The 226,421-nt window shown below is 64.6% G+C and carries 203 protein-coding genes, 7 tRNA genes, 3 rRNA genes and 1 riboswitch (2 of these 214 only partly in view); of the genes, 137 read left to right on the top strand and 76 right to left on the bottom strand.

All coding sequences use genetic code 11. The features are described from left to right. From PI990_RS02640 to fdhA, 6 genes are all read left to right on the top strand, one after another. Positions 1 to 775, top strand: partial view of a sarcosine oxidase subunit beta family protein gene (locus tag PI990_RS02640; RefSeq protein WP_271659742.1) — the 3' portion only. The gene continues 476 nt to the left of window position 1, outside the view; 775 of the gene's 1,251 nt are visible here — the last part of the coding sequence; its start codon lies off the left edge, out of view; it ends in the stop codon at positions 773 to 775. 11 nt (positions 776 to 786) lie between these two features. Beyond that, positions 787 to 1,113 (top strand): sarcosine oxidase subunit delta, encoded by a 327-nt coding sequence (locus tag PI990_RS02645; RefSeq protein ID WP_271659743.1) that lies wholly within the window; start codon positions 787 to 789, stop codon positions 1,111 to 1,113. After that, positions 1,110 to 4,130 (top strand): sarcosine oxidase subunit alpha, encoded by a 3,021-nt coding sequence (locus PI990_RS02650; protein WP_271659744.1) that lies wholly within the window; start codon positions 1,110 to 1,112, stop codon positions 4,128 to 4,130. Before PI990_RS02645 ends, PI990_RS02650 begins: the two co-directional genes overlap by 4 nt. Positions 4,131 to 4,187: 57 nt before the next feature. Further along, positions 4,188 to 4,829 (top strand): sarcosine oxidase subunit gamma, encoded by a 642-nt coding sequence (locus PI990_RS02655; RefSeq protein ID WP_271659745.1) that lies wholly within the window; start codon positions 4,188 to 4,190, stop codon positions 4,827 to 4,829. Positions 4,830 to 4,984: 155 nt separating this feature from the next. Next, positions 4,985 to 5,842 (top strand): formyltetrahydrofolate deformylase, encoded by an 858-nt coding sequence (gene purU, locus PI990_RS02660; protein ID WP_021217047.1) that lies wholly within the window; start codon positions 4,985 to 4,987, stop codon positions 5,840 to 5,842. Between the two features lie 189 nt (positions 5,843 to 6,031). After that, positions 6,032 to 7,231 carry a formaldehyde dehydrogenase, glutathione-independent gene (gene fdhA / locus PI990_RS02665; RefSeq protein ID WP_021217048.1) on the top strand — a complete coding sequence of 400 codons (1,200 nt, stop codon included), beginning with the start codon at positions 6,032 to 6,034 and terminating at the stop codon, positions 7,229 to 7,231. Positions 7,232 to 7,468: 237 nt separating this feature from the next. Here the strand turns inward: fdhA and betT are convergent, their stop codons facing one another. Both betT and PI990_RS02675 read right to left on the bottom strand, forming a co-directional pair. Continuing rightward, entirely contained in the window at positions 7,469 to 9,427 is a 1,959-nt protein-coding gene (betT, locus tag PI990_RS02670; RefSeq protein ID WP_184488572.1) for a choline transporter BetT, read from the bottom strand. A gap of 304 nt (positions 9,428 to 9,731) precedes the next feature. Next, positions 9,732 to 10,625 (bottom strand): acyltransferase, encoded by an 894-nt coding sequence (locus tag PI990_RS02675; protein ID WP_271659746.1) that lies wholly within the window; start codon positions 10,623 to 10,625, stop codon positions 9,732 to 9,734. Between the two features lie 164 nt (positions 10,626 to 10,789). On the opposite strand from PI990_RS02675, the gene PI990_RS02680 reads away from it, so the two are divergent. The 4 genes from PI990_RS02680 to creC all read left to right on the top strand — a co-directional run bounded on the left by PI990_RS02680 (position 10,790) and on the right by creC (position 14,849). After that, complete coding sequence (locus tag PI990_RS02680; RefSeq protein WP_271659747.1) at positions 10,790 to 12,046, top strand: HD-GYP domain-containing protein; 1,257 nt, start codon at positions 10,790 to 10,792, stop codon at positions 12,044 to 12,046. A 61-nt stretch (positions 12,047 to 12,107) separates the two neighbouring features. Then, a complete protein-coding gene (gene rloA2 / locus PI990_RS02685) occupies positions 12,108 to 12,626 on the top strand; it encodes a retropepsin-like aspartic peptidase RloA2 (protein ID WP_271659748.1) in 519 nt (172 codons plus the stop codon). A gap of 89 nt (positions 12,627 to 12,715) precedes the next feature. Then, a complete protein-coding gene (creB, locus tag PI990_RS02690; protein WP_021217053.1) occupies positions 12,716 to 13,411 on the top strand; it encodes a two-component system response regulator CreB in 696 nt (231 codons plus the stop codon). 13 nt (positions 13,412 to 13,424) lie between these two features. Then, on the top strand, positions 13,425 to 14,849 hold the full coding sequence (gene creC, locus PI990_RS02695) for a two-component system sensor histidine kinase CreC (RefSeq protein ID WP_021217054.1): 1,425 nt from the start codon (positions 13,425 to 13,427) through the stop codon (positions 14,847 to 14,849). A gap of 94 nt (positions 14,850 to 14,943) precedes the next feature. On the opposite strand, the gene PI990_RS02700 is transcribed toward creC, so the two are convergent. After that, a complete protein-coding gene (locus PI990_RS02700; RefSeq protein WP_184488481.1) occupies positions 14,944 to 15,666 on the bottom strand; it encodes a hypothetical protein in 723 nt (240 codons plus the stop codon). A gap of 143 nt (positions 15,667 to 15,809) precedes the next feature. Here PI990_RS02700 and PI990_RS02705 point away from each other — a divergent pair, with 143 nt between their 5' ends. From PI990_RS02705 to PI990_RS02725, 5 genes are all read left to right on the top strand, one after another. Continuing rightward, positions 15,810 to 16,247 carry a CBS domain-containing protein gene (locus PI990_RS02705; protein WP_021217056.1) on the top strand — a complete coding sequence of 146 codons (438 nt, stop codon included), beginning with the start codon at positions 15,810 to 15,812 and terminating at the stop codon, positions 16,245 to 16,247. 348 nt (positions 16,248 to 16,595) lie between these two features. Further along, a complete protein-coding gene (gene creD, locus PI990_RS02710) occupies positions 16,596 to 17,948 on the top strand; it encodes a cell envelope integrity protein CreD (RefSeq protein WP_271659749.1) in 1,353 nt (450 codons plus the stop codon). 56 nt (positions 17,949 to 18,004) lie between these two features. Then, positions 18,005 to 18,331, top strand: coding sequence for a hypothetical protein (locus PI990_RS02715; RefSeq protein WP_271659750.1), 327 nt, complete (start codon positions 18,005 to 18,007; stop codon positions 18,329 to 18,331). Next, the gene (locus tag PI990_RS02720; protein WP_021222773.1) at positions 18,321 to 18,488 is read left to right on the top strand and encodes a hypothetical protein; all 168 of its coding nucleotides are present in this window, start codon (positions 18,321 to 18,323) and stop codon (positions 18,486 to 18,488) included. The genes PI990_RS02715 and PI990_RS02720 overlap by 11 nt, the downstream gene beginning before the upstream one ends. Positions 18,489 to 18,656: 168 nt before the next feature. Then, positions 18,657 to 20,750 (top strand): TonB-dependent receptor, encoded by a 2,094-nt coding sequence (locus PI990_RS02725; RefSeq protein WP_271659751.1) that lies wholly within the window; start codon positions 18,657 to 18,659, stop codon positions 20,748 to 20,750. A gap of 257 nt (positions 20,751 to 21,007) precedes the next feature. Here the strand turns inward: PI990_RS02725 and PI990_RS02730 are convergent, their stop codons facing one another. The 8 genes from PI990_RS02730 to PI990_RS02765 all read right to left on the bottom strand — a co-directional run bounded on the left by PI990_RS02730 (position 21,008) and on the right by PI990_RS02765 (position 30,283). Then, positions 21,008 to 21,958, bottom strand: coding sequence for a Vgb family protein (locus tag PI990_RS02730; protein WP_271659752.1), 951 nt, complete (start codon positions 21,956 to 21,958; stop codon positions 21,008 to 21,010). A gap of 79 nt (positions 21,959 to 22,037) precedes the next feature. Beyond that, positions 22,038 to 22,202 carry a hypothetical protein gene (locus PI990_RS02735; protein WP_271659753.1) on the bottom strand — a complete coding sequence of 55 codons (165 nt, stop codon included), beginning with the start codon at positions 22,200 to 22,202 and terminating at the stop codon, positions 22,038 to 22,040. Continuing rightward, positions 22,199 to 23,323, bottom strand: coding sequence for a PepSY-associated TM helix domain-containing protein (locus PI990_RS02740; protein WP_271659754.1), 1,125 nt, complete (start codon positions 23,321 to 23,323; stop codon positions 22,199 to 22,201). The genes PI990_RS02735 and PI990_RS02740 overlap by 4 nt, the downstream gene beginning before the upstream one ends. A 141-nt stretch (positions 23,324 to 23,464) precedes the next feature. After that, the gene (locus tag PI990_RS02745; RefSeq protein ID WP_271659755.1) at positions 23,465 to 25,897 is read right to left on the bottom strand and encodes a TonB-dependent receptor; all 2,433 of its coding nucleotides are present in this window, start codon (positions 25,895 to 25,897) and stop codon (positions 23,465 to 23,467) included. Positions 25,898 to 26,051: 154 nt separating this feature from the next. Beyond that, entirely contained in the window at positions 26,052 to 27,002 is a 951-nt protein-coding gene (locus tag PI990_RS02750) for a FecR domain-containing protein (protein WP_271659756.1), read from the bottom strand. Beyond that, entirely contained in the window at positions 26,999 to 27,517 is a 519-nt protein-coding gene (locus tag PI990_RS02755; RefSeq protein WP_021222765.1) for an RNA polymerase sigma factor, read from the bottom strand. The genes PI990_RS02750 and PI990_RS02755 overlap by 4 nt, the downstream gene beginning before the upstream one ends. 124 nt (positions 27,518 to 27,641) lie before the next feature. Then, entirely contained in the window at positions 27,642 to 28,352 is a 711-nt protein-coding gene (locus PI990_RS02760; protein WP_271659757.1) for a 3'-5' exonuclease, read from the bottom strand. Further along, positions 28,349 to 30,283: a putative nucleotidyltransferase substrate binding domain-containing protein gene (locus PI990_RS02765; RefSeq protein ID WP_271659758.1), complete on the bottom strand. Its 1,935-nt coding sequence runs from the start codon at positions 30,281 to 30,283 to the stop codon at positions 28,349 to 28,351. Before PI990_RS02765 ends, PI990_RS02760 begins: the two co-directional genes overlap by 4 nt. 295 nt (positions 30,284 to 30,578) lie before the next feature. Here PI990_RS02765 and PI990_RS02770 point away from each other — a divergent pair, with 295 nt between their 5' ends. The 4 genes from PI990_RS02770 to PI990_RS02785 all read left to right on the top strand — a co-directional run bounded on the left by PI990_RS02770 (position 30,579) and on the right by PI990_RS02785 (position 32,731). Continuing rightward, the gene (locus PI990_RS02770; protein WP_271659759.1) at positions 30,579 to 31,085 is read left to right on the top strand and encodes a response regulator; all 507 of its coding nucleotides are present in this window, start codon (positions 30,579 to 30,581) and stop codon (positions 31,083 to 31,085) included. Between the two features lie 174 nt (positions 31,086 to 31,259). After that, positions 31,260 to 31,691 carry a PaaI family thioesterase gene (locus PI990_RS02775; protein WP_265170330.1) on the top strand — a complete coding sequence of 144 codons (432 nt, stop codon included), beginning with the start codon at positions 31,260 to 31,262 and terminating at the stop codon, positions 31,689 to 31,691. After that, positions 31,691 to 32,098, top strand: a complete 408-nt coding sequence (locus PI990_RS02780) for a PaaI family thioesterase (protein WP_374979651.1) — start codon at positions 31,691 to 31,693, stop codon at positions 32,096 to 32,098. Before PI990_RS02775 ends, PI990_RS02780 begins: the two co-directional genes overlap by 1 nt. A gap of 63 nt (positions 32,099 to 32,161) precedes the next feature. Next, positions 32,162 to 32,731: a TetR/AcrR family transcriptional regulator gene (locus PI990_RS02785; RefSeq protein ID WP_271659760.1), complete on the top strand. Its 570-nt coding sequence runs from the start codon at positions 32,162 to 32,164 to the stop codon at positions 32,729 to 32,731. A 59-nt stretch (positions 32,732 to 32,790) separates the two neighbouring features. On the opposite strand, the gene PI990_RS02790 is transcribed toward PI990_RS02785, so the two are convergent. Further along, complete coding sequence (locus tag PI990_RS02790; protein ID WP_271659761.1) at positions 32,791 to 34,968, bottom strand: malate synthase G; 2,178 nt, start codon at positions 34,966 to 34,968, stop codon at positions 32,791 to 32,793. A gap of 315 nt (positions 34,969 to 35,283) precedes the next feature. Between PI990_RS02790 and PI990_RS02795 the strand changes: the two genes are divergently transcribed. Both PI990_RS02795 and PI990_RS02800 read left to right on the top strand, forming a co-directional pair. Continuing rightward, complete coding sequence (locus tag PI990_RS02795; protein WP_271659762.1) at positions 35,284 to 35,730, top strand: GNAT family N-acetyltransferase; 447 nt, start codon at positions 35,284 to 35,286, stop codon at positions 35,728 to 35,730. Between the two features lie 29 nt (positions 35,731 to 35,759). Further along, positions 35,760 to 36,281, top strand: a complete 522-nt coding sequence (locus PI990_RS02800) for a glycine cleavage system protein R (RefSeq protein WP_263402793.1) — start codon at positions 35,760 to 35,762, stop codon at positions 36,279 to 36,281. Positions 36,282 to 36,495: 214 nt separating this feature from the next. Here PI990_RS02800 and rarD read toward each other — a convergent pair whose 3' ends face one another. The 5 genes from rarD to PI990_RS02825 form a co-directional block, all read right to left on the bottom strand. Beyond that, complete coding sequence (rarD, locus tag PI990_RS02805) at positions 36,496 to 37,386, bottom strand: EamA family transporter RarD (RefSeq protein WP_271659763.1); 891 nt, start codon at positions 37,384 to 37,386, stop codon at positions 36,496 to 36,498. Positions 37,387 to 37,538: 152 nt separating this feature from the next. Further along, positions 37,539 to 38,513 (bottom strand): serine/threonine protein kinase, encoded by a 975-nt coding sequence (locus tag PI990_RS02810; protein ID WP_021222754.1) that lies wholly within the window; start codon positions 38,511 to 38,513, stop codon positions 37,539 to 37,541. A gap of 77 nt (positions 38,514 to 38,590) precedes the next feature. After that, positions 38,591 to 39,355: a TOBE domain-containing protein gene (locus PI990_RS02815; RefSeq protein WP_271659764.1), complete on the bottom strand. Its 765-nt coding sequence runs from the start codon at positions 39,353 to 39,355 to the stop codon at positions 38,591 to 38,593. 64 nt (positions 39,356 to 39,419) lie between these two features. Next, positions 39,420 to 40,154, bottom strand: a complete 735-nt coding sequence (locus PI990_RS02820; RefSeq protein WP_271659765.1) for a ComF family protein — start codon at positions 40,152 to 40,154, stop codon at positions 39,420 to 39,422. Positions 40,155 to 40,175: 21 nt separating this feature from the next. Continuing rightward, complete coding sequence (locus tag PI990_RS02825; RefSeq protein ID WP_271659766.1) at positions 40,176 to 40,469, bottom strand: hypothetical protein; 294 nt, start codon at positions 40,467 to 40,469, stop codon at positions 40,176 to 40,178. Between the two features lie 218 nt (positions 40,470 to 40,687). Here PI990_RS02825 and bioB point away from each other — a divergent pair, with 218 nt between their 5' ends. From bioB to PI990_RS02880, 11 genes are all read left to right on the top strand, one after another. Further along, entirely contained in the window at positions 40,688 to 41,743 is a 1,056-nt protein-coding gene (gene bioB / locus PI990_RS02830) for a biotin synthase BioB (RefSeq protein ID WP_021222750.1), read from the top strand. A gap of 85 nt (positions 41,744 to 41,828) precedes the next feature. Further along, the gene (gene bioF / locus PI990_RS02835) at positions 41,829 to 43,010 is read left to right on the top strand and encodes an 8-amino-7-oxononanoate synthase (protein ID WP_184488500.1); all 1,182 of its coding nucleotides are present in this window, start codon (positions 41,829 to 41,831) and stop codon (positions 43,008 to 43,010) included. Further along, positions 43,003 to 43,728, top strand: a complete 726-nt coding sequence (locus PI990_RS02840; protein ID WP_184488501.1) for an alpha/beta fold hydrolase — start codon at positions 43,003 to 43,005, stop codon at positions 43,726 to 43,728. The genes bioF and PI990_RS02840 overlap by 8 nt, the downstream gene beginning before the upstream one ends. Next, the gene (gene bioC, locus PI990_RS02845) at positions 43,721 to 44,551 is read left to right on the top strand and encodes a malonyl-ACP O-methyltransferase BioC (RefSeq protein ID WP_271659767.1); all 831 of its coding nucleotides are present in this window, start codon (positions 43,721 to 43,723) and stop codon (positions 44,549 to 44,551) included. The genes PI990_RS02840 and bioC overlap by 8 nt, the downstream gene beginning before the upstream one ends. Then, positions 44,552 to 45,235 (top strand): dethiobiotin synthase, encoded by a 684-nt coding sequence (bioD, locus tag PI990_RS02850; protein ID WP_271659768.1) that lies wholly within the window; start codon positions 44,552 to 44,554, stop codon positions 45,233 to 45,235. Positions 45,236 to 45,325: 90 nt separating this feature from the next. Then, a complete protein-coding gene (locus PI990_RS02855) occupies positions 45,326 to 45,595 on the top strand; it encodes a hypothetical protein (protein WP_271659769.1) in 270 nt (89 codons plus the stop codon). 214 nt (positions 45,596 to 45,809) lie between these two features. Beyond that, positions 45,810 to 46,358: a putative metalloprotease CJM1_0395 family protein gene (locus PI990_RS02860; protein WP_021222744.1), complete on the top strand. Its 549-nt coding sequence runs from the start codon at positions 45,810 to 45,812 to the stop codon at positions 46,356 to 46,358. A 166-nt stretch (positions 46,359 to 46,524) separates the two neighbouring features. After that, positions 46,525 to 48,330: a phenylacyl-CoA dehydrogenase gene (locus PI990_RS02865; protein WP_271659770.1), complete on the top strand. Its 1,806-nt coding sequence runs from the start codon at positions 46,525 to 46,527 to the stop codon at positions 48,328 to 48,330. A 191-nt stretch (positions 48,331 to 48,521) separates the two neighbouring features. Next, positions 48,522 to 49,814: a GGDEF domain-containing protein gene (locus PI990_RS02870; RefSeq protein WP_271659771.1), complete on the top strand. Its 1,293-nt coding sequence runs from the start codon at positions 48,522 to 48,524 to the stop codon at positions 49,812 to 49,814. 116 nt (positions 49,815 to 49,930) lie between these two features. Beyond that, on the top strand, positions 49,931 to 51,727 hold the full coding sequence (locus PI990_RS02875) for an acyl-CoA dehydrogenase C-terminal domain-containing protein (RefSeq protein WP_271659772.1): 1,797 nt from the start codon (positions 49,931 to 49,933) through the stop codon (positions 51,725 to 51,727). Between the two features lie 194 nt (positions 51,728 to 51,921). After that, a complete protein-coding gene (locus tag PI990_RS02880) occupies positions 51,922 to 53,700 on the top strand; it encodes an acyl-CoA dehydrogenase C-terminal domain-containing protein (protein ID WP_021222740.1) in 1,779 nt (592 codons plus the stop codon). A gap of 359 nt (positions 53,701 to 54,059) precedes the next feature. On the opposite strand, the gene PI990_RS02885 is transcribed toward PI990_RS02880, so the two are convergent. Beyond that, entirely contained in the window at positions 54,060 to 54,713 is a 654-nt protein-coding gene (locus PI990_RS02885; protein ID WP_442969312.1) for an endonuclease I family protein, read from the bottom strand. A 406-nt stretch (positions 54,714 to 55,119) separates the two neighbouring features. Then, positions 55,120 to 56,010 carry a LysR family transcriptional regulator gene (locus tag PI990_RS02890; RefSeq protein WP_021222738.1) on the bottom strand — a complete coding sequence of 297 codons (891 nt, stop codon included), beginning with the start codon at positions 56,008 to 56,010 and terminating at the stop codon, positions 55,120 to 55,122. Positions 56,011 to 56,112: 102 nt separating this feature from the next. Here PI990_RS02890 and PI990_RS02895 point away from each other — a divergent pair, with 102 nt between their 5' ends. Genes PI990_RS02895 through PI990_RS02910 form a run of 4 tightly spaced genes read left to right on the top strand, consistent with a single transcriptional unit; the run spans position 56,113 to position 58,942 of the window. Beyond that, positions 56,113 to 56,811 (top strand): MOSC domain-containing protein, encoded by a 699-nt coding sequence (locus PI990_RS02895; protein ID WP_271661257.1) that lies wholly within the window; start codon positions 56,113 to 56,115, stop codon positions 56,809 to 56,811. Then, entirely contained in the window at positions 56,808 to 57,047 is a 240-nt protein-coding gene (locus PI990_RS02900; RefSeq protein WP_271659774.1) for a hypothetical protein, read from the top strand. Before PI990_RS02895 ends, PI990_RS02900 begins: the two co-directional genes overlap by 4 nt. Next, the gene (locus PI990_RS02905) at positions 57,040 to 58,236 is read left to right on the top strand and encodes an acetylornithine transaminase (protein ID WP_271659775.1); all 1,197 of its coding nucleotides are present in this window, start codon (positions 57,040 to 57,042) and stop codon (positions 58,234 to 58,236) included. The genes PI990_RS02900 and PI990_RS02905 overlap by 8 nt, the downstream gene beginning before the upstream one ends. Position 58,237: 1 nt before the next feature. Then, entirely contained in the window at positions 58,238 to 58,942 is a 705-nt protein-coding gene (locus PI990_RS02910; RefSeq protein ID WP_271659776.1) for a type 1 glutamine amidotransferase, read from the top strand. Positions 58,943 to 59,402: 460 nt separating this feature from the next. Here the strand turns inward: PI990_RS02910 and PI990_RS02915 are convergent, their stop codons facing one another. Continuing rightward, a complete protein-coding gene (locus PI990_RS02915) occupies positions 59,403 to 60,191 on the bottom strand; it encodes a carbon-nitrogen hydrolase family protein (protein WP_271659777.1) in 789 nt (262 codons plus the stop codon). A gap of 14 nt (positions 60,192 to 60,205) precedes the next feature. After that, positions 60,206 to 61,888 carry a flavin monoamine oxidase family protein gene (locus PI990_RS02920; RefSeq protein WP_271659778.1) on the bottom strand — a complete coding sequence of 561 codons (1,683 nt, stop codon included), beginning with the start codon at positions 61,886 to 61,888 and terminating at the stop codon, positions 60,206 to 60,208. Between the two features lie 401 nt (positions 61,889 to 62,289). Here PI990_RS02920 and PI990_RS02925 point away from each other — a divergent pair, with 401 nt between their 5' ends. Continuing rightward, the gene (locus PI990_RS02925) at positions 62,290 to 63,165 is read left to right on the top strand and encodes a fimbrial protein (protein WP_271659779.1); all 876 of its coding nucleotides are present in this window, start codon (positions 62,290 to 62,292) and stop codon (positions 63,163 to 63,165) included. 4 nt (positions 63,166 to 63,169) lie between these two features. Here the strand turns inward: PI990_RS02925 and PI990_RS02930 are convergent, their stop codons facing one another. After that, entirely contained in the window at positions 63,170 to 63,640 is a 471-nt protein-coding gene (locus PI990_RS02930; RefSeq protein WP_271659780.1) for an Lrp/AsnC family transcriptional regulator, read from the bottom strand. 211 nt (positions 63,641 to 63,851) lie between these two features. Here PI990_RS02930 and PI990_RS02935 point away from each other — a divergent pair, with 211 nt between their 5' ends. Further along, positions 63,852 to 64,817 (top strand): fimbrial protein, encoded by a 966-nt coding sequence (locus PI990_RS02935; protein WP_271659781.1) that lies wholly within the window; start codon positions 63,852 to 63,854, stop codon positions 64,815 to 64,817. A 6-nt stretch (positions 64,818 to 64,823) separates the two neighbouring features. Here the strand turns inward: PI990_RS02935 and PI990_RS02940 are convergent, their stop codons facing one another. Next, on the bottom strand, positions 64,824 to 65,858 hold the full coding sequence (locus PI990_RS02940) for an AraC family transcriptional regulator (protein ID WP_271659782.1): 1,035 nt from the start codon (positions 65,856 to 65,858) through the stop codon (positions 64,824 to 64,826). A gap of 8 nt (positions 65,859 to 65,866) precedes the next feature. Beyond that, positions 65,867 to 66,784 carry a GGDEF domain-containing protein gene (locus PI990_RS02945; RefSeq protein ID WP_271659783.1) on the bottom strand — a complete coding sequence of 306 codons (918 nt, stop codon included), beginning with the start codon at positions 66,782 to 66,784 and terminating at the stop codon, positions 65,867 to 65,869. Positions 66,785 to 67,197: 413 nt separating this feature from the next. Here PI990_RS02945 and PI990_RS02950 point away from each other — a divergent pair, with 413 nt between their 5' ends. From PI990_RS02950 to PI990_RS02975, 6 genes are all read left to right on the top strand, one after another. Next, the gene (locus tag PI990_RS02950; RefSeq protein ID WP_271659784.1) at positions 67,198 to 69,726 is read left to right on the top strand and encodes a TonB-dependent receptor; all 2,529 of its coding nucleotides are present in this window, start codon (positions 67,198 to 67,200) and stop codon (positions 69,724 to 69,726) included. A 55-nt stretch (positions 69,727 to 69,781) separates the two neighbouring features. After that, positions 69,782 to 71,710, top strand: coding sequence for a phytase (locus PI990_RS02955; RefSeq protein WP_271659785.1), 1,929 nt, complete (start codon positions 69,782 to 69,784; stop codon positions 71,708 to 71,710). 72 nt (positions 71,711 to 71,782) lie between these two features. Beyond that, the gene (tolQ, locus tag PI990_RS02960; protein WP_271659786.1) at positions 71,783 to 72,484 is read left to right on the top strand and encodes a protein TolQ; all 702 of its coding nucleotides are present in this window, start codon (positions 71,783 to 71,785) and stop codon (positions 72,482 to 72,484) included. An 8-nt stretch (positions 72,485 to 72,492) separates the two neighbouring features. Then, entirely contained in the window at positions 72,493 to 72,939 is a 447-nt protein-coding gene (gene tolR / locus PI990_RS02965; protein WP_021221553.1) for a protein TolR, read from the top strand. Continuing rightward, the gene (locus PI990_RS02970; RefSeq protein WP_271659787.1) at positions 72,936 to 73,751 is read left to right on the top strand and encodes an energy transducer TonB; all 816 of its coding nucleotides are present in this window, start codon (positions 72,936 to 72,938) and stop codon (positions 73,749 to 73,751) included. Before tolR ends, PI990_RS02970 begins: the two co-directional genes overlap by 4 nt. 37 nt (positions 73,752 to 73,788) lie before the next feature. After that, positions 73,789 to 75,747 carry a PhoX family protein gene (locus PI990_RS02975; protein ID WP_271659788.1) on the top strand — a complete coding sequence of 653 codons (1,959 nt, stop codon included), beginning with the start codon at positions 73,789 to 73,791 and terminating at the stop codon, positions 75,745 to 75,747. Between the two features lie 155 nt (positions 75,748 to 75,902). Here the strand turns inward: PI990_RS02975 and PI990_RS02980 are convergent, their stop codons facing one another. Beyond that, positions 75,903 to 76,481 carry a hypothetical protein gene (locus PI990_RS02980; protein WP_271659789.1) on the bottom strand — a complete coding sequence of 193 codons (579 nt, stop codon included), beginning with the start codon at positions 76,479 to 76,481 and terminating at the stop codon, positions 75,903 to 75,905. 375 nt (positions 76,482 to 76,856) lie between these two features. On the opposite strand from PI990_RS02980, the gene PI990_RS02985 reads away from it, so the two are divergent. Together PI990_RS02985 and PI990_RS02990 are read left to right on the top strand one after the other, a co-directional pair. Continuing rightward, complete coding sequence (locus tag PI990_RS02985) at positions 76,857 to 78,056, top strand: GGDEF domain-containing protein (RefSeq protein ID WP_184488524.1); 1,200 nt, start codon at positions 76,857 to 76,859, stop codon at positions 78,054 to 78,056. A gap of 153 nt (positions 78,057 to 78,209) precedes the next feature. Then, positions 78,210 to 78,980, top strand: a complete 771-nt coding sequence (locus tag PI990_RS02990) for a COG4705 family protein (protein ID WP_021221558.1) — start codon at positions 78,210 to 78,212, stop codon at positions 78,978 to 78,980. On the opposite strand, the gene PI990_RS02995 is transcribed toward PI990_RS02990, so the two are convergent. Both PI990_RS02995 and PI990_RS03000 read right to left on the bottom strand, forming a co-directional pair. Then, the gene (locus PI990_RS02995) at positions 78,971 to 79,297 is read right to left on the bottom strand and encodes a DUF2388 domain-containing protein (RefSeq protein WP_271659790.1); all 327 of its coding nucleotides are present in this window, start codon (positions 79,295 to 79,297) and stop codon (positions 78,971 to 78,973) included. The genes PI990_RS02990 and PI990_RS02995 overlap by 10 nt on opposite strands. Before the next feature lie 22 nt (positions 79,298 to 79,319). Beyond that, a complete protein-coding gene (locus tag PI990_RS03000; protein WP_021221560.1) occupies positions 79,320 to 79,841 on the bottom strand; it encodes a tetratricopeptide repeat protein in 522 nt (173 codons plus the stop codon). A gap of 200 nt (positions 79,842 to 80,041) precedes the next feature. Between PI990_RS03000 and PI990_RS03005 the strand changes: the two genes are divergently transcribed. From PI990_RS03005 to PI990_RS03015, 3 genes are all read left to right on the top strand, one after another. After that, positions 80,042 to 81,331 (top strand): NAD(P)/FAD-dependent oxidoreductase, encoded by a 1,290-nt coding sequence (locus PI990_RS03005; RefSeq protein ID WP_271659791.1) that lies wholly within the window; start codon positions 80,042 to 80,044, stop codon positions 81,329 to 81,331. A 24-nt stretch (positions 81,332 to 81,355) separates the two neighbouring features. Next, complete coding sequence (locus tag PI990_RS03010) at positions 81,356 to 81,913, top strand: helix-turn-helix domain-containing protein (RefSeq protein WP_043244086.1); 558 nt, start codon at positions 81,356 to 81,358, stop codon at positions 81,911 to 81,913. Between the two features lie 162 nt (positions 81,914 to 82,075). Further along, entirely contained in the window at positions 82,076 to 83,428 is a 1,353-nt protein-coding gene (locus PI990_RS03015; RefSeq protein ID WP_271659792.1) for a glutamine synthetase family protein, read from the top strand. A 171-nt stretch (positions 83,429 to 83,599) separates the two neighbouring features. Here the strand turns inward: PI990_RS03015 and PI990_RS03020 are convergent, their stop codons facing one another. Continuing rightward, positions 83,600 to 84,499: a LysR family transcriptional regulator gene (locus tag PI990_RS03020; RefSeq protein ID WP_271659793.1), complete on the bottom strand. Its 900-nt coding sequence runs from the start codon at positions 84,497 to 84,499 to the stop codon at positions 83,600 to 83,602. 110 nt (positions 84,500 to 84,609) lie between these two features. Between PI990_RS03020 and PI990_RS03025 the strand changes: the two genes are divergently transcribed. Both PI990_RS03025 and speB read left to right on the top strand, forming a co-directional pair. Beyond that, a complete protein-coding gene (locus PI990_RS03025; protein ID WP_271659794.1) occupies positions 84,610 to 85,692 on the top strand; it encodes a polyamine ABC transporter substrate-binding protein in 1,083 nt (360 codons plus the stop codon). A 42-nt stretch (positions 85,693 to 85,734) separates the two neighbouring features. Further along, positions 85,735 to 86,697 carry an agmatinase gene (gene speB / locus PI990_RS03030; protein WP_271659795.1) on the top strand — a complete coding sequence of 321 codons (963 nt, stop codon included), beginning with the start codon at positions 85,735 to 85,737 and terminating at the stop codon, positions 86,695 to 86,697. Positions 86,698 to 87,038: 341 nt separating this feature from the next. Here speB and PI990_RS03035 read toward each other — a convergent pair whose 3' ends face one another. The 3 genes from PI990_RS03035 to PI990_RS03045 form a co-directional block, all read right to left on the bottom strand. Next, positions 87,039 to 88,601 carry an acyl CoA:acetate/3-ketoacid CoA transferase gene (locus PI990_RS03035; RefSeq protein ID WP_271659796.1) on the bottom strand — a complete coding sequence of 521 codons (1,563 nt, stop codon included), beginning with the start codon at positions 88,599 to 88,601 and terminating at the stop codon, positions 87,039 to 87,041. 44 nt (positions 88,602 to 88,645) lie between these two features. After that, positions 88,646 to 90,031: a GntP family permease gene (locus PI990_RS03040; protein ID WP_271659797.1), complete on the bottom strand. Its 1,386-nt coding sequence runs from the start codon at positions 90,029 to 90,031 to the stop codon at positions 88,646 to 88,648. A 628-nt stretch (positions 90,032 to 90,659) separates the two neighbouring features. Continuing rightward, complete coding sequence (locus tag PI990_RS03045; RefSeq protein WP_271659798.1) at positions 90,660 to 92,129, bottom strand: sigma-54 interaction domain-containing protein; 1,470 nt, start codon at positions 92,127 to 92,129, stop codon at positions 90,660 to 90,662. A 129-nt stretch (positions 92,130 to 92,258) separates the two neighbouring features. On the opposite strand from PI990_RS03045, the gene PI990_RS03050 reads away from it, so the two are divergent. After that, positions 92,259 to 92,417 (top strand): YqaE/Pmp3 family membrane protein, encoded by a 159-nt coding sequence (locus PI990_RS03050; protein WP_009615518.1) that lies wholly within the window; start codon positions 92,259 to 92,261, stop codon positions 92,415 to 92,417. Positions 92,418 to 92,509: 92 nt separating this feature from the next. Here the strand turns inward: PI990_RS03050 and PI990_RS03055 are convergent, their stop codons facing one another. The 6 genes from PI990_RS03055 to PI990_RS03080 all read right to left on the bottom strand — a co-directional run bounded on the left by PI990_RS03055 (position 92,510) and on the right by PI990_RS03080 (position 103,680). Next, complete coding sequence (locus PI990_RS03055; RefSeq protein WP_271659799.1) at positions 92,510 to 92,980, bottom strand: BRO-N domain-containing protein; 471 nt, start codon at positions 92,978 to 92,980, stop codon at positions 92,510 to 92,512. A 682-nt stretch (positions 92,981 to 93,662) separates the two neighbouring features. Continuing rightward, positions 93,663 to 94,889, bottom strand: coding sequence for a hypothetical protein (locus PI990_RS03060; protein WP_271659800.1), 1,227 nt, complete (start codon positions 94,887 to 94,889; stop codon positions 93,663 to 93,665). Next, positions 94,889 to 96,100, bottom strand: coding sequence for a hypothetical protein (locus tag PI990_RS03065; RefSeq protein ID WP_271659801.1), 1,212 nt, complete (start codon positions 96,098 to 96,100; stop codon positions 94,889 to 94,891). The genes PI990_RS03060 and PI990_RS03065 overlap by 1 nt, the downstream gene beginning before the upstream one ends. Positions 96,101 to 96,238: 138 nt before the next feature. Next, complete coding sequence (locus PI990_RS03070; protein ID WP_271659802.1) at positions 96,239 to 97,009, bottom strand: nuclease-related domain-containing protein; 771 nt, start codon at positions 97,007 to 97,009, stop codon at positions 96,239 to 96,241. A gap of 180 nt (positions 97,010 to 97,189) precedes the next feature. After that, positions 97,190 to 101,998 carry a two-partner secretion domain-containing protein gene (locus PI990_RS03075; RefSeq protein WP_271659803.1) on the bottom strand — a complete coding sequence of 1,603 codons (4,809 nt, stop codon included), beginning with the start codon at positions 101,996 to 101,998 and terminating at the stop codon, positions 97,190 to 97,192. Positions 101,999 to 102,021: 23 nt separating this feature from the next. Beyond that, positions 102,022 to 103,680 carry a ShlB/FhaC/HecB family hemolysin secretion/activation protein gene (locus PI990_RS03080; protein WP_271659804.1) on the bottom strand — a complete coding sequence of 553 codons (1,659 nt, stop codon included), beginning with the start codon at positions 103,678 to 103,680 and terminating at the stop codon, positions 102,022 to 102,024. Positions 103,681 to 103,865: 185 nt separating this feature from the next. Here PI990_RS03080 and PI990_RS03085 point away from each other — a divergent pair, with 185 nt between their 5' ends. Then, positions 103,866 to 104,681 (top strand): response regulator transcription factor, encoded by an 816-nt coding sequence (locus PI990_RS03085; protein ID WP_271659805.1) that lies wholly within the window; start codon positions 103,866 to 103,868, stop codon positions 104,679 to 104,681. Next, positions 104,671 to 107,241, top strand: a complete 2,571-nt coding sequence (locus tag PI990_RS03090; protein ID WP_271659806.1) for a hybrid sensor histidine kinase/response regulator — start codon at positions 104,671 to 104,673, stop codon at positions 107,239 to 107,241. Before PI990_RS03085 ends, PI990_RS03090 begins: the two co-directional genes overlap by 11 nt. A gap of 116 nt (positions 107,242 to 107,357) precedes the next feature. On the opposite strand, the gene PI990_RS03095 is transcribed toward PI990_RS03090, so the two are convergent. The 5 genes from PI990_RS03095 to rpsU form a co-directional block, all read right to left on the bottom strand. Further along, positions 107,358 to 107,434, bottom strand: a tRNA-Ile gene (locus PI990_RS03095). Positions 107,435 to 107,450: 16 nt separating this feature from the next. After that, positions 107,451 to 111,185 (bottom strand): EAL domain-containing protein, encoded by a 3,735-nt coding sequence (locus tag PI990_RS03100; RefSeq protein ID WP_271659807.1) that lies wholly within the window; start codon positions 111,183 to 111,185, stop codon positions 107,451 to 107,453. Positions 111,186 to 111,286: 101 nt separating this feature from the next. Then, positions 111,287 to 113,137, bottom strand: a complete 1,851-nt coding sequence (gene rpoD, locus PI990_RS03105) for an RNA polymerase sigma factor RpoD (protein WP_031288519.1) — start codon at positions 113,135 to 113,137, stop codon at positions 111,287 to 111,289. Between the two features lie 67 nt (positions 113,138 to 113,204). Next, on the bottom strand, positions 113,205 to 115,196 hold the full coding sequence (dnaG, locus tag PI990_RS03110) for a DNA primase (protein WP_271659808.1): 1,992 nt from the start codon (positions 115,194 to 115,196) through the stop codon (positions 113,205 to 113,207). A gap of 194 nt (positions 115,197 to 115,390) precedes the next feature. Beyond that, positions 115,391 to 115,606 (bottom strand): 30S ribosomal protein S21, encoded by a 216-nt coding sequence (gene rpsU / locus PI990_RS03115; protein WP_003085057.1) that lies wholly within the window; start codon positions 115,604 to 115,606, stop codon positions 115,391 to 115,393. A gap of 204 nt (positions 115,607 to 115,810) precedes the next feature. On the opposite strand from rpsU, the gene tsaD reads away from it, so the two are divergent. Continuing rightward, positions 115,811 to 116,836 (top strand): tRNA (adenosine(37)-N6)-threonylcarbamoyltransferase complex transferase subunit TsaD, encoded by a 1,026-nt coding sequence (tsaD, locus tag PI990_RS03120; RefSeq protein ID WP_021221581.1) that lies wholly within the window; start codon positions 115,811 to 115,813, stop codon positions 116,834 to 116,836. Positions 116,837 to 116,889: 53 nt separating this feature from the next. On the opposite strand, the gene plsY is transcribed toward tsaD, so the two are convergent. Then, positions 116,890 to 117,459, bottom strand: a complete 570-nt coding sequence (gene plsY, locus PI990_RS03125) for a glycerol-3-phosphate 1-O-acyltransferase PlsY (protein WP_043244106.1) — start codon at positions 117,457 to 117,459, stop codon at positions 116,890 to 116,892. A gap of 52 nt (positions 117,460 to 117,511) precedes the next feature. Between plsY and folB the strand changes: the two genes are divergently transcribed. Next, a complete protein-coding gene (folB, locus tag PI990_RS03130; protein ID WP_021221583.1) occupies positions 117,512 to 117,865 on the top strand; it encodes a dihydroneopterin aldolase in 354 nt (117 codons plus the stop codon). Next, positions 117,856 to 118,398, top strand: coding sequence for a 2-amino-4-hydroxy-6-hydroxymethyldihydropteridine diphosphokinase (folK, locus tag PI990_RS03135; RefSeq protein WP_271659809.1), 543 nt, complete (start codon positions 117,856 to 117,858; stop codon positions 118,396 to 118,398). The genes folB and folK overlap by 10 nt, the downstream gene beginning before the upstream one ends. On the opposite strand, the gene PI990_RS03140 is transcribed toward folK, so the two are convergent. The 12 genes from PI990_RS03140 to PI990_RS03195 form a co-directional block, all read right to left on the bottom strand. After that, the gene (locus PI990_RS03140; protein ID WP_271659810.1) at positions 118,371 to 119,603 is read right to left on the bottom strand and encodes a multifunctional CCA addition/repair protein; all 1,233 of its coding nucleotides are present in this window, start codon (positions 119,601 to 119,603) and stop codon (positions 118,371 to 118,373) included. The two genes, folK and PI990_RS03140, sit on opposite strands and share 28 nt — an antisense overlap. Further along, positions 119,569 to 120,150, bottom strand: coding sequence for a hypothetical protein (locus PI990_RS03145; RefSeq protein ID WP_271659811.1), 582 nt, complete (start codon positions 120,148 to 120,150; stop codon positions 119,569 to 119,571). The genes PI990_RS03140 and PI990_RS03145 overlap by 35 nt, the downstream gene beginning before the upstream one ends. Positions 120,151 to 120,210: 60 nt before the next feature. After that, positions 120,211 to 121,776 (bottom strand): SpoVR family protein, encoded by a 1,566-nt coding sequence (locus tag PI990_RS03150; RefSeq protein ID WP_021221587.1) that lies wholly within the window; start codon positions 121,774 to 121,776, stop codon positions 120,211 to 120,213. Between the two features lie 10 nt (positions 121,777 to 121,786). Further along, positions 121,787 to 123,058, bottom strand: a complete 1,272-nt coding sequence (locus PI990_RS03155) for a YeaH/YhbH family protein (protein WP_043244110.1) — start codon at positions 123,056 to 123,058, stop codon at positions 121,787 to 121,789. A 112-nt stretch (positions 123,059 to 123,170) separates the two neighbouring features. Further along, positions 123,171 to 125,093 carry a PrkA family serine protein kinase gene (locus tag PI990_RS03160; protein WP_021221589.1) on the bottom strand — a complete coding sequence of 641 codons (1,923 nt, stop codon included), beginning with the start codon at positions 125,091 to 125,093 and terminating at the stop codon, positions 123,171 to 123,173. Between the two features lie 278 nt (positions 125,094 to 125,371). Next, complete coding sequence (gene glpE, locus PI990_RS03165; protein ID WP_271659812.1) at positions 125,372 to 125,701, bottom strand: thiosulfate sulfurtransferase GlpE; 330 nt, start codon at positions 125,699 to 125,701, stop codon at positions 125,372 to 125,374. Next, positions 125,698 to 126,522 (bottom strand): symmetrical bis(5'-nucleosyl)-tetraphosphatase, encoded by an 825-nt coding sequence (locus PI990_RS03170; RefSeq protein ID WP_271659813.1) that lies wholly within the window; start codon positions 126,520 to 126,522, stop codon positions 125,698 to 125,700. The genes glpE and PI990_RS03170 overlap by 4 nt, the downstream gene beginning before the upstream one ends. An 11-nt stretch (positions 126,523 to 126,533) precedes the next feature. Next, positions 126,534 to 126,914, bottom strand: coding sequence for a Co2+/Mg2+ efflux protein ApaG (gene apaG, locus PI990_RS03175; RefSeq protein WP_271659814.1), 381 nt, complete (start codon positions 126,912 to 126,914; stop codon positions 126,534 to 126,536). A 38-nt stretch (positions 126,915 to 126,952) separates the two neighbouring features. Beyond that, on the bottom strand, positions 126,953 to 127,756 hold the full coding sequence (rsmA, locus tag PI990_RS03180; protein WP_271659815.1) for a 16S rRNA (adenine(1518)-N(6)/adenine(1519)-N(6))-dimethyltransferase RsmA: 804 nt from the start codon (positions 127,754 to 127,756) through the stop codon (positions 126,953 to 126,955). A 121-nt stretch (positions 127,757 to 127,877) separates the two neighbouring features. Further along, entirely contained in the window at positions 127,878 to 128,867 is a 990-nt protein-coding gene (gene pdxA, locus PI990_RS03185) for a 4-hydroxythreonine-4-phosphate dehydrogenase PdxA (protein ID WP_271659816.1), read from the bottom strand. 77 nt (positions 128,868 to 128,944) lie between these two features. Continuing rightward, entirely contained in the window at positions 128,945 to 130,237 is a 1,293-nt protein-coding gene (locus PI990_RS03190; RefSeq protein ID WP_271659817.1) for a peptidylprolyl isomerase, read from the bottom strand. Then, a complete protein-coding gene (locus tag PI990_RS03195) occupies positions 130,218 to 133,001 on the bottom strand; it encodes an LPS-assembly protein LptD (RefSeq protein ID WP_271659818.1) in 2,784 nt (927 codons plus the stop codon). The genes PI990_RS03190 and PI990_RS03195 overlap by 20 nt, the downstream gene beginning before the upstream one ends. A gap of 127 nt (positions 133,002 to 133,128) precedes the next feature. On the opposite strand from PI990_RS03195, the gene PI990_RS03200 reads away from it, so the two are divergent. Genes PI990_RS03200 through PI990_RS03210 form a run of 3 tightly spaced genes read left to right on the top strand, consistent with a single transcriptional unit; the run spans position 133,129 to position 135,594 of the window. Continuing rightward, positions 133,129 to 134,154: an aminoglycoside phosphotransferase family protein gene (locus PI990_RS03200; RefSeq protein ID WP_271659819.1), complete on the top strand. Its 1,026-nt coding sequence runs from the start codon at positions 133,129 to 133,131 to the stop codon at positions 134,152 to 134,154. After that, a complete protein-coding gene (gene murU / locus PI990_RS03205; RefSeq protein ID WP_271659820.1) occupies positions 134,151 to 134,825 on the top strand; it encodes an N-acetylmuramate alpha-1-phosphate uridylyltransferase MurU in 675 nt (224 codons plus the stop codon). The genes PI990_RS03200 and murU overlap by 4 nt, the downstream gene beginning before the upstream one ends. 1 nt (position 134,826) lies before the next feature. Beyond that, positions 134,827 to 135,594, top strand: coding sequence for a TerB family tellurite resistance protein (locus PI990_RS03210; protein ID WP_184488548.1), 768 nt, complete (start codon positions 134,827 to 134,829; stop codon positions 135,592 to 135,594). On the opposite strand, the gene PI990_RS03215 is transcribed toward PI990_RS03210, so the two are convergent. Then, positions 135,591 to 136,646 (bottom strand): alpha/beta hydrolase family protein, encoded by a 1,056-nt coding sequence (locus tag PI990_RS03215; RefSeq protein WP_271659821.1) that lies wholly within the window; start codon positions 136,644 to 136,646, stop codon positions 135,591 to 135,593. The genes PI990_RS03210 and PI990_RS03215 overlap by 4 nt on opposite strands. Positions 136,647 to 136,788: 142 nt before the next feature. Between PI990_RS03215 and PI990_RS03220 the strand changes: the two genes are divergently transcribed. From PI990_RS03220 to trpC, 12 genes are all read left to right on the top strand, one after another. Continuing rightward, entirely contained in the window at positions 136,789 to 139,188 is a 2,400-nt protein-coding gene (locus PI990_RS03220; protein WP_271659822.1) for a PAS domain-containing sensor histidine kinase, read from the top strand. Beyond that, a complete protein-coding gene (locus PI990_RS03225; RefSeq protein WP_021221602.1) occupies positions 139,185 to 139,814 on the top strand; it encodes a response regulator in 630 nt (209 codons plus the stop codon). The genes PI990_RS03220 and PI990_RS03225 overlap by 4 nt, the downstream gene beginning before the upstream one ends. Positions 139,815 to 139,967: 153 nt before the next feature. Next, positions 139,968 to 141,077, top strand: coding sequence for an ABC transporter ATP-binding protein (locus tag PI990_RS03230; RefSeq protein ID WP_271659823.1), 1,110 nt, complete (start codon positions 139,968 to 139,970; stop codon positions 141,075 to 141,077). A 52-nt stretch (positions 141,078 to 141,129) separates the two neighbouring features. Then, positions 141,130 to 142,161, top strand: a complete 1,032-nt coding sequence (locus PI990_RS03235) for an ABC transporter substrate-binding protein (protein ID WP_271659824.1) — start codon at positions 141,130 to 141,132, stop codon at positions 142,159 to 142,161. A gap of 69 nt (positions 142,162 to 142,230) precedes the next feature. Further along, the gene (locus PI990_RS03240) at positions 142,231 to 143,463 is read left to right on the top strand and encodes an ABC transporter permease (RefSeq protein ID WP_021221605.1); all 1,233 of its coding nucleotides are present in this window, start codon (positions 142,231 to 142,233) and stop codon (positions 143,461 to 143,463) included. A gap of 11 nt (positions 143,464 to 143,474) precedes the next feature. Continuing rightward, entirely contained in the window at positions 143,475 to 144,302 is an 828-nt protein-coding gene (locus PI990_RS03245) for an ABC transporter permease (RefSeq protein WP_021221606.1), read from the top strand. A 136-nt stretch (positions 144,303 to 144,438) separates the two neighbouring features. Continuing rightward, positions 144,439 to 145,107 (top strand): ribulose-phosphate 3-epimerase, encoded by a 669-nt coding sequence (gene rpe, locus PI990_RS03250; protein WP_021221607.1) that lies wholly within the window; start codon positions 144,439 to 144,441, stop codon positions 145,105 to 145,107. Next, positions 145,107 to 145,946, top strand: coding sequence for a phosphoglycolate phosphatase (locus PI990_RS03255; RefSeq protein WP_021221608.1), 840 nt, complete (start codon positions 145,107 to 145,109; stop codon positions 145,944 to 145,946). Before rpe ends, PI990_RS03255 begins: the two co-directional genes overlap by 1 nt. A gap of 87 nt (positions 145,947 to 146,033) precedes the next feature. Beyond that, complete coding sequence (trpE, locus tag PI990_RS03260) at positions 146,034 to 147,521, top strand: anthranilate synthase component I (RefSeq protein WP_043246411.1); 1,488 nt, start codon at positions 146,034 to 146,036, stop codon at positions 147,519 to 147,521. 10 nt (positions 147,522 to 147,531) lie between these two features. Further along, complete coding sequence (locus PI990_RS03265; RefSeq protein WP_021221610.1) at positions 147,532 to 148,125, top strand: aminodeoxychorismate/anthranilate synthase component II; 594 nt, start codon at positions 147,532 to 147,534, stop codon at positions 148,123 to 148,125. A 1-nt stretch (position 148,126) separates the two neighbouring features. Next, complete coding sequence (gene trpD / locus PI990_RS03270; protein WP_021221611.1) at positions 148,127 to 149,176, top strand: anthranilate phosphoribosyltransferase; 1,050 nt, start codon at positions 148,127 to 148,129, stop codon at positions 149,174 to 149,176. Continuing rightward, positions 149,173 to 150,009, top strand: coding sequence for an indole-3-glycerol phosphate synthase TrpC (gene trpC, locus PI990_RS03275; RefSeq protein ID WP_021221612.1), 837 nt, complete (start codon positions 149,173 to 149,175; stop codon positions 150,007 to 150,009). The genes trpD and trpC overlap by 4 nt, the downstream gene beginning before the upstream one ends. A gap of 54 nt (positions 150,010 to 150,063) precedes the next feature. On the opposite strand, the gene crp is transcribed toward trpC, so the two are convergent. Continuing rightward, on the bottom strand, positions 150,064 to 150,708 hold the full coding sequence (gene crp / locus PI990_RS03280; protein ID WP_021221613.1) for a cAMP-activated global transcriptional regulator CRP: 645 nt from the start codon (positions 150,706 to 150,708) through the stop codon (positions 150,064 to 150,066). A 237-nt stretch (positions 150,709 to 150,945) separates the two neighbouring features. Here crp and PI990_RS03285 point away from each other — a divergent pair, with 237 nt between their 5' ends. Next, positions 150,946 to 151,368, top strand: a complete 423-nt coding sequence (locus PI990_RS03285; RefSeq protein ID WP_021221614.1) for an OsmC family protein — start codon at positions 150,946 to 150,948, stop codon at positions 151,366 to 151,368. 226 nt (positions 151,369 to 151,594) lie between these two features. Continuing rightward, positions 151,595 to 152,389, top strand: a complete 795-nt coding sequence (gene speD / locus PI990_RS03290; RefSeq protein ID WP_271659825.1) for an adenosylmethionine decarboxylase — start codon at positions 151,595 to 151,597, stop codon at positions 152,387 to 152,389. Positions 152,390 to 152,509: 120 nt separating this feature from the next. On the opposite strand, the gene coq7 is transcribed toward speD, so the two are convergent. From coq7 to PI990_RS03305, 3 genes are all read right to left on the bottom strand, one after another. Continuing rightward, positions 152,510 to 153,157, bottom strand: a complete 648-nt coding sequence (gene coq7, locus PI990_RS03295; RefSeq protein WP_263402869.1) for a 2-polyprenyl-3-methyl-6-methoxy-1,4-benzoquinone monooxygenase — start codon at positions 153,155 to 153,157, stop codon at positions 152,510 to 152,512. Between the two features lie 68 nt (positions 153,158 to 153,225). Beyond that, on the bottom strand, positions 153,226 to 154,035 hold the full coding sequence (locus tag PI990_RS03300; RefSeq protein WP_271659826.1) for a formylglycine-generating enzyme family protein: 810 nt from the start codon (positions 154,033 to 154,035) through the stop codon (positions 153,226 to 153,228). After that, a complete protein-coding gene (locus tag PI990_RS03305) occupies positions 154,035 to 154,373 on the bottom strand; it encodes a histidine triad nucleotide-binding protein (protein ID WP_271659827.1) in 339 nt (112 codons plus the stop codon). The genes PI990_RS03300 and PI990_RS03305 overlap by 1 nt, the downstream gene beginning before the upstream one ends. Before the next feature lie 89 nt (positions 154,374 to 154,462). On the opposite strand from PI990_RS03305, the gene PI990_RS03310 reads away from it, so the two are divergent. Continuing rightward, positions 154,463 to 155,944 carry an AAA family ATPase gene (locus tag PI990_RS03310; RefSeq protein ID WP_271659828.1) on the top strand — a complete coding sequence of 494 codons (1,482 nt, stop codon included), beginning with the start codon at positions 154,463 to 154,465 and terminating at the stop codon, positions 155,942 to 155,944. A 40-nt stretch (positions 155,945 to 155,984) separates the two neighbouring features. On the opposite strand, the gene PI990_RS03315 is transcribed toward PI990_RS03310, so the two are convergent. From PI990_RS03315 to hemJ, 5 genes are all read right to left on the bottom strand, one after another. Then, positions 155,985 to 156,773 carry an SDR family NAD(P)-dependent oxidoreductase gene (locus tag PI990_RS03315; RefSeq protein WP_021221620.1) on the bottom strand — a complete coding sequence of 263 codons (789 nt, stop codon included), beginning with the start codon at positions 156,771 to 156,773 and terminating at the stop codon, positions 155,985 to 155,987. A 53-nt stretch (positions 156,774 to 156,826) separates the two neighbouring features. Beyond that, positions 156,827 to 157,945 (bottom strand): DUF805 domain-containing protein, encoded by a 1,119-nt coding sequence (locus PI990_RS03320; RefSeq protein ID WP_271659829.1) that lies wholly within the window; start codon positions 157,943 to 157,945, stop codon positions 156,827 to 156,829. Between the two features lie 96 nt (positions 157,946 to 158,041). Further along, entirely contained in the window at positions 158,042 to 159,304 is a 1,263-nt protein-coding gene (locus PI990_RS03325) for an alanine racemase (RefSeq protein ID WP_271659830.1), read from the bottom strand. Next, positions 159,301 to 160,263: an NAD(P)H-dependent flavin oxidoreductase gene (locus PI990_RS03330; RefSeq protein ID WP_271659831.1), complete on the bottom strand. Its 963-nt coding sequence runs from the start codon at positions 160,261 to 160,263 to the stop codon at positions 159,301 to 159,303. The genes PI990_RS03325 and PI990_RS03330 overlap by 4 nt, the downstream gene beginning before the upstream one ends. Before the next feature lie 31 nt (positions 160,264 to 160,294). Beyond that, the gene (gene hemJ / locus PI990_RS03335; RefSeq protein WP_184488558.1) at positions 160,295 to 160,720 is read right to left on the bottom strand and encodes a protoporphyrinogen oxidase HemJ; all 426 of its coding nucleotides are present in this window, start codon (positions 160,718 to 160,720) and stop codon (positions 160,295 to 160,297) included. A gap of 192 nt (positions 160,721 to 160,912) precedes the next feature. Between hemJ and PI990_RS03340 the strand changes: the two genes are divergently transcribed. The 3 genes from PI990_RS03340 (at position 160,913) to erpA (ending at position 162,489) form a co-directional block, all read left to right on the top strand. Further along, positions 160,913 to 161,638, top strand: a complete 726-nt coding sequence (locus PI990_RS03340; RefSeq protein WP_021221625.1) for a DUF6776 family protein — start codon at positions 160,913 to 160,915, stop codon at positions 161,636 to 161,638. A 5-nt stretch (positions 161,639 to 161,643) separates the two neighbouring features. Continuing rightward, positions 161,644 to 162,057 carry a bactofilin family protein gene (locus PI990_RS03345; protein ID WP_271659832.1) on the top strand — a complete coding sequence of 138 codons (414 nt, stop codon included), beginning with the start codon at positions 161,644 to 161,646 and terminating at the stop codon, positions 162,055 to 162,057. An 81-nt stretch (positions 162,058 to 162,138) separates the two neighbouring features. Next, positions 162,139 to 162,489 carry an iron-sulfur cluster insertion protein ErpA gene (gene erpA / locus PI990_RS03350; RefSeq protein ID WP_031288532.1) on the top strand — a complete coding sequence of 117 codons (351 nt, stop codon included), beginning with the start codon at positions 162,139 to 162,141 and terminating at the stop codon, positions 162,487 to 162,489. A 62-nt stretch (positions 162,490 to 162,551) separates the two neighbouring features. Here the strand turns inward: erpA and PI990_RS03355 are convergent, their stop codons facing one another. Next, entirely contained in the window at positions 162,552 to 163,643 is a 1,092-nt protein-coding gene (locus PI990_RS03355) for an anhydro-N-acetylmuramic acid kinase (RefSeq protein WP_271659833.1), read from the bottom strand. 4 nt (positions 163,644 to 163,647) lie between these two features. Continuing rightward, complete coding sequence (locus PI990_RS03360; RefSeq protein ID WP_184488561.1) at positions 163,648 to 165,087, bottom strand: peptidoglycan DD-metalloendopeptidase family protein; 1,440 nt, start codon at positions 165,085 to 165,087, stop codon at positions 163,648 to 163,650. Between the two features lie 180 nt (positions 165,088 to 165,267). Between PI990_RS03360 and tyrS the strand changes: the two genes are divergently transcribed. The 55 genes from tyrS to PI990_RS03635 all read left to right on the top strand — a co-directional run bounded on the left by tyrS (position 165,268) and on the right by PI990_RS03635 (position 208,586). Further along, on the top strand, positions 165,268 to 166,467 hold the full coding sequence (gene tyrS, locus PI990_RS03365) for a tyrosine--tRNA ligase (protein WP_271659834.1): 1,200 nt from the start codon (positions 165,268 to 165,270) through the stop codon (positions 166,465 to 166,467). A 553-nt stretch (positions 166,468 to 167,020) separates the two neighbouring features. Then, positions 167,021 to 168,557, top strand: a 16S ribosomal RNA gene (locus PI990_RS03370). A 95-nt stretch (positions 168,558 to 168,652) separates the two neighbouring features. Beyond that, positions 168,653 to 168,729 (top strand) — tRNA-Ile (locus PI990_RS03375). A 27-nt stretch (positions 168,730 to 168,756) separates the two neighbouring features. Beyond that, positions 168,757 to 168,832, top strand: a tRNA-Ala gene (locus PI990_RS03380). A gap of 235 nt (positions 168,833 to 169,067) precedes the next feature. Next, a 23S ribosomal RNA gene (locus PI990_RS03385) occupies positions 169,068 to 171,959 on the top strand. 131 nt (positions 171,960 to 172,090) lie between these two features. Continuing rightward, positions 172,091 to 172,206, top strand: a 5S ribosomal RNA gene (gene rrf, locus PI990_RS03390). Together the 16S, 23S and 5S rRNA genes with 2 tRNA genes alongside form the textbook arrangement of a ribosomal RNA operon. 188 nt (positions 172,207 to 172,394) lie before the next feature. Continuing rightward, on the top strand, positions 172,395 to 173,351 hold the full coding sequence (birA, locus tag PI990_RS03395) for a bifunctional biotin--[acetyl-CoA-carboxylase] ligase/biotin operon repressor BirA (RefSeq protein ID WP_184492130.1): 957 nt from the start codon (positions 172,395 to 172,397) through the stop codon (positions 173,349 to 173,351). Continuing rightward, entirely contained in the window at positions 173,341 to 174,090 is a 750-nt protein-coding gene (locus PI990_RS03400) for a pantothenate kinase (protein ID WP_021217516.1), read from the top strand. The genes birA and PI990_RS03400 overlap by 11 nt, the downstream gene beginning before the upstream one ends. A gap of 8 nt (positions 174,091 to 174,098) precedes the next feature. Further along, positions 174,099 to 174,782 (top strand): SPOR domain-containing protein, encoded by a 684-nt coding sequence (locus PI990_RS03405; protein WP_021217515.1) that lies wholly within the window; start codon positions 174,099 to 174,101, stop codon positions 174,780 to 174,782. Positions 174,783 to 174,925: 143 nt separating this feature from the next. Beyond that, positions 174,926 to 175,010: transfer RNA gene (locus tag PI990_RS03410), tRNA-Tyr, on the top strand. A 25-nt stretch (positions 175,011 to 175,035) separates the two neighbouring features. Then, a tRNA-Gly gene (locus PI990_RS03415) sits at positions 175,036 to 175,109 on the top strand. A 26-nt stretch (positions 175,110 to 175,135) separates the two neighbouring features. Then, positions 175,136 to 175,211, top strand: a tRNA-Thr gene (locus PI990_RS03420). An 85-nt stretch (positions 175,212 to 175,296) separates the two neighbouring features. Beyond that, positions 175,297 to 176,490: an elongation factor Tu gene (gene tuf, locus PI990_RS03425; protein ID WP_271659835.1), complete on the top strand. Its 1,194-nt coding sequence runs from the start codon at positions 175,297 to 175,299 to the stop codon at positions 176,488 to 176,490. Between the two features lie 53 nt (positions 176,491 to 176,543). Beyond that, positions 176,544 to 176,619 (top strand) — tRNA-Trp (locus PI990_RS03430). Between the two features lie 46 nt (positions 176,620 to 176,665). Next, on the top strand, positions 176,666 to 177,034 hold the full coding sequence (gene secE / locus PI990_RS03435; RefSeq protein WP_271659836.1) for a preprotein translocase subunit SecE: 369 nt from the start codon (positions 176,666 to 176,668) through the stop codon (positions 177,032 to 177,034). Between the two features lie 9 nt (positions 177,035 to 177,043). Beyond that, positions 177,044 to 177,577, top strand: a complete 534-nt coding sequence (gene nusG / locus PI990_RS03440; protein WP_031286913.1) for a transcription termination/antitermination protein NusG — start codon at positions 177,044 to 177,046, stop codon at positions 177,575 to 177,577. A 117-nt stretch (positions 177,578 to 177,694) separates the two neighbouring features. After that, positions 177,695 to 178,126 carry a 50S ribosomal protein L11 gene (gene rplK, locus PI990_RS03445; RefSeq protein WP_021217008.1) on the top strand — a complete coding sequence of 144 codons (432 nt, stop codon included), beginning with the start codon at positions 177,695 to 177,697 and terminating at the stop codon, positions 178,124 to 178,126. Continuing rightward, positions 178,127 to 178,822, top strand: coding sequence for a 50S ribosomal protein L1 (rplA, locus tag PI990_RS03450; protein WP_021217009.1), 696 nt, complete (start codon positions 178,127 to 178,129; stop codon positions 178,820 to 178,822). Positions 178,823 to 179,032: 210 nt separating this feature from the next. Beyond that, positions 179,033 to 179,533 carry a 50S ribosomal protein L10 gene (rplJ, locus tag PI990_RS03455; RefSeq protein WP_021217010.1) on the top strand — a complete coding sequence of 167 codons (501 nt, stop codon included), beginning with the start codon at positions 179,033 to 179,035 and terminating at the stop codon, positions 179,531 to 179,533. 82 nt (positions 179,534 to 179,615) lie between these two features. After that, a complete protein-coding gene (gene rplL, locus PI990_RS03460) occupies positions 179,616 to 179,984 on the top strand; it encodes a 50S ribosomal protein L7/L12 (protein WP_111261964.1) in 369 nt (122 codons plus the stop codon). A 217-nt stretch (positions 179,985 to 180,201) separates the two neighbouring features. After that, positions 180,202 to 184,275: a DNA-directed RNA polymerase subunit beta gene (rpoB, locus tag PI990_RS03465; protein WP_271659837.1), complete on the top strand. Its 4,074-nt coding sequence runs from the start codon at positions 180,202 to 180,204 to the stop codon at positions 184,273 to 184,275. A 66-nt stretch (positions 184,276 to 184,341) separates the two neighbouring features. Beyond that, complete coding sequence (rpoC, locus tag PI990_RS03470) at positions 184,342 to 188,541, top strand: DNA-directed RNA polymerase subunit beta' (RefSeq protein ID WP_021217013.1); 4,200 nt, start codon at positions 184,342 to 184,344, stop codon at positions 188,539 to 188,541. Positions 188,542 to 188,696: 155 nt separating this feature from the next. Then, a complete protein-coding gene (gene rpsL, locus PI990_RS03475) occupies positions 188,697 to 189,068 on the top strand; it encodes a 30S ribosomal protein S12 (protein WP_021217014.1) in 372 nt (123 codons plus the stop codon). A gap of 110 nt (positions 189,069 to 189,178) precedes the next feature. Beyond that, complete coding sequence (rpsG, locus tag PI990_RS03480) at positions 189,179 to 189,649, top strand: 30S ribosomal protein S7 (RefSeq protein ID WP_021217015.1); 471 nt, start codon at positions 189,179 to 189,181, stop codon at positions 189,647 to 189,649. A 30-nt stretch (positions 189,650 to 189,679) separates the two neighbouring features. Further along, entirely contained in the window at positions 189,680 to 191,827 is a 2,148-nt protein-coding gene (fusA, locus tag PI990_RS03485; protein ID WP_271659838.1) for an elongation factor G, read from the top strand. 30 nt (positions 191,828 to 191,857) lie between these two features. Further along, on the top strand, positions 191,858 to 193,051 hold the full coding sequence (gene tuf, locus PI990_RS03490; protein WP_271659835.1) for an elongation factor Tu: 1,194 nt from the start codon (positions 191,858 to 191,860) through the stop codon (positions 193,049 to 193,051). A gap of 154 nt (positions 193,052 to 193,205) precedes the next feature. Continuing rightward, entirely contained in the window at positions 193,206 to 193,517 is a 312-nt protein-coding gene (gene rpsJ / locus PI990_RS03495; protein WP_003243886.1) for a 30S ribosomal protein S10, read from the top strand. Positions 193,518 to 193,602: 85 nt separating this feature from the next. Then, a complete protein-coding gene (rplC, locus tag PI990_RS03500) occupies positions 193,603 to 194,238 on the top strand; it encodes a 50S ribosomal protein L3 (protein WP_021219591.1) in 636 nt (211 codons plus the stop codon). A gap of 14 nt (positions 194,239 to 194,252) precedes the next feature. Beyond that, complete coding sequence (gene rplD / locus PI990_RS03505) at positions 194,253 to 194,855, top strand: 50S ribosomal protein L4 (protein WP_021219592.1); 603 nt, start codon at positions 194,253 to 194,255, stop codon at positions 194,853 to 194,855. Beyond that, positions 194,852 to 195,151, top strand: coding sequence for a 50S ribosomal protein L23 (gene rplW / locus PI990_RS03510; RefSeq protein WP_021219593.1), 300 nt, complete (start codon positions 194,852 to 194,854; stop codon positions 195,149 to 195,151). Before rplD ends, rplW begins: the two co-directional genes overlap by 4 nt. Before the next feature lie 11 nt (positions 195,152 to 195,162). Further along, complete coding sequence (gene rplB / locus PI990_RS03515; protein ID WP_031287737.1) at positions 195,163 to 195,984, top strand: 50S ribosomal protein L2; 822 nt, start codon at positions 195,163 to 195,165, stop codon at positions 195,982 to 195,984. A gap of 14 nt (positions 195,985 to 195,998) precedes the next feature. Next, positions 195,999 to 196,274, top strand: coding sequence for a 30S ribosomal protein S19 (gene rpsS, locus PI990_RS03520; RefSeq protein WP_016490535.1), 276 nt, complete (start codon positions 195,999 to 196,001; stop codon positions 196,272 to 196,274). A 13-nt stretch (positions 196,275 to 196,287) separates the two neighbouring features. Further along, positions 196,288 to 196,620, top strand: a complete 333-nt coding sequence (rplV, locus tag PI990_RS03525; protein ID WP_007161246.1) for a 50S ribosomal protein L22 — start codon at positions 196,288 to 196,290, stop codon at positions 196,618 to 196,620. A gap of 13 nt (positions 196,621 to 196,633) precedes the next feature. Then, complete coding sequence (gene rpsC / locus PI990_RS03530) at positions 196,634 to 197,320, top strand: 30S ribosomal protein S3 (RefSeq protein ID WP_016490536.1); 687 nt, start codon at positions 196,634 to 196,636, stop codon at positions 197,318 to 197,320. A gap of 12 nt (positions 197,321 to 197,332) precedes the next feature. After that, the gene (gene rplP / locus PI990_RS03535) at positions 197,333 to 197,746 is read left to right on the top strand and encodes a 50S ribosomal protein L16 (RefSeq protein ID WP_021219596.1); all 414 of its coding nucleotides are present in this window, start codon (positions 197,333 to 197,335) and stop codon (positions 197,744 to 197,746) included. Beyond that, positions 197,746 to 197,937 (top strand): 50S ribosomal protein L29, encoded by a 192-nt coding sequence (rpmC, locus tag PI990_RS03540; protein ID WP_016490538.1) that lies wholly within the window; start codon positions 197,746 to 197,748, stop codon positions 197,935 to 197,937. The genes rplP and rpmC overlap by 1 nt, the downstream gene beginning before the upstream one ends. 2 nt (positions 197,938 to 197,939) lie before the next feature. After that, on the top strand, positions 197,940 to 198,206 hold the full coding sequence (gene rpsQ / locus PI990_RS03545; protein ID WP_021219597.1) for a 30S ribosomal protein S17: 267 nt from the start codon (positions 197,940 to 197,942) through the stop codon (positions 198,204 to 198,206). Between the two features lie 22 nt (positions 198,207 to 198,228). Further along, positions 198,229 to 198,597 carry a 50S ribosomal protein L14 gene (gene rplN, locus PI990_RS03550; protein WP_003448734.1) on the top strand — a complete coding sequence of 123 codons (369 nt, stop codon included), beginning with the start codon at positions 198,229 to 198,231 and terminating at the stop codon, positions 198,595 to 198,597. Positions 198,598 to 198,609: 12 nt separating this feature from the next. Next, complete coding sequence (gene rplX, locus PI990_RS03555; protein WP_021219598.1) at positions 198,610 to 198,924, top strand: 50S ribosomal protein L24; 315 nt, start codon at positions 198,610 to 198,612, stop codon at positions 198,922 to 198,924. Between the two features lie 20 nt (positions 198,925 to 198,944). Beyond that, positions 198,945 to 199,484, top strand: a complete 540-nt coding sequence (rplE, locus tag PI990_RS03560) for a 50S ribosomal protein L5 (protein WP_271659839.1) — start codon at positions 198,945 to 198,947, stop codon at positions 199,482 to 199,484. Positions 199,485 to 199,497: 13 nt separating this feature from the next. Further along, a complete protein-coding gene (gene rpsN, locus PI990_RS03565) occupies positions 199,498 to 199,803 on the top strand; it encodes a 30S ribosomal protein S14 (RefSeq protein ID WP_021219600.1) in 306 nt (101 codons plus the stop codon). A gap of 192 nt (positions 199,804 to 199,995) precedes the next feature. Then, complete coding sequence (gene rpsH / locus PI990_RS03570; protein ID WP_021219601.1) at positions 199,996 to 200,388, top strand: 30S ribosomal protein S8; 393 nt, start codon at positions 199,996 to 199,998, stop codon at positions 200,386 to 200,388. A gap of 12 nt (positions 200,389 to 200,400) precedes the next feature. Beyond that, positions 200,401 to 200,934: a 50S ribosomal protein L6 gene (gene rplF, locus PI990_RS03575; RefSeq protein WP_021219602.1), complete on the top strand. Its 534-nt coding sequence runs from the start codon at positions 200,401 to 200,403 to the stop codon at positions 200,932 to 200,934. A 10-nt stretch (positions 200,935 to 200,944) separates the two neighbouring features. Next, positions 200,945 to 201,295 carry a 50S ribosomal protein L18 gene (gene rplR / locus PI990_RS03580; RefSeq protein WP_021219603.1) on the top strand — a complete coding sequence of 117 codons (351 nt, stop codon included), beginning with the start codon at positions 200,945 to 200,947 and terminating at the stop codon, positions 201,293 to 201,295. 3 nt (positions 201,296 to 201,298) lie between these two features. After that, positions 201,299 to 201,799 carry a 30S ribosomal protein S5 gene (gene rpsE / locus PI990_RS03585; protein ID WP_021219604.1) on the top strand — a complete coding sequence of 167 codons (501 nt, stop codon included), beginning with the start codon at positions 201,299 to 201,301 and terminating at the stop codon, positions 201,797 to 201,799. A gap of 2 nt (positions 201,800 to 201,801) precedes the next feature. Continuing rightward, the gene (rpmD, locus tag PI990_RS03590; RefSeq protein ID WP_021219605.1) at positions 201,802 to 201,978 is read left to right on the top strand and encodes a 50S ribosomal protein L30; all 177 of its coding nucleotides are present in this window, start codon (positions 201,802 to 201,804) and stop codon (positions 201,976 to 201,978) included. A gap of 3 nt (positions 201,979 to 201,981) precedes the next feature. Continuing rightward, positions 201,982 to 202,416 carry a 50S ribosomal protein L15 gene (gene rplO / locus PI990_RS03595; protein ID WP_021219606.1) on the top strand — a complete coding sequence of 145 codons (435 nt, stop codon included), beginning with the start codon at positions 201,982 to 201,984 and terminating at the stop codon, positions 202,414 to 202,416. Beyond that, complete coding sequence (gene secY / locus PI990_RS03600; RefSeq protein ID WP_021219607.1) at positions 202,417 to 203,745, top strand: preprotein translocase subunit SecY; 1,329 nt, start codon at positions 202,417 to 202,419, stop codon at positions 203,743 to 203,745. It begins immediately after the preceding gene. 30 nt (positions 203,746 to 203,775) lie between these two features. Then, a complete protein-coding gene (gene rpmJ / locus PI990_RS03605) occupies positions 203,776 to 203,892 on the top strand; it encodes a 50S ribosomal protein L36 (RefSeq protein ID WP_014854209.1) in 117 nt (38 codons plus the stop codon). A 133-nt stretch (positions 203,893 to 204,025) separates the two neighbouring features. Then, the gene (gene rpsM / locus PI990_RS03610) at positions 204,026 to 204,382 is read left to right on the top strand and encodes a 30S ribosomal protein S13 (RefSeq protein WP_021219608.1); all 357 of its coding nucleotides are present in this window, start codon (positions 204,026 to 204,028) and stop codon (positions 204,380 to 204,382) included. Between the two features lie 30 nt (positions 204,383 to 204,412). Continuing rightward, positions 204,413 to 204,802 (top strand): 30S ribosomal protein S11, encoded by a 390-nt coding sequence (gene rpsK, locus PI990_RS03615; protein WP_003093689.1) that lies wholly within the window; start codon positions 204,413 to 204,415, stop codon positions 204,800 to 204,802. 16 nt (positions 204,803 to 204,818) lie between these two features. Beyond that, positions 204,819 to 205,439: a 30S ribosomal protein S4 gene (gene rpsD / locus PI990_RS03620; protein ID WP_184492124.1), complete on the top strand. Its 621-nt coding sequence runs from the start codon at positions 204,819 to 204,821 to the stop codon at positions 205,437 to 205,439. A 22-nt stretch (positions 205,440 to 205,461) separates the two neighbouring features. Next, entirely contained in the window at positions 205,462 to 206,463 is a 1,002-nt protein-coding gene (locus tag PI990_RS03625; protein ID WP_021219610.1) for a DNA-directed RNA polymerase subunit alpha, read from the top strand. A 42-nt stretch (positions 206,464 to 206,505) separates the two neighbouring features. Further along, complete coding sequence (gene rplQ, locus PI990_RS03630; protein WP_021219611.1) at positions 206,506 to 206,895, top strand: 50S ribosomal protein L17; 390 nt, start codon at positions 206,506 to 206,508, stop codon at positions 206,893 to 206,895. 242 nt (positions 206,896 to 207,137) lie between these two features. Then, positions 207,138 to 208,586 carry a catalase gene (locus tag PI990_RS03635; RefSeq protein ID WP_271659840.1) on the top strand — a complete coding sequence of 483 codons (1,449 nt, stop codon included), beginning with the start codon at positions 207,138 to 207,140 and terminating at the stop codon, positions 208,584 to 208,586. A gap of 68 nt (positions 208,587 to 208,654) precedes the next feature. Here the strand turns inward: PI990_RS03635 and uvrA are convergent, their stop codons facing one another. Continuing rightward, a complete protein-coding gene (uvrA, locus tag PI990_RS03640; protein ID WP_271659841.1) occupies positions 208,655 to 211,489 on the bottom strand; it encodes an excinuclease ABC subunit UvrA in 2,835 nt (944 codons plus the stop codon). A 209-nt stretch (positions 211,490 to 211,698) separates the two neighbouring features. On the opposite strand from uvrA, the gene PI990_RS03645 reads away from it, so the two are divergent. From PI990_RS03645 to PI990_RS03655, 3 genes are all read left to right on the top strand, one after another. Then, a complete protein-coding gene (locus PI990_RS03645) occupies positions 211,699 to 213,093 on the top strand; it encodes an MFS transporter (RefSeq protein ID WP_021219614.1) in 1,395 nt (464 codons plus the stop codon). 9 nt (positions 213,094 to 213,102) lie between these two features. Next, on the top strand, positions 213,103 to 213,600 hold the full coding sequence (locus tag PI990_RS03650) for a single-stranded DNA-binding protein (RefSeq protein WP_021219615.1): 498 nt from the start codon (positions 213,103 to 213,105) through the stop codon (positions 213,598 to 213,600). A gap of 245 nt (positions 213,601 to 213,845) precedes the next feature. After that, complete coding sequence (locus PI990_RS03655; protein WP_271659842.1) at positions 213,846 to 215,174, top strand: hypothetical protein; 1,329 nt, start codon at positions 213,846 to 213,848, stop codon at positions 215,172 to 215,174. Here the strand turns inward: PI990_RS03655 and PI990_RS03660 are convergent. The 8 genes from PI990_RS03660 to cobG all read right to left on the bottom strand — a co-directional run bounded on the left by PI990_RS03660 (position 215,162) and on the right by cobG (position 224,953). Further along, positions 215,162 to 216,373 (bottom strand): PepSY-associated TM helix domain-containing protein, encoded by a 1,212-nt coding sequence (locus tag PI990_RS03660; RefSeq protein ID WP_271659843.1) that lies wholly within the window; start codon positions 216,371 to 216,373, stop codon positions 215,162 to 215,164. The genes PI990_RS03655 and PI990_RS03660 overlap by 13 nt on opposite strands. A gap of 80 nt (positions 216,374 to 216,453) precedes the next feature. Beyond that, positions 216,454 to 218,862 (bottom strand): TonB-dependent siderophore receptor, encoded by a 2,409-nt coding sequence (locus PI990_RS03665; RefSeq protein WP_271659844.1) that lies wholly within the window; start codon positions 218,860 to 218,862, stop codon positions 216,454 to 216,456. Positions 218,863 to 218,942: 80 nt separating this feature from the next. Further along, entirely contained in the window at positions 218,943 to 219,926 is a 984-nt protein-coding gene (locus tag PI990_RS03670) for a FecR domain-containing protein (RefSeq protein ID WP_271659845.1), read from the bottom strand. Next, positions 219,923 to 220,423 (bottom strand): sigma-70 family RNA polymerase sigma factor, encoded by a 501-nt coding sequence (locus PI990_RS03675; RefSeq protein ID WP_111261942.1) that lies wholly within the window; start codon positions 220,421 to 220,423, stop codon positions 219,923 to 219,925. The genes PI990_RS03670 and PI990_RS03675 overlap by 4 nt, the downstream gene beginning before the upstream one ends. Before the next feature lie 150 nt (positions 220,424 to 220,573). Continuing rightward, positions 220,574 to 222,229, bottom strand: a complete 1,656-nt coding sequence (gene cobJ / locus PI990_RS03680; RefSeq protein WP_271659846.1) for a precorrin-3B C(17)-methyltransferase — start codon at positions 222,227 to 222,229, stop codon at positions 220,574 to 220,576. After that, positions 222,229 to 222,990 (bottom strand): precorrin-2 C(20)-methyltransferase, encoded by a 762-nt coding sequence (locus PI990_RS03685; RefSeq protein WP_021219621.1) that lies wholly within the window; start codon positions 222,988 to 222,990, stop codon positions 222,229 to 222,231. The genes cobJ and PI990_RS03685 overlap by 1 nt, the downstream gene beginning before the upstream one ends. Next, positions 222,990 to 223,616 (bottom strand): precorrin-8X methylmutase, encoded by a 627-nt coding sequence (locus tag PI990_RS03690; protein ID WP_263401584.1) that lies wholly within the window; start codon positions 223,614 to 223,616, stop codon positions 222,990 to 222,992. The genes PI990_RS03685 and PI990_RS03690 overlap by 1 nt, the downstream gene beginning before the upstream one ends. After that, positions 223,613 to 224,953 (bottom strand): precorrin-3B synthase, encoded by a 1,341-nt coding sequence (gene cobG, locus PI990_RS03695; RefSeq protein ID WP_442969313.1) that lies wholly within the window; start codon positions 224,951 to 224,953, stop codon positions 223,613 to 223,615. Before cobG ends, PI990_RS03690 begins: the two co-directional genes overlap by 4 nt. 85 nt (positions 224,954 to 225,038) lie before the next feature. Continuing rightward, positions 225,039 to 225,228: riboswitch (cobalamin riboswitch) on the bottom strand. Between the two features lie 81 nt (positions 225,229 to 225,309). Here cobG and cbiE point away from each other — a divergent pair. Further along, positions 225,310 to 226,421, top strand: partial view of a precorrin-6y C5,15-methyltransferase (decarboxylating) subunit CbiE gene (gene cbiE, locus PI990_RS03700; protein ID WP_271659848.1) — the 5' portion only. Its footprint extends 94 nt past the window's final position; 1,112 of the gene's 1,206 nt are visible here — the first part of the coding sequence; the start codon lies at positions 225,310 to 225,312; its stop codon lies beyond the right edge, outside the window.

Below are 226,421 nucleotides of genomic sequence, written 5' to 3' on the forward strand. Positions count from 1 at the left end.
CCTCGACTGCAGCAAGAACACCCGCTACCCGGTCCTCGGCTCCACCGTGCAGCGCCGTGGCGGCGTGGCCCGCCATGACGCCGTGGCCTGGGGCTATGCCCGCGCCGCCGACGCCCTGGGCGTCGACCTGCTGCAGAACACCGAGGTGATCGGCTTCCGCAAGCAGGATGGCGTGGTGATCGGTGTCGAGACCAACCGCGGCTTCATCGGCGCCAAGCGTGTCGGCGTGGTCACCGCCGGCAACTCCGGGCACATGGCCAAGCTCGCCGGCTTCCGCCTGCCGCTGGAATCCCACCCGCTGCAGGCGCTGGTGTCCGAACCGATCAAGCCGGTCATCCACAGCGTGATCATGTCCAACGCCGTGCACGGCTACATCAGCCAGTCCGACAAGGGCGACCTGGTGATCGGTGCCGGCATCGACGGCTACAACGGCTACGGCCAGCGCGGCTCCTACCCGACCATCGAACACACCCTGCAGGCCATCGTCGAGATGTTCCCGGTGCTCTCCCGCGTGCGCATGAACCGCCAGTGGGGCGGCATCGTCGACACCACCCCCGACGCCTGCCCGATCATCGCCAAGACGCCGGTGCAGAACCTGTTCTTCAACTGCGGCTGGGGCACCGGCGGCTTCAAGGCCACCCCCGGTTCCGGCCACGTGTTCGCGGCGAGCCTGGCCAAGGGCGAGATGCACCCGCTGGCCAAGCCCTTCTCCATCGAACGTTTCCACAACGGCGCACTGATCGACGAGCACGGCGCCGCTGCCGTGGCTCACTAAGGAGACCCGCCATGCTGCACATCTTCTGCCCCCACTGTGGCGAGTTGCGCTCCGAAGAGGAATTCCACGCCAAGGGCCAGGCGCACATCCCGCGCCCGCTGGACCCCAACGCCTGCACCGACGAGGAGTGGGGCGACTACATCTTCTTCCGCGACAACCCGCGCGGCATCCAACACGAGCTGTGGGTGCACGCGGCCGGCTGCCGCAAGTACTTCAACGTCACCCGCCACACCGTGACCTACGAAATCCTCGAGACCTACAAGGTCGGTGAACGCCCCGCCGTCACCGAAGCCGGGCCCCAGGAGAAGAAAGCCGTGGACCAAGGAGTAACGGCATGAGCCAGCCCAACCGTCTTTCCAAGGGTGGCCGCATCGACCGCGCCCAGCCCCTGACCTTCACCTTCAACGGGCAGAGCTACCAGGGCTACGCCGGCGACAGCCTGGCCGCCGCGCTGCTGGCCAACGGCGTCGACATCGTCGGCCGCAGCTTCAAGTATTCCCGCCCCCGCGGCATCGTCGCCGCCGGTGCCGAAGAGCCCAACGCCATCCTGCAGATCGGCTCCAGCCCCGCCACCCAGGTGCCCAACGTGCGCGCCACCCAGCAGGCTCTCTACGCCGGGCTGGTGGCCGGAAGCACCAACGGCTGGCCGAGTGTCAACACCGACCTGATGGGCATCCTCGGCAAGGTCGGCGGGCAGATGATGCCGCCCGGGTTCTACTACAAGACCTTCATGTACCCGCAGAACCTCTGGCTGACCTACGAGAAGTACATCCGCAAGGCCGCCGGCCTCGGCCGCGCGCCGACCGAGAACGATCCGGACATCTACGACCACATGAACCAGCACTGCGACGTGCTGGTGGTGGGCGCCGGCCCCGCCGGCCTTGCCGCTGCACTGGCCGCCGGCCGCAGTGGCGCGCGGGTGATCCTCGCTGATGAACAGGAAGAGTTCGGCGGCAGCCTTCTGGACACCCGCGAAACCCTGGACGGCAAGCCCGCCGCCGAGTGGGTGGCCCAGGTCATCGCCGAGCTGGAAAAACTGCCGGAAGTGACCCTGCTGCCCCGCGCCACGGTCAACGGCTACCACGACCACAACTTCCTCACCATCCACCAGCGCCTCACCGACCACCTCGGCGAGACCGCGCCCATGGGCCAGGCCCGCCATCGCGTGCACCGCGTCCGTGCCAAGCGCGTGGTGCTGGCCGCCGGCGCCCACGAGCGCCCGCTGGTGTACGCCAACAATGACGTGCCGGGCAACATGCTCGCCGGCGCCGTCTCCACCTACGTGCGCCGCTACGGCGTGGCACCCGGCAAGGAGCTGGTGCTGTCCACCAACAACGATTACGCCTACCGCCTGGTGCTGGACTGGCTCGACGCCGGCCAGAAGGTGGTGGCCGTGGCCGACGCCCGCAGCAACCCGCGCGGCGCCTGGGTCGAAGAGGCCCGTGCCCGTGGCGTGCGCATCCTCACCGGCAGCGCCGTGGTCGAGGCCCGTGGCGGCAAGCGCGTCAGCGGTGCGCGCATCTGCGCCATCGACACCCGTGCGCACAAGGTCACCAGCCCCGGTGAAGTGGTGGACTGCGACCTGATCGCCACCTCCGGCGGCTACAGCCCGGTGGTGCACCTGGCTTCGCACCTGGGTGGCAAGCCCACCTGGCGTGAAGACATCCTGGCCTTCGTACCGGGCGAGGGCGGCTTCCAGAAACGTATCTGCGCCGGCGCCGTCAATGGCGTGTTCGCCCTCGGCGACACCCTGGCCGACGGCTTCGAGGCCGGTGCCAAGGCCGCTGCCGAAGCGGGCTTCAAGGAAGTCAGCCGCAGCCTGCCGAAGGCCGAGAAGCGCCATGAGGAAGCCACCCTGGCGCTGTTCCAGGTGCCCCACGACAAATCCACCGCCCGTGCGCCGAAGCAGTTCGTCGACCTGCAGAACGACGTCACCTCCGCCGGTATCGAGCTGGCCACCCGCGAGGGCTTCGAGTCGGTCGAGCACGTCAAGCGCTACACCGCGCTGGGCTTCGGCACCGACCAGGGCAAGCTGGGCAACATCAATGGCCTGGCCATCGCCGCCCGTTCGCTGGGCATCAGCATCCCGGAAATGGGCACCACCATGTTCCGCCCGAACTACACCCCCGTGGCTTTCGGCGCCGTCGCCGGCCGCCACTGCGGGCACCTGTTCGAGCCCAAGCGCTACACCGCCATGCAGCGCTGGCACCTGGCCAATGGCGCCGAGTTCGAGGACGTCGGCCAGTGGAAGCGCCCCTGGTACTTCCCGAAGAACGGCGAGGACCTGCACGCCGCCGTGGCCCGCGAGTGCAAGGCCGTGCGTGACAGCGTGGGTATCCTCGATGCCTCCACCCTGGGCAAGATCGACATCCAGGGCCCGGACGCCCGCGAGTTCCTCAACCGCGTCTACACCAACGCCTGGACCAAGCTGGACGTGGGCAAGGCCCGCTACGGCCTGATGTGCAAGGAAGACGGCATGGTGATGGACGACGGCGTGACCGCCTGCCTCGCCGACAACCACTTCCTGATGACCACCACCACCGGCGGCGCCGCGCGCATCTTCGAGTGGCTGGAGATCTACCACCAGACCGAATGGCCGGAGCTCAAGGTGTACTTCACCTCGGTCACCGACCACTGGGCCACCATGACCCTGTCCGGCCCCAACAGCCGCAAGCTGCTGGCCGAGGTCACCGACATCGACCTGGACAAGGACGCCTTCCCCTTCATGAGCTGGAAGGAAGGCCTGGTCGGCGGCGTGCCGGCGCGGGTGTTCCGCATCTCCTTCACCGGCGAGCTGTCCTACGAGATCAACGTCCAGGCCGACTACGCCGCTGGCGTCTGGGAAAAGCTCATCGCGGCCGGCAAGCAATACAACCTGACCCCCTACGGCACCGAGACCATGCACGTGCTGCGGGCCGAGAAGGGTTTCATCATCGTCGGCCAGGACACCGACGGCTCGGTCACCCCGGACGACCTCGACATGGGCTGGGCCGTCGGCCGCAACAAGCCCTTCTCCTGGATCGGCTGGCGCGGCATGAACCGCGAGGACTGCGTGCGCGAAGATCGCAAGCAGCTGGTAGGCCTCAAACCCCTGGACCCGAACAAGGTTCTGCCGGAAGGCTCGCAGCTGGTGTTCGACCCGAAACAGTCGATCCCCATGACCATGGTCGGCCACGTCACCTCCAGCTATATGAGCGCGGCCATGGGCTATTCCTTCGCCCTCGCCGTGGTGCGCGGCGGTCTCAAGCGCATGGGCGAGAAGGTCTTCGCCCCGCTGGCGGACGGCAGCGTGATCGAGGCGGAGATCGTCAGCTCGGTGTTCTACGACCCGAAAGGGGAGCGCCAGAATGTGTAAGCAGCAGGCCGAGACCATGGAATTCGACGGTGCCGGCGTGCACCAGGCAGGTGAGAAATGAGCGCAGTGAACGTGTACAAGCAGCGTCCGGATGAACTGGCCGGCGAATCGCCGCTGTTCCACGCCGGGCTCGATGAGCTGGCCGGCAAGGGCGCCCTGGGCAAGTCCGGCGCCGCCGGCGTGACCCTGCGCGAGAAGCAGCTGCTGGGCCACCTGGTGCTGCGTGGCGATGCCCGCGACCCGGCTTTCGCCGGTGGCGTGCACAAGGCCCTGGGCCTGGAACTGCCGGTGGCGCTGACCCTGGTGGCCAGCGGCGAGACCTCGCTGCAGTGGCTGTCGCCGGACGAGTGGCTGCTGATCCTGCCCCGTGGCGAGGAGTTCGCCGCCGAGCAGCGCCTGCGCGCTGCCCTGGAAGGGCTGCATCACGCGGTGATCAACGTCAGCGGCGGGCAGACCCTGCTGGAGCTGAGCGGGCCGAAGGTGCGCGAGGTGCTGATGAAGTCCACGCCCTACGACGTGCACCCGAGCAACTTCCCGGTGGGCAAGGCGGTGGGCACCACCTTCGCCAAGTCGCAACTGGTGATCCGCCACACCGGCGAGGACACCTGGGAACTGCTGATCCGCCGCAGCTTCTCCGACTACTTCTGGCTCTGGCTGCAGGACGCCAGCGCCGAGTACGGGCTGGCGATCAAGGCTTGAGATGTAGGGTGGACGACGCTCTTTTCGTCCACCGCAGGACAGCCAGGGTGGGTGAAGCGTCATCCACCTTGCGCCTGCATCCGTAGGTTGGTGCCGAGCGCAGCGAGGCCCAACGTGGCCCGTACCAACCTGCCGCCGTACCCGAGGAGATCGACATGAGCCGCACCCCCGATACCTGGATCCTCACCGCCCATTGCCCCAGCGTGCTGGGCACCGTGGACGCGGTGACGCGCTTCCTCTACGAACAGCGCTGCTACGTCACCGAGCACCACTCCTTCGACGACCGGCTCTCCGCGCGCTTCTTCATCCGCATCGAGTTCCGCCAGCCCGACGGCTTCGAGGAGCAGGCCTTCCGTGCCGCCCTGGCCGAGCACGTGGCGCCCTTCGACATGCAGATCGAGCTGACCCCGCCCAGCTACCGCGCCAAGGTGGTGCTGATGGTCAGCAAGGCCGACCACTGTCTCAACGACCTGCTCTACCGCCAGCGCATCGGCCAGCTGGCCATGGACGTGGTCGCGGTGGTGTCCAACCACCCGGACCTGGAACCCCTGGCCCGCTGGCACGGGATTCCCTACCACCACTTCCCCCTCGACCCCAACGACAAGCCCGCCCAGGAGCGGCGCGTGTTGCAGGTGATCGAGGACACCGGCGCCGAATTGGTGGTCCTCGCCCGCTACATGCAGGTGCTGTCCCCCGAGCTGTGCCGGCGCCTGGACGGCTGGGCGATCAACATCCACCACTCGCTGCTGCCCGGCTTCAAGGGCGCCAAGCCCTACCACCAGGCGTACCAGAAGGGCGTCAAGCTGGTGGGGGCCACCGCCCACTACATCAACAACGACCTCGACGAGGGGCCGATCATCGCCCAAGGCGTGGAGCCGGTGGACCACGCCCACTACCCCGAGGACCTGATCGCCAAGGGCCGCGATATCGAATGCCTGACCCTGGCCAAGGCCGTGGGCCTGCACATCGAGCGCCGGGTGTTCCTCAACGCCAACCGCACCGTGGTGCTCTGACCTGAACAGACGTAGCCCGGGCTTCAGCCCGGGAGCGCGCCAGACCCCGGACTGAGGTCCGGCTACAGCTTTTGGCAGCCGCCCTGCCAGGTCCACCCGGCGGCTCCGGCAACAGACACACGCTCCAGTACAAGGCCGCGTGGCCCCAGGCCGCGCCTTTGTATCCACAACAACAAAGGAGATTCATGCATGTCTGGTAATCGTGGTGTTGTTTATCTCGGCGCGGGCAAGGTCGAGGTGCAGAAGATCGACTATCCCAAGATGCAGGACCCGCGCGGTCGCAAGATCGAGCACGGGGTCATCCTGCGCGTGGTATCCACCAACATCTGTGGCTCGGACCAGCACATGGTGCGCGGCCGTACCACCGCCCAGGTCGGCCTGGTGCTCGGCCACGAGATCACCGGCGAGGTGATCGAGAAGGGCAGCGACGTCGAGAACCTGAAGATCGGTGACCTGGTTTCCGTGCCCTTCAACGTCGCCTGCGGTCGCTGCCGCTCCTGCAAGGAACAGCACACCGGCGTCTGCCTCACCGTCAACCCGGCCCGTGCCGGCGGCGCTTACGGCTATGTCGACATGGGTGACTGGACCGGTGGCCAGGCCGAGTACGTGCTGGTGCCCTACGCCGACTTCAACCTGCTGAAACTGCCGGACCGCGACAAGGCCATGGAGAAGATCCGCGACCTGACCTGCCTCTCCGACATCCTGCCCACCGGCTACCACGGCGCGGTCACCGCTGGCGTCGGCCCGGGCTCCACCGTGTACATCGCCGGTGCCGGCCCCGTCGGCCTCGCCGCTGCCGCCTCCGCGCGCTTGCTGGGCGCCGCGGTGGTGATAGTCGGCGACGTCAACCCGGTGCGCCTGGCCCACGCCAAGGCCCAGGGCTTCGAGATCGCGGACCTGTCCAAGGACACCCCGCTGCACGAGCAGATCGCCGCCCTGCTGGGCGAGCCGGAAGTGGACTGCGCCGTCGACGCCGTGGGCTTCGAAGCGCGCGGCCACGGCCATGCCGGTGCCCAGCACGAAGCGCCGGCCACGGTGCTCAACTCGCTGATGGGGGTGGTGCGGGTCGCCGGCAAGATCGGCATCCCCGGCCTCTACGTCACCGAAGACCCGGGCGCGGTGGACGCGGCCGCCAAGATCGGCAGCCTGAGCATCCGCTTCGGCCTCGGCTGGGCCAAGTCCCACAGCTTCCACACCGGCCAGACCCCGGTGATGAAGTACAACCGCCAGCTCATGCAGGCCATCATGTGGGACCGCATCAACATCGCCGAAGTGGTCGGTGTACAGGTCATCGGCCTGGATGAGGCGCCCCGTGGCTACGGCGAGTTCGACGCCGGCGTGCCGAAGAAATTCGTCATCGACCCGCACAAGCTGTTCAGCGCCGCCTGACCCACCCGCAAACCCCCGGTACCGCGTCTGCTACGTTGCGGTACCTGTTTCGAGGAGCCCTTGGGCTCCTCTTTTTTATGGGTGAAGGCATGTCGGGTTTCACCCGTCCTACTACGGCCCGGAGCTTGCTGTAGGACGTAGGATGGGTAGAGCGAAGCGAAACCCATCACCTCGGAGCGATGGGTTTCGCGGGGCTCTACCCATCCTACGGACTGCTCCGTAGCCCGGGCACCCTAGCTAACGCACCAGGTGCAGGAACTGCAGGTGCCGTTCGTACTGGTCGAGCATGTCGTTGATGATCTGCTCGCGGCTGTAGCCCACCAGGTCGTAGTCCTGGCTGCCTTCGGCCAGGTGCACCTCGGCGCGGTAGTAGCGGCGGTTGCGCAGGTTGCGCGCGTCCAGCCCGGCGACGGCGAAGGAGGGCGTGAAGTAGCCGCGCATTACCACCCGGTAGAGGAAGGGCGTTTCCTCGCCGTGGCCGACCTCCAGGCTGAGGCTGGCGTTGGCCGGGTCCAGCTCGGTCTCCACCCGCAGCGATTTTTCGCGGAACTGCTCCGCCACCGCTTCCATGGCCGGGCGCACCTCCTGCTCCATGAAGCGGTACACCTCGTCCCGCGAGGGGAAGTGCACGGCCTGGCTGAGGCGCTGGCGCCAGCCGCCCTTGCGTGGCCGCTGGTCCAGCGGCGCCAGGGAATGCAGGCGCGCGCGCTGGCGCTGGGATTCCAGGTAGAAGGCCTTGTGCAGGCCCCACATCATCAGCAGCAGGATCAGCGAGAAGGGCAGGGAGGTGAGCACCACCGCCGACTTCAGCGCGTCGATGCTGCCGGCGAACAGCAGCCCGCTGGTGATCAGCGCGGTCATCGCGCCCCAGAACACCCGCAGCCACTTGGGCCCGTCCTCGCCTTCCTCGCCACCGCGTGCGGAGAGGGTCGAGAGCACCACGGTGCCGGAGTCGGCAGAGGTGACGAAGAACACGAAGCTGACGAACACCGTCACGGCGATCACCGTGCGGCTCCAGGGGTAGGTTTCCAGCAGGCGGTAGATGACCATCGACGGGTCTTCGATGGCGCCGACCGCCAGTTCGGTCATGCCGTGGTTGAGCACCAGCTCCAGGGCGCTGTTGCCGAAGATCGACATCCACGCCAGGGTGAAGCCGAGGGGGATGAACAGCACGCCGAAAACGAATTCGCGGATGGTGCGCCCGCGCGAGATGCGCGCGATGAACAGGCCGACGAAGGGCGCCCAGGCGATCCACCAGGCCCAGTAGAACACCGTCCAGTCGCCCAGCCAGCCGGAGGGGCTGTTCCACGCGTAGAGGTCGAAACTCTTGGCCGGCACGGCGCTGAGGTAGTCGCCGACGTTCTGCACCAGCATGTTCAGCAGGTGCTGGGTGGGCCCGGCGAAGAGCACGAACAGCAACAGCGAACAGGCCAGCAGCATGTTGACGTCGGACATCACCCGCACGCCCTTTTCCACGCCGCTCACCGCCACCAGCACCGCGGCGCCCATCATCAGGGCGATCAGCAGCACCTGCACCCACTGGTTGTGGGGGATGCCGAACAGGTAGTCGAGGCCGGCGTTCAGGTGCAGCACGCCGAAGCCCATGTCCGCGCCCAGGCCGAACACCGTGGCGATGATGCCGAAGGCGTCCACCGTGTAGCCGATGGGGCCGTTGATGCGCTTGCCGATCAGCGGGTAGAGCGCCGAGCGCAGGGCCAGCGGCAGGTTGTGGCGGTAGGCGAAGTAGGCCAGGGCCATGGCCACCAGGGCGAACACGCCCCAGCCGTGCAGGCCCCAGTGCAGGAACAGCAGCTGCATCGCCTGGCGCGCCGCCTCGGGCCCGCCGGCTTCGCCCTGGGGCGGCTGCAGCAGGTGGGTCAGCGGCTCGGAGACGCAGAAGAAGAACAGGGTGATGCTGATGCCGGCGGCGAACAGCATGCCGGCCCAGGACAGGTAGCTGAATTCCGGCTCGTCGTGGTCGGCGCCGAGCTTGATCTTGCCGTAGCCGGACAGCGCGGTGACCACCACGAACACCAGGTACAGGGTCATGGCCAGCAGGTAGTACCAGCCCACGCTGTTGGCGGCCCAGGCCTGGGCCTGCAGCAACCAGGCGCCGGCCTGCTCGGTGAAGATCGCGACCACCAGGCCGAAGATCAGGACGAAGCCCGCCGATCCCAGCAGGACGGGCGTGTTCATGCGCAGCGGCAGGCTACCGGGGGGATTGGGCACGCTCATGATCGGGCGGCCTCTTGGCGGAAGGGGGAGGGGGTCGACAAGAAATACTCCTTTGACGCAGGTTCAGGCACGCGCCTGATGAGAAACGGAAGAGGGCGTCGAGGTTCCTTTTAAATTGATCGAGCGTTCAATATAAACACGGCAAGCGTCTTTTCGGCCAATTCCCACACCCTGCCGCGCAGGGCTTCGCCGCCCCCTGAGCCAGAGCTCAAGGGGGCTGCGCCGTTTCGTCGGAAAATGCTGAGGGAGGGCGCGGGTGGCGGGCTCAGCCCTGCAGTTCATCGCGCAGCTGTTCGATGCGCGCGTCCTTCTCGGCCCAGAGGCGGGTCACCCAGTCCTGGATGTGCTGGCGGAATTGCGGGTCGTTCTCATAGTCGCCCTGCCACAGCGAGGGGTCGATGTCGCGGGTCTGGATGTCGACGATCACCTTGGGCACCTGGCCGGACACCAGCGCCCAGAAGCCGGGCACCTGCTTGCCGGGGTAGATCAGGGTGACGTCGAGCATGGCGTCGAGCTGTTCGCCCAGGGCGGCGAGCACGAAGGCCACGCCGCCGGCCTTGGGCTTGAGCAGGTGGCGGTAGGGCGAGCCCTGCTGCGCCTGCTTGGCCGGGGTGAAGCGCGTGCCTTCGAGGTAGTTCACCACCGTCACCGGCAAGCGCTTGAACTTCTCGCAGGCGGCCTTGGTGATCTCCAGGTCCTTGCCCTTCATCTCCGGGTGCTTGTCGAGGAAGGCCTTGGAGTAGCGCTTCATGAAGGGGTAATCCAGCGCCCAGAAGGCCAGGCCGATGAAGGGCACCCAGATCAGCTCCTTCTTGAGGAAGAACTTGAAGTAGGGCGTCTTGCGGTTGAAGGCCTGCACCAGGGCGGGGATGTCCACCCAGGACTGGTGGTTGGACACCACCAGGTAGGAGGTATCGCTGCGCAGGCCGTCGCCGCCGCGGATGTCCCAGACGGTGGGGGTGAGCAGGGCGAAGATGCGCTTGTCGTTCTCGGCCCAGGCTTCGGCGATCCACATCACCGCGCGGGAGCAGGCGTCCTTGAGGGCCTGCCCGGGCAGGATCAGTTTCAGCAGCGCGATCAGCAGCATGGGGCCGATCAGCACCAGGGTGTTGATCAGGATGAGCAGGATGGTGGTGATACCGGTCAGCAGCGCCCGCATAGGTCCTTGGCTCCTTGGCCTGTGGGTGGCGTTGCCATGATACGCAGTGGGCTTCGCTTGCCAAGACGTGACGGGGTGCGAAAGTCCATCGCGGGTAGCTGTCCTGGCAGCTGGCCGTCAGGCATGATGGAGCTGCATTCGCGTATGTCCATCGAGTAGTTATCGTGCTCAAGAAGATCGCCGTGTCCGACCTGCGCCTGGGCATGTACGTCCAGGAATTATGCGGTTCATGGATGGACCACCCCTTCTGGAAGAGCAGCTTCCTGCTGAAATCCGAAAAGGACCTCGCCCGCATCCTCGACAGTGCCGTCACCGAGGTGTGGATAGACGCGTCCAAAGGCCTGGACATCGATTCGGGCTCCGCCAATGGCGGCAGCACCGCCGAGCAGGTGCAGCAGGAAGCCGAAGCGCGCCTGCTGGAGGCCGCCAAGGCGCCGCCGGTGGTGGTCAGCCCGGCGAGCATGGAGGAAGAACTGTCCCGCGCGGTGCAGCTCTGTGCCCGCTCCCGCGAGGCGGTGATGGAGATGTTCAGCGACGCCCGCCTCGGCCACGCCATCGAGCTGGGCCACGCCGCCGAGCTGGTGGAATCCATCACCAACTCGGTACTGCGCCACCCCAATGCGTTGATCAGCCTGGCGCGGCTCAAGCGTTCCGACGAATACACCTACATGCACTCGGTGGCCGTCTGCGCGCTGATGATCGCCCTGGCGCGCCAACTGCAGCTCAGCGAAGCCCTGGTGCGCGAGGCGGGCCTGGCCGGCCTGCTCCACGACATCGGCAAGATGGCCGTGCCGCTGGAGTTGCTGAACAAGCCCGGCGCCCTCACCGACGCCGAGTTCGCCACGGTGCGCCACCATCCGGAGGCCGGCGCGCGCATGCTTATCGACAGCCGTCAGGTCAGCGCATTGGTGCTGGACGTCTGCCTGCACCACCACGAGAAATTTGACGGCAGCGGCTACCCGCACCGCCTCGGCGGCGAGCAGATCAGCCTGCTGGCGCGCATGGGCGCGGTGTGCGACGTGTACGACGCCATCACCTCCGACCGCCCCTACAAGAAGGGCTGGGCGCCGGCCGAGGCCCTGCACAAGATGGCCGAATGGACCAAGGGGCACTTCGATCCCCAGGTGTTCCAGGCCTTCGTCAAGACCGTGGGCATCTACCCCACCGGTTCCCTGGTGCGTCTGGAAAGCGGTCGCCTCGGCGTGGTGATCGACCAGAATGCCCGCTCCCTGCTGCTGCCGCGGGTCAAGGTGTTCTTCTCGGCGCGCTCCAAGGTGCCGATCCCCCAGGAGATCATCGATCTGGCGACCCTCGATGGGCGCGACCGCATCATCGGTCGCGAAGCCCCGGAGGACTGGGGCTTCCGCAACCTCGACGCTCTCTGGGGCGGCGAACGCCTGCCACCCGCCAAGGCGAAGTGACGCGAACGAATGGGCGGCCATCCAGTCCTACTCCCTGCACCCTGATCCCGAGGACAACCCGTTGAAACGCTTCCTAGCCCTGCTGACCCTGGTCACCCTGCCGGCTTTCGCCGCCGAGGACCCCGAGCTCTATGGTCGCTACGAATACATCCGCCTGCCGGAGATCGGCCAGACCCTCAAGGCCAAGATGGACACCGGCGCCCTGACCGCCTCGCTGTCGGCCAAGGACATCGAGCGCTTCAAGCGTGACGGCGAGGACTGGGTACGCTTCCGTCTGGCCACCAAGGACGCCGACGACACCCTCTACGAGCACCGCCTGGCGCGCATCAGCAAGATCAAGACGCGCTCCGAGGAAGCCGGCGACGACGAGGACGACGAGCGTGAAAAGGCCGATCCGACCCATCGCCCGGTGATCGAGATGGAAATGTGCCTGGGCGACACCAAGCGCACCGTCGAGGTGAATCTCACCGACCGCAGCAGCTTCAACTACCCGCTGCTGATCGGCGCCAAGGCCCTGCGCGAGTTCCGCGCCGCCATCTACCCCGGGCGCAAGTTCACCGCCGGCAAGCCCCAGTGCTGAGCCACGGCTGAGCCGAGGGCCTCGGCGGGATTGACGCCGCTCGAGGCCTGCGGCACCGTGCCGGCTATTTCCCCGCCTGCACGGACGCCATGCCCACTATCCTGATTGTCGAAGACGAAGCGGCCATCGCCGACACCCTGGTCTATGCCCTGCAGGCTGACGGTTTCGAGGTCACCTGGCTGAGCCTGGCCAGCGAGGCGCTGGAACTGCTGGCCCGTGACCCGTTCGACCTGGTCATCCTCGATGTCGGCCTGCCCGATATCAGCGGCTTCGAAGCCTGCAAGCGGTTGCGGCGCTTCTCCGAGGTGCCGGTGATCTTCCTTACCGCCCGGGATGCCGAGATCGACCGCGTGGTGGGCCTGGAAATCGGTGCCGACGACTACGTGGTCAAGCCCTTCAGCCCCCGCGAGGTGGCCGCTCGGGTGCGCGCCATCCTCAAGCGCACCGCGCCCCGGGAGGCCGCGCGGGCCAGCGTGCCCGCCCCGGCGGCCGAAGGCGCCTTCGTGGTGGATGCGGAGCGTGTGCGCATTCATTACCTGGGCCAGTTGCTCAGCCTCACCCGCCACGAATTCCGCCTGCTGCAGACGCTGCTGGCCCAGCCCGAGCGGGTGTTCAGCCGCGAGCAGTTGCTGGATTCGGTGGGCGTCGCCAGCGATGCCGGCTACGAGCGCAGCATCGACAGCCACATCAAGAGCCTGCGCGCCAAGTTGCGCCAGGTGAACGCCGAGGCCGAGCCGATCCAGACTCACCGCGGGCTCGGCTACAGCTACGACCCCAACGCCTGACCGGAGCCCCGCCATGCCGCTCGGCGTCCGCATCTTCCTGGTGTACTTCCTCTTCGTCGGCCTGGCCGGCTACTTCGTGCTGAGCACGGTGATGGACGAGATCCGCCCCGGCGTGCGCCAGTCCACCGAAGAGACCCTGGTGGACACCGCCAACCTGCTGGCCGAGATCCTCCGCGATCCGGTGCGCGACGGCACCCTGGGCCAGAGCAATCTGCCCGAGCTGCTCAAGGCCTATGGCAAGCGCCAGCCCGGCGCCGAGATCTGGGGTGTGCGCAAGACCGAGGTGAACCACCGCATCTACGTCACCGACGGCACCGGCAAGGTGCTGCTGGACTCCAGCGGCCTGGCCGTGGGCCAGGACTACTCCGGCTGGAACGACGTGCTGCTGACCCTGCGCGGCCAGTACGGCGCCCGCTCCACCCGTGAAGACCCCAGCGACCCGGACTCCTCGGTGATGTACGTGGCGGCGCCGATCCGCGACAACGGTCGGATCATCGGTGTGGTCTCGGTGGCCAAGCCCAACCGCTCGCTGCAGCCCTACATCTACCGCTCGCAGATGCGCCTGGCCTGGCTCGGTGCCGGGCTCATCGGGCTCGGCCTGCTGATCGGCGGGCTGCTGTCCTGGTGGCTCAGCGGCTCCCTGCGGCGCCTCACCCGCTATGCCCAGGCCGTGAGCGAAGGCCAGCGCGCCGAGTTGCCCACCCTGCGCGGTGGCGAGCTGGCGCAACTGGCCCGAGCCGTGGAGCGCATGCGCACCGAGCTGGAAGGCAAGGCCTACGTCGAGCGCTATGTGCACACCCTGACCCATGAGCTGAAGAGCCCGCTGGCGGCGATCCGGGGTGCGGCCGAGCTGCTGGAGGGCGAGATGCCCCCGGCGCAGCGCCAGCGCTTCGTGGCCAATATCAGCGGCGAGAGCGCGCGCCTGCAGCACCTGATCGAGCGGCTGCTGTACCTGGCTCAGGTCGAGCAGCGCCAGGGCTTGGAGGAGCGCGTGCCGGTGCCGCTGGCGCCCCTGGTGGAAGACCTGTTGCAGGCCCAGGCGGCACGCATCGAGGCCGCCGGACTCCGCATCGAGAATGCGGTGAACATCGGTCTTGAGGCATCGGGCGAACGCTTCCTGCTGCGCCAGGCGCTGGCCAACCTGCTGGACAACGCCCTGGACTTCACCCCGGCGGGTGGCCTGATCCGCATCGCCGCGAGCCGCGACGGCCATGAGCTGGACCTGCGGCTGTACAACCAGGGCGAGGCCATTCCCGACTACGCCCTGCCGCGCCTCACCGAGCGCTTCTATTCCCTGCCGCGCCCCGGCAGCGGCCGCAAGAGCACCGGCCTGGGGCTCAACTTCGTCCAGGAAGTGGCGCAGCTGCACGGCGGCAGCCTGCAGGTCTGCAACTTCGACGGCGGTGTGGAAGTGCGCCTGCGCCTGCCGGTGGCCTGATTTCGCGCAGGCACCATCCTGGTGCATCCGCCTGCCTGGCTCTCCAGGTGCTCGGGTGGCCGGACTCCGCGTGATCCACCTCAGTGCGGAGCAATCACTCCGCCGTGGCCGGTGCGCTCTTGGCGTACTTCGCGGTCACACCCTTCCAGAACGCCGGGAAGCTTTCGCTGAAGCGGGCGAACGCGGCCTTCTCGGCGCGGCTCTTCGACTCGGTCACCGCGTCCTCGGTGGACCAGGTGCTGGAGCGCTGTTCTTCCTGGGCGGTGGCCTCGGTGGAGCCGTAGATGTAGCCGCTGCGCACATCCACCAGGATGCCGGCGACGGTGGCGGTGACATGCGCCTGGTGGTTGGGCAGGAAGCCCAGCGAAACGGCGGTCAGCGGACCCAGCGGGGTGCTGTCGACATAGAAGGTGGTGTCCACGGTGTAGACCAGCAGCAGGTCCGAACGCATGCGCGCGGCGGGCAGGCGCAGGTCCTTCAGGCTCTTCATGTCGCTGGGAACCAGCAGGCGGCTCAGGGGCGCTGTCTGGCTGATCAGCGGCTGTTCGGCGATGCGCGCCAGATCGGCGTCGGACTCGATGTCGCGGGTTTGCACCACCTCGAACCCGTCCCGATAGGTACTCGTGACACGGACGATGCTCAACTGCGCCGGGAAGGGGCTGGCAGGTTTCTTGCTGAACAGCTCTTCGATATCGGCGTCGTCGATGCCGGCCAGGGGAACGCCATGGCTGGGCGTGACATAGCTCTTGCTGGAGCAACCGCCGAGCATGAGCAGCGAGAGGGCGGTGAGGGCAAAAAGGGTCTTGCGGGGGAGCATGGGAACGTCCTTTTCCAAAGGGCCGGAAGGCCCGACTGGCGGCGATTCTGCCGCTTCTTGCGAGTGCCCACAATTGACTATTCTCAAACCGTCGCCGTGCATGGAACGCGGTGCACATAACAACGAGAAACCGGGAGCAGCCAATGAAGAGCGTCGCCGAAATACTGCGGGGCAAGCCCCACACGACCATCTACCGGGTCGACCCCACCACCACCGTGCTGGAGGCGGCCGAACTGATGGCCGAGAAGGGCATCGGCGCGGTGCTGGTAATGGAGCGTGACGAGTTGGTGGGCATCGTCACCGAGCGCGACTACGTGCGTCGCGTGGCCGCCAAGGACCGCTCCTCCTATGGCACCGAGGTGCAGGAGATCATGACCTCCAACCTCTTCGTGGTCGGCCCGAAGGACAGCAACCAGTTCTGCATGCAACTGATGACCGAGAAGAACCTGCGCCACCTGCCCGTGCTGGATGACGGCAAGGTGATCGGGCTGCTGTCCATCCGCGACCTGGTACGCGACATCACCGCCGAGCAGGAAAGCCTGATCCACCACCTGGAGGACTACATCCGCGGGTCGTGCTGATCGCTTGATGTAGACGCCGGACCCTTGTGTGCGAATTCATTCGCGAATGTGGCCTGTAGGGTGGATGACGCTTCACCCATCCACCGGGCGGTGTTCCGTCTCGCGCATTACGCATTATCGGGCACCTCGTAGGGTGGGCCGGGCGGCGTTCTGCGAGTGAAGCGAAACCCATGGGGCAACGCCCGACTCCGCTGATGGGTTTCGCTTCGCTCTACCCATCCTACGATCCCCGCATGAGCGATCCCCACTCTCCACCCAATTCCCACACAAACTCCACACTTCCCCCATCGCCCCACCTTGGGAGGGCTCCAGACTTTCCCCATCGAGAACACATGAGGAGAGTCCGAGATGACCCGTACCCTGGGTTTCAAGCTGGGCGCCATCGCCCTGCTGATCCTGTTGCTGCTGATTCCGCTGCTGATGATCGACGGCCTGATCGACGAGCGGCAGCAGGCCCGTGACGGCGTGCTGGCGAACATCGCCCAGAGCTCCAGCTACAGCCAGCAGGTGACGGGGCCGATCCTGGTGGTGCCCTATCGCCGCGTGATCCGCGAGTGGAAGACCAACGAGAAGACCGGCCAGCGCTACCTCGATGAGAGCGAGGAGCACAGCCGCCTGTTCTTCCTGCCGGAGCGCCTGCGCCTGGTCGGCGACGTGGATACCGAGCTGCGTGCCCGGGGCATCTACCAGGCACGGTTGTACAAGAGCGATAGCCGCGTCAGCGGGCAGTTCGTGCTGCCGGCCAACTACGGCATCGATGACGGCCTGGCCGACTACCGCTTCGAGGCGCCTTTCCTGGCGGTAGGCATCAGCGACATCCGTGGCATCAGCAACGCGCTGAAGCTGGAACTCAACGGCCGCAGCTTCGACTTCCAGCCTGGCAGCGGCGACCCGGTACTGGCCGGTGGCGTGCATGTGCCGCTCCCCAGCTTGCAGGCGGGCGAGGTGCAGAACCTCGACTTCGCCTTCGACCTCAAGCTGCAGGGCACCGAGTCGCTGAGCATCACCCCGGTGGGGCGCGACAGCCAGGTTGAGCTGAAGTCCGGCTGGCCGCACCCGAGCTTCGTCGGCGAGTTCCTGCCCGCCGAGCGCGAGGTGCGTGACGACGGCTTCAGTGCACGCTGGCAGACCAGCTTCTTCGCCACCGACATGGAAGCGGCCCTGGCCAACTGTGCCTACGCCGAACGTTGCGAGGCCTTCAACAGCAAGGTGTTCGGTGTCAGCTTCGTCGACCCGGTGGACCAGTACCTGAAGACCGATCGCGCCATCAAGTACGCCCTGCTGTTCATCTGCCTGACCTTCGCCGGCTTCTTCCTCATGGAAGTGCTCAAGCGCTTGGCGGTGCACCCGGTGCAGTACGCCCTGGTGGGCCTGGCCCTGGCGTTCTTCTACCTGCTGCTGCTGTCGCTCTCCGAGCACCTGGAGTTCGCCCTGGCCTACGGCCTCTCCGCGGCGGCCTGCGTGCTGCTGGTGGGCTTCTACGTCAGCCACGTGTTGCACAGCTGGGCCCGTGGCGCGGGCTTCACCGCCGGGCTGGCGGCGCTCTACGGGATGCTCTACGGCCTGCTCAGCGCCGAGGACTACGCGCTGCTGATGGGCTCGCTGCTGGTGTTCGGCCTGCTGGCCTGCGTGATGGTGCTGACCCGCAAGCTCGACTGGTACGGCGTCGGTGCCGTCAAACCCGCCCAGGTCCAGGGCTGATAACCCCGGGCGCGGCCATCGCCGCGCCCCTTCAGGAGAAAGAAAAGATGCGCGCAATGGTGCAATTCACAGCCTGCTTCGCCCTTGGCCTGGTTATTTCGGTACTGATCCTCGGCGGCCTGATGTTCGCCGGCAATTTCGGTTTCATCGACCTCTGGCTGATCACCGGCAAGCCGGTGGCCAACCTGGCGCTGATGGTGCTGCCCGAGTCCTTCTGGCACGCGCTGACCGGCGTCATCGACCCCCGCAACAACCCATCGGTGAACTCCTTCCTGCAGCTGTGCGTGGCGCTCTCCCAGGGCGCCTTGCTGCTGGCAGCCGGGTTCTTCCGCCTGTGGTACTGGCACCGTGATGAAGAGGAGGAAACCCGCGATGCGCGGTGAACTGCATGAAGAACGCGTGATCAGCCGCCGCCTGGCCTCACGCATCGCCGAGTTGTTCCCCGGTTACCGGGCGGAAAGGCAGGGTGTGGTGATCGGTTTCGAGCCCTGGCCGGGGCGGGCAGAGGCTCCCCGGCAACCGCAGCGACTGGCTCGCTGATGACCGCAGGCCACGGATGGCGAGGTCTGTAGGCGTTCTAGGAGGTAGAAACGGAGCAATGTAAGCATTTTGTAAATAAAAAGATGTAAATGACTACAAAGATCAAATGGAAATGAATATCATCCGCACCCGATTCTTTTGCCCCCTATTCGGATGCGGACCTGCCCCATGTCGACCCCTGCCAAACTACCTGCCCTTACGCCCTTGGCCCTGAGCCTGGCTTCCCTGCTGTTGTCGCCGCTGGCCATGGCCGCCACCGAGCTGCCCGCCATCGAAGTGGATGGCAAGCGCACCCAGGATTCGCGGGTCAGGGACGTCTCCACCGCCACGCGCACTGCCACCCCCGTGCGCTACGTGCCCCAGGCGATCGACACGGTGCGCACCGAAGATGCCTTGAACTACGGCACCCGCACCCTCGCCCAGGCCCTGGCCGGCCTGCCCAACGTCAGCGACGCCAGCGACACCCGCTTCGACGGCTTGCGCATCCGCGGCTTCGACGCCAGCAACGACTTCTACCTGGACGGCATCCGCGACGACAGCCAGTACACCCGCGACCTGCACAACATCGAGCGCATCGAGGTGCTCAAGGGGCCGGCGGCGGTGCTCTACGGCCGTGGCAGCCAGGGTGGCCTGGTCAACCGCATCAGCAAGCAGCCTCAGGCCGGGCTGGCCTCGACCCTGGAGGCGCAACTGGGCAGCCAGGACTTCCGCAGCCTCTACGCCGACCTCAGCGCCGACGCCAACGAGAACATCGCCCTGCGCCTGAACATGGGCGAGCAGGATGCCAACAGCTTCCGCAAGGGCATCGACTCCAGCCGCCAGCTGTTCGCGCCGTCCATGAGCTGGCAGCTCAGCCCCGACCTCAACTGGCTGGTGCAATACGAGTACAGCCGCCACCGCCGCACCCCGGATCGCGGCATCCCCGGCCTCAACGGCCACCCGGCGGACGTCAGCCGCGACACCGTCTACAGCGACCTGCAGCGCGACTACATCGACGACAAGGCGCAGTCCCTGCGCTCGCGCCTGACCTACGACATCAACGCCGACTGGCAACTGCGCCAGACCCTCGGCGTGTTCAAGCTCGACAGCGATTTCGACAACACCTACGTCACCAGCGTCAACGCCGCCGCCCGCACCGTGGGCCGCGCCCGCTGGCAGCAGGACCTGACCACCCGCAACATCTTCAACAACGTGGAGTTGGAAGGCGTGTTCCACACAGCCGGCCTGGAGCACCGCCTGCTCACCGGCCTGGAGCTGGGCAACCAGCACCGCGACCCGAAGCTCTATACCAACGCCACCGGCGCCGCCAACGCCGCGCCCGCGCTGGACATCTTCAACCCCGACACCACCCGCCAGCAGACCGGGCGCATGGTCGCCAGCAGCGATGCCCAGCACCGCATCGACAGCCGCGCCCTGTACATCCAGGACCAGGTGACCCTGAACGAGCAGTGGCAGGTGCTGTTCGGCCTGCGCTACGACCACTTCGACGTGGACAGCCAGAACCGCCTCACCCGTCGCAGCGAACAGCAGGTGGACGACAGCTTCAGCCCCCGCGTGGGCGTGGTCTGGACGCCGCTGCGCGACCATTCCTTCTACGCCTCCTACAGCAAGACCTACTCGCCGGTGGGCGGCGGCCTGATCGGCGTCACCGCCGGCGCGACCACCAACACCAACGACACCGGCCCGGAACACACCCGCCAGTACGAGGTGGGTGTTAAGAGCGACTGGCTGGAGGACAACCTCAGCACCACCCTGGCCGTCTACGAGATCGAGCTGTACAACCGCCGCACCTCCGACCCGCTGAACCCGGGCAACTTCCTGCTCTCCGGCCTGCAGCGCTCCCGCGGCGTCGAGCTGACCGCCAGCGGCCGCCTCTACAGCCACTGGTACCTGCGCGGCGGCATCGGCCTGCAGGACGCGGAGATCGTCAAGGACAACAACGGCCTTGAAGGCAAGCGCATCGGCGACGTGGCCGAGCGCAACGGCAGCCTGTTCCTCAGCTGGAAGCCGGAACAGGGCCTGTACGGTGAAACCGGCCTGACCCTGGTGGGCGACCGCTACGCCGACAACGCCAACACCGTGGCGCTGCCCGGCTACGGCCGCTGGGACGCCCTGCTTGGCTACCGCCTGGAGCAGTGGGACCTGAAGGCCGCACTGACCAACATCGCCGACAAGACCTACTACGCCACCGCCACCAGCGCCGTGCAGATCATGCCCGGCGACCCCCGCACCCTGATGACCAGCGCGAGCTACAGGTTCTGATCGCCGTAGGATGGCGTAGAGCGAAGCGAAACCCATCGATTCCCGGCACGGAGATACTTTGGGTGCCGGGCCTTCAGCATGGGTTTCGCGGTGCTCTACCCATCCTACGATTCAGCGGCCGAGGCGGGGCTGGGTCTTGCACCGTTGGGCCTCGCTGCACTCGGCGCCAACCTACGGCGGGTGACCCCGGGGAGGCTGGGGCCGAGTACGAACCTGGCCCGTAGGATGACCCTGCCTGGGTTGAGCCTTGTACCTGCTCAATCCCTGATCATCACCAGCCGGTCGAGGCCCGATTCCGCGCCCCAGACTTCGCCGATGCGGCCGGAGAGCTGCAGCACGCGGGCGTTGGCCTGGTCGCTGGGGAAGGCGGTGAAGCGCTGGCTGAAGGGGTTGAAGCGGAGGATGGCGTTGCTGCTGAAATCGCTGATCCAGATGCGGTCCTGCTCGTCGACGAACATGGCATGGGCGTCGGCCTTGCCGCCGGGCAGGTCCCAGCTGTTCCAGGCATTGGCCAGCGGGTCGTAACGGCTGAGCTTGCCGCTGCCGCTCTCGCTGACCCAGAGGGTGCCCTTGGAATCGCTCCAGATGCGTTGCGGGCCCTGCTGCGCCTCGGGTGAGGCGATCACCTCGGCATGGCCGGAGCCGGCGTCGATGCGGGCGATGTGCTTGCCGTCGAGGCTGGCGTACCAGATCTCGCCATTGGGCGTGGTGGTGATGCCGTAGGGCCCGGCGCCGCCGGGGGCGGGCCAGACCTTGATCTCGCCGTTCTTCGGGTCGAGCCGGCCGTAATAGCCGTTCTGCCCGGTGAACCAGAGCAGCCCGGCCCTATCGAAGGTGGCGCTGTTGAGGCCGGCGTCGGCGGCGCTGCCCGGCAAGGGGTAGTGCTTGGCGCTGAGGCGGTCCGGGTCCACTTTCACCAGGGCATTGAGGCCGGCATCGGTGACCCAGGCTGCGCCATCCTGGCCGACCACCACGCCACGGGGGCTGGAGCCGGCGCCGAGGGCGATCTGCTGGCTCTGTCCGGTCATGGGGTCGAGCAGCCCGAGCAGGCCGAGCTTCTGCGCGGTGTACCAGACGCGGCCGTCGGTGGCGGGGGCCACGTCGCGCGGGCCGCTGCCCGGTGGCAGGGGGAAGTACTTCACCTCGGCGGCGAGCACGGTCGTGCTGAGCAGGGCGGCGAACAGGACCGCAGCGGCGGTGCGGAGCATGGCGACCTCCAGGTCTGGGATACAGACGTATGGACGCCGTCACGCTCCAAGGGTTCGCCGGAATTTGCCGGCGGCCCGATCAGCGCCGCTGCAGGAAGGGGCGGATGCCGAGAAAGGCGGGGATGCCCAGGCCGACCCAGGCCAGGGCGTCCCAGAGGCCGTCGCCGAGCAGGGCGCCGACCAGGCCGATGGCGGTGAGCGCCGCCAGCAGCGCGGGCACGGCGAAGATGCGCTTCAGGTTCATGCCGTCGCTTCCCCACGCTGCCGCGCCGGCGCCCGTCGGCGCACCCACCAGAGGTAGAGCCCGCTGCCGAGGACGATGATGGTCAGCACGTCCAGGGTCGCCCACAGCAGCTGCATGGGCAGGCCGCCGTAGTCGCCGAAGTGCAGCGGCTGGGACATGGCCAGGGCGTCCATGTACCAGGGGCGCTCGCCGATGGCGGTGACGGCCAGGGTGCGCGCGTCGATCAGCACCGGCGTCCACAGGTGCGAGGTGAGGTGGCTGCTGCCCTTCATGAACACCGAGTAGTGGTGCTCGCTGGAGAAGCGCGTGCCGGGGAAGGCGATGAAGTCCGGCGCCATGCCAGGCGTCGCCTGGGCGGCGATCTCCAGCAGGCGCGTGGCCGGGGCGCGCTCGGTGAGCGGCGGGGCGTCGCGGTAGGGCTCGACCATGGCGGCCAGGCTCTCGTTGCGCCAGGCGGCGATCACCAGGTCGGCGCAGGCGCTGATCACCCCGGTAACGCCGACCACCAGGGCCCAGGTCAGGGTGACGATGCCGATCAGGTTGTGCAGGTCCAGCCAGCGGGTGCGGGTGGAGCGGTCGCGGCGCACGGTGCCGAATTCCAGGCGGCGCATGAAGGGCGCATAGAGCACCGCGCCGGAGACGATCGCCACCACGAACAGCAGGCCCATGAAGGCCAGCAGCAGCTTGCCCGGCAGCCCGGCGAACAGGTCCACGTGCAGGCGCAGCATGGTCATCATGAAGCCGCCGTTGGCCGAGGGCATGGCCACTGGCTCGCCGCTGCGGGCATCGAGCATGAAGGTGTGCGAGGAATTGGGTTCGGTGCCGGCGGTGGCGGCGGTGATGGCCACCACGCCGTTGGGCTCGTCGTCTTCCCAGCCCAGGTACTGCACCACCTCGCCCTGGCGATGGGCCTCGGCGGCCTGCACCAGTTGCTGCAGGTCGAGGCGCGGCGAGTCCGCCGGCATCTCGCGCAGCACCGGGGCATCGCCCAGCAGGTGGTCGATCTCGTGGTGGAAGATCAGCGGCAGGCCGGTCAGTGCCAGGAGCAGCAGGAAGGCCGTGCAGATCAGGCTGGTCCAGGTGTGGACGAAGGACCAGCGGCGGATGGTGGTTGATTTCATCGGCTTCTCCAGCGGCTCTTTCCCCTTCTCGCGGGGGTTACGCGGGCCGCCCAGGTGGACCCTGCACAAGGCTTTGATCTTCTGTGCCGGGCCTATCAATGACGAAGGCCAGCAGCGCCGGCCTTCGTGGTCACGGGTGGATCAGAACTCCAGCTGAGCGGAGAAGGTCAGGGTGCGCGGGTCACCCAGGTAGGAGCTGTTCAGCCAGTATTCCTTGTTGGCCAGGTTGCTGACGTTGGCACGCAGGGTCAGGGTGTTGTCGGCCACCGGCATGCGGTAACGGGCACCGGCGTCGAAGGTGGTGAAGGACGGCAGGCTGTAGTGGTTGGCTTCGTCTGCATACTGTTTGCCGGTGTAGTAGGCGCCGCCGGTCAGGGCAAAGCCCGGCAGGTCGTTCACGTCGTACTCGGCGTAGAGCTTGGCCAGTTGCGAAGCGACGTTGGTGGGCTTCTGCCCTTCGTTGGCCGCCACGCTGCTTTTCTTCACTTCCGGGTCAAGCAGCGTAATGCCGCCTACCAGGGTCAGTTCGGGCAGCACCTTGCCAGTGACGCCGAACTCCAGACCGTTGTTTTCCTGACGACCGTCCTGAACGTAGAAGTTGGCAGCGTTGGTGTAGGCGTTGGGTTTGTCGATGTTGAACAGCGCGAGGGTGAACAGAGCCTCGCCCCATTGGGCCTTGGCGCCGATCTCATACTGCTCGCTGACTTCCGGGCTCATGGCCGCGCCGGAGTTGATGGTGCCATTGGGGGCGATACCGCCGGCCTGCAGACCTTCGATGTAAGTGGCATAGGTGGTGAGCCAGGTGGTTGGCTTGTAGATCAGCGAGACGTTGGGCGAGGTCTTGGACTCGTCATAGGTGGTCTGCTGGCGTGGGAAGAACGCCGGCATGGCAGTTGCCCAGACGAAGTTGTCATTGAAGGTCTCGATCTGGGTGTGGGTGACGCCAAGGATCGCTGACCACTGCTCGTTGAAGGTGATTACATCGCCAATCAGGTAGTTGTTGGACTCGGTACGGGAAGCCAGCAGTTGGTCACCGTGGCCGATGGAGTAGCTGGGTTTGCTGACCTGGGGAGTCGAGCTGAACGGCGACGCGCCGCATGCCACGTCCTGGTACTGAGGCCCCATGCCGGCTACACCGCAGAAGGTTCCCGAGGTGTAGGGGATGTGGTCGGTGTAGTTGCGCACGCGGACGATGTTGCCCTGGTAACCGAGGGTGGCCTTGTGGCCGATGGAACCGGTGTTGAAGGCTGCATCCAGGAACAGGTTGCCGGAGGTCTCTTCGGTTTCCTCCGGAGCGAATGCATAGAGCGGCTGGGTGTAGGCACCAGCGCTGTATACGGTCGGGCCGGTGTAGACGTATTCCTGGGTGTACTGGCTGTAGCCCAGCGCGCCACGCAGGGTGAAGACATCATCCAGGCGCCAGTTGAAGCGGGAGCCCACGCGATCGTGCTCGCTGTCGGAGAACGCCCAGCGCTGGCTGTACAGCTTGTCGTTGTCGAGGTCCTTGGCGTCAGGGCGGAACGATTGGTTGCCGAAATACCAATAGCTGCTCAGGCCACGCACTTCGTTCTTCTTGTGGGAGGCGTCGAACTGGATCAGCAGGTCGTCGCTGACGTTCCAGTCCAGTGCCAGGCTGATCATCTGGCGGCGGCGTTTCTGCAGGTCGATGGCGGTCTCGCCGTCTTGGGTCAGGACGTTGACGCGGTAGGCGAATACGCCCTGGTCATCGATGGGGCCGCCGAAGTCGCCGTGCAGGTAGTAGTTTTCGCCACCGGCATTACCCAGGGTCACGCTGTTGTAGCGCTCGTAGGTGGGACGCTTGATCACGTAGTTGACCAGGCCACCGGGGTTCGCCGGGCCATAGAGGAAGCCGCTGAGGCCGGTGAGGATCTCGATCTGCTCCATTTCCTCGACGAAGTTGCCGGAGTCAAAGCCGGTGGAATAGCGCAGGCCATCGTTGGCGATGCTCAGGTTGCCGGCGGAGCTGAAGCCACGAATGGCCACGGCGCTGGCGTAGCCGGCGTTCTTCGGCGAGTAGAGCTGGGTGAAGGGGTTGCGCTTGAAGACGTCGTCGGTGGAGGTCGTCTGGGTGTTCTGCAGCATCTCCTTGGAGACGACGCTGATGGAGTAAGGGGTGTCCTGCAGGCGCATGCCGCCCAGGGCGCCGACGTTCTTCACGTTCTCGGTGCGGTAGCCGGCTGCGGCGCTACCGTCCTGTGCCGCGGCGCGGGCGTTGACGTTGACGTCGGGCAGGGCCATGCCGGTTTCCGCCAGGGGCTCCAGGCTGAAGGTGCCCGCCGGGCTTTTCACCAGTTGCAGGCCGCTGCCGCTGAGGGCGGCGCGCAGGGCGCCTTCGGCATTGTATTCGCCCTGTACCGGCTGCGAGGTCTTGCCGCTGGTCAGGCTCGGGTCGATGCTCAGGACGATGCCGGCTTCGCTGGCGATGCGGCTCAGGGTGCTGGCCATGGGGGCGGCGGGCAGCCTGTACTGCTGGGTTTCGGCGACGGCATGGGCGGACAGGCTGCCCAGGACGATGGCGGCAGCGAGCAGGCTGGGGCGGAAGGCAAGCGTCATTGCGAACGACTCCTGATAGGAAATAAGTCTCAATGACCTGTTGCCGGATCAGGATAGAAAAGTGATAGGGGCACTGCGAAATTTTTTTAACCTCTGCCGGATGTCGGCTCTCCCGGGCTCAAGCCCGGGCTACCAGGGGGCGCTGGATGAGGCGCTATTTCTCGGCGGGCACCACGCGGGTCCACCAGCCGGTGTGGCGCTCGATGCGCACGGGCAGGCTGGGGGGCAGGGCGTCCAGGGCGAGGTCGCCGTTGCGCAGGGGGAAGCTGCCGCTGATGCGCAGGTCGGCGATTTCCGGGGCGACGCCCAGGTAGCCGCTGCGGTATTCGCCCAACTGCTCCAGCAGGTCGGCGAGGCGGGCGTTTTCCACCACCAGCATGCCGTGCACCCAGGCATCGGCGCCCACGGCGGCGGGCTGGCTGGCCTCCAGTTGGGTGCGGCGCATGAGCACCTGCTGGCCTTCCTTGATGATGCGTTCGCCGTCGGCCTGTGCCGGGTGGGCGGCGACCGCCGATTGCAGGACCACCAGGCGCGTGCCGTCTTTCCCGGCGCGTACCAGGAAGCGGGTGCCGAGGGCGCGCAGGTCACCGTTCTCGGTGCCGACCACGAAGGGGCGCGGGTCGCCGTGGGCGGTTTCGACGAGGATCTCGCCGCTGCGCAGGCGGATGCGGCGCTGGGCCGGGTCGAACTCGATGTCCAGGGCGCTGCGGCTGTTGAGGCGCACGTGGGTGCTGTCGGGCAGCCGCAGGTCGCGCTGCTCGCCGCTGGCGGTGATTTCGTCGGCCAGCCAGTCGCTCAGTGGGCGCTGCTGGTTGGCCAGGCCCAGGGCCAGGGCGCCGACCAGCACCAGGCCGAGCAGGCCGCCGTTGCGGCGCATGCTGCGCGGCGAGCGCAGCAGGGCACGGCGGGCCGGGGCGCTGCCGGCGGCGATGAATTGCTGGTCGAGCCCGGCCAGTTGCGCCCAGGCGCGGGCGTGCTCGGCATTGGCGGCGTGCCAGTGGAGAAACTCCGCCTGCTCGCCGGCACTGGCGTCGCCCGAGCCCAGGCACAGCTGCCAGTGGATGGCTTCGTCGAGCACCTGTGAGGAAACCGGGGCGCGGTTCACGTCGGCTCACCGTAGAGCGCGATGTAGCACTGGCGCAGGCCCTGGGCGAGGTACTGGCGCACGCGTGGCACGGAGACGCCCAGGCGCTCGGCGATTTCGGCGTGGCCCAGGCCGTCGACACGGTTATAGAGGAAGGCGGCGCGGGCCTTGCTGGAGAGCGTGCCCAGCAGGCGGTCGATCTCGCGCAGGGCTTCGAGGATCAGCGCCTGTTCTTCCAGGTCCGGGTGCACGGCTTCGGGCACCAGGGCCAACTCGTCGAGGTAGGCGCGCTCCAGGGCGCTGCGGCGGAAGTGGTCCACCAGCAGGCCACGGGCAATGGTGGTGAGCAGGGCGCGGGGTTCGCGCACCTGGTGCAGGTCGGGCTTGCCGAGGATGCGCACGAAGGCGTCCTGGCTGAGGTCTTCTGCCCGGTGGGGGCAGCTGAGGCTGCGCCGCAGCCAGCCGAGCAGCCAGTCACGATGGTCGCGATAGAGCGCGCCCGCCAGAGCATGGTTCGTGGTTTCCCCAAGCGACACTGCAACCTCCGCCGCTCGAAGCTGGCTGGTAGGAAATGGAGCGAGAATGATTCGCAATTATGCCTATGCCGGCATCCGGCCGCAATCGCAGGCCGTCGGTCGGCGACGACCGTTCGCGGTGGGCTCAGAGGCCGTGTTGCTGCTGCCGGCGTTGCCAGCGGGTGAGGGCGGCGGCGAGGGCGGCGGGGCTGCCGAGGCCTTGCTGGCGGGCGCGGCTGAAGAGGATCAGGGCCATTTCGGCGGTGGCCAAGGCGTCGGCGCTGGCGTGGTGGCGCTGCTGCACCTGCAGGCCGAAATACTCGGCCCACTGGTCCAGCCCGCCGTTGCGGATGCCGGCGTCGGGGCACAGCAGGGGGGCCAGTTCGGCGACGTCGAGGAAAGGGTGCTGTAGGCGGTGGCCGAGGTCACGCCGGAGGGCGCGGGCGAGCATGCGCTGGTCGAAGGGGGCGTGGAAGGCCAGCAGCGGGCTGTCGCCGAGGTATTCCATGAAGGCCAGCAGGGCTTCGGCGGGCTCCACGCCCTCGGCCGACTCGCTGGGGGCGATGCCGTGGATCAGCACGCTGGGGGTGACGCGGTCGGTTTCGCGGTACAGGGTGGCTTCGAACTGGTGGCCGAGGTCGATGGCGCCGTTCTCGATGCTCACCGCACCAATGGACAGCACCAGGTCGCGGCTCATGTTCAGGCCGCTGGTTTCCAGGTCGAGCACCACGAAGCGCTGTTCGTGCAGGGGGCCGTCGCCCAGCCCGAGCGGGGCGGGCAGCTGTTCCCGCCGGCGCTGCTGGGCATCGCTCAACGGCGGGCGGTGGCGCCGGGTGAGCCAGGCGAGGGCGTTCATAGCTGGTAGCGCAGCGCGAGGCTGGCCTGCAGGCGCTGGGCCTGGCGGAAGGATTCGCGGAGGATGCGCCGGTCCAGGTGGTTGAGGCTGTCCGGGTCGAGCCGGTTGGAGAAGGGCAGCCCCTGGCGGGCCTGTTGCTGGTGCTGCTGCATGCGGGTCTGCTGGATGAAGTGGTAGGCCTCCTCGAAGGCGGCGCCGTCCTGGGCGTCGATCACCTCGTGGGCGACCAGTTGGCGCAGGCGTTCGAGGGTGTTGCAGCTGTCGATGCCGTGGGCCAGGGCGAGCAGGCGCGCGCCGTCGACGAAGGGGGTGAGGCCCTGGACCTTGAGGTCGAGGGTGTCTTTCTCGGCGCCTTTGCGGGCCACCACGAAATCGCGGAAGCGGCCCACGGGCGGGCGCTGGCGCAGGGCGTTGTCGGCCATCAGGCGCTGGAACAGACGGTTGTCGGCGACCTGGGCGAGCACCTCGCGGCGCAGTTGCTCGCAGCTCTCGCGGTCGCCCCAGACGGTGCGCAGGTCGAAGTAGATGCTCGAGCCCAGCAGGCTTTCCGGCGTGGCTTCGCGGATGAAACCGGCGAAGCGGCGGCTCCATTCCTGGCGCGACAGGCACAGCTCGGGGTTGCCGGCCATGATGCGCCCCCGGCACAGCTCGAAGCCGCACTTGGCCAGGTCCTGGTTGATGCGCTCGGCCAGGGGCAGCAGGCGCCCACGGATGGCGGCGGCTTCGGCGGCGTCGCGGGCCTCGAAGAGGATGCCGTTGTCCTGGTCGGTGTGCAGGGTCTGCTCGCGACGGCCTTCGCTGCCGAAGCACAGCCAGGTGAAGGGCAGGCCGGGGTCGCCGAGGGCTTCGATGGCCAGCTCGATGACCCGGCACACGGTGTGGTCGTTGAGCAGGGTGATGATGTGGGTGATCTGGGTGGAGCTGGCGCCGTGGGCGAGCATGCTGTCCACCAGGCGCTGGATGTCGCTGCGCAGGGCGGCGAGGGTTTCCACCCGGCCGGCGTGGCGGATGGTGCGCGCCAGGTGCACCAGGTCGACGCGCTGCAGGGAGAACAGGTCGCGCTCGGAGACCACGCCGCGCAGGCGACCGTCCTCCACCACGCAGACGTGGGCGATGTGGCGCTCGGTCATGGCGATGGCGGCGTCGAACGCACTGGCGTCCGGCGGCAGGTGGAAGGGCTGCTGGGTCATCAGCTCGGCGATGCTCTGGCCCAGGTCGGCGCAGGCGTCGGCTATCACCCGGCGCAGGTCGCGCAGGGTGAAGATGCCCTGGGGCCGCTGCTGCTCGTCGACGACGACGATGCTGCCCACCTGGTTCTCGTGCATCAGCCGCACGGCGTCGCGCAGGGGCATCTGCGGCGGGCAGGCGATGGGCTGGCGCACGGCGAGGTCGATCAGGCGGGTGTCGAGGGAGTACTGGGCGCCGAGGGTTTCCACCGCGCGCAGCTGCACCTGCTGGTTGACCTGGTCGAGCAGGCTGCTGACGCCGCGCAGGGCGAAGTCGCGGAAGGGGCCGGAGAGGGCGAACAGGCGCACGAAGGCGGGCTTGGCCAGGAGCAGGCAGAAGGTGTCTTCACCGGCCAAGTGCTCGGTGCGGGTGGCGCGCTCGCCGAGCAGGGCGGCGAGGGGGAAGCACTCGCCGCCGGCGATCTCGAAGGTGGTTTCGGTGCCGCGCTTGGCCGAATGCGGGCGCTCGCCGACGACCCGGCCCTGCTTGACGATATAGAAGTGCTCTACCGGCCCGTCGCTGGGCTTGATGATGGATTCCCCACGCCCGTAGAAACGCAGCAGGCAGTTCTCCACCAGGTAGGCCAGGTGGGCGCTTTCCATCTGGTTGAAGGGGGGGAATTTCTGCAGGAATTCCATGGTGCCATGGACGTTCTGCATCACCGCCAGCTTGCCCGCCTGGGCGAAGGCGTCCGTCGTGCTCATGCTGTGGGTTCCACGGCTCTCTTGTTGTGGGGTGCATGGTCGGTGGCTGCAGCGGTGCTGCACATTGGACGTAAGTATAGAGAGGCCGCCGGCGCCTCCCGGCCGCTCGGTCGCCAGGGGCGGGGCTGTCTGGACCGGGGTTTTGCGTGCGTGCCGTCGCGTTGGTCGTTTTTCGTACCGTTCGGCGGGGGTGCAGGAACTCTTATGTTCATCCGCTATCACACAGGCGTAATCCCGCGCATTCCGGTTTTGTGTGGAGCAGCGCGCCTGCAACGGCCGCTACGAGGTGAAGTCCATGAACTACGGTGACTTGCTGAGCCAGGAGGAGATGAAGGCCCTCGATGAGCTCGTGCGCGTGCCCAACGCCCAGCCCAGCGTCCTGCTGGTGGACGGCGACGAGGCGGCGCGTGACGCCCTGGCCGAGAGGCTGCTGGCCCAGGGCATCGTCTGCACCACCGCCGGCAGCGCCGAGCAGGCACTGGCGCTGCTGCTGGCGCGACCCTCCATCGACCTGCTGGTGACCGAGCTGCACCTGCCCTGCGGCGGCGGCCTGGAGCTGGTCCGCGAGGTTCGTCAATCGGCACGTGCCGACCTGCCGGTGATCATCACCAGCGGTGACGCCGATGTGCAGGACGCCATCGAGGCCATGCGCCTGAAGGTGCTCGATTTCCTGCTCAAGCCCGTGGATATCAGCCGCCTGGTTACGCTGGTGCGCAACGAGCTGGGTGCTCCGCCGGCGAAGAGCCCGCCGGTGAGGGCGAGGCAAGGCAAGGCCGAAATCCTCGCGCTGAAAAGCGCCTGAAGCCGCCGCGAGGCGGCTTTTCATTTCCTCCCTCCGTTCATCAAGGTGCTGGTTGGCCTGGCATTCGCCGGCCTGATGCAGGCCTGCGCCTGCTTGTGGGTGATCGCTTTCTGAGAAAAATAGTTAGACCGGTCTATATAAAAAGGCCGGCCATTTTCTTCAGGAGGACGTGTCATGAGTGAGAATCCGCGTTTGCTGGAAAGACTCGAGGCGGTGATCCGCGCCACCCCCTTCGCTGCGCTGATGGGCGCGCGCGTCAATGCGCTGGGCGATGGCGTCGTCGAGTTGGAAGTCGACGTGAAGCCGGAGGTGATGCACCAGCACCATGGCTTCGTGCATGGCGCAGTGGTCGGCTTCATGGCCGACAGCGCCTGCGCCTGGGCGGCGGCCTCGGTGGCGGGGGACGTGGTGACCTCGGAGTACAAACTCAACCTGCTGGCGCCGGCGGTGGGTGAGCGGTTGCTGGCCCGGGGACGGGTGCTGAAGGCGTCGAGCCGGTCCCTGGCCACCTTCGCCGAGGTCTTCGCGATCAGGAATGGCGAAGAGAAGCTGGTGGCGGTGGCCCTGGCCAGCGTGGCCAAGGTCGGTGGCGAGGGCGGACGCTGATGGACGACGCGATCCCTCCCGGTTTCGAGCCGCTGTTCCGCAGCAGCCCCTTCCTCGATCTGCTGGGCCCGCTGTATTCCCGGCGCGACGAGGAGGGCGGCCTGGTCATCGCTGCGCGCATCCAGCAGAAGCACTGCAACCTGCGGGGCACCGCCCATGGTGGTTTGCTCTGCACCCTGGCGGATGTCGCGCTGGGCTACTCCACGGCCTTCTCACAGGAGCCGCCCCTGGCGATGGCCACGGTGAACCTGAGCCTGGACTTCTGCGGGGCGGCACGCCTGGGTGACTTGGTGGAGGTGCGCACGGCGATCCACAAGATCGGCCAGCGCCTGGCCTTCGCCAGTGCCGACCTGAGCAGCAGCGGGCACCCCGTGGCCCGCGCCAGCGCTGTGTTTCATATTCCCTGAAGCTCGGGCATGCTTTGCGCGCGCCGGGGGACCGGCGCGCGTCACTGTCCTGGAGAGGTTCCCTTGCCGAAGAAATCCAACGCTGCCGATCGCGTCGTGCGCGCCACCGCTTCACTGCTGGCGAGCAAGGGCTATTTCGGCACCCCCCTGGGCGACATCATCGCGCGCTCGGAAACGCCCAAGGGGTCGCTCTATCACTACTTCCCCGATGGCAAGCCGGAGATCGTCGGCGCGGCTATCGACTTCGTCGCCAGCGAGGTGCGAGCGCATCTCGAACAGGCCGCGAGCCGGGCACCCCATGCGCGCAACGCCTTGCTAGGCTTTACCGCCACACTGCGCGGTTGGCTGGAGGCGTCGGGCTACGCCGAGTCCTGCCCCATCTTCGCCACCACCTTGAGTATCGACGATGAGCTGAACGGCGTTCACCAGCGTTGCGGCGCTGCGCTGGCTGGCTGGCACGGCGTGTTCGAGCAGGCGCTGGGCGCGGACGGTGTGCCGGCGGCCGTTGCCGAGAGCCGCGCCTGGTTGCTGATCGCCGCCCTGGAAGGCGCGCTGGGCGTGGCCCGGGTGCAGCGCTCGCTGCGGCCGCTGCAATTGATCGAGGCGGAACTGCTGCCCTTGTTGCCTGGCTGAAGGGCTTTTCACAGGCATGAAAAAACCGCCCCGAGGGGCGGTTTTTTGTGGAGCCCGGCTTACAGGCCGTTCTTCGCCTTGAACTCGCGGCGACGACGGTGCAGGACCGGCTCGGTGTAGCCGTTGGGCTGCTTGGTGCCTTCGACCACCAGTTCGACTGCGGCCTGGAAGGCTACGTTGTCGTCGAAGTTGGGGGCCAGCGGGCGGTACAGCGGGTCGTTGGCGTTCTGACGGTCAACCACCGGAGCCATGCGCTTGAGGCTAGCGAGGATCTGCTCCTCGGTGACCACGTTGTGGCGCAGCCAGTTGGCCAGCAGTTGGCTGGAGATACGCAGGGTGGCGCGGTCTTCCATCAGGCCGACATCGTTGATGTCCGGCACCTTGGAGCAGCCGACGCCCTGGTCGATCCAGCGCACTACATAGCCGAGGATGCCCTGGGCGTTGTTGTCCAGTTCGTTCTGGATCTCGTCGGCGCTCCAGTTGGTGTTGGGCGCCAGCGGGATGGTCAGGATGTCGTCCACCGAGGCGGGCGTGCGCTTGGCCAGCTCGGCCTGACGGGCGAACACGTCGACCTTGTGGTAGTGCAGGGCGTGCAGGGTGGCGGCGGTCGGCGACGGCACCCAGGCGGTGTTGGCACCGGCCAGCGGGTGGCCGATCTTCTGCTCGAGCATGCCGGCCATCAGGTCGGGCATGGCCCACATGCCCTTGCCGATCTGGGCGCGGCCTTGCAGGCCGGTGGCCAGGCCGATGTCGACGTTGTTGTTTTCGTAGGCGCCGATCCACTTCTCGCTCTTCATGGCGGCCTTGCGCACGACGGCGCCAGCTTCCATGGAGGTGTGGATTTCGTCACCGGTACGGTCGAGGAAGCCGGTGTTGATGAAGACCACGCGCTCGCTGGCGGCCTTGATGCACGCCTTGAGGTTGATGGTGGTGCGGCGCTCTTCGTCCATGATGCCCACCTTCAGGGTGTTGCGCGGCATGCCGAGCACATCTTCGACGCGGCTGAAGATTTCAGCGGCGAAGGCGACTTCTTCCGGACCGTGCATCTTCGGCTTGACGATGTAGACCGAGCCGGTGCGGGTGTTCTTGCGGCTGGTGTTGCCGTTGAGGTTGTGCAGGGCGATCAGGCTGGTGAACAGCGCGTCCTGGATGCCTTCCGGGATCTCGTTGCCAGCGGCGTCGAGAATGGCCGGGTTGGTCATCAGGTGGCCGACGTTGCGCACGAACAGCAGGCTGCGGCCGTGCAGGGTCAGCTCGGCACCGTCGGCCTTGGTGTAGACGCGGTCGGGGTTCATGGTGCGGGTGAAGGTCTCGCCGCCCTTGGACACGCTCTCGGCCAGGTCGCCTTTCATCAGGCCCAGCCAGTTGCGGTAGACCACGGTCTTGTCGTCGGCGTCGACGGCGGCAACGGAGTCTTCGCAATCCATGATGGTGGTCAGGGCGGCTTCCATCAGCACGTCCTTGACGCCAGCGGCATCGGTCTTGCCGATGGGGCTGTTGGCGTCGATCTGGATTTCGAAGTGCAGGCCGTTGTGCTTCAGCAGCAGGGCTTGCGGGGCTGCGGCATCACCCTGGAAGGCGATGAACTGGGCAGCGTCCTTGAGGCCGGTGGCGGTGCCGTCCTTCAGGGTCACGGCGAAGGCGCCGTCCTTGATGGCGTAGGCGGTGGCGTCGACGTGGGAGCCGTCGTGCAGCGGGGCGGCTTCGTCGAGGAAGGCGCGGGCGAAGGCGATGACCTTGTCACCACGGACCTTGTTGTAGCCCTTGCCCTTCTCGGCGCCGTTTTCTTCGCTGATCACGTCGGTGCCGTAGAGCGCGTCGTACAGCGAACCCCAGCGGGCGTTGGCGGCGTTCAGCGCGAAGCGGGCATTCATCACCGGTACGACCAGCTGCGGGCCGGCCATGCGGGCGATTTCTTCGTCAACGTTGGTGGTGGTGGCATGGAAGTCGGCCGGCTCGGGGAGCAGGTAGCCGATTTCCTGAAGGAAAGTCTTGTAGGCCACGGCATCGTGGGCCTGGCCGGCGCGGGCCTGGTGCCAGGCATCGATCTGCGCCTGGAGTTCGTCGCGCTTGGCGAGCAGGGCTTTGTTCTTGGGCGCCAGGTCATTGATGACCGCTTCGGCTCCGGCCCAGAACTTCTCGGCGCTGAGGCCGGTTCCGGGGATGGCTTCGTGATTCACGAAGTCGAACAGGACTCTGGCGACCTGCAGGCCACCGACTTGAACGCGCTCAGTCATTGCTTGCCTCACTCTGCTCAATATCCGCTTCGGACCATGCTCCAGTGCTTGTAGTCCGAGCCGCGGCATACTACATGAACCCGCCGTAAAAATCATGGGCGTGCGTCGCTATGCGACCGGAAAACGCCTTACAGTCACAGCGGGGGCAGAATGTTCTCAAAAAACTGGGTGATTGTTCCAGATAAATCTTAAAAACGTACACGATTTCTGAAAAACCGTGCCTGCGACCCAGCGCCGCAGGCTGTGAAGGTAGATTTCGGGACTACATCCAGCTCTTTTCTATACTCCTCCCACTACAAAAAACGGAGTTCCACCATGGCTGTGCATGCCGTAACCGCTGCCGATATCGATGAGCTCGCCGAACTCTTCTCCGGCTACCTGGATTTCTACGAAGTGCCGCGCCCCCTGGGCGAGGTGCGCGACTTTCTTGGTGACCGCCTGGCGCGCGGCGATTCGGTGCTGTTCATCGCGCGTAGCCTGGAGGGCAGGGCGCAAGGGTTCGTGCAGCTCTACCCCTTCATGTCGTCCCTGGCCCTGGCGCCGGCCTGGTTGCTCAGCGACCTGTACGTCGCTCCCGATGCCCGCCGGCAAGGGGTGGGCGAAGAGCTGATGAACGCGGCGCGTGCCCATGGCGAGGCCACCGGTGCCTGCGGCCTGCAGCTGGAGACGGCGAAGACCAACCTGGCCGGCCAGGCGCTGTACGAGCGCCTGGGCTACGTGCGCGACCAGGTGTACCTGACCTATTGGCTGAGCCTCGCCTGAGGCGGCCCCACTGAGATAAGGAGTAGAGCGTGGACCATCTGGTACTGACGGTAATCGCCCCGGATCAGCCCGGGTTGGTGGAACGGGTCGCCCAGTGCATCGCCGCCCATGGCGGCAACTGGCTGGAAAGCCGCATGTCGCGCATGGCCGGGCAGTTCGCCGGCATCCTGCGGGTGGCGGTGCCAGCCGAGGGTTATGACGAACTGGTGGAAGGGCTGCAGGGCCTGGCCGCCCACGGCATCCGGGTGATGCTGGCGGAAAGCGGCATCGAGCCCTCCTGCACCTGGAAGCCGATCCTGCTGGACCTGGTGGGGAACGATCGTCCCGGCATCGTCCGCGACATCACCCGGTTGCTGTCCGAGGAGGGGGTGAACCTGGAGCGCCTGGTGACCGAGGTGAAGCCGGCGCCCATGAGCAGCGAGCCGCTGTTCCATGCCGAAGCGCTACTGGCGGTGCCGCTGACGCTTTCGCTGGATGTGCTGCAGAGGCGCCTGGAGACCCTGGCCGACGACCTGATGGTGGAACTCAACCTGCAGCCCCAGGCGTCCTGAGCCGCTATCCCCGGAAAACCTGGGCAAGCCTGTGGATAACCTGGGGAGCGTAACGGCTGCCCAAAGCGGGGCGGGCTTTTCCGCTACCTGGGTGAAAAACGAGCTAAATCAGCGGCTTGTGCACAAAGGGCGGGGATGGAGCTGTGGATAACCTTGGGAGAAACGGCTACAGGCCTCGCGTTGCATGGCCTGTAGCCGATCGTTCGTTTTCTGCTCAGCCGACGTTGCGACGCAGGGTGAACCAGGCGTCGACGCTGTAGACGAGCAGGCCGGCCCAGATGAAGCAGAAGGCGATGAGCTTGCTCGGGTCGAAGTGCTCGCCATAGAGGAAGATGGCCTGCAGCATCACCAAGGTCGGCGCCAGGTACTGGAGGAAGCCCAGGGTGGTGTAGGGCAGGTGGCGAGCGGCGGCGTTGAAGCACACCAGCGGCACCAGGGTGATGGGGCCGGCGGCCATCAGCCAGAAGGCTTCGGGCGTGCTCCAGAACGCCACCTGGCTGGTCTGTGCCGCCGGGTGCAGGGCCAGCCAGCCCAGTGCGATGGGCAGCAGCAGCCAGGTCTCCACCACCAGCCCGGGCAGCGCCGCTACCGGCGCCTGCTTGCGGATCAGCCCGTAGAAGCCGAAGGTCAGCGCCAGGGTCAGCGACACCCAGGGCAGGCTGCCCACTTGCCAGATTTGCTGCGCCACGCCCGCGGTCGCCAGGCCCACGGCGAGCCATTGCAGGCGACGCAGGCGCTCGCCGAGCAGCAGCATTCCCAGCAGCACGTTCACCAGCGGGTTGATGTAGTAGCCCAGGCTGGCTTCGAGCATGCGCCCGTTGTTCACCGCCCAGACGTAGACCAGCCAGTTGGAGGCGATCAGCACGCCGCTGGCGGCGAGGATGCCGAAGCGTTTCGGGTTGGCCCGCAGTTCACGCAGCCAGCCGGGGTGCTTCCACACCAGCAGCAGGAGGGCGCCGAACACGGCGGACCAGACCGCGCGATGGACGATGATCTCAAGGGCGGGGACGGCCTGGATGGCTTTGAAGTAGATGGGGAACAGGCCCCAGATGATGTAGGCGGTCAGGCCGAGGATGTACCCGCGACGCGGGTTGGCGGTGGCCATGCAAGGTCCTTGCTTAGGTCGCTAACGAAAGGTCCGACATTCTAGAGGCCGCCTGGCCGACTTGTCTGTGTGTTCAGGATCTTCCGGCAGGCCACCGTCGAAACGGGCGTAAGAAATACGTTACGCCGCGTTCCGCTCTCGTTCGCAGGGGACTAGAACAGCCGCAACGGCTCTTCGTCCATCGCCGCCAGCTGCTCGCGCAGGATCAGCACCTGGTCGCCCCAATAACGCTCGCTGCCGAACCAGGGGAAGCTCATGGGGAAGGCCGGGTCGTCCCAGCGCCGTGCCAGCCAGGCGCTGTAGTGCATCAGGCGCAGGGCCCGGAGGGCTTCGATGAGGGGCAGCTCGCGGGGGTCGAAATCGTGGAATTCCTGGTAGCCGTCCACCAGCTCGGAGAGCTGCGTCAGGCGCTCGTGGCGCTCGCCGGCGAGCATCATCCACAGGTCTTGCACTGCCGGGCCCATGCGGCAGTCGTCGAGGTCGACCATGTGGAAGGTTTCATCACGGCACAGCAGGTTGCCGGGGTGGCAGTCGCCATGCAGGCGGATGGCGTTGTAGCGCACCTCGCCGAAGCGCTGGTCGAGGCGCTTGAGCAGGTCGCGGGCGACGGACTCATAGGCCGGGAGCAGGCTCTTGGGCACGAAGCCGCCCTCCAGCAGGGTGTGCAGCGAGTCATGGCCGAAGGCCTGGACGGTCTGGGTCTCGCGGTGCTCGAAGGGGCGCACGGCACCCACCGCATGCAGGCGGCCGAGCAACTGGCCGAGGCGGTAGAGCTGGTCCATGTTGCCGGGCTCGGGGGCGCGGCCGCCGCGACGGGGGAACAGGGCGAAGCGGAAGCCGGCGTGTTCGAACAGGGTCTCGCCATCCCGGGAGAGCGGGGCCACCACCGGGACTTCATGTTCGGCGAGCTCGGCGCTGAAGGCGTGCTCTTCGCGGATCGCGGCGTCGGTCCAGCGTTGCGGGCGATAGAACTTGGCGATCAGCGGCTGCTCGTCCTCGATGCCGACCTGGTAGACGCGGTTCTCGTAGCTGTTCAGGGCCAGCACGCGGGCGTCACTGAGGTAGCCCAGGCTCTCCACTGCATCGAGCACCAGGTCGGGGGTCAGTTCGGCGAAGGGATGGGACATGGGTGGCTCCGATGGATTGGGCAGCAAGTCTAGCGCCAATGGCACCAGCGGGGCGGCCTATCTATAAGGAGCGCATCTCAGAGCGGGGTGCCGAGCAGAACCTGGCTGGGGGAGAACTGGGCGCGGGCCATGCTGCCGGGCTGCAGGCCATCGGCCTTGAGTTGCTGGGCTTCGGCCAGGGCGCACAGGGTCTGGCCGCTGGCCAGGGTGATGCGCACTTCGCTGGGGCCTTCGTCATCGGGCAGGATCGCTTCGATGCGGCCTTCCAGGGCGTTCATCTGCGGGTCGGGCGTAGCGCCCAGGGACTGTACGCTGAGCCAGCCGGCCTTCATCAGGGCGATCACGCCGCCGCCTGGGGCGAGCTCCAGTTTTTCGCTGCTGTCATGGGTGATCTGCGCGCGCATGCTCGCACCACCGGGGAGTTCGATCTCCACCACGTCGTTGCGACCCTGGGCGTGCAGCGCAACGACCTTGCCGCTGAGCTGGTTGCGGGCGCTGGTGCGCAGCATCAGGCGGCCGAGGCGCTCGAGGTCCTGCTCGCTTTCGGCGCTTTCCAGCAGACGCGCCTGCAGGCTTTCCATGCGCTTGAACAGGGCCAGCAGGCGCACGCCCTCGGCTGACAGGCGTGCACCACCGCCGCCCTTGCCGCCGACGCTGCGCTCGACCAGGGGCTTCTCGGAAAGGTTGTTGAGTTCGTCGATGGCGTCCCACGCGGCCTTGTAGCTCAGCCCTGCGGCCTTGGCGGCGCGGGTGATCGAGCCCTGCACGCCGATCTGCTCCAGCAGGGCCATGCGCTGCGGGCGGCGGGTCAGTTGCTGGGTCAGGGGCGTGAGCTGGCTCATGGCGGATAACTGCTGGTGACTATGGCGCAGCAGGCTGAGTGAGTCCGACGCTTCAGTCAAGCACTCAGGGTCTGCTGCCGGGTTTGGGCGTGCGGGCCAGGCAATAGATGTCGACCCGCGCGGCGCCGGCGCGTTTCAGCAGCTGGGCGAGGTATTGCGCGGTGGTGCCGGTGGTCAGGACGTCGTCCACCAGGGCCAGGTGCAGCCCGCTCGGCGTGGCGTGCCTGGCGAGCTGGAAGGCGCCGCGCAGGTTGCGCTTGCGGGTGGCGGCGTCCAGGCCTTGCTGGGCGGGGGTGTCGAGGGCGCGGAGTAGCCAGTCGTCGTGCACGGGCAGGCGCAGTTGACGGCCAAGCCAGTGGGCGAGCATCTGCGCCTGGTTGAAGCCGCGCTGGCGTTGGCGCCGGGCGGCCAGCGGCACGGCGAGCAGGGCATCGGGGCGGGGTTCACCTGCGGCCTGGGTCCGTTGCAGGTGGTTGGCCAGAAGCTCCGCCAACAGGCGCCCCAGCGGCCATTGGGCCTGGTGCTTGAAGCGGGTGATGAGGCTATCTACCGGGAAGTCATAGCGCCAGGCGATATGGGCGGCATCGAAGGCGGGTGGGCGCTTCAGGCATTCGCCACACACCAGGCCGTGGGCGGGGAGGGGCAGGGCGCAGACGCTGCAGCAGCCGTCCAGCCAGGGGAGGTCGCCTTCGCAGCCGGGGCAGATGGGCAAGGTGCCGCCGCTCGCCCACGCGCCGCATAGCGCGCAGGTCGGGGACGGGGTGGCGAGGTGGCGCAGCAGGTGGACGATCCTGTCCATGGCGCCACTCCGTGGGCGAGATCAGTGGATCAGCCAGCTCATGACGACCAGGCCGAGGAAGATGAGGATCAGGCCGCTGATGATGCCCTTTCGCAGCAGTGCGCGTACGCCGCTGAACAGCAGGAGCAGGCCGAGAATGAGTACGACGAAGCTGAAGATCGACACATCCATGCCGATGGCCCGCGCGAGGCCGTGGAGAAAGTCGTCCATGGCCGCCCAGACGCCGCCGAGGACGCTGGAAAGGAGGTCGACGATGAAGCGGATCACCTTGCCGATCGCCTCGCCCAGCCAACTGAAGAAACCGTCGTTACCCATGCTCATTCCTTATGCGTTCAGGACCGTCAGGGTCTTTGATCCAAACGGCAGCCAAGGGTTCTTTGTGGCTAATAAATAACCAGATGTAAACCTGTGTCGAGTTTTTGGTTGACAGCGTCATACCCCAAAATCAAGATGCCCATCAGCCTGAATTCCCGCGCCCGCCGTCGGGATTTCCCCTTACAAGAGGCGCGATCCACGCGTCGAAGGAAGCTCCCATGAGTGCAACCGCAGCCATCTCTACACGCCACGACTGGTCCCTCGCCGAAGTGCGGGCGCTGTTCGAGCAACCCTTCAATGACCTGCTGTTCCAGGCGCAGACCGTGCATCGCAGCCACTTCGACCCGAATCGCGTGCAGGTTTCCACCCTGCTGTCGATCAAGACCGGCGCCTGCCCCGAAGACTGCAAGTATTGCCCCCAGTCCGGCCACTACAACACCGGCCTGGACAAGGAAAAGCTGATGGAGGTGCAGAAGGTCCTGCAGGCCGCCGCCGAGGCCAAGGCCATCGGCTCCACGCGCTTCTGCATGGGCGCCGCCTGGAAGCACCCCTCCGCCAAGGACATGCCCTACGTGCTGGAGATGGTGAAGGGCGTGAAGAAGCTCGGCCTCGAGACCTGCATGACCCTTGGCCGCCTCGACCAGGAGCAGACCCAGGCGCTGGCCGATGCCGGGCTGGACTACTACAACCACAACCTCGATACCTCGCCGGAGTTCTACGGCAACATCATCACCACCCGCACCTACAGCGAGCGCCTGCAGACCCTGGCCTATGTGCGTGAAGCGGGGATGAAGATCTGTTCCGGCGGCATCCTCGGCATGGGCGAGTCGGTGGACGACCGCGCCGGCCTGCTGATCCAGCTGGCCAACCTGCCGGAGCACCCGGAGTCGGTGCCGATCAACATGCTGGTCAAGGTCAAGGGCACGCCGCTTGCCGAAGAGAAGGACGTCGACCCGTTCGACTTCATCCGCACCCTGGCCGTGGCGCGCATCATGATGCCGAAGTCCCATGTACGCCTCTCCGCAGGCCGCGAGCAGATGAACGAGCAGATGCAGGCCCTGGCCTTCATGGCCGGCGCCAACTCCATCTTCTACGGCGAAAAACTGCTGACCACCGCCAACCCCCAGGCGGACAAGGACATGCAGCTCTTCGCCCGTCTCGGCATCAAGCCGGAAGAGCGCGAAGAACACGCCGACGAAGTGCACCAGGCCGCCATCGAACAGGCGCTGGTGGAGCAGAGAGACTCCAAGCTCTTCTATAACGCTGCTGTTTAAAGACGGCGAGCTGGAAGCCGGAAGCCGGAAGCTTGAAGCGGGTGGCTCGGGCTTTCAGCTTCTAGCTTCCCGCTTCGAGCTTTCTATGCCCTTCAATCTCGCTTCCCGACTCGCCGAGCGCCGCGCCGCTGACCTTTACCGCCAGCGCCCCCTGCTGGAAAGCCCCCAGGGGCCCGAGGTGGTGGTGGATGGCCGGGCGATGCTCGCCTTCTGTTCCAACGACTACCTGGGCCTGGCCAACCACCCCGAGGTGATTGCCGCGTTGCGTGCCGGTGCCGAGCGCTGGGGCGCCGGTGGGGGGGCCTCGCACCTGGTGATCGGCCACAGCGGACCGCACCACGAACTGGAGCTGGCCCTGGCCGAGTTCACCGGTCGGCCGCGCGCGCTGCTGTTCTCCACCGGCTACATGGCCAACCTGGGCGCCGTCACCGCGCTGGTGGGCAAGGGCGACAGCGTGCTGGAGGATCGCCTCAACCACGCCTCGCTGCTGGACGCGGGCCTGCTCTCCGGGGCACGTTTTTCCCGCTACCTGCACAACGATGTGGGCAGCCTGGCTTCGCGCCTGGAGAAGGCGGAAGGCAACACCCTGGTGGTCACCGACGGTGTGTTCAGCATGGACGGCGACCTCGCCGACCTGCCTGCGCTCTGCGCCAAGGCCAGGGAGAAGGGCGCCTGGGTGATGGTCGACGACGCCCACGGCTTCGGCCCCCTGGGCGCCACGGGCGGCGGCATCGTCGAGCACTTCGGCCTCGGTCTGGACGACGTGCCCGTGCTGGTGGGCACCCTGGGCAAGGCCTTCGGCACCGCTGGTGCCTTCGTTGCCGGCAGCGAGGAGCTGATCGAGACGCTGGTGCAGTTCGCCCGCCCCTACATCTACACCACCAGCCAGCCGCCCGCCGTGGCCTGCGCGACCCTCAAGAGCCTTGAGCTGCTGCAGAAGGAGAGCTGGCGTCGCGAGCACCTGAACCGGCTGATCCAGCGCTTCCGCGAGGGCGCCGCCGAGATCGGCCTGACGCTGATGGACAGCCCGACGCCGATCCAGCCGATCCTCGTCGGTGACAGCGCCCGCGCCATGAGACTCGCGGCCCTGCTGCGCGAGCGCGGCATCCTCGTCGGCGCCATCCGCCCGCCCACGGTGCCGGCCGGCAGCGCGCGCCTGCGGGTGACCTTCAGCGCCTCCCACAGCGAGGCCCAGCTGGAACTGTTGCTCCTGGCGTTGTCCGAAAGCTGGAACATTCTGGCTAAGGAAGGAAGAACCGATGCGTGATCGACTGATCCTGCTGCCCGGCTGGGCGCTGGGCCCGGCGGCCCTGGAGCCGCTGCGCGATGCCCTGTCCGAGCGTGCGCCGCACCTGAATATCGAGATCGAAGCGCTGCCCGATCTGGCGGAGCCGGAAGCCTGGCTAGACGAACTCGATGCGCGCCTGCCGAGCGACTGCTGGCTGGCCGGCTGGTCCCTGGGCGGTATGCTGGCGGCGCAATTGGCGGCACGGCGCGATGGGGCATGCCGCGGGCTTATCGGTCTTGCGAGCAACCTGTGTTTCCGTGCTCGTGACGATTGGCAGAGCGCCATGCCCGGCGAGGTCTTCGCTGCCTTCCACGAAGCCTTCGGCCTTGACCCTGCACTGACCCTCAAGCGCTTCCGCATGCTGGTGAGCCAGGGCGCCAAGGACCCGCGCACCCTGGCGCGGCAACTGCAGGTCACCCAGCCGTCGACGCCGTTCGAGGTGCTGGAGGCCGGCCTGCAACTGCTGGCTGGGCTGGATACCCGTGGCGCCCTGCGTGCCTACAGCGGCCCTCAGTTGCACCTGTTCGCCGGCCGCGATGCGCTGGTGCCCGCAGCCGCCTGCCAGGCGTTGCTGGATTGGTTACCGGATGTGGAAGCGTCGATCATCCGCGAGGCCAGCCACGGCCTGCCGGTGGAGTGCCCGGATGCGGTCGCCGAGGCGATGCTGGCGTTCATGTTCGAAGGTGAAGATGTCTGAATCCGTTGCCCTGCCTCTGCCCTGTGCTCCCCAGGACGGCTCGCCCCTGCCGGACAAGCGCCAGGTAGCGGCCTCTTTCTCCCGCGCAGCGGCCAGCTATGACAGCGTTGCCGAGCTGCAACGCGCCGTCGGCGGTGCCCTGCTCGACAGCCTGCCCGAGCACTTTGCTCCTGAGCGCTGGCTCGACCTGGGCTGCGGCACCGGGTACTTCTCGCGCCTACTGGCGCAGCGCTTCCCGGCTTCGTCTGGCCTGGCGATGGATATCGCCGAAGGCATGCTGCAGCACGCGCAACCCCTAGGGGGCGCGCGGTATTTCGCGGCGGGCGACGCCGAGCGCCTGCCGCTGGCAGATGGTTGCCTGGACCTGGTGTTCAGCAGCCTGGCGGTGCAGTGGTGCGGCGATTTCGCCGCCGTGCTGGCCGAGGCGCGACGGGTGTTGCGCCCGGGTGGACTGCTGGTGTTCAGCAGTCTCTGTGTCGGCACCCTGCAGGAGCTGCGCGACAGTTGGCAGGAGGTGGACGGCTTTGTCCACGTCAACCGCTTCCGCGAGTTCCAGCGCTACCAGGCGCTTTGCGGCGCAAGCGGGATGAATCCGCTGCAGCTCGAACGTCGCCCGCGGACCCTGCATTTCCCCGACCTGCGCAGCCTGACCCATGAGCTCAAGGCGCTGGGTGCGCACAATCTCAACCCTGGTCGTCCCGGTGGCCTGACCGGCCGGGCGCGTATGCTCGCCCTGATCGACGCCTACGAGCGTCGCCGCGATGACGCCGGCCTGCCCATTACCTATCAGGTCGTCCACGGCCTGCTGCGCAAGGATTCCTGAATGGCCGCTGCCTTCTTCATCGCCGGTACCGACACCGAGATCGGCAAGACCACGGTGGCGGCCGGCCTGCTGCATGCCGCGCGCCGGGCCGGGCTGTCCACGGCGGCGAGCAAGCCGGTGGCGTCCGGTTGCCTGGCTACCGCCGAGGGCCTGCGCAACGAAGACGCCCTGGCACTGCTGGGCGAGTGCTCGCTGCCGCTGGCCTACGAGGAGATCAACCCGCTGGCCTTCGAGCCCGCCATCGCCCCGCACCTGGCTGCCCGCGAAGCGGGTGTCGAGCTGAACCTGGCCGCGCTCTCGGTCCCGGTGCGGCGGATTCTCGACAAAGGCGCCGACTTCACCCTGGTGGAAGGGGCGGGTGGCTGGCGAGTGCCCCTGGCGGACCGGGCCAACCTGTCCGACCTGCCGATTGCCCTGGGCCTGCCGGTGATCCTCGTGGTCGGCGTACGCCTGGGCTGCATCAACCACGCACTGCTCAGCGCCGAGGCGATCCTGCGGGATGGACTGCCGCTCGCCGGCTGGGTGGCCAACCTGGTGGACCCGAACACCTCACGCCTGGAAGAGAACCTGGCCACCCTGACAGAGCGCCTTCCGGCCGCTTGCCTGGGCCGCATCCCGCGTCTGGAGTCGCCGACACCCGCCGCCGTTGCGGCCTGGCTGGACCTCGCCCCGCTTGGGCTATAAGCGATCCGAAGTTGATAGCCTTTTGTTTGTACGTTTTTTAGGCGTTTTCTGCTTCAATTAGGTCGTTAATCTCTTGTTTCGGGGTTGGTGATGGAAATCTCCGGTAGTGCCTTCAGCGCAGGATTGAGTGCTCTGCAGTCTGGCCAGCGTCGTATCGACCAGGCTGGTGCGGATATCGCAGGCTCGTCCGTGCAGCGCAACCAGCAGGCCCCCAGCGCCCGCGTGCAGGAATTCAACGGTGCCGACCAGGCGAGCAACCTGGTGGACCTCAACGTCGGCAAGTTCCAGGCGGAAGCCGGGGCGCAGGTGATCAAGACCGCTGACGATGTACTCGGAACCCTGATCGACACCCGCGCCTGACCAAGGGCATCCCGACTGCGTTAGCGGCCGGTGGTCTGGCGCGGGCAGGGAGGGCCCCATGCGGATCGGCAGTGCTGCATATCTCCCCTCGCCCACACTGGCGTCGCCGTCTTTGCGCGGTTCGCTTAGCGGCGCTGCCACTGAATCCTCCTCTTCTCTTCGCTCTTCATCGGCCACCGATGATCGGTCTCTTTCCACGGGCACCCGCGCCGATGTGCGTGACGGCGAGGGTGCGGCCTCTGCACGCGCAACACGGCAGCAGGAACAGCAGGACCTGCAGGAAATCGCCGAACTGGCTGCGCGGGACCGCGAGGTGCGCGCCCATGAGCAGGCCCATGCCGCGGTAGGCGCTGCCTATGCCGGCTCCCCCAGCTACAGCTTCAAGCGCGGCCCCGACGGCCAGTCCTACGCCACGGGCGGCGAAGTCGGCATTGACGTGAGCGCAGTGGCGGGTGACCCCGCCGCTACCCTGCGCAAGATGGCGGTGGTGCAGCGCGCGGCGCTGGCCCCGGCCGATCCATCGGCCCAGGATCGCCGCGTCGCCGCCGAAGCCGCTGCCCAGGCCGGGCAGGCGCTGGTCGAACTCGCCCAGCAGCGCCGCGAGGAAGCCTCCGAGGAGGCCGCGAGCAAAGCCGCCGCCCGTGCCAAATCGGAGGACGAGTCGTCTTCTTCGGCCTCTCCTGCGGCCAATCAGGATCTGGGTATCTACCTTCAGGTCGCCAGCCCCAGCGCCCTCGGCCCCCTGCTCGATACCCGCGCTTGAGCGCCGATGGGCGGATGCTTGACAAGGGATTGGCGTAAACGTATGTTTCAAACACCTGTTTGATTGTCGGGCGGCTTCCGTGCAGCCCACAGCGACTACCGTGATGTTGTAAGCGACCGATGTGCCGGTCACCTTAACTAGGAACCCACCGTAGAGGTTTACTGCTATGCCTGATTACAAGGCCCCCTTGCGTGATATCCGTTTCGTACGTGACGAGCTGCTCGGCTACGAAGCGCACTATCAGAGCCTGCCTGGCTGCCAGGACGCCACCCCGGACATGGTTGACGCCATTCTCGAGGAAGGTGCGAAGTTCTGTGAGCAGGTGATCGCTCCGCTGAACCGCGTGGGTGACATCGAGGGTTGCACCTGGAGCGAGTCCGGCGTGAAGACCCCGACCGGCTTCAAGGAAGCCTACAAGCAGTTCGTCGAAGGCGGCTGGCCGAGCCTGGCCCATGACGTCGACCACGGCGGCCAAGGCCTGCCCGAGTCGCTCGGCCTGGCCATCAGCGAAATGGTCGGCGAAGCCAACTGGTCCTGGGGCATGTACCCCGGCCTGTCCCACGGCGCGATGAACACCCTGTCCGCCCACGGCACCGACGACCAGAAACACACCTACCTGACCAAGCTGGTATCCGGCGAGTGGACCGGCACCATGTGCCTGACCGAACCGCACTGCGGTACCGACCTGGGCATGCTGCGCACCAAGGCCGAGCCCCAGGCCGATGGTTCCTACAAAGTCACCGGCACCAAGATCTTCATCTCCGCCGGTGAGCACGACATGGCCGACAACATCGTCCATATCGTTCTGGCCCGCCTGCCCGATGCACCGGCCGGCACCAAAGGCATCTCCCTGTTCATCGTGCCGAAGTTCATGCCGACTGCCGAAGGCGGCGTGGGCGAGCGCAACGCCGTTGCGTGCGGTTCCCTCGAACACAAGATGGGCATCCACGGCAACGCCACCTGCGTGATGAACTTCGACGGCGCTACCGGTTTCCTGATCGGCCCGGCGAACAAAGGCCTGAACTGCATGTTCACCTTCATGAACACCGCTCGCCTGGGTACCGCGCTGCAAGGCCTGGCCCACGCCGAAATCGGTTTCCAGGGTGGCCTGAAATACGCTCGCGAGCGTCTGCAGATGCGTGCTCTGACCGGCCCGAAAGCGCCCGAGAAGCCCGCTGACCCGATCATCGTCCACCCGGACGTGCGTCGCATGCTGCTGACCATGAAAGCCTTCGCCGAAGGCAACCGCGCGATGGTGTACTTCACCGCCAAGCAGGTCGACATCGTCAAATACAGCCAGAACGAGGAAGAGAAGAAAGCCGCCGACGCGCTGCTGGCCTTCCTGACCCCGATCGCCAAGGCGTTCATGACCGAAGTCGGCTTCGAGTCGGCCAACCACGGCGTACAGATCTATGGCGGCCACGGCTTCATCGCCGAGTGGGGCATGGAGCAGAACGTTCGCGACAGCCGCATCTCCATGCTGTACGAAGGCACCACCGGCATCCAGGCTCTGGACCTGCTGGGCCGCAAGATCCTCATGACCCAGGGCGAAGCGCTGAAGGGCTTTACCAAGATCGTGCACAAGTTCTGCCAGGCCAACGAAGGCAACGAAGCCGTCAAGGAATTCGTCGAGCCGCTGGCCAAGCTGAACAAGGAGTGGGGCGACATCACCATGAAGGTCGGCATGGCTGCGATGAAAGATCGCGAAGAAGTCGGCGCCGCCTCCGTGGACTACCTGATGTACTCCGGTTACGCCTGCCTGGCTTACTTCTGGGCCGACATGGCTCGCCTGGCTGCCGAGAAGATCGCTGCCGGTGAAGGCGACGCCGCCTTCTACAAGGCCAAGCTGCAGACCGCGCGTTTCTACTTCAAGCGCATCCTGCCGCGTACCCGTACCCATGTTGAAACCATGCTGTCCGGCGCCAACAACCTGATGGACCTGGCCGAAGAAGACTTCGCCCTCGGTTACTAAGGCTTAGCGCTGTATGAAGAAGCCCGCCGCAAGGCGGGCTTTTTCATGGGCGTGTGAATGTGCCCGCAACCTCGGCCAAGAGGGCGCGAATAGGGGCGTTTCGTCGCGCAGACGGATGCGTGGCCCCTGCAGAAATGCAATCATATGGCCAGCTCGCCCACCCCCTTCGATACCTGTCTGGATCAGCATCAGTGCGGTCTCTCTCGTCCTTTCGCGTCAGTCATTTCGTCCCGCCCCTGGCCCTGATCCTGGCCGGCGGCGTGATGGGCTCGCTGACGGTCATGACCGAGTTCTTCGTCTCGCTGTTCAACGTGCTGCCCACGCTCCTGCTGCTGCTCGGCGGTTCGTTCTGCGCCGCCTACGGCCGCTTGCGCCAGCTGTTCCTGCTGCTGATCCTCTACCTTGCCTATTACCTGCTCGACACCCAGGTCGACTACTACCAGACCGAGCGTGTCGTGCGTGAAGACGCGGCCCTGGTGTTCCACCTCTGCAGCCTGCTGCTGCCCCTGCTGTTCGGCCTGTTCGGTTGCTGGCAGGAGCGCACCCACCTGCTGCAGGACTTCGTCGCCCGCGCTGCGGTGATGCTCGCCGTGGTCGGCGTCGCCGTCGCGCTTGGTCGCAGCTACCCCGAGTCCGTGCTGCCGGCGCTCACCGCCGTGCATTGGCCGTTGCTGCATGGCACCTGGATGAGCCTGATCCAGCTTTCCTACTTCGCCTTCGTCGGCGCGTTGATCGCCCTGGCGGTCATCTATGTGCGCCAGCCCAGGCCGCAACATGCCGCCCAGCTCCTGGCGCTGCTGGGCATCTGGTGGATGCTGCCCAAGGTCTTCGTCCTGCCCCATGCGCTGCACGCCATGAGCAGCCTGGCGATGCTCGCGCTCACCGCCTCGGTGGCCCACGAGGCCTACCAGATGGCCTTCCGTGACGAGCTCACCGGGCTGCCCGGCCGCCGCGCCCTCAACGAGCGCCTGCAGCGCCTGGGGCGCAACTATGTGCTGGCGATGACCGACGTCGACCACTTCAAGAAATTCAACGACACCTACGGCCACGATGTCGGCGACCAGGTGCTGCGCATGGTCGCCAGCCGCCTGAAGAAGGTCACCGGCGGCGGCAAGGCGTATCGCTATGGCGGCGAGGAATTCACCATCGTCTTCACCGGCAAGACCATGGAGGAATGCCAGCCGCACCTGGAGGCGATACGCGAAGCCATCGAGAACTACAGCATGCAGCTGCGCGACAAGGACAGCCGCCCCAAGAGCGACGAGCAGGGCCGCAGCAAGCGCAGCGGCGCCGCCGGGCAGAGCGTCTCGGTCACCATCAGCATCGGCGTCGCCGAACGCGATGCCGAGCAGCGCACCCCCGAGGAAGTCATCAAGGTGGCCGACCAGGCGCTCTACAGCGCCAAGAGCGCCGGGCGCAACCGCGTGTTCCTCCATGGGCAGAACCGCCGTGGCGCGGTGCGGGTGCGCAAGGCCGACGCCTAGCGCAGCGGGTTATGGCGCTGCATTCAGCGCCGGCAGCTTCGTTGTCCGGGGCCCGGGCGCGCAGTAGGGTCGGATGATTGGCGCCGACCCTGGCGCTCGCCCAAGGAGAACCTGCCATGCCCGAGTACAAGGCCCCCCTGCGCGACATGCGCTTTTTGATCGACGAAGTCTTCGATTTCCCGGCGACCTACGCCGCCATCGGTGCCAGCGACGCCACCCCGGACATGGTCTCGGCGATCCTCGAGGAGGGCGCCAAGTTCTGCGAGCAGGTGCTCTCGCCCATCAACCGCTCCGGCGACGAGGAAGAGTGCCAGTGGAAGGATGGCGTGGTGACCACGCCCAAGGGCTTCAAGGAAGCCTTCGCCCAGTACGTCGAGGGGGGCTGGAACGGCCTGGCCGCCGACCCGGCCTACGGCGGCCAGGGTCTGCCCCATTCCCTCGGCCTGATCATCAGCGAAATGGTCGCCTCCAGTAACCAGTCCTGGGCCATGTACCCCGGCCTCACCCACGGCGCCATGTCGGCCATCCACGCCCACGGCACCGAAGAGCAGAAGCAGACCTACCTCACCCGCATGACCGAAGGCCGCTGGACCGGCACCATGTGCCTCACCGAGCCCCACTGCGGCACCGACCTGGGCATCATCAAGACCCGCGCCGTGCCCCAGGCCGACGGCAGCTACGCGGTCAGCGGCACCAAGATCTTCATCTCCGCCGGCGAGCACGACATGAGCGAGAACATCGTCCACCTCGTCCTCGCCAAGCTGCCCGATGCGCCCGCCGGCACCAAGGGCATCTCCCTGTTCATCGTGCCCAAGTTCATGCCGGCCGCCGATGGCGCCGTCGGTGCGCGCAACGCCGTCTCCTGCGGGTCCATCGAACACAAGATGGGCATCAAGGCCTCCGCCACCTGCGTGATGAACTTCGACTCCGCCACCGGCTACCTGATCGGCGAGGCCAACAAGGGCCTCAACTGCATGTTCACCATGATGAACCACGCCCGCCTGGGCACCGGCATGCAGGGCCTCTGCCTCGGCGAGGCCAGCTACCAGGGCGCCGTGCGCTACGCCAACGACCGCCTGCAGATGCGCGCACTGACCGGGCCGAAAGCCCCGGAAAAGGCCGCCGACCCGATCATCGTGCACCCCGACGTGCGCCGCATGCTGCTGACCATGAAGGCGTTCAACGAAGGCAACCGCGCGCTCTCCTACTTCACCGCGCAACTGCTGGATATTGCCCACGGCAGCCAGGACGCCGAGCAGCGTCAGGAAGCCGATGACCTGCTGGCCTTCCTCACCCCCATCTGCAAGGCCTTCATGACCGAGACCGGCCTCGAAGCCACCAACCTCGGCATGCAGGTGTTCGGCGGCCACGGCTACATCCGCGAGTGGGGCATGGAGCAACTGGTGCGCGACTGCCGCATCGCCCCTATCTATGAGGGCACCAACGGTATTCAGGCCCTCGACCTCCTCGGCCGCAAGGTGCTCGGCAGCCAGGGCAAGCTGCTGCGCGGCTTTACCAAGCGCGTGCACAAGTTCTGCCTGGCCCAGGCCGAGCACCCGCAGTTCAAGGCACAGGCCGCCGAACTGGCTCGGCTCAACCAGCAGTGGGGCGAGCTGACCCAGAAGGTCGGCATGGCTGCGATGAAGAACCCGGACGAAGTGGGCGCTGCCTCCGTCGACTACCTGATGTACTCCGGCTACATCGTGCTCGCCTGGTTCTGGCTGCAGATGGCCGTGGTCGCCCAGGCCAAGCTCGACGCCGGTACCAGCGAGGCGGCTTACTACCAGACCAAGCTCGCCACCTTCGACTTCTACTTCAAGCGCCTGCTGCCTCGCACCACCGCCCATCAGGCCGGGGTCGAGGCGGGCAGCGACTGCCTGATGGCCCTGCCGGCCGACCAGTTCGCGCTCTAAGCGTCTAATCTCGGTGTATTCAGGGGCCCGCCATGTGCGGGCCCTTTTCATCCGGGTTGCGAATTGTGACTTATCGATAACATATGGTCACGCAACGACCCTATGTGTCTCAAAAGTTGTTCGGGTACACTGCCGCCCTGTTCCGTGAAACCGGCCCTTCCGGCCGCCTGTAGAGTTCCTGCGAGGTTTTGCACATGGCTGACTACAAAGCGCCCCTGCGCGATATGCGCTTCGTCCTCAACGAGGTTTTCGAGGTTGCCAAGCTCTGGGCTGAGCTGCCCGCCCTGGCCGAGACCGTCGATGCCGAAACCGCATCCGCGATCCTCGAAGAGGCCGGCAAGGTCACCGGCGGCACCATCGCCCCGCTGAACCGTTCCGGCGACGAAGAAGGCTGCCAGTGGAGCGACGGCGCGGTCACCACGCCTGCCGGTTTCCCCGAGGCCTACAAGACCTACGCCGAAGGCGGCTGGGTCGGTGTCGGTGGTGATCCGGTCTACGGCGGCATGGGCATGCCCAAGGCGATCTCCGCCCAGGTCGAGGAAATGGTCAACTCGGCCAACCTCTCCTTCGGCCTCTACCCGATGCTCACCGCCGGTGCCTGCCTGTCGATCAACGCGCACGCCAGCGAAGAGCTCAAGGAAAAGTACCTGCCGAACATGTACGCGGGCGTCTGGGCGGGCTCCATGTGCCTGACCGAACCCCACGCCGGCACCGACCTGGGCATCATCCGCACCAAGGCCGAACCCCAGGCCGACGGCAGCTACAAGGTCACCGGTACCAAGATCTTCATCACCGGCGGCGAGCACGACCTCACCGAGAACATCATCCACCTGGTCTTGGCCAAGCTGCCCGACGCGCCCGCCGGCCCGAAAGGCATCTCGCTGTTCCTGGTGCCCAAGTTCATGGTCAATGCCGACGGCTCCCTGGGTGAGAAGAACACCCTGTCCTGCGGCTCCATCGAGCACAAGATGGGCATCAAGGCCTCCGCTACCTGCGTGATGAACTTCGACGGCGCCACCGGCTGGATCGTCGACGCCCCGAACAAGGGCCTGGCCGCCATGTTCACCATGATGAACTACGAGCGTCTGGGTGTTGGCATCCAGGGCCTGGCTTCCGGTGAGCGTTCCTACCAGAGCGCCGTCGAATACGCCCGCGACCGCATCCAGAGCCGTGCGCCGACCGGCCCGGTCGCCAAGGACAAGGCCGCCGACCCGATCATCGTGCACCCCGACGTGCGTCGCATGCTGCTGACCATGAAGGCGGCCAACGAAGGCGGTCGTGCCTTCTCCACCTACGTCGCCATGCAGCTGGACACCGCCAAGTTCAGCGAAGACCCCGTCGTGCGCAAACGCGCCGAAGAAATGGTCGCCCTGCTCACCCCCGTGGCCAAGGCCTTCCTCACCGACCTCGGCCTGGAAACCACCGTCCACGGCCAGCAGGTGTTCGGCGGCCACGGCTTCATCCGCGAATGGGGCCAGGAGCAGCTGGTGCGTGACGTGCGCATCACCCAGATCTACGAAGGCACCAACGGCATCCAGGCGCTGGACCTCGTCGGCCGCAAGATCGTCGGCAGCGGCGGCGCGTTCTACAAGCACTTCTCCGACGAGATCAAGGCCTTCACCGGCAGCGCCTCCGCTGACCTGGCCGAGTTCGTCGAGCCTCTGAACGCCGCGGTCGCCAACCTCGACGACCTCACCGCCTGGCTGCTGGAAAGCGCCAAGTCCAACCCCAACGAGATCGGCGCCGCGTCGGTCGAGTACCTGCACGCCTTCGGCTACACCGCCTATGCCTACATGTGGGCACTGATGGCCAAGGCCTCGCTGGGCAAGGAAGGCCAGGACGAGTTCTACGCCAGCAAGCTGGGCACCGCGCGTTTCTACTTCGCCCGCCTGCTGCCGCGCATCCACTCCCTGACCGCCTCGGTGAAAGCCGGCAGCGAGTCGCTGTACCTGCTGGACGCCGCCCAGTTCTAAGCGGCCCCCGCAAACGAAAAAGCCCCGCCGATGCGGGGCTTTTTCATTTGAACGTGGGAAACCGCGTCTTCAGGACGTGGTCATGAGTCATCGGCTCTGTGCCTGTGACGGTTCGAGCTGAGGACTGACAGGATGAGCTCGTGCCGCAGGGTGTGCCGTGTGCGCACCGCCGCTTGGTGCTTCCGGCCAGTCCCAGGTGCGCGCAGCACACCCTACGTCCGGAGTCAGCGGCGGCTGCATGTTCCGAGGTCTGGTTAAGGGAGCCAAAAGCAAAACCACGTTCTAGGAGCGCGGCTGTTTACTCCAGGGTTTGGCGCGGTCGCGCCGGCAAGCGGAACTCATCCGCCAGGCAGCCCACTTCAATCCGCAATCAGCTTGTCCACCAGGCCCGGGTCGTCGATGAAGCGATTGCGCGTGCCCTGGAGGCGGGCGATCTGCTCGTTGCGTGCGCGCTCCTCGGCGTCCACCGGGTCCAGGCGGTGCCATTCCTTGAACATCTGCACCTGGCCGACGATGGGCAGGCCGTACTCGATGTGCATGTAGAAGATCGCCCGGGCCACGTTGCCCTTGGCGGCATCGCGGGGCTCCACCAGCTGGAAGCTGGCCTTGAGGTCGCAGTCGGCGCCGAACTTGCTCGGCACATCGCCCACCATGCCGAACAGCGCGTTGCGCCGCGCCAGCTCGACCCGCGCCAGCTCCGGGTAGAGGTTGTGCAGGTCGGCGAGCATGAAGGGGTACTGCGGGTTGGCGGTCTTGCACTGGCCATCGGTGACGCAGCGCAACGCGCTCTTGATCTGCTTGATGGGGTAGACGGGGCTCGCCGCCAGGAGCCCGCTCTCGCCGTTGAAGGCCTTGCCGCAATAGAGCGTGGTGCCCGCGCCAGGGTAGAGCTGCTGCCAGAAGGCCTGGGTCACGGCCGCCTTCGGGTCGGGGAGCCGTGTCTGGCCGCCGGCCAGGGCGGAAAGGGGGATGCAGGGAGCGAGGCAGAAAAGCGCAATCGTTACTACGCGCATGGTCATGACCCTGTAAGACCGCCGGAAAAGGCTGGCTACTTCGTTCTTGTAGGACAATGCGGAGTCTATCAAGCGACTATTCTGAAGACAAAACCTACCGATCGCTTGCTCGGCAGCGGTAGCACCTCTGCAATGGGGGTTTTATCGAACTGATGGCATTTTGTGATCAGATCGCCAATCCACTGATTTGTAAGTTAATGCTTACATTGCCTGAAGGTTTTAGCTGCTTCCGCCTACATGGTTACAAGACTAATCTTTGCTCCATAGGGACGTAGCGCAGGAAGCGCACTGAATAACAGGGACTACGCCGGATTTCCGCCAGGATGGTGGGTAGATCAGGGATGTCAGGGATACAAGTCTGCAAAAACCTCGCTTCGGCGGGGTTTTTCTTTTTCTGGCCCAGGTTTCACGCAGTCGGCGTCACCAGCTTCTCCAGCAGCGCCTGCAGCAGCTCCAGCGTCGCCTGCTGGCGCTGGGCATCGCGGAACACCAGTCCCACCTTCAACGGCACCCGCGGTTCGCTCAAGGGTTTCCACAACAGCGCCTGGTTGGCGTGCAGCTGCCGCGCCCGGCCGGGCAGCACCGTGGCCAGGCGGGTGTGCGGCAGGCTGTCGAGGATGCCGGCCATATGGTTCAGCTCCGCCTGCACCTGGGGGCGCCGGCCGATCAGCGCCAACTGCTCCTGCCAGATCTGCCGCACGCGGAACTCCTCGCCCAGCAACAGCATCGGCAGCTCGGCCGCCTGGGCCAGGGACACCTTGCGGAACTCCTTCAGCGGGTGCTCCTCGGGGATCACCAACTGCAGCTCGTCCTCGTACAGCAGCTGGCTGTGCAGCCCGGGCTGGCGCGGCGGCAGGAAGCCGATGCCGATATCCAGGTTGCCGGTCAGCAGCCGCCGCTCGATATCCAGCCCCGACAATTCGTAGATCTGCACCACCAGGTGCGGCTGGGCCTCACGCAGGCGTTCCAGCAGCAGCGGCACCAGGCTCGCGTTGACCGTCTGCAGTACGCCGATGGCCAGGCTGCGGGGTGATTGGCCACGGAAATTTCGCAATGCCTCCCGCGCCCGTTCCATGCCGTCCAGCAGGGGCAGCGCATGGTTGTACAGCGTGTGCGCGGCCAGGGTCGGCAGCAGGCGCTTGCCGGTGCGCTGGAACAGGCTGACATCCAGCCCCTGTTCCAACTGGCGGACCTGCTGCGACAGCGCGGGCTGGGAGATGCTCAGGCGCTCGGCGGCGCGGCCCACATGGCCTTCCTCATAGAGCGCGACGAAGTAGCGAAGCTGACGAAAATCCATAAGCCTTTCTTATCAATAAAGCTGAAAAAACGAAATGTCATGCGCAGCGGCAACGCCCTAGTCTAGCCAGCATAAATGCTGGTTCAAGCGCTGGAGCGGGTGATGCAGGGCGTAGAAGTAAAAGCGATTTTCATAGGTAAAGCCGAAGATATCGGCGGTGGCCTCAGCAGCGCAATCGACAAGCGCGAAGTGGACCACCGCCTCTGGCTCTGGCCCCAGGGGCTGGGCAGCGACGAGCAGGGCGACCCGCGCTTCCACGGCGGCCCCGAACGCGCGCTGCACCACTACCCGGCCGAGCATTACCGCTTCTGGCGCAAGCACTACCGTCACCTCGCCTGGAAGGCACCGTCCTTCGGCGAAAACATCTCCACCTACGGCCTGACCGAAGAGCAGGTGTGCATCGGCGACGTGTTCCGCTGGGGCCAGGCGCTGGTGCAGGTCAGCCAGCCGCGCTCGCCCTGCTACCGCCTGAGCCGCCGCTGGGGCATCGAGGAGCTGCCGCGCTTCGTCCAGGACACGGGCCGCTGCGGCTGGTTCTACCGGGTGCTGCGCCCCGGCTTCGTCAGCCGGGAAGACCGCCTCGAACTGCAGGAGCGCCGTTATCCCGAGCTCAGCGTCGCCCAGGCGGTACGCGCCTATTTCCACTCACCGCTGGAGCACGAAGGGCTGCGGCAGTTGCAGCAGTGCGAAGCCCTCAGTGGCCGCTGGCGCGACGGGGCCGCCCGCCGCCTGGACAGTGGCCAGGTCGAGGACTGGAGCGCACGCCTGCACGGCTTGCCGCTGGAGGGGATGCGCGCATGAGCGACTACCAGATCACCCTGGAGCGGAACGGCGTGCTGTTCGCCAACCTGGAGGTCAGCCAGGCGCGCTACGTCGAAATGACCGCCCTGCTGCGCGAGCGCTTCCCCTCCGCCGAAGGCTTCGCTTTGCGCATCCGCCGGCGCCGCGAACTGCGCCGCATCCTCGAACAAGGCCCGGAGGGCTTGCGCCTGCTGGGCATCGAATACCGCCACGAAGAGGTGCCCGAACATGCGTGACCCCCTGGCCGGCCTGCGCCTGATGCGCACCGTCGAGCGCCCCTCCCAGGTCTTCGTGCGGGGCCAGGGCTCCTGGCTGTGGGATGCCGACGGCCGCGCCTACCTCGACTTCACCCAGGGCTGGGCGGTCAACAGCCTCGGCCACAGCCCAGGCGTGGTGGTCGAGGCGCTCAAGCGCCAGGCGGAAGCGCTGATCAACCCCGGCCCGGCCTTCTACAACCGCGGCATGCTCAAGCTCGCCTCGCGCCTGTGCCAGGCCAGTGGCAGCGACCAGGTCTACTTCCTCAACAGCGGTGCCGAAGCCAACGAAGGGGCGATCAAGCTGGCGCGCAAATGGGGCCAGCTGCACCGGGGCGGCGCCTACGGCATCGTCACCGCCTGCAACAGCTTCCACGGCCGCACCCTCGCCACCATGTCCGCCTCCGGCAAGCCGGCCTTCCAGGCCCTGTTCGAGCCCAAGGTGCCCGGCTTCACCAAGGTGCCGTTCAACGATCTCGACGCCCTGCGCGCGGCCGTCGACGACAGCACGGTGGCGGTGATGCTGGAGCCGGTGCAGGGCGAGGCCGGGGTCATCCCCGCCACCCTCGAATACCTGCAGGGCGCCGAGCGCCTGTGCCGCGAGCGCGGCGTGCTGCTGATCCTCGACGAAGTGCAGACCGGCGTCGGCCGTTGTGGCGCCTTGCTGGCCGAAGACCTCTACGGCGTGCGCGCCGACATCATCACCCTCGGCAAGGGCCTGGGTGGCGGCGTGCCCCTGGCGGCGCTGCTGGCCCGTGGCAACGCCTGTTGCTTCGAACCGGGCGAGCAGGGCGGCACCTACCATGGCAACGCGCTGATGACCGCCGCCGGCCTCGCCGTGCTCAACACCGTGCTGGAGCCGGGCTTCCTCGAACAGGTGCGCGAGGTCGCCCAGCACCTGCGCGAAGGCCTGGCCCGTGTCGCCCGTCGTCATGGGCACGGCCCCTTGCGCGGCCATGGCCTGCTCATCGGCATGCCGCTGATCGAGCAGCGCGCCGATGCCGTGGTCCGCGCCGCGCTGGGGGAAGGCCTGCTGATCAACGGCCTGGCCAGCGACTGCCTGCGCTTCTCCCCGGCGCTCACGGTCAGCCACGCCAACGTCGATGAAATGCTCAAGCGCCTCAACCGCGCCTTCGCCCTGGCCAAGGGCAAACACAAGGAGCCCGCCTGATATGCGCGTCGCCATCCTCCAGCACGTGCCCTTCGAGGGCATCGGCCGTATCGCCCAATGGCTCGACCTGCGCTCGGCCCAGGTGCGGGTGCACGACCTCTATGCCGGCTGCGCGCTGCCGCAGCTGGATGACTTCGAACTGCTGATCGTCATGGGCGGCCCGATGAGTGTCCACGATGAAGCCGTGCTGCCCTGGCTGGCCGGCGAGAAGGCGCTGATCCGCGCGGCGCTCGAGGGTGGCAAGCGGGTGCTGGGCATCTGCCTGGGCGCCCAGTTGCTGGCCGAAGCCCTGGGGGCGCAGGTGCGCCCGGGCGAGGCCGAGATCGGCTGGTGGCCCATGGAGAAGCACGCCCTGGCCGAACACTCGCCCCTGGGCCGCATGCTGCCGCAGCGCCTGATGGCCATGCATTGGCACGGCGAGACCTTCGACCTGCCGGCCGGCTCCATCCCGCTCTATGGCTCGGCCGCCTGCGCCAACCAGGGTTTCGTCTGGCAGGAGCGCGCCATCGGCCTGCAATGCCACCTGGAAAGCACCCCCGAGAGCATCCACGCGCTGCTCGAAGCCTGCCCCGAGGACCTGGCGCTCGCCGGCTCGGTGGAAAGCGCCGCAGCCATCCGTGACGGCTACCCCCACTGCAGCGCCCTCGCGCCGACGCTGTTTCGCCTGCTCGACTACCTCACCGGTCCCCACGCCGTGCTGACCTGACCCTTTCCCCTCGAGTCTGTTTTCTCAACCGCCCGGTGGCCCTGCCCTTTGCCCCGGGCGGTCTTTCATTCAGGGCAATGAAAGGCTTCGCGAACAGAGCTCGCTCCCACGGAGTGCTGTCCCCGGAAATCGTGGATGGGGCTGTGGATAAGCTGTGTGTACACGGCTGCGCGCCTTGCACTGCAAAGCGCTTCGTCGGGTGATCGATTTCCGAGCAAACGGGGTCGCCATGGTTCCGCTGGGCCTCGCTGCGCTCGGCGCCAACCTACGGGCGGTGCGGCCTTGTAGGTCGGGTGCAACCCGACGGCCCGAGCAACGAAGCCCTGCGGGTTTCACCCGCCCTACCTGTCCCCGGAAACCGTGGATGGGGCTGTGGATAAGGTGTGTGTACATGGCTGCGCGCCTTGCACTGCGCAACGTTTCGTTGGGTGGCTGTTTTCCGAGCAGGTGCGTGTTGCGATCAGGGCCGGTACAGCTCCGGCCGGCGGTCGTGCAGGTAGGTGATGGCGGCGCGGGAGGTTTCCAGGGCTTCGTGGGCGATATCGGCCAGCAGCAGGGTTTCGTCGCGGCCGGCGCGGGCGGTCTGTTCGCCGTCGGGGCCGTTGAGGCTGGAGAGGCCGCAGTAGCGGATGGCACCCTCGGCGCCGCAGTAGTTGGCGTAGGCCAGGTAGCACTGGCTTTCGTAGGCGCGGGTGCGCACCAGCACGTCGCAGACGAAGTCGTACGGCACCATGTTGGCGGTGGGCACCAGCACCAGGTCGGCACCGGCCTGGGCCAGGCGCCGCACGTTCTCGGGGAATTCCACGTCGTAGCAGATCAGCACGCCGAGCTTCCAGCCTTCCAGCTCGATGATCGGGCAGGGCGCCTCGCCAGGGCTGAACATGCCCCGGTCCAGCTCGCCGAACAGGTGGGTCTTGCGGTAGTTGCCCAGGCGCTCGCCCCGCGCGTCGATCAGTTGCGCCGAGTTGAACAGGGCGCCGTCCGCGCCCCGTTCCGGGTAGCCGTAAAGAATGGCGATACCCTGCTCGCGGGCGATGGCGGCGATGCGCTGTGCCCAGGGGCCATCGCTGGGCTGGGCCAGTTCCTGCGCCGCCTCGCGGCCAATGTTGTAGCCGCTCAGGTACATCTCCGGGCCCACCAGCAGGCGGGCGCCGCGCCGCGCCGCCTCGGCCGCCTGGCGGTGCAGGCGCGCGAGGTTGGCCTCCGGGTCCAGCGGCAGGGGCGGGCACTGGTAGAGGGCGATGCGCATGGCGTCTCTCCTGGTCATTCCGGCAGGGCGATCGGGCCGAGTTCGGCGAACACATCGCCCGGGCCGGGGTTGGCGGCGTGGGTGGCGCCGCCGTAGTGCTTCATGATCCCCCACACGGCGTTGAGCGAGGTCTGCACCGCGCCCTCCACCCAGGCCGGGGTCCAGGACACGTCGTCACCGGCGATGAACATGCCCTTGTGCTCGGCGGGCATGTCGTCCTGCATGAAGTGCGCGTACATGCGCTGGTTGTAGCGGTAGTGGCCCGGCAGCGCGCCCTTGAAGGCGCCGAGGAAGTGCGGGTCGGCCTCCCAAGAAACGGTGATCGGGTCGCCGATGATGTGGCTGGCGATGTCCACATCCGGGTAGATCTTCTTCAGCGCGTCCAGCGCCAGCTTCACCCGCTTCTCGATGGGTTGCGGCAGCATCTTCAGCGCGTCGCTCATCCAGGAGTAGGAGAGGCAGATCACCCCCGGCTTGTCGTCGCCGTTGTCGAACAGGTAGGTGCCGCGGGTGAGGCGGTCGGTGAGCGTCATGCTCAGGGTGTCGCGGCCGGTGACCGGATCCTTGTCCTTCCAGAAGGGGCGGTCGACCATCACGAAGGTCTTCGACGACTGCATGTAGCGGGTGCGGTCCAGGGCCATCCACATCTTCTGCGAGAACAGCGATTCCTCGCATTCGATCTGGGTGGTCAGCAGCCAGCTCTGGCAGGTGGTCAGCACCGCCGCGTAGTGGCGGGTGTCGCCCCAGGCGTCGGTCACCGCCAACTGGCCGTCGGCGGCGCGGGCGATGCGCTTCACCCCCGGGCGCGGCGCGCCATTGTGCAGCGACGCCAGGCTGGTGCCCGCCGGCCAGTGGGCCATGCGCTCCGGCACGTGGCGCCAGATGCCCAGCGGCACCTGCTGCACACCGCCCACCACCAGGTGCTGGTGGTCGTCGCAGTTGGTCATCACCACGCGGAAGATCTCCAGCATGGAGTTGGGGAAGTCCGAGTCCCAGCCGCCGGTGCCGAAGCCCACCTGGCCGAACACCTCGCGGTGGTGGAACGACAGCTTGGCGAAGGCCTTGGAGGTGGCGACGAAGTCGTAGAAGGTGCGGTCGTCCCAGAGCGGCACCAAGCTGTTCCACAGCGCTTTCAGGCGTTTGGTGTCGCGGTCGCGGATGGCCTGCTGGATCTCGCTGAACTGCGCGCCGTCCTCCAGGGCGTCGGCCCAGGCGTCGGCCACCTCGCGGAACAGCGCCGGCAGGTCGGCCATCTTCTCGGCGTAGTAGGTCTTGCCTTCGAGGTCGATCACCGTGCTGCCGGAAGCCGGCGTCAGCGGGTTGGGGAAGGGGCGGGTCTCAAGGCCGAGCTTGTCGACGTAGTGGTAGAAGGCCGTGGACGACACCGGGAAGCGCATGCCGCCCAGCTCCGCGATGATCCCCTCGGTGCCTTCGAAGCTCTGCGAGCGCAGGCGGCCACCCATTTTCGAGGCCTCGTAGACCACGGGCTTGAGGCCCAGCTTCATCAGCTCGTAGGCCGCCACCAGCCCGGCGATGCCGGCGCCGACGATGGCCACTTCCTCGCCCTGGCGCTCGGTGGGGATGCTGCCCAGGCCGGCGGGGTGCTCGATCCAGTCATCGAAGGCGAAGGGGAAGTCGGGGCCGAAGATGGTGATCGGCTTCTTGCCGTCGGCGGGGTGTCGATTGGTGGTGTGCATGGCGACCTGAAGAATGAGGAGGCTGTCTGGGCAGCGTTGACGTCATTCTAGGGAGGCTGTTTTTCGTCCATAAGACGTTTTATGTCGTCACTAAGTGAGTTTTTATAGCTAAACGACGATCATTTATTGCGATATGACGAAGAGCTGTCCTGCCCACTCCGTCAGTCAGAAATATTCCACTTCACGTAGAGACAAGTCTTCCAACAGGGCGGGACGCGCGCGGGCCGGTCCTGGGTATCGATCGGCGATCATCCGAGCATTCGCATGGAAACACTCGGAGATGCCTCATGCACGCTTGGCTCGTTCGTACATTCATCTTCTGCTGCTCGGTAATGGGGGGCATGCAGATGGCGTGGGCCTTCCCCGCGACTTGCGTCAGATCGGCCGAAGCGCCGCCGACCATGGCGCCCCTGCCAGCGGAACTGGTGGTGCCACGCGACGCGCTGGTGGGCAGCGTGCTGTTCGATACCCAGCGCTGGATCCAGGGCGGCAAGGCGGACGTCACCTGCGGCGGGTTCCTGCAGCACGGCGACCTCTGGCTGCGCCGGGGCTTTACCAGTGGGGCGAGCGTTGCGGGGCATGCGAACGTCTACCCCAGCGGGGTGCCGGGTATCGGTATCCGCGTGGCCTGGTCGCGAAACTCGACGACGCTGCCGGCGCAGATGAGCGGCGGCGAGTTCATGAACTCGCCGCGCAAGACGGATGCGCTGGCCTGGGGGCGCTACACCCCCGCGAGCAACTGGTGGATCCAATTGGTGAAGACCGGGCCGATTTCCAGTGGCACCTACAGCATCCCGGCAGTGGAAGTGCACTACCATGACGAGCGCACCAACTCCCTGCGCTTCCCCGCCATCTCCATCGCCTTCCAGGCGCGCAGTTGCCGGCTGGTCGATGGCCGGGACCGCACCCGCATGCTGCACAAGACCTGGCTGAAGGACTTCTCCGGCATTGGCAGCACCGCCTGGCCGCTCGACATCACCATCAACCTGGATTGCGATCCCGGCCTCAACATCGCCTACCGCATCGACGGGGACACACACGACGAATCGACCCTCAAGAACAGCACGGATGCGGAGATGGCAAAAGGCGTGGGGGTGCAGCTGACGGATACCCAGCACGTCCCGCTGCGCACCGGCCATGAATACCCCCTCGGGCAAAGCGGAGCGGCTGGGAAGGTGATGCGAATTCCGTTGATGGCCCGCTACCGCCAGGTCGCGGAGAAGGTCACTCCCGGCCCTGTGGTCGCCATGGCCACGCTTACCCTGTTCTACCGCTGATCGTTCAGGCCGGGCCGGGCAAGGGCTGGCCCCGGTCGATCTTGCAACTGAGGATGATCGAGGTGGTGGTGCGTTCCACGCCCTCGACATTGCCGATCTCGTCCAGCAGCAGGTCGAGCCGCTCCGGTGACTCGGCCCGCAGCCAGGCCACGTAGTCGAATTCCCCGCTCACGGTGCACAGCAACTGCACCTCGGCCATGCCGGTCAGCCGGCGCAGCACGTCCTTGCCGCTGCGTGGCCGCACGGTGATGCCCACGTAGGCCTGCAGGCCGCCTTCGGATACCCGCGGGCCCAGGCGCACGCCGTAGCCGCTGATGACGCCGGATCGCTCCAGGCGCGCCAGGCGCGAGTTCACCGTGGTGCGCGCGATGCCCAGGCGGCGGGCGAGGGTGGCGACGCTTTCCCGGGCGTTGATCTGCAGGGCGGCGATCAACTGACGGTCGGTTTCGTCGAGAAAGGCGGGTGCATCTGGCATGGCGAGGCTTCGGGTGGGTCAGGGAGTGACAAGGCTACCCGAATGCCGGTGGAAGTCACGGTGTGCCGGTGAAGCGGCGGGCGGAGTCATGCCATCCGGCGATCAGGGGTGATGGCCTACAGCTAGGTGCGGATTGACCGAGGCTTTTCCCTACGTGCCGCCACAGTTGCTGTCGTTAGGATTTTCGCCCGTATTCTCTGTGGGCGTTTCCATGAACCCTCTCATCTGCAGCAGGCTGGCCGGCGCTCTGGCGCTCTTCATTTCCGGGTTGGCCTGGGGGGCCAGTTGCAGCGGCTCGGGCCAGAAGACCGTCTATCCGCTCCCCACGACCCTCTCCCAGCAGCGCGACGCCCCGATCGGAACCGTGCTCTTCGACACCAATGGCTGGATCGGCACGGGCATCGCCACTGCCAACTGCGTCGGGCCCGGCATCGCCGTGCAGGACCATGGTTTCGTCGAAGGGGCCACCCCGAGCAGCATCGCCTACGTCTACGAAACCGGGGTGCCTGGCGTCGGCATCAAGGTGGCCTGGAGCAACAATGCCAACCGTCCCCCCGCCACCATGAACGGCGGGGCCTTCATGGGCTTCCCGCGTACCGTGACGCAGATCTCCAACACCAACTACGTGCCCGCCCAGCGCTGGTGGATCCAACTGATCAAGACCGGGCCCATCGAGACGGGCACGCTCAAGCTCAACCCGATCCGGGTCTACTACCACAACCTGCTGACCAACGAGCTGACCTTCCCGCCCACGCAGATCGTGTTCAACAAAAGGGGCTGTCGCCTGGCCAGCGCCGACACCACGGTGAAGTTGCCGATCGCCAACCTGCATCATTTCAATGGGGTCGGCAGCGCGGCCCGGGAGAAGGCCTTCAGCCTGAATCTCGATTGCGACCCTGATATCCGCATCTCCTACCGTGTGGACGGGCTGCATGAAGCCGGCTCGGTGCTCAAGAACGTGATAGGCCCGAACATGGCCCAGGGCATCGGCGTGCAACTGCTCAAGGGCAATGGCGGGGCGCCCCTGGCGCTGGGCGCCAGGAACGAGCACCTGAATACCGGCGCAACTGGCGGCCCCAGCATGATTTCGCTGGTCGCGCGCTATTACCAGCTCGAGCCCACGGTCAGGCCGGGGCAGGTGCTGACCACCGCCACCCTCACCCTGTTCTACGAGTAGCGCGGTTCAGGCCCCGAAGAGCTGGCGCAGCGCGCTGGGGGAGAGCCCCGTCCAGCGCCTGAGCGAGCGGCGGAAGTTGGTGCTGTCGTGGAAGTGCAGGTACGCCGCCACCTCGTCGTTGCCGTAGCCCTTGATGCGGTAGAGGTAGAGCGCCACGTGCTTGCGCACCAGGTCGCGCTGCTCCTGGTAATGCGTGCCGTGCTTGGCCAGCTTGCGCTTGAAGGTGGCCGGGCTCATGGCGAAGGCCAGGGCCGCGTCCTCCAGCACCGGCGCCTCGCGCACCCGCTCCAGCAGCCAGCCGTAGAGCCGGTCCAGCAGGCTGGCGCGATGACCCAGCGCCGCCAGGTGGCGCGCGCATTCCTGGCGTGCGACCTGGCCGGCGGTCTGCGACGCCTCCGGCAGCGCCCGGGTCAGCCAGGCGCGCGGCACCTGCATGGCATCCACGTGCTGGTCGAAGCGCACCTCTTCCCCCAGGTGCACCCAGTACTGCTCGATGCAGCGCGGCTGGCCATGGGCGAAGTGGTAGCGCCACGGCAGCCGCTCCCCGCCCAGGCGCCGGCACAGCGCTGCCACTGCTGCCATGCTCGCCTCCAGCAGGAAGCGGCGGTGTTCCCCCGCCCCGCAGGCGTCCACCCAGTAAAGCCAGGCGTCCTGCTCGTCCAGCACCAGCCGGGGCGCCAGCAACGGCGTCAACAGCGCCCGCTGGCGGATCAGCTGCCCCAGCGCATCCTGCAGGTGCTCGGCATGCAGCAGGGTGTGGCTGGCGGCGCCGTAGTGGCCGGGCAAAAGCCGCTGGCCGAAGAGAAAGGCCGTGTCGTCGGCGGCCAGCAGGCGCCGGGCATTGCCGATCAGCCCGAGGAACTGCTGCGGGCTGACGAGCTGCCCGCCGGCGAGGATGTCCTCGTAGAACAAACCCGTCCCCCGCAGCAGGCGGTGGCTGTCGATCCCCCGCGAGAGCGCCAGGTCGATCAGCACCGCCGGCTGGCCATGGGCCGGGATGAAGCGGCTGTCGCACTCGTACCAGTCACCCCTGATGGTCATCGCGCACCTCAGGCACTGTGGGCCAGGCGCGGCGAGCGGGCCTTCGCCAGGGCCAGGTTGAGCCGTTGCAGCAGCGCCTCGGGGCTCTCGTCCAGGGCCATCGCCACCGCTGTGCTGGCGCGCAGTTGCAGGCGCTCGCCGTGCTGGCGGGTGCGGTGGGCGAAGTGCGCCACCGCCTCGCCCAGCTCCGTGGCCAACTGGTGCGCCTGGCGCTCGCCGGTGTTCGGCAGCAGCACCACGAAGCGGTCGCCGGCCAGGCGGCAGAGCAGGTCCTGGCGGCGCAGGTTGAGCAGCAGCAACTGCGTCAGGGCCAGCAGCAGGTGGTCGCCCTCGGCGTGGCCGAAGCGGTCGTTGACCTTGCTGAAGTCATCGATGTCGAGGATCACCAGCGACAGCGGCTGGCCGTTCGCGGCGGCTTCGCCCATACCCAGCTCCAATTGGCGGCGCAGGTAGTCGGCGTCGCCCAGCGGGGTGAGCGTGTCGAACTGGCGGTGCTCGCGGAACAGCCGCTCGCGCTTCTCCATCTGCGCGCTGATGGCCAACTGCTCGCGGTGCCAGTGGTAGATGCCCAGGGTCAGCAGCACCAGGCCGATGGGCATCGGCACCGACTCCAGCCAGTGGTCCCAGTGCACCGTGTCGGGCATGCGGATGAACTCGTCGAGGCTGTCGATCCACCAGGAAAAGAACACCCCGGCCAGCCCCAGCACCAGCAGGTTGGTGACCCGCCCGGCGGGCCGGCTTTTCAGCACCAGGCCGATCCACACCAGCGCCAGCAGCGCCGAGCCGCCTTCGCCGAGGATGTCCAGCCACACCCACTCCGACGTCGCCTTCAGGTCGCCCACCGCCAGGTGCAGCAGCAACCCGGCATTGGCAGCCAGGAACAGCGCGGTGAGCTTGAGGCGGTGCAGCTTCAGCAGGGAGGTCATGGGCAGGTCCGCAGGGTTAGACCGGGCCAGCAGAGCAGATGATTGTGACGGCGAAGTTGCAGCGCCGACGGGCACCGGGAGGGTCGGATCGGCTCAGGGGACGTGGGCAGATTTTCAGGTGCCCGGGGTGCATTTCGTAGGGGCGAATTCATTCGCCAGGCAGCCCGCAGGGCTGCCCCGTGTGGCCTGGACGCTGTGTCGCCCCTGCGGGGCGATGGGCGAATGAATTCGCCCCTACCGTGGCGCTGGCGGGTCCTATCAGCTCAAAACCCCGGGGTTACCCCCGCAAAACCCCGTCATTCCTGCCTTGCGCCCGTTCGTTGTCACAGAAGCTTCATCCGTGCTGCCTAGCGTCCGCTCCCAAGTTGCCGGGCCATTTGCTCGGCCTGGATTCCATCCTGGGGAGAGCATTCATGTACAAGCGCAGCACCGCCGCCCGGCTTGCGGGCTTCACCTTCAGCGCACTGACCCTGGCCGTGGCCAGCGTTGCCTGGGCCGCCGACGAGGGCGCTGCCGGCGCCACCGAGCACGTCGAAGTGGTCGGCCAGGCTGCCAGCATCGACAAGGCCCTGAAGGAACAGCGCGCCTCCGACAGCGTGGAAAGCGTGGTGCATGCCGACGGCGTCGCCCAGTTGCCGGACCAGAACGCCGCCGAAGCGGTGCAGCGCCTGCCTGGCGTTTCGGTGGAGCGCGACCAGGGCGAAGGCCGCTTCGTCAGCGTGCGCGGCCTGGGCCCGGACCTGAACAGCGTCACCATCAACGGCACCCTGGTGCCGGCCCCGGAAAGCGACCGCCGCGCGGTGGCCCTGGACGTGCTGCCCGCCGAGCTGGTGCAGTCGCTCACCGTGATCAAGACCCTCACCCCGGACATGGACGCCAACTCCCTCGGCGGCACCGTCGACGTGGAAAGCCTTTCCGCCTTCGACCACGAGGGGCTGTTCTACACCGGCAGCACCGAAGCCAGCTACGACGAGAACACCGACAAGACCAGCCCCAAGTTCTCCGGCGCCATCAGCGACCGCTTCAGCCTCGGCGACGGCATCGACAACTTCGGCGTGGCCGCCGCCCTGAGCTGGCAGGAGCGCAAGTTCGGCTCCGACAACGTCGAGACCGGCGGCGCCTGGGACTTCGAAGACGGCGCCCGCCTGGAGGAACTGGAGCAGCGCGACTACGCCATCACCCGCGAGCGTGCCGGCGGCGGCCTCAACTTCGACTACAAGCCCGACGACAGCTCCAGCTACTACCTGCGCACCCTCTACAGCCGCTACAAGGACAGCGAGACGCGCAACGCCGCCGGCATCGAGTTCGATGACGCGCGCCTGCCGGGCGAAACCGGGGATGGCGAGGGCTACCGCGAGCTGAAGGACCGCGAGGAAACCCAGGAGATCCAGTCCTACGTCTTCGGCGGCGAACGCATGATGGGCCTCTGGACCCTGAGCGGGCAGGCTGGCTACAGCCAATCCAGCGAAGACAGCCCCGGCCACATCGCCGGTGCCACCTTCGAAGGCACCCGCGACTTCACCGGCACCGGCTTCGACGACAGCAAGAAGCCGCGCCTGAACGTCGAGAACGGATTCTACGACCCGGCCAACTTCGCTCTCGACCAGGTCGACTGGGAGAAGCAGAACACCGAAGACACCGAGAAGAACATCCGCCTCGACCTGGCCCGCGACTACGACCTCTCCGGCTACGCCGCCCAGGCCAAGTTCGGCGGCAAGCTCAGCCGCCGCGACAAGACCAACGACCTGGAAGCCTGGACCTACGAGGACCTGGATAACTTCTTCACCGACGAACAGCTCAACCTCGGCCAGTTCCAGAAGGGCAACGTGCACTACGCCCTCGACCGCTTCGGCCCCGGCATCAGCGCCAGCGCCATCAAGGGCCTGCTCGGCCAGCTCAACGCCGCCGACTTCTACAACGAGGAAGAGTCGCGGGTGAACGACTTCGACATGAGCGAAGACATCAACGCCGCCTACCTCATGAACACCCTGGACGTGGACGACTGGCGTTTCATCGCCGGCATGCGCTACGAGGGCACCGAGTTCGAAGCCAAGGGCACCGGCATCCGCGATGGCGACTACGAGAGCATCGAGCGCAAGCGCGACTACCACCACTGGCTGCCCGGCCTGCACGCGCGCTACCAGATCGACAAGGACACCCAGCTGCGCGCCGCCTGGACCAAGTCCGTGGTGCGCCCGACCTTCGGCCAACTGGCCCCAGGCTTCGTCATCGACGGCGACGAAGCCAGCTTCGGCAACCCCGACCTGTCGCCCCTGGAGTCGACCAACTACGACTTCGGCATCGAGCACTACCTGGGCCGCGCCGGGGTGGTTTCGGCCTTCGTCTTCTACAAGGACATCCAGAACTTCGTCTACAACACCGACCTGGCCGGCACCGGCGACTGGGCGACCTTCGACGAAGCCAACACCTTCGCCAACGGCGACAGCGCCAAGCTCTACGGCCTGGAACTGGCCTACTCGCAGAAATTCGACTGGCTGCCCGCCCCCTGGAACGGCCTGCTGCTGGGCGCCAACGCCACCTTCAGCCGCTCCGACGCCAGCATCGAGGGTTTCGACCAGGCCAGCGGCCGCACCCTCAAGCGCGACATCGACCTGCCCAACCAGTCCGACACCGTCGGCAACCTGATGCTGGGCTGGGAGAACGACAAGCTCAGCCTGCGCCTCTCGGCCAACTACAAGTCCGACTACCTCTACGAAGTGGCCCCGGTGGGCGACCGCCAGCACGACCTGCACGTGGATGCGCAGACCTTCGTCGACTTCAGCGCCCGCTACTTCCTGACGAAGGAGCTGCAGCTGTCCTTCGAGGCGCAGAACCTCACCGACGAGAGCTACTACGTCTACACCGGCAGCCGCAGCTACAACGCCCAGTACGAGGAATACGGCCCGACCTACACCCTCGGCCTGACCTTCACCCACTTCTGATCGCCGCGCCCTCCCACCGGGGAGGGCGCTCCCCCGCATCGCCTGGAACCGCCCGATGACCCACACCCACACCCGCAATCCCCTGCTGCTCGCGGCCCTGCTCGGCCTGGCCGCCTGCCAGCCGCAGCCGGCCGCCGAAGCCCAGGCCCCGCAACTGGCCCTCAGCCCCTGGGGCGCCTCGGCCAAGGTCAAGGCCGAAGACCTGCGCCAGCTGCCCGGCTCCGCCATGCGCCTGGCCGCCAGCGAGCGTAATGGCCTGCTCCTGCTGGACGGCGAAGGCCAGGAGCTGGCGCGCCTGCCCGGCTCCTTCTCCAGCCTCGACCTGCGCAGCGCCGGCCCCAAGGGCCTGATCGCCGCCAGCCTCGACAACGCCACCCAGCAGGCCACCCTGGTGGGCCTGGATACCGACACCCATCGCTGGGGCCGCACGCTGCAACTGCCGGCCCGTGACTACGCCGTCGCCGGGCTCTGCCTGTACCGCGACGACGCCCGCAACCTCTACCTGTTCCTGGTGGGCGAAGACGGCCGTGGCGAGCAGTGGCTGGTGGGCGCCGGCGAGCGCCTCAACGCCGAAGCCCGTCACGTGCGCGGCCTGGCCCTGCCGCCGGCCGCCGAGTACTGCCAGGTGGACGACGCCGCCAACCGTCTGTTCGTCAACGAAGAGAACGTCGGCCTCTGGGCCTACCCGGCCCACCCGGAAGCCGACAGCGCCCGCGTGCCGGTGGACCTGGTCGCCCCCTTCGGCGGCCTGGCGAAAAGCGCCGGCGCCATGGCGGTGGTCCCCGGCGGCCTGCTGGCGCTGGACCCTGCCGCCGCCCGCTTGCACCTCTACCAGCAGCAGGGCGAGGCCTGGAACGCGGTGGCCAGCCTGCCGCTGGCCGGCCTGGAAGAGCCCGAGCGCATCGCCGTCGCCACCAGCGCCCAGGGCACCAACCTGCTGGTGCAGGACGACGCCAGCGGTCGCCTGTACCAGGGCCGCCTGGACTGGCAGGCGCAGCCCGTGGCCTTGCCGCCCGTGCTGCCCAGCGTCGCCGCCCTGCGCCAGAGCGAGCCGGTGGGCCGCCAGGGCGACGCGGCGGACGACCCGGCCATCTGGGTCAACCCCAACGACCCGGCCGCCAGCCGCGTGCTCGGCACCAACAAGAAGCAGGGCCTGCTGGTCTACGGCCTCGACGGCCAACTGCTGCAGGAGCTGCCGGTGGGCCGCCTGAACAACGTCGACGTGCGCCCCGGCTTTGCCCTCGGCGGCCAGCGGGTCGACCTGGCGGTGGCCAGCAACCGCGACACCAACAGCCTCAGCCTGTTCGCCATCGACCGCGCCACGGGCGAGGTGAAGCCGGCTGGCGAGGTGCGCACCCCGCTCAAGGAGATCTACGGCATCTGCCTGTTCCAGCCGGCCTCCGGCGAGCTCTATGCCTTCGCCAACGGCAAGGACGGGCGCTTCCTGCAGTACCGCCTGGACGGCGCCAGCGGTGAAGCGAGCGGGCAACTGGTGCGCGAATTCCGCGTCGAGAGCCAGCCCGAGGGTTGCGTCGCCGACGACCAGCGCCAGCGCCTGTTCATTGGCGAGGAAGACGTCGGCGTCTGGGCCCTGGACGCCCGCGCCGAAGCCCCCGCCGAGCTCAAGTCGGTGATGCAGGTGGGCGAGACGCTGCACGCCGACGTCGAGGGCTTGGGCCTCTACCAGAGCGACGCCCACGACTACTTGGTGATCTCCAGCCAGGGCAACGACAGCTACGTGGTGCTCGACGCCGAGCCGCCCTTCGCCCTGCGCGGTGCCTTCCGCGTCGGCCTCAACGCCGCGGCCGGCATCGATGGCGCCTCGGAGACCGATGGCCTGGAAGTCACCTCCGCCAACCTCGGCGGCCCCTGGAACCAGGGAATGCTGGTGGTGCAGGACGGCCGCAAGCGCATGCCCGAGCAGACCCAGAACTTCAAGTTCGTGCCCTGGGCCGAAGTGGCCCGGACCCTGGGCCTGCACTGAGCTGTCATCAACCCGTCATCGCCGCGTAATCGAATAGGGCCCTGCGGGGCCCGGCAACACGAGGAACCAACCATGCACGCAACACTGGAACAGATGACCGTCTGGGGCCTGATCAGCGACGCCAGCCTGCTGGTGAAAGGGGTGATGGCGATCCTGCTGTTCGCCTCCCTGTTCAGCTGGTACCTGATCGTCCAGCGCGGCGCCCTGCTGGCGCGCATCGAGCGCCAGGCCAAGGCCTTCCAGGCGCGCTTCCGTGGCACCGCCGACCTCACCCAGCTGCAGCGCCGCGACGAGGCGGACGAGGACGCCGCCCTGGAGCGCATCTTCCACGCCGGCTACCAGGAATTCGCCCAGCTGCGCCGCGAGCCGGGCATCGCCCCGGAGATGGTGGTGGACGGCGTCGAGCGCGCCCTCTATGTCGCCATCGCCGAGCAGGAAGAGCGCCTGGAGAAGGGCCTCACCTTCCTCGCCACCGTCGGTTCGGTCAGCCCCTACATCGGCCTGTTCGGCACCGTGTGGGGGATCATGAATTCCTTCATCGGCCTGTCCCAGGTGCAGCAGGCGACCCTCTCCACCGTCGCCCCGGGCATCGCCGAAGCGCTGATCGCCACCGCCATCGGCCTGTTCGCCGCCATCCCCGCAGTGATCGCCTATAACCGCTTCTCGGCCCGCGCCCAGGGCCTGGTGGCGCGCTACTACGCCTTCGGCAACGAACTGCAGGGCCGCCTGCAACGTCGCCTGGCCGGCGCCAACCCCGTCGCCGCCGCGGCCTGAGGTGCAGCATGCTCGTCCGTCCCCAGCGCAAGCACGGCCCCAAGGCCGAAATGAACGTGGTGCCCTACATCGACGTGATGCTGGTGCTGCTGGTGATCTTCATGGTCACCGCGCCGATGCTCACCCAGGGCGTGAAGATCGAATTGCCCAAGGTGGCCAGCGAGGCGCTGCCCCGTGACAGCCAGCAGCGCATCCTCACCCTCTCCGTGAAGGCCGACGGCGGCTACTACTGGAACCTGGGCACGGAGCTGGACACCGAAAGCCAGACCGACAGCGCCGTGGCCCTGGAGGAGATGACCGCCAAGGTGGGCGCGTTGATCGCCGAGCGCGGCGACACCCAGGTGTACATCCGCGCCGACCAGGACGCCGGCTACGGCAAGGTGGTGGCAGCCATGGCCGCGCTGCAGCAGGGCGGGGTGGCCAACCTGGGGCTTATCACCGAGGCGCCGCAATGAGCGTGATGGTCATGAGCGATGCGCCTCTTTCCCGCCTGTCGCTGCCCAGTGCCCGCGCCTGGCGCAACGCCTTCGCCGCCGGCTGCGCCCTGGCTCTGCACCTGGGCGTGCTGGCGCTGCTGATGGCCGGCTGGGCCCCCGAGCGTCCCGCCGAGCCGGCCCAGCGGGTGCTCACCACCCAACTGATCAGCCTGCCTGCGCCAGCCCCCGAACCGGCTCCCGCGCCGGTGCAGCCGGTTGTTGCCGTAGCCGCCCCGGTGGAGCCGCTGCCGGCGCCCGTCGAGCCGGTGCCGCCGCAGGTGGACCCGCGAATCGAGCAGCGCAAGCTGGAGCAGGCCGCCCTGGCCCGCAAGCGCGTGGAAGAACAGAAGCGCCAGGAGCAGGTGCAGCAGGAAACCCGGCGCCGCGAGCAGCAGCGCCTGGAAGCCGAGCGCGTCGCCGCGGCTGCCGAACAACAGCGCCAGTTCGATCTTGCCCGCCAGGCGGAACAGCAGCGCCAGGCCGCCGAGCGTGCCCGCCAGGCCGAAGCCGCCGCCAACAGCCGCCAGTACCTGCCCATCGCCAAGGAGGCGCCGGACTATCCCCAGCGCGCCCTCGACAAGGGCATCCAGGGTGACTGCACGGTGGAGTACCGGGTCAACCCGCAAGGCCGCGTCGAGGACCCGCAGGTGGTGGGCGACTGTCACCCCCTGTTCATCCGCCCGTCATTGGTCGCGGCGCAGACTTTCCGCTACCAGCCGCGCCTCGAAAACGGCCAGCCCGTGGCCGTGCCAGGCGTGCGCAACACCTTCCACTACCGCATCGAACGCTGAGCGCGGAGCGCCGGCGCATAACCAGAAGAGAACCGTGATGACCCAGGATTTCGACGCCTTCCACGCCGCACTCGCCGCCCATGACGACGTGGCCATCAACCCCAGCGGCAACCGCAGCCTGGACCAGATGGTGGACGCCGGCCGCCGCAACGTCCTCAAGGGCGGCCTGGCCATGGCCGCCCTGGGCTTCTTCGGCGGCGGCATCAGCGCCTGCCGCGCGGTGGCCGACGACGGCCTGCTGGGCTTCAAGGGCGTGCCCCAGCAGTTCGATGCCAAGTTCGACAAGGTGATAGTCGCCGACGGCTACAGCGCCACGCCGTTCTTCTCCTGGGGCGATGCGGTGCTGGCCGATGCGCCGGCCTTCAAGGGCGACGCCAGCGAAACCTGGGAAGACCAGCTCAAGCAGGCCGGCGACAACCACGACGGCATGCACTTCTTCCCCTTCCCGGATGCACCCAACGACCACGGCCTGCTGGTGATCAACCACGAGTACATCAACCCCACGCTGCACAGCGCCGGCATCGTCTTCGTCGAGGGCAAGCGCAAGGCGGAGGACGTGAAGAAGGAGCAGGCGGCCCATGGCGTCAGCGTCATCGAGGTGAAGAAGGACGGCGACGGCCACTGGCAGCGGGTCGCCGGCTCGCGCTACAACCGCCGCATCTCCACCCTCACGCCCATGCAGCTCAGCGGCCCGCTGGCCGGCCACGCCGCCATGAAGACCGCCTCCGACCCCAGCGGCCTGGAGGTGATCGGCACCCTCAATAACTGCTCCATGGGCGTGACCCCCTGGGGCACCTACCTCGCCTGCGAGGAGAACTGGCACAACTACTTCATCAACCGCGACCCGGCCGACTATGCCCAGCGCGTGTCCCACAAGCGCTACGGCATCGCCAAGGAAGGGGTGAGCAAGAACTACGGCTGGGAGACCGCCGACGCCCGCTTCGACGCCACGCCCTACCGCGACCAGCCCCACGACGGCCATGTGCAGGAACCCAACCGCTTCGGCTGGGTGGTGGAGATCGACCCCTTCGACCCCACCAGCAAGCCGAAGAAGCGCACCGCCGTCGGCCGCTTCTGCCGCGAGTGCTCCACCCTGTCTCTCGGCAAGGACGGGCGCATGGCCTACTACTACGGCGACGACACCAAGGGCGAGTACATCTACAAGTTCGTGCCCAGCGGCCGCTTCGACGCTGCCAACCCCAAGGCCGCCCGCGACCTTCTGGATGAGGGCACCCTCTACGTCGCCCGCTTCGACGATGGCGGCAAGGGCCAGTGGCTGGCCCTGGTGCACGGCCAGAACGGCCTCACCGCCGAGAACGGCTTCGCCAGCCAGGCCGAGGTACTGCTCAACGCCCGCGCCGCCGGCGACATACTCGGCGCAACGCCCATGGACCGCCCCGAGTGGGTGGCCGCCCACCCGGAGACCCGCGAGGTCTACGTCACCCTCACCAACAACGACGACCGCGGCAGCAAGAAGCCGGTGAACGCCGCCAACCCGCGCCCGCACAACCTGCACGGGCAGATCCTGCGCTGGAACGAGGCGGGCGGCGATCCCACCGCGACTTCGTTCCAGTGGGAGATCTTCCTCCTCGCCGGCGAACCCCTGGGTGCCAAGGACGACAAGGGCCAGGCGGTGCCGGCCAACCTCATCGGCACCATCAACGGCGACGCCTTCTCCTCCCCGGACGGCCTGGCCTTCGACCCCGCCGGCCGCCTGTGGATCGAGACCGATTTCGACGACATCGAGCCGGCCATGGCCCGCATCGGCTGCAACCAGCTGCTCTGCGCCGATCCCAAGACCCGCGAGGTGCGTCGCTTCCTGGTCGGCCCGCGTGGCTGCGAACTCACCGGCATCACCTTCACCCCGGACGGACGCAGCATGTGGGTGAACATCCAGCACCCCGGCATCAGCTACCCCGCCAGCGACGGCAAGAGCCGCCCACGCTCCACCACCGTGCTCATCACCAAGAACGACGGCGGCGTGATCGGCAGTTGATGCACGCGATGATGGACCGCTCTTCGTAGGTTGGCGCCGAGCGCAGCGAGGCCCAACGATGCGGACTCGACTCCGCGCGTTGGGCTTCGTGCCTCAGCCCAACCTACGGGGTGCATGACGCCGCTCTCGTAGGTCGGGTGAAACCCGACGCTCCGCTATGGCTTCGGCGGCCGCCTGTGCACGCCGGCCAGCACCTTGTCGGCGAAGGCGGCGGGGCCGCGTACTTCGAGGTAATGCACCTGCTCGCCATCGGGGATGAAGAACACCTGGTAGGGCTTGCCGTCCTGGCTGGTGCGCCAGGCGAAGAGCTCGATGCCGTCGATGCGGTAGGGCGTGAGGCTGGCCTTGTCGCCGCACAGGTTCATGGCCTGGCGCATGGCGAACACCCATTCGCGGGCCTCGGGCGTGGCGGCGCTGTCATCGCCGAACAGCAGGCGCACCTGTTGCGCCGGGGTGCCCAGGCCGGCATTGCCCAGCTCCTGCTGCGTCATCGGATGGTGGGCGAGGCTGTGGCCGTCGGGGTAGCGGGCGATCAGCAGATCACCGCTGTGCAGCAGCAGCTCGGGCTGCTCCACCAGGCCCAGTTGCAGCTTCTCCTTGCCCGCCAGCACCAGCGGCAGGCCCGGCGCCTTGGTGACGGCCAGCTCCTGACGGGCGGCAGGACGGTAGTCGCAGCCCTGGGCCAGGGCGTTCGAGCCAATCACCAGCAGGGCCAGCGGCAGCAGGCGTTTCATCGTCGTCATCCATGCGTCTGTGAGGCGGCGAGCTTAGCAGCGCAGCGGAACCCCGGGTGCGCCACCGTTCTCGTGCTCAAGCCGAGTGGTACAGGGCGGCCAGTTCATCGGCGAAGGCTTCGAAGGCGGCCCGCACCGGCTGGCTCGGCTACCCATCGGATGCGACATTCAGTCGCGCCTTCAGCGTTTCAACGGCATGGCGCCAGGGGGGCGAGGCGGCGCCTGGCGACCAGCGGTATGGCCTGAAACCCGCACAAGGATTGATACAGGGAGGGTTGGCGCTGGTGGCGCCGTGCCATACTTTCGCCAAGTCGGCTTTGTATGGGCGATCCCCTGGAAGCTGTTTACCTGAGGGTGCGGGAGGTGAGGTCAGGGATGGATAAGGTCCAGCTGTTGCTCAGCCACTACGCCGAGAGCCGTTACACGCGGCAGCTCAACAAAGGCTTTGGATGGCTGCGTTTCGAGCCCGAACTGGAGGCGGAGTACCGCATCTCCAATTACCGGGCCTTTCGCAACACGCGCATCGGGGCCATTTCGATCCTGCTGCTGGCGCTGCTGTTTTTTCTCGGTGTCGATGTCTTCTACGCCCTGCGCCATTACGACGCGACGCTGACCCCGGCGATCTTCGCCATGCGCCTGGTGGCCCTGGCCGGGATCATGCTCTCGGCCACCATGGTGCTGCAGGGCAACGACCGCAGTGCCGGGGCCTTCTGGGTGCCCTGCGCGATATTCGTCATCAGCGCCACGACCCTGGCCAGCACCATCCTCTACATGCAGGTGCTGGACGACGTGGGCATGCCCTTCAACATCGACGGCATGATCCTGGTGCTGATCGCCATCTTTTTTCCCGTGGGCTACAGCTACTGGGGGTCGGTGGTGTGCGCGGTGATCACCTTCATCGCCATGCTGGTGCTGATCCCGCTCTACCTGCCGGAAGGCTACCTCGACGACTTCGTCGCGCTGTCCATCTACCCGCTGGTCGCCATGTGCTTCACCGGCATGTCGCGCTACTTCCAGGAGTCGGCCACGCGGCGCCAGTTCCTCACCCGCGCGGCGCTCAAGGAGCTGGCCGACAGCGACAGCCTGACCGGCCTGTGCAACCGGCGCATGTTCGAGATCCTGCTGGATCGTTCCCTGCGTGAAAGCCAGCGCGAGCGCCATTGCCTGGGGCTGATGCTGGTGGATGTGGATTTCTTCAAACGCTACAACGACCTCTACGGCCACCCGGCCGGGGATGCGGTGCTCAAGGCGGTGGCCGAGGCCCTGCAGAGCACGCCCCGGCGCTCCCTGGACTTCGCCGCGCGGCTTGGTGGCGAGGAGTTCGCCCTGGTGTTCTGCGACCTGGTGCCGGTGTTCGCCGAGCGGGTGGCGGAAGAGGTGCGCCGGCGCATCGAGGGGTTGGCCATTCCCCATGAGGGCTCCAGTATCGGCCCGGTGCTGACCGTCAGCGTCGGCATGGCCCTGAGCCAGCCCGGCGACACGCGCGACAGCCTCTACAAACGGGCGGACGAGGCGCTCTACACCTCGAAAGGGGAGGGCCGCAACCGCGCGACCCTGGCCGCCGAAGTGGGCTGAGCCCCCTCGGGTGATGTTTTTTTCATCCTTCCTTCACCGCGTTTTCACTCCTTCCCGGTCACTCTCGCCTCGCGCTGGGCAGACCGGGTCCGTGTCCGCGCAGAGGGTTGCATCCATCAGGCAGCCACATCCGTGCGGGCCCCGGGAGTCGTGATGAATAAATTGCCCCAGATCACCCTGGCCTTCTGGATCATGAAGATCTGCGCCACCACCCTGGGCGAGACCGCCGGGGACCTGCTGTCGATGACCCTGGACGTTGGCTACGCCATCAGCTCGCTGATCCTCATCAGCGCCTTCTTCGCCACCCTGCTCACGCAGCTGGCGAGCAAGCGCTACAACCCGCTGGTGTACTGGGCGGTGATCCTCTCCACCAGCACCGCCGGCACCACCATGTCGGACTTCATGGACCGCACCCTGGGCCTGGGCTATGCCACCGGCTCGGCGATCCTGGTGGGCATCCTGCTGTGCATCTTCGCGCTGTGGCGGGTCACCGAGGGGTCGCTGTCGGTGGACCGCATCCGTTCGCGGCGCGGCGAGCTGTTCTACTGGGGCGCGATCCTCTTCTCCAACACCCTGGGCACGGCGCTGGGCGACTTCCTCGCCGATGACTCCGGGCTCGGCTTCGCCGGTGGCGCCTTGCTGATCGGCGGTGCCCTGGCGCTGGTGGTGGCGGCCCATTACTTCACGCGCATCTCCACCGTGCTGCTGTTCTGGCTGGCCTTCGTGCTCACCCGGCCCTTCGGTGCGACCCTGGGCGACGTGCTGACCAAGACCCACGAGAAGGGCGGGCTGGACTTCGGCACCGTCGGCTCCTCCCTGGTGCTCGGTGGCGTGCTGCTGGTGCTGGTGGTGTACGCGACCTGGGTGCAGCGCCAGCGCGCCGCCTACGCGGGGCTGACGCTGGTGCGCACGCCTCAGCGATAGGCCGAGGCGGCGAGGGCGCGGGCGAGGCTCATGTCGTCGGCGCGCGCCGTCGCCGGTTGTCGGTGCAGTTCCTGCAGGGCGCGCTCCAGCTGCGCGCCACGGATGCGCCCATCGCTGGCGACGAAGGCCATCGCATCATCCCGCGCCTGGGCCTGGATGCCCGGCTGGCGCTCTTCCTGGCTGAGGTTGCTGGTCGTGGCCGGCGCGAAGGTGATGGCCGCGCTGCTGCTGAGCAGCCAGGAGCCGGAGCCTTCGTCGGCCAGCGCGGCGGCTGGCAGGGCCAGCAGCGCGAGGCAGAGCGGGAGTGTCGGGCGCATGGTTCGTCCTTGAGGCTCGGGGTCAGGGCAGGGTCTTCAGGGCCGCGCAGCTGGCTTCGTAGCGCTGGCCACAGGCGGCCTGGTAGAGGCGCCGGGCCTGGTCCGGGTCACGTGGCACGCCCTGTTCGCCCTTGAGGTAGAGGCTGCCGAGCACATGCTGGGCCATCGGGTTGCCGGTGGCGGCGGACTGGTTGAGGTACTGCAGCATCGCTTGCTGGTTGGCGTAGGCCGGGTCGTTACGCCCGGTGTAGAGGTAGGCGAGGCTCACCGCCGCCATGGCGTGGCCCTTGTCGGCGGCACGCTTCCACCAGAACTCCGCCTGCTTGAGGTCGGCGGGCTTGGCCACGAAGAAGTGGCTGCCCAGCTGGAACTGCGCTTCCAGGTCGCCGCGCTCGGCGTTGGTGCGCAGCAGTTCCAGGGGCGTGGGCTGGTCCTGCACCTGGTTGGGCAGGCGCTGCGGCGGCGCCTCGGGCTTGGGCTGGTCATGGCTACAGCCGGCCAGCAGGGCCAGGGCGCAGAGCGCTGCCAGGTGTATCGCTTTCATCCATTCACTCCTGCCGCCGCCAGGTTTTGCGGCGTGCTTCATACGGTAGTCAGACGGCGTATCCGACAACAGCTTTTGCCAGGGGTGCAACGCCATCCTGTGAGCCGGTCGCGATCGTCGGCATTTCGTCGCTTGGCTTTGTGAAAATCAGATGCTAGATTTTCATGAAATTTATCAATTCAAATTTCATGAGGCCTCGCATGTTCAAGCAATCCGCCCAGCATGTCGGCACCTTCTACGCCGCCACCTACCCCGGTTCCATTCCGCTGCGTCCGCGCCTGCAGGGCAGCCTGGACAGCGAGGTGCTGATCATCGGCGCCGGCTTCAGCGGCCTGCACACCGCGTTGCGCCTGGCCCTGGCCGGCAAGCGCGTGGTGCTGCTGGAAGCCAGCCGGGTGGCCTGGGCCGCGTCCGGGCGCAATGGCGGGCAGGCGTTGCTGGGCTGGTCCTGCGATATGCCGCCGCTGGAGAAGGCCCTGGGGCAGGAGCGCACCCGCCGCCTCTGGGACAGCATGCGCTGGGCCGCAGGCGAGATGCGCGAGCTGCCGCAGCGCCACGGCTTCGATGTCGACTACCGCGTCGGCAGCCTGTGGACGGCGGTGCTGGAGCGCCGCGTCGAACTGCTGCGCGAGGCCCAGCGCGACGCCGAGCAGAAGTGGGGCTACGACGCCATGCGCCTGATCGAGCGTGACGAGCTGCCGGAGTGGATCGCCAGCCCGCGCTACAAGGCCGCGCTCTATGACCCGGAAGCGGCCCACCTCAACCCGCTGAAGCTGGCCCAGGGCCTGGCTGCCGCCATCGAAGCCGCCGGCGGGCACATCTTCGAACAGAGCCAGGTGCTGGAATACCGCGAGACGCCGGCCGGCTACGTGGCGCGCACCCCCGAAGGCGAGGTGCGTGGCGATGTGCTGGTGCTGGCCTGCAACGCCTATGTCGATGGCCTCGACCGCCAGCTGTCCTCGCGCCTGCTGCCGGTGGGCTCCTACCAGGTGGCCACCGCGCCCCTGGACCCGGAGCTGGCGCGCTCGCTGCTGCCGAGAAACAGCTGCGTGATCGACAACCAGTTCGTGCCCGACTACTTCCGCCTCACCCCCGACCACCGCCTGCTGTTCGGCGGCGGCTGCACCTACCTGGGCGGCCTGCCCAAGGATGTGCCTGCCGCCACCCGGCCCTACCTGGAGCGCGTGTTCCCGCAGCTCAAGGGCGTGCAGATCGACTACGGCTGGGGCGGGCACATCGACGTCACCATGAAGCGCACCCCCGACATCGGCCGCCAGGGCCAGCGTTACTGGCTGCAGGGCTTCTCCGGCCACGGCATCCTGCCGACCCTCGCCGGCGCCCGCGCGGTGGCCGACGCCATCCTCGGCGACGAGCAGCTGCTCGCGCTCTACCAGGGCCTCGACAACCCGCGCTTCCCCGGCGGCTCGCTGCTGGCCGCGCCGCTGGAAGCCGCCGGCAAAGCCTGGTATCGCTTGCGCGACCTGGCCTGACGCCGGCACCGAAGGAGATTCGACATGGACATGCAAGACGAGATCGAAGGCCTCGCGATCCTCATCCGCGACCTGCGCAAGCACAAGAACCTGACCCTGGGCGAGCTGGCCGCGCGCATCGACCGCTCGGTGGGCTTCCTCTCCCAGGTGGAGCGCGGCCTGTCGCGCCCGACCGTGGCCGACCTCACCGCCATCAGCGAGGCGCTGGGCGTGCCCACCACCTACTTCTACAGCCTCAGCAAGCCCCGCGAGGTGCGCTGGGTGACCCGTCCCGGCGAGCGCCGCACGCTCTACTACGCCGGCGGCATCACTGATGTGCTGGCTTCGCCGAACATGTCGGCCGGCTTCTCCATGCTCGAAAGCCACCTGGAGCCCGGTGCTACCAGCGGCGAAGGCCACCTGGACGACAGCTCCGAGCAGGGCGGCTTCGTGCTCGAAGGCGAACTGAGCATCTGGCTCGACGACGCCGAGGAACCGGTGGTGCTGCACCCCAACGACAGCTTCCAGCTGCCGGCCCACGCGCAGTTCCGCTACGCCAACCTTTCCGATAGGCCCACCCGAGTCTTATGGGTATTCACCTAGAGCCGGCTTATGGCCGGCTGCGCGTCGGCGATGCGGCGTTGAAAGCGATCTCAGAATGCTCATTTACCGCTCGTAGACTCCGCTTCTTCGATCGCTTTCGCCTTGCCTCGCTCTAGCTCGCTCAGCCCTAAACCGACTCTTATCTCTTGCAGGACCACAGCGATGACAACAACAAACCCGCATCCCGACCTGCTCGCCGAAGTGCGGGCCTTCCGTGCCCGGTACCCGGAAATCCGCTACGTGGACCTGATCTGCCTGGACATCCCCGGGCACTTCTATGGCAAGCGCTACCCGGTGGAGATGCTGGAGAAGGTCGCCGGCGGCAGCCCGTTGAAGCTGCCGCAGAACTGCGTGCTGCTGGGCACCCAGGGCGGGCTGTACCCCATCGGTGACTACTGCTTCGCCGACGGTGACCCGGATGCGCCGCGACGCCTGGTGCCCGGCACGTTGAAGCCGGTGTGCTGGGAGCGCCAGCCCCTGGGGCAGATGCTGATCACCTCCGACGGCACCTCGGCGCCCATCGAGTTCGAGCCGCGCGAGGTGCTGGCCCGTGTGCTGCAGCGCCTGGCCCGTCGCGGCATCCGCCCGGTGGTGGCTTTCGAGCTGGAGTTCTACCTGTTCGACCGGAAGCTCAAGGACGGCCTGCCGCAGTTCCCTCGTGACGCCCTGTGCGACGACGAGGACGACCAGCCCAACATGCACATCGAGCGGCTGTCGCGCTTCTCCACCGTGCTCCACGAGATGGTCGAGGCGGCCAACCAGCAGGGCGTGGCGGCCAACGTCATCACCGCCGAGCTGGGCCCGGGGCAGTTCGAGATCAACTTCGGCCACTGCGACGACGGCCTGCAGGCCGCCGACTGGGCCGCCCTGTTCTGCCGCAGCACCCGGGGCGTGGCGCTGAAGCACGGCCACCGCGCCAGCTTCATGAGCAAGCCCTACCTGGACGCGCCGGGCAGCGGCATGCACGTGCACGTCAGCCTCTATGACGACGCGGGCAACAACCTGCTCGACGCCGACGGCCAGCGCCCCCTGCGCCATGCCGTGGCCGGCTGCCTGGAGCTGCTGCCGCACTGCATGCCGATCTTCGCCGCCAACCACAACGCCTTCCGCCGCTACGGCGCCATGGTCAACGCCGCCAGCCGCGCCAGCTGGGGCTTCGAAGACCGCGATGCGTGCATCCGCATCCCCGAATCCGACGGCCGCAACCTGCGTATCGAACACCGCCTGGCCGGCGCCGACGCCAACCCCTACCTGGTGCTGGCGGCCATCCTCACCGGCATGGAACACGGCCTCGACGCCGCCCGTGAACCCATCGCGCCACTCAACGAGGACCGCTCCAGCGGCATCGACTTCCCCACCGACATGCCCGCCGCCGTCACTGCCATGCGCCAGAGCGCCGCCGTCAATGCAGGCCTGGGCAGCGAGTTCGTGATGGTCTATTGCGAGAACAAGCGCCAGGAGTACCTCGACTTCATCAACGAAGTCAGCGCGCGGGAATATCGGTGGTACATGTAGCGGCGGGGCCGCAGCGGCAAGCAGCAAGCTTCAAGCGGCAAGTCAGTGGCATCGAGGCCCGGGAGCTGATCGGGGCGTAGGGTGGATGGCGCTTTTTCCATCCACCAGCGGTGTTCCCGGCGGCACCGAGCCGGGGCAGCGCTGCGCACTGCTTGGCGAATGAATTCGCCCCTACAAGGCGCCGAAGGCGGCCAACAGGTCTTCGACGAACGCCTGCTGCGCTTCGCTCGGCTCCCGGCCGCGGTGGTGGGTGAGGCGGAATTCCACGTCGAAGCCCAGGCGCTCGGGGAGCAGGGCGCGCAGTTGCCCGCGTGCCTCCCAGGGCGCGGCGATGTGGCGGGGCAGGTAGCCGATGTGGGCGCCGGAGAGGATCAGCGCCAGGGTGCCTTCCACCTGCTCGGTCACCGCGCTGCTGGCGGCGGACTGGAAGGGCTCGGCCTCGCCGATGAAGCGGTAGGGGTGCAGCACCCGGTCGCAGTGGCGCAGGTCGTCTTCGGTGATGCGCTTGCGCTCGAACAGCGGGTGCCCGGCGCCGCAGAACAGCAGTTGCTCCTCGACGAACAGCGGCTGGTGCGCCAGCGCCTGCTGGTTGCCGGAGAAGTAGCCGATGGCCAGGTGCAGCTGGTCCTGCAGCAAGCGCCGCTCCAGTTCGGCGGGCATGGCGCTGAGCAGCTCGATGCGCACCGCCTGGTTACGCGCGCGGAAGCGGCGGATGGCGTCGGCCAGGCGCAGCATCACCGTGTCGTCGAGGGATTCGGAGAGGCCGATGCGCAGCTCGCCCAGGAGCATGTCGGCCATGCCCCGCGCCTCGCCCTTGAAGGTCTCGATGGCGCCGAACAGCCGCCGCGTGGCCGTCAGCACCTGCTCGCCCTTGGGCGTGAGGCGGAAGCCGGCCTTGCCGCGCTCGCACAGGCGGAAACCCAGGCGTGTTTCCAGCTTGGCCATCTGCGTGCTGATGGTGGATTGGCCCACCCCCAGCGCGCCCTGGGCGGCGCTGAAGCCGCCGCTTTCCACCACGGTGACGAACAGCCTGAGCAGTTGCAGGTCCAGGTCCTGGAGTTGGGCGAGCATGGGAATCTCCAAACATCGATGGCGAGCGATGCCAAAGTAGAACACTTCATATTTATCCGAAGCAAAGCCCGGCGCAGGATTGCCCCATCACCGCTCCGGGAGCTTTCGCCATGCGCCTTTCCCTGTTGTTCGCCCTGCTCGCCGCCTGTGTCCTGCCCGCCCATGGGCAGGACCGGGAGCTGAACCTCTACAGCTGGTCCGCCTACATCCCGCCCCAGGCGCTGGAGCGCTTCAAGGCCGAGACCGGCATCCAAGTGAAGTACGACATCTTCGACAGCGCCGAGGCCCTCGACGCCAAGCTGATGACCGGCGGCAGCGGCTATGACGTGGTGTTCCCCGCCAGCAGCGGCCTGGCGCGGGCGATCAAGGCCAATGCGGTGCAGCCGGTGCAGCACGAGCAGCTGCACCACTACGCCAACCTCGACCCCCAGCTGCTGGCCAAGCTCGCCAGCGTCGACCCCGGCAACCGCTTCGGCGTGCCCTACACCTGGGGCACCATCGGCCTGGGGCTGAACCGCGATGCGGTGCAGAAACGCATCCCCGACGCGCCGCTCAACAGCCTCGACCTGCTGTTCAAGCCCGAGTACGCCAGCCGCCTGAAGGACTGCGGCATCGCCGTGATCGACTCGCCCCAGGAGGTCATAAGCGTCGCCCTGCACTACCTCGGCAAGGACCCGTACAGCACCGCCAAGGCCGACCTCGCGGCGGTCCATGAACTGCTCACCGCGTTGCAGCCGAACCTGCGCTACGTCGGCGCCGGCAAGCACATCAACGACCTGGCCAAGGGCGAAATCTGCCTGGCGCTGACCTACAACGGCGACGCCGCCATCGCCGCCGAGCAGGCCCGCGAGGCGAAGATGCCCTTCGAGGTGGTCTACCGCATCCCCCGCGAGGGCACGCTGATCTGGTTCGACACCCTGGCCATCCCCGCCGACGCGCCGCACCCCCAGGCGGCCCACGCCTTCATCGACTGGATGCTGCGCCCCGAGGCCATCGCCGAGCTGACCAACAGCCAGTTCTTCGCCAACGCCAACCAGGCCGCGACGCCCTTGCTGGACCCGGCGGTGGCCAACGACCCGGACATCTACCCGCCCCAGGCCGTGCGCGACCGCCTGTTCGGCGAGCGGGAACTGACCCTCAAGCAGCAGCGCGAGCGCACCCGCCTCTGGACGCGCTTCCGCACCCAGTACTGAAACCGCGCAGACGCACACCCCACCACCGATGGAGCCGATGACATGGAACACGCCTTCGACAACGACCAGGCCATCACCCGGCCGAGCCTGCTGGGCACGGCCGCCGAAGCCACCTACGCCGGCATCACCAGCTTCATGCGCCGGCGCTACAGCCGCGACCTCACCGGCGTCGACCTGGTGGTGAGCGGGGTGCCCTTCGACACCGCCACCACCAACCGCCCCGGCAGCCGCTTCGGGCCCCGCGCCATCCGCGCCGCCTCGGTGCAGATGGCCTGGGCGCGGCATTTTCCCTGGGAGTTCGACCCCTTCGACCACCTGGCGGTGATCGACTACGGCGACTGCGCCTTCGACCACGGCACGCCGCAGCACACGCCGGAGGCGATCCAGGCCCACGCCGCGCACATCCTCGACGCCGGCGCGGCGATGCTCACCCTGGGCGGCGACCACTTCATCAGCTACCCGCTGCTCAAGGCCCATGCGGCCAAGCACGGGCCGCTGTCGCTGATCCACTTCGACGCCCACAGCGACACCTGGCCGGACGAAGAGGGCCAGCGCATCGACCACGGCACCATGTTCTTCCACGCCGCCCGCGAGGGCCTGGTGGACCCGGCGCGCTCGGTGCAGATCGGCCTGCGCACCACCAACGACGACGTGATGGGCTTCCAGGTGCTGGACGCCCGCGAAGTGCACCGCCACACGCCCGAGCAGATCGCCGAGCGCATTCGCGCGCGGGTGGGGGACAACCCGGTGTACCTGACCTTCGACATCGACTGCCTCGACCCGGCCTTCGCCCCCGGCACAGGCACCCCCGTGTGCGGCGGGCTTTCCAGCCACCAGGCGCTGGAAATCCTCCGTGGCCTGCGCGGCATCAACCTGGTGGGCATGGACGTGGTGGAAGTGGCGCCGCCCTACGACAACGCCGAAGTCACCGCCCTGGCCGGCGCCACCCTGGCGATGGAAATGATCTGCCTGTACGCCGCGCGGCATAAGTTGGGAGAGCGGTAGGCGCGGCGCTGTGGGGAGCGAATTCATTCGCGAGCCGGTGCACGGACATCGCTGCTGAAGCCGCCCCCACAGGGTGGTCACCTGTAGCCCGGACTTCAGTCCGGGGAGGGGCGGTGGTACCTGGGGTAGGCGTTCGCGAGCAGAGCTCGCTCCTATGGAGGCGGTGCCAGCCGGGGGGATTCCCGGGCTGAAGCCCGGGCTACGGAGCGCTCTTGCTCGGTGGGAGCGAATTCATTCGCGAACGAGGTGAAGCACGAGCATCGCGGCTGAAGCCGCTCCCACAGGGTGGGCTACGGGATGCACCTGAAAAAAGCCACGGGCCCAAGGGTGGGCCCGTGGTTTCACGCACAACCGTCGATCATTGCTCGCAGGCCCAGGCGCGCCTCGCCGAACAGGCGCACGTCCATCAGCTTCGGGGCGCGGACGATGGGGCGGAAGTCCATGCGCTCGATGATGTCGCGCTCGATGTCGATGCCCGGCGCGACCTCGATCAGCTCCAGGCCCTCGGTGGTCAGGCGGAACACGCAGCGCTCGGTGACGTAGAGCACCGGCTTGGCGGATTCGGCGGCGAGGCGGCCGGCGAAGGTGCGGTGCTCCACCTCGCGCACGAACTTGCGCAGCTCGCCGTCCTTCACGATGCGCAGGGCGCCGTTCTCGATGCGGATGTCCTGCGGGCCGGCGCTGAAGGTGCCGACGAAGACGACCGCCTTGGCGTTCTGGCTGATGTTGATGAAGCCCCCGGCACCGGCCAGGCGCGTGCCGAACTTCGACACGTTGAGGTTGCCCGCCGCATCCGCCTGGGCCAGGCCGAGGAAGGCGAGGTCCAGGCCGCCGCCGTCGTAGAAGTCGAACTGGTAGGGCTGGTCGATCAGCGCGCTGTGGTTGCAGGCCGCGCCGAAGTCCAACCCCGAGGCGGGCACGCCGCCGATCACGCCGGGCTCGGCGGTGAGGGTGAGCAGGTCGATCACCCCTTCTTCCGCCGCCACCGCGGCCACGCCTTCGGGCATGCCGATGCCGAGGTTGACCACCGCCCCGGGTTTCAGCTCCAGCGCGGCACGGCGGGCGATGAGCTTGCGCAGGTCCAGCGGCATGGGCGGCAGGCTGCCCTCGGGCACCCGCACCTCGGCGGCGAAGGCCGGGTTGTAGGCGGTGGCGAAGGTCTGCTGGTGGTTCTCCGGGGCGGCGACCACCACGCAGTCGACGAGGATGCCGGGGATCTTCACCTGGCGCGGGTTGAGCGAGCCACGGGCGACCACCCGTTCCACCTGGGCGATCACCAGCCCGCCGGAATTGCGCGCGGCCATGGCGATGGCCAGGCTCTCGATGGTCAGCGCCTCGCGCTCCATCGTCAGGTTGCCGTCCTCGTCGGCGCTGGTGGCGCGGACCACCCCGACGTGGATGGGGAAGGCCTTGTAGAAGAGGTAGTCCTCGCCGTCGAGGGGCATGCGCCGCACCAGCTCCTCGGTGGTGCGGGCATTCAGCTTGCCGCCGCCGTGCTCGGGGTCGACGAAGGTGCCGAGGCCCACCCGCGACAGCTGCCCCGGCTTGCCGGCGGCGATGTCGCGGAACAACTGGGAGATCACCCCCTGGGGCAGGTTGTAGGCCTCGATGCGGTTCTCCACCGCCAGCTTCTGCAACCCCGGCACCAGCCCCCAGTGGCCGCCGATGACGCGGCGCACCAGCCCTTCATGGGCCAGGTGGTTGAGGCCCCGGCCCTTGCCGTCGCCCTGGCCGGCGGCATAGACCAGCGTCAGGTCGCGCGGCGCCTGCTCGGCCTGGAAGCGTTGCTCCAGGGCAATGGCGATGGCCTCGGCGAAACCGATGCCGACGAAGCCGCCGGTGGCCAGGTGGGCGTTGTCGGGGATACGCGCCACCGCCTCGGCGGCGCTCATCACTTTGCTCATGTCGTACCTCGAGCGTGGAAAGGGGGGCTGCCTGCTTCTACTCATCAGAAGCTGCCGAACAGGCTGCCGAGGGTGATCACCACCACCAGGGCGGCGAGGGGGAAGATCACCGTGTTCATGAAGATGAATTTGTAGGAATCGCGGTGGGTCAGCTTGCAGATGGCCAGCAGCGAGATCACCGCGCCGTTGTGGGGCAGGGTGTCCATGCAGCCGGAGGCCATGGCGGCGACCCGGTGCAGCAGCTCGGGACTGATGCCGGCGGCGTTGGCCATCTCCAGGTACTGCGCGCCGAGGGTCTTGAGGGCGATGGACATGCCGCCGGAAGCGGAGCCGGTGATGCCGGCGAGGATGTTCACCGCCACCGCCTCGGACACCAGCGGGTTGCCCGGCACGCTCAGCACCAGGTCGCGGATCACCACGAAGCCGGCGAGGGAGGCGATCACCGTGCCGTAGCCCACCTCGGAGGCGGTGTTGAGGATCGGCAGCATGGAGCCGAAGGTGCCGTCGTTGAGGCTCTGCTTCAGGTCCACCCAGCGCCGCCAGTGCAGGCCGATGAGCAGCAGCACGGCGGCGCCTAGGGCGACGATGATCGACCAGATGCCGATCACCGACTTGGCGTCCTGCAGGCCGCCGAATTCGGGCTTGGCCAGGTAGCTGGTGTCGAGGTTGGGTAGCACCTGCTTGGCCATCAGGAAGTTCAGCGCGATCACCAGCAGGATCGGCAGCAACGCCAGCCAGAAGCCGGTCACCGGCAGGCCGCTCTGCTCGGTGGGGTCGTCCTTGTGGCTGCCGTAGCCTTCGCCGGCGGCCATCAGCGTGCGGGCCTGGGCGGCGAGCCACCAGCTGCCGAGGCCGAGCATGATCAGCCCGCCGATCAGCCCGAGGATGGGCGCGGCGAAGGCGTCGGTGCCGAAGAAGGGACTGGGGATGGCGTTCTGGATCGCCGGGGTGCCGGGCAGGGCGGTCATGGTGAAGGTGAAGGCGCCCAGGGCGATGGCGCCGGGCAGCAGGCGCTTGGGAATGCCCGCCTCGCGGAACAGCGCGGTGCCGATGGGGTACACGGCGAAGGCCACCACGAACAGCGACACGCCGCCGTAGGTCAGCAGCCCGCAGGCCAGCACGATGGCGAGGATGGCCCGCTCGCGCCCCAGCCGGGTGACGATGCCCTGGGCAATGGCGCGGGCGGAGCCGGAGTCATCCATCAACTTGCCGAAGATGGCGCCGAGCAAAAACAGCGGGAAGAACTGGATCAGGTAGCCGCCCAGGGACTTCATGAACACCTGGGTGTAGGTGGGCAGCATCAACGCCGCATCACCGGCGAACAGCACCGCCAGCAGCGCCATCAGCGGCGCGAGGATCAGCACGTTGTAGCCGCGATAGGCCAGGAACATCAGCAGTGCGAGGGACAGCAGGATTCCGAGGGTACCCATGGGATTTCCTTCTTGTTGTTGTTTTGAACCGCCGCAGCGGCCGGGCCTGGGTCGGCCCTTTGCCGGTATAGAGCGAAAGCTGTGCCAAGTGGGCTGAAAAGCCCTGGGGAAGGCGCTGGTAGTGGGATTGGGGAAATTAGCGGGGAGACGAGGACGCGCTTGAAGTGTCCACTCCCTTGGACGGTGTCTTTTTTATTGGACGCCAATTTCGAGTCTTGTCCAAAAATATGGACACTCCATGACCCGCCGCGAGGTCCCCGGGCTGTAGGGTGGATGGCGCTTTTCCATCCACCAACGCGCCCGCCCCCAATCACCGTGGCCGCAGGGAATGCACGCCCTGCCCGGCGACCAACCCCGCACCGCGTGGATCGATGAAGCGCGATCCACCCTACGCCGGCCTGGGGATTTTGTAGGGTGGATGGCGCTTTTCCATCCACCACCGCGCCCACCCCCAACACCGTGGCCGCAGGGAATGCACGCCCTGCCCGGCAATCGACCCCGCCCCGCGTGGATCGATGAAGCGCGATCCACCCTACGCCGCCTGGGCGTTCCGTGGGGTGGATGCCGCTTCTCCATCCACCGACGTACCGACCCGTAGCCCGGGCTTCAGCCCGGGTAAGCCGCCCGGCTACAACCCGTGCGCCTGGAGCTTGTTGTAGAGGCTGGCGCGGGCGATGCCGAGGCGTTCGGCGGCCTGGGTGCGGTTGCCGTCGCAGGCGGCGAGGGCGGTGAGGATGGCCGCGCGTTCCGCCTCGGCGAGGCTGTCCGCCAGCGGGCGCACGGCGGGAGATGCGGGCTCGTCAGCCGCTGCGGGCGCGGGGGTGGGGGTGGGGACGGCCGGTTGTGGGTCCACCAGCAGGCTGCGTAGGTCACGCGCCTCCAGCGGGCGGTTGCCATCGCCCAGCAGCTGCGCCCGTTCCAGCAGGTTGCGCAGCTCGCGCACGTTGCCCGGCCAGGGCTGGGCGCAGAGCAGGTCGAGGGCGCCCTGCTGCAGTTCCAGCGGCGGCTGGCCGGAGCGGGTGGCGATGTCGTCGAGCAGGTAGTCCACCAGCGCCGGCAGGTCTTCCCGGCGCTCGCGCAGGGGCGGCACGCGCAGGGCGAGGACGTTGAGGCGGTAGTAGAGGTCTTCGCGGAATTCGCCAGCGGCCACCTTGGCCTCCAGGTCCACATGGGTGGCGGCGATCACCCGCACGTTCAGGGTCTTCACCTGGTTGGAGCCCAGCGGCTCCACCTCCTGCTCCTGCAGCACACGCAGCAGCTTGGCCTGCAGCGGCAGGGGCAAATCGCCGATCTCGTCGAGGAACAGCGTGCCGCCGTCGGCCAGCTCGAACTTGCCGGCCCGCGCGCGGCGGTCGGCCCCGGTGAAGGCGCCCGGCGCGGTGCCGAACAGCTCCGCCTCCACCAGGGATTCCGGGATGGCCGCCACGTTCACCGCCACGAAGGGCCCGCTGGCCCGCAGCGACAGGTTGTGGATGCCCTGGGCGAGCAGCTCCTTGCCGGTGCCGGTCTCGCCGCGCAGCAGCACGGTGGCGTCCAGCTGGGCGGCGCGGCGGGCCTGGCGCTTCACCTCGCTGGCGGCGGCGCTGGTGCCGATGAAGCCGGCGATGGTGTAGCGCGCACGGCGGGCGCGGGCCAGCTCGTGCTGGGCGGCGGCCAGCTGGGTCTGCAACTGGTTGTACTTGGCCATGACCGGCTGCAGGTGGCGGGCGCGGTCGAACAGCACGAAGCCGAGGGCGCCGACCAGAGTGCCGTCCTCGTCGCGCAGGGGGATGCGGGTGACCACGAAGTGCTCGTCGCCGAAGGCCATCAGGTCGAGCATGCTCGGCAGCCCGTTGCCCACCACCTCGCGCAGGCGGCTGGCCGGCAGCACCTCCTCCACCTCCTTGCCGAGCACGCTGCGCGGGTCGGCGATGCCGATCTTCTGCGCGTACTTGTCGTTGATCCAGACAATCCGCGCCTGGCGGTTCACCGCGATGGTGCCCTCGCACTGGGCGTTGAGGTGGTCGAACAGCAGGGGCATCGCCACGGCGCGGAAACGCTCGGGCGAGACGCCGATGATCAGGCCGTGTTCGTCGAGGTCGTCGCGGGAGATGGCCATGGGCGGTGAGGTCCGGAGGGGCGGGAGCGACGGATTATGGGCGGGGCGCCGAAACATCGGCAAGGAACCCTTTGCGCTCGCCGGCAGTCGATCAGGAGGTAGACGAATTTCCCTACAAGGAGCTTTTGCATGGACCTGATCCGCATCCTCATCGCCATCATCCTGCCGCCGCTGGGCGTGTTCCTGCAGGTGGGGTTCGGCGGCGCCTTCTGGCTGAACATCCTCCTCACCCTGCTGGGCTACATCCCCGGCATCGTGCATGCGGTGTATATCATCGCCAAGCGCTAGTGGGCTGGTGAAAAACTAGCTGCGTTGCCGCTGCTGCGCTTCTCGGCGGACGGCTCAATGGAACGGGGACGCCATGCGTCCCCGACTCCGTTCTATTGCAGCGTGGCCCGTTCGCCGCCGTCGAACAGCTCCGCCACATCCTTCACCCGCACCCATTGGCGGCCCTGCCACTCCATGACGCTGAACTCCCTGCCCTGCCAGGTCACCCGGCGCTGGCGGGGCAGGTGCGGCGTGGCCTGGGAGCGCAGCGCGGGAATCACCTCGCCGGTGATCCACTGGCGCAGGCCACGGTGTTCGGGGTGATAGAAGTTGACCTTGAGCAGCTCGCACACGGCGCTCTCGCTGATCAGCAACAGGGTTTCCACCGCGCCCTGGTGGTTCTCCACGCGCTCGTTGCGCCACTGGTCCGGGTCCAGCTTGCGGGTCAGCTTGTCGTCGATATGGCGATTGGTGAGCGGGCCGAGGTCGCCGGCGACGACCCAGGCCTGGTCATCGATCAGCAGCGCGCGAAACGCGCGGTGATGGCGGTGGAAGACGCTGGGAACGAAATAGTCGTGGGACATGATGAGACTCCTTCCTTGCAGGGGAGCCGCCACCTGATCCAGGGCGCATAAGGGTGGCGGACCGTACGAGGTGTGGAATACCGGTCATGAACCAATACCGGCAGGCGTTAGCCCCCTCGCACGGTCCGCCATAGATGGCCAGACTCTCCGAAAACTGCTTTCTCTCGATGAGCCTGCTTATGGCGGTGTAGCGAAGTTCATGAATTCGGGATTCCACTCCCGGCCATGCCGAGGCATGACGGTGGGAGACGCTACAGAGCGCCTTTGTAGGACGGCAATGGCGAGGGTGGGTAGGAATCTTCGGAGAGACACGATGCAGTGATAAGGCCTGCCTCGCAAGAATGAAAAAGCCGCTCAATGCGCGGCTTGGTCACGGGGGGCGGTGATGGCCCATATGGACTCGGATCGTGGAGCAAAGATTATGAGTTGCCCAGAAAGGCTGCAAGCGCGTAGAAATCGGGCACAGCTTGGCGCAGGCACCGTTAGATGGTGCAAGGCACGTAAAAGCAGCGAGTGTGCCAGTAAACCTTGATTGGACGGTACTGTGTATTTTTATGAGTCAGGGCTATTTGCGCCGTTTCGATCATCGTTGGAGCGAGAGCCGCAGTTGCACGGAATCAAATTTACACTTGACTGAATATCAGTGATTTTTGACTTAGGGAAGTGCAATTGTAAATACGCATCAGAATTCCGCCGAGTATTTTTTGTAAAGTATTGCGCATAGCTGGGCTAGGATATTAATGAGAGCTGGCTCGGCTTCGCGGGGTATTTCTTGATGATCTAAAGAATCTAGTTGATGGACGTACTGATTTCGTATGGAGTAGATTCTTTTAGATAGAGCTGTTGCTGCGACCTCCGCCCATTTCTCCGGGGTTTCTGGGGCTCCGTCAGCGATTTCGTGACCAGCTAACGGGAAAGGAGGCAGGGCGGAAAGTAAGCATTTGTTGATCACTGATATATCTAGATTTTCAGGGCCGGCATCAATTATAAGTAACTTAAGTGAGTCTTGCTCAGCTCGCCTCCAAGCAAGTTTATCTCGGAAGAGTCGAGCCAGCTCAACGCCTTTCATAGTTAGGCCTAAGTCGGCTTTTAGACGTAGGCATCGCGGTAGTGAATATAGCCACTCTAAACATCGGTAAAGGTCTATAAAGGCGTGTTTGAAATGAGCCGCTGTCATGGCAACGCGTGCATTGTCTATTGGGAAGTGCCACAAGTTTTCGTTATATATTTCTTCAATGTGCTGAATGGCCTTTGCTGGTATGTGCGAAGGGGTATTGCTTTTCCAACACGATGAAATCAAGTAAGAAAACCAGAAGACTGATCTTCCCGCTAGTGGTGAATTAGTATTCACGCGGTGGACGGAAAATGATTCGTAGAACGGGTAAAAATCAGAAACGGGAGTGCCTTTGTATTCCGGTTCGCGCTCTTGCCACTTAATGGAGTTTTCTGCTTCGAGTTTTCTACGAAAATCAAGCAGAATGATGTTGTGAGCTCTCAAAAGCATAAAAAATGTTTCTTGGTTTTCATTGTCTTGAGTACAGCTCATAGACTCAAGTGCTCTGCAAAATTCTTCGTCCTGTATCTCAAGCTCATGTGAAGATACTGAAAGCCATAATGTTTTAGAGTGTATAGCCACGTCTTCAGGAAGCGCGCCCTCGTAGCTTCCTGAATAGATCATAGATTCTTTGTCCAGTCTAATGCAGCTGACTACGTTACCCGCGCGCTCCCAGAGTGTTGACTCGAAAAGGCTCACCGTTACGTTGGCGAAGTTGTCGATCTCTATTAATTTAAGAGAATTGAAGAAATCGAAGTTAGACGGTGGGCAGAGGCTAAATCTTCCATGGGCATCAGAGCCAAAAATGTCTCTCTGAAGAGCTTCAGCTGCGGTTTTTCCAAGAAGTTTTGACATCAGTAGCCGGCCCGCCAGCAGGGAACCATATTGGGTAGGCTGTCACCATGTTTTATTGCTGAAAGGAATGCCCGATGGAAAACCTCCCGCTCAAAATCACCTACGCCGCCTGTTTTTCCCAAAAGCCTAATGCTAAGGATGTCTAGCTGCAAAAAAGCTCCAACTTCAGTGGGGGGTAAGTTATTTAGTTTGTCGGTTAATGATGAGATTGATTTAATGAGTAGTGTTGTATTTTCTTCATGTTTTTGGAAATCAAACTCGAATCCGGGTTCGCCATAAATCCACACCGCTGCTGCGCTAATAAATCCAATGATTGCAGCTCGAACTTTGAATATGTCTCTGCCTTCTGCAAATCGATTGTCATTGCCGTCAGCTTGATCTGTATTTGTATAGCGTGCAAAAGTTTTGTCTAGGTTAACTAGTAAGCGTAGAACTTCTATAAATCGTTTCAGGTTTGCTTCTTCAGCTGCTGATTCCGTGGCATCTATTCGGGCAAAGTCTTCGGCAACTCTTTCCTTGATATCGACGTTAGGTTTTCTAGAGGTAAATGCAAAATAGCCTTCAATAATTATGCTGCTTTGGTATTGCCCCCCGGTGCTTCTTCTGTTCCTGTCATCTATTTTGAATACTGATATGTCGGTTACGCGGGATTCAATTTCTTTTAGTAAGAAGGTGTAGACGGTTTCTAGCTGTCGCTTGATGTCCCATGGTACTTGTCCGGTGTTAAGTACAAGCATGCGATATATCAAGCTGTTAGCATTTTGGCCAATCCATAACTCGAGTCGAACAGGCTGTGAAATTATTTTTTCTTGGTCTTTTTCTAATGCTTCAAGTAGTGCAGTGGTGCGTTGCATTCCATCGATAATTGCTATTTGTGCAGGCTCAACTGCTTCAATTTGAGATGTAAGATTAATTATGTCTCCAGCTTCGGCAAGTCCTTTAAGTTTTGCCATTTCTGCCGCGTCATTTGGTACTACACCAATTACAATCGGTGGTAGTACGGCTCCGTGCAGAAGATCATCGATCATTCTGCCTCTGATTTTTATCGCGGTCTTTGTTTTTAAAGGAAGTCGCTGGCCGTCTAAGCCGCCGCGGTTATCGTAGGTCTTTTTGATGAACTCAAGATAGTCGCCTACTGTTGTTATTAGCGTCACTGAAAGGCAGTTGGAGCGATCGTCGCTCAACAATGCTTGGTTAGGTAGAACGTGCATGTTTCAGAGTTCTCCGCATGAGTTTTTCATATTTTTGGATTCATCCTAATATTCTTGAGCGTGTCTCCATTTCAGGATGAAAAGTCGACGCTCATGATAATAGTAGGCAGTCTAGGATTTCCATTATTCCCCTGTGCCTTAAAAATTTTGCACCATCCGGCACTTCGGAAACCCCGAACATCCCCAAAACTTCTGCCCCGCCTTCTGCCCCGACTTCACCGTTCTGATCACCAGCGCATTGCCGCACTTGGGGCATTGCCGCTCGGCCGTCGGGTCATTGCGGCGCTGTAGGTTCTGCACATGCTCGCGGTGGGTGGCGAGGGTGGGCGCGCGGCGGCCGGTTTGCAGGGCGCGGACCAGGGTGGCGACCTGGGCGTCGCTGAAGACCGGCTGCTGGAATGACTTGATGTAGCGGATGAAGCCGATGCCCTGGGTGACGTTGGCGGGCATGGCTGTCTTGAAGGTGCTGCCGCCGACGAAGGTGATGACCGAGTGCAGGTGCTCGGGGGCGATGCCTAGGGTGGCTTCCAGAGCCTTGAGGTGTTTGTAGTTCTGCCGCAGCGGGTTCTGGAACTTGTAGCTGTGCTTGTAGAGCTTCTGCGTCCACTGGGCCTGTTGTTCGCCGCCGAAGATCCAGCCGCTCATGTTCTTGGTCTCCAGCACGAAGATGCCGTAGCGGGAGAGGAAGACGTGGTCGATCTGGGTGGTGCCGTCGGGGGTGGCGAGGATGACGTTGTGCAGGCGCTGGTAGGTCTGCCTGTCCAGTTGCCAGTGGGCGAAGAGCCGGACGAGGAGTTCGCCGACATAGCCTTTGCCGAGGGGGGATTTGAGCAGGCCGATGAGGATCATCAGCGGGATGAACCAGGCGAGGGTGGTCCAGACCTGGGCGATGAGCGGTGTGAAGTCCATTTCCGTCACTCATGAGTCGTGAGTGGTCGGATAGTAGCGAAAAAAACCGTGCTGGCACTATGGAATTGCGTGCCGGCCGGGGGCTCCTTTGGTGGAAGTTGGCCGGTGGCCCTCAACACAAAGCCGCGCATTGCGCGGCTTTGTGTTGAGGGCGCTGTGTACCGGCCGTGAGGGGCCTGCCTAGTTGGTCTCCATGCCAACGGGAAGCCGGATGCCGCCGGCATCGACCTGCAGCAGGTCGGCGGCCGGTTCCTCGGCGACCACCCTGTGTTTCTCGGCGGGGACCATCAGCGACCAGGCCACGTCGTAGCGGGGGCCCGGGTTGGCGGAGGTGTCGGGGCCAGGTGTGGGGGCCACCGGCTCGATGGTGCCGACGGCGCCGCTCGCCTGGGCGATCTGGTAGCCGTAGACGGGTTTGCCGCCGTTCTCGGCGCTGGTGATGCCCAGGCCGCTGGAGGTCACCGTCTTGCCGGTGCCGACGCCGGGGGTGTCGTAGTGGCCGGTGGTCGGTGTGTGGAGCGCCACGGTGTCGCCGTCGATGGCGCCGGATACCGCGTAGTTGCCGGCAGCCAGGGTGGCGGCGGTGGTGCCGTCGTAGGGTTTGGTGACGTTGCCGACGAGCTCGGCGGTGAGGGTGGGTGCCAGGCTGTAGAGGAAGCCGTTGCCGGCGCCCGCGACGGTGCTGCTGCCGTAGCTGGCGTTGTATTGCTTGAAGTCGTAGGCCAGGCCGCCACGGGTGTCGCCGGTGGGGTTCGCCGACCAGACCAGCCAGCGCCCGTTGGGCGTGGTCAGTGCATTGGCGCCTGCGTTGTTGGTGAAGGCCTGGCCGGCCAGTTCGATGGCGGTGCCGGTGGCCTGGGAGGTGATGCCGGCGTTGAGGGTCAGGCGGTTGCCGGCCACCAGCTTGAGGGCGCCGTCCACGGCGATGGCGCTGTTGACGGTGATGTCGTTGCTGGCCTGGAGGGTCAGGGTGCTGCCGGCGACGGCGGCCTTGGCGATGGCGCCCGGGCTCACCATCTGGTCGCCGGCGCTGTTGTTCAGGGTGTCGGCGAGGTCGGCGCCGCGCTGCACCAGCCACAGGCTGCCGGCGCCGCTCTGGCCATCGATGGTGGCCTGTGGCGAGCGCACCAGGAAGTCGTTGCCGGCCAGCAGGTGGATGCCGCTGGAGCTGATCTGGTCGCCGGCCTGCAGGCCGACCAGGCCACTGCTGGTGGAGGTGTAGCCCACCAGGCCGGTGCTGCCGCTGCCGATCACGACGGCGCCCAGGTTGGGCGTGGAGCCGGAGTTCCAGTTGTAGTAGGGCACCACGTAGTCGTGGTTGGGCAGTACGTAGAGCCCCTCGTGGGTCAGGCGAGTGAGGCCGGAGCCATAGAAGGTGTTGCTGGCGTTGGTGAGGCCGACCAGGGGCGCGTCGCTGTCGATCAGGGTGATGGAGCCGGCGAGGGCGCCGCCGTCCGGGTTCTTGGCGGAGAAGCCGTAGATCAGGAAGTGGCCGTTGCCCAGGTCGAGCACGCGGCCCCCGGCGCCCAGCGAGGCCAGGCGGTAGCCGCCGACCAGGGCGTTGGCCGATGAGATGGTGCCGAAGAAGCTGCCGTCGTTGCTGCCCACTATGACGTAGCCCTGGCGGTTGCCCCAGAACGCGTTGTTGAGGACGAACTTGCCGTTGCTCAACAGGGTGATGCCCGGGTCGTAGGTGTCGACCATCGCGTTGCTGCTGTCGAACGTGCCGGTGCTGGCGGCGCTGCCGTCGCGCCACGCCACGCTCCCCGACCCGTCGTGCCAATGGGCGTTGCGGATCAGGTAGTTGCCGCCTGCCAGGGGGACGATGCCGCCACTGCCGACCAGGTCGTTGTCGAGGTCGCCCACCATGGAGTTGGCGGCCGACACGGCGCCGACCGTGCTGCCGTTGCCGTTGGCCCAGGTGACCGCGCCGACCAGGCTGAGGCCGTTGAGGGCGTCGTTCCAGTGCTGGCTGGTGACCACGTAGTGGCCGTTGGTGAGGGCGGTGGCGGAGAGGCCGACATGGTCGTAGGCCGTGGTGCCCACCAGGGAGTTGCCGGCATTGATGAGGCCGACGGTGCCAGTGGTGCCGTTGCCCCAGGTGGAGGCGCCCACTTCGGGGTTGTTGCCGTCGCTCCAGTTGGGGCTGTTGACCACGTAGTGGCCGCTGGTGAGGGCGGTGGAGGATTGGCCCACGTGGTCGTAGGCCCTGCTGCCCACCAGGGAGTTGGCGGCGCTGATGGCGCCCACCGTGCCGCCATTGCCGTTGCCCCAGGTGGCAGCGCCCACCTCGGCGTTGAGGCCGTCGCTCCAGTAGGGGTTGTTCACTACGTAGTTGCCGTTGGCGAGGACGGTGACGCCGAGGGTGCCGACCCGGTCGTTGGCAGTGCTGCCGATCAGGGAGTTGCCGGCGCCGATAACGCCGGCGGTGGGGCCGGTGCCGCTCATCCAGGTGGCGGCGCCGGCGCTGCCGTTCCAGTAGCCGCTGGTGACCACCACGTTGCCGTTGCCCAGCTCGGCGTAGCTGGGCTTGTCGCCGTAAGGGTGGTTGGAGACGTAGCCGACCCGGTCCGCCGCGTAGCTGCCGATCAGGGAGTTGCTCGCGTCCACCACGCCGGTGGTGGCGGTGGAGCCGCTCATCCAGGTGACGGCGCCGGTGTCGATCTGCGGGGTGAGGTGCCAGTGCTTGCTGAAGACCAGGACGTTGCCGTTGCCGAGGCTGACGATGCCGCTGTTGAGGTTGGCGTCGGTGCCGAGGAAGTCGTTGGTGTTGCTGCCGACCATGGAGTTGGCGGCGCCGATGACGCCGGCCGTGGGGCCGGTGCCGCTCATCCAGCTGACGGCACCGGCATCGACGGCGGCGCCGTTGTCCCAGAGGCTGCTCCAGGTGATCGCGTTGCCCTGGCTCAGGGCCCGGACGTTGGTGCCGATGTAGTCGTCGGCGCTGCTGCCGACCAGCGAGTTGGCGGCGCTGACCACGCCCGTCAGCGCCTGGTTGGCGTAGCCGTAGGTGACGGCGCCGGCGTTGGTCGCGCTGCCGTTGTTCCAGAACCTGGAGCCGATGATGTAGTTGCCGTTGGTGAGCGTGGTGAGCGAATGGCCCACGCGGTCATTGGTGGTGCTGCCGGTGAGGGAGTTGGCGCTGGTGACGAACCCGGAAAGCCCGGTGGTGCCGTTGAACCAGGTCACCGCGCCGACATTGGCCAGGGCGCCGTTGTCCCAGTCGGGGCTGCCCACCGCGACGTTGCTGCCGGCCAGCGCGGCGATGCCGCCGGAGCCGATGCCGTCGCCGGCGCTGTTGCCGTAGAGGGCGGAGATCAGCCCCCCGGTCTTGCCGTTGTAGAGGAAGGCCGCGCCGGTGCTGAGGTTGCCGAAGTAGGCGCCGGGTGTGCTGACGACGATGTTGCCGTTGGCCAGCTGGTTGATGTTGCCGCCGCCGTGCTGGACCCCGGCCTGGGGGTTGGGGTCGGCGAGGTCGATGTAGAACTGGTCGCCGACCGTGTCGGTGATGACCAGGTTGGTGGGGTCGAACAGCACCTCGCCGCCCTGCCCGGCGTTGACCTGCCCGCCATAGTTGAGGGTGCCCTTGCTCGACACCTCGATGAAGCCCCGCTCGCCGGTGGCGGCCTGGCCACGGAAGTCGGTGCGCGCGTCGGACCAGACGACGATGTCGCCGTCGGCGCCCTTGGCGCTCAGTTGGGTGTAGGGGTTGATGCGGGTGGTGTGGGCGTTGGCCACGTCCGGGTTGGCGCCGTGGGCGTCGCCGCCGATGCGGATGGAGCCGCCCTTGGCGGTGCCGTCGGCCTTCACGCTGGCGGCGGCCAGGTTCACCGTCTGCCCGGTGACGGTGATGTCGCCGCCGCGCTGGCCATTGGCGCTCAAGCTGCCGGAGATGAACGACGAGTCGCCGCCGTTGACGCGGATGGAGCCGCCCTGGGTCGAGCCGTTGGCGGTGATCTGGCCCTGGGTGGTCTGCAGGGCGCCGTGGGCGGCGTCCACCGTCACCGCGCCGCCATTGCCGTCGGCATGGATGGCGCCGGCCTGGATGATGCCCTGGCCGGCCAGGCTGATGCGGCCACCGGTTGCGCCGCTGGCGTCCAGGGTGCCGGTATTGACCAGCCTGTCGCCTTCCAGGCGGATGACGCCATCGTGCTGGCTCACCGAGCCGGCCTCGACGATCCCTTCGTTGTTCACGACGCCATTCAGCAGGCCCTCGGCCGCCTTGGCGGTGAGGATCACCTGGCCGCCGTCGGCCTGGATCAGCTGCTTGTTCTGGGCCAGGGCCTGGAGGGTGCCCTTGTCCACTTCCAGGCTGACCAGCTGGTCGCCGGCGAAGTCCAGGGTGACCTTGTCCCCGGCTGCCAGGGCGACGCTGCCGAGCCTGGCCTGGACCGTGCCCTCGTTGCTGACCTGGGCACCGAGCAGGGCCACGTAGCCGCCGTTGGCAGTGAGGCTGCCCTGGTTGGTGACGCGGCCGCCCTTGCCTTCGAAGGCGAAGTTGCCGGCGGCAAGGTTCTGGTCCGACAGGTCCAGGGTCGAGGCCACCAGACCGCCGACGTTCACCTGCGCGCCCGGGGCGAAGAGGATGCCGTTGGGGTTGATCAGGAACACCTGGCCGTTGGCCTGCAGGGTGCCGTAGAGGCTGGAGGGGTCGCTGCCCACCACGCGGTTGAGGGCGATGGCGCTGCTGTTGGGCTGGACGAAGCTGACCTTCTCGCCCTGGGCGATGTTGAAGCTGTTCCAGTTGATCGCGAGGTTCTGCGACGACTGGGTGACCGTCATGCTGCCCTCGGCGCTGGCGATGCTGCCTTGCCCCAGGCTGACCTGGCCGTCGGTGGGCAGGGCGAGGGCGTGGCCGCTGGCGCCGGCGAGGAGGACGGCGAGCAGGGTCCGGGCGCGGGCGCGCTTGCCCTGGCCGGTGGCGTTCTCGGGGGCCGGCACGTAGGTGCCGTGGGCAGCGTTCCAGAGCAGTCGGTAGACGTGGTTCATGCTGTCGGCCTTGAAAGTCGTGTTCAGAAGTACTTGGTGGTCTGCAGCCAGAGACGCGGGCTGCGGTCGTCATCGGAGGTCGGTTGGCTGCCCGTGCGCCAGGCGGCGAAGGCTTGCAGGTTGATGGCGGCGGGCAGTGCCAGGCTGACGCCCACGCCGGCCCCGGAGAGCGTGCGGCGGTTGTCGGCGGTGCCGGCCACGGGGCGATGGCTGATGCGCCCGCCGCCGGCGTCGTAGAAGCCGAAGAGCTGCCAGGCGGGGGCGGGGGCGTAGTGCAGTTCCAGGTTCGCCAGCCAGGCATCGTCGGCGGCGGCCTCGCCCTGGGGGTAGGCGCGCACGGCGTAGGCGCCGCCCAGGCTGAGCTTTTCCGAGGAGTCGAGGTTCTTGGCGGCGCGCTGGCCGGAGGCGCGCAGCTGGAGGCTGAAGCGGTCGGTGAGCCGTTGCAGGCGGGTGAGCTGGAAGGCGAGCTTGGCGTAGTGGCCGCGGGTGTCCAGCCCGGCGTCGTCGAGGGCGTCGCTGGCCGCGTCCAGTTCGAGGTTGCCGGCCACGAGGCTTGCGCTGTACTGCATGGCGCCGCCGCCGAGCAGGCTGTCCTGGTGGCTGCCGCTCAGGCCCAGGCTCCACACGTCCAGGGTCTTGTCGAGGGTGGTGTCGGTGGCGTCGACCTGGTCTTCGAGCCGCTTGTGCTCGTAGCTCAGTTGGCCGTCGAGCCGGGCCTGGCGGCTGCGCAGCAGGGGCTGCAGGGCATAGACCGAGCCGATGCTGGCCTTGCCGTGGGCGTCCAGCGATTCGAAGTCCTCGCCCAGTTCGTAGCGCATCTCCGACCAGGCCACGCCGACCTGGGTGGCCTGCGGGCCGACGGGCAACTGGTAGGCGAGGCGGCCGTAGTTCATCCCGGCGCCGGAGGTCAGGCCGCGCAGGCTGAGGGTGTCGCCGAGGCCGGTGGGGCTGTTGATGGCGAGGTTGCCGCCGAGCCGTTCGCTGCCGGTGTAGCGGTTGTCGAAGTTGTCCGCCTCCAGGCTGCCGGCCACCCTGGGGCCGGCCCCGAGCGAGACGTCCAGGTCGGTGAGGCCGACGGAGGCGCCCGGCTTGAGGGTGGAGTGCACCTCGGCGCCGGGCAGTTCGTTGAGCAGCAGCAGGGACCGTTCCAGGGAGGCGGCCTGCACCGTGTCGCCCGGGTGCAGGTCGTCGAGCTGGCGCTGTGCGGTGGCGTCGTTGAGCAGGGAGCGGTTGTCGAGCTGGACCTTGCCCAGGCGGCCTTCGAGAACGGCGATGGTGAGCAGCCCGTCCTTAATGTCCTGGGCGGGCAGGTAGGCGCGGGCCAGCAGGTAGCCCTGCTCGCGATAGTGGGCGGTGAGGCGCTCGGCCAGGCCCTGCAGTTGGGCCAGGCTCAGTTCGCGGTCGGTGCTGTCGGCGAGCAGCGCCAGCAGGTGCGCCTCGCTGAATTCGCGGGCGCCGGTGATCCGGAATGCCTTGACGCGGACCTTGACGTCGCTGGGCAGCGACAGGGCCGGGCGGGCCGGTGCCGGTTCGGGCAGGACGCCATCGGTGGGCGGCGGCAAGGTGAGCGGGGCCTTGATGTTTTCCAGGATCTGCCCGGCATCGGGAGCCTGGGCGGCCAGGGCCGTCTGCGCAAGGAACAGGGCGAATGCGACTGCTCCGCTGCATGCCGTGTGTTTCATGGATCTTTTGCCTCGCCTGTGATGTCGCTTTGCCAGAAAGGCATGTTCCCATGGCCGCCGAGGGGGCACTTTGCCGGCAGCGGGGGAGACTTTGCCGGCAGACAATTTTTCCGCTCGCGGCGTGGGAAGACGGGCCCGTTCTGGGCTCTAATACCCGCTCCAGCAGCCCTACAGACCCCACCGGCATGCGCATTTCCAGCAACCCGAAGATCCTGCTCATCGACGACTCGGTGGCCGACCTGCGCGTGCTGACGGAGTTTCTGTCGGCCCGGGGCCTGGACATCGTGGTGGCGTTCGACGGCAAGGACGGCTATCGCAAGGCCCAGTTGCTGCGCCCCGACCTGATCCTGCTGGATGTGCACATGCCCGGCAGTGACGGCTTCGCCACCTGCCGGTTGCTCAAGGCCAACCCGGATACCAGCGCCATCCCGGTGATTTTCCTGACGGCGGCCAACCAGCCGCAGGAGCGCCTGACGGGCCTGACGCTGGGGGCCGTGGACTACATCGCCAAGCCGCTGATCGATGAGGCGGAGGTGGTGGCGCGGGTGCAGATTCACCTGGAGCTCGCCCGTCGCCTGCGCGCGGCGGCGCCGGCCGCCCCAGCGGCGAATCCGGATACCCGGCCGGAGGCGGTGCTGGTGAAGGTGGCCACCGAGCACCTGCGCCGGGACCTGCGCCAGCCGCCCTCGCCGGAGGTGCTGGCGCGCCTGTGCGGCACCAACGAGACCCGCCTCAACGAGGCCTTCCACAAGATCGTCGGCATGCCCATCTATGCCTGGCTGCGCGAGGAGCGCCTGACCCAGGCCCAGGGCTTGCTGGGCCGCACCGAGACGCCCATCGCCGATATCGGCGACCACCTGGGCTACACCAATGCCGCCAGTTTCTCCAAGGCCGTGCGGGAGCGCTTCGGTTGCTCGCCGCGCGAGTTGCGCAGCCGCCTGCGGGATGAGGCCGGCCAGCGTGCACCGCTGCAGCAAGGCGCCGCTGACGATGCCTGCTGAAGCCCGCCTGAGGCGCGCCTGGCAGGCGCTCTGCCTGTGCGGCCTGCTGCTGATGGCCGGTGGCGCGCGGGCCGAGGTGCTGGACGTGCACGAAGAGGCGGCCTCCCAGTTGCTGGAGCGCTTCGAGCTGCGCATCGACGAAGACGGCAGCCTGGATATCGCCACGGTCGCCGCCGCGCCCGAGCGCTTCGTCGAGGTCGCCGCGCAGGCGCTGCCCCAGGGCTTCGATCCCCGGCCACGCTGGTTGCGCTTCAGCCTGCGAAACCCGGGCCCGGCACCCATCGAGCGCTGGCTGGAGGTCGGCCATGCCCGGCTGGAGTCGGTGCAGCTCTTCACCCAGGACGGCGACAGCCAGTGGCAGGTGCAGGCCAGCGGCCTGGCGGTGCCCATGGCGTTGCGCCCGCTGCCGGGGCCGACGGCGCTGTTCCCCATTGCCTTGCAGCCGGGGGAGACCCGCGTCCTCTATCTGCGCGTGGAGTCGCGCTCCGCCCAGTACCTGGGGATGCGCGTGTGGGAGCCGATGGCCTATCGCGACCGGCAGTCGCGCTTCGAGAACCTGCGTTCGATGGGCCAGGGCGGCATCGTCCTGGCGGGGTTGCTGTCCCTGCTGATCTTCATCCAGCTGCGGGACATGCCCTATCTCTACTTCGGGCTGGAGATGCTGTTGATCAGCGCGTTCGAGGCGATCATCGGGGGGCTGGCGCAGCAATACGCCTGGCCGGGCTCCTGGCCGTTCCCGATCGTGCTGGTCCCGCTGCTGGGGGCGGCGATCATGATCATGCACTGCCAGTTCGTGCGCACCTTCCTCGATCTCCGGCGGCTGGGGCGCGGCTGGGACCGCTTGCTGCTGGGCGTCATCGGGGTGGTGGTCGTGGCGGCGCTGGGGGCCAGCCTGCACCACTACATCTTCTGGCTGCAGGTGCTGTCCCTCGCATCGCTGGTGGCGCTGGCCGCCGGGATCATCACCTCCTACCTGGCCTGGCGGGGTGGCAACGCGTCGGCGGGGCTGACGCTGATTTCGTTCGGGGCCTTCGGTGCCTCGGTGGTGATCCGCGAGGCGGGCCTGTACCTGGGGCTGGACCCAACCGGCCCGCTGCTGGCGAGCGCCTGGCCGCTGGCGGTGCTGGTGATGGCGCCGCTGATTCTCATCGCCATCACCAAGCGTACCCAGCAGCTGTCCGCCGCCCTGGCGGTGGAGCGCGAAGCCAACCGCGCCAAGACCACCTTCCTCGCCCACATGAGCCATGAGCTGCGCACGCCGCTCAATACCATCATCGGTTTCGCCCAGTTGCTGCAGCGGGGCTCGCGTCGCCTGGGGCCGGAGGAGGGCGCGCGGGCCATCGAAAGCAGCGGGCGCCATCTGCTGCACCTGATCGACGAGCTGCTGGATGCGGCGCGCGCGGAGATCGGCCAACTGGAGGTGACGGCGACGCCGCTGGCGTTCCGGCCCTGGCTGGCGGAGATGGTGGAGGTCGCCAGGTTGCAGGCCGAGGCGGCGGGCAACGGTTTCTCCCTGGAGGAACATGGGGTGGTGCCCGAATACGTTTCCATCGACAGCCGGCGCCTGCGCCAGGTGCTCGACAACCTGTTCAGCAACGCGAACCGGCACACCCGGGACGGGCGCATCGCCCTGCGATACCGGGGGGAGAGGCTGGATGGGCAGGTTCGGCTGTTCTTCGAGGTGGAGGACAGCGGCGGCGGTATCGCTGCGGGCGACCTGGCGAGGATCTTCGAGCCCTTCGTCCGGGGGGCGAACCAGCATGCGGAGGGTTCCCGCGCGGGGGTTGGCCTGGGGCTGGCCATCGCCCGGCAACTGGTGCACTGCATGGGCGGCGAGTTGAGCGTGGCCAGCACGCCCGGCCAGGGCAGTGCGTTCCGCTTCCATGTGGTGGGCGAGTTGCTGACGGAGTTGCCGGCGGAGCCGGCTACCGTGGAGGTCGACGCCCCCCGGCCCCTGGGCGACCAGGTGGTGATGCTGGTGGAGGACGATCCGGACCTGCGCCTGCTGCTGGCCGAGCAGTTGGGCCGGCATCAGTTACGGGTGGTCATCGCCGTGGATGGCCGCGATGCAGCCCTCCAGTGGCGCGACGACATCGCCCTGGTGATCACCGATCAGTTCATGGACGGCGGTGATGGCTGGTCGGTCCTGCGGATGGTGGCCGAGCGTTCCCCGGCGACGCCGGTGGTGCTGCTTTCCGCAGCCGCGCCGCTGGCGCCGGAGGGTTTCGCCGCGCACCTGAGCTTCGCGGCCTGCCTGAGAAAGCCGATCAGCGAAACCGAGCTGGCGGCGCTGTTGGTCAGGTTCCTGGGGTTACAGGACCTGGCCTCGCCGGGCAGCGAGCCGCCGGCATCCGATGTGGCGGCACGCCCGGACGCGGCGCGTTTGGCGAACCTGGCGAACCTGGTGGAAACCGGGCAGGTGACGCTTATCGAGAAGTGGGCCCATGACCTGGCGGCAGAGCAGCCGCTGTGCATCGGTTTTGCCGATGCCGTGCTCCAGGCCGCATTGACCCTGGATTTCCCTCGGCTGGCCGAGCTGGTGGGGGCGGGCGAGGGCTGAGCGAGCGATCACCTCGCGCCGGGAGCGGGCCGCTGCACCGAGTGGCTCGCCTCGGAACAGGCTCCGCTGAAATGCAAAAAAGCCGCGCAATGCGCGGCTTTTTCATGGGGTATTGGTGGTGGGCCCACACGGACTTGAACCGTGGACCAAAGGATTATGAGTCCTCTGCTCTAACCAACTGAGCTATAGGCCCCCAGAAGGCCGGCGGATTATACCGGCGCCTTTTCCTGAGCGCCAACAGGTTGACAGGGATCGAGGAATTGCCGGGCGAAAACGTCGGCGGGGAGGGGGCGGCTGACGACGTAGCCCTGGATCTGTTCGCAGCCTTCGGCGGTGAGGAAGGCTTCTTGAGCGTGGGTTTCGACGCCTTCGGCGATGACGGTGAGTTGCATGCTGCGGCCGAGGGCGATGATGGCGCGGGCGATGGCGGCGTCTTCGAGGTCGTCTGGCAGGCCGCGGACGAAGGATTTGTCGATCTTGATGATGTCCAGCGGCAGGCGCTTGAGGTAGCTGAGGGAGGAGTAGCCGGTGCCGAAGTCGTCGATGGCCAGTTGCACGCCGAGCGCCTTGAGGGCGTGGAGCACGGCGAGGGCTTCTTCGGCCTGGCTCATGATGAAGCCTTCGGTGATTTCCAGCTGCAGGTGGCAGGGGATGACGCCTGTGTCCTGCAGCAGGCGGTCGATGCGCTCGACCAGTTGCGGCTGGCGCAGCTGGGCGCCGGCGAGGTTGACGGAGAGCGGGCCGAAGGGGGCGTGGCGGTCCTGCCATTCGCGCATCTGCCGGCAGGCTTCGGCGAGGACCCAGTCGCCCAGGGGGAGGATGAGGCCGTTCTCTTCGGCGAGGGGGATGAAGCGCTCGGGGGAGATTTCGCCGAACAGGGGATGGTGCCAGCGGATCAGGGCTTCGGCGCCGATCAGGCGGCGGTTCTGCAGGCACAGCTTGGGTTGGTAGTAGAGGCTGAGTTCGCCGCGTTCGAGGGCGCGACGCAGTTCGTTCTCCAGGGCCATGCGTTCGTTGGCCTGGAAGGTGAGATCGCGGGTGTAGAACTCGATGCGGTTGCGGCCCTTGGATTTGGCGCGGTACATGGCGGCGTCGGCGTTCTTGACGACGGTCGCGACGTCGCTGCCGTGTTCGGGGTAGAGGCTGATGCCGATGCTGGCGCTGGTGAAGAACTCGTGTTCGTCGGCCTCGAAAGGGGCGCTGAAGCAGGCGAGCACTTTGCTGGCGATGTGCTCGGCGTCAGCGGCGGTGTGCAGGCCGGGCAGCAGGATGATGAATTCGTCGCCGCCGAGGCGGGCGACGGTGTCGATGTCGCGCAGCTGGTCCTTGAGGCGGGCGGCGATGCTTTTGAGCAGGAGGTCGCCGACCGGGTGGCCGAGGCTGTCGTTGATGTGCTTGAAGCGGTCGAGGTCGATGAAGAGTACGGCGCCTCGCTGGGCGTCGGTGGTGGCGTCGAGCAGGGCGGCCTGCAGGCGGCTTTCGAAGAGGATGCGGTTGGGCAGCCCGGTGAGGGGGTCGTGGTGGGCCTGGTAGTCGAGGCGGGCCTGGGCGTGCTTGAGGGTGGAGATGTCGGCGAAGACGCCGACGAAGTGGGTGATCTGCTCGCCGCGGTTGCGCACGGCGCTGATGGTCAGCCATTCGGGATAGGGTTCGCCGTTCTTGCGGCGGTTCCAGATTTCGCCCTGCCAGTGGCCGTCGGCGGCGAGCTGGTGCCACATGGCGGCGTAGAAGGCGCTGTCGTGCTGGCCGGAGGCGAGCAGGCGCGGTGATTGGCCGAGGGCTTCGGCTTCGCTGTAGCCGGTGATTTCGGTGAAGGCGCGGTTGACGGCGGTGATGCGCTGTTCGGTGTCGGTGATCATCACGCCTTCGGCGGTACTTTCGAAGACGGTGGCGGCCTGCAGGAGCTTTTCCTGCATCTGCTGGCGCTCGGTGATGTCGCGGGCGATGGTGAGGACGCAGGCTTCGCCGTTGATGGGGATGGGTTGGGCGGTGAGTTCGCAGAGGCGGATGCTGCCGCCCTTGGTGCGTATCGGGGCGGTGAAGCTGCGCAGGCTGCCCTGGTCGCGGATGGCGTGGACCATATGCTGGCGGTCTTCGGGGTTGGCCCAGATGCCGAGTTCGAGGGTGGAGCGGTCGGCGGCTTCGCGGGCGGTGTAGCCGGTGATGCGGGTGAAGCCTTCGTTGGCTTCGATGAGCCTGCCGTCGGCCAGGCGGGTGATGAGCAGGCCGTCGGGGGAGGCGTGGAAGGCGCGGGCGAATTTCTCTTCGGAGATCTTCAGTTGCTGCTGGGTTTCCTTGACGAGGGTGATGTCGCGCACGACGACGATGAGGGCGGGGATGCCGTCGAGGTCGGTGGGTTGCGCGGAGATGAGGCCGGTGAAGCTTTCGCCGTTCTGCCGGCGGAAGGTCATTTCCAGGTTGTGCAGGCTTTCGCTCTGCAGGCGCTGGAGGAGGCCGGGGCCCATGTCGGGGGTGCCCCAGATGCCCAGTTCGGTGGCGGTGCGGCCGATGGCCTGGGCGGCGCTGACGCCGGTCTGTTGTTCGAAGGTGCGGTTGACGTCAAGCAGGCGGCCGTCCTGGCGGCGGGCGAGGGCGATGACGTCGGGGCAGTTGTGGAACACGGAGGCGAATTTCTGCTGGGAGAGGCGCAGGGCGTGTTCGGTGTCCTTGGCTTCGGTGATGTCGATCATCAGGCCGCGGATGATCTGGCTGTCGCCCTGGGGGTCGAGGGTGACGATGTCGCGGATCCACAGGACGCGGCCGTCGGCGGCGAGCATGCGGTAGTCGAAGCTGTGGTCGCGCCCGGCGGCGACTTCTTCGTTGCAGAAGTATTCGGCGCGCTGGGCGTCTTCGGGGTGGAGGGTGCGCTGCCAGAAGCCGGGCTCGAGCCAGTCCGCCAGGGGGTAGCCGAGCAGGCGTTCGGCGTGGGGCGAGACGTAGGTGAAGCGGTGTTCGTCGAGGCGCATTTCCCAGGCGATGGCGTTGAGGCTTTCGACCAGGCCGCGGTAGTGCTGCTCGCTGGTGCGCAGTTCGTCTTCGAGCAGGGCGCGGCGTGACATTTCGCCGCTGAGGCGGCGGTTGATGCGCAGGACGAAGACCAGGGCCAGGCCGATCAGTAGCAGGGCGGGGAGGCCGTAGGCGATGAGGGTGGTCCAGACCGGGCGACGGTCGATGACGCCACCGACCCAGCGGTCCTGGATGGCTTCGACCTGGGCGGTGCTGATGTCGGCGAAGACCTTGTCGAGGATGCCGACCAGGGGGGTGTCGCCACGCGGCGTGGCCATGGCGAGCTGGTAGCGGTAGGGCGTCTCGCCGCTGATGTAGAGGCCTTCGAGCCTGAGCTGGCGCAGGCTCCAGACGCTGGAGGCGAGGTCGCCGACGAAGGCGTCGGCCTGGCCGGTGGCCAGCGCCTGGAGGCTGGCGGCGACGCTGGGCAGGGGCAGGAGGTTGAGGTCGGGATTGCCGCTGCGCAGCAGTTCGTGAGGGGCGTAGTCCTCGACCACGGCGATCTTGAGGCCGTAGAGCTCGCCGAGCGATTTGGGCTGTGGGCCGCCGTCGCGGGCGAGGATGACGATGGGGAAGTCGAGGTAGGGGCGGGTGAAACTGAGGTATTGCTGGCGTTCGGGGGTGGACATGACGCCGGGCAGCAGGTCGAGCTGGCCATTGCGGGCCTGCTCCAGCACTTCACCCCAGTTGCGAGGTTCCACCGGCTCGAGGCGGACGCCCAGGCGTTCCTGGATCAGCTTGACGTAGTCGGCGGCGAGGCCCTGGTGGCGGCCCTGGCTGTCGCGGAATTCGAAGGGGGGCCAGGAGGCGTCGATGCCCATGCGCAGGACGGGGTGGTCCTGCAGCCATGCCTGTTCTTCCTGGGTGAAGGTGAGCGCTCCGGACGGGGCTGCCCAGAACGCCAGACACAGCAGGAGAATGGCAGGCAGACGCGCCATGACGGTCCCGTTCCACGAAGTGATAGGCGGAAGTGTAGACGCGGCAGCTGGCGCTTTGGTAGCAGAAAGAAAAACCCCCGGACTGGCCGGGGGTTGTTCGATCACTCGTCGAGGAAGGAGCGCAGATGCTCGCTTCGCGACGGGTGGCGCAGCTTGCGCAGCGCCTTGGCTTCGATCTGGCGGATCCGCTCGCGGGTCACATCGAACTGCTTGCCGACTTCCTCGAGGGTGTGGTCGGTGTTCATGTCGATGCCGAAGCGCATGCGCAGGACCTTGGCTTCACGGGCGGTGAGGCCGGCCAGTACTTCGCGGGTGGCTTCCTTGAGGCTTTCGACCGTGGCCACGTCGATCGGGGACTGCATGGTGCTGTCCTCGATGAAGTCGCCCAGGTGGGAATCCTCGTCGTCGCCGATCGGGGTTTCCATGGAGATCGGTTCTTTGGCGATCTTCAGTACCTTGCGGATCTTGTCCTCGGGCATTTCCATGCGCTCGCCAAGCTCTTCCGGGGTGGGCTCGCGGCCCATTTCCTGGAGCATCTGGCGGGAGATGCGGTTGAGCTTGTTGATGGTCTCGATCATGTGCACCGGAATACGGATGGTGCGGGCCTGGTCGGCGATCGAGCGAGTGATCGCCTGACGGATCCACCAGGTGGCATAGGTCGAGAACTTGTAGCCGCGCCGGTATTCGAACTTGTCCACCGCCTTCATCAGGCCGATGTTGCCTTCCTGGATCAGGTCGAGGAACTGCAGGCCGCGGTTGGTGTACTTTTTGGCGATGGAGATCACGAGGCGCAGGTTGGCCTCGACCATTTCCTTCTTCGCCCGGCGAGCTTTCGCTTCACCGATGGACATGCGGCGGTTGACGTCCTTGATCTCGGAAATCTTGAGGTCGACTTCCTTCTCGAGGTCGATCAGCTTCTGCTGATTGCGCTTGACGTCGTCGACCAGCTTGCTCAGAGCTTCGGCGTACTTGGCCTTGCCTTTGGTCAGGCCTTCGACCCAGGTCAGGTCGACTTCGTTGCCGGGGAACAGGCGCAGGAAGTCGGCACGCGGCATGCGGGCATCACGCACGCAGAGCTGCATGATGGCGCGCTCCTGGGCGCGGACACGGTCAAGGGCGTCACGAACGCGGTCTACCAGGGCATCGAACTGTTTGGGTACCAGTTTGATGGGCATGAACAGCTCGGCGAGGCCTTGCAGTTCATCGATGGCCTGTTTGCTGGAACGACCATGCTTCTTCAGCGCCTTACGGGCCTTTTCCAGCTGGTCGGAGACTGCTGTGAAGCGGCGCAGGGCCTCTTCCGGGTCGGGACCGCCGTCGCCTTCTTCCTCGGCGTCGTCGCTCTCACCTTCCTCTTCTTCGTCTTCGTCCTTTTCCTTCGCGGCGCTTTCTTCCTTCGGGACGACAGGCTCGACTTCCTCGGCCGGCACGCTGCCGTCGTCGGGATCGATGTAGCCAGCGAGGACGTCGGAGAGACGGCCACCTTCGGTAGTGACGCGATGGTACTCGGAGAGAATGCTGTCGACGGTACCGGGGAAGTGGGCGATCGCGCTCATTACTTCGCGAATGCCTTCCTCGATGCGCTTGGCGATCTCGATCTCGCCTTCGCGAGTCAGCAGTTCCACCGTGCCCATTTCACGCATGTACATGCGCACCGGGTCGGTGGTTCGGCCAATGTCGGTCTCGACGGCTGCGAGTGCGGCGGCGGCTTCTTCGGCTGCAGCCTCGTCGGTGTCGGCTTCGGCCAACAACAGGGCGTCCGCATCCGGAGCACTCTCGAATACGTTGATCCCCATGTCATTGATCATGCGGATGATGTCTTCCACCTGTTCCGGATCGGAAATATCCTCCGGCAGATGGTCATTGACCTCCGCGTAAGTCAGGTAACCCTGCTCACGACCACGGGCGATCAACTCTTTGAGGCGAGACTGCTGTTGCGCTTTTCCGGACATAACACCCTATCCACTTAAGGTCTTGGCGGGCTAAAAACAAGCCGAGGATTATACCTGACCAGAGGCCTCAAGCGCCAGTTGGGCTGGTGGAGGCTGGAGATGGACTGCGGCTGAGGAGGTCGCGCAGCTGGTCTTTCTCCTCTGCGCTGAGTTCGCTCTGCCTTGCTTTGCGTAGCAGTTGTTCGAGGCTGCGCTCGCGTTGGCGGGCCGACAACCTAGTTATAGTGTCGAAAAACTGTTGTTCAAGGTTGTCGCTCGAAATCAACCATTCCTTCTCCGCCAGTGCCTGCAGCAGTCGGCCCTGTTCGGTGCCGTGCCAGCGGGCGATGAGTTGCAGCGAGCGCAGCTTGGGGTTCTTCTGCAGGGCTTCGAGGAGCGACACCATCAAGCGAGCGTAAGTGTCGTCTTCTGCAGCGAAATGGCTGGCATTCTCGACGTTCTGCGCAAGGTTTGGATGGTGAAGCAGTGTCCTGAGTGCCGTCAGGGTTGGCGACTCGACCTTGATTTCAGTGCGCGGGGGGCGCCTGAATTCGCCTTGGCCGCCTTTCTTGTCCCAGGGCTTTCCGCCCTTTTTCCAGTCGCCTTTCCACTCGCCTTTCTTGCGCTCGGGCTTCTGCCATTCGCCCTGTTGCTGCCGGGCGGGTGGCTCGAAGTAGTGCTCCTGGCCGGCATCGCCATAGTTCTCGTAGCTGGCAGGGGCGCCGTAGTGGTAGTCGTCGGGGTAGTGCGACGCTTCGCCGCTGTGCGACGGTGCATCGTGGCTTAGCTGGCCGATGGCCTCACCGTTCAGGCCGGTGATTTCCGACAGGCGCTGACGCATCAGCGTACGCAGGTTGGCGCCGGGCACTTTGTCGATCAGTGGCGCGGCCAAGGTAACCAGGTGCGCCTTGCCTTCCAGGGAGCTGGGATCGGCTTCGTCCCTCAGTTGCTGGAAGAAGTAATCGGCCAGGGGCTGCGCGTGCTGGGTTATGCGGGCGCGGAAGGCATCGGTACCCTCGGCGCGTACCAGGCTGTCCGGGTCTTCGCCTTCGGGGAGGAACAGGAAGCGTGCGCGCCGGCCGTCCTCCAGGGACGGTAGCGTGGCTTCCAGTGCTCGCCAGGCGGCCTTGCGTCCGGCCTGGTCGCCGTCGAAGCAGAACAGGATGCTGGGCACCAGGCGGAACAGGCGCTTGATGTGCTCCTCGCTGGTGGCGGTGCCGAGGGTGGCGACGGCGTTGCGCAGGCCTTGCTGGGCCAGGGCGATAACGTCCATGTAGCCTTCGACGACCATCACCTCGTCGAGGTTGCGGTTGTTCTTGCGGGCTTCGTAGAGACCGTAGAGTTCCTGGCCCTTGTGGAAGACCGGTGTTTCCGGCGAGTTCAGGTACTTGGGTTTGTCATCGCCCAGTACGCGACCGCCGAAGGCGATGACCCGGCCCCGGCTGTCGCGGATGGGGAACATCACGCGGTCACGGAAGCGGTCGTAGCGCTTGCCGCTATCGGCGTTCTCAATCAGCAGGCCGGCATCGATCATGGCCTTCTGCTGCAAGGCGTCGCTGGCCAGGTGCTTGAACAGGTTGTCCCACCCCGGTGGGGCGAAGCCGAGGCCGAAGTCGCGGGCTATTTCACCGGACAGGCCGCGTCCTTTCAGGTAGTCGACGGCGGCCTTGCGTGTCGGGTGGCTCTTCAGGGCTTGGCGGTAGTAATCCGAGGCAGCTGTGAGCAGGGCGTAGAGCGGCGAGTCGGTGGCTTGGCGTGGTCGATTGTTGCGCCCGCTTTCTTCGCGCGGTACGTCCATGCCGGCACGTTTGGCCAGCTCCTCGACAGCCTCGGGGAAGTCGAGGTTGTCGTGGTCCATGATGAAGCCGAGGGCGTTGCCGCCGGCGCCACAGCCGAAGCAGTAGTAGAACTGCTTGTCGGGGCTGACGCTGAAAGAGGGCGTCTTTTCGTTATGGAATGGGCAACGGGCGCTGTAGTTTTTGCCGGCCTTCTTCAGCTGGATGCGCGAACTCACCACCTCGACTATGTCGGTGCGGTTCAGCAGATCGTCGATGAAGCCTTGGGGGATCAGGCCGGCCATAGGGTGCTCAGGACGCTGGGAGGGTCAAAGCATAGGCCCCCATCGCCGGTTGGCGATAGCGGCATTACCGGTGCTGCAAATGCAAAAAACTCCGGCGTTCGCCAGGGCGAAGCGGAGTGTCGCATGCGGTGCCTGAATGCACTCGCCCGGCCGGAGCCGGGCGATGCTGAAAGCGTGCGGCGAAGCCTGTTAACTCAGTACAGGCGCTCGCGGCGGCGCTGCTCGCGCTGCACTTTCTTGGCGTGACGCTTCACTGCAGCAGCAGCTTTACGCTTGCGCTCTGCGGTGGGCTTCTCGTAGAACTCGCGGCTGCGGACTTCAGCCAGTACACCGGCTTTTTCGCAGGAGCGCTTGAAGCGACGCAGGGCTACGTCGAAGGGTTCGTTCTCTTTAACTTTGACGGCTGGCATCCAGGTCGTACCTTCACTAATTACCGTGGGTGAACGCGCTCCTGGCTAAGACTGCGGGAGAACGTCGGTTTTCAAGGGTTGCGGATGTTAACGCCTTGCGCCCTGGAATGCAAAGCCTTCAGTCGAAAACCGCTGGCCGGGGCGGAGGGCGGCGATTATGATGCGCGCCTTCTTTATTAGCTAGGCCTGGAAGGCAGGTTCCCAATGCTAGTGCTGGGTCTGGAAACCTCTTGCGACGAGACCGGTGTCGCTCTCTACGACAGCGAGCGCGGCCTGTTGGCCGATGCGCTGTTCAGTCAGATCGACCTCCATCGCGTGTACGGCGGCGTGGTGCCCGAGCTGGCGTCCCGCGATCACGTCAAGCGCATGCTGCCGCTGTTGCGCGAAGTGCTCGATGGCGCCGGTTGCAAGCCGGCCGATATCGATGGCATCGCCTACACCTCCGGCCCCGGCCTGGTCGGCGCGCTGCTGGTGGGTGCCTCCTGCGCCCAGGCCCTGGCGTTCGCCTGGGGCGTGCCTGCGCTGGGTGTGCACCATATGGAAGGCCATCTGCTGGCGCCGATGCTGGAAGAGCAGCCGCCGGAGTTTCCGTTCGTCGCCTTACTGGTTTCCGGCGGCCATACCCAGCTGGTTCGCGTCGATGGCATCGGCCGTTACGCTTTGCTCGGTGAGTCGGTGGACGACGCTGCGGGCGAAGCCTTCGACAAGACCGCCAAGCTCATCGGCCTGGGCTATCCGGGTGGCCCCGAGATCGCCCGCCTGGCCGAAAGCGGTGTGCCCGGACGCTTCACCTTCCCGCGCCCGATGACTGATCGCCCTGGCCTGGATTTCAGCTTCAGCGGCCTCAAGACCTTCGCCCTCAACACCTGGCAGCAGTGCCGCAATGCTGGGGACGACGGTGAGCAAACCCGTTGCGACATCGCTCTGGCGTTCCAGCAGGCGGTGGTCGAGACTCTCGTCATCAAGTGCCGCCGGGCCCTGAAGCAGACCGGCTTGAAGCGACTGGTGATCGCCGGTGGGGTGAGTGCCAACCAGGCGCTGCGCCAATCGCTGGAGGCGATGCTGGGCGAATTCCACGGCAACGTCTTTTATGCGCGCCCGCGGTTTTGCACCGACAACGGCGCGATGATCGCCTATGCCGGTTGCCAGCGCCTGAAGGCCGGGCAGCAGGAAGGTCCGGCCATTGCCGTGCAGGCGCGCTGGCCGATGGAAAGCCTGCCGTCGATCTAGCGTCGCATGGCGTCTTGTAGCCTCAGGCTTGTAGCTTGAGGCTGTCTTCAGTTTCAGAAATGTCGTTCGCGTCCTGCGAAAAGGTCGCGTAGATTGCCGCGGTGTCGCCAGACGATCAGGCAGCAGAGCACGGCCATTGGCAGCAGGGCTCCGGGTTTCTGCCAGGCCAGTAATGGCAGGGTCAGCGGCGTTGCGATCAGCGCGGCGAGCGAGCTGGTGCGGGTGAGGAAGAAGGTCAGCGCCCAGGCCCCGACAGCCAGCAAGGCGGCCGGCGGGTAGAGCCCGAGCAGCATGCCGGCGGCGGTGGCGACGCCCTTGCCGCCGCGAAAGCGGAAGTACAGCGGGTAGAGATGCCCGAGCACGGCGGCGAGGCCGATCCAGGCCTGTTTCTGGATGCCGAGCCCGATCAGGTAGGCGACCAGTACGGGCAGAAGGCCTTTGAGCAAGTCGCCGAGCAGGGTGAGGATCGCGAGCTTCTTGCCCGCCACGCGCAGCATGTTGGTGGCGCCCGGATTGCCTGAGCCCTGGTCGCGTGGGTCGGCGAAGCCGAACAACCGGCTTAGCAGGATGGCGAAGGACAGCGAGCCGAGCAGGTAGGCGAGAATCGCCAGCAGCCAGAACATTGGTATCCATTCCAGGGCGAGGGAGCCCTGATTCTAACGGGGCAGAAGTTACGTGGACACGGTTTTCATCGAGGGTCTTGAAGTCGATACCGTCATTGGTGCGTACGACTGGGAGCGGAGCATTCGCCAGTGCCTGCGCCTGGACCTGCAAATGGCCTGGGACAACCGCCCGGCCGCCGCCGATGATGAGCTGGCCCATGCCCTGGACTACGCTTCTGTCTCCCAGCGCATCCAGGCGTTCGCTGGCGAATCGCAGTTCCTTCTCGTGGAAACCTTCGCCGAGCGATTGGTCGCTGTGCTCATGGCGGAATTCAACATTCCCTGGGTGCGGCTCAAGCTGCACAAGCCCGGTGCGGTGCCCGCTGCCAGCAGCGTTGGCGTGGAGATTGAACGCGGATGCCGCTGACACCGGTTCTGCTGGGCCTGGGCAGCAATATCGGGCGTGAAGAACACCTGCGGGCCGGCCTCGATGCACTGGCCGGTTTCCTTCATGAGATCCATTGCTCGCCGGTGTTCGAAAGCCAGCCGGTGGGCATCAAGAGCGGACCCTTCTACAACCTGGTGGTGGCGGCGACGACCGACCTGCCCCTGATGGAGCTGGACCGCCGCCTCAAATTCATCGAAGCCGACAACGGCCGCTATGCGCCAGATCGCAAGGGTTTGCCGCTGGACATCGATGTGCTGCTTTACGGCGACCTGGTCGGCAGTTTCGATGGCCTGGCCTTGCCGCGTGCAGAGGTGTTGAAGAACGCGTTCGTGCTCTGGCCCTTGGCACTGGTAGCGCCTGAGCGCCTGCACCCGGGTGAGGGGCGCAGCTTCGCGGAGCTTTGGGCAACGTCGCAGATTCAGCAGCAGCTGTGGCCGGTGCCTTTCGAATGGCAGGGGCGCCAGTTGACGCCCGCCGATCTGCTTCAGGCCTTCCCCGCGCCTTCCTTGTAAGCCTTCAGTGCCTTCAGGCGCTCGAGCCTGAGCGCTTCGCCCAGTTCGGCCCCCTTGTAGCCCTTTTCCAGCAATGGCTGGACCGCGACTGCACGCGCGGCTTCGGCGGCGCCTCGCAGGTAGTCGGCCTGGGGGTATTCGCGCTGCTCCAGGCCGTGCCGGCCGCGGGCGTCCATCTCGCAGGCCGCGATGAATTCCTCGAAGCGCTGCGGGCGGCGGTAGACATCGAAACGGGCGAGTAGCTCTGCCAGGGTCGAGGCGCGCAGTTCGGTGGCGCGGTGGGCGTGGGTGTGGAATTCGCCCACCAGCATCGCCAGCTCCTGGCAGTCCCGGGGCGCCTTGCAGCGCTCGTTGACCTGTTGGATCAGCTTGAGGCCGCGCTGTTCGTGGGCGATGTGCCGGGGCCACTCCTCTTCTGGCGTCTCGCCCTTGCCCAGGTCGTGCAGCAGGCAGGCCCAGCGCACGGTGAGGGGTTGGTCGTGTTCCGCGCACTGCTGCAGCACCGCCAGCACGTGCAGCCCTGAGTCCACCTCCGGGTGATGATGCTCGGGCTGGGGCACGCCGAACAGGGCGTCCAGTTCCGGCATCCACGCCTGCAGTGCACCGCAGTCGCGCAGCACCTGGATGAACACGTCCGGGCGCGGCTCCATCAGGGCGCGGGAGATTTCCTTCCAGCTGCGCTCCGCAGTCAGGGCGTCCAGCTCGCCGGATTCGGCGATTTCCCGCATCAGTGCGATGGTTTCCGTCGCGACGCTGAAGCCAAGTGGCGCATAGCGGGCGGCGAAGCGGGCCACACGCAGCACGCGCAACGGGTCTTCGGCGAAGGCGGGGGAGACGTGGCGGAGGATGCGTTGCTCAAGGTCGCGCTGGCCGCCATAGGGGTCGACCAGCGTGCCGTGTTCGTCTTCGGCGATGGCGTTGACGGTGAGGTCGCGGCGGATCAGGTCCTCTTCGAGGCTGACGTCCGGGTTGGCGAAGAAGGTGAAGCCGCCGTAGCCGCGCCCGCTTTTGCGTTCGGTACGTGCCAACGCGTATTCCTCGCCGCTCTGCGGGTGGAGGAACACGGGAAAGTCCGCGCCGACCGGCTTGAAGCCCTGTTCGAGCATTTCTTCGGCGGTTGCGCCGACCACGACCCAGTCCACTTCCGTAACCGGGCGACCCAACAAGCGGTCACGAACCGCGCCGCCCACCTTGTATATCTGCATGCTCACCTCCGAGGGTGCGGAGGATAGCAGCCCGCTCGCTGGCTGCGATGGGGATTTGCCGGGTCAGGGCTTCCACTGCGCTTTGCAGCAGCTCGGCGCTGTCCCAGGCGGGGCTCAGGCCGGTGCTGGCGATGCCTTCCCAGAGCACCTGGCCATCGAGGTCGGTGATGCGCAGGCGCAGGGTGCCGGTTTCATCACGCAGGCGGTGGATGGCCTGGTAGGGGCCGAGTGGGCTGGGCGGCGCCTGGTCGACCTTGAACTCCAGCGGTGCGTCCTGCAGTGCCAGCCAGTAGTAGATGCGCAGCTCGGGCGTCTGGCTTTCGTGATAGCCCCGGGTCGCCAGGCCTTGGCGGAGCAATGGGTCGAGCCGAGCGTAGTGCTCACGGTAGGGGGCTTGGCCGAGCAGCGCCTGTTCCGGAGGAACCAATTGGAAGCTGTGGCGAGCGGTCAGACCGCCGCCGTCCGGGTGCACCACCTGGATGCTGGGGATATGGGTGGAGCAGGTGGCCAGGACCAGGCACAACAGCAGGACAAGGAACAGGCGCATCGACGCTCTCCATGGGCGATGACCGCATGCTCGGGGGGAGCCCGGCATGCGGTCAACCGATCAAATGGGCGGGATGACCAGGTCCAGGCGCGGGTATTCGCCGTCTTCGCTGCGCTCACCCTTGGGCGGTACGTGGTGGGTGCCGGTGATCTGCTCGCCGTTCATGGTTTCCAGGTGGATGTCGAAGCCCCAGAGGCGGTGCAGGTGTCGCAGCACCTCCTCGGTGGATTCGCCCAGGGGTTTGCGGTCGTGTTGCTGGTGGCGCAGGGTCAGGGAGCGGTCGCCTCGACGGTCGACGTTCCAGATCTGCACGTTGGGTTCGCGGTTGCCGAGGTTGTACTGGGCGGCGAGGGTTTCGCGGATCTGCCGGTAGCCTGGCTCGTCATGGATAGCAGGGACCAGCAGCTCGTCCTTCTGGTCGTCATCAAGGATGCTGAACAGCTTGAAGTCGCGGATCACCTTGGGCGAGAGGTATTGGAGGATGAAGCTCTCGTCCTTGAAGCTCTTCATGGCGAATTTGATGGTGGAGAGCCAGTCGCCGCCGGCGATGTCGGGGAACCAGCGTTTGTCTTCCTCGGTGGGCTCCTCGCACATGCGGCGGATGTCGCGGTACATGGCGAAGCCCAGGGCGTAGGGGTTGATGCCACTGTAGTAAGGGCTGTCGAAGCCGGGCTGGAATACGACGCTGGTGTGGGACTGGAGGAACTCGAGCATGAAGCCTTCGGTGACCAGGCCTTCGTCGTAGAGGTCGTTCATCAGGGTGTAGTGCCAGAAGGTCGCCCAGCCTTCGTTCATCACCTGGGTCTGGCGCTGGGGATAGAAGTACTGGGCGATCTTGCGCACGATGCGCACGATCTCGCGCTGCCAGGGCTCCAGCAGCGGTGCGTGCTTTTCGATGAAGTAGAGAATGTTTTCCTGGGGTTCCGACGGGAAGCGCCGGTTGTCCTTGTCACCGCCCTTGCCCGCGCCCTTGGGAATGGTGCGCCAGAGGTCGTTGATCTGCTTCTGCAGGTGTTCCTCGCGCTCCTTTTGCCGGCGCCGTTCTTCTTCGGCGGAGATCGGATAGGGTCGCTTGTAGCGGTCGACGCCGTAGTTCATCAGGGCGTGGCAGGAGTCCAGCAGGTCTTCCACCGCGTCGATGCCGTGGCGCTCCTCGCATTGCATGATGTACTGCTTGGCGAACACTAGGTAGTCGATGATCGAGCTGGCGTCGGTCCAGGTGCGGAACAGGTAGTTGCCCTTGAAGAAGCTGTTGTGGCCGTAGCAGGCATGGGCGATCACCAGCGCCTGCATGGTGATGGTGTTTTCTTCCATCAGGTAGGCGATGCAGGGGTCGGAGTTGATGACGATTTCGTAAGCCAGACCCATCTGCCCGCGGGAGTAGCCTTTCTCGGTGGCCAGGAAGTGCTTGCCGTAGGACCAATGGTGGTAGCCCAGCGGCATGCCCACCGAGGCGTAGGCGTCCATCATCTGCTCGGCCGTGATGACTTCGATCTGGTTGGGATAGGTGTCCAGGGCATAGCGCTCGGCCAGTCGGCTGATCTCGCGGTCGTAGGTGCGGATCAGGTCGAAGGTCCACTCCGACCCGGTGGAGATGGGTTGCCTTTTCTTCTCTGTGGCAGTCATGTCACGGCCCTCAGGTAACCAGTCGGCGCTGGAAGAGTTCGCGGAACACGGGGTAGATATCGCCAGGGGAGACGATTTGCTGCTGGGCGAAGGTGTCGGCGAAGGTGTCGCAGACCTGCTCGTATTCGAACCACAGCGCCTGGTGCTCGCGCGGGGTGATCTCGACGTAGGTGTAGTACTGCACGAAGGGCATGATCTGCTTGATCAGGATGTCCCGGCAGATGGGCGAGTCGTCGTTCCAGTTGTCGCCGTCCGAGGCCTGTGCTGCATAGATGTTCCATTCGTTGACGGGGTAGCGCTCGGCCATGATCTCCTGCATCAGCTTGAGGGCGCTGGAGACGATGGTGCCGCCCGTTTCGCGGGAGTAGAAGAACTCCTCTTCGTCGACCTCGCGGGCGCTGGTGTGGTGACGGATGAACACCACTTCGATCTTGTCGTAGTTCCGCTTGAGGAACAGGTACAGGAGGATGAAGAAGCGCTTGGCGATGTCCTTGGTCGCCTGGGTCATGGAGCCGGAGACGTCCATCAGGCAGAACATCACGGCCTTGGAGCTGGGATTGGGCTGCTTGACCAGCAGGTTGTACTTGAGGTCGAAGGTGTCGAGGAACGGCACCCGTTCGATTCGTGCGCGCAGCTTGAGGATCTCCGCTTCCAGTTCCTGGATGTCGCCGAAGTTGTCCGGCTCCTCACGCTTGAGCCTGGCAAGTTCTTCCCGCGCGACCCGCAGCTTGGCGCGGCTAGAGCCGGAAAGGGCAATGCGACGGGCATGGGCCGAGCGCAGGGTGCGGATGATATTGATGCGTGAGGGGTTGCCCTCGTTGCTGATGCCGGCGCGTACGGTCTTGAAGGTGTCGGAGCCGGTGAGATGGCGTTTGACCAGGTTGGGCAGCTCCAGGTCTTCGAACATGAAGTCGAGGAATTCTTCCTGGGTGATCTGGAAGACGAACTCGTCCATGCCTTCGCCGGAGTTGCTGGCCTTGCCACTGCCGCGTCCGCCGCCACCGCCTTGCGGTCGAGGGATGCGTTCGCCTGTTGTGAATTCCTTGTTACCCGGGTGAACGATGGTCTGCCGGCCGCCACGGCCGTGATGCAGCACGGGCTCGTCGATGTCGCGGCCGGGAATGCTGATCTGCTCACCATGCTCCATGTCGGTGATGGAACGGCGGCTGACGGCTTCCTCCACCGCCTTCTTGATGTGGTCGCGGTACCGCCTGAGGAAGCGCTGGCGGTTCACCGTGCTCTTGTTCTTGCCATTCAGGCGTCGGTCGATCACGTAGCTCATGGGTGCCCCTCCGGGGCAGCTTCAAGCCGCAGGCCGCAAGCCGCAGGTAGAAGCGCAGAGCATCGGCCCCCGCTCCTTCTTGCCGCTTGAAGCCTGCAGCTTGTGGCTGCAGTTACTGCGACTTGCGTACCCGCAGGTACCACTCGGACAGCAGGCGAACCTGTTTCTCGGTGTAGCCGCGCTCGACCATGCGTTTGACGAAATCGTTGTGCTTCTGCTGCTCGTCCTTGCTGCCCTTGGCGTTGAAGCTGATGACCGGCAGCAGGTCCTCGGTGTTGGAGAACATTTTCTTCTCGATCACCACCCGCAGCTTCTCGTAGCTGAGCCAGGTGGGGTTCTTGCCGTTGTTGTTGGCCCGGGCGCGCAGCACGAAGTTGACGATCTCGTTGCGGAAGTCTTTCGGGTTGCTGATGCCGGCGGGTTTCTCGATCTTCTCCAGTTCTTCGTTGAGGGCGACGCGGTTGAGGATCTCGCCGGTTTCCGGGTCCCGGTATTCCTGATCCTGGATCCAGAAGTCGGCGTAGAGCACATAGCGATCGAAGATGTTCTGGCCATACTCGCTGTAGGACTCGAGGTAGGCGGTCTGGATTTCCTTGCCGATGAACTCGATGTAGCGCGGTGCCAGGTATTCCTTGATAAAGCGCAGGTAGCGCTCACGCACCTCGGCGGGGAATTGTTCCTGCTCGATCTGCTGTTCCAGCACGTAGAGCAGGTGAACCGGGTTGGCGGCGACCTCGTGCGGATCGAAGTTGAACACCTTGGAGAGGATCTTGAAGGCGAAGCGGGTGGAGAGGCCGTTCATGCCCTCGTCGACGCCGGCGGCGTCGCGGTATTCCTGGATCGACTTGGCCTTGGGATCGGTGTCCTTGAGGTTCTCGCCGTCGTAGACGCGCATCTTCGAGTAGATATTGGAGTTCTCCGGCTCTTTGAGACGCGAGAGGGCGGAGAACTGCGCGAGCATCTTCAGGGTGTCGGGTGCGCAGTGGGCGTTGGCCAGGGAGCTGTTGGCCAGCAGCTTGTCGTAGATCTTGATTTCATCGTTGACGCGCAGGCAGTAGGGCACCTTGACGATGTAGATCCGGTCGATGAATGCCTCGTTGTTCTTGTTGTTGCGGAAGCTGTGCCATTCCGATTCGTTGGAGTGAGCCAGGAGGATGCCCTGGAAGGGGATCGCCCCGAGGCCCTCGGTGCTGTTGTAGTTGCCTTCCTGGGTGGCGGTCAGCAGCGGGTGCAGCACCTTGATCGGCGCCTTGAACATCTCGACGAACTCCATCAGGCCCTGGTTGGCCCGGCACAGAGCGCCCGAGTAGCTGTAGGCGTCGGCGTCGTTCTGCGGGAATTCCTCCAGCTTGCGGATATCCACCTTGCCCACCAGGGCAGAGATGTCCTGGTTGTTCTCGTCACCGGGCTCGGTCTTGGCTACGGCGATCTGGTTGAGGATGGAGGGGTAGAGCTTGACCACGCGGAACTGGCTGATATCGCCGCCGAACTCGGCGAGGCGCTTGGTGGCCCAGGGCGACATGATGGTTGAGAGGTAGCGCCGGGGAATGCCGTAGTCCTCTTCGAGGATGGCGCCGTCTTCGGTGGCATTGAACAGCCCGAGGGGCGACTCGAACACAGGAGAGCCCTTGATGGCATAGAAGGGCACTTTCTCGATCAGCTGCTTGAGCTTCTCGGCCAGGGAGGATTTGCCGCCGCCCACCGGACCCAGGAGGTAGAGGATCTGCTTCTTCTCTTCCAGGCCCTGGGCGCCGTGGCGGAAGAAGGCGACGATCTGGTCGATGCAGTCTTCCATGCCGTGGAAGTCGGCGAAGGCCGGGTAACGGCGAATCACCTTGTTGGAGAAGATCCGTGACAGCCTCGAGTCGGTGGAGGTGTCCAACAGCTCCGGCTCACCGATGGCCATCAGCATCCGTTCGGCTGCGGTGGCATAGGCGCTGCGGTCCTGCTTGCACAGGTCGAGATATTCCTGAAGGGAATATTCCTCCTGGCGGGTCGCCTCGAAGCGTTGTTGGAAGTGGCTGAAAATGCTCATTGCGTCACCTCGCTGGATACTGGGAGCCGGCGGGATCGGATATGCGGGTGCGGGCAGTCAGCCGACGAGTCAGCCGATGAGAAACCCCCAGAACACCTAATGGTCGCTGCCGATGGCCCGGAACCGGTGTGCCGGCTCTCCCCTTTTGGATGGCCTGACCTAAGAGTAGTTCGGAATCCGGGAGGTCAAGGATGACGGAAGGATAACAAGAGATTGCCGTTCGTCAGGTCGCGGCGCGAGGCCAGTGATGGCGCGGGATTGCGCCATCGAGAAAAATTTTACTCGGCGCTGCCCTGGGCGACCTCGCCGGGGTAGGTGGCGCGCCAGAGCTCGAAGCCACCGTCCAGGCTGTAGACGTCGGAGAAGCCCTGGCCCACGAGGTAGGCGGCGGCCCCCAGGCTGGAGTTGCCGTGGTAGCAGGTGACGATCAGGGGCTTGTCGAGGTCGGCCTTGGCGATGAAGTCGGCGAGGGAGTAGTTGTCCAGATGCTGCGAGCCGGTGATGTGGCCATTTGCGTAGCTCTGCGGGTCACGGATGTCGACCACCTGGGCACCGTGTTCGCGCAGTGCCTGGGCCCGCTCCGGCGGGATGCGTTGGAATTCGCTCATGCTGTGTTCTCCTCGCAGCTGCAACGGATGCGTTCGCCGCTGTCGACGTTCAGAAGGGTCATGGCCCCGCCCCAGACACAGCCGGTATCGAGGGCGAAGAGGCCGGGTTCGTCGCACTTGCCTTCCAGAGCCGCCCAATGGCCGAAGATGATCTTCTGACCACGGGTCTTGCGTTCGGCGTGGCTGAACCAGGGTGCGTAGCCAGGGGGGGCGGTGTCGATGCCCTCTTTGCTCTTGAGGTCCAGGGTGCCGTCGGCCTTGCAGAAGCGCATGCGGGTGAAGCAGTTGGTGATGACGCGCAGGCGGGCAATGCCTTGCAGGTCTCCATCCCATTTCGCCGGTTCGTTGCCGTACATGCCGTCAAGGAAGAGTGGCAGACGGACATCGTCCCGCAGAACTTCCTCCACCTCGGCCGCGCGTTTCAGCGCCTTGGCCAGCGTCCAGTTGGGCGGGATGCCGGCGTGGACCATGGCGATGTCGCGCTGCTCGTCATAGTGCATCAGCTTTTGCTGGCGCAGCCATTCAAGCAGGTCGGCGGCATCGGGTGCTTCGATGATCTCGCGCAGGGTGTCCGATTTCTTCAGGCGTTCGGCATTGTGGGCCGCTGCCAGCAGGTGCAGATCATGGTTGCCCAACACGCAGACCAGGCTATCGCGCATGGCGTAGAGGAAACGCAGGGTTTCCAGCGATTTCGGGCCACGGTTGACCAGGTCGCCCACCAGCCACAGGCGATCGCGAGCGGTGTCGAACGCCACGCGTTCCAGCAGGCATTTCAGTGGGTCGAGGCAGCCCTGGAGGTCGCCGACTGCGTACACCGTCATGGGGGCTCCTGTCAGTGCAGCGCGCCGGGAACGGCCAGGCGGAAGGGGGCGATCTCGGCGTCGAAGCGTTTTCCGTCCTCGGCCACCATCTGGTAGCTGCCCTGCATGGTGCCGACGCGGGTCGCCATCACCGTGCCGCTGCTGTAGACGTGGCTCGCGCCCGGCTCGATCAGTGGTTGCTGGCCGACGACGCCGGCGCCGCGCACTTCCTGCACGTGACCATCACCGTCGGTGATCACCCAGTGACGGGACATCAGCTTCGCCGGCAGCTCGCCATCGTTGCGGATGGTCACGGTGTAGGAGAAGGCGAAGCGGTTCTGCTCGGGCTGCGACTGTTCCGGGAGGAAGCGAGTGGTGACGCTGACAGCGACCTGGTAACGGGAATCGGACACGGGACTGTTCTCTGGAGCCGGAATGGAAGTCTAGGGCGTCAGGCGCCGGTTGTCTGTTCGGCCAGTTTGTCGGCCAGGCGCACGAAGGCCGCCAGGTCGAGCTGTTCGGGTCGCAAGCCGCCGTCGACGCCGGCGGCTTCGATGGCATGGCTATCGAGCAGGCCCTTGAGTGTATTGCGCAGGGTCTTGCGCCGCTGGTTGAAGGCTTCGCGCACGATGCGCTCCAGCAGGCGATGATCCTTGGCCGGGTGCGGCAGGACTTCATGGGGTACCAGGCGCACGATCGCCGAATCCACCTTGGGTGGCGGGTTGAAGGCGCCGGGGCCGACGTTGAACAGGTGCTCCACGCGGCAGTGGTACTGGACCATGATCGACAGCCGCCCCCAGTCGCCGCCACCCGGCTCGGCGGCCAGGCGCTCCACCACTTCCTTCTGCAGCATGAAGTGCATGTCGCGGATCAGGTGCGCGTTGCTCAGCAGGTGGAAGATCAGCGGGGTGGAGATGTTGTAGGGCAGGTTGCCCACCACCCGCAGGCTGTGGGGCTCTGCGTTGAGCTGGTTGAAGTCGAACTTCAGGGCGTCGCCCTGGTTCAGCTTGAAGCGTGGCTCGTGCCCGAACTTGCTTTGCAGGATCGGGATCAGGTCCAGGTCCAGCTCGATGACGTCCAGTTGCGCACCGCTGCCCAGCAACCCTTCGGTCAAGGCGCCCTGGCCCGGGCCGATTTCCAGCAGGCGCTCGCCTTCCTTGGCATGGATGCCACGGAGGATGCGATGGATGACGCCTGCATCGTGCAGGAAGTTCTGGCCGAAGCGCTTGCGCGCGCGGTGTTGGTATTCGGACATTGCGGGCTCCAGGTGGAGCAGCTTGAAGCCGGTAGCTTGAAGCTGGAAACGGGGAAAGGCGCGGAGTTTACAGCATTGCGCCGATCAGGCCGAAATGTGCTGCTGATCGGCGCGCTGTGGCTCAGCCTCGGCTGGCGGCCATCTCGTAGGCCGTCTCCAGGGCCACCTGCAGGCTGCCCCCATCGATGCGCCCGGTTCCGGCCAGGTCCAGGGCGGTGCCGTGGTCCACCGACGTGCGGATGATGGGCAGGCCGAGGGTGACGTTGACCGCAGCACCGAACCCCTTGTACTTGAGCACCGGCAGGCCCTGGTCGTGATACATCGCCAGCACCGCGTCGCAGTGCTCCAGGTGCTTGGGGGTGAACAGGGTATCGGCGGGGAGCGGGCCGATCAGGTTCAGGCCTTCATTGCACAGGCGCTCCAGGCAGGGCTCGATGACCTCGATCTCCTCGCGCCCCAGGTGGCCACTTTCGCCCGCGTGGGGGTTGAGACCGCACACCAGGATGCGCGGGTTGGGCAGGCCGAATTTTTCGACCAGGTCGGCATGGAGGATGCGGACCACCCGTTCCAAGCGTTCGGCGGTGATGGCGGCGGCAACATCCTTCAGCGGCAGGTGCGTGGTCACCAGGGCGACGCGCAGCCCTCGGGTAGCGAGCATCATCACCACCTGCGCGGTATGGGTGAGTTCGGCAAGGAACTCCGTGTGCCCGGAGAAGGCGATGCCGGCCTCGTTGATCACGCCCTTGTGCACGGGCGCGGTGATCATCCCGGCGAAATGGCCATCCAGGCAGCCCTTGCCCGCGCGAGTCAGGGTTTCCAGCACGTAGCCGGCATTGGCCCGTTCGAGCACGCCGGGCTGGACGGGGGCTTGCAGGGGGGTGTCCCAGACGTAGAGTGCGCCTGCTGGTGTCGGCTCTTCAGGCCAGGCCGCGGGCGAGACGGGCGTGACACGGATGTCGAGGCCAAGCTGGCTGGAGCGTTCTTCCAGCAGCGCTTGGCTGGCAATGGCGATCAGGGGGTAAGGCTGGCGCTCACGGGACAGGAGCAGGCAGAGGTCCGGGCCGATGCCGGCGGGTTCACCAGGGGTGAGGGCGAAGCGGGGAAGGGGCATTGCGGGCTCTCCGGCTGTGGCGCGTGGCGGCGATTGTACCGCCAGCGCGCCACCCTGCGTGGCAGGGCGCCGAAGAATCAGAGCTTGGTTTCGACGTACGCCTCGTCGCGGATCTGGCGCAGCCAGGCTTGCAGCTCTTCGTCGTACTTGCGGTTACGCAGGACGTTGATGGCTTGCTGCTCGCGCATCTGGTCGGCGCTGTCGGTGGCGCGACGGCCCAGGACTTCCAGCACGTGCCAGCCATAGGGGCTCTTGAACGGGCGGGACAGCTGGCCGGCCGGGGTCTTGGCCATGACTTCGCGGAACTCGGGAACCAGCGCGTTGGGGTCGATCCAGTTCAGGTCGCCGCCATTGAGGGCAGAGCCCGGATCCTCGGAGAAACTCTTCGCCAGGTCGGCGAAGTCTTCACCGGACTTGATGCGCTCATAGAGACGCTCGGCCAGGCGCTCGGTGTCGGCTTCGCTGCGAATCTCGCTCGGCTTGAGCAGGATGTGGCGAACATGCACCTCGTCGCGAACCTGGGTGCTGCCGCCACGCTTGTCCAGCAGCTTGAGGATGATGAAGCCACCCGGTGTACGCACAGGCTCGGTGACTTCACCGGGTGCCAGGGCGCTGATCATGCCGTCGAAGGGCGGCGGCAGCTGGGCTGCCTTGCGCCAGCCGATTTCGCCGCCTTCCAGAGCGGTTTCGCCTGCGGAGCGCGAAATCGCCAGTTGGGCGAAGTCGGCGCCTTGCTGCAGTTGCTGGTAGAGCTCCTTGGCCTGGCGGTCGGCAGCCTGGATGGTTTCGGGCGAGGAGCCGTCCGCAACCGGGATCAGGATGTTGGCCAGGTGGAACTCTTCGGAGAGCTGCATCTTGCCCAGGTCGGAGGCGAGGAAGTTCTGCACTTCCTGGTCGGTGACCTGGATGCGCTCCGCCACGCGACGCTGGCGAACACGGCTGATGACCATCTCGCGACGGACCTGGTCGCGGGCGTCCTCATAGGAGAGTCCGTCCTGGGCCAGGGCGGCACGGAACTGCTCGACGCTCATGCCATTGCGCTGAGCGATGGCTTCGATGGCCTGGTTCAGTTCCTCATCGGTGATGCGGATGCCGGAACGGTCGCCGATCTGCAACTGGATGTTCTCGATGATCAGGCGTTCCAGCACCTGCTGGCCCAGCACGTGCTCGGGGGGCAGCGCCGAGCCGCGTTTGGCGATGGTCTGCTGCACCTCATGGACGCGTTGGTCGAGCTGGCTCTGCATGATCACGTCGTTGTCGACGATGGCCACGACACGGTCGATCGACTGGACCTCGGCATGCACGGCACCACCGAGGAACAGGGCGCCCAACAGCAGCGGGCGGAGACAATCAGAAAGCTTGGTCTTCACGTTCACGGTAACCTTGGATGCCATTGTCGAGGAAACTTTCAACCTTGTTGCCGATCACGCCGCCGAGGCCCTTGAACACGATCTGCAGGAATATGCCGCGATCGCCTTGTTCGTTGAGTTCGGGCGAAAGGGTGCTCTCGTCGTAGTCGACCCAATAACGGTTGATCAGGCGGAGTTTCCAGCAGCAGCTGTCGTACTCGAAGCCACCGAAGGCCTCCAGGGTGCGGCTGCGGTTGTAGTCGTACTGCCAGCGCGCGATGGCGTTCCACTGCGGGACGATCGGCCAGATGACGGACGCATCGTGCTGCTCGATCTTGTAGTAGTCCTTGATCACGCGGCCGGTCACGTTGTCGATGTAGTCGCCGCCTTCCTGCCACTGGCCGGTGGTCTGGTTGTAGACCACGGCGTCGTTGCGGTAGCGGTAACCGAAGTTGACCACCTTGTTGACGTCGTCTTCCGGCTGGTAGTGGAACATCATGCTGCCGGAGCGGGTACGGCCGGCGTCTGGATCCCAGTTGAAATCGGAGGACAGGCGCCAGTCGCGGTTGAAGCGGTACAGGTATTCCAGTGCATAGGGCGAAACACTGGCCTGGGCCGACTTGCGATCGCGGTAGTCGATGCCGGGCAGTTGCACCTTGCGGTCTTCGAAGTAGAAGGCCTGACCGATGCTGAAGCGCTGACGCTCGAAACCGTTGGGCTGGATCCAGCGGTTGGTCAGGCCCAGGGATATCTGATTGGCATCGCCCACACGGTCGCGACCGGAGAAGCGGTTCTCACGGAACAGCGAGGAGTAGCTGAAGGCACTCTCGCCGCTGTCAAAGACCGGGATGTTGTCCTGCTTTTCCTCGGGAACGTAGAGATAGAACAGGCGCGGTTCCAAGGTTTGCTTGTACTGTTTGCCGAACAGCTCGGTGTTGCGGTCGAAGTACAGGCCGCTGTCGACGCTGAAGATCGGCACGCTACGATCAGGAGAGGCCTCGAAGTACGTGCCAGCCGCTGCCATGTCTCGGCGCCCTTTCGAGTCCAGGTCGAGGTCATATTGGGTGTAGAGGTACTTGACCGAAGGCTTGAGGAAGCCGTAAGTCCAGTCCAGCGGCAGACTGACGCCGGGCTCCACATGGGTGCGGTTGCCATTGGCGCGTGCGAGACCAGGAATCAGTTCGTCGTACCAGGCGGTATTGGAGTTGCCGTCTTCGTCCGTAAAGTTGCCTTTGCGCAGATCACGCTCGAAGCGCACGAACTCGGTGGAGTAGGAGAACTTCAGGCCACCGGCATCGACCGGCAGCACGCCATCCAGGGTGATCTGGGGCAGGCGGTCGTAAGGAGTGATCTCGGTGACCGTGGCCATTTCATAAGCATGGGCATTGAGCCTGGCGGTGTAGCTGTCGCCACGCCAGGTGACGGCGCCCTGCTGGTTGACGTAGGTCGATTGCTCGATGCCCAGCTCGGTCTGCAGGTCCTGGAAGTAGTAGGGGTCGCTGATGTCGGTGTAGTCCACCTCGGTCATCAGGCGTTCGTCCAGGCCACCCTTGTGTTGCCAGTTGTACAGCCAGCGCTTGTCCTTGTACTCGGACTGCAGCTTGCGATCGTCGTCCTCGTCGTTCAGGTACGCACCACCGAACTGGCCTTCGCTGCCCTTGGTCAGGTAGCGGAACTCGCCTTCCATCAGCAGGCCGCGTTTGGCCATGTAGCGCGGATAGAGGGTGGCGTCGTAGTTGGGCGCGAGGTTGAAGTAGTAGGGCGTCAGCAGGGAGAAACCGGTATCGCTGCTGGTACCGATGCTCGGCGGCAGGAAGCCGGACTGGCGACGGTCGTCGATGGGGAAATAGATGTAGGGGGTATAGAACACCGGAATGTCCTTGACCCGCAGCGTCACGTTGGTCGCGGTGCCGAAGCCCGTGGCCTGGTTCAGCTTGATGTTGTTGCCTTTCAGGTGCCAGGCGTTGTCGCCCGGCTCGCAACGGGTGTAGGTGCCGTCCTTCAAGCGGATGATCGCGTCTTCCTGGCGCTTGGCGTACAGGGCGCTACCGCGGGTGTGCGATTTGTGCAGCACGTACTCGGCGTTGTCGATCTGCGCTTCGCCGTTGTCCAGTTGCAGTTCGGCCCTGTCGCCGACCACCAGGGCGCCGTTGTCGCGCAGCTTGACGTTGCCCACCAGCTCGCCACGATTTTCGGCTTGCAGCAGGTTCGCCTCGTCGGCTTCCACCTGCATGCTGCCCTGGCGCAGGACCACGTCACCGGCGAGGGTCGCGACCTGCTTTTCCTGCTCGTAGCGCGAGGCCTTGGCGGAAACGTAGGTGGGCGCGTCTTCCGGCGGGGTCTTGTCGTTCATGCCGGGGCGGCGTGGCTCGACATAGGCACCTGCGCAGTACGGGCCGGCTTCGGCCAGTTGCGCTGCGGTCAGCTTGTCGCGCGGAACCCAATCCAGATGGCTGAAGTCAGCACTACGGGAGGCGAGTGCCTTGCCACCGGCTTCGGTGACCAGCGTCGTCCTGGCTTCGGCCGATTCGGACGTGCCGCTCGTGGCTGCCGCGCCAGCGACGCCAACCCTGGAGCTCACGGCGCTTTCGCTGTGAACTGGGCGCGGAGGCAGGCTCTCTGCCGTCGCCTTGGGCGCACAGGCCCAACTGCCGGAGGCGGCTGCCTGGCAGTCGAACTGCTCGGCGGCGACTACGAACTGAGTGGCCACAGGCTGCATTGCCAGCAGGCTGCCGGTGACCAGCAGGGGGAATTTTTTACGAAACGCGGGGGATTTTACTGCCATCTTGTTAGTCCGGGCTTCCTGCGCGCCATCGGCCCGCGGGGGCCGCACGCCTCTCGATGGGCTGAAAAAGATGCTGGATAATAAAGCATGACCCGCGCAACGGCTAGCGCCGTCGGAGACCCTTGTAATGCCCCATGAAGATGTACGCCTTCAACAACTTAGCGCCTGGCTGGACCAGCGACTGCCCGCCTTGTTCCATGCCGAAGGCTGGGGCGAGGTGCCACCCGCCAATCTGCTGCCGGCCAGCAGTGACGCGAGTTTCCGCCGTTATTTCCGTTGGCAGGCGGAAGGCCGCAGCCTGATCCTGATGGATGCTCCGCCGCCCCAGGAAGACTGTCGCCCCTTCGTCAAAGTGGCCGAAATGCTCGCCGAAGCCGGTGTGCATGTGCCGCGGATTCTTGCGGCGGACCTGGAGCAGGGCTTCCTCTTGCTCGATGATCTGGGCCGCCAGACCTACCTCGAGGTGATCGACGCCGATAACGCCGATGCCTTGTTCGAGGATGCATTCCGGGCATTGCTGGCCCTGCAGGGGCGCAGCTTCGACGTGCCGATGCCGGTCTATGACGACGCCCTGCTGCGCCGCGAATTGCAGCTGTTCCCCGACTGGTACCTGCAGCGCCACCTGGGCATCGAGCTGTCCGGCGAGCGCCTGGCTGCCTGGCAACGTGTCTGTGACCTGCTGATCACCAGCGCCCTCGAGCAGCCCCGTGTGCTGGTGCACCGCGACTACATGCCGCGCAACCTGATGCTCAGTACGCCCAACCCGGGTGTGCTGGATTTCCAGGATGCGGTCTACGGCCCGGTCACCTACGACGTCACCAGCCTGTTCAAGGACGCCTTCCTCAGTTGGCCCGAAGCACGCGTGCGTGCCTGGCTGGAGCGCTACTGGAACCTCGCCCGTGAGGCCGGTATCCCGGTACAGCCGCAACTGGACGACTTCCTCCGTGCCAGCGACCTGATGGGCGTGCAGCGTCACCTCAAGGTCATCGGCATCTTCGCGCGCATCTGCCATCGTGATGGCAAGCCCAAGTACCTGGGTGATGTCCCGCGCTTCTTCTCCTATATAGAGGCGGTGATCGAGCGGCGCCCCGAGCTGGCCGATCTCAAGGCACTGTTCGACTCCCTGCCGCAGGCCGAGGCGGTGACCCCATGAGGGCGATGATCCTCGCGGCGGGCAAGGGCGAGCGCATGCGCCCGTTGACGCTGCACACCCCCAAGCCGCTGGTGCGTGCCGCCGGCACCCCGTTGATCGAGTTCCACATCCGCGCTTTGGCGGCGGCCGGCTTCCGCGAACTGGTGATCAACCACGCCTGGCTCGGCCAGCAGATCGAGGATCACCTGGGTAGTGGCGAGCGTTTCGGCGTGTCCATCCGCTACTCGCCGGAAGGCGAACCCCTGGAAACCGGTGGCGGCATTCACCGCGCGCTACCGCTGCTGGGGGACGAGCCTTTCCTTGTGGTCAACGGTGATATCTGGACCGACTACGATTTCGCCGCCCTGAAGGATTTTCCGTTGCAAGGGCTCGCTCATCTGGTGCTGGTGGATAACCCCGCTCACCACCCGGGTGGCGATTTTATCCTCGACCAGGGCGTGGTCCGTGACGGTGTGCCCGGTCAGCCAGGCCTGACCTACAGCGGCATCGCCGTGTTGCACCCCGCGCTTTTCGAAGGGAGCAGTGCCGGAGCCTTCAAGCTGGCGCCGTTGCTGCGCCAGGCCATGGGCGAGGGACGCGTCAGTGGCGAGCATTTCACCGGTCGTTGGGTGGATGTCGGCACCCACGAGCGCCTGGCGGAAGTCGAGCGCCTGATCGCGGCGGAGCGCTGAGATGTTCTGGCCCGTCACGTTGCTCGGCGCCATCGTCGGCATGTTCATCGCCAGCATTCCCGGCGCATTGCTGGGTGGCCTGCTTGGCCAGGTGGTGGATCGCCGGCTGAAGCTGGATTCCTGGGCCAGCCTGCGGGCGCGCTTGCGCCGTGGCATGGCTGTGGAGCAGGAGGACCTGCTTTTCGTATTGCTCGGCCGCCTGGCCAAGAGCGAGGGGCGGGTCGTGGACCTGCATATCCAGCAGGCCCGTGCCGAGATGCGCCGCCTTGGGCTGGACGAGGCCGGGCAGCGCCGGGCGATCGTCGCCTTTACCAGGGGCAAGTCCGAGCCGGTCGACCTGTACCTGCCCCTGCGCGGGTTGCGTTATCAGCGTGCCGAGGGCGAGGCGTTGCTGCGCAGTTGCTGGCAGATGGCGGCAGCGGATGGTCGGGTCGGCAAGCACGAGCGGGAGCTGATCCTGCTCTGGGGCAAATGGCTGGATTGGCCGGCAGAGCAGGTGGAAGCCCTGTGCGCCGGCTTCGATATTCCTGGCGGTGCGCCTGTGCGTCGTGGCAGTGCCTACCAGGATGCCCTGGCGCTACTGGGGGTGAACGCCAACAGTGAACCGGCGGCGATCAAGCGCGCCTACCGGCGTTTGATCAGCCGCAACCACCCGGACAAGCTGGCCGGCGCCGGGGCCAGCCCGCAGCGTGTGCGCGAGGCCACCGAGAAAACCCGTGAATTGCACAACGCCTACAGCCTGATCCGCGAGCGCCACGGCTTCCGCTAGATACCCGGCGACTGCGGGATGATGGGCGCCGGTGCGGCCGCGGGTGCCTTTTTCCCTGGTGCCTGCAGGTGCGACTCGAGCCAGCCGCGCACCCGCCGGAACAGTTGCTCCTGGTCGGCGTTCCGGTCCGGCAACGTCTTCAGACCCACTTGCACATAGGCCGGGTGCTTGTCGCGCTTGCTCGCCTGCAGGCGCTTGAGGGCGGCGGCGCTGTCCAGTGGCCGGTCCTTGTAGAAGAAATCACCGATGGATTGCGTGAGCTTGGGTGCCGAGTCCTCCAGGGCCGGGCCGTAGCCGGGCGGTACCTCGGCATCCACCAGTATCAAGTTGTCGATGCTGGCGGACGGCGCGTCGCTCAAGGCCTGCACGGCCCAGTAGGCGCCACTGCCGTGGCCGAGCAGGACGATGGTCTTCGGGCCCCGCTGGTTGGCGAAGGCGATGGCCGCCTGGATGCGCGCGGCGATCCGCGTGGCCTGGGCCTTACGCTCTTCCTCGGCGCTGAGTACCGGCTGCGCTGGGTCGGTGGAGGGCTCGGCGCTGCCCGCCTGCTCGGGCGTCGGGGGCGGGGTAGCCGGGTCGGCCTTCTCGGTTTTCGCATCGCCGTCGGCGGGTGGTTCGGCCTGCTCCACCGGGCGCGGTGGCGGCTCGTTGCCCTTGGGGTCGGGCAGGGTGAGGCTGAGGCTGTGCCAGCCGACATCCGGCAGTTTGTTGCGCAGCGGCGCGATCGCCCGGGGCCAGTCGGCGCTCTCGCCATCACCGGGCAGCAGGATCACCACGCCATTGGGCTCGGCCACATTGGCTGGCTTCCACAGGGCCAGGAAGGCATCGTCGCCGGCCTTAAGCTGTTGCTGTTCCTTCTGGGGCAACTGGCGCTCCAGGGCACTGGCGTCTTCCTGGCTGCGTTCTTCCAGGGGCGCGCGTTCCACCGGCGTTTCCGTGGCGGCGTTCTCGTCCTTCTTTTTTTCGGCCGGCGGGTCTTCGCCGTGGGCGATCGTCGGCAGCAGCAGCGCGAGGCAAAGGGCGGCGAGTGTCGGGCGAGGGGCTCGGAGCATCAGAGGATTCCACGGAGTGGCCATAGGCACGCAGCCTAATGGCTAGGCCGGTATTTGTCAGGCGCACCTTCGCCTCGGCAGGGATGCTGGAGTAAGGTACGTCGGCTTCGTTCTCGGGCAGCCTGGCTGTGCGGAGTTTCCTGTGATTCGTTCGTTGTGTCTCTTGCTTCTCACCTGCTGCCTGGCGGCTTCCCTGGGCGCTGCTCCCGCATCCACGCCGGTCGCACTGGAGCCGCCGCTGCGCGAGTGGCTGGATCAGCACGAGCAACTGCGTGCCGGCGTGGTGCTGCAGGCGCCTTATGCACAGCTGGACCGCCGTCTGCAGCAGCTCTCCGGCGTCAACGTGGAGCTGCTCGATTGGGTCGCTGCCGCACTCGGCGTGCGCCTGGTCTGGCGCACCTTCGCCGATAACGCCGAGTTGGAGAATGCCCTGCGCACCGGGCAGATCGACCTCGCGCCCGGCCTCAGCCAAACCCCTGCCGGCCTGCGCCTGTGGCTGTTCTCCGACCCCTATATGCGCGTGCCGCAGCTGGTGGTGGGGGAGCGCGGTAACGGCGGCGCCGTGGATATCGAGAAGCTCGGCGGTGATGAGCCCGTGGCGGTGCGTGCACCCAGCGCGGTGGCGGACTACCTGCGCGCCACCTACTCCAATGTCGCCGTGCAGGGCGTGGGCAGTGAGCGCCAGGCCCTGCGTGCGGTGCTGGAGCAGCAGGTGAAGTTCGCGGTGATAGACGAGGCGCAGCTCAGCCGGCTGTCTCGCGAGCAGGAGTTCTCCGGCCTTGCGGTGGTGGGCGACATCGGTTTTCCCCAGTTGCTGCGAGTGGCGACCCGGCGCGACTGGCCGCAGCTCTCCACGGCGGTGGACGCCGCCCTGCGTACCATTCCGCCCAAGGACCTGGACCAGTTGCACGAGCGCTGGCTGCAGCCCAAGTACCCGCGCATGGGCGAGTCGCCCGGTTTCTGGCAGAACCTCAGCCTGCTGCTCGGCCTGCTGTTCCTCAGCGCGGCGGCGATCATCTACTGGCTGCGCCGCCAGCAGCGCATCCTGGAGAAGCGTTTGCTGGAAGCGCGGCATGCCATCCGGCTGCGCGAGACGGCGGAGGAGGCGCTGCGCCTGACTCAGTTCTCCATCGACAACAGCACCGTCGGCATCCTTTGGGTCAACTGGGACAGCCATGTGCGCTATGCCAACCGCGCCGTGGAACAGATGCTCGGCTACGAGGCCGGCGGCCTCACCGATCGCCCCCTGGCGCATATCCAGCCGCAGCTGGACATGGACCGCTGGCTCAACCTCTGGCGCCGCGCGCGCAATCACGATGAAAGTGCGCAGACCTTCGAGACCGCCTGCCTGCGCGCCGATGGCAGCGAGATGCCGGCGGACGTTTCCCTGAGCTTCCTGCGCTTCGGCACCTCCGAGTACCTGGTGGTGTTCCTCACCGACGTCACCGAGCGTCGCCGTGCCCATGCCGCCCTTGAGGAGAGCGAGGCGCGCCTCAAGGGCATCGCCTCCAACGTGCCGGGCCTGGTGTTCCGCCTGGAGCGCCTGCGTGCCGGCGAGGACGCCGAATTCGCCTTCATCGGCGCCGGCAGCGAGGCCCTGGTGGGCTATAGCGCCGGTGAGTTGCTGGACACCGGGCGTGGCATCCGTGGCCTGGTGCACCCGGACGATGTCGACGGCTACTGGACCAGCCAGATGGCGGCGCTGGCGGCTGACCGCGACTGGCACTGGCAGGGCCGCGTCCTCACCCGCGAAGGCCAGCAGCGCTGGGCCGACATCAAGGCCAGTGCGCGTCTTTTCGAGGACGGTCGCGCCACCTGGGACGGCGTGGTCTGGGACATCACCGCCAACAAGCAGATCGAACTCGAACTGGCCGCATCCCGTGCCCAACTGCGGGACCTGTCGGCGCACCTGGAAAGCGTGCGCGAGGAGGAGAAGGCGCGCATCGCCCGCGAAGTGCACGACGAACTGGGCCAGGTGCTCACCGTGCTCAAGCTGGAAACCTCCATGTGCGAGCTGGCCTATGGCGAGCTGGACCCCGGCCTGGGCGAGCGCCTGAACAGCATGAAGCGCCTCATCGCCCAGCTCTTCCAGCTGGTGCGCGATGTGGCCACGGCCTTGCGCCCGCCCATCCTCGACGCCGGCATCGGTTCGGCCATCGAGTGGCAGGCACGGCGCTTCGAGGCGCGCACCGGCATCCCTTGCCTGGTACGGGTGCCGGAGGTGCTGCCGCAGCTGTCGGACGCCAAGGCCATCGGCCTGTTCCGTATCCTCCAGGAGGCACTGACCAACGTCATGCGCCACGCCCAGGCCCATAGCGTGGACGTGGCGCTGGAGCTGGAAGACGGTGGCCTGCAACTGATCGTCAGCGACGATGGCGCGGGCTTCGACCCCGCTGCCTGCCGACCGGGCGTATCCTTCGGCCTCGTCGGCATGCGCGAGCGGGTGTTGATGCTGGGCGGCGACCTGTCGATCGACAGCCAGCCGGGAGAAGGCGCCACGCTGGTGGTGCGCATCGCTTTGGACAAGGAGAAGAGCAGGTGATCCGAGTACTGGTGGCCGAAGACCACACCATCGTCCGCGAGGGCATCAAGCAGTTGATCGGCCTGGCCAAGGACCTGTGCGTGGTGGGTGAGGCGGGCAATGGCGAGCAGTTGCTCGACACCCTGCGGCAGACGCCTTGCGAGGTGGTGCTGCTGGATATCTCCATGCCCGGCGTCAACGGCCTGGAGGCCATTCCGCGTATCCGTGCCCTGACCAACCCGCCGGCGGTGCTGGTGCTGTCGATGCACGACGAGGTGCAGATGGCGGCGCGCGCGCTGAAGATCGGTGCTGCCGGCTACGCCACCAAGGACAGCGACCCGGCGCTGCTGCTCACCGCCATCCGCAAGGTTGCGTCCGGTGGCCGCTACATCGACCCCGAGCTGGCCGACCGCATGGTCTTCGAAGTGGGCCTGACCGATTCGCGCCCGCCCCACGCGCTGTTGTCCGAGCGCGAGTTCTCGGTGTTCGAGCGCCTGGTGAAGGGGGAGGGCGTCAACGAGATCGCCCAGCACCTGGCAGTCAGCGGCAAGACCGTGAGCACCCACAAGGCGCGCCTGATGCAGAAGCTCGGCGCCCATTCGGTGGCCGATCTGGTCAAGTACGCGGTGGAGCACAAGCTGGTCTGAATACCTGATCGACCCGCTGGGAATTGTAGGGCTCGCCCTACACGCGATCCTCCGCCGCCCTTATAGCAATCTCTCATAGCGCCCGATTTGCGTGGCTTGCCGGCTTCTCTAGTCTCTGGGGACGGCATAAACAAAAATCACAAAGGTGCGGTGATGGCCTCCATTCCGGCGAACGATGTACTGGTCAGCTTCCGTGGCGTGCAAAAGAGCTACGACGGCGAGTCGCTCATCGTCAAAGACCTCAATCTGGATATTCGCAAAGGCGAGTTCCTGACCCTGCTGGGCCCCTCCGGCTCCGGCAAGACCACCAGCCTGATGATGCTCGCCGGGTTCGAGACCCCGACCAATGGCGAGATCCTCCTGGCCGGGCGTTCGATCAACAACGTGCCGCCGCACAAGCGCGACATCGGCATGGTGTTCCAGAACTACGCGCTGTTCCCGCACATGACGGTGGCCGAGAACCTGGCCTTCCCGCTCACCGTGCGCGGCATGAACAAGACCGACATCAGCGAGCGCGTGAAGCGCGCGCTGTCCATGGTCCAGCTCGATGCCTTCCGCAACCGCTATCCGGCCCAGCTCTCCGGCGGCCAGCAGCAGCGCGTGGCCCTGGCCCGCGCCCTGGTGTTCGAGCCGCAACTGGTGCTGATGGACGAGCCGCTGGGCGCGCTCGACAAACAGCTACGCGAGCACATGCAGATGGAGATCAAGCACATCCACCAGCGCCTGGGCGTGACGGTGGTGTACGTGACCCACGACCAGGGCGAGGCGCTGACCATGTCCGACCGCGTGGCGGTGTTCCACCAGGGCGAGATCCAGCAGATCGCCCCGCCCCGTGAGCTCTACGAAGCCCCCAGCAACACCTTCGTGGCCAACTTCATCGGTGAGAACAACCGCCTCAACGGCCAGCTGGTCAGCCGTGATGGCGAGCGCTGCGTGGTCAGCCTGGCCCGCGGCGAGAAGGTCGAGGCGCTGGCGGTCAACGTCGGCCAGCCGGGCGAGCCGGTGACCCTGTCGATCCGCCCCGAACGGATACGCCTGAACGGTGGCAGCGAACACTGCGCGAACCGTTTCTCCGGCCGTGTCGAGGAGTTCGTCTACCTGGGCGACCACGTGCGTATCCGCATGGAGGTGTGTGGCAAGCCCGACTTCTTCGTCAAGCAACCCATTGCCGAGCTCGACCCCGCATTGGCGGTAGGCGACGTGGTGTCCCTCGGTTGGCAAGTGGAGCACGTGCGCGCACTGGACCCGCTGATAGCGGACTGACGACGCGGCGGCACCCCGGCATTACCCACCCAGCACTATGGAGAAAACAACAATGTCCAAATCCTTGAAGCTCACTGCCCTTGCGTTGGGGCTGGCATGCGCCGCACAGGCCATGGCAGCCGACCTGACCGTCGTTTCATTCGGCGGCGCGAACAAGAATGCCCAGGTGAAGGCGTTCTACGAACCCTTCCAGGCGTCCACCAGCAACAAGATCATCGCCGGCGAGTACAACGGCGAGATGGCCAAGGTGAAAGCCATGGTCGATACCGGCAGCGTTTCCTGGAACCTGGTAGAAGTCGAATCCCCCGAGCTGGCTCGTGGCTGTGACGAGGGCCTGTTCGAGGAGCTGGACCCGGCGCAGTTCGGCAAGGCCGAGGACTTCGTTCCCGGCGCCGTCCAACCCTGCGGCGTGGGCTTCTTCGTCTGGTCCACCGTGCTCGCCTACAACGCCGACAAGCTGAAGAGCGCCCCCACCAGCTGGGCCGACTTCTGGGACACCGGCAAATTCCCGGGCAAGCGCGGTCTGCGCAAGGGCGCCAAGTACACCCTGGAGTTCGCCCTGATGGCCGACGGCGTCGCGCCCAAGGACGTCTACACCGTGCTCGCCACCCAGTCAGGCCAGGACCGCGCCTTCAAGAAGCTCGACCAGATCAAGCCGAGCATCCAGTGGTGGGAAGCCGGCGCCCAGCCGCCGCAGTTCCTCGCCTCCGGTGACGTGGTCATGAGCTCCGCCTACAACGGCCGCATCGCTGCGGTGCAGAAGGAGAGCAACCTCAAGGTGGTATGGACCGGCGGCATCTACGACTTCGACGCCTGGGCCATCCCGAAGGGCGCCAAGGATCAGGAAGCCGCGCTGAAGTTCATCGCCTTCTCGGTCAAGCCCGAGCAGCAGAAGATCTACTCCGAGAACATCGCCTACGGTCCGGCCAACAAGCAGGCGGTACCGCTGCTGGACAAGGGCCTGCTCAAGGACATGCCGACCACGCCTGAGAACATCAAGGACCAGGTCGCCATGAACGTGACCTTCTGGGCCGACTACGGCGAGCAGTTGGAACAGCGCTTCAACTCCTGGGCTGCCAAGTAACCGGCCACCCAGCACATCCCCTCCTCCTCGCGGGGGAGGGGAGTACCCAGAGATCCACCGGAGTTCGCCATGGCCACCCTCGTTGCCGGCCCGACCCTCAAGCAACGCCTCGCGCGTGCCGAGCGGGTCAACCGCCTGAAGTCCCAGGCCCTGATCCTGCCGCTGCTGCTGTTCCTCCTGCTGACCTTCCTGGTCCCCATCGGCACCCTGCTCTACAAGAGCGTGAGCAACCCCGAGGTGGTCGGCGCGCTGCCGCGTACCGTCGAGGCAATCTCCGCCTGGGACGGCAAGGCGCTGCCCGATGAGCCGGCCTACAAGGCCCTGGCCGAAGACCTGGCCGCTGCGCGCAAGAACCAGACCGTCGGCGATCTTTCCAAGCGCCTGAACATGGAGCTGGCCGGCTATCGCAGCCTGATGGCCAAGACCGCTCGCGCACTGCCGTTCAAGGAGACCCCCGCTTCCTACAAGGACGCGATGGAGGGCCTCGACGAGCGCTGGGGCGACCCGGCCTACTGGCAGGCGATCCGCCGCAACGCCTCCAGCCTGACCCCCTATTACCTGCTGGCGGCCGTCGACCATCGCATCGACGACCTCGGCGAAGTCGCCCCGGCGACGCCGGACCAGGCCATCTACCTGGACATCTTCACCCGCACCTTCTGGATGGGCGCGGTGATCACCCTCATCTGCCTGGTGCTGGCCTATCCGTTGGCTTACCTGCTGGCCAACCTGCCGACGCGCAAGAGCAACCTGCTGATGATCCTGGTGCTGCTGCCGTTCTGGACCTCGATCCTGGTGCGCGTGGCGGCCTGGATCGTGCTGCTGCAGTCCGGCGGCCTGATCAACGGGGCGCTGCTCAAGCTCGGGCTGATCGACCAGCCGCTGCAACTGGTGTTCAACCGCACCGGCGTCTACGTGGCGATGGTGCACATCATGCTGCCGTTCATGATCCTGCCGATCTACAGCGTGATGAAGGGCATCTCGCCCACCTACATGCGTGCGGCGATCTCCCTCGGCTGCCACCCCTTCGCCAGCTTCTGGCGGGTGTATTTCCCGCAGACCGTGGCGGGTGTCGGCGCGGGCTGCCTGCTGGTGTTCATCCTGTCCATCGGCTACTACATCACCCCGGCGCTGCTGGGCAGCCCGAACGACCAGATGGTCAGCTACTTCGTCGCCTTCTTCACCAACACCACCATCAACTGGGGCATGGCCACCGCCCTGGGCGGCATGCTGCTGCTCGCCACCATGGTGCTCTACGTCGTCTACAGCTGGCTGGTGGGCGCCGGCCGCCTGCGCCTGGGTTGAGGAGAGAAGAAATGCTGAGTCCCTACATGTCTCCGGTCGAGCGCCTGTGGTTCTACACCCTGCGCATTCTCTGCGGCCTGGTGCTGCTGTTCCTGATCCTGCCGGTGCTGGTGATCATCCCGCTGTCGTTCAACTCGGGCACCTTCCTGGTCTATCCGCTGCAGGGCTTCTCCCTGCGCTGGTACGCGGACTTCTTCGGCTCGGCCGAGTGGATGCGCGCGCTGACCAACAGCATCATCGTCGCCCCGGCCGCGACCTTGCTGGCGATGGTCTTCGGCACCCTGGCCTCCATCGGCCTGACCCGGGGCGAGTTCCGCGGCAAGGCGCTGGTGATGAGCCTGCTGATCTCGCCGATGGTGGTGCCGGTGGTGATCATCGGTGTCGCCAGCTACCTGTTCTTCGCCCCTCTGGGCCTCGGCAACAGCTACCTGTCGCTGATCTTGGTGCACGCGGTGCTCGGCGTGCCCTTCGTCATCATCACCGTGTCGGCCACCCTGCAGGGCTTCAACCACAACCTGGTGCGCGCCGCCGCCAGCCTGGGTGCGCCGCCGCTGACCGCGTTCTTCCGCGTGACCCTGCCGCTGATCGCCCCGGGGGTGATCTCGGGGGCGCTGTTCGCCTTCGCCACCTCCTTCGACGAAGTGGTGGTGACCCTGTTCCTCGCCGGCCCCGAGCAGGCGACCCTGCCGAGGCAGATGTTCAGCGGCATCCGCGAGAACCTCAGCCCCACCATCGCGGCGGCGGCGACCCTGCTGATCGGCTTCTCCGTGGTGCTGTTGCTGGTGCTGGAGTGGCTGCGCGGTCGCAGCGAAAAACTGCGTACGTCGATGCCCGAGTAACGGCGCGACAGGTCGGAAACGGGGAGCCAAGGCTCCCCGTTTGCATTGTGGCGGGGCATCGCTGATGTATGACAAAGCCTTGGAGGCGGACTCAGGCTACAATCCGCGCCACCGTGATTCTGCTCCGAGGTCTGTCATGCAACCCTTCGCCATCGCCCCGTCGATCCTTTCCGCCGATTTCGCCCGCCTGGGCGAGGAAGTCGACAACGTGCTCGCCGCTGGCGCCGATATCGTCCACTTCGACGTGATGGACAACCACTACGTGCCCAACCTGACCATCGGCCCGATGGTCTGCTCGGCGCTGCGCAAGTACGGCGTCACCGCGCCCATCGACGTGCACCTGATGGTCTCGCCGGTGGATCGCATCATCGGCGACTTCATCGAGGCCGGTGCCACCTACATCACCTTCCACCCGGAAGCCTCCCTGCACGTCGACCGTTCCCTGCAACTGATCCGCGACGGCGGCTGCAAGGCCGGCCTGGTGTTCAACCCGGCAGCGGGCCTGGACGCGCTGAAGTACGTGATGGACAAGGTCGACATGATCCTGCTAATGAGCGTGAACCCCGGCTTCGGCGGGCAGAAGTTCATCCCCGGGACCCTCGACAAGCTGCGTGAGGCGCGCGCGCTGATCGACGCCTCTGGCCGCGATATCCGCCTGGAGATCGACGGTGGCGTAAACGTGAAGAACATCCGCGAGATCGCCGCTGCGGGTGCTGACACCTTCGTCGCCGGCTCGGCCATCTTCAACACGCCGGACTACGCCGAAGTCATTGCCGCCATGCGCGCCGAGCTGGCCCAGGCCTGATGAGCGCCCTGCAGCGGCTGTTCGACGGGCGCCTGCCGCGCCTGGTGATGTTCGACCTGGATGGCACCCTGGTGGATTCGGTGCCCGACCTCGCTGCCGCCATCGACCGCATGCTCGTCACCCTCGGCCGCCCGGCCGCGGGTATCGAGCAGGTGCGCGAATGGGTCGGTAACGGTGCCCGGGTGCTGGTACGCCGCGCCCTGGCCGGTGGCCTCGATCATGCCGCCGTGCATGACGAGGACGCCGAGAAGGCGCTGGAGATCTTCATGGAGGCCTACGCCGACAGCCATTCGCTGACGGTGGTCTACCCGGGCGTCGCCGAGACCCTCAAGTGGCTGAAGAAGAAGGGCGTCGAGCTGGCGCTGATCACCAACAAGCCGGAGCGCTTCGTCGCCCCCTTGCTGGACGAGATGAAGCTCGGGCGCTACTTCCCGCTGATCATCGCCGGCGACACCCTGCCCCAGCAGAAGCCCGACCCGGCGGCACTGCTCCATGTGATGCACATGACCGGCACCAGCCGCACCGAGTCGCTGTTCATCGGTGACTCGCGCAATGACGTGCTGGCAGCCAAGGCGGCCGGCGTGCAGTGCGTGGCGTTGAGCTACGGCTACAACCACGGACGGCCCATCAGCGAAGAGGAGCCGGCCCTGGTGGTGGACGACCTGCGTGAGCTGCTGCCTGGCGGTTGCGCGGCAAACGGCGCTGCGCTAATGTCGCCCGACTCCCCAGATCATCTGCCTCACAGAGATAGAAACGTGCTGGTTCCCTGCAAGCGTTGGCTCGAACGAGCCGGAATGAAGATCATCAAGGCCGCGGCCCGTTGGCGCTGGCGCGCCTGATTTGATTCTGGCCGGATACTCCGGCGCGTTTGCACACCGACGTTTTTTCTCCAGGAGCCTCCGGGCTCCTCGCCCACGAGGCTGATCATGACCCGCGATGAATTCCTGCGTTTGGCCGCTGAAGGCTACAACCGCATCCCGCTCGCGTTCGAAACCCTGGCGGATTTCGACACCCCCCTTTCCCTCTACCTGAAGCTGGCCGACACGCCCTTCTCCTACCTGCTCGAATCGGTACAGGGCGGCGAGAAGTGGGGCCGCTACTCGATCATCGGGCTGGAAAGCCGCACCGTCCTGCGTGCCCATGGCCACCAGGTCAGCGTGAGCGTCGACGGCCAGGTCGTGGAAAGCCAGGAGAGCGAAGACCCGCTGGGCTTCGTCGAAAGCTTCAAGGATCGCTACAAGGTGGCGCCCATCGCCGGGCTGCCGCGCTTCAATGGCGGGCTGGTGGGTTACTTCGGCTACGACTGCGTGCGCTACGTCGAGAAGCGCCTGGCCAACTGCCCGAACCCCGATCCGCTGGGCACCCCGGACATCCTGCTGATGGTTTCGGACGCCGTGGTGGTGTTCGACAACCTGGCCGGCAAGCTGCACGCCATCGTGCTGGTCGACCCGAGCGCCCCCGACGCCTTCGAGCAGGGCCAGGCGGCCCTCGCCGAGCTGCGCCAGAAGCTGCGCCTGCCGATCACCCCGCGCCTGGGCGTGGACCCGGCGCTGCAGTTCTCCGAAGACCTGCCCTACCGCTCCAGCTCCACCCGTGAGGAGTACGAGCAGGCGGTACGCGAGATCAAGGAGTTCATCCTCGCCGGCGACTGCATGCAGGTGGTGATCTCCCAGCGCATGACCATCGATTTCAAGGCTGCGCCCATCGACCTGTACCGGGCGCTGCGCTGCTTCAACCCGACGCCTTACATGTACTTCTTCAACTTCGGCGACTTCCATGTGGTGGGCAGCTCGCCGGAGGTGCTGGTGCGGGTCGAGGATGGCCTGGTCACCGTGCGCCCCATCGCCGGCACCCGCCCGCGTGGCGCCACCGAGGAAGCCGACCTGGCGCTGGAGGAGGACCTGCTCTCCGACGCCAAGGAACTCGCCGAGCACCTGATGCTCATCGACCTGGGCCGCAACGATGTCGGCCGCGTCTCGTCCACCGGCTCGGTGAAGGTCACCGAGAAGATGGTGATCGAGCGCTACTCCAACGTGATGCACATCGTCTCCAACGTCACCGGGCAGCTGAAGGACGGCGTCTCGGCGATGGACGCGCTGCGCGCCATCCTGCCGGCCGGCACCCTCTCCGGGGCGCCGAAGATCCGCGCGATGGAGATCATCGACCAGCTCGAACCGGTCAAGCGTGGCGTCTACGGCGGCGCCGTGGGCTACCTGGCCTGGAACGGCAATATGGACACCGCCATCGCGATTCGCACGGCGGTCATCAAGGACGGCCAACTGCACGTGCAGGCAGGCGCGGGAATCGTCGCCGACTCGGTCCCGGCACTGGAATGGGAGGAGACGCTGAACAAGCGCCGCGCCATGTTCCGTGCCGTGGCTCTCGCCGAACAGACCGCCAAGACCGACGCCTGAGGATTGCTCCATGTTGCTGATGATCGATAATTACGACTCTTTTACCTACAACGTGGTGCAGTACCTGGGCGAACTGGGTGCTGATGTCCATGTGATCCGCAACGACGAACTCTCCGTCGCCGAGATCGAAGCCCTGAACCCCGAGCGCATCGTGGTTTCCCCCGGCCCCTGCACGCCCACCGAGGCGGGCGTATCGCTGGAGGTGATCACCCACTTCGCCGGCAAGCTGCCGATCCTCGGCGTGTGCCTGGGCCACCAGAGCATCGGCCAGGCCTTCGGTGGCGACGTGGTGCGTGCGCGCCAGGCCATGCATGGCAAGACCAGCCCGGTGTTCCACGAGGACCTGGGCGTGTTCGAAGGGCTGAACAACCCGCTGACCGTGACCCGCTACCACTCCCTGGTGGTGAAGCGCGAGACGCTGCCAGAGTGCTTGGAGATCACCGCCTGGACCCAGCATGCCGACGGCGCCGTGGACGAGATCATGGGCCTGCGCCACAAGACGCTGAACATCGAGGGTGTGCAATTCCATCCGGAATCCATACTCACCGAGCAGGGCCACGAGCTGCTGGCCAATTTCCTCAAGCAACAAGGCGGGGTGCGCTGAGATGGATATCAAGGAAGCCCTCAACCGCGTGGTCAACCAGCTGGACCTGACCACCGAGGAAATGCAGGACGTGATGCGTCTGATCATGACCGGGCAGTGCACCGACGCGCAGATCGGCGCTTTCCTCATGGGCATGCGCATGAAGAGCGAGACCATCGACGAGATCGTCGGTGCGGTCTCGGTGATGCGCGAGCTGGCCAGCCGTGTCGAACTGGGCTCCCTGGCCCGGGTGGTCGACGTGGTCGGCACCGGTGGCGACGGCGCCAACATCTTCAACGTCTCCTCGGCGGCGAGCTTCGTGGTCGCCGCCGCAGGGGGCAAGGTCGCCAAGCACGGCAACCGCGCGGTGTCCGGCAAGACCGGCAGCGCCGACGTGCTGGAGGCGGCCGGCATCTACCTGGACCTGAAGCCCGAACAGGTGGCGCGCTGCATCGAGCACGTCGGCGTCGGCTTCATGTTCGCCCAGGTCCATCACAAGGCGATGAAGTACGCCGCCGGCCCGCGTCGCGAGCTGGGGCTGCGCACCCTGTTCAACATGCTCGGCCCGCTTACGAATCCGGCCGGTGTGAAGCACCAGGTGGTCGGCGTATTCAGCCAGGCGCTGTGCCGCCCGTTGGCCGAGGTGCTCAAGCGCCTGGGCAGCGAACACATCCTGGTGGTGCATTCGAAGGATGGCCTGGACGAGATCAGCCTCGCGGCTCCGACCCATGTCGCCGAACTCAAGGACGGGGTGGTCACCGAGTACCAGGTGCAGCCCGAGGACTTTGGGATCAAGAGCCAGAGCCTGATCGGCCTCGCCGTGGACAGCCCGCAGCAGTCGCTGGAACTGATCCGCGACGCCCTGGGCCGTCGCAAGACCGAGAACGGCCAGAAGGCTGCCGAGATGATCGTGCTCAACGCCGGTGCCGCGCTTTATGCGGCGGACCACGCGAGCACCTTCAAAGAGGGCGTGCAGCTCGCCCATGACGCACTGCACACCGGCCTCGCCCGCGAGAAGCTGGAAGAACTGGCCTCCTTTACCGCGGTGTTCCGAGTGGAGAATGAAGCGTGAGCATCCCTACCGTTCTTGAAAAGATCCTGGCCCGCAAGGCCGAGGAAGTCGCCGAGCGTCGCCTGCGCGTGCCGCTGGCGGAAGTCGAGGCGCTGGCCCGTGCCGCCGATGCACCCCGTGGTTTTGCCCGTGCGTTGCTGGAGCAGGCTGCACGCAAGCAGCCGGCGGTGATCGCCGAGATCAAGAAGGCCTCCCCGAGCAAGGGCGTCATCCGCGAGAATTTCGTGCCGGCGCAGATCGCCCGCAGCTACCAGGACGGCGGCGCTACCTGCCTCTCGGTGCTGACCGATGTCGATTTCTTCCAGGGCGCCGACGCCTACCTGCAGGAGGCCCGCGCGGCCTGCTCGTTGCCGGTGATCCGCAAGGATTTCCTCATCGACCCCTACCAGGTGGTCGAGGCGCGTGCGCTGGGTGCCGACTGCGTGCTGCTGATCGTCTCCGCGCTGTCCGATGCGCAGATGGCCGAGCTGGCGAAGACCGCCAAGGATGTGGGGCTCGATGTACTGGTGGAGGTGCACGATGGCGATGAGCTGGAGCGTGCGCTGAACACCCTGGATACGCCGCTGGTGGGTATCAACAACCGCAACCTGCACACCTTCGAGGTGAGCCTGGATATCACCCTGGACCTGTTGCCGATGATCCCGCGTGATCGTCTGGTGATCACCGAGAGCGGCATCCTCAACCGTGCGGACGTGGAACTGATGGAAGTCAGCGAGGTGTTCGGCTTCCTGGTGGGCGAGGCGTTCATGCGTGCCGAGGAACCGGGCACGGAACTACGCCGGCTGTTCTTCCCCGAGCGTGGCGGGGTGAGCCGGGCGATCGATCCTGATTGACTGGAAGTGCACATGGAAAAGCCGGCGTCCTGCCGGCTTTTTCATGTGCGCGTCTTAGCGGGTACCGAATACCACCATGGTCTTGCCTTTCACGTGTACCAGGCCCTGTTCCTCCAGGCTCTTGAGTACGCGACCGACCATTTCACGTGAGCAACCGACGATGCGACCGATCTCCTGACGGGTGATCTTGATCTGCATGCCATCCGGGTGCGTCATGGCGTCGGGTTGCTTGCACAGGTCCAGCAGGGTGCGAGCGACACGACCGGTGACGTCGAGGAATGCCAGGTCGCCAACCTTGCGCGTGGTGTTGCGCAGGCGGTCCGCCATCTGGCTGCCCAGGGCGTAGAGAATCTCCGGATCCTGTTGGGTCAGCTCGCGGAACTTGGCGTAGCTGAGCTCAGCCACTTCGCATTCCGTCTTGGCCCGTACCCAGGCACTGCGTTCCTTCTCGGTACCTTCCTTTTCGAACAACCCCATCTCACCGAAGAAGTCCCCGGAGTTGAGATAGGCGATGATCATTTCGCGGCCGTCGTCATCCTCGATGAGGATGGTGACCGAGCCTTTGATGATGAAGAAGAGCGTCTCGCAGCGGTCGCCCGCATAGATGATGGTGCTCTTTGCCGTATAACGGCGGCGATGACAGTGCGCTAGCAGCTTGTCGAGGTTCTTGATCTTTGGTGTGAGGGTAATAGCTACCATGCCCGAGTCCCGAAATTTTAAAGGTAAGCCTTTGTCCAACAGGCACTTTCTTATTAGTTATCTGGCTAAGTGTGCCAGTTATCCGGCGTCAGCTTAACAGACGGTTCGTGACCGGTGATCCGAAATTGAGACGCAGGTAACAACTGGCGGGGAACTAAACGACCAACGTATGTGACACGCGGCCATTCTAGGCGCTGTGATAAGCTGGCGACCCTTTTTTCAGCCTGGAGTCTGGCGATGAAAGCGCGTATCCAGTGGGCGGGAGAAGCCCTGTTCGTCGGCGAGTCCGGCAGTGGTCATGCCGTAGTGATGGACGGCCCGCCGGAGAGTGGTGGCCGCAATCTCGGCGTGCGCCCGATGGAGATGCTGCTCATCGGCCTGGGTGGCTGCACTAACTTCGACGTGGTGAGCATCCTCAAGAAATCCCGCCAGCCGGTGGAGAGCTGCGAGGCCTTCCTCGAAGCCGAGCGCGCCGACGAGGACCCCAAGGTCTTCACCAAGATCCACGTGCACTTCGTGGTCAAGGGCCGCGGCCTGAAGGAGGCGCAGGTCAAGCGCGCCGTCGAGCTCTCGGCCGAGAAGTACTGCTCCGCGTCGATCATGCTCGGCCGCGCCGGTGTCGAGATCACCCACGATTACGAAATCGTCGAACTCGGCTGACCCATCGACACCCAATCATCACATTCGGGGCGCAGACTCTGGCAGGTGACGCCCGTCATCTGCATAATGCGCCCCCTCGTTTTTCCGGGGTAATCCGCCCCAGAACCGATAACCACAATCGCCATCGCGAAGAGGTGTAAACCGTCCTACGCAGAAGTCACTGTGCGCTTCTGACGGGCATGCTCAACCACGCGGCAGGGCCGCAATGAACAGAGAGTTCCCAACGGTGAAAAGCAAACTCAAGCTCCACGGGTTCAATAACCTGACGAAGACCTTGAGCTTCAACATCTATGACATCTGCTATGCAGAGACCCCCGAGGACCAGCAGGCCTACGTCGAGTACATCAATGAAGAGTACGACGCCGAACGCCTGACCCAGATCCTCACCGACGTGGTCGACATCATAGGTGCGAACATCCTCAACATTGCCCGCCAGGATTACGATCCCCAGGGCGCCAGCGTGACCATCCTCATTTCCGAGCAGCCGGTGACCCCCACCGACAGCCAGATCGAGGAATCCCCCGGTCCGTTGCCCGAGACCATCCTGGCCCACCTGGACAAGAGCCACATCACCGTTCACACCTACCCGGAGATCCATCCGGTGTCGGGGATCGCGACCTTCCGCGTGGACATCGACGTTTCCACCTGCGGTGTGATTTCGCCCCTGAAGGCGCTCAATTACCTGATCCACCAGTTCGACTCGGACATCGTCACCGTCGACTATCGCGTGCGTGGTTTCACCCGCGATGTGGAAGGCAAGAAGCACTTCATCGACCACGAGATCAACTCGATCCAGAACTACCTCTCCGACGATACCCGGGACGCGTACCAGATGACGGACGTGAACGTGTACCAGGAGAACCTGTTCCACACCAAGATGCTGTTGAAGAACTTCGACCTGGACAACTACCTGTTCGGCGACGCGACCTCCAACCTGACCGCTGAGCAGCGCAAGCAGGTCGAAGAGCGTGTTCGGCACGAGATGCTGGAAATCTTCTACGCGCGCAATATGCCGCGCTGACGCGCGGGGGCTGCCAGCTCGAAGCTGCAAGCCGCACGTGAAAAGCACAAAGGGCGCCTCGGCGCCCTTTGTCGTTCTTGCGGTTTGCTTGCCGCTTGAAACTTGCAGCTTGCCGCTGCGTTAGACCCTATAGGTGCTCTTGGTCATGACCTTGGAGAGCAGGGTCATGCCGAACTTCACCGGTGCCGGGAAGCGCAGGCCGCCGGCGTCCAGCGCGGTGGTGGCGTGCTGCTCCTCGTCGGTGCGCATCTGCTCGAGGATGGCGCGGGACTTGGCGTCATCGGCAGGAATCTGCTGCAGGTGGTCGTCCAGGTGCTTGCAGACCTGGTCTTCGGTGGCGGCGACGAAGCCGAGGCTGACCTTGTCGCTGATCAGGCCGGCGACGGCACCAACGCCGAACGACAGGCCATAGAACAGCGGGTTGAGCACGCTGGGGCGGCCGCCCAGCTCACGGATGCGCTGCTCGCACCAGGCCAGGTGGTCGATTTCCTCTTCGGCGGCATGCTCCATGGCCTTGCGCACTTCCGGCAGCTTGGCGGTCAGCGCCTGCCCCTGGTACAGCGCCTGGGCGCAGACCTCGCCGGTGTGGTTGATGCGCATCAGGCCAGTGACATGGCGGCTGTCCGCCTCGCTCATGGGCGCCTCGTCCTGCAGGTTCGCCGGGTTGGGGCGATAGGGCTGGCCCTTGAACGGCAGCAGGGTCTTGAGCGCGGCATCGGCCTGGAGCAGGAAGCGGTCAACGGGGGAGTACTGGCGTTCGGTGGCCATGGGGCACCTCCGGTAGGCAAGAATGCCGGGCAGTTTAACCCATCGGGCCTGCCCGGGTTTGACTGGGATCAGTCCAGTTCGCGCAGTACCCGGAAGCCCAGTGCGTAGTCATCGTGCCCTGGCTGCTTGAGATCGCGCAGGCTGGTGCGCAGGTACGCCGGCCCGCTGTTCCAGGCACCGCCACGGACCACGCGGGGGCTGCGATCCAGCAAGGCCGCGGCTTGCGCCTCGCTGCCGTCGAAGGGGGCGGCGAAGCGCGAGGCGGTCCATTCCCAGACGTTGCCGGCGGTGTCGTGCAGGCCGAAGGCGTTGGCCGGGTACTGGCCGACCTGCGCCGTTTTGCCGCGGATCGAATTGGGGGTGCCGCAGCCCCGGCAATGGGCCCGTGGCGCGCTCTCGCTGCTGTCCAACTCATCGCCCCACCCGTAGTAGCCTGTACCACCGGCCCGTGCGGCGTATTCCCATTCCGCCTCGGTGGGCAGCCGGTAGCGCTGCCCGGTGACGCTGCTCAGCCAGTCGCAATAGGCGCGGGCATCGAACCAGCTCACATGGATCACCGGGCGCTGCCCGGAGAGGCCCCAGCCTTCGTTGTCGGGCATCGGCTTGCCGGTGGCGCTGGCGTAGCGCTGCCAGTCATCGAAGGTCAGCTCGAAGCGGCCGATGGCGAAGGGCTTGTCGATGGTCACGCGGTGGGTGGGGCGCTCGTTGTCGTTACCGCGCCCGGTGGCATCGCCCATGAGGAACTCGCCGGCAGGGACGATCACCAGTTCCGGGCCCTGGGCGCCGTCCGGCAGGCTGTCGCGCAGGCGCTCGCCGGCCTGTTGGGCCAGGGCGGCGAGTGGTAGCAGCGAGAGGGCGAGGAGTAGCGTGCGGCGCATCAGCCCGGCGGCCAGTGCAGCTGGCGCTGCCCGAGCACGTGCATATGGATGTGATAGACGGTCTGGCCGCCCAGTTCGTTGCAGTTCATCACCACGCGGAAGCCTTCGTCACAGCCCTGCTCCTTGGCCAGGCGCTGGGCGGTGTGGACGATATGCCCGGTCAGCGCCTTGTCGTCCTCGGTGAGGTCGTTGAGGGTGCTGATGTGCTTTTTCGGGATCACCAGGAAGTGCACCGGGGCTTGTGGCGCGATGTCGTGGAAGGCGATCACGTGATCGTCTTCATAGAGCTTGCGTGCAGGAATATCCCCGGCGACGATTTTGCAGAACAGACAGTCCACGGACATTCTCCGGCCTGTTATAAGAAGCCCCCGAGTTTAGCGGCGCGTGATTATCCCGGCCAGCCCGCCTGGCCGCACAAGGAGCCTGTGTGAAGAACGACATCCACGATCTGGGGCTGGTGCTGGACTCCAAGGTCAAGCTCATCGTCATCGAGTCCTGGGACGAGCAGCGCGTGCTGGAAACCCTGACCACCCTGGCGGTGAAGCGCGGGCTGGGCCTGTTCACCTGGGCGGTGACCGAGGGCCTGCAGCGCCTTGGTTTTGGTGGCGACCCCGTGGGTGAAGGCGCCAGTAGCGATGCCGAAGCGGCGCTGCGGCTGATCAAGGCTGACCCGCAGCCCAATCTCTACGTGATGTGCGACCTGCATCCCTTCTTCGACGACAACCCCAAGTTGGTGCGCCTGCTCAAGGAAGTCGCCATGGCTGAGGCGATCCACAAGCCGACCCTGGTGCTGGTTTCCCACGCAATGAAGCTGCCGGCCGAGGTACAGCGCTACAGCGCCCGCTTCAGCCTGGCGCTGCCGAACGAGGATGAGCTGTTGGCCATCGTTCGCGAGGAGGCCACGCGCTGGAGCGAGCGCAACCGTGGCGCCCGGGTGCGCACCGACAACCGCACCCTGCAGCAGGTGGTGAAGAACCTGCGTGGCCTCAGTCACGGTGAGGCGCGCTCGCTGGCGCGCAATGTGATCTGCGACGACGGCGCCATCACTCAGGAAGATCTGCCGGAGCTGAACAAGACCAAGTTCCAGCTGCTGGACCTTGAAGGCGTGCTCAGCTTCGAATACGACACCGCGCGCTTCGCCGATGTCGGCGGCCTGGCCAACCTCAAGCGCTGGCTGGGTGAGCGCCAGAGCGCGTTCATGGAGGCCAAGCCGGCGTCCATGCCCAAGGGCATGTTGCTGGTGGGCGTGCAGGGCGGCGGCAAGAGCCTGGCGGCCAAGGCGGTGGCAGGGCTCTGGGGGCTGCCGTTGCTGCGCCTGGACTTCGCCTGCCTGTACAACAAGTTCTTCGGCGAGACCGAGCGCAACCTGCGTGATGCGCTCAAGCTGGCCGAACAGATGGCGCCCTGCGTGCTGTGGATGGATGAGCTGGAGAAGGGGCTGGCCAGCGGCGACCAGGACGGCGGCGTGAGCCAGCGCGTGCTGGGTACGTTGCTGACCTGGATGTCGGAGCGCAAGGCGCCGGTGTTCATGGTGGCCACCGCCAACGCCATCCACCGTTTGCCGCCGGAGCTGGTGCGCAAGGGGCGTTTCGACGAGCTGTTCTTCGTTGATCTGCCGGGTAGCGAGGTGCGGGCAGAAATCTTCCGCATCCACCTGTCCCGTCGCGATATCGACCCGGCGCAGTTCGATCTACCGATCCTGGCGGCGTCCAGCGATGGTTTCTCCGGTGCCGAGATCGAGCAGGCCGTGGTGGGAATGCTTTATGCCGCGCAAGCCGCCCAGGCCGGCGTGAGCCAGGCGCTGCTGTTGCAGCAGTTGCTGGGTACGGCACCGCTGTCGGTGGTGATGGCCGAGGAGCAGGCCAAGCTGCGCGCCTGGGCCGACGGGCGCTGCGTGAAGGCTGACTGAAACGGCGGGACAGAAGAAAGGCGCCTCGCGGCGCCTTTTTCTATTTCGGCAGATAGGCCTTGTTGATCCGCCCGGCCAGGCGCCGGACCAGCCAGCGCGGCGACAGGCGTGGGCTCATCGCCAGCAGGCGGTTGCGCCAGCCGGGGATGATGATGGCGCGGTTCTTCTCCAGCGCTTTCACTGTGATCAGCGCCACTTCTTCGGCGCTCATCATCAGCTTGCTGCCTTCCAGTTTCTCGCCGGCCATCCGTGCGCCGCGGAAGAAGGCGGTGCGGGTAGGGCCGGGGCAAAGCACCGAGACGCCGACGCCATGGACCTTCAGCTCTTCGCGCAGCCCTTCGGAGAAGTGCAGTACGTAGGCCTTGCTGGCGTAGTAGTTGCTCATCCAGGGGCCGGGCTGGAAGCCGGCTACCGACGCGACGTTGAGAATCTGCCCGGTACCACGGCTGGCCATGGCGCCGCCGATCTCGTGGCAGAGGCGGGCGAGGGCGAGGACGTTGAGTTCGATCAGTTCCTGTTCGCGGCTCCAGTCCTGTTCGACATAGAGGCCGGAGGTGCCGATGCCGGCGTTGTTCACCAACAGGTCGATTTCCCGCTCACCCTGGTTGAGCTCGTGGAGCAGGCCTGAAAGCTGCAGCGGTTCGGCGAGGTCACAGGTGCGGTAGAGCACTTCGACGCCGAAGCGCTGGGTCAGCTCGTAGGCGATGCTTTCCAGCGCGTCACGTTGCCGGGCCACCAGGATCAGGTGGCGACCCCGCCGGGCCAGGGCTTCCGCCAGGGCCAGGCCGAGGCCGCTGGAGGCGCCGGTAATCAGGGCAAAACGAGGCATCGGGAATCTCCGTGTCGGGGCCGGGTTGGACAACGTCAGCCCCGGGAGGTTGCTCAGTTGGACTCGTTCTCTTCCTGTTCGGCGGCCGCGTCGCCCTCGTCCATCGACTCGTCCGGCTCTGCATAGGGTGCGGCTTCGTCGGTCGGTTCGGCATAGTCGGCGCTATCGCCATCGGCCGGCATCTCGTAGCTGCTCATCTCGGAGCGCTCCACGTAGTCCTGGTAGGCCGGGATGCTGATGGCGGCGAGGATGCCGAAGACCACCGGGATGATCAGCCACATCCAGGCCAGAACCTTGACGGCAGTGGTGTTCGGCGGCGGCGGTGCACCGAAGCGGTTGGCGCCGGTGGTGCCGGGGATGAACAGCAGCAGCAGGGGGAAGACGCTGCCGACAATGGGCACGAAGTTCAGCAGGTAGAGCCAGCCCGACCAGCCGATGTCGTGCAGGCGCTGGACGTTGATCTGCACGCTGACGACGATGGCCGCGATACCCAGCACGGTGGCGATGAGGCCGCCGACGACCGGGTGGATGGCGAAGCCGATGCCGGCGCCGATGCCAAGCACGACCAGCAGCGCGATCATGAACACGAAGGACCAGGCCAGGTAGCGCACGCGGCCGATACGGCCGGTGATGCCGAAGGGGCGCAGCTCGCAGTACTGGGGCAGCGCCTCGCCGACCTGGGCCTGCGGGGTGGCGTAAGGCGAGGCGCCCGGTGTCACGGCCGACGATGCGACGGCGGGAGCGGCTTCAGCCAGTTGCGCCTGACGGGCGAGGAATTTCTCGATGATGATGCCGCACGCCTGGCACTCGCCGGACTTGGCCTGCTCGTGGCCGCACTTGGGGCAGGTCATGGTGCCGGTGTCCTGCTCGCTTTCTACTGCGGCGAGGGTTTCCGAGTTCGGGTGGTCTTCGGTTTCCACCAGGCTGAAGCCGGCGGCGAGGTCCTGTTCCTTGCGTACCTGGGCACCGGCCCGCTGCAAGGCGGCCAGGTATTTGTCTGCTTCGACTTCTTCGAGGTCACGCTTCAGCGCCACGGGGCGCCCGCCGAACAGGCTGTCGATCTTGCTGGCATCGCTCTTGAACAGCTTGGCCAGGTTCTCCTTGACAGTTTCCAATGCCGCACCGGGCATCAGTTCTCCTTCGAAGACGATCTTGTAGCGGGCATCGGACATGCGGGCATCCTTGTCAGCGGCTGGTTAGGGATGGCACAGCGTAATGGTGGCGCACCCTGCGGCACAAGCGGGCTGCCGCACAAAAAACAGAGCTGGTCAGGCGGCTGGCTGCGGCTTCCAGGTGCCGACGAGGCGGCCGTGACGGAGCAGGCGCAGTTGGCCGAAGCCGCTGAACAGTCCTTCGGACAGAAGAGGCCGCAGGAACACCCAGTCGTCCACGCCGAGCCCGGTCGTTGCCGAGCCGATCAGGCGCTCTTGGTTGGGGCTGCGCCCGTAGATGCCGTCATAGGCCAGGCCTGCGGGGGATGCGGGTTCGGCGGGCCAGCCTCCGCCATAGAGGTAGTAGGCGTTCTGCCGGTTGGGGTTCCAGGCTTCGAGCATGCCCTGGGCCTGTTGCAGGTAGGGGATGGGGCCGCGTTGAACCTTGAGTACCGGCGTGGCGATCCACATCGCGCTCTGGTGGCTGGCCAGGAGGGGCGTGTCGAACTCGGCGGGTTTGAGCAGGGCCGAGCCGACGGCGACTTCGTTCAGCGGTGTCGGTCCCTTGGCGTGCAGGGGATAGGTGAGACTGCCGGCGCCATTGAGCAGGGGTTGCCTGGGCCAGATGGCGGGGAAAGCGCGTGCGGCATCGATGAAGGCCGCGTATCGCTCGTTGGCGGCAGTAAAGGCTTGCTGGCTGTCGGTCCAGAGCGGTGCGTGGGCGACCTGGGCGTCGTAGCCCATCAGCCCGCGCAGTTGCAGCAGCGTGCTGTTGTCGGCGAGCAGTCGCAGCGTCTGTGCCAGGTTGGCAGCGTCGGGGTGGCCGCCGCGTTGCAGGCCGATATCGATCTCCAGGGCGATGCTCATGGGCTTCTTCAGGGCCTTGGCGAGCTCGAGGTACTGCACGAGGCGCTGCGGGCTGTCGATCAGCCAGGTGAGCTGGCGTGCAGGGTCGAAGTCCAGGCCATTGGGCAACTGCTGGTAGAAGGCGAGGGCGGCCGCTACCGGCAGCGGCTTGCCCAGCAGCAGGTCGGCGTCGGGGAAGGCCTGTGCCAACTGGTTGGCCTGGGGCTGGTGGAAGACCATGAAGCGGCGCGTAGTCAGGCGTTTGGCGAGGTAGTCCAGCAGGCCATTGGAAGCCAGGGACTTGGCCACCAGGCGCAGGGGCAGTTTGCCCAGGCGCTGGGCGAGCAGGTCGGCATTGGCGTCGAGGCGGTCGAGGTCGATGACCAACTGCGGCACGCCGCCGCCTTCCTGCTTCAGCAGGCGCTGTAGGTCGGCGAAGTAGGGGGTGTGGGGGCGCCCCTGGTCACCAGGGCGAACAGCCCAGAGCCCGAGCGCCCCGAGTGCGCCCAGGCCGAGCAGGTGGCGGCGTTTCAACGGGGCCAGCGCTGGCCGAGGTGGCTGGCCCTCTGGAGGGCGGCGCGGTACTCGTTATCCAGGCGCTTCACCAGTTCTTCCACCGTCGGCAGGTCGCTGATGTCGCCCACGCCCTGGCCGGCGGACCAGACGGTCTTCCAGGCCTTGGCCTCGTCACTGATGGGCTTGAGCTTTTCGCCGTAGTTGACGTCGGCCCTGTCGGTAAGGCGCTTGAGGTCATAGCCGGCGGCTTCGAGACTTTGGCGCATGAAGCTGGCCGGTACGCCGGAGACGGCGGGCGTGTGGACGATATCGGCGGCCTTGGCGTCGAGGATCATCTGCTTGTAGGGCGTGTCGGCGTTGCTTTGGCGGGTGGCGATGAAGCGGGTGCCGAGGTAGGCGAGGTCGGCACCGAGCATCTGTGCGGCGAGTATCTCGTGGCCGTGGTTGAGGCAGCCGGCCAGCAGCAGGGTCTTGTCGAAGAACTGGCGGATCTCGGACACCAGGGCGAATGGGCTCCAGGTGCCGGCATGGCCACCGGCGCCGGCTGCCACCGCGATCAGCCCATCGACACCGGCTTCGGCAGCCTTTTCGGCATGGCGGCGGGTGGTGACGTCATGGAATACCAGGCCACCGTAGCTGTGCACCGCGTCGACCACTTCCTTCACCGCCCCCAGGCTGGTGATGACGATGGGTACCTGCTTTTCGACGCAGATGGCCAGGTCCGCCTGCAGCCTGGGGTTGCTGTGATGGACGATGAGGTTGACCGCATAGGGCGCGGCGTCTGCCGCCAGGCCCGCCTCGACCTCGTCGAGCCAGGCGCGGAAGCCGGCACTGTCACGCTGGTTGAGGGCGGGGAAGCTGCCGACGATGCCCGCATTGCTGCAGGCCAGGACCAGTTCCGGGGTCGAAACCAGGAACATGGGCGCCGCGACGACGGGCAGGCGCAGGCGTTGTTCAAGCAGGGCGGGCAGTGACATCGGGCACTCCTCTTTATCGGTCATTCGTGAGTCAGAAAGGTTTGATCACCACCAGGATGACGATGGCGAGCAGGAACAGGACCGGGACTTCGTTGAACCAGCGGTAGAACACATGGCTGCGGCCGTTCTCGCCGCGGGCGAAGCGCTTGAGCATGGCGCCGCAGACGTGGTGGTAGCCGATCAGTAGGAACACCAGGGTGAGCTTGGCGTGTAGCCAGCCCTGTTTGAACCAGGCCGGGTTGAGGTAGAGCATGCCGGCGCCGAGCAGCAGGGTGAGGACCATGGAGGGCTGCATGATGCCGCGATAGAGCTTGCGCTCCATGATGCTGAAGCGTTCGCGGCTGAGCGCGTCTTCGGCCGAGGCGTGATAGACGAACAGGCGTGGCAGGTAGAAGAGACCGGCGAACCAGCATACGACGGCGATGATGTGGAAGGCCTTGAGCCAGAGATAGAGCATTGGATGTTCCCTGATGTGAGGTGGGTCCGATAGTAGAGGCTCCGGCGGTCACGCGTCACCTCGACGGTTGGCCCTTGGCCGATGCGGCTTTATCATCGGCGGCTTTCCAGTGGGTAGGGTGCGGTCGATGTTCAAGCTAGCTACGAGGGGTGGCGTTCTGCCTCTCCGGTCGCACCGCGCCGGGCGTCACTGATGTCGCGCTGGGAGGTCCGCATCAGCGACCCGCGCCGTGAGCGGCTGGTGCGCTGGTTGGTACTGGTCCTGTTGCTGGCGCTGCCGGTGGCGTTCTTCGCCGGTGGCTGGTTGCGAGCCGAGGGCATGGCGGATGCCGTGGCGGAGCGCGACAGCCTGCGCGCGCAACTGGATGAGCGCACCCGTGCACTCGAACAGTTGCAACAGCGCCAGGCGGTACTGGTAAGCGGCGAGCGACTGGGGCTCCAGGCCAACGAACAGAGCCGCCAGACCATCAAGATGATGGAAGAGCAGGTTTTCAAACTGCAGCAGGAACTGGCGTTCTACCGGGGCGTGCTGGCGCCGGACAGCCGCCGTGAGGGATTGCGCATCCGCGCTTTCGAGTTGCATGGCACGGACCAGCCACAGCGCTTCCGTTTCCGGCTGATGCTCAGCCGGGTCGGCAAGGATGACCAGCCGATCAAGGGGACGCTGCGTGTGCGAGTGATCGGTCGTCAGGACGGCAAGGAGGCGAGCCTAGAGCTGGCGACGCTTTCCCGCGAGATGACGCAGCAGGATGTTGTGTTTTCCTTCAAGCACTTCCAGGCGATTCCCGAAGCGGGACGTTTCGCCGAGCTGGAGCTGCCGGAAGGCTTCAGTCCCCGTCAGGTAAAGGTGCGCGCGCAAGTGGACGGCCAGCAGAAACCGCTGGAGCGCACATTCGAGTGGATTGACGAGGAGTCATGACGAGCATGTTCAACAAACAGAAACCCAAGGCTGATCTGCAGCGTTTCAGCGGCAAGACCAGCATCATCGCCATCGGCGCGGAACTGGAGGGCGATCTGAGCTTCCAGGGCGCGGTGCAGGTGGACGGTCGCCTCAAGGGCAACCTCAATGCCAGCGAAGGGCTGGTCAGGGTCAGCGTCGAAGGCCTGGTGGAGGGCGAGATCCGCGCGCCTCACGTGATCATCGACGGGGAAGTGGTCGGTGATGTATTCGCTTCCGAGCACCTGGAACTGGGTGCCAAGGCACGGGTACGCGGCAACCTCTACTACGGGCTCATGGAGATGGCCATGGGGGCGCAGATAGAAGGGCGCCTCGGGCATATCAAGGAAGCGCAGCGCCTGTTGGAGGCGCCGGCCGGTCCGGAAAGCCAGGACGCTTAATAGTTGACCAGTTTTCTAGGGTAAGCGGATAATGCGTGGCCACAGCGCAGTAAGGCGGCGTCAAGCCGGGAGAGTTACAGCATGAGTGTCGAATCCTTCACCCCCACAGCCCTGATGTTTACGCATGGAGCGGCAAACAAGGTGAAGAACCTGATCGATGAGGAAGGCAATCCGCGGCTCAAGCTGCGCGTCTTCGTCACGGGCGGTGGCTGTTCGGGCTTCCAATACGGTTTCACGTTCGATGAAGACGTGGCTGACGATGACACCATTGTCGAGCGCGATGGTGTGAGCCTGGTGGTTGACCCCATGAGCTTCCAGTACCTGGCCGGTGCGGAAGTGGATTACCAGGAAGGTCTCGAAGGCTCGCGCTTCGTGATCAAGAACCCGAATGCCGCCACTACCTGCGGCTGCGGTTCGTCCTTCTCGATCTGATCATCCTTCGCTGATACCGAAACGCCGTGCTTATGCACGGCGTTTTCGTTTGTGCCGTTTGGTCAGGCGGGGTAGATGGCGCCGAGGATGCGCAGGCCTTTGGCGCCGGTCACGCTCGGGCGGTTGGCAGGGATGCCTTCGAGGCAGCAATGGGCCAGCCAGGCGAACGCCATGGCCTCGACCCAGTCAGCCGGTACGCCTCGGCTGTCGGTGCTGCTGACCTGAGTGCCGGGCAGTAGCTCGGCGAGGCGTTGCATCAAGGTGCCATTGTGGGCGCCGCCGCCGCAGACCAGCAGATCGCGGGTTTCCGCTTGGGATGCCTTGAGTGCGTCTGCCATGGTGCGGGCGCTGAGCTCGAGAAGGGTGGCTTGCACATCCTCCGCCTTGAAGGCCGGGAGCTTGGCCAACTGCGCCTGCAGCCAGGGCAGGTTGAACAGTTCCCTGCCGGTGCTCTTGGGGCCGCGCGTGCTGAAGAACTCATCCTTCAGCAGTGTGCTCAGCAACTGCGGCTGGACCTGGCCACTGGCTGCCCAGGCGCCATCACGATCGTAGTCCTGGCCGAGGTTGAGCTGGATCCAGGCATCCATGAGTACGTTGCCGGGTCCGCAATCGAAACCACGCACCTGCTGGTTGGGTTCGATCAGGCTGAGGTTGCTGAACCCACCGATGTTGAGCACGGCGTGGTTGCCTCTGTCATTGTCGAAGAGCGCCTCGTGGAAGGCTGGCACCAGGGGCGCACCCTGGCCGCCGGCAGCAACGTCGCGGCGCCGGAAGTCACCGACCACCGTGATGCCGGTGAGCTCGGCCAGCAGGGCGCAGTTGCCGATCTGGATCGTGAAGCCCCGTGCCGGTTCGTGGCGCACGGTCTGGCCGTGGCTGCCGATCGCACGGATATCTGCGGCTGTGAGGCCTTTTTCACGAAGCAGATGGGCGATCCCCGAAGCGGCCAGCTCCACCCAGCGTTGTTCGGCCAAGGCCGCGCGTGCGAGTTCGTCTTCGCCTGGTGAACATAGCGAGAGCAACTCCTGGCGGAGTGTGTCGGGCATGGGGATGTAGTGCGAGGCGATCAGGCGGGTGTGTTCACCTTGGTCGATCAGGGCGATGTCCAGCCCATCCAGGCTGGTTCCGGACATCACTCCGAGGTAGCGCGGCATCGAATCAGCGCTTGTTCTGCGCGAGCATGGTGGCCTTTTCCTGGTCCATGCGTGCCATCAGCGGCTTGCTCATCTGCAGGAAGCGCTTCTTCTCTGCAGCGGCGAGCGGGTCAGCCATGGGCAGCTTCACGCCGAGCGGGTCGACGTGTTGGCCGTTCACCTGGAACTCATAGTGCAGGTGCGGGCCGGTGGAAAGACCCGTGGTACCGATGTAGCCGATGATCTGACCTTGCTTGACGGTGCCGCCGGTCTTGATGCCTTTGGCGAAACCCTGCATGTGGCCATAGAGCGTCCGGTACTTGCCGCTGTGCTGGATGATCACTGCGTTGCCGTAGCCACCGCGACGCCCGGCCAGGAAGATCTTGCCGTCACCGGTTGCCTTGATCGGCGTGCCGCGAGGCGCTGCATAGTCGACGCCCTTGTGCGCGCGGATCTTGTTCAGGATCGGATGGCGACGGCCGAGCGAGAAGCGCGAGCTGATGCGGGCGAAGTCCACCGGGGTACGGATGAAGGCCTTGCGCATGCTGGTGCCGTCATCGCGGAAGTAGCTGGCAATGCCCTGGTTGTTGGTGAAGCGCACGGCACTGTAGGTCTTGCCGCGGTTGGTGAAGCGAGCGGCGAGGATGTTGCCGGTGCCCACCTGCTTGCCGTTCACCGACTTCTCTTCATAGATGACTTCGAATTCGTCGCCTTCACGGATGTCGAGGGCGAAGTCGATGTCGTAATCGAAGATATTGGCCAGGTCCATGGTCAGGTTGTGAGACATGCCGGCGCGCTTGGCCGATAGGAACAGGGAGCTATCGATGACGCCATGGGCATAGGCGGTATGGATGTCCGGCTTGGCCAGGTCTCGCTTGAAGTCATAGCCCTTGTCAGTCTTGGACAGGGTGACGGTCTCGAGGTCGCTGAGCTTGGAGTGCAGGCTCTGCAGTTCACCCTCGGGGCTCAGGCGGAATTCGAAGGCCTGGCCGATCTTCAGGCGACTGAGGTCTTTGGCGTCCTTGCTGCTGTTGAGCACATCGTGCAGTACGGTGGCGGACAGGCCGACCTTGCTGAACAGCGTCGACAGGGTATCGCCGTTGCCTACGGTGACCGTATGCAAGCCGGGATCTTTCGGAGGTTCGCTGGAGGCAAGCTCGCTTTGGGTCTGTTCGTCCTTGTTCGCGTCTTTGTCGGCGCTGTTCTGGTTGTCTGCAGGGCGCTCGATGTTAGCGAATGGCGAGCTGCCCTCTTCCCCTATGACTGCGTCTGATCGGAGGTCGTCCTTTTCCTGGATGAGGGCTTCTGAGCCGTTCTCCATTTCCAGGTTGATGTAGGTCTTCTTCGCCTCGACCTCGCGAGACGGGAACACCAGCAAAGCCAGGCTGAGCAGCGCAGCTACACCGCTTGCGGCCAGCAAATGGCTTTTCGGGTAGCGCGGCGCTTTAGGAACAATATGCGTCATGGCGAGTGGTGTTTTTAGAATGTGAACTAACTGCCTAAAATATAACCAAAATCCGGTGTAGGCAACCTCAAGATCCTGCCTTCCGCCGGTTGGTACCGCCCCGGGCGCAAAACTTGTAATTAGTCAGCGATCTTGTATGTTTGGTTCCCTTTCGGTTTCTCTATTGTTTACGGGGCTGTCATGAAGTCGGTTGAAGAGCAGCTGGCGCTTATCAAGCGCGGCGCGGAAGAGGTTCTGGTCGAGTCCGAGCTGGTTGAAAAGCTCAAGCGGGGGCAGCCCCTTCGTATCAAGGCGGGGTTCGATCCGACCGCGCCCGATCTGCACCTCGGCCATACCGTCCTTATTAATAAGCTGCGTCAGTTCCAGGAGCTGGGCCATCAGGTCATCTTCCTTATAGGTGACTTCACCGGGATGATTGGTGACCCCAGCGGCAAAAGCGCCACTCGCCCGCCTTTGACCCGCGAGCAGGTCCTGGACAACGCCGAGACCTACAAGACCCAGGTCTTTAAGATTCTCGACCCAGCCAAGACCGAGGTGGCGTTCAACTCCACCTGGATGGATCAGTTGAGCCCGGCGGACTTCATTCGCCTGTCTTCGCAGTACACCGTCGCTCGCATGCTGGAGCGCGATGACTTCGACAAGCGCTACACCACCAATCAGCCCATCGCTATCCATGAGTTCCTCTATCCGCTGGTTCAAGGGTACGACTCGGTGGCCTTGCGTGCGGACGTGGAGCTTGGGGGGACTGACCAGAAGTTCAACCTGCTGATGGGGCGTGAACTGCAGCGTGCTTATGGGCAGGAGTCTCAGTGCATCGTCACCATGCCGCTGCTCGAGGGCTTGGATGGCGTGAAGAAGATGTCCAAGTCCCTGGGTAACTATGTGGGTATCCAGGAAGCGCCGGGCGTTATGTACAGCAAGCTCGTTTCCATTCCTGATGTGCTCATGTGGCGTTACTTCGAGCTGCTCAGCTTCCGCTCCATGGAGGAGATCGAGCAGTTCCGTCGTGATGTTGAACGGGGCGCCAATCCGCGTGACATCAAGATCAAGTTGGCCGAAGAGATCGTCGCTCGTTTCCATGGTGAGGAAGCTGCGGCTTCTGCTCATCGTTCTGCGGGGAACCGTATGAAGGAAGGCGAGCTGCCGGAAGACCTGCCGGAGATCGAGCTGCTATCTATAGAGGACATGCCCATTGCGTCCGTCCTTAATAAGGCAGGGCTGGTGAAGAACGCTGCTGTCGCTCGTGATCTGCTCGGTTCGGGTGGTGTGCGTGTTGATGGCGTCGTTGTGGATCGTGGCTTCATCTTCAAGCTCGGCGCCGTGCACGTCTGCCAGGCTGGCAAGAAGGCGTTTGCGCGCATCTCGTTGAAGGCTGAATGATTTTTTCATTTAAGTGTTGACGTGCCGTTTCTGATCCCTATAATGCGCACCACTTACACAGCAGAAGCCAAGAAAAACCTCTTGTAAATCAAAAGGTTAAGTAATGGTAGAGTGGTTTGATCTAGGTCGAATCGATGCAGTGGAAGGGTGGTGCCAGGTTGGGTTTTGGTGTCGCCAGCCTCTTCCGGATGAGTTCGAAAGAAGCTGAAAAAGAGGTGTTGACAGCGAGTTGAAACGCTGTAGAATTCGCCTCCCGCTGACGTGAAGCGAAAGATTCACGGAAAGCGCAAGTCGTTGAGTAGAAAGAAAAAATTCTTCGAAAAACAGCTTGACAGATAGAAAGGCTGCTGTAGAATGCGCGGCCTCGGTTGAGGCGAAAGACTTAATCGAAATTGCTCTTTAACAATTTGAATCAAGCAATTCGTGTGGGTGCTTGTGATGTAAGACTGGTAGTCGACTGATTATCAGCAACACAAGTAACACTCGTGAATTCGAGAGTTTATTTGCGATTGCTGAGCCAAGTTTAGGGTTTTCTCAAAACCCAAGCAGTATTGAACTGAAGAGTTTGATCATGGCTCAGATTGAACGCTGGCGGCAGGCCTAACACATGCAAGTCGAGCGGATGAGTGGAGCTTGCTCCATGATTCAGCGGCGGACGGGTGAGTAATGCCTAGGAATCTGCCTGGTAGTGGGGGACAACGTTTCGAAAGGAACGCTAATACCGCATACGTCCTACGGGAGAAAGCAGGGGACCTTCGGGCCTTGCGCTATCAGATGAGCCTAGGTCGGATTAGCTAGTTGGTGAGGTAAAGGCTCACCAAGGCGACGATCCGTAACTGGTCTGAGAGGATGATCAGTCACACTGGAACTGAGACACGGTCCAGACTCCTACGGGAGGCAGCAGTGGGGAATATTGGACAATGGGCGAAAGCCTGATCCAGCCATGCCGCGTGTGTGAAGAAGGTCTTCGGATTGTAAAGCACTTTAAGTTGGGAGGAAGGGCAGTAAGTTAATACCTTGCTGTTTTGACGTTACCGACAGAATAAGCACCGGCTAACTTCGTGCCAGCAGCCGCGGTAATACGAAGGGTGCAAGCGTTAATCGGAATTACTGGGCGTAAAGCGCGCGTAGGTGGTTCAGCAAGTTGGATGTGAAAGCCCCGGGCTCAACCTGGGAACTGCATCCAAAACTACTGAGCTAGAGTACGGTAGAGGGTGGTGGAATTTCCTGTGTAGCGGTGAAATGCGTAGATATAGGAAGGAACACCAGTGGCGAAGGCGACCACCTGGACTGATACTGACACTGAGGTGCGAAAGCGTGGGGAGCAAACAGGATTAGATACCCTGGTAGTCCACGCCGTAAACGATGTCGACTAGCCGTTGGGATCCTTGAGATCTTAGTGGCGAAGCTAACGCGATAAGTCGACCGCCTGGGGAGTACGGCCGCAAGGTTAAAACTCAAATGAATTGACGGGGGCCCGCACAAGCGGTGGAGCATGTGGTTTAATTCGAAGCAACGCGAAGAACCTTACCTGGCCTTGACATGCTGAGAACTTTCCAGAGATGGATTGGTGCCTTCGGGAACTCAGACACAGGTGCTGCATGGCTGTCGTCAGCTCGTGTCGTGAGATGTTGGGTTAAGTCCCGTAACGAGCGCAACCCTTGTCCTTAGTTACCAGCACGTTATGGTGGGCACTCTAAGGAGACTGCCGGTGACAAACCGGAGGAAGGTGGGGATGACGTCAAGTCATCATGGCCCTTACGGCCAGGGCTACACACGTGCTACAATGGTCGGTACAAAGGGTTGCCAAACCGCGAGGTGGAGCTAATCCCATAAAACCGATCGTAGTCCGGATCGCAGTCTGCAACTCGACTGCGTGAAGTCGGAATCGCTAGTAATCGTGAATCAGAATGTCACGGTGAATACGTTCCCGGGCCTTGTACACACCGCCCGTCACACCATGGGAGTGGGTTGCTCCAGAAGTAGCTAGTCTAACCGCAAGGGGGACGGTTACCACGGAGTGATTCATGACTGGGGTGAAGTCGTAACAAGGTAGCCGTAGGGGAACCTGCGGCTGGATCACCTCCTTAATCGAAGACATCAGCTTCTTCATAAGCTCCCACACGAATTGCTTGATTCACTTGCGAAAAGCGATTGGGTTGTTAGACCCGAGAGTAAGACGATTGGGTCTGTAGCTCAGTTGGTTAGAGCGCACCCCTGATAAGGGTGAGGTCGGCAGTTCGAATCTGCCCAGACCCACCAATTGTCATGGGCGTGGCAGGTCTTCGAGGGGCCATAGCTCAGCTGGGAGAGCGCCTGCTTTGCACGCAGGAGGTCAGGAGTTCGATCCTCCTTGGCTCCACCATCCACTCTAATAATCGCTGAAAGCTCAGAAATGAGTGCCTTGAGAATGGCATTGATTTCTGGTCTTTGCGCCAGAACTGTTCTTTAAAAATTTGGGTATGTGATAGAAGTAGACTGAATAATCTCTTTCACTGGTGATTATTCAAGTCAAGGTAAAATTTGCGAGTTCAAGCGCGAATTTTCGGCGAATGTCGTCTTCACGTTAGAGACAATAACCAGATTGCTTGGGGTTATATGGTCAAGTGAAGAAGCGCATACGGTGGATGCCTTGGCAGTCAGAGGCGATGAAAGACGTGGTAGCCTGCGATAAGCTTCGGGGAGTCGGCAAACAGACTTTGATCCGGAGATCTCTGAATGGGGGAACCCAGCCATCATAAGATGGTTATCTTGTACTGAATACATAGGTGCAAGAGGCGAACCAGGGGAACTGAAACATCTAAGTACCCTGAGGAAAAGAAATCAACCGAGATTCCCTTAGTAGTGGCGAGCGAACGGGGACTAGCCCTTAAGTGGCTTTGAGATTAGCGGAACGCTCTGGAAAGTGCGGCCATAGTGGGTGATAGCCCTGTACGCGAAAATCTCTTAGTCATGAAATCGAGTAGGACGGGGCACGAGAAACCTTGTCTGAATATGGGGGGACCATCCTCCAAGGCTAAATACTACTGACTGACCGATAGTGAACCAGTACCGTGAGGGAAAGGCGAAAAGAACCCCGGAGAGGGGAGTGAAATAGAACCTGAAACCGTATGCGTACAAGCAGTGGGAGCCCACTTTGTTGGGTGACTGCGTACCTTTTGTATAATGGGTCAGCGACTTATTTTCAGTGGCGAGCTTAACCGAATAGGGGAGGCGTAGCGAAAGCGAGTCTTAATAGGGCGTCTAGTCGCTGGGAATAGACCCGAAACCGGGCGATCTATCCATGGGCAGGTTGAAGGTTAGGTAACACTGACTGGAGGACCGAACCGACTACCGTTGAAAAGTTAGCGGATGACCTGTGGATCGGAGTGAAAGGCTAATCAAGCTCGGAGATAGCTGGTTCTCCTCGAAAGCTATTTAGGTAGCGCCTCATGTATCACTGTAGGGGGTAGAGCACTGTTTCGGCTAGGGGGTCATCCCGACTTACCAAACCGATGCAAACTCCGAATACCTACAAGTGCCGAGCATGGGAGACACACGGCGGGTGCTAACGTCCGTCGTGAAAAGGGAAACAACCCAGACCGTCAGCTAAGGTCCCAAAGTTATGGTTAAGTGGGAAACGATGTGGGAAGGCTTAGACAGCTAGGAGGTTGGCTTAGAAGCAGCCACCCTTTAAAGAAAGCGTAATAGCTCACTAGTCGAGTCGGCCTGCGCGGAAGATGTAACGGGGCTCAAACCATACACCGAAGCTACGGGTATCACGTAAGTGATGCGGTAGAGGAGCGTTCTGTAAGCCTGTGAAGGTGAGTTGAGAAGCTTGCTGGAGGTATCAGAAGTGCGAATGCTGACATGAGTAACGACAATGCGAGTGAAAAACTCGCACGCCGAAAGACCAAGGGTTCCTGCGCAACGTTAATCGACGCAGGGTTAGTCGGTCCCTAAGGCGAGGCTGAAGAGCGTAGTCGATGGGAAACAGGTTAATATTCCTGTACTTCTAGTTACTGCGATGGAGGGACGGAGAAGGCTAGGCCAGCTTGGCGTTGGTTGTCCAAGTTTAAGGTGGTAGGCAGAGTGCTTAGGTAAATCCGGGCGCTTAATGCCGAGAACTGATGACGAGTCGTCTTTTAGACGATGAAGTGGTTGATGCCATGCTTCCAGGAAAAGCTTCTAAGCTTCAGGTAACTAGGAACCGTACCCCAAACCGACACAGGTGGTTGGGTAGAGAATACCAAGGCGCTTGAGAGAACTCGGGTGAAGGAACTAGGCAAAATGGCACCGTAACTTCGGGAGAAGGTGCGCCGGTGAGGGTGAAGGACTTGCTCCGTAAGCCCATGCCGGTCGAAGATACCAGGCCGCTGCGACTGTTTATTAAAAACACAGCACTCTGCAAACACGAAAGTGGACGTATAGGGTGTGACGCCTGCCCGGTGCCGGAAGGTTAATTGATGGGGTTAGCGCAAGCGAAGCTCTTGATCGAAGCCCCGGTAAACGGCGGCCGTAACTATAACGGTCCTAAGGTAGCGAAATTCCTTGTCGGGTAAGTTCCGACCTGCACGAATGGCGTAACGATGGCGGCGCTGTCTCCACCCGAGACTCAGTGAAATTGAAATCGCTGTGAAGATGCAGTGTATCCGCGGCTAGACGGAAAGACCCCGTGAACCTTTACTGTAGCTTTGCACTGGACTTTGAGCCTGCTTGTGTAGGATAGGTGGGAGGCTTTGAAGCGTGGACGCCAGTCTGCGTGGAGCCATCCTTGAAATACCACCCTGGCATGCTTGAGGTTCTAACTCTGGTCCGTTATCCGGATCGAGGACAGTGTATGGTGGGCAGTTTGACTGGGGCGGTCTCCTCCTAAAGAGTAACGGAGGAGTACGAAGGTGCGCTCAGACCGGTCGGAAATCGGTCGTAGAGTATAAAGGCAAAAGCGCGCTTGACTGCGAGACAGACACGTCGAGCAGGTACGAAAGTAGGTCTTAGTGATCCGGTGGTTCTGTATGGAAGGGCCATCGCTCAACGGATAAAAGGTACTCCGGGGATAACAGGCTGATACCGCCCAAGAGTTCATATCGACGGCGGTGTTTGGCACCTCGATGTCGGCTCATCACATCCTGGGGCTGAAGCCGGTCCCAAGGGTATGGCTGTTCGCCATTTAAAGTGGTACGCGAGCTGGGTTTAGAACGTCGTGAGACAGTTCGGTCCCTATCTGCCGTGGACGTTTGAGATTTGAGAGGGGCTGCTCCTAGTACGAGAGGACCGGAGTGGACGAACCTCTGGTGTTCCGGTTGTCACGCCAGTGGCATTGCCGGGTAGCTACGTTCGGAAGAGATAACCGCTGAAAGCATCTAAGCGGGAAACTCGCCTCAAGATGAGATCTCACTGGAGCCTTGAGCTCCCTGAAGGGCCGTCGAAGACTACGACGTTGATAGGTTGGGTGTGTAAGCGCTGTGAGGCGTTGAGCTAACCAATACTAATTGCCCGTGAGGCTTGACCATATAACACCCAAACAATCTGACGATTGTTGTTATAAGGTGAAGTCGACTTAGCCGAAAATTGGCCAGAACTTGCAAAGCCTTATCACATACCCATTCGGGGTCGCGTCCTAGACGATACCCCAACCGAATTGCTTGACGACCATAGAGCGTTGGAACCACCTGATCCCATCCCGAACTCAGTAGTGAAACGATGCATCGCCGATGGTAGTGTGGAGTTTCTCCATGTGAGAGTAGGTCATCGTCAAGCACCTATACCAAACCCCCGATCTTCGCAAGAAGGTCGGGGGTTTGACTTTGCGCCACGGAAAAGTTGGTTCAGCGTGGCGTCCTGGACGCAGTCTTAGGGCTATATCGTTTCATCTCGATCGGCTCCTTTTCTATGCAATCCCTACCTGCATGGCTATGATGCCTGCCTCATTCTGAGGCGGTGCGCGCATGCTTACCTTGTTGAAACTTCTACAGGATGGCCAGTTCCATTCCGGTGAGGCCTTGGGGCGTGTACTCGGCATAAGTCGCAGTGCTATCTGGAAGCAGCTGCAGCAACTCGAACTCGATTACGACCTGCCGATTCATAAGCTCCGTGGCAAAGGGTATCGGCTGGCATCACCGCTCAGCCTTCTTGATCCTCTCAAGCTGAACGAGGCTGTCCCTGGTTGGACTAAAACCGTTGTGGAGACCATCGATTCCACGAATGCAGAAGTCATGCGACGGATTGCCGCTGGAGAAGAACCTCCCTTTGCTGTTCTGGCGGAGCATCAGAGTGGCGGTCGCGGCAGGAGAGGGCGGCAGTGGGTCAGTCCTTATGGCCAGAACCTTTACTGCAGTGTCGGGTTGCGGATCGAGGGTGGGGCGCGTCAGCTGGAGGGGCTCAGCCTTGTAGTGGGGCTTGCCGTCCTTCGAGCGCTACGTGCGAAAGGATTTTCGGGGGCTGGGCTTAAATGGCCTAACGATATTCTGGTCGCTAATCGCAAGATCGCGGGAATACTCCTTGAACTCATAGGCGATCCTGCGGATATCTGCAGTGTCATCATCGGCATTGGCATTAACGTCAACATGCGCAGTCCTGATGTGCAGATAGATCAGCCCTGGACCTCGATGCTCCTTGAGGGAGGAGAGCTGGTCGATCGGAGCGAGCTGGCTGTGAGTGTCCTGGAGCAATTGGACCTTTGCCTGGCGCAGAGTGCCTATGGCGGATTCAAGACGCTGCGCGCTGAGTGGGAGGCTGATCATCTTTGGCAAGGGCGCAGCGCCTCTCTGGTGGCTGGACAGCGTCGTATCGATGGCGTGGTGTTAGGTGTAGACGATAGCGGCGCCCTACGTATGGATGTAGAGGGTGTTGAAAATGTCTTTAGTGGTGGAGAGCTCAGTTTGAGGCTGCGTGATGATTCTTGAGCTTGATTGCGGTAACAGCTTCATCAAATGGCGCGTGATATCTAATCCCGAGGCGCGCGTTGTGGCGGGAGGCGTAGTCGGCTCTGATGAAGAGTTGCTGCAGGTGCTGTCTTCATCTCCAGGGGTGGAGCTAAGTCGCTGCCGTCTAGTAAGTGTCCGTAGTGATGAAGAGACCCAGCAATTGACGGGCAAGCTTCAGCGGGCGTTCTCCATAGACTCGGTTTGTGCGGAGTCGGCGCAGGAGATGGCAGGGGTCCGTAATGGCTATGACGAATTCCAGCGTCTCGGCCTCGATCGCTGGCTTGCCGTGCTAGGCGCCTATCACTTGTCCGGGCGTGCCTGTTTGGTGCTGGATCTCGGCACTGCGGTAACTTCTGACTTCGTTACTGCGGAAGGCAGTCATCTAGGTGGCTTCATTTGTCCTGGCATGCCGCTCATGCGCAATCAGTTGCGCACACACACTCGCCGCATCCGGTATGGCGATGATGCTGCCGAACGGGCTTTGCAGAAGATGATGCCTGGACGCTCCACGGTTGAGGCCGTTGAGCGGGGCTGCCTGCTGATGCTGCAGGGGTTCGTGCAGACGCAGGTCGAGCAGGCCGAGGAGTGGTTGGGTGGGGCTTACGAGCTGTATCTAACAGGTGGAGACGCATTTATGGTCAAGGACGCGTTTCCCCAGGCAAAAGTTCTTCCGGATTTGGTGTTTGTTGGTTTGGCGATTGCCTGCCCGCTCTCTTGAGGTTAGTCATGCGCTGGATGTTTCTACTGCTCCTGGTTCTTAACCTTTTCTACTATGTCTGGCATCAGCAGCAGGCCCCTCTTCGCGCAAAGGAGGTGGAGACACTCTCCCTCTATAAGGGCGGGCAGCAAGACATTCGCTTGTTGAGTGAGTCGAAGGATGCAAGGCCTCGGCGCGAAGAGCTTCCTGGCTCTCCTGCTTCTGCTCCGGAGACCGCATGCCTTTTCTTGGGAAGTTTCGAGCAAGAAGCTCAGGCCAAAGAGGTTGAGCAGCGGCTCATTGCGCTGGATATCCAGAGCAAGGTGCAAGAGGTCGATGCGGCGGCAGGGGTCGATTATTGGGTATATCTCGCTCCCCTTGCTTCCCGGCAGGCCTCTTTGCGCCAGCTGAAGGAGCTCCAGGCTCGGAAAATTGATAGCTATATAATCAGCCAGGGTGACCTGCAGAATGGGATTTCGCTCGGAATTTTCCCGCGAATGGATTCCGCCGAGAGCGTAATGGCTCGTTTGAAGGATGCAGGGTACGAGCCTGCAATGCGCGAATTGTCGCGCTCGCATCGAGATTTCTGGGTCAGGATCGCCCCGGAAAGCAGGCGCCTTGCGGATGACGCGTTGCTCGGTGAGCTGGCTCGGGACTTCGGTGGATTGCAGCATAAAATAATGCCGTGCGAAAACGTTGCATCCTCTAGATAGTTTGAATAGAATGGCGCCCGCTTCGCAGGCAGGCTGAAAAAGTGGAACTGCGAAGCTGCTGTCAGAATTAGCTAACCTCAAGATTTAAATGAGAAAAAGCTTGACAGTAGGGTGGCAGAAGTTGAAAATGCCGCCTCCCAAATGGAGGGATTCCCGAGCGGCCAAAGGGATCAGACTGTAAATCTGACGTCATAGACTTCGAAGGTTCGAATCCTTCTCCCTCCACCAGATTCAAGCGTGAGCGACAGGCTCCGCGGGTATAGTTCAGTGGTAGAACCTCAGCCTTCCAAGCTGATGATGCGGGTTCGATTCCCGCTACCCGCTCCAAGTTTGGCGTTTGTGCAATGTGTTTGGCTCATGTAGCTCAGCTGGTAGAGCACACCCTTGGTAAGGGTGAGGTCAGCGGTTCGATTCCGCTCATGAGCTCCATCTCAACAAAGGCAGATATGTGAATATCTGCCTTTGTTTTAATGGTGGCGTGACTCGCTCAATTCTTTGATGGGAGACGTTCTCGATGGCTAAAGAAAAATTCGAACGTAACAAACCGCACGTCAACGTTGGCACCATTGGTCACGTTGACCATGGCAAAACCACTCTGACCGCTGCTCTGACCAAAGTCTGCTCCGAGACCTGGGGTGGTTCTGCTCGTGCGTTCGACCAGATCGACAACGCGCCGGAAGAGAAAGCTCGCGGTATCACCATCAACACCTCCCACGTTGAGTACGATTCCGCTGTTCGCCACTACGCTCACGTTGACTGCCCTGGTCACGCTGACTATGTGAAGAACATGATCACCGGTGCTGCCCAGATGGACGGCGCGATCTTGGTTTGCTCCGCTGCTGACGGCCCCATGCCGCAGACTCGCGAGCACATCCTGCTGTCCCGTCAGGTAGGCGTTCCCTACATCGTCGTGTTCCTGAACAAGGCCGACATGGTTGACGACGCCGAGCTGCTGGAACTGGTCGAAATGGAAGTTCGCGATCTGCTGAACACCTACGACTTCCCGGGCGACGACACTCCGATCGTTATCGGTTCCGCGCTGATGGCGCTGGAAGGCAAAGACGACAACGAAATCGGCGTTTCCGCTGTTCGTAAGCTGGTAGAGACCCTGGACTCCTATATTCCGGAGCCGGTTCGTGCTATCGATCAGCCGTTCCTGATGCCGATCGAAGACGTGTTCTCCATCTCCGGCCGCGGTACCGTGGTTACCGGTCGTGTTGAGCGCGGCATCGTCAAGGTCCAGGAAGAAGTGGAAATTGTTGGTATCCGTGATACCTCCAAGACCATCTGCACCGGCGTTGAAATGTTCCGCAAGCTGCTCGACGAGGGTCGTGCTGGTGAGAACGTTGGTATCCTGCTGCGCGGCACCAAGCGTGACGACGTAGAGCGTGGTCAGGTTCTGGCCAAGCCGGGCACCATCAAGCCGCACACCAAGTTCGAGTGCGAAGTGTACGTACTGTCCAAAGAAGAAGGTGGTCGTCACACCCCGTTCTTCAAGGGCTACCGTCCGCAGTTCTACTTCCGCACCACCGACGTTACCGGTAACTGCGAGCTGCCGGAAGGCGTGGAAATGGTAATGCCGGGCGACAACATCAAGATGGTTGTCACCCTGATCGCACCGATCGCCATGGAAGACGGTCTGCGTTTCGCGATTCGCGAAGGCGGCCGTACCGTTGGCGCCGGCGTGGTTGCCAAGATCTTCGAGTAATCGATTGATCTAACTCCGTCAGGCCGGCATAATGGTCGGCCTGACTTCGTTACAGGCCAGTAGCTCAATTGGCAGAGCGGCGGTCTCCAAAACCGCAGGTTGGGGGTTCGATTCCCTCCTGGCCTGCCAAATTTCCAAGAAGGAAGTTTGGCAAATATTCACAAGGTCCTAGCTGATGAATGCCAAGGCTGAAGCCAAAGAAACACGCTTCGACGTTCTGAAGTGGATCGTTGTGGCTGCAATTGTCGTGGTGGGTGTGGTTGGTAATCAGTATTTCTCTGCTGAACCGATCATCTATCGCGTTCTCGTTTTGCTGGTTCTTGGTGCGGGTGCTGCATTTGTAGCGCTGCAGACTGCCAAGGGGCAAGCATTCTTTGTTTTGGCTAAAGAGGCCCGTGCGGAGATCCGCAAGGTCGTCTGGCCGACTCGTCAGGAAACCACGCAGACCACGTTGATTGTCGTGGCTGTTGTTCTGGTAATGGCGCTGCTGCTGTGGGGGCTTGATTCCCTGCTCGGTTGGCTCGTTTCGATGATTGTAGGTTAAGGGTGCGCCGTGGCTAAGCGTTGGTACGTTGTGCATGCCTACTCCGGTTATGAAAAGCACGTAATGCGGTCGCTGGTCGAGCGCGTGAAGCTTGCCGGCATGGAAGATGGTTTTGGTGAGATTCTCGTCCCTACTGAAGAAGTGGTGGAGATGCGGAATGGCCAGAAGCGCAAAAGTGAGCGCAAATTCTTCCCTGGTTATGTGTTGGTCCAGATGGAAATGAACGAGGGTACTTGGCACTTGGTCAAGGATACGCCTCGCGTTATGGGCTTCATTGGCGGTACTGCCGACAAGCCTGCTCCGATTACTGATAAAGAAGCTGAGGCTATCCTGCGTCGCGTTGCGGACAGCGGTGACAAGCCCAAGCCCAAGACGTTGTTCGAGCCGGGCGAAACGGTTCGCGTCATTGATGGTCCGTTCGCGGACTTCAATGGTGTCGTCGAGGAAGTCAACTACGAGAAGAGCCGGATTCACGTTGCCGTGCTCATCTTCGGTCGCTCTACTCCGGTAGAGCTGGAGTTCAGCCAGGTCGAGAAGGCATAGCTGAAATAGGCATCCCATACCCCGCAGCCAATGGTTGCGGGGTTTTTTCGTCACTGGGATAAACGCGAAAGCAAACGGGGAGCCTCAAGGCGTTCGAACCCGCAATTGGAGTTATAGATGGCTAAGAAGATTCAGGCTTACATCAAGCTGCAAGTGAAGGCTGCTCAAGCCAACCCGTCCCCGCCGGTCGGCCCGGCTCTGGGTCAGCACGGCGTGAACATCATGGAATTCTGCAAGGCGTTCAACGCCAAGACCCAGGGTATGGAGCCCGGTCTGCCGACTCCCGTGATCATCACTGTCTACAGCGACCGCAGCTTCACTTTCGAAACCAAAAGCACCCCGGCTTCCGTGCTGCTGAAGAAAGCGGCTGGCATCACCAGCGGCTCTCCGCGCCCGAATAGCCAGAAAGTTGGCACTGTTACCCGTGCTCAGCTGGAAGATATCGCCAAGGCAAAACAGGCTGATCTGACTGCAGCTGACCTGGATGCGGCCGTGCGTACCATCGCCGGCTCCGCTCGTAGCATGGGCCTGAACGTGGAGGGTGTGTAAATGGCTAAGCTGACCAAGCGCCAGAAGGCTATCGCTGAAAAAATCGAAGCCGGCAAGCAATACGGTTTCGAAGACGCCGCCAAACTGCTGGCTGAGCTGTCGACCATCAAGTTCAAAGAGTCCGTTGATATCTCTATCAACCTGGGCGTTGATCCGCGTAAATCCGACCAGGTCGTCCGTGGTGCTACCGTTCTTCCGAACGGCACCGGCAAAAGCGTTCGCGTTGCCGTGTTCACCCAGGGTCCGGGCGCTGAAGCCGCTCTGGCTGCCGGCGCTGATCGCGTAGGCATGGACGAACTGGCTGCTGAAATGAAAGGCGGCGACCTGAGCTACGACGTCGTCATCGCTTCCCCGGACGCCATGCGTGTCGTTGGCCAGCTGGGCCAGATCCTCGGCCCGCGCGGCCTGATGCCGAACCCGAAAGTTGGTACCGTTACCCCCGACGTAGCCACTGCCGTGAAGAACGCCAAGGCTGGTCAGGTGCGTTTCCGTACCGACAAGAACGGCATCATCCACGCTTCCGTTGGCAAGATCGACTTCGAGCCGGTCAAGCTGAAGCAGAACGTCGAAGCCCTGCTGGTTGACCTGAAGCGCCTGAAGCCGTCCACCTCCAAAGGTGTTTACGTTCAGCGCGTGACCCTGAGCACCACCATGGGCCCAGGTCTGCAGATCGATCAGGCTTCCCTGGAAGCCTAAGAAATAAAGTCGCAGCGAGTTCGCTCGCTGCGCAGGTATTGGGGTCCCTGCCTGGCGGGGGCTATCCAAGACCGTAGGCGGTGAAAGCCTCAAACCGGGAAGCGATTCCCGAGCCTACGCAGATGGTGCTCCCGATTCGTTTACCGAATCAGACACCAAAACGCCGTCCGGCCTCGGCTGGACGAACCGGTAACATCCAGGAGTGAACCCGTGGCAATTAAACTCGAAGACAAGAAGGCCATCGTCGCTGAAGTCAACGAGGCTGCCAAAGCTGCCCTCTCCGCTGTCGTGGCTGATGCCCGTGGCGTGACTGTGGGAGCCATGACCGGACTCCGTAAAGAGGCCCGCGAGGCTGGTGTGTACGTAAAAGTCGTGCGTAACACCCTGGCTCGTCGCGCCGTTGAAGGTACTTCTTTCGAAGTCCTCGGCGACGTGTTCAAAGGCCCGACCCTGATCGCGTTCTCCAACGAACATCCGGGCGCTGCCGCTCGTATCTTCAAGGAATTCTCGAAGGGTCAGGACAAGTTCGAGATCAAGGCTGCCGCGTTCGAAGGCAAGCTGATTGCAGCTAACCAGATCGACGTACTGGCAACCCTGCCGACCTACGACGAGGCCGTATCGCAGCTGATGAGCGTGATTCAAGGCGCTACCAGCAAGCTGGCTCGTACTCTAGCGGCAATTCGCGACCAGAAGGAAAGCGCTGCTGCCTGATCCAGGCGCACTGCTTCTTCTACGTAAACTCGTTTAATCCGATGGCCACCAAAGGCCGTCCATCAATACAGGAATTAGAGTCATGGCTCTGACCAACGAAGACATCATCAACGCCGTATCCGAAATGTCCGTGATGCAAGTTGTTGAACTGATCAAGGCGATGGAAGAGAAGTTCGGTGTGACCGCTGCTGCCGCCGTTGCTGCTGGCCCGGCTGTTGCTGCTGCTGCTGCTGAAGAGCAAACCGAGTTCAACATCGTTCTGACCGAAGCCGGCGACAAGAAAGTGAACGTCATCAAAGTCGTTCGCGAACTGACCGGTCTGGGTCTGAAAGAAGCCAAAGCAGTTGTTGACGGCGCCCCGGGCGTGGTCAAAGAAGGCGCTTCGAAAGAAGAAGCCGAAGCTGCCAAAAAGGCTCTGGAAGAAGCTGGCGCCAAAGTCGAGCTCAAGTAAGCGACGACTTTGCGTCTACAGCCCGAGCGACTCGCGCGAGGCTGATGGCTGGTGGCTTATGCCACCGGCCTTTTTCCGTTCTAGATGGTTGGCGCATGCCCCGTTCTGGACGTGAAAAACCACCCGAGAGGTGGCGCAAACCAAGGGGTTTGCACGATTTTCTGGCTACTCCCGTCGGGGGAGCCAAACAAGCAGGTGACCAAGCTGGGGAACGCTGATGGCTTACTCATACACTGAGAAAAAACGTATCCGCAAAGACTTTAGCAAGTTGCCGGACGTCATGGATGTACCCTACCTCCTGGCCATCCAGCTGGATTCGTACCGCGAATTCCTGCAGGCAGGCGCGAGCAAGGACCAGTTTCGTGATATCGGCCTGCACGCGGCCTTCAAGTCTGTATTCCCGATTATCAGCTATTCCGGTAACGCCGCTCTGGAATACGTCGGCTATCGCCTGGGCGAGCCGGCTTTCGATGTCAAGGAATGCGTGCTGCGCGGCGTAACTTTCGCCGTGCCGCTGCGAGTGAAAGTCCGTCTGATCATCTTCGACAAAGAGTCGTCGAACAAAGCGATCAAGGACATCAAGGAGCAGGAAGTCTACATGGGGGAAATCCCCCTGATGACCGAGAACGGTACCTTCATCATCAACGGTACCGAACGCGTCATCGTCTCCCAGCTGCACCGTTCGCCGGGCGTGTTCTTCGACCACGACCGCGGCAAGACCCACAGCTCGGGCAAGCTGCTGTACTCCGCTCGTATCATCCCTTACCGCGGCTCCTGGCTGGACTTCGAGTTCGACCCGAAGGACTGCGTGTTCGTGCGTATCGACCGTCGCCGCAAGCTGCCGGCTTCGGTACTGCTGCGCGCGCTCGGCTACAGCACCGAAGAAGTGCTCGACGCCTTCTATGCGACCAACGTTTTCCACGTCAGGGGTGAAAACCTTAACCTGGAGCTCGTTCCTCAGCGTCTGCGTGGCGAGATCGCCGTGTTCGACATCAAGGACGAGAGCGGCAAGGTCATCGTCGAGCAGGGCCGCCGTATCACTGCGCGCCACATCAACCAGCTGGAAAAGGCCGGTATCAAGGAGCTGGAAGTCCCCCTGGACTACCTCCTGGGCCGCACTACCGCCAAGGTAATCGTGCATCCGGCTACTGGCGAAATCATCGCCGAGTGCAACACCGAGCTGACCACCGACATCCTGGTGAAAGTCGCCAAGGCGCAGGTCGTCCGCATCGAGACCCTGTACACCAACGACATCGACTGCGGTCCGTTCATCTCCGATACGCTGAAGATCGACTCCACCGGCAACCAACTGGAAGCCCTGGTAGAGATCTACCGCATGATGCGTCCCGGTGAGCCGCCGACCAAGGAAGCTGCCGAGACCCTGTTCAACAACCTGTTCTTCAGCGCCGAGCGTTACGACCTGTCCGCCGTTGGCCGCATGAAGTTCAACCGTCGTATCGGTCGTACCGAGATCGAAGGTTCGGGCGTGTTGAGCAAGGAAGATATCGTCGAAGTCCTCAAGACTCTGGTCGACATCCGTAACGGCAAAGGCATCGTCGACGACATCGACCACCTGGGTAACCGCCGTGTGCGTTGCGTTGGCGAAATGGCCGAAAACCAGTTCCGCGTTGGTCTGGTGCGCGTAGAGCGCGCGGTGAAAGAGCGTCTGTCGATGGCCGAAAGCGAAGGCCTGATGCCGCAGGACCTGATCAACGCCAAGCCAGTGGCTGCCGCGATCAAGGAGTTCTTCGGTTCCAGCCAGCTTTCCCAGTTCATGGACCAGAACAACCCGCTCTCCGAGATCACCCACAAGCGCCGCGTCTCCGCACTCGGCCCAGGTGGTCTGACCCGCGAGCGCGCTGGCTTCGAAGTCCGCGACGTACACCCGACCCACTACGGTCGCGTGTGCCCGATCGAGACCCCTGAAGGTCCGAACATCGGTCTGATCAACTCCCTGGCAACCTATGCCCGCACCAACCAGTACGGCTTCCTGGAAAGCCCGTATCGCGTTGTGAAAGGCACCCAGGTGACCGACGAGATCGTCTTCCTCTCCGCTATCGAAGAGGCCGACCACGTCATCGCCCAGGCGTCGGCAACGATGAACGAGAAAGGTCAGCTGGTCGACGAGCTGGTTGCCGTACGTCACCTGAACGAATTCACCGTCAAGGCGCCGGAAGACGTCACCCTGATGGACGTATCGCCGAAGCAGGTCGTATCCGTCGCTGCCTCGCTGATTCCGTTCCTCGAGCACGACGACGCCAACCGTGCACTCATGGGCTCGAACATGCAGCGTCAGGCCGTGCCGACCCTGCGTGCCGACAAGCCTTTGGTCGGTACCGGCATGGAGCGCAACGTTGCCCGTGACTCCGGTGTCTGCGTCGTGGCGCGTCGCGGTGGCGTAATCGACTCCGTCGATGCCAGCCGTATCGTTGTTCGCGTCAATGATGACGAAGTCGAAACCGGTGAAGCCGGCGTCGACATCTACAACCTGACCAAATACACCCGTTCTAACCAGAACACCTGCATCAACCAGCGTCCGCTGGTGCAGAAGGGTGATCAGGTTTCGCGCAGCGACATCCTCGCCGACGGCCCGTCCACCGACATGGGTGAGCTGGCTCTCGGTCAGAACATGCGCGTCGCGTTCATGCCCTGGAACGGTTTCAACTTCGAAGACTCCATCTGCCTCTCCGAGCGTGTGGTCCAGGAAGATCGCTTCACCACCATCCACATCCAGGAACTGACCTGTGTGGCGCGTGACACGAAGCTCGGCCCAGAAGAAATCACTGCCGACATCCCGAACGTGGGTGAAGCGGCACTGAACAAGCTGGACGAAGCGGGCATCGTGTACGTAGGTGCCGAAGTTGGCGCTGGCGACATTTTGGTTGGCAAGGTCACTCCGAAAGGCGAGACCCAGCTGACTCCGGAAGAGAAGCTGCTGCGTGCGATCTTCGGTGAGAAGGCTTCCGACGTTAAGGACACCTCCCTGCGTGTGCCGACCGGCACCAAGGGCACTGTCATCGACGTTCAGGTCTTCACCCGTGACGGTGTTGAGCGTGACAGCCGCGCACTGGCCATCGAGAAGATGCAGCTCGACGAGATCCGCAAGGACCTCAACGAAGAGTTCCGTATTGTCGAAGGTGCAACCTTCGAGCGCCTGCGTTCCGCCCTGGTTGGTGCCAAGGCTGAAGGTGGTGCTGGCCTGAAGAAAGGCGCCGAGATCGATCACGGCTTCCTCGACGGCCTCGAGCACGGCCAGTGGTTCAAGCTGCGCATGTCCGATGACGCGCTGAACGAGCAGCTGGAGAAGGCTCAGGCCTACCTCTCCGACCGCCGTCAGCTGCTCGACGACAAGTTCGAAGACAAGAAGCGCAAGCTGCAGCAGGGCGATGACCTGGCTCCGGGCGTGCTGAAGATCGTCAAGGTCTACCTGGCCATCAAGCGTCGCATCCAGCCGGGCGACAAGATGGCGGGCCGCCACGGTAACAAGGGTGTGGTCTCCGTGATCATGCCGGTCGAAGACATGCCGCACGATGCCAATGGCACTCCGGTGGACATCGTCCTCAACCCGCTGGGCGTACCGTCGCGTATGAACGTGGGCCAGATCCTTGAAACCCACCTCGGCCTCGCGGCCAAGGGCCTGGGCGAGAAGATCAACCGCATGCTCGAAGAGCAGCGCAAGGTCGCCGAACTGCGCAAGTTCCTCCACGAGATCTACAACGAGATCGGTGGCCGTCAGGAAAATCTGGACGAACTGGGCGACCAGGAAATCCTCGACCTGGCGAAGAACCTGCGTGCCGGCGTGCCCATGGCGACCCCGGTGTTCGACGGTGCCAAGGAACGCGAGATCAAGGCCATGCTGAAGCTGGCCGATCTGCCGGAAAGCGGCCAGATGCGCCTGTTCGACGGTCGTACCGGTAACATGTTCGAGCGCCCGACCACCGTCGGCTACATGTACATGCTCAAACTGAACCACCTGGTCGACGACAAGATGCACGCACGTTCCACCGGCTCCTACAGCCTGGTTACCCAGCAGCCGCTGGGTGGTAAGGCGCAGTTCGGTGGCCAGCGTTTCGGGGAGATGGAGGTCTGGGCGCTGGAAGCCTATGGCGCCGCCTACACCCTGCAGGAAATGCTGACCGTGAAGTCGGACGACGTGAACGGCCGTACCAAGATGTACAAAAACATCGTGGACGGGGATCACCGCATGGAGGCCGGCATGCCCGAGTCCTTCAACGTGTTGATCAAAGAGATCCGCTCGCTCGGCATCGACATCGAACTGGAAACCGAATAACACGAGACGCCCACACGCTGCGGCTGGTCAAGGCCGGTCGCAGCGGGTCCGTGAGGAGGAAAGGCCTTGAAAGACTTGCTGAATCTGTTGAAAAACCAGGGTCAAATCGAAGAGTTCGATGCCATCCGTATTGGCCTGGCCTCGCCCGAGATGATCCGCTCCTGGTCCTTCGGTGAAGTGAAGAAGCCGGAGACCATCAACTACCGTACCTTCAAGCCGGAGCGCGATGGCCTGTTCTGCGCCAAGATCTTCGGCCCGGTGAAGGACTACGAGTGTCTGTGCGGTAAGTACAAGCGCCTGAAGCACCGCGGTGTGATCTGCGAGAAGTGCGGCGTCGAAGTCGCCCTGGCCAAGGTGCGCCGCGAGCGCATGGGCCACATCGAGCTGGCTTCGCCAGTCGCCCATATCTGGTTCCTGAAGTCCCTGCCGTCCCGTATCGGCCTGCTGCTGGACATGACCCTGCGTGACATCGAGCGCGTGCTCTATTTCGAGAGCTACGTGGTAATCGATCCGGGCATGACCACTCTCGAGAAGGGCCAGCTGCTGAACGACGAGCAGTACTTCGAATCCCTCGAAGAGTTCGGTGACGACTTCGACGCCCGCATGGGGGCCGAGGCTGTTCGCGAGCTGCTGAACGCCATCGACCTGGAGCACGAGATCGGTCGCCTGCGTGAAGAGATTCCGCAGACCAACTCGGAAACCAAGATCAAGAAGCTGTCCAAGCGCCTGAAGCTGATGGAAGCCTTCCAGGGCTCCGGCAACCATCCCGAGTGGATGGTGCTGACCGTCCTGCCGGTGCTGCCGCCGGACCTGCGTCCGCTGGTTCCGCTGGATGGCGGTCGTTTCGCGACTTCGGACCTGAACGATCTGTACCGTCGCGTCATCAACCGTAACAACCGCCTGAAGCGCCTGCTCGACCTGGCTGCTCCGGACATCATCGTGCGCAACGAAAAGCGCATGCTGCAGGAGGCTGTCGACGCCCTGCTGGACAACGGCCGTCGTGGCCGTGCCATCACCGGCTCGAACAAGCGCCCGCTGAAATCCCTGGCCGACATGATCAAGGGTAAGCAAGGTCGCTTCCGTCAGAACCTGCTCGGTAAGCGCGTGGACTACTCCGGTCGTTCCGTGATCACCGTGGGCCCGACCCTGCGCCTGCACCAGTGCGGCCTGCCGAAGAAGATGGCCCTCGAGCTGTTCAAGCCGTTCATTTTCGGCAAGCTCGAAGCCCGTGGCATGGCCACCACCATCAAGGCGGCCAAGAAAATGGTCGAGCGCGAACTGCCCGAGGTCTGGGACGTTCTCGCCGAAGTCATCCGCGAACACCCCGTGCTGCTCAACCGCGCGCCGACCCTCCACCGTCTGGGTATCCAGGCGTTCGAGCCAGTGCTCATCGAAGGCAAGGCGATCCAGCTGCACCCGCTGGTCTGCGCGGCGTACAACGCCGACTTCGACGGTGACCAGATGGCCGTTCACGTCCCGCTGACCCTAGAGGCCCAGCTGGAAGCGCGCGCGCTGATGATGTCCACCAACAACATCCTGTCCCCCGCCAACGGTGAGCCGATCATCGTGCCGTCCCAGGACGTGGTACTGGGTCTGTACTACATGACCCGTGAAGCGGTGAACGCCAAGGGTGAAGGTCGCGTATTCGCTGACCTGCAGGAAGTCGACCGCGTATTCCGCGCTGGCGAAGCGTCCCTGCACGCCCGCGTGAAGGTCCGTATCAACGAGACCGTGAACGACCGTGACGGCTCCGTCACCAAGAACACCCGCATCGTCGACACCACTGTCGGCCGCGCGCTGCTGTTCCAGGTGGTTCCGGCCGGCCTGTCGTTCGACGTGGTCAACCAGCCGATGAAGAAGAAGGCGATCTCCAAGCTGATCAACCAGTGCTACCGCGTGGTTGGCCTGAAGGACACCGTCATCTTCGCCGACCAGCTGATGTACACCGGTTTTGCCTACTCCACCATTTCCGGCGTCTCGATCGGTGTGAACGACTTCGTCATCCCGGATGAGAAGGCTCGCATCATCGACGCGGCCACCGAGGAAGTGAAAGAGATCGAATCCCAGTACGCCTCCGGCCTGGTTACCCAGGGCGAGAAGTACAACAAGGTGATCGACCTCTGGTCGAAGGCGAACGACGAAGTGTCCAAGGCGATGATGGCCAACCTCTCGAAAGAGAAAGTGGTCGATCGCGAAGGCAAGGAAGTCGATCAGGAGTCCTTCAACTCCATGTACATGATGGCTGACTCCGGTGCGCGGGGCTCCGCGGCCCAGATCCGTCAGCTCGCCGGTATGCGTGGCCTGATGGCCAAGCCGGACGGCTCCATCATCGAAACCCCCATCACCGCGAACTTCCGTGAAGGCCTGAACGTACTCCAGTACTTCATCTCCACTCACGGTGCTCGTAAAGGTCTGGCGGACACCGCACTGAAGACCGCGAACTCCGGTTACCTGACCCGTCGCCTCGTCGACGTGGCCCAGGACTTGGTAGTGACCGAGATCGACTGCGGCACCGAACAGGGCCTGCTGATGACTCCGCATATCGAAGGCGGCGACGTGGTCGAGCCTCTGGGCGAGCGCGTACTGGGTCGAGTGATCGCCCGTGACGTGTTCAAGCCGGGTTCGGACGAAGTCATCGTCCCGGCCGGTACCCTGGTCGACGAACAGTGGGTTGAGTTCATCGAGCGTGCCAGCATCGACGAAGTGATCGTGCGTTCGCCGATCAGCTGTGAAACCCGCTACGGCATCTGCGCCAAGTGCTACGGTCGCGACCTGGCTCGTGGTCACCAGGTGAACATCGGTGAAGCGGTCGGCGTAATTGCCGCCCAGTCCATCGGTGAGCCGGGTACCCAGCTGACCATGCGTACCTTCCACATCGGTGGTGCGGCCAGCCGTACTTCCGCAGCCGACAACGTCCAGGTCAAGAACGGCGGTACCATCCGCCTGCACAACCTGAAGCACGTCGAGAACCTCAACGGTCACCTGGTTGCCGTTTCCCGTTCCGGCGAGCTGGCCATTGCCGATGATTTCGGTCGCGAGCGTGAGCGCTATAAGCTGCCCTATGGTGCTGTCATCAGCGTCAAGGAAGGTGACAAGGTCGATCCGGGCGCCATCGTCGCCAAGTGGGACCCGCACACCCACCCCATCGTGACCGAAATGAAGGGTACCGTTACCTTCGTCGGCATGGAGGAGGGCATCACCATCAAGCGTCAGACCGACGAACTGACCGGTCTGACCAACATCGAAGTCCTGGATCCGAAAGATCGTCCGGCGGCTGGCAAGGACATCCGTCCGGCCGTGAAGCTGGTCGACGCCAATGGCAAGGAGCTGCTGCTGCCGGGTACCGACGTACCTGCCCAGTACTTCCTGCCGGCGAACGCCCTGGTAGGCGTTGCTGACGGTGCTCAAGTGGGCGTGGGTGACGTTATCGCCCGTATCCCGCAAGAGACTTCGAAGACCCGTGACATCACCGGTGGTCTGCCGCGTGTTGCCGACCTGTTCGAAGCGCGTCGTCCGAAAGAGCCGTCGATCCTGGCGGAAATCAGCGGCACGATCTCCTTCGGTAAAGAGACCAAGGGCAAGCGTCGCCTGGTCATCACTCCGACCGACGGTTCCGATCCGTACGAAGAGCTGATTCCGAAGTGGCGCCACCTGAACGTGTTCGAAGGCGAACAGGTAAACCGCGGCGAAGTAATCTCGGACGGCCCGAGCAACCCGCACGACATCCTGCGTCTGCTGGGTGTCAGCGCTCTGGCCAAGTACATCGTCAACGAGATCCAGGACGTGTATCGCCTGCAGGGCGTGAAGATCAACGACAAGCACATCGAGACCATCCTGCGTCAGATGCTGCGTAAGGTCGAGATCGCCGAGTCGGGTGACTCCAGCTTCATCAAGGGCGACCAGATGGAACTGACCCAGGTACTGGAAGAGAACGAACGTCTGGCGACCGAAGATCGCTTCATCGCCAAGTTCGAGCGCGTCCTGCTGGGTATCACCAAGGCATCGCTGTCGACCGAGTCGTTCATCTCCGCAGCGTCCTTCCAGGAAACCACCCGCGTCCTCACCGAGGCGGCGGTTACTGGCAAGCGCGACTACCTGCGTGGCCTGAAGGAGAACGTTGTAGTGGGTCGTCTGATCCCGGCCGGTACCGGCCTGGCCTACCACAGCGAGCGCAAGCGTCAACGCGAAGCCGGCAAGCCGGTCCGTGTCAGCGCGAGCGAAGTGGAAGCGGCGCTGACCGAAGCGCTGAACTCCAGCGGCAATTGAGTGCAAGGCCCTGGGCGACCCGTGTCGCCCGGGGCTTTGTCTTGACTGGGGGGATTAGTCTCTTTAGACTCATGCACCCCTAAATTTGGCAGGGCAAGCGCCCTGCCATTTTGCTTTAGGGCAATAGCGTCGAAAGACAACAGTGGAGCTTATAGATGGCAACTATCAACCAGCTGGTACGTCAGCCGCGCAAGCGTATCGTCGAAAAATCCGACGTTCCTGCGCTGCAGAACTGCCCGCAACGTCGTGGCGTGTGCACCCGCGTGTACACCACTACGCCGAAAAAACCGAACTCCGCACTCCGTAAGGTTTGCCGTGTTCGTCTGACCAACGGTTTTGAAGTCACCTCCTACATCGGCGGTGAAGGTCACAACCTGCAAGAGCACAGCGTAGTGCTGATCCGTGGCGGTCGTGTAAAAGACCTTCCCGGTGTTCGCTACCACACCGTTCGCGGTTCTCTGGACACCACCGGTGTCAAAGACCGTAAGCAGGGCCGTTCGAAGTACGGTACCAAGCGTCCGAAGTAATTCGGTTCGCTCACTGATTTTCAATTTTATTGAGTCGATAAGAGTAAGGTCGGACGTAATCGAATGGTTATGGTTCCGGGCTAACCTGAAGACCGTTTGAGGGCTTATCAATGCCAAGACGTCGTGTAGCAGCCAAGCGTGAGATCCTGGACGATCCGAAATACGGAAGCCAGATCCTCGCCAAGTTCATGAACCACGTGATGGAAAGCGGCAAGAAGGCCGTAGCCGAGCGCATCGTTTACGGTGCTCTGGATACCGTCAAAACCCGCAAGAACACCGATCCCCTGGAGATCTTCGAGAAAGCTCTCGACGCCATCGCTCCGCTGGTCGAAGTGAAGTCCCGCCGTGTAGGCGGTGCTACTTACCAGGTTCCGGTCGAAGTTCGCCCGTCCCGTCGCAATGCACTGGCCATGCGCTGGCTCGTTGACTCTGCCCGCAAGCGTGGCGAGAAGTCCATGGCCCTGCGTCTCGCTGGCGAGCTGCTGGATGCCTTTGAAGGCAAAGGCGCTGCTGTCAAGAAGCGTGAAGACGTACACCGTATGGCTGAGGCCAACAAAGCGTTCTCGCACTACCGCTTCTAATAACGGCATCTATTCTTCTGCGAGGGCTTTATGGCTCGTAATACAGCAATCAACCGCTACCGGAACATTGGTATCTGTGCCCACGTTGACGCGGGCAAGACCACCACTACCGAGCGGATCCTGTTCTACACCGGTCTCAGCCACAAGATGGGTGAAGTACACGACGGCGCTGCTACCACCGACTGGATGGTGCAGGAGCAGGAGCGTGGTATCACCATCACTTCCGCTGCGATCACTACCTTCTGGGAAGGTTCGCGCGGTCAGTACGACAAGTATCGCGTAAACGTCATCGACACCCCCGGCCACGTAGACTTCACCATTGAAGTTGAGCGCTCTCTGCGTGTACTGGACGGTGCTGTCGTGGTGTTCTGCGGCACTTCCGGTGTTGAGCCTCAGTCCGAAACCGTATGGCGTCAGGCCAACAAGTACGGTGTTCCGCGTATCGTTTACGTGAACAAGATGGACCGCGCCGGCGCCAACTTCCTGCGCGTCGTCGGTCAGATCAAGAACCGTCTGGGTCACACCCCGGTTCCGGTTCAGCTGGCCATCGGTGCAGAAGATGACTTCCAAGGGCAGGTCGACCTGCTGAAGATGAAGGCCATCTACTGGAACGAAGACGACAAGGGCACCTCCTACCGCGAGGAAGAGATTCCTGCGGATCTGGTTGAGCTGGCTAACGAGTGGCGCAACAACATGGTCGAGGCTGCTGCCGAGGCCAACGAAGAGCTGATGAACAAGTACCTGGAAGAGGGTGAGCTGTCGATCGAAGAGATCAAGGCCGGCCTGCGTCAGCGTACTATCGCCTGCGAAATCGTTCCTGCTGTCTGCGGCTCCTCCTTCAAGAACAAGGGCGTGCCCCTGGTTCTCGATGCCGTCATCGACTTCCTGCCTGCTCCGACCGAGATTCCGGCGATCAAGGGTATCCATCCTGATCTGGCCGACACTCCGAAGGAAGATGTGACCGCAGAACAGTACGACGAGCGTCATGCTGATGACGCTGCTCCGTTCTCGGCGCTGGCGTTCAAGATCGCTACTGACCCGTTCGTTGGTACTCTGACCTTCGTTCGCGTTTATTCGGGCGTTCTGGAGTCCGGCCAGTCGGTCGTCAACTCCGTGAAAGGCAAGAAAGAGCGCGTTGGTCGGATGGTGCAGATGCACGCCAACCAGCGTGACGAGATCAAAGAAGTGCGCGCTGGCGACATCGCCGCTCTGATCGGCATGAAGGACGTCACCACCGGTGACACCCTGTGCGATATCGAGAAGCCGATCATCCTCGAGCGTATGGACTTCCCGGAGCCTGTTATTTCGGTGGCTGTTGAGCCGAAGACCAAGGCTGACCAGGAGAAGATGGGTATCGCCCTCGGCAAACTGGCCCAGGAAGACCCGTCGTTCCGCGTCAAGACCGACGAAGAAACCGGCCAGACCATCATCTCCGGTATGGGTGAGCTGCACCTGGACATCCTCGTCGATCGCATGAAGCGCGAGTTCGGCGTCGAGGCCAACATCGGCAAGCCGCAGGTTTCCTACCGTGAAACCATCACCAAGGACAACGTCGAGATCGAAGGCAAGTTCGTTCGTCAGTCCGGTGGTCGCGGTCAGTTCGGTCACTGCTGGATCCGTTTCTCGGCTGCCGATGTGGACGAGAAAGGCAACATCACCGAAGGTCTGGTGTTCACCAACGAAGTCGTGGGCGGTGTGGTTCCGAAGGAATACATCCCGGCGATCCAGAAGGGTATCGAAGAGCAGATGAAGAACGGCGTCGTTGCCGGCTATCCGCTCATCGGCCTGAAGGCTTCCGTGTTCGATGGTTCGTACCACGACGTCGACTCCAACGAGATGGCGTTCAAGATCGCTGCCTCCATGGCGACCAAGCAACTGGCCCAGAAGGGCGGCGGTAAAGTGCTTGAGCCGATCATGCGGGTAGAGGTGGTAACTCCTGAAGACTACATGGGTGACGTGATGGGTGACCTGAACCGTCGTCGCGGTCTGATTCAGGGGATGGAAGACAGCGTTTCCGGTAAGGTAATTCGTGCCGAGGTTCCGCTGGGTGAGATGTTCGGTTATGCGACCGACGTACGTTCCATGTCCCAGGGTCGCGCGAGCTACTCCATGGAATTCTCCAAATACGCCGAAGCTCCGTCGAATGTCGTCGAAGCCCTGGTTAAAAAACAAGGTTGATTCAGCCCTTTAAGTAAGAGGTTTACTGTCGTGGCTAAAGAAAAATTTGAACGTAACAAACCGCACGTCAACGTTGGCACCATTGGTCACGTTGACCATGGCAAAACCACTCTGACCGCTGCTCTGACCAAAGTCTGCTCCGAGACCTGGGGTGGTTCTGCTCGTGCGTTCGACCAGATCGACAACGCGCCGGAAGAGAAAGCTCGCGGTATCACCATCAACACCTCCCACGTTGAGTACGATTCCGCTGTTCGCCACTACGCTCACGTTGACTGCCCTGGTCACGCTGACTATGTGAAGAACATGATCACCGGTGCTGCCCAGATGGACGGCGCGATCCTGGTTTGCTCCGCTGCTGACGGCCCCATGCCGCAGACTCGCGAGCACATCCTGCTGTCCCGTCAGGTAGGCGTTCCCTACATCGTCGTGTTCCTGAACAAGGCCGACATGGTTGACGACGCCGAGCTGCTGGAACTGGTCGAAATGGAAGTTCGCGATCTGCTGAACACCTACGACTTCCCGGGCGACGACACTCCGATCGTTATCGGTTCCGCGCTGATGGCGCTGGAAGGCAAAGACGACAACGAAATCGGCGTTTCCGCTGTTCGTAAGCTGGTAGAGACCCTGGACTCCTACATTCCGGAGCCGGTTCGTGCTATCGATCAGCCGTTCCTGATGCCGATCGAAGACGTGTTCTCCATCTCCGGCCGCGGTACCGTGGTTACCGGTCGTGTTGAGCGCGGCATCGTCAAGGTCCAGGAAGAAGTGGAAATTGTTGGTATCCGTGATACCTCCAAGACCATCTGCACCGGCGTTGAAATGTTCCGCAAGCTGCTCGACGAGGGTCGTGCTGGTGAGAACGTTGGTATCCTGCTGCGCGGCACCAAGCGTGACGACGTAGAGCGTGGTCAGGTTCTGGCCAAGCCGGGCACCATCAAGCCGCACACCAAGTTCGAGTGCGAAGTGTACGTACTGTCCAAAGAAGAAGGTGGTCGTCACACCCCGTTCTTCAAGGGCTACCGTCCGCAGTTCTACTTCCGCACCACCGACGTTACCGGTAACTGCGAGCTGCCGGAAGGCGTGGAAATGGTAATGCCGGGCGACAACATCAAGATGGTTGTCACCCTGATCGCACCGATCGCCATGGAAGACGGTCTGCGTTTCGCGATTCGCGAAGGCGGCCGTACCGTTGGCGCCGGCGTGGTTGCCAAGATCTTCGAGTAATCGAAGATCTTGTTGAGGAAAGGGGCCCTTCGGGGCCCCTTTTCTTTTGGTTGGTCAAAAGTTGACACCTTTCCGGAGCATCCGTACAATCACGCCTCCTTTTAACGGGCGTAGTCCGTCCGTTGGGGAAGCAGAGATAGAGTCTGAGGTCAAAATGCAAAACCAACAAATCCGTATTCGGTTGAAGGCTTTTGACCATCGCCTGATCGATCAATCCACCCAGGAAATCGTGGAAACCGCGAAACGTACTGGTGCTCAGGTGCGTGGTCCGATTCCTCTGCCTACTCGCAAAGAGCGGTACACCGTTCTGATTTCTCCGCACGTCAACAAAGACGCGCGCGATCAGTACGAAATTCGTACCCACAAGCGTGTTCTGGACATCGTCCAGCCGACGGATAAAACCGTCGATGCGCTGATGAAGCTCGACCTTGCGGCAGGCGTGGAAGTGCAGATCAGCCTCGGCTAATAACCTTCGGGTTCTTAGTCGTGTAACGCTCTGAAATGGGCGGCCATAGCGGGTGAAAGCCCCGTACACTCATGAGGTTTACAACATGACTATTGGTGTAGTCGGTCGTAAGTGCGGCATGACCCGCATTTTCACCGAAGAAGGTGTCTCCATTCCGGTTACGGTCATTGAGATCGAGCCGAATCGTGTCACCCAGTTCAAAACTGAAGAAAGCGATGGCTATCGTGCAGTGCAAGTCACTGTCGGTGAGCGTCGTGCTTCGCGCGTGACCGCCGCTCAGGCTGGTCATTTCGCCAAGGCAAACGTTGCCGCTGGCCGCAGTGTCTGGGAATTCCGTCTCGAAGACGGCGAATACCAGGCTGGCGATCAGATCACTGCCGAAGTTTTCCAGGCTGGTCAGCTGGTCGACGTTACCGGTCAGTCGAAAGGTAAAGGCTACGCCGGTACCATCAAGCGCTGGAATTTCCGTGGTCAAGACAATACCCACGGTAACTCCGTTTCCCACCGCGCCCCGGGCTCCATTGGCCAGTGCCAGACTCCTGGTCGTGTCTTCAAGGGCAAGAAAATGTCCGGTCATCTGGGCGCTGAGCGCGTGACCGTGCAGTCCCTGGAAGTTGTGCGTGTCGATGCAGAGCGTAATCTGCTGCTGGTTAAGGGTGCCGTTCCCGGCGCTACCGGCGGTGATGTCGTTGTGCGTCCGGCTGCCAAGGCTCGCGGTTAAGAGGGGAAGCTGAGATGCAATTGAATGTAAATGGCGCTCAAGCTATCGAAGTTGATGAGCGCACTTTTGGCGGCGAGTTCAACGAGACCCTGGTTCACCAGGCTGTCGTCGCCTACATGGCTGGTGGTCGTCAGGGCACTCGTGCTCAGAAGACCCGTTCCGAAGTGTCCGGTGGCGGCAAGAAGCCATGGCGTCAGAAGGGCACCGGTCGTGCTCGTGCTGGCACCATCCGCAGCCCCATCTGGCGTTCCGGTGGTACCACTTTTGCTGCCAAGCCGCAGGACCACTCCCAGAAGCTCAACAAGAAGATGTATCGCGCAGCTCTGCGCTCCATCCTCTCCGAGCTGGTTCGTCAGGACCGTCTGATCGTGGTTGCCGACTTCGCAGTTGAAGCGCCGAAAACCAAGGATCTGCTGGGCAAGCTGAATGGCCTGGGTCTGACTGACGTCCTCATCGTTTCCGATGATGTCGATCAGAACCTGTACCTGGCTGCTCGCAACCTGCCGCATGTTGATGTTCGTGACGTGCAAGGTTCCGACCCGGTAAGCCTGATCGCCTACGACAAGGTGTTGATCACCGTGTCCGCCGTGAAGAAATTCGAGGAGCTGCTGGGATGAACCAGGAACGCGTATTCAAAGTGCTGGTTGGTCCGCACATCTCCGAGAAGGCTACCGTCCTGGCGGATGGCAAAAGCCAATTCGTTTTCAAGGTTGCCACTGATGCAACCAAGCTGGAAATCAAGAAGGCCGTAGAAAGCCTGTTCAGCGTGAAGGTAGAAGCTGTCCGCACTGTCAACGTACAGGGCAAGACCAAGCGTACCGCTCGCGGCCTGGGCAAGCGCAACGACTGGAAAAAGGCGTACATCGCCCTCCAGCCGGGCCAAGATCTCGATTTCGCCAGCAGCGCTGAGTAAAGGGGTGCATCATGGCAATCGTTAAATGCAAACCGACTTCCGCAGGCCGCCGTTTCGTGGTCAAGGTTGTCAACCAAGAGCTGCACAAGGGCGCCCCCTACGCACCGCTGGTTGAGAAAAAGTCGAAGTCCGGTGGTCGTAACAACAACGGCCGCATCACCACTCGCCACATCGGCGGTGGTCACAAGCAGCACTATCGTCTGGTCGACTTCCGTCGCAACAAGGATGGCATTCCTGCCACCGTTGAGCGCATCGAATACGATCCGAACCGTACTGCTCACATCGCTCTGCTGAAGTATGCCGACGGCGAACGTCGCTACATCATCGCGCCGAAAGGCGTGAGCGCTGGCGACCAGCTGATCTCTGGTGCTCACGCGCCGATCAAGCCGGGCAACAGCCTGCAGCTGCGTAACATCCCGGTTGGTAGCACCGTTCACGGTGTTGAGCTGAAGCCGGGTAAAGGTGCTCAGATCGCTCGTTCCGCTGGTGCTTCGGCTCAGCTGGTCGCTCGTGAAGGTGCCTATGTAACCCTGCGTCTTCGCTCCGGCGAAATGCGCAAAGTACTGGCTGAGTGCCGTGCGACCCTGGGCGAAGTCTCGAACTCCGAGCACAGCCTGCGTTCGCTGGGTAAAGCTGGTGCCAAGCGCTGGCGTGGCGTTCGCCCGACCGTTCGTGGTGTTGCCATGAACCCGGTCGACCACCCGCATGGTGGTGGTGAAGGTCGTACCTCTGGTGGTCGTCATCCGGTGTCTCCGTGGGGCTTCCCGACCAAGGGCGCGAAGACCCGTGCGAACAAACGCACCGACAATATGATTGTCCGTCGCCGTAAATAATCGAGGATACGACAGTGCCGCGTTCTCTGAAAAAAGGTCCTTTTATCGATCTTCACCTACTGAAGAAGATCGAAGTAGCGGTAGAAAAGAACGATCGCAAGCCGGTGAAAACCTGGTCGCGCCGTTCCATCGTTCTGCCGCAGATGGTTGGTCTGACCATCGCTGTACACAATGGCCGTCAACATGTACCCGTTCTCGTGAACGAAGACATGGTCGGTCACAAACTGGGCGAGTTCGCCGCTACCCGCACCTATCGCGGGCATGCAGCTGACAAGAAAGCCAAGCGTTAAGGGGTAAGGAACGATGGAAGTAGCCGCTAAGCTGTCGGGCGCTCGAATCTCCGCCCAGAAAGCCCGCTTGGTCGCCGACCAGATCCGCGGGAAGAAGGTGGGCGAAGCGCTCAACCTGTTGACCTTCAGCAGCAAAAAAGCCGCTGAGATCATGAAGAAAGTGCTCGAATCGGCCGTGGCCAACGCCGAGCACAACGAAGGCGCAGACGTGGACGATCTCAAAGTCTCCACCGTTTTCGTCAACGAAGGGCGTTCGCTGAAGCGCATCATGCCGCGTGCCAAAGGCCGCGCTGATCGCATCGTCAAGCGGTCTTGCCATATCACTGTCAAGGTTGCGGACAAGTAACGGAGTCGATCAGATGGGTCAGAAAGTACATCCCACTGGCATTCGCCTGGGAATCGTCAAGGAGCACACCTCCGTTTGGTACGCAGATAAGCGCACTTATGCCGACTATCTGTTTGCCGACCTGAAGGTTCGTGAGTACCTCCAAGACAAACTAAAAAGCGCGTCCGTAAGCCGTATCGATATTCATCGCCCGGCTCAAACCGCACGCATCACCATCCACACCGCTCGTCCCGGCATCGTGATCGGCAAGAAAGGTGAAGATGTTGAGAAGCTGCGTCAGGACCTGACCAAGCAAATGGGTGTGCCCGTGCACATCAACATCGAAGAGATCCGCAAGCCGGAGCTCGACGGTATGCTGGTTGCGCAGAGCGTAGCTCAGCAGCTGGAGCGTCGCGTTATGTTCCGTCGCGCCATGAAGCGCGCTGTACAGAACGCCATGCGCATTGGTGCCAAGGGCATCAAGATCCAGGTAAGCGGTCGTCTTGGCGGTGCTGAAATCGCTCGTACCGAATGGTACCGCGAAGGTCGTGTGCCCCTGCACACCCTGCGTGCCGACATCGACTATGCAACCTACGAAGCGCACACCACCTACGGTGTGATCGGTGTGAAGGTTTGGATCTTCAAAGGCGAGGTCATCGGTGGCCGCCAGGAAGAGCTCAAGCCCCAAGCGCCCGCTCCTCGTAAAAAAGCTGCTAAGTAAGGAGTACGCAAAATGCTGCAACCTAAGCGTACAAAATTCCGCAAGCAGATGACTGGTCACAACCGTGGCCTGGCTCAGCGCGGTAGCAAGGTCAGCTTCGGCGAATTCGCCCTGAAAGCTGTCGCTCGTGGTCGTCTCACTGCTCGTCAGATCGAGTCCGCACGTCGTGCGCTCACCCGTCACGTTAAACGTGGCGGCAAGATCTGGATCCGTGTGTTCCCCGACAAGCCCATCTCCAAAAAGCCTCTCGAGGTTCGTATGGGTAAAGGGAAGGGCGCCGTCGAGTACTGGGTAGCCCAGATTCAACCGGGCAAAGTCCTGTACGAGATCGAGGGTGTTTCCGAAGAGCTGGCGCGTGAGGCATTCGCCCTGGCTGCTGCAAAGCTGCCGCTCGCCACCTCCTTTGTTAAGCGGACGGTGATGTGATGAAAGCGAATGAACTTCGTGAAAAATCCGTACAGCAGCTGAACGAGCAACTGCTCGGCCTGCTGCGCGACCAGTTCAACCTGCGTATGCAGAAAGCAACTGGCCAGTTGGGGCAGTCTCACCTGCTCTCGCAAGTGAAGCGCGACATCGCTCGCGTCAAGACTGTGCTGAACCAGCAGGCAGGTAAGTAATCATGGCTGAAGCTCAGAAAACTGTCCGTACGCTGACCGGTCGTGTCGTCAGCGACAAGATGGACAAAACCATCACCGTCCTGATCGAGCGCCGCGTAAAGCACCCGATCTACGGTAAATACGTGAAGCGCTCGACCAAGCTGCATGCTCACGACGAAACCAACCAGTGCCGTATCGGCGACAAGGTCACCATCCGCGAGACCCGTCCGCTGGCCAAGACCAAGTCCTGGGCACTGGTGGAAGTCGTAGAACGTGCCGTGGAAGTCTAAGGACTAAGGGTCGGAGAAAGATATGATTCAGACTCAATCCATGCTCGACGTCGCTGACAACAGCGGTGCTCGTCGCGTTATGTGCATCAAGGTCCTGGGTGGTTCGCACCGTCGTTATGCCGGTATCGGCGACATCATCAAGGTCACCGTCAAGGAAGCGATTCCGCGCGGCAAAGTGAAGAAAGGCCAGGTAATGACCGCTGTTGTGGTCCGTACCAAGCACGGCGTACGCCGTCCTGACGGCTCGATCATTCGCTTCGATGGCAACGCTGCTGTTCTGCTGAACAACAAGCAAGAGCCCATCGGTACCCGTATCTTCGGGCCCGTGACCCGTGAACTTCGTTCCGAGAAGTTCATGAAGATCGTCTCGCTCGCCCCCGAAGTGCTGTAAGGAGAAGCCGTCATGCAAAAGATTCGTCGTGACGACGAGATCATCGTCATCGCCGGCAAAGACAAGGGCAAGCGTGGCAAGGTGCTCAAGGTTCTCACTGACGACCGTCTGGTCGTTGGTGGGATCAACCTGGTGAAGCGCCACACCAAGCCGAACCCCATGTCCGGTGTACAGGGCGGTATCGTCGAGAAGGAGGCGCCTCTGCACGTCTCCAACGTCGCCATCTTCAATGCTGAAACCAACAAGGCTGATCGCGTTGGTTTCAAAGTAGAAGACGGTAAGAAAATTCGTGTCTTCAAGTCGACCCAAAAAGCGGTTGATGCTTGAGCACTGCTAGGTAGAAGACCATGGCACGACTAAAAGAGATTTATCGGAAAGAAATCGCGCCCAAGCTGAAAGAAGAGCTTCAGCTTTCCAACGTGATGGAAGTTCCGCGCATTACCAAGATCACCCTGAACATGGGTCTGGGCGAAGCGATCGGCGACAAGAAAGTCATCGAACACGCTGTAGCTGATCTTGAGAAGATCACCGGTCAGAAGGTCATTGTGACCTACGCCAAGAAATCCGTTGCGGGCTTCAAAGTCCGTGAAGGTTGGCCGATCGGTGTCAAGGTAACCCTGCGCCGCGATCGTATGTACGAGTTCCTGGATCGTCTGCTGGCCATCTCCCTGCCGCGCGTGCGTGACTTCCGCGGCCTGAATGCCAAGTCCTTCGACGGTCGTGGCAACTACAGCATGGGCGTGAAAGAGCAGATCATCTTCCCGGAAATCGATTACGACAAAATCGATGCACTGCGCGGTCTGGACATTACCCTGACCACCACTGCCCGTAACGATGATGAAGGTCGTGCCCTGCTGCGCGCCTTCAACTTCCCGTTCCGCAACTGATTGGAGTAGGAACATGGCCAAACAGAGCATGAAGAACCGTGAGCTGAAGCGTCAGCAAACGGTTGCGAAGTTCGCTAAGAAGCGCGCTGAGCTGAAAGCTACCATTGCCAACCCGAACTCCACTCCGGAAGCTCGTTGGGAAGCCCAGGTAGCTCTGCAGAAACAGCCCCGTGATGCAAGCGCCTCGCGCCTGCGTAACCGCTGCCGCATCACCGGTCGTCCGCACGGCGTTTACCGCAAGTTCGGCCTCGGCCGTAACAAGCTGCGTGAAGCCGCCATGCGTGGTGACGTTCCCGGTCTGGTCAAAGCCAGCTGGTAACGTTGCTCTGGATGTCGGGACGCAAGTCCCGGCCTCCGCTGAGTGGTATCAATCAAGCCCCTTTTGGGGCTTGATTCGTTTTTGATCAATCTCTAGAATATTCGGCTCGCCGGAGTCAGGCCTTGTTTGCCTGTCCTTTGTCGCGATTCTAGTCGCAAGGCTATTTCTTTTGTATTTAGGAGCAACTAGCCCATGAGTATGCAGGACCCGTTAGCGGACATGCTAACTCGTATCCGTAATGCCCAGATGGCTGAAAAGTCTGTCGTAAGCATGCCGTCCTCCAAACTGAAGGTGGCGGTGGCCAGCGTTCTCAAGAACGAAGGCTACATCACGGGATACCAGATCAGCAGTGACATCAAGCCTCTGCTGTCTATCGAGCTGAAGTACTTCGAAGGCCGTCCGGTCATCGAGGAACTCAAGCGCGTAAGTCGTCCTGGCCTGCGCCAGTACAAATCCGTCGATCAGCTGCCGAAAGTTCGTGGCGGCCTGGGCGTATCGATCGTTTCCACCAACAAAGGTGTGATGACTGATCGTGCTGCTCGCGCTGCTGGCGTTGGTGGCGAAGTGCTTTGCACTGTGTTCTAAGGGGGGATAAGCATGTCTCGCGTTGCTAAGAACCCCGTCAAGCTGCCCGCTGGCGTCGAAATCAAGATCGCCGGTCAGCAGCTTTCGGTGAAGGGTGCCAAGGGCGCTCTCGAACTGAACGTGCATCCGTCCGTGGAAGTTCTGCAGGAGGCTGGTGAGCTGCGTTTCGCTGCTCGCAACGGCGACCAACAGAACAGGGCCATGGCCGGTACCACCCGTGCGCTGGTCAACAACATGGTAGTCGGCGTCAGCCAAGGCTTCGAGCGCAAGCTCCAGCTGGTGGGCGTTGGTTACAAGGCGCAAGCCAAAGGTCAAGTGCTGTCCCTGGCTTTAGGCTTCTCGCACCCGGTGGATTACGAACTGCCGCAAGGCGTTACCGCCGAAACCCCCAGCCAGACCGATATCCTGATCAAAGGTATCGACAAGCAGCTGGTTGGTCAGGTGGCGGCCGAGATTCGCGACTTCCGTCCGCCGGAGCCTTACAAAGGCAAAGGTGTGCGTTACGCCGACGAAGTCGTCCGTCGTAAAGAAGCTAAGAAGAAGTAGGGCATAGCAAATGAGCGTAAAGAAAGAAACTCGTCTGCGTCGCGCTCGCAAGGCACGCCTGAAAATGCGCGAGCTGGAAACCGTACGCCTCTGCGTGTATCGCTCTTCCCAGCACATCTACGCCCAGGTCATTTCGGCCGACGGCGCCAAGGTTCTGGCCACCGCCTCGACCCTGGACAAAGAACTGCGTGACGGCGCCACCGGCAACGTCGACGCGGCCAAGAAGGTTGGTCAGCTGGTTGCCGAGCGTGCGAAAGCAGCTGGTGTCACTCAGGTGGCGTTCGATCGTTCTGGCTTCAAGTACCACGGCCGCGTCAAGGCGCTGGCTGATGCTGCTCGTGAAGGCGGGCTGGAGTTCTAAGTTATGGCAAATAACGAGCAAAAGCGCGACGAAGGCTACATCGAGAAGCTGGTTCAGGTTAATCGCGTTGCCAAGACCGTTAAAGGCGGCCGTATCTTCACCTTCACCGCGCTGACCGTGGTAGGTGATGGTAAAGGTCGTGTTGGCTTCGGTCGCGGTAAGTCCCGCGAAGTGCCGGCCGCTATCCAGAAAGCGATGGAAGCAGCTCGCCGCAACATGATCCAGGTAGACCTGAACGGCACCACCCTGCAGTACCCCGTCAAGTCCGCTCATGGCGCCTCCAAGGTGTACATGCAGCCGGCTTCCGAAGGTACCGGTATCATCGCTGGCGGCGCCATGCGCGCTGTCCTGGAAGTGGCTGGTGTGCAGAACGTTCTGGCCAAATGCTACGGCTCGACCAATCCGGTGAACGTGGTTTACGCCACCTTCAAGGGTCTGAAGAACATGCAGTCCCCGGAGTCCGTTGCAGCCAAGCGTGGTAAGAGCGTCGAGGAGATTCTCTAATCATGGCAACTGTCAAAGTAACGCTGATCAAGAGCGTTAGCGGCCGTCTGGCTAACCATAAAGCTTGCGTCAAGGGCCTCGGCCTGCGTCGCATTGGTCACACCGTTGAAGTTCAGGACACCCCTGAAAATCGCGGCATGATCAACAAGGCTTACTACCTTCTGCGCGTCGAGGGTTAATCCATGAAACTGAACGATCTGCGTTCCGCGCCGGGTGCCCGTCGCGAGAAGCACCGTCCGGGCCGTGGTATCGGCAGCGGTTTGGGCAAGACTGGTGGCCGTGGTCACAAAGGTCAGACCTCCCGCTCCGGTGGCACCATCGCTCCGGGCTTCGAAGGCGGTCAACAGCCGCTGCACCGCCGTCTGCCGAAGTTCGGCTTCGTTTCCCTGAAAGCCATGGATCGCGCAGAAGTGCGTACTTCCGAACTGGCCAAGGTTGAAGGCGATGTCGTATCCCTGCAGTCGCTGAAGGATGCCAACGTGATTAACCAGAACGTACAGCGTGTGAAAATCATGCTGTCGGGCGACGTTACTCGCGCAGTCACCCTGAAAGGTATCGCCGCCACCAAGGGTGCGCGTGCGGCTATCGAAGCAGCTGGCGGTAAGTTCGAGGACTAAATGGCTAAGCAAGGTGCTCTCTCCGCGCTCAGCAATGGCGGGTTATCCGAGCTCTGGGCTCGACTGCGTTTCCTGTTCCTGGCGATCATCGTCTACCGGATTGGCGCGCACATTCCAGTGCCCGGGATAAACCCTGACCGGCTGGCCGAGCTGTTCCGGCAGAACGAGGGGACCATTCTTAGCCTGTTCAACATGTTTTCCGGCGGCGCGCTGGAGCGCATGAGCATTTTTGCACTGGGGATCATGCCGTACATCTCGGCGTCGATCATCATGCAGCTCATGACCGCTATCAGCCCGCAGCTGGAGCAGTTGAAGAAGGAAGGTGAAGCTGGCCGTCGCAAGATCAGCCAGTACACCCGCTACGGCACTGTAGTCCTGGCACTGGTGCAGGCAGTCGGCATGTCCGTCGGCCTCGCCAGTCAGGGCGTCGCTTTCTCGACTGATTTCGGCTTCTACTTCGTGGCTGTCACCACCTTCGTGGCTGGTGCGATGTTCATGATGTGGCTTGGCGAGCAGATCACCGAGCGCGGTGTCGGCAACGGTATCTCGATGCTGATTTTTGCAGGCATCGTGGCCGGTCTTCCGAGAGCGATAGGGCAGTCTTTCGAGTCTGCACGTCAGGGCGATATCAACATTTTTGCCCTCGTCGCCATCGGTTTGCTGGCGGTAGCGATCATCGGTTTCGTGGTGTTCATTGAGCGTGGTCAGCGTCGCATTGCGGTGCACTACGCCAAGCGTCAGCAGGGCCGCAAGGTCTTCGCTGCGCAGACCAGCCACCTGCCGCTGAAGGTGAACATGGCGGGCGTAATCCCGGCCATTTTCGCCAGCAGCATCCTGCTGTTCCCGGCTTCGCTGGGAGCCTGGTTCGGTCAGTCCGAAAAAATGGGCTGGCTCCAGGACCTGTCGCAGGCGATCGCCCCCGGTCAGCCGTTGAACATTCTGCTGTTTAGTGCAGGGATCGTTTTCTTCTGCTTCTTCTACACAGCGCTGATGTTCAACCCGAAAGACGTGGCGGAGAACCTGAAGAAGTCCGGTGCCTTTATTCCGGGTATCCGTCCGGGTGAGCAGTCTGCACGCTATATCGATGGCGTACTGACCCGCTTGACCATGTTCGGTGCTCTGTACATGACGGCTGTTTGCCTGCTTCCCCAGTTCCTTGTGGTTGCAGCCAACGTTCCGTTCTACCTTGGCGGGACCTCGTTGCTGATCGTTGTCGTGGTTGTTATGGACTTTATGGCCCAAGTACAATCCCACCTCGTTTCGCACCAGTACGAATCCCTGATGAAGAAAGCCAACCTGAAGGGCTACGGCGGCGGAATGCTCCGCTGACCCGGTTCCGTAAGGTTCTAGGAGTTACTGATGAAAGTTCGTGCATCGGTGAAAAAGCTGTGCCGTAACTGCAAGATCGTTCGCCGCGAAGGTGTTGTTCGCGTGATCTGCAGCGCGGAACCGCGTCACAAACAGCGCCAAGGCTGAGTGTGATTCACGCGTTATGAGCCCGGCAGCTAGTGCGCTGCCGGGTTGATTATTCGTTTCTACAGCGTTAATATCGCGCGCCCTATTTCTTGGCTTCCGGGGCGTAGGTAGCTGTCAACTGGAGTTTCACTGAATGGCCCGTATTGCAGGCGTCAACATTCCAGATAACAAGCACACTGTTATCTCGCTGACCTACATCTACGGTGTTGGTCGCACCACTGCACAGAGCATCTGTGCAACCACCGGCGTAAATCCGGCGGTAAAGATCAAGGATCTCTCCGACGAGCAGATCGAACAGCTGCGTGGCGAAGTCGCGAAGCTCACCACTGAAGGTGACCTGCGTCGCGAAATCAACATGAACATCAAGCGTCTGATGGACCTGGGTTGCTACCGCGGCCTGCGTCACCGTCGTGGCCTGCCTGTTCATGGCCAACGTACCAAGACCAACGCGCGTACCCGTAAGGGCCCGCGTAAGCCGATCCGCAAGTAATTGCGCCCGCGAATCGACAGGAACTAAGTCATGGCTAAGCCTGCTGCTCGTCCCCGTAAGAAAGTCAAAAAGACAGTGGTTGATGGGATCGCCCACATCCACGCGTCTTTCAACAACACCATCGTGACCATCACTGACCGTCAAGGTAACGCCCTGTCCTGGGCCACCTCCGGTGGTTCTGGTTTCCGCGGCTCCCGTAAAAGCACTCCGTTCGCTGCCCAGGTAGCTGCTGAGCGTGCTGGTCAAGCTGCCCTCGAATACGGCCTCAAGAACCTCGACGTTAACGTCAAGGGTCCGGGTCCGGGTCGCGAATCCGCCGTGCGTGCTCTGAACGCCTGCGGCTACAAGATTGCCAGCATCACCGACGTGACGCCGATCCCGCATAACGGGTGCCGTCCGCCGAAGAAGCGTCGCGTGTAATAGGAGACAGTGAGAAATGGCTCGTTACATTGGTCCCAAATGCAAACTGTCCCGTCGTGAAGGTACTGACCTCTTCCTGAAGAGTGGTGCCCGCGCGCTCGAATCCAAGTGCAACATCGAATCGGCTCCTGGCCAGCACGGCGCTCGCCGTGGTCGCCTGTCCGACTACGGTACTCAGCTGCGCGAGAAGCAGAAAGTACGTCGTATCTACGGTGTTCTGGAGCGTCAGTTCAGCGGTTACTACAAGGAAGCTGCCAGCCGTAAGGGCGCTACCGGTGAGAACCTGCTGCAACTTCTCGAGTGCCGTCTGGACAACGTCGTATACCGCATGGGCTTTGGTGCTACCCGCTCCGAATCCCGTCAGTTGGTATCGCACAAAGCCATCAGCGTGAATGGTCAGACCGTCAACGTACCGTCTTTCCAAGTCAAAGCCGGTGACGTGGTAGCAATTCGCGAGAAGTCGAAGAATCAGCTGCGTATCGTTCAAGCCCTTGAACTGTGCGCCCAACGCGGTCGCGTTGAGTGGGTTGAAGTCGACAGCGAGAAGAAGTCCGGCGTGTTCAAAAGCGTTCCGGCACGTGCTGATCTGTCCGCCGACATCAACGAAAACCTGATTGTCGAGCTCTACTCCAAGTAAGGGCTAGAAAATAGGTGCATCCATGCAGAGTTCGGTAAATGAGTTCCTGACCCCCCGCCACATTGATGTGCAGGTGGTCAGTCCGACCCGCGCCAAGATCACGCTCGAGCCTCTCGAGCGCGGTTTCGGCCATACCCTGGGCAACGCGCTGCGTCGCATCCTGTTGTCCTCCATGCCTGGCTGTGCAGTAGTCGAGGCCGAAATCGACGGCGTACTCCATGAGTACAGTGCCATCGAAGGTGTTCAGGAAGATGTCATCGAAATCCTGCTCAACCTGAAAGGTCTGGCTGTCAAGCTGCACGGTCGTGACGAAGTAACGCTGAACCTGGTCAAGAAGGGTTCGGGCGTGGTCACTGCTGCCGATATTCAGCTGGATCATGATGTCGAGATCGTCAATGGCGACCACGTGATCGCTAACCTGGCGGAAAACGGCGCACTGAACATGAAGCTCAAAGTGGCTCGTGGTCGCGGCTATGAGCCGGCTGACGCGCGCCAGAGCGATGAAGACGAGAGCCGCAGCATTGGTCGCTTGCAGCTCGACTCTTCGTTCAGCCCGGTCCGTCGTGTTGCTTACGTGGTGGAAAACGCCCGTGTCGAGCAGCGTACCAACCTGGACAAGCTGGTCATTGATCTGGAAACCAACGGTACCCTGGATCCTGAAGAGGCCATCCGTCGTGCCGCTACCATCCTGCAACAGCAGCTGGCAGCGTTCGTCGACCTCAAAGGTGATAGCGAGCCCGTAGTAGTCGAGCAGGAAGACGAGATCGATCCGATCCTGCTGCGCCCGGTTGATGATCTTGAGCTGACCGTACGTTCGGCCAACTGCCTCAAGGCGGAGAACATTTACTACATCGGTGATCTGATTCAGCGCACCGAAGTGGAACTGTTGAAGACTCCGAACCTGGGCAAGAAGTCCCTGACCGAGATCAAGGACGTCCTGGCCTCCCGTGGTCTGTCCCTCGGTATGCGCCTCGACAACTGGCCGCCGGCAAGTCTTAAGAAGGACGACAAGGCGACTGCCTGATCGTCGTAATCACCGAACGTGAGTTTGGTAAGGAATTGAACCATGCGTCATCGTAAAAGTGGCCGTCACCTCAGCCGCACCAGCGCACACCGCAAGGCCATGTTCCAGAACATGGCGGTTTCGCTGTTCGAGCACGAACTGATCAAAACCACCCTGCCGAAAGCCAAGGAACTGCGCCGCGTTGCCGAGCCGCTGATCACCCTGGCCAAAGAAGACAGCGTTGCCAACCGTCGTCTGGCCTTCGACCGCACTCGTTCGAAAGCCATCGTTGGCAAACTGTTCAACGATCTGGGCAAGCGCTACGCCAACCGTCAGGGCGGCTACCTGCGCATCCTGAAGTGCGGTTTCCGCGCTGGCGACAACGCTCCGATGGCCTACGTTGAGCTGATCGACCGTCCGGTCGGCGGCGCAGCAGTAGAAGCTGCCGAGTAAGTCGTACGCTACAAGAGAAAACCGGGCCTAGTGCCCGGTTTTTTCGTTTCAGTCCTATGGTTTTCTTCTCTTCGCATCCTGCCTGGAAGTGCTTCGGAGCCTCGTTGGAAATAATCAATTCGGGCCTACACGTCGAAAGATAATATCTATCGATCGCTTTCCCTTAATGCATTGGCTCTGCATCGCCGGTTGCTTCATCCTGTTCCTCGTTGGCTAGTAACTATCCGTGAGGAAGCAAGATGATGGACAAGAAGACGTACCTGACCAGCGCCTCTGGCGCCCCTGTCGCCGACAACCAGAATTCCCGTTCTGCCGGCCCCCGAGGCCCGCTGCTGCTCGACGATTTCCACCTGATCGAGAAGCTCGCCCACTTCAACCGCGAGAACATCCCCGAGCGTCGCGTTCACGCCAAGGGATCGGGTGCTTACGGCACCTTCACCGTCACTCGCGACATCACCCGCTACACCAGCGCCAAGCTGTTCGACGCCGTCGGCAAGCAGACGCCAACCTTCCTGCGTTTCTCCACCGTGGGTGGCGAGCGCGGCTCGGCAGACACCGAACGCGACCCCCGCGGCTTCGCCCTGAAGTTCTATACCGAGGAAGGCAACTGGGACATCGTCGGCAACAACACCCCGGTGTTCTTCATCCGCGATCCGCTGAAATTCCCTGACTTCATCCACACCCAGAAGCGCCTGCCGCAAAGCAACCTGAAGAGCGCGCAGATGATGTGGGACTTCTGGTCGCACTCGCCCGAGGCGCTGCACCAGATCACCATCCTGTTCTCCGACCGCGGCATCCCGGATGGCTACCGTCACATGCACGGCTTCGGCAGCCACACCTACAGCCTGGTCAACGCCCAGGGCGAGCGCCACTGGGTCAAATGGCACTACAAGACCAAGCAGGGCATCAAGAACCTGGCGCCGGCCGAAGCCGCCCGCCTGGCCGGTACCGACCCGGATTACGCCCAGCGCGACCTGTTCAACGCCATCGAGCGCGGTGAGTTTCCCAAGTGGAGCGTGTGCATCCAGATCATGAGCGAGGCCCAGGCCGAAGCGCACCACGAGAACCCCTTCGATGTGACCAAGACCTGGTCGCAGAAGGAGTTCCCGCTGATCGAGGTGGGTGAGCTCGAGCTCAACCGCAACCCGCTCAACTACTTTGCAGAGGTCGAGCAGGCCACCTTCGGGCCGAGCAACATGATTCCGGGCGTCGGCCTGTCGCCGGACCGTATGCTGCAGGGCCGCGTATTCGCCTACGCCGATGCGCACCGCTACCGCGTGGGCACCAACCACCAGCAACTGCCGGTGAACGCGCCGCGCTCGCCAGTGAACAGCTACCAGCGCGATGGCTCCATGGCGTTCGGCAGCAATGGTGGCGCTGCGCCCAACTACGAGCCCAACAGCTACGCGAATGCCCCCAAGCAGGCACCGCAGTACGCCGAGCCGCCGCTGCAGTTGAGTGGTGCCGCGGCCCGTCACGATCATCGTGATGACAGCGACTACTACAGCCATGCCGGCGCGCTGTTCCGCCTGATGAGCGCCGAGCAAAAGGCGTTGCTGATCAGCAACATCGCCGGCGCCATGGCCGGTGTCACCGAGGATGTGGTGCAGCGCCAGCTGCAGTACTTCTTCAAGGCCGACCCGGCCTACGGCGAAGGCATCGCCAAGGCGCTTGGCGTCCAGCTCGGCTAACCCTTCACCGGACATGAAAAAGCCCCTGTCACCTCGCGGTGGCAGGGGCTTTTCATTGTGCGCTGGACTCAGGCGCGATCACGCTCCAGCAGCGGCTTGAGGAAGTGCCCGGTGTGGGACTGCTTCATCTTCGCCACGTCTTCCGGCGTACCGGTGGCGATGATCTGGCCACCTTTGGAGCCGCCCTCGGGACCCAGGTCCACCAGCCAGTCGGCGGTCTTGATCACATCCAAGTTGTGCTCGATGACCACCACGGTGTTGCCGTGGTCACGCAGGCGGTGCAGCACATCGAGCAACTGCTGGATATCCGCAAAGTGCAGGCCCGTGGTCGGCTCGTCGAGGATGTACAGCGTCTTGCCGGTGTCGCGCTTGGACAGCTCACGGGACAGCTTCACCCGCTGTGCCTCGCCGCCGGACAGGGTGGTCGCCGACTGCCCGAGGCGGATGTAGGACAGGCCCACGTCCATCAGCGTCTGCAACTTGCGCGCGATGGCCGGCACGGCATCGAAGAACTCCCGCGCTTCTTCGATGGTCATGTCCAGCACCTCGGTGATGCTCTTGCCCTTGTAGCGCACCTCCAGGGTCTCGCGGTTGTAGCGCTTGCCCTTGCACACGTCGCAGGGCACGTAGATATCCGGCAGGAAGTGCATCTCCACCTTGATCACGCCATCGCCCTGGCAGGCCTCGCAGCGGCCGCCCTTGACGTTGAAGGAGAAGCGCCCCGGCCCGTAGCCACGGGAGCGCGACTCCGCCACGCCGGAGAACAGCTCGCGGATCGGCGTGAACAGCCCGGTATAGGTCGCCGGGTTGGAGCGCGGTGTGCGGCCGATGGGGCTCTGGTCGATGTCCACCACCTTGTCCAGGTGTTGCAGTCCGTCGAAGCTGTCGTGGGGGGCTGCTTCCAGCGTGGTCGCGCCATTCAGTGCCGTGGCGGTGATGGGGAACAGGGTATTGTTGATCAGCGTCGACTTGCCCGAGCCCGACACGCCGGTGATGCAGGTCAGCAACCCGACCGGTATCTCCAGGTTGACGTTCTGCAGGTTGTTGCCGCGGGCACCCTTGAGCAGCAGCGACTTCTTCTTGTCGCGCGGGGTGCGCTTGGCCGGCACGGCGATCTTCACCCGGCCGGAGAGGTACTTGCCGGTCAGCGAGTCGGGGTGCGACATCACCTCGTCCGGGGTGCCTTCGGCGACCACGCGGCCACCGTGCACGCCCGCGCCCGGGCCGATGTCCACCACATAGTCGGCGAGGCGGATGGCATCCTCGTCGTGCTCGACCACGATCACCGTATTACCGATGTTGCGCAGGTGGGTGAGGGTGGCCAGCAGACGCTCGTTGTCCCGCTGGTGCAGGCCGATCGAGGGCTCGTCGAGGATGTACATCACGCCCACCAGGCCCGCGCCGATCTGGCTGGCCAGGCGGATGCGCTGCGCCTCGCCACCGGAAAGGGTGTCGGCGCTGCGGTCCAGGGTCAGGTAATCGAGGCCGACGTTGACCAGGAACTGCAAGCGCTCGCGGATCTCCTTGAGAATCTTGTCGGCGATCTCGCCCTTGCGGCCGGGCAGTCTCAGCTCGCCGAAGTAGTCGGCGGCATCGCCCACCGGCAGGCCGGTGACCGCCGGCAGGGTTTTCTCGCCCACCCACACATGGCGCGCTTCGCGGCGCAGGCGAGTGCCCCGGCAGTCCGGGCAGGGCTGGGTGCTGAGGAACTTGGCCAGTTCCTCGCGAACGGTGTTCGATTCGGTCTCGCGATAGCGACGCTCCAGGTTGGGGATGATCCCCTCGAACGGGTGCGAACGCTTGACGATATCGCCACGGTCATTGAGGTAGCGGAAGTCCACGTCCTCGCGGCCGCTGCCGAAGAGGATCGCCTTCTGGTCCTCGGCCGGCAGCTCGTCGAAGGGCTTCTCCAGGCTGAAGCCGTAGTGCGCGGCCAGGGAGCCGAGCATCTGGAAGTAATAGACGTTGCGCCGGTCCCAGCCGCGAATCGCGCCCTCGGCCAGGGTCAGCTCGCCGTTGACCAGGCGCTTGGCGTCGAAGAACTGCTTCACCCCCAGGCCGTCGCAGGTGGGGCAGGCGCCGGCGGGGTTGTTGAAGGAGAACAGCTTGGGCTCGAGCTCGCTGATGGAGTGGCCGCAATGGGGGCAGGCGAAGCGCGCGGAGAAGATGGTCTCATCGCCCTGCTCGTCGTCCATCGGCGCCACCAGGGCGATGCCGTCGGCCAGGTTGATCGCCGTCTCGAAGGATTCCGCCAGGCGCTGCTGCAGGTCGGCGCGGACCTTGAAGCGGTCCACCACCACATCGATGGAGTGCTTCTTCTGCTTGTCCAGCTTGGGCAGCTCGTCCATCTCGTAGATGCGGCCGTTGACCCGTGCCCGCACGAAGCCCTGGGCGCGCAGCTCGTCGAATACCGCCAGGTGCTCGCCCTTGCGCTCGCGGATCACCGGTGCCAGCAGCATCAGCTTGCGGCCTTCGGGCATCGCCAGCACCTGGTCGACCATCTGGCTCACGGTCTGCGCTTCCAGTGGCACGTCATGGTCCGGGCAGCGTGGCGTACCGGCGCGGGCATAGAGCAGGCGCAGGTAGTCGTAGATCTCGGTGATGGTGCCCACGGTGGAGCGCGGGTTGTGCGACGTGGACTTCTGCTCGATGGAGATGGCCGGCGACAGCCCTTCGATGGTGTCGACATCCGGCTTTTCCATCATCGACAGGAACTGCCGGGCATAGGCCGACAGCGACTCCACGTAGCGGCGCTGGCCCTCGGCGTAGAGGGTGTCGAAGGCCAGGGAGGATTTGCCGGAACCGGACAGGCCGGTGATCACGATCAGCTTGTCGCGCGGCAGGGTGAGATCGACGTTCTTCAGGTTATGGGTACGGGCCCCACGGATCAGGATCTTGTCCACTGCTGCCTCGTTTGGCGTGCGGGAAACCGGCGATTATACGGGGCGTGCCTAGCCTGCGGCAAAGGCGCGCGACTGTGCTGTAGACCACCGGGACTGTTAGAATGCGCGACATTTTTTGGCGCCGGCACAGGCCGGGCACCCAGGGTCGGGTGCGTGCGCCGCCGAGGGGCACGACGCATTTCCCCGTATCCGTTTCCCATGAGGAATCTATGCACGACTCCCATTCCGAACGCATGAGCGGCCGCGAGACCCGAGCGGCCAGCGGCCTCGCCCTGGTGTTCGCCTTCCGCATGCTCGGCATGTTCATGGTGCTGCCGGTCCTGGCCACCTACGGGCAGGACCTGGCCGGCGCGACCCCCGCGCTGATCGGCCTGGCCATCGGCGCCTACGGCCTCACCCAGGCCGTGCTGCAGATCCCCTTCGGCATCGTTTCCGACCGTATCGGCCGCCTGCCCGTCATCTATATCGGCCTGCTGATCTTCGCCGCCGGCGCAGTGCTCGCCGCCAACGCCGACTCCATCTGGGGTGTGATCGCCGGCCGCGTGCTGCAGGGCGCCGGGGCCATCTCCGCCGCCGTGATGGCGCTGCTCTCCGACCTCACCCGCGAGCAGCACCGCACCAAGGCCATGGCCATGATCGGCATGAGCATCGGCGTCTCCTTCGCCGTCGCCATGGTGGTCGGCCCGCTGGTCACCCGTGCCTTCGGCCTCTCCGGGCTTTTTTGGGTGACCGCCGTGATGGCGCTGGTGGGCATCGCCATCATCGCCCTGGTGGTGCCGCGCGCCGACCACCCGCTGCAGCACCGCGAGTCCGGGGTCGCCCGCCAGGCGCTGCTGCCCACCCTCAAGCACCCCGACCTGCTGCGCCTGGACTTCGGCATCCTCGCCCTGCACGCCGTGCTCATGGCCAGCTTCGTCGCGCTGCCGCTGGCGCTGGTGGAGAAGGCCGGCCTGCCCAAGGAGCAGCACTGGTGGGTCTACCTCACTGCGTTGCTGGTGGGCTTCTTCGGCATGGTGCCCTTCATCATCTACGCCGAGAAAAAGCGCCGGATGAAGCGCGTGCTGCTTGGGGCCGTCAGCGTGCTCCTGGCCTGCGAACTGTACTTCTGGGCCTTCGGCGACACCCTCCAGGCGCTGGTCATCGGCACCATCGTCTTCTTCACCGCCTTCAACCTGCTGGAAGCCTCGTTGCCGTCGCTGATCAGCAAGGTCGCCCCGGCCGGCGGCAAGGGCACCGCGATGGGCGTCTACTCCACCAGCCAGTTCCTCGGCGCGGCCCTTGGCGGCATCCTGGGGGGCTGGTTGTTCCAGCATGGCGGGCTGTCGGTGGTATTCATCGGCTGCGCCGTTGTCTGTGCGATTTGGCTCGCCATTGCTGTTACTATGCGCGAGCCTCCGTATGTCACCAGCCTGCGCCTGCCCTTGTCGGCAGCGGCCCTCGGCGATGCCGGGCTGGTGGCGCGATTGCTGGCATTGCCCGGAGTGGCGGATGCCGTGGTGGTCGCCGAAGAAGGCGCCATCTACATCAAGTTGGATACCGAACAATTGGACCGCACGTCCCTGGAGCGCCTGATCAACGCGGCGCCCGAACGTGCTGAAGCCTAGGAGAACGTTATGGCCCGTGGGGTTAACAAAGTCATTCTGGTTGGCAACGTCGGTGGTGATCCCGAAGTTCGCTACATGCCCAACGGCAATGCCGTGACCAACGTCACCCTGGCCACCAGCGAAAGCTGGAAGGACAAGCAGACCGGCCAGCAGCAGGAACGTACCGAGTGGCACCGCGTGGTGTTCTTCGGCCGTCTCGCCGAAATCGCCGGCGAGTACCTGCGCAAGGGCTCGCAGGTCTACGTCGAAGGCACCCTGCGCACCCGCGAGTGGGAAAAGGACGGCGTCAAGCGCTACACCACCGAGATCGTGGTCGACATCAACGGCCAGATGCAGCTGCTTGGCGGCCGTCCCGGCAACGATGGCGATTCCGCCCCGCGTGCCCCGCGCCCGCAGCGTGAGCCGCAACAGTCCGCCCCGCGTGAGCAACAACAGCGCCCGGCTCCGCAGCCCGCCGCCCAACCGGCGCCGGACTACGACAGCTTCGACGACGACATTCCGTTCTGATTCGAGCCGTTCGGCACAGACAAAGGCGCAGCCCCCCGGCTGCGCCTTTTTCGTTTCGGGAGGAGGAAAACGGCACCCGACGCCTCGGTTGTCCACAGCCGGTTTTCGGCTGTCGGATCAGCCTGTAGCCCGCGTGGGGCGGGACTTTGTGAATGCAACATCACATTCGGGCCGGGCTCTGGACGCTGGCAAACCGCCTCTATAGGCTTGCCCACCATTCCATCGACCGCCCCCCGGAACCCACCATGAAACTCAACGGACTGACCGCCGTTCTGCTTCTGGCCGGCCTGCCCCTGTGCAGCATCGCCAGCCCCTACCAGACCCTCGCCCGTGACGCGGAAAGCAGTGCCCGCTGGGGCCTGCTCGGCAGTGCCGCCGAGCAGTACCGCGCCATCCTCGCCGACCCGAGCCTGAGTGCCAGCCACCCCCGCGCGCGCCTGGCCCTGGCCAAGGTCCATGCCGACGCCCTCGACTACCCGGCCGCCAAGGCCGAGCTGGCGCGGCTCAAGCAGGACGCCCCCGACTCCGCGGAGGCCAAGGAAGGCGCCAAGCTGGCCAAGCGCATCGCCAGGAAACTCAAGACCCACACCTTCGGCGGCCGCGTCGCCGTGGCCCGGGTGCATGACACCGACACCGCCAACGCCAGCGCGGGCATGACCCAGGCCCCCTCGTTCGATGACGAGGACGACGAAGACATGGACGACATGGCCTTCGAGGACGACGACAGCCTCGACGACCTGCTCGACGACATCGACCTGGACGAGGACGACCTGGCCGACGACGGCGAGGAGGACGACGACACCGCGCCCACCCCGGTCGCCAAGCCCAAGTCCACCGTCCACGACAACCGCTGGCAGGCCGCCGGCAGCCTGCGCTACGGCTACGGCTTCGACGACCGTGGCAGCCGCTGGAACCTCGGCGCCAACATCGCCCAGGCCCGCCAGGACGACCGCGACGAACTCAACCGGCAGACCTGGGCGGTCTCCACCGGCCCCACCTTCGTCATCCCGGCCTGGCGCCTGAAGATCAACGCCGCCGTCACTTACCTGCAGCTGTACAAGGACCACCAGTACGACCTCTCCAGCACCATCTGGTCACTGGGCGCCAGCCACAAGCTGAATCGCGTGCTGGAGCTGTACACCCGTTACAACTACGAGAACCGTGGCCTGGAAAACGACAGCCCGCTGGACATCGACGTCGACACCTTCAAGGTCGGCACCCGCTTCAAGCCCACCGGCAAGGACAGCTTCGAGCTCAGCTACTCGCCCAAGGTGGAAGACAACGACACGCGCAACAAGGACAAGGAGCAGCAAGGCTGGAAGGTCAGCTACGCCCGCAAGCTGCCCTGGGACAGCTTCGCCAGCGTCGCCTACAGCCGCCGCCACACCGACTTCGAGCACGACCCCTCCGGCAAGGAAGAGGACGAGACCAAGCACGTCGTCACCCTCGGTCACAAGCTCACCAAGGACCTGGTGATGACCCTCAGCTACGAGCACAAGGACAAGGACTCCAACCTGCCCGGTCGTGACAAGAACAACGAAAGCACGGCCCTCGGCCTGAGCTATAAGTTCTGACCGAAAGCGGCTCGCCGCCCCTCGCGGGCGCGGGCCGCACTGGCGCGCCGGGCCTGCCGCTTGCGCCACCAGATGACCACGCCGGTGACGCTCAGCCCGGCGATGGCCAGCCCCAGCAGCGCGATCACGATGCGCCCCGGCAACCCCGCGATGCGCCCGCCGTGGATCGGTGCCTGCAGCCGGTAGAAGCGTTCACCCGGAGTGCCGCGCCCGGCGATTTCCTCCCCGATCAGTCGACCGTCGGTGCCATGGAAGAACAGCCAGGACTTGTCCAGCGGGTTGGCCTCGCGGCCCCCGAAACCGGCGCCGAAGAAGTTGTACTCGAAGCTGTAGTACAGCTCGCCGATCTCCCCCTCGATGCCCAGCCGCTCACCTTCCGCTTGCGCCAGCCGGTAGATGCGCTGGTAATCCATCTGTGTCTCGCCCAGCTGTTCGCGGGGCATCTGGCTGCGCCGCTGGTAGGTGCTCGGCGGCGCGTCCGAGAACAGCGACACCACCGGCTTGAACACCGGCTCCGGCAGGTTCATCGCCACGCTGCTCACCGCCACCGGCAGGAGCAGCAGCCACAGCCAGAGCCCACCGGCCCGGTGTAGGTCGAGGTTGCGCCGGTAGCGGCCGGCGCCGCGCTTGAGCGTCCAGGCCGTCCACCATTTCTTCAGGAAGGGGCGGCCACGGGGCAGCGTCAGCCAGGCGCCGGCGAAGCAGTCGATCACCCAGAGGATCGCCACCAGCCCCATCAGGATCAGCCCCCAGTTGCCCGGCAGCGCCAGGTTGTAGTGGAACTCCAGCATGAAGGGGATGAAGTTCTGCGCCTGCAGGCAGCAGGCACCCCACTGGCGCATGCCCAGCTCGGCGCCGCTCACCGGGTCCAGGTAGATCACCCGGTGGTGCAGGTCGTAGGGCACACCGGTGACTGGGTCGGTACGCGGCACCGCGGCCATCAGCGCGGCATGGCCGGCCTCGTCCGGGTACTCCATGTACCAGACCTGCAGGCGCGGTTCGGCGCCCTCGATGCGCTGCACCAGTTCGCCGGGGGACAGCAGCGGCCCCTGCGCGGGGGCGTGGTAGAAGGCCGGGTTCAGCCATTCGTCGATCTCGTGCTGGAAGGCCAGCAGGCTGCCGGTGAGCCCGGCGAGGGCGAGGAACAGCGCGGTGGCCAGGCCGAGGTAGCGGTGCAGCAGGACGAGAAGAGGGCGCACGGATGCTCTCCTGTGGATAAGTCGATCACGTAAACGCACGAGCCCGCCCCGGTGCCGGGGCGGGCTCGTTCAAGCACCGGTCAGAACTGGTAGCTGAGGGTGGCGGTGACGTTGCGCTGCTCGCCGAAGTAGCAGAATTCCAGGCTGTAGCAGGAGGCGATGTAGTCCTCGTCCAGCAGGTTGTTGGCGTTCAGGCTGAGGTCCATGCCCTTGAGCCCCACCTTGCCCAGGTCATAGCCCACCAGCGCATCGATCAGGGTGTAGGAGGGCACGTGCAGGGTGTTGGCCCTGTCCGCCCAGCTCTGGCCGACGTAGCGCGCACCGAGGCCGGTGCGCAGGCCGTCCAGGGCGCCGGCGTCGAAGCTGTACTCGCCCCAGATGGAGGCCATGTGGCGCGGCGCCTGGTTCGGCGTGTTGCCCTGGGTGCCGTCCAGCGACTTGGAGTAGGTGATGTCGGTGAAGGTGTAGCTGGCCAGCACCTTGAGGTTCTTGGTCACCTGGGTGTTGGCTTCCAGTTCCAGGCCCTGGGAGCGCACCTCGCCCACGGGGGTGTACCAATCCTGCTGCGGCAGCTTGGAGGCGACGTTCTGCTGGACGATGTGGAACAGCGAGGCGGTGTACAGGCTGTCGCTGCCCACCGGCTGGAACTTCACCCCGGCCTCCCACTGCGTGCCCTCGGTGGGCTCCAGCGGCTTGCCGGCCTGATCCGAATAGGCGTTGGGGTTGAAGGATTCGGAATAGCTGATGTACGGCGCCACGCCGTTGTCGAACAGGTACAGCGCGCCGAGGCGGCCGGTGAACTTGCTGCGGCGCTCGTCCGACTTGCTGCCGGCGGTCACGTTCTTGTCCGAGACCTCCACCCAGTCCTCGCGCAGGCCGATGGAGAAGCGCCACTGGTTCAGGTCGATCAGGTCCTGCAGGTAGAGGCCGGTCTGCTCCAGGCGGCGGTCGTGCTCCACCTGGCCGTAGCCCACCAGCGCATCGTTGCCATACACCGGGTTGAAGGCGTCGATCGGGGCGAGGGCGGCGGAGCCCCATTCCACGTTGGTCTTGCGGTTCTGGTAGTCCAGGCCCATCAGCAGGGTGTGACGCAGGGCGCCGGTGTCGAATTCGGCCTGGACCATGTTGTCGACGATGTAGGCCTTCAGGTCCTCGGTGGCATCGGTGTAGTAGCGGTTCAGCTCGGTGGGCGAGGCCCAGCCATAGGCGTACGCCTGCTGCATGCTCACGTCGGAGCTGAGGTAGCGGAAGCTCTGGCGCGCGGTCCAGACGTCGTCGAAGCGATGCTCCAGCTGATAGCCGAACATGCGCTGGGTGCGGTCGAAGGCTTCCAGGCTCGGCTCGCCGTCGAAGAAGTCGCGGCCGATGCGCTGGCCACTGCGCTGGTACAGGGTGCCTTCGGCCGGCACGCCGCCGTGGTAGCCGCCGTTCGGGTCGTGTTGCAGGTAACTCTGCAGGGTCAGGCTGGTGTCTTCGCTGAAGTCGATGGAGAGGGTCGGCGCGATGGCGTAGCGCTCTTCCTTGATGTGGTCGAACTGGGTGTCCGACCCCTCGCCCAGGCCCACCACGCGATAGGCGATGCGCTTGTCCTCGTCCAGCGGGCCGCTGAAGTCGAAGCCCGCGCCCTTCTGGCCCATGTTGCCCACGGTGGCCTGCACCTGGTGGTAGTCCTCGTAGAGCGGCTTCTTGCTGGTCAGCGCCACCAGGCCGCCCGGCAGGCTGCGGCCGTAGAGCACGGACGACGGGCCCTTGAGCACGTCGATGCGTTCGAGGAAGTACGGATCCACCTGCAGCGAGCTGAAGGTGCCGCTGTCGCCCATGGTCTTCAGGCCGTCGAGGTAGACGTTGTCCACGCTGTTGTCGGCGAAGCCGCGCATCACGATGTAGTCGTAGCGGTTCGAGGCGCCCACCTGGCCGGTGAAGATGCCGGGGGTGTAGCGCACCGCCTGCTGCACGGTCTTCGAGCCCTGGTCCTCGATCTGCTCGTGAGTCACCACCGAGACGGTCTGCGAGGTTTCCAGCAGCGCCTTGCTGGTCTTGGTGGCGATCTGGCTGTGGGTGGCCAGGTAGCCCTCTTCGCTGCCCAGCGCGTTACCCAGGGCGAACACCTGGGTGGAGGGCACCTCCAGCGCGCCCTGGGTCTTCACCTCGCGCAGCACGTAGCTGCCATCGCCCAGGCTCTCGGCCTGCAGCGGCGTGTCGCCCAGCAGCTGGCCCAGCGCGCCTTCCACCGACCAGGTGCCGCTCAGACCGGGGGACTGCAGGCCACGGGTCTGCTCCGGGGTGGCGGAGAGGTTGATCCCGGCCTCGCGGGCGAAGCGGTTGAGCACCTCGCCAAGCGGCCCGGCAGGGATGGCGTAGCTGCGGCTGGCGGCGCTCGTGGCTTCCTCGGCGAAGGCCGGGGTGCCCAGCAGCGGGGCGGCCAGCGCGGCGGAAAGCAGGGCGCCGCGTACGGCAAGGGCGAGGCGGGAGGCGCGAGGTGCGGTCATGAAGGCTTCCGTGAAAGGCAAAGGTTAATGGGATTCATTCCCTTTGCCGGACGTTGCGGAAAAACCCGCCAAAAAAGATTTCAGGCCCTGGCCTGTACCGTCACCCACCAGCGGGTGCGGTAGTGCACCTCCACCGGCAGCGTGCGGCTCAGCAGCTCCAGCAGCTTGTCGGTGTCGTCCAGGCGGTACACGCCTGAGAGGCGCAGGTCGGCGATGGCATCGCTGCAGGCCAGGCGGCCGTTTCGGTAGCGCGAGACTTCGGCGAGGAAGTCGGCCAGGCGCATGCCACGGGTGACGATCAGCCCATCGGCCCAGGCGGCTGCGTCCATGTCCGCTGCTTCCAGCGGGCGCGCGGCGTATTCGTTGACATCGAAGCGTTGCCCGGCGCGAGCCACCAGGGCGCCGGTGCCGGCCAATGGGGCGATGCTCACCGCCCCTTCGGCGACGCTCAGGCGGGTGGCGGCCTGCTCCTGACGCACCACGAAGCGGCCGCCCAGGCTCTCCAGCAGGCCGTGGCGGGTGCGCACGCGCAGGGGGCGGGGGATGCCCGTCGTGGCGTCAGAGCCGCTGTCGACGAGGATCTCGCCACGGTCCAGCAGCAGCAGGCGCTGGTGCTCATCGAAGCGCACATCCACTGCGCTGTCGGTGTTCAGGTGCAGTTGCGTGCCATCGGCCAGCGCCACGTGGCGGCGTTCACCAACGGCGGTGCCGTAATCGGCGGTCAGGCGCGACCAGGGCGTCAGGTCGCGGGCCAGCCACAGCGCGGAACCGCTGACCATGGCTGCCGACAGCAGCTTCAGGGCCTGGCGGCGACGCAGGCGTTGGGCCGAGGTTTCCAGGGTCTCCATCACCGTGTCGGCGCCGGGCACGGCTTTCAGCGAGCTGGACAGTTCGTCGTCCAGCACCTGCACGCGCTGCCAGGCCTGTTCGTGGTCCTGGTGAGCGGCACGCCAGTGTTCACAGGCGCGCTGCAGCTCGGCATCACCGCTGGCCGAGCGCAAGCGCACCAGCCAGTGGATGGCCTGGCGCACCACCTGCGCATCGGTTTGGGATGAGGCGCTCATTCGGCGAAGCGCAGCTGGTAGCAATGGAACAGGGCGTCGGCGACATGGCGCTCCACCGAACGCAGGGAGATGCCCATGCGCTCGGCCACCTGCACATGGGTCAGCCCCTCGCACTGAGCCAGCAGGAAAGCGGTGCGCACCTTCGGCTTCAGGCCATCGAGCAGGCGCGCGATGCGTTCCAGCAACTCGAGTATCTGCTCGCGCTCCTCCAGGCTCGGCGTCTGCGCCTCCGGCAGGTGGGCGAGGGATTCCAGGTAGGCCCGCTCCAGTTCCTCGCGGCGCCAGTGGTCGATCACCAGCCCCCGCGCGACGGTACGCAGGAAGGCGCGCGGCGTGGCGATCTCCAACTGCTCACGGCGGGCGAGCAGGCGCAGGAAGGTGTCCTGGGCCAGGTCGGCGGCATCGGCGGCGTTGCCAAGGCGGCCGCGCAGCCAGTTCTTCAGCCAGCCGTGATGGTCGCTGTAGAGGCGTTGCACACTGAGATGGGGAGACGACATGGGGTCACCGAAGAATCGGTAGCAAATGAAAATTAATCGCATTTTCTTGATGCGCGAAGGGATTTGCAACGTTGGCGTGCAGGAAAAGGGCGGCCGGTCATGTCGAACCGTCCGCCCTTGCTTCGCGTCCTGCCAGGTGCGGGTGCCGCCTCAGCGATACCAGCGCGGGGTGTACACCCAGTCCTGGCCGTCGGGGCGGGGAATGCGCCGGGTCAGTGACGAACCGATGATCACCAGGGTGCGCATGTCCACCTGTTCCGGGCGCAGCTCGCCGAGGCTGGTAAGCGTCAGCGCCTCGGCCGGGCGGCCGATGTCGCGACCCAGGACGACAACTGTTTCCGGGCGGCGGTGGCGGGCGACGATTTCCAGCGCGCGGGCCAGCTGCCAGGGGCGGGCCTTGGAAATGGGGTTGTAGAAGGCCATGGCCAGGTCGGCGGCGCCGGCGTGGTCGAGGCGCTGCTCGATCACCTCCCAGGGCTTGAGGTTGTCCGAGAGTGAGATCAGGCAGAAGTCGTGGCCCAGGGGCGCACCGGCCTTGGCGGCAGTGGCCAGGGCGGCGGAGACGCCGGGGAACACCTGCAGCTCCACGCGTTGCCAGTGCGGGTCGCGGTTGTCGTCCAGGGCTTCGAGCACGGCGGCGGCCATGGCGAACACGCCCGGATCTCCCGAGGACACCACCACCACCCGGCGCCCGCTGGCGGCCAGCTCGAAGGCGTGGCGGGCGCGTTGCAGCTCCTCGCGGTTGTCGGTGCAGTGCAGCACCTGCTCGGGGCGGAAGGGGCCGGCCATGCGGATGTAGGTCTCGTAGCCCAGCAGGTCCTCGGCCTCGTCCAGGGCGCGGCGCGTGGCCGGGACCATGAACTCGGCGGCGCCCGGGCCCAGGCCCACCACCGTCAGGCGGCCACGGCGCTGGCCGATGCGCTCCACATCCAGCGGCCGCTCCGCGCGGTACAGGCGGACGCCGGAGAGGTGCGGGTGCAGGGGCGGCAGTGCCTGTTCGTTGACCACGAAGCGCAATGGCACGCCGAGTTCGTCGGCGCAGGCGGCCAGCGTGGCGTCGGTCATGCGCTCGGGGTCGGCCAGCAGGCAGGCGAGGGCGCCGCTGGCCAGCCCGGCGGTTGCCAGGGCCTGGCGCACGGCGTCGGCGTCCGCTGCCCCGTCGATGCGCGCCGCCACCACGCGGGGGTGGATCAGCAGCTCGTCAGCGGCATCGGGACGTTGCTCGGCGGTGATGTGGATAACCCGCTGCGCCTGCTCCGCCAGGGGCAGGTTGGCGCTCTCCAGCCAGGGCGCCTCGCCCTCGACGCGGACGGGCTCGCCACCCAGCAGGTCGGAGACGAAGCGCTTGCCCTGCTCGATATCGGCCAGGGCATAGCCGGCTGGCGGTTCCAGCAGGCAGGTGCCGAAACGCAGTTCGCCGCTGGTGGTGATGGCCGGGGCCACCTCCAGTTGCGCGGCGATCTCGCGGGCCATGCGGTTGACCCCGCCGAGCCCGCCCAGCAGCGGCACCACGGCGCTGCCGTCCTCGGCCACGGCCAGCACCGGCGGCTCGGCGCCTTTGCTGGCCAGTTGCGAGGCGAGGCTGCGGATAAGGATGCCGGCGGCACACAGGGCGATGATCGGCCTGTCGTCGCGGTAGAGCCCGCGCAGGGTCTCGCCGAACTCGGCGTAGGGTTCGTCGGCGCCTGCCACGCGCCCGGCCAGGCCGAGCACGCGGGCCTGTGGATAAAGCGCCTGGATGCGCCGGGCGACGGGCAGGCCGCCCTGGCCGAGCAGCAGGATGGCCGGGGCCTTGCGCGCGTCCATCACCCTCTCCACTTCTGGCCGGGGACCAGGATCATCGAGAAGTAGGGCGAGGCCATCGGGTCCACCTCGTGCAGCGGCAGGATGCGCTGGTTGCCCATGGTGGCGCGCTCCACGTAATGGGCACGGCCGTCCAGGCCCAGCTCGCCGAGCACCCGGCGCACCTTGTCGAAATTGCGCCCGAGCTTCATCACCACCGCCGCCTCGGCGTCCGCCAGGCGCGCCTTCAGCTCCGCTTCCGGCAGCACGCCGGAGAGCACCGAAAGGCTCTGGTTGCGGTACACCAGCGGCACTCCGAGCACCGCGGCGCTGCCCAGCATGGAGCACACGCCCGGCACCACTTCGGCCTCGTAGCGCTCGGCCAGGCGGTCGTGCAGGTACATGTAGGAGCCGTAGAAGAACGGGTCGCCCTCGCAGATCACCGCCACGTCGCGGCCGGCGTCCAGGTGCTGGGCCACCTGCTGGGCGGCGGTGTCGTAGAAGTCGCTGATCACATCCTCGTAGGAAAGCGGCGGCTCCAATTTCTCGGTGGTCACCGGGTAGACCAGGGGCATGCGCAGCTGCGACTCCACCAGGTGCTGCTCGATGATGCCGAAGGCATTGCCGCCCTGGCCCAGGTTGGCCTTCGCCTTGGCCACGAAGTAGCCGACCACGGGGGCCGACTGCAGCAGGCGCAGGGCCTTGAGGGTGATGAGTTCGGGGTCGCCGGGGCCCACGCCCAGGCCGATCAGCCGGCCCTTGCCGGAATGTTCCTGCGCACCCATCACTCCACCTCCGTGGCCAGGGCGTTGATCGCCGCCGCCGCCATGGCGCTGCCGCCACGACGACCGCGCACGATCACGTAGGGCACGCCACGGCTGTCGGCGGCGAGCATGTCCTTGGATTCCGCCGCGCCGACGAAGCCCACCGGGAAGCCGAGGATCAGCGCCGGTTTCGGTGCGCCGGCATCGAGCATCTCCAGCAGGTAGAAGAGCGCGGTGGGTGCGTTGCCGATCACCACCACGCTGCCTTCCAGGTGTTCGCGCCAATGCTCCAGGGCCACGGCCGAACGGGTGTTGCCCAGTTCGCGGGCCAGCTCCGGCACACCGGCGTCATTGAGGGTGCAGATGACCTTGTTGTCCGCCGGCAGGCGCGCGCGGGTCACGCCCTCGGCCACCATGCGTGCATCGCAGAGAATCGGCGCGCCAGCGGCGATGGCGGCGCGGCCGGCGGCTCCGGCACCGGGGGAGAAGCGCAGGTCCTGCACCACGTCGACCATGCCGCAGGCGTGGATCACGCGCACGGCGAGCTTCTCCAGGTCCGGCGGGATGGCGGTGAGGTCCGCCTCGGCGCGGATGATGGAGAAGGAGTGGCGATAGATCTCCTGACCATCGCGGATGTAATCGATCATTCGGTGGAGCTCCAGCTGTCAGGCGTGGCGGCCAGCCAGGCGGCCGCCGCGTGTATGTCTAGGTCGCGCGCCAGCGGGCGGCCGAAGCCACCGGCGCCGTCGTCGCGTCGATAGAGGTCGTAGTGGCCGTCGCCCGTGGCCAGCAGGGTCAGCGGCGCCACGTTGGCGGCGGCGCAGGAGCGCGGGCAGCCGCAAAGGTGCACCTGGGCACCGTCGGGCAGCACGGCGGCCAGGGTCAGGGCGTCGTCCTTGGTGTCGGCCAGGCCCTTGGCGCAACCGGCGGAACCGGTGCAGGCCTGGATGCGCGCCAGGGGCGCGTCGATATCGGTGCACAGGCCCAGAGCCGCGAGCTCGGCCAGCAGCGGGGCGGTTTCCTGTCCCGGCACGTTGGGCAGCAGCACGGATTGCCAGGGGGTCATGTGCAGGCTGCCGTCGCCGTGGCGCTGGGCCAGTTCGGCGAGGGTCAGCAATTGGCTGGCCTGCAGGCGCCCCAAGGGCGGGATGGCGCCCACCAGGTACAGGCCGGCCTGCAGTTGCGGCAGCACGCCGACGGGGCGCAGGTCGCTGGCAGGGCGGCGCCAGTTGCCGGCGTCGTGGAGCGGGAAGGGCAGTCGCTGGCGCAGTTCGGCCAGCAAGCGCTCGGCGCCGAGGCTGCCGAGCAGGTCGCGCATACGGGCCTGCTGCGGCGTGGCCAATTCGAGGAACAGGTCCAGCAGCGCCTCCACCAGGGCCGGCACCCGGGCGCCGGGTACCGCCGCCAGGGCGGGGGCGTCGCCGGTTTCGCGGGGCGGGCAGCCGGCCAGGCCGAAGGCGAACAGGCCGTCCTTGCCGGGCTCCATGGCGGCCAGCCAGATGTCGTTGGGGTGGTCGAGCATCGCCAGGGCTTCGCCGCCGTCCAGCAGCAGGGCGAACTTGGGCGAAAGCACGTGGAAGCGCGGGTTGTCTTCCAGCAGGGCCAGCAGGCGAGTGGCCAGGGGGCGGATGTCCTGCAGCGCCTGCGGGTCGAGCCCGGCGGCGGGGCTGACCATCAGGTTGCGCACATCGTCCGCGCCCGGCGTGGCGGCGCCCAGGCCGATGGCCAGCAGCTCGGTGATCAGCGCCTGTTCGTTGCCCGGGGTCACGCCACGGATCTGCAGGTTGGCGCGGTTGGTGGCTTCCAGCACGCCGCCGGAATGGCCATGGGCGGCGATCGACAGGGCTTCGGCCGTGCCGGCCTGCAGGCGACCGCAGGGCAGCTTGATGCGGCAGATGCCGCCATCCTTCGCCGGGACGATACGCAGCAACCCCGGGCAGGCCGAGGGGCGGACGGATGGAGCGCTGGAGGGAGCCTGTTTCACCGTGGTCACCGGGTCAGTTGCCGCGGCGACCGTGTTCCCCGCACGGGGAACCCTGGCACCGAGACACCCCGCTCGATGCGTGCACACGCGACTGGTGTCACCGGCAGGTCTCCTGGCTGGCAGGTCAGTGTCCGTCGCGGCCTTCCCGGTTTCCCAGTGGCACGGATCGCGAGAACTCGCTGCATACAGTTGCGGGGGCAGCCACGGCTTGGACCGTGTTCCCTCTTAGGCCGGGCGCAGTGGGCGCTCCGGCAACCGGTGAAGGGCGCTATTATGCCCGCTTTGCGCGGCTGTGGGATGCGGCTGGTTGTCGGATGCCCAACGGACGCGGCACGGTCGGATACGAGGAAAAACGCATGCAGCCCTGGCTGACGCTGGTGGGGATAGGCGAGGACGGCTACGCCGGCCTGGGCAAGGCCGCGCGCCATGCGCTGCTGGCCGCCGAGGAGGTGGTGGGCGCCCCGCGCCAGCTGGAATTGCTGCCCCATTGCATCCGCGCCCGACGCAGTGCCTGGCCCAGCCCCTTCTCCCTGGAGCCGCTGCTGCAACGCCGTGGCGCGCCGGTCTGCGTGCTGGCCAGCGGTGACCCGATGCTGTTCGGCGTCGGCGCCAGCCTGGCGCGGCAACTGCCCGCCGACGAGCTGCGTGTGCTACCCGCGCCCTCGTCCACCTCCCTGGCCGCCGCGCGCCTGGGGTGGGCGCTGCAGGACACCAGCCTGGTCTCCCTGGTGGCGCGGCCCCTCGCTGCACTCAACCTGCACCTGCATGACGGCGCCCGCCTGCTGGTGCTGAGCAACGACGGCGCAAGCCCCGCTGCTATCGCTGGCCTGCTGAACGAACGCGGCTTCGGCCCCAGCGCCATGACCGTGCTGGAGCACCTGGGTGGCCCGGCCGAGCGGCGCATCGACGGCATTGCCGGCGAGTGGCCGGCCATGGAGGTCGCCGCCCTCAACCTGGTGGCCATCGACTGCCGCGCCGGCGAGCAGGCCCGGCGCCTGCCGCTCACCTGCGGCCTGCCCGACGACGCCTATCGCCACGACGGCCAGCTGACCAAGCGCGACGTTCGCGCCATCACCCTCGCGCGCCTGGCGCCACAACCGGGGCAATTGCTCTGGGACGTGGGCGCCGGCAGCGGCTCCATCGGCATCGAATGGATGCGCGCCCATCCCACCTGCCGCGCCATCGCCGTCGAAGCTGACGAGGGCCGCCAGGCGCACATCCGCCACAACCGCGACGCCCTCGGCGTGCCCGGCCTGCACCTGGTGGCCGGCCAGGCCCCCACCGCCCTCGACGGCCTGCCTGCGCCCGATGCGGTGTTCATCGGCGGCGGCGTCACCGAACCCGGCGTGCTGGAGCGGTGCTGGAGCCAGCTCAAGCCCGGCGGCCGCCTGGTGGCCAATGCCGTGACCCTGCAGAGCGAGGCGGTGCTGGTGGCCTTCCGCGAAGCCCATGGCGGCGAGCTGACCCG

This window comes from Pseudomonas sp. TUM22785 (assembly GCF_028198105.1).
Classification (GTDB): domain Bacteria; phylum Pseudomonadota; class Gammaproteobacteria; order Pseudomonadales; family Pseudomonadaceae; genus Metapseudomonas; species Metapseudomonas solani.

Excerpts from the sequence above, each read along its gene's own strand:
- creB (WP_021217053.1), top strand. The coding sequence starts at position 12,716 with ATGCCCACTATCCTGATTGTCGAAGACGAAGCGGCCATCGCCGACACC.
- rpmJ (WP_014854209.1), top strand. The coding sequence starts at position 203,776 with ATGAAAGTTCGTGCATCGGTGAAAAAGCTGTGCCGTAACTGCAAGATC.
- rpsQ (WP_021219597.1), top strand. The coding sequence starts at position 197,940 with ATGGCTGAAGCTCAGAAAACTGTCCGTACGCTGACCGGTCGTGTCGTC.
- PI990_RS03050 (WP_009615518.1), top strand. The coding sequence starts at position 92,259 with ATGGACCTGATCCGCATCCTCATCGCCATCATCCTGCCGCCGCTGGGC.
- rpsK (WP_003093689.1), top strand. The coding sequence starts at position 204,413 with ATGGCTAAGCCTGCTGCTCGTCCCCGTAAGAAAGTCAAAAAGACAGTG.
- rpmC (WP_016490538.1), top strand. The coding sequence starts at position 197,746 with ATGAAAGCGAATGAACTTCGTGAAAAATCCGTACAGCAGCTGAACGAG.
- rpoB (WP_271659837.1), top strand. The coding sequence starts at position 180,202 with ATGGCTTACTCATACACTGAGAAAAAACGTATCCGCAAAGACTTTAGC.
- PI990_RS03355 (WP_271659833.1), bottom strand. The coding sequence starts at position 163,643 with ATGCCGCGCTACCTCGGAGTGATGTCCGGAACCAGCCTGGATGGGCTG.
- rplP (WP_021219596.1), top strand. The coding sequence starts at position 197,333 with ATGCTGCAACCTAAGCGTACAAAATTCCGCAAGCAGATGACTGGTCAC.
- PI990_RS02815 (WP_271659764.1), bottom strand. The coding sequence starts at position 39,355 with ATGAGCCAGCTCACGCCCCTGACCCAGCAACTGACCCGCCGCCCGCAG.
- PI990_RS03685 (WP_021219621.1), bottom strand. The coding sequence starts at position 222,990 with ATGGGTGCGCAGGAACATTCCGGCAAGGGCCGGCTGATCGGCCTGGGC.
- PI990_RS02700 (WP_184488481.1), bottom strand. The coding sequence starts at position 15,666 with ATGCTCCCCCGCAAGACCCTTTTTGCCCTCACCGCCCTCTCGCTGCTC.
- PI990_RS02950 (WP_271659784.1), top strand. The coding sequence starts at position 67,198 with ATGTACAAGCGCAGCACCGCCGCCCGGCTTGCGGGCTTCACCTTCAGC.
- PI990_RS02840 (WP_184488501.1), top strand. The coding sequence starts at position 43,003 with ATGCGTGATCGACTGATCCTGCTGCCCGGCTGGGCGCTGGGCCCGGCG.
- rpsC (WP_016490536.1), top strand. The coding sequence starts at position 196,634 with ATGGGTCAGAAAGTACATCCCACTGGCATTCGCCTGGGAATCGTCAAG.
- PI990_RS03145 (WP_271659811.1), bottom strand. The coding sequence starts at position 120,150 with ATGCGCCTGTTCCTTGTCCTGCTGTTGTGCCTGGTCCTGGCCACCTGC.
- PI990_RS03245 (WP_021221606.1), top strand. The coding sequence starts at position 143,475 with ATGCTGAGTCCCTACATGTCTCCGGTCGAGCGCCTGTGGTTCTACACC.
- PI990_RS03040 (WP_271659797.1), bottom strand. The coding sequence starts at position 90,031 with ATGGGTACCCTCGGAATCCTGCTGTCCCTCGCACTGCTGATGTTCCTG.
- PI990_RS02945 (WP_271659783.1), bottom strand. The coding sequence starts at position 66,784 with ATGACCTCCCTGCTGAAGCTGCACCGCCTCAAGCTCACCGCGCTGTTC.
- tsaD (WP_021221581.1), top strand. The coding sequence starts at position 115,811 with ATGCTAGTGCTGGGTCTGGAAACCTCTTGCGACGAGACCGGTGTCGCT.
- PI990_RS03650 (WP_021219615.1), top strand. The coding sequence starts at position 213,103 with ATGGCCCGTGGGGTTAACAAAGTCATTCTGGTTGGCAACGTCGGTGGT.
- hemJ (WP_184488558.1), bottom strand. The coding sequence starts at position 160,720 with ATGCTCTATCTCTGGCTCAAGGCCTTCCACATCATCGCCGTCGTATGC.
- PI990_RS03160 (WP_021221589.1), bottom strand. The coding sequence starts at position 125,093 with ATGAGCATTTTCAGCCACTTCCAACAACGCTTCGAGGCGACCCGCCAG.
- rpsJ (WP_003243886.1), top strand. The coding sequence starts at position 193,206 with ATGCAAAACCAACAAATCCGTATTCGGTTGAAGGCTTTTGACCATCGC.
- PI990_RS02650 (WP_271659744.1), top strand. The coding sequence starts at position 1,110 with ATGAGCCAGCCCAACCGTCTTTCCAAGGGTGGCCGCATCGACCGCGCC.
- PI990_RS03200 (WP_271659819.1), top strand. The coding sequence starts at position 133,129 with ATGCCCCATGAAGATGTACGCCTTCAACAACTTAGCGCCTGGCTGGAC.
- rplV (WP_007161246.1), top strand. The coding sequence starts at position 196,288 with ATGGAAGTAGCCGCTAAGCTGTCGGGCGCTCGAATCTCCGCCCAGAAA.
- PI990_RS03170 (WP_271659813.1), bottom strand. The coding sequence starts at position 126,522 with ATGACGGTGTACGCAGTCGGCGACCTCCAGGGCTGCCTCGACCCACTG.
- rplR (WP_021219603.1), top strand. The coding sequence starts at position 200,945 with ATGAGCGTAAAGAAAGAAACTCGTCTGCGTCGCGCTCGCAAGGCACGC.
- PI990_RS02855 (WP_271659769.1), top strand. The coding sequence starts at position 45,326 with ATGGAAATCTCCGGTAGTGCCTTCAGCGCAGGATTGAGTGCTCTGCAG.
- PI990_RS02930 (WP_271659780.1), bottom strand. The coding sequence starts at position 63,640 with ATGCCAGATGCACCCGCCTTTCTCGACGAAACCGACCGTCAGTTGATC.
- rplF (WP_021219602.1), top strand. The coding sequence starts at position 200,401 with ATGTCTCGCGTTGCTAAGAACCCCGTCAAGCTGCCCGCTGGCGTCGAA.
- pdxA (WP_271659816.1), bottom strand. The coding sequence starts at position 128,867 with ATGCCCCTTCCCCGCTTCGCCCTCACCCCTGGTGAACCCGCCGGCATC.
- PI990_RS02825 (WP_271659766.1), bottom strand. The coding sequence starts at position 40,469 with ATGGGTAACGACGGTTTCTTCAGTTGGCTGGGCGAGGCGATCGGCAAG.
- PI990_RS03155 (WP_043244110.1), bottom strand. The coding sequence starts at position 123,058 with ATGAGCTACGTGATCGACCGACGCCTGAATGGCAAGAACAAGAGCACG.
- PI990_RS03255 (WP_021221608.1), top strand. The coding sequence starts at position 145,107 with ATGAGCGCCCTGCAGCGGCTGTTCGACGGGCGCCTGCCGCGCCTGGTG.
- PI990_RS03675 (WP_111261942.1), bottom strand. The coding sequence starts at position 220,423 with ATGTCGTCTCCCCATCTCAGTGTGCAACGCCTCTACAGCGACCATCAC.
- rpsM (WP_021219608.1), top strand. The coding sequence starts at position 204,026 with ATGGCCCGTATTGCAGGCGTCAACATTCCAGATAACAAGCACACTGTT.
- dnaG (WP_271659808.1), bottom strand. The coding sequence starts at position 115,196 with ATGGCCGGCCTGATCCCCCAAGGCTTCATCGACGATCTGCTGAACCGC.
- PI990_RS03215 (WP_271659821.1), bottom strand. The coding sequence starts at position 136,646 with ATGCTCCGAGCCCCTCGCCCGACACTCGCCGCCCTTTGCCTCGCGCTG.
- cobJ (WP_271659846.1), bottom strand. The coding sequence starts at position 222,229 with ATGGACGCGCGCAAGGCCCCGGCCATCCTGCTGCTCGGCCAGGGCGGC.
- PI990_RS02915 (WP_271659777.1), bottom strand. The coding sequence starts at position 60,191 with ATGCGCATCGCCCTCTACCAGTGCCCGCCCCTGCCGCTGGACCCGGAG.
- bioC (WP_271659767.1), top strand. The coding sequence starts at position 43,721 with ATGTCTGAATCCGTTGCCCTGCCTCTGCCCTGTGCTCCCCAGGACGGC.
- fdhA (WP_021217048.1), top strand. The coding sequence starts at position 6,032 with ATGTCTGGTAATCGTGGTGTTGTTTATCTCGGCGCGGGCAAGGTCGAG.
- betT (WP_184488572.1), bottom strand. The coding sequence starts at position 9,427 with ATGAACACGCCCGTCCTGCTGGGATCGGCGGGCTTCGTCCTGATCTTC.
- PI990_RS02890 (WP_021222738.1), bottom strand. The coding sequence starts at position 56,010 with ATGGATTTTCGTCAGCTTCGCTACTTCGTCGCGCTCTATGAGGAAGGC.
- rplO (WP_021219606.1), top strand. The coding sequence starts at position 201,982 with ATGAAACTGAACGATCTGCGTTCCGCGCCGGGTGCCCGTCGCGAGAAG.
- plsY (WP_043244106.1), bottom strand. The coding sequence starts at position 117,459 with ATGTTCTGGCTGCTGGCGATTCTCGCCTACCTGCTCGGCTCGCTGTCC.
- PI990_RS02645 (WP_271659743.1), top strand. The coding sequence starts at position 787 with ATGCTGCACATCTTCTGCCCCCACTGTGGCGAGTTGCGCTCCGAAGAG.
- PI990_RS03025 (WP_271659794.1), top strand. The coding sequence starts at position 84,610 with ATGCGCCTTTCCCTGTTGTTCGCCCTGCTCGCCGCCTGTGTCCTGCCC.
- PI990_RS02655 (WP_271659745.1), top strand. The coding sequence starts at position 4,188 with ATGAGCGCAGTGAACGTGTACAAGCAGCGTCCGGATGAACTGGCCGGC.
- tolR (WP_021221553.1), top strand. The coding sequence starts at position 72,493 with ATGCTCGTCCGTCCCCAGCGCAAGCACGGCCCCAAGGCCGAAATGAAC.
- PI990_RS03625 (WP_021219610.1), top strand. The coding sequence starts at position 205,462 with ATGCAGAGTTCGGTAAATGAGTTCCTGACCCCCCGCCACATTGATGTG.
- speB (WP_271659795.1), top strand. The coding sequence starts at position 85,735 with ATGGAACACGCCTTCGACAACGACCAGGCCATCACCCGGCCGAGCCTG.
- PI990_RS03655 (WP_271659842.1), top strand. The coding sequence starts at position 213,846 with ATGAAACTCAACGGACTGACCGCCGTTCTGCTTCTGGCCGGCCTGCCC.
- PI990_RS02920 (WP_271659778.1), bottom strand. The coding sequence starts at position 61,888 with ATGCACACCACCAATCGACACCCCGCCGACGGCAAGAAGCCGATCACC.
- rplQ (WP_021219611.1), top strand. The coding sequence starts at position 206,506 with ATGCGTCATCGTAAAAGTGGCCGTCACCTCAGCCGCACCAGCGCACAC.
- PI990_RS02775 (WP_265170330.1), top strand. The coding sequence starts at position 31,260 with ATGAGTGAGAATCCGCGTTTGCTGGAAAGACTCGAGGCGGTGATCCGC.
- PI990_RS02765 (WP_271659758.1), bottom strand. The coding sequence starts at position 30,283 with ATGAGCACGACGGACGCCTTCGCCCAGGCGGGCAAGCTGGCGGTGATG.
- PI990_RS03670 (WP_271659845.1), bottom strand. The coding sequence starts at position 219,926 with ATGAGCGCCTCATCCCAAACCGATGCGCAGGTGGTGCGCCAGGCCATC.
- PI990_RS03235 (WP_271659824.1), top strand. The coding sequence starts at position 141,130 with ATGTCCAAATCCTTGAAGCTCACTGCCCTTGCGTTGGGGCTGGCATGC.
- rplD (WP_021219592.1), top strand. The coding sequence starts at position 194,253 with ATGCAATTGAATGTAAATGGCGCTCAAGCTATCGAAGTTGATGAGCGC.
- PI990_RS03140 (WP_271659810.1), bottom strand. The coding sequence starts at position 119,603 with ATGCAGATATACAAGGTGGGCGGCGCGGTTCGTGACCGCTTGTTGGGT.
- PI990_RS02940 (WP_271659782.1), bottom strand. The coding sequence starts at position 65,858 with ATGACCATCAGGGGTGACTGGTACGAGTGCGACAGCCGCTTCATCCCG.
- PI990_RS02925 (WP_271659779.1), top strand. The coding sequence starts at position 62,290 with ATGGCGCCCCTGCCAGCGGAACTGGTGGTGCCACGCGACGCGCTGGTG.
- erpA (WP_031288532.1), top strand. The coding sequence starts at position 162,139 with ATGAGTGTCGAATCCTTCACCCCCACAGCCCTGATGTTTACGCATGGA.
- PI990_RS03045 (WP_271659798.1), bottom strand. The coding sequence starts at position 92,129 with ATGGCCATCTCCCGCGACGACCTCGACGAACACGGCCTGATCATCGGC.
- bioF (WP_184488500.1), top strand. The coding sequence starts at position 41,829 with ATGCCCTTCAATCTCGCTTCCCGACTCGCCGAGCGCCGCGCCGCTGAC.
- rplK (WP_021217008.1), top strand. The coding sequence starts at position 177,695 with ATGGCTAAGAAGATTCAGGCTTACATCAAGCTGCAAGTGAAGGCTGCT.
- PI990_RS03340 (WP_021221625.1), top strand. The coding sequence starts at position 160,913 with ATGTCGCGCTGGGAGGTCCGCATCAGCGACCCGCGCCGTGAGCGGCTG.
- PI990_RS02900 (WP_271659774.1), top strand. The coding sequence starts at position 56,808 with ATGAGCGACTACCAGATCACCCTGGAGCGGAACGGCGTGCTGTTCGCC.
- PI990_RS03690 (WP_263401584.1), bottom strand. The coding sequence starts at position 223,616 with ATGATCGATTACATCCGCGATGGTCAGGAGATCTATCGCCACTCCTTC.
- tolQ (WP_271659786.1), top strand. The coding sequence starts at position 71,783 with ATGCACGCAACACTGGAACAGATGACCGTCTGGGGCCTGATCAGCGAC.
- PI990_RS03330 (WP_271659831.1), bottom strand. The coding sequence starts at position 160,263 with ATGTCACTGCCCGCCCTGCTTGAACAACGCCTGCGCCTGCCCGTCGTC.
- PI990_RS03005 (WP_271659791.1), top strand. The coding sequence starts at position 80,042 with ATGTTCAAGCAATCCGCCCAGCATGTCGGCACCTTCTACGCCGCCACC.
- rpsD (WP_184492124.1), top strand. The coding sequence starts at position 204,819 with ATGGCTCGTTACATTGGTCCCAAATGCAAACTGTCCCGTCGTGAAGGT.
- PI990_RS02975 (WP_271659788.1), top strand. The coding sequence starts at position 73,789 with ATGACCCAGGATTTCGACGCCTTCCACGCCGCACTCGCCGCCCATGAC.
- PI990_RS03055 (WP_271659799.1), bottom strand. The coding sequence starts at position 92,980 with ATGTCCCACGACTATTTCGTTCCCAGCGTCTTCCACCGCCATCACCGC.
- PI990_RS03060 (WP_271659800.1), bottom strand. The coding sequence starts at position 94,889 with ATGTCAAAACTTCTTGGAAAAACCGCAGCTGAAGCTCTTCAGAGAGAC.
- PI990_RS02770 (WP_271659759.1), top strand. The coding sequence starts at position 30,579 with ATGAACTACGGTGACTTGCTGAGCCAGGAGGAGATGAAGGCCCTCGAT.
- PI990_RS03315 (WP_021221620.1), bottom strand. The coding sequence starts at position 156,773 with ATGCCTCGTTTTGCCCTGATTACCGGCGCCTCCAGCGGCCTCGGCCTG.
- PI990_RS02790 (WP_271659761.1), bottom strand. The coding sequence starts at position 34,968 with ATGACTGAGCGCGTTCAAGTCGGTGGCCTGCAGGTCGCCAGAGTCCTG.
- PI990_RS03195 (WP_271659818.1), bottom strand. The coding sequence starts at position 133,001 with ATGGCAGTAAAATCCCCCGCGTTTCGTAAAAAATTCCCCCTGCTGGTC.
- glpE (WP_271659812.1), bottom strand. The coding sequence starts at position 125,701 with ATGAGCGAATTCCAACGCATCCCGCCGGAGCGGGCCCAGGCACTGCGC.
- PI990_RS03405 (WP_021217515.1), top strand. The coding sequence starts at position 174,099 with ATGCGCTGGATGTTTCTACTGCTCCTGGTTCTTAACCTTTTCTACTAT.
- rpsG (WP_021217015.1), top strand. The coding sequence starts at position 189,179 with ATGCCAAGACGTCGTGTAGCAGCCAAGCGTGAGATCCTGGACGATCCG.
- murU (WP_271659820.1), top strand. The coding sequence starts at position 134,151 with ATGAGGGCGATGATCCTCGCGGCGGGCAAGGGCGAGCGCATGCGCCCG.
- PI990_RS03645 (WP_021219614.1), top strand. The coding sequence starts at position 211,699 with ATGCACGACTCCCATTCCGAACGCATGAGCGGCCGCGAGACCCGAGCG.
- rplB (WP_031287737.1), top strand. The coding sequence starts at position 195,163 with ATGGCAATCGTTAAATGCAAACCGACTTCCGCAGGCCGCCGTTTCGTG.
- trpE (WP_043246411.1), top strand. The coding sequence starts at position 146,034 with ATGACCCGCGATGAATTCCTGCGTTTGGCCGCTGAAGGCTACAACCGC.
- PI990_RS03265 (WP_021221610.1), top strand. The coding sequence starts at position 147,532 with ATGTTGCTGATGATCGATAATTACGACTCTTTTACCTACAACGTGGTG.
- secY (WP_021219607.1), top strand. The coding sequence starts at position 202,417 with ATGGCTAAGCAAGGTGCTCTCTCCGCGCTCAGCAATGGCGGGTTATCC.
- rpsU (WP_003085057.1), bottom strand. The coding sequence starts at position 115,606 with ATGCCAGCCGTCAAAGTTAAAGAGAACGAACCCTTCGACGTAGCCCTG.
- rsmA (WP_271659815.1), bottom strand. The coding sequence starts at position 127,756 with ATGTCCGAATACCAACACCGCGCGCGCAAGCGCTTCGGCCAGAACTTC.
- rpmD (WP_021219605.1), top strand. The coding sequence starts at position 201,802 with ATGGCAACTGTCAAAGTAACGCTGATCAAGAGCGTTAGCGGCCGTCTG.
- PI990_RS03360 (WP_184488561.1), bottom strand. The coding sequence starts at position 165,087 with ATGACGCATATTGTTCCTAAAGCGCCGCGCTACCCGAAAAGCCATTTG.
- rplX (WP_021219598.1), top strand. The coding sequence starts at position 198,610 with ATGCAAAAGATTCGTCGTGACGACGAGATCATCGTCATCGCCGGCAAA.
- PI990_RS03400 (WP_021217516.1), top strand. The coding sequence starts at position 173,341 with ATGATTCTTGAGCTTGATTGCGGTAACAGCTTCATCAAATGGCGCGTG.
- creD (WP_271659749.1), top strand. The coding sequence starts at position 16,596 with ATGACCCGTACCCTGGGTTTCAAGCTGGGCGCCATCGCCCTGCTGATC.
- PI990_RS02725 (WP_271659751.1), top strand. The coding sequence starts at position 18,657 with ATGTCGACCCCTGCCAAACTACCTGCCCTTACGCCCTTGGCCCTGAGC.
- rplC (WP_021219591.1), top strand. The coding sequence starts at position 193,603 with ATGACTATTGGTGTAGTCGGTCGTAAGTGCGGCATGACCCGCATTTTC.
- trpD (WP_021221611.1), top strand. The coding sequence starts at position 148,127 with ATGGATATCAAGGAAGCCCTCAACCGCGTGGTCAACCAGCTGGACCTG.
- PI990_RS02875 (WP_271659772.1), top strand. The coding sequence starts at position 49,931 with ATGCCCGAGTACAAGGCCCCCCTGCGCGACATGCGCTTTTTGATCGAC.
- PI990_RS02745 (WP_271659755.1), bottom strand. The coding sequence starts at position 25,897 with ATGACGCTTGCCTTCCGCCCCAGCCTGCTCGCTGCCGCCATCGTCCTG.
- bioB (WP_021222750.1), top strand. The coding sequence starts at position 40,688 with ATGAGTGCAACCGCAGCCATCTCTACACGCCACGACTGGTCCCTCGCC.
- PI990_RS02995 (WP_271659790.1), bottom strand. The coding sequence starts at position 79,297 with ATGCGCCCGACACTCCCGCTCTGCCTCGCGCTGCTGGCCCTGCCAGCC.
- PI990_RS02955 (WP_271659785.1), top strand. The coding sequence starts at position 69,782 with ATGACCCACACCCACACCCGCAATCCCCTGCTGCTCGCGGCCCTGCTC.
- bioD (WP_271659768.1), top strand. The coding sequence starts at position 44,552 with ATGGCCGCTGCCTTCTTCATCGCCGGTACCGACACCGAGATCGGCAAG.
- PI990_RS03035 (WP_271659796.1), bottom strand. The coding sequence starts at position 88,601 with ATGAGCAAAGTGATGAGCGCCGCCGAGGCGGTGGCGCGTATCCCCGAC.
- rpsE (WP_021219604.1), top strand. The coding sequence starts at position 201,299 with ATGGCAAATAACGAGCAAAAGCGCGACGAAGGCTACATCGAGAAGCTG.
- PI990_RS03015 (WP_271659792.1), top strand. The coding sequence starts at position 82,076 with ATGACAACAACAAACCCGCATCCCGACCTGCTCGCCGAAGTGCGGGCC.
- PI990_RS02910 (WP_271659776.1), top strand. The coding sequence starts at position 58,238 with ATGCGCGTCGCCATCCTCCAGCACGTGCCCTTCGAGGGCATCGGCCGT.
- PI990_RS02705 (WP_021217056.1), top strand. The coding sequence starts at position 15,810 with ATGAAGAGCGTCGCCGAAATACTGCGGGGCAAGCCCCACACGACCATC.
- PI990_RS02740 (WP_271659754.1), bottom strand. The coding sequence starts at position 23,323 with ATGAAATCAACCACCATCCGCCGCTGGTCCTTCGTCCACACCTGGACC.
- PI990_RS03345 (WP_271659832.1), top strand. The coding sequence starts at position 161,644 with ATGTTCAACAAACAGAAACCCAAGGCTGATCTGCAGCGTTTCAGCGGC.
- PI990_RS03635 (WP_271659840.1), top strand. The coding sequence starts at position 207,138 with ATGGACAAGAAGACGTACCTGACCAGCGCCTCTGGCGCCCCTGTCGCC.
- PI990_RS03065 (WP_271659801.1), bottom strand. The coding sequence starts at position 96,100 with ATGCACGTTCTACCTAACCAAGCATTGTTGAGCGACGATCGCTCCAAC.
- coq7 (WP_263402869.1), bottom strand. The coding sequence starts at position 153,157 with ATGGCCACCGAACGCCAGTACTCCCCCGTTGACCGCTTCCTGCTCCAG.
- PI990_RS03000 (WP_021221560.1), bottom strand. The coding sequence starts at position 79,841 with ATGAAAGCGATACACCTGGCAGCGCTCTGCGCCCTGGCCCTGCTGGCC.
- PI990_RS02780 (WP_374979651.1), top strand. The coding sequence starts at position 31,691 with ATGGACGACGCGATCCCTCCCGGTTTCGAGCCGCTGTTCCGCAGCAGC.
- PI990_RS03010 (WP_043244086.1), top strand. The coding sequence starts at position 81,356 with ATGGACATGCAAGACGAGATCGAAGGCCTCGCGATCCTCATCCGCGAC.
- PI990_RS03300 (WP_271659826.1), bottom strand. The coding sequence starts at position 154,035 with ATGCGCCGCACGCTACTCCTCGCCCTCTCGCTGCTACCACTCGCCGCC.
- PI990_RS03150 (WP_021221587.1), bottom strand. The coding sequence starts at position 121,776 with ATGACTGCCACAGAGAAGAAAAGGCAACCCATCTCCACCGGGTCGGAG.
- birA (WP_184492130.1), top strand. The coding sequence starts at position 172,395 with ATGCTTACCTTGTTGAAACTTCTACAGGATGGCCAGTTCCATTCCGGT.
- PI990_RS03020 (WP_271659793.1), bottom strand. The coding sequence starts at position 84,499 with ATGCTCGCCCAACTCCAGGACCTGGACCTGCAACTGCTCAGGCTGTTC.
- rplW (WP_021219593.1), top strand. The coding sequence starts at position 194,852 with ATGAACCAGGAACGCGTATTCAAAGTGCTGGTTGGTCCGCACATCTCC.
- PI990_RS02905 (WP_271659775.1), top strand. The coding sequence starts at position 57,040 with ATGCGTGACCCCCTGGCCGGCCTGCGCCTGATGCGCACCGTCGAGCGC.
- PI990_RS03100 (WP_271659807.1), bottom strand. The coding sequence starts at position 111,185 with ATGGCGCGTCTGCCTGCCATTCTCCTGCTGTGTCTGGCGTTCTGGGCA.
- PI990_RS02935 (WP_271659781.1), top strand. The coding sequence starts at position 63,852 with ATGAACCCTCTCATCTGCAGCAGGCTGGCCGGCGCTCTGGCGCTCTTC.
- tuf (WP_271659835.1), top strand. The coding sequence starts at position 175,297 with ATGGCTAAAGAAAAATTCGAACGTAACAAACCGCACGTCAACGTTGGC.
- PI990_RS02810 (WP_021222754.1), bottom strand. The coding sequence starts at position 38,513 with ATGTCCCATCCCTTCGCCGAACTGACCCCCGACCTGGTGCTCGATGCA.
- rpsN (WP_021219600.1), top strand. The coding sequence starts at position 199,498 with ATGGCCAAACAGAGCATGAAGAACCGTGAGCTGAAGCGTCAGCAAACG.
- PI990_RS03210 (WP_184488548.1), top strand. The coding sequence starts at position 134,827 with ATGTTCTGGCCCGTCACGTTGCTCGGCGCCATCGTCGGCATGTTCATC.
- PI990_RS03085 (WP_271659805.1), top strand. The coding sequence starts at position 103,866 with ATGCGCATTTCCAGCAACCCGAAGATCCTGCTCATCGACGACTCGGTG.
- PI990_RS02720 (WP_021222773.1), top strand. The coding sequence starts at position 18,321 with ATGCGCGGTGAACTGCATGAAGAACGCGTGATCAGCCGCCGCCTGGCC.
- PI990_RS03230 (WP_271659823.1), top strand. The coding sequence starts at position 139,968 with ATGGCCTCCATTCCGGCGAACGATGTACTGGTCAGCTTCCGTGGCGTG.
- PI990_RS03080 (WP_271659804.1), bottom strand. The coding sequence starts at position 103,680 with ATGAAACACACGGCATGCAGCGGAGCAGTCGCATTCGCCCTGTTCCTT.
- purU (WP_021217047.1), top strand. The coding sequence starts at position 4,985 with ATGAGCCGCACCCCCGATACCTGGATCCTCACCGCCCATTGCCCCAGC.
- PI990_RS02980 (WP_271659789.1), bottom strand. The coding sequence starts at position 76,481 with ATGAAACGCCTGCTGCCGCTGGCCCTGCTGGTGATTGGCTCGAACGCC.
- PI990_RS02820 (WP_271659765.1), bottom strand. The coding sequence starts at position 40,154 with ATGGACAGGATCGTCCACCTGCTGCGCCACCTCGCCACCCCGTCCCCG.
- PI990_RS02895 (WP_271661257.1), top strand. The coding sequence starts at position 56,113 with ATGCAGGGCGTAGAAGTAAAAGCGATTTTCATAGGTAAAGCCGAAGAT.
- PI990_RS03075 (WP_271659803.1), bottom strand. The coding sequence starts at position 101,998 with ATGAACCACGTCTACCGACTGCTCTGGAACGCTGCCCACGGCACCTAC.
- tyrS (WP_271659834.1), top strand. The coding sequence starts at position 165,268 with ATGAAGTCGGTTGAAGAGCAGCTGGCGCTTATCAAGCGCGGCGCGGAA.
- PI990_RS02865 (WP_271659770.1), top strand. The coding sequence starts at position 46,525 with ATGCCTGATTACAAGGCCCCCTTGCGTGATATCCGTTTCGTACGTGAC.
- secE (WP_271659836.1), top strand. The coding sequence starts at position 176,666 with ATGAATGCCAAGGCTGAAGCCAAAGAAACACGCTTCGACGTTCTGAAG.
- rplE (WP_271659839.1), top strand. The coding sequence starts at position 198,945 with ATGGCACGACTAAAAGAGATTTATCGGAAAGAAATCGCGCCCAAGCTG.
- PI990_RS03090 (WP_271659806.1), top strand. The coding sequence starts at position 104,671 with ATGCCTGCTGAAGCCCGCCTGAGGCGCGCCTGGCAGGCGCTCTGCCTG.
- PI990_RS03320 (WP_271659829.1), bottom strand. The coding sequence starts at position 157,945 with ATGTCCGATGCCCGCTACAAGATCGTCTTCGAAGGAGAACTGATGCCC.
- PI990_RS03240 (WP_021221605.1), top strand. The coding sequence starts at position 142,231 with ATGGCCACCCTCGTTGCCGGCCCGACCCTCAAGCAACGCCTCGCGCGT.
- PI990_RS02970 (WP_271659787.1), top strand. The coding sequence starts at position 72,936 with ATGAGCGTGATGGTCATGAGCGATGCGCCTCTTTCCCGCCTGTCGCTG.
- rpoD (WP_031288519.1), bottom strand. The coding sequence starts at position 113,137 with ATGTCCGGAAAAGCGCAACAGCAGTCTCGCCTCAAAGAGTTGATCGCC.
- rpsH (WP_021219601.1), top strand. The coding sequence starts at position 199,996 with ATGAGTATGCAGGACCCGTTAGCGGACATGCTAACTCGTATCCGTAAT.
- PI990_RS02675 (WP_271659746.1), bottom strand. The coding sequence starts at position 10,625 with ATGCGGGCGCTGCTGACCGGTATCACCACCATCCTGCTCATCCTGATC.
- PI990_RS02735 (WP_271659753.1), bottom strand. The coding sequence starts at position 22,202 with ATGAACCTGAAGCGCATCTTCGCCGTGCCCGCGCTGCTGGCGGCGCTC.
- PI990_RS02885 (WP_442969312.1), bottom strand. The coding sequence starts at position 54,713 with ATGCGCGTAGTAACGATTGCGCTTTTCTGCCTCGCTCCCTGCATCCCC.
- rplL (WP_111261964.1), top strand. The coding sequence starts at position 179,616 with ATGGCTCTGACCAACGAAGACATCATCAACGCCGTATCCGAAATGTCC.
- PI990_RS02715 (WP_271659750.1), top strand. The coding sequence starts at position 18,005 with ATGGTGCAATTCACAGCCTGCTTCGCCCTTGGCCTGGTTATTTCGGTA.
- rplN (WP_003448734.1), top strand. The coding sequence starts at position 198,229 with ATGATTCAGACTCAATCCATGCTCGACGTCGCTGACAACAGCGGTGCT.
- PI990_RS03070 (WP_271659802.1), bottom strand. The coding sequence starts at position 97,009 with ATGGACTTCACACCGCTCATCGCCCAGGTCTGGACCACCCTCGCCTGG.
- PI990_RS02990 (WP_021221558.1), top strand. The coding sequence starts at position 78,210 with ATGAATAAATTGCCCCAGATCACCCTGGCCTTCTGGATCATGAAGATC.
- creC (WP_021217054.1), top strand. The coding sequence starts at position 13,425 with ATGCCGCTCGGCGTCCGCATCTTCCTGGTGTACTTCCTCTTCGTCGGC.
- rarD (WP_271659763.1), bottom strand. The coding sequence starts at position 37,386 with ATGGCCACCGCCAACCCGCGTCGCGGGTACATCCTCGGCCTGACCGCC.
- PI990_RS03665 (WP_271659844.1), bottom strand. The coding sequence starts at position 218,862 with ATGACCGCACCTCGCGCCTCCCGCCTCGCCCTTGCCGTACGCGGCGCC.
- rplA (WP_021217009.1), top strand. The coding sequence starts at position 178,127 with ATGGCTAAGCTGACCAAGCGCCAGAAGGCTATCGCTGAAAAAATCGAA.
- fusA (WP_271659838.1), top strand. The coding sequence starts at position 189,680 with ATGGCTCGTAATACAGCAATCAACCGCTACCGGAACATTGGTATCTGT.
- rpsL (WP_021217014.1), top strand. The coding sequence starts at position 188,697 with ATGGCAACTATCAACCAGCTGGTACGTCAGCCGCGCAAGCGTATCGTC.
- PI990_RS02730 (WP_271659752.1), bottom strand. The coding sequence starts at position 21,958 with ATGCTCCGCACCGCCGCTGCGGTCCTGTTCGCCGCCCTGCTCAGCACG.
- PI990_RS02880 (WP_021222740.1), top strand. The coding sequence starts at position 51,922 with ATGGCTGACTACAAAGCGCCCCTGCGCGATATGCGCTTCGTCCTCAAC.
- rpe (WP_021221607.1), top strand. The coding sequence starts at position 144,439 with ATGCAACCCTTCGCCATCGCCCCGTCGATCCTTTCCGCCGATTTCGCC.
- PI990_RS03285 (WP_021221614.1), top strand. The coding sequence starts at position 150,946 with ATGAAAGCGCGTATCCAGTGGGCGGGAGAAGCCCTGTTCGTCGGCGAG.
- PI990_RS02985 (WP_184488524.1), top strand. The coding sequence starts at position 76,857 with ATGGATAAGGTCCAGCTGTTGCTCAGCCACTACGCCGAGAGCCGTTAC.
- PI990_RS02795 (WP_271659762.1), top strand. The coding sequence starts at position 35,284 with ATGGCTGTGCATGCCGTAACCGCTGCCGATATCGATGAGCTCGCCGAA.
- crp (WP_021221613.1), bottom strand. The coding sequence starts at position 150,708 with ATGGTAGCTATTACCCTCACACCAAAGATCAAGAACCTCGACAAGCTG.
- PI990_RS02760 (WP_271659757.1), bottom strand. The coding sequence starts at position 28,352 with ATGAACGCCCTCGCCTGGCTCACCCGGCGCCACCGCCCGCCGTTGAGC.
- folK (WP_271659809.1), top strand. The coding sequence starts at position 117,856 with ATGCCGCTGACACCGGTTCTGCTGGGCCTGGGCAGCAATATCGGGCGT.